This window comes from Cellvibrio sp. ARAG 10.3, from assembly GCF_051846955.1.
GTDB lineage: Bacteria > Pseudomonadota > Gammaproteobacteria > Pseudomonadales > Cellvibrionaceae > Cellvibrio.
The window spans coordinates 1-179366 of the sequence record NZ_JBPYCU010000011.1; the positions used below are offsets into that span (position 1 = coordinate 1).

Annotated in this window: 151 protein-coding genes and 2 riboswitches; of the genes, 65 read left to right on the forward strand and 86 right to left on the reverse strand. The window is 51.2% G+C overall.

Annotation, left to right across the window (positions count from 1 at the left end; translation table 11 throughout):
* Nucleotides 1–199: 199 nt before the first annotated feature.
* The 5 genes from trpC to rpe all read right to left on the reverse strand — a co-directional run bounded on the left by trpC (nucleotide 200) and on the right by rpe (nucleotide 5345).
* Nucleotides 200–997 carry an indole-3-glycerol phosphate synthase TrpC gene (gene trpC / locus ACSV5M_RS14090; RefSeq protein ID WP_439176877.1) on the reverse strand — a complete coding sequence of 266 codons (798 nt, stop codon included), beginning with the start codon at nucleotides 995–997 and terminating at the stop codon, nucleotides 200–202.
* A gap of 68 nt (nucleotides 998–1065) precedes the next feature.
* Nucleotides 1066–2097 carry an anthranilate phosphoribosyltransferase gene (trpD, locus tag ACSV5M_RS14095; protein ID WP_439176878.1) on the reverse strand — a complete coding sequence of 344 codons (1032 nt, stop codon included), beginning with the start codon at nucleotides 2095–2097 and terminating at the stop codon, nucleotides 1066–1068.
* A 123-nt stretch (nucleotides 2098–2220) separates the two neighbouring features.
* The gene (locus tag ACSV5M_RS14100) at nucleotides 2221–2802 is read right to left on the reverse strand and encodes an anthranilate synthase component II (protein ID WP_439176879.1); all 582 of its coding nucleotides are present in this window, start codon (nucleotides 2800–2802) and stop codon (nucleotides 2221–2223) included.
* A gap of 2 nt (nucleotides 2803–2804) precedes the next feature.
* Nucleotides 2805–4274 (reverse strand): anthranilate synthase component I, encoded by a 1470-nt coding sequence (trpE, locus tag ACSV5M_RS14105; protein WP_439176880.1) that lies wholly within the window; start codon nucleotides 4272–4274, stop codon nucleotides 2805–2807.
* 369 nt (nucleotides 4275–4643) lie between these two features.
* Nucleotides 4644–5345, reverse strand: a complete 702-nt coding sequence (rpe, locus tag ACSV5M_RS14110; protein WP_439176881.1) for a ribulose-phosphate 3-epimerase — start codon at nucleotides 5343–5345, stop codon at nucleotides 4644–4646.
* Nucleotides 5346–5461: 116 nt separating this feature from the next.
* On the opposite strand from rpe, the gene ACSV5M_RS14115 reads away from it, so the two are divergent.
* From ACSV5M_RS14115 to ACSV5M_RS14140, 6 genes are all read left to right on the forward strand, one after another.
* Complete coding sequence (locus tag ACSV5M_RS14115; protein WP_439176882.1) at nucleotides 5462–6514, forward strand: DUF3530 family protein; 1053 nt, start codon at nucleotides 5462–5464, stop codon at nucleotides 6512–6514.
* Nucleotides 6515–6679: 165 nt separating this feature from the next.
* Entirely contained in the window at nucleotides 6680–8749 is a 2070-nt protein-coding gene (locus ACSV5M_RS14120) for a serine/threonine protein kinase (protein ID WP_439176883.1), read from the forward strand.
* Between the two features lie 16 nt (nucleotides 8750–8765).
* The gene (locus ACSV5M_RS14125) at nucleotides 8766–9449 is read left to right on the forward strand and encodes a hypothetical protein (RefSeq protein WP_439176884.1); all 684 of its coding nucleotides are present in this window, start codon (nucleotides 8766–8768) and stop codon (nucleotides 9447–9449) included.
* Nucleotides 9450–9598: 149 nt separating this feature from the next.
* The gene (locus ACSV5M_RS14130; RefSeq protein ID WP_439176885.1) at nucleotides 9599–10006 is read left to right on the forward strand and encodes a hypothetical protein; all 408 of its coding nucleotides are present in this window, start codon (nucleotides 9599–9601) and stop codon (nucleotides 10004–10006) included.
* Nucleotides 10007–10093: 87 nt separating this feature from the next.
* Nucleotides 10094–10636, forward strand: a complete 543-nt coding sequence (locus tag ACSV5M_RS14135) for a hypothetical protein (RefSeq protein ID WP_439176886.1) — start codon at nucleotides 10094–10096, stop codon at nucleotides 10634–10636.
* Nucleotides 10633–10830 carry a hypothetical protein gene (locus ACSV5M_RS14140; RefSeq protein ID WP_439176887.1) on the forward strand — a complete coding sequence of 66 codons (198 nt, stop codon included), beginning with the start codon at nucleotides 10633–10635 and terminating at the stop codon, nucleotides 10828–10830. Before ACSV5M_RS14135 ends, ACSV5M_RS14140 begins: the two co-directional genes overlap by 4 nt.
* Before the next feature lie 141 nt (nucleotides 10831–10971).
* Here ACSV5M_RS14140 and murU read toward each other — a convergent pair whose 3' ends face one another.
* Both murU and ACSV5M_RS14150 read right to left on the reverse strand, forming a co-directional pair.
* On the reverse strand, nucleotides 10972–11646 hold the full coding sequence (gene murU, locus ACSV5M_RS14145; RefSeq protein WP_439177023.1) for an N-acetylmuramate alpha-1-phosphate uridylyltransferase MurU: 675 nt from the start codon (nucleotides 11644–11646) through the stop codon (nucleotides 10972–10974).
* A 5-nt stretch (nucleotides 11647–11651) separates the two neighbouring features.
* A complete protein-coding gene (locus ACSV5M_RS14150) occupies nucleotides 11652–12743 on the reverse strand; it encodes an aminoglycoside phosphotransferase family protein (protein WP_439176888.1) in 1092 nt (363 codons plus the stop codon).
* 383 nt (nucleotides 12744–13126) lie between these two features.
* Between ACSV5M_RS14150 and ACSV5M_RS14155 the strand changes: the two genes are divergently transcribed.
* From ACSV5M_RS14155 to ACSV5M_RS14195, 9 genes are all read left to right on the forward strand, one after another.
* Nucleotides 13127–15673, forward strand: coding sequence for an LPS-assembly protein LptD (locus ACSV5M_RS14155; protein ID WP_439176889.1), 2547 nt, complete (start codon nucleotides 13127–13129; stop codon nucleotides 15671–15673).
* Between the two features lie 60 nt (nucleotides 15674–15733).
* Nucleotides 15734–17035, forward strand: a complete 1302-nt coding sequence (locus ACSV5M_RS14160; protein ID WP_439176890.1) for a peptidylprolyl isomerase — start codon at nucleotides 15734–15736, stop codon at nucleotides 17033–17035.
* A 54-nt stretch (nucleotides 17036–17089) separates the two neighbouring features.
* Nucleotides 17090–18088: a 4-hydroxythreonine-4-phosphate dehydrogenase PdxA gene (gene pdxA / locus ACSV5M_RS14165; RefSeq protein WP_439176891.1), complete on the forward strand. Its 999-nt coding sequence runs from the start codon at nucleotides 17090–17092 to the stop codon at nucleotides 18086–18088.
* A 46-nt stretch (nucleotides 18089–18134) separates the two neighbouring features.
* Nucleotides 18135–18977: a 16S rRNA (adenine(1518)-N(6)/adenine(1519)-N(6))-dimethyltransferase RsmA gene (rsmA, locus tag ACSV5M_RS14170; protein ID WP_439176892.1), complete on the forward strand. Its 843-nt coding sequence runs from the start codon at nucleotides 18135–18137 to the stop codon at nucleotides 18975–18977.
* Nucleotides 18974–19345, forward strand: coding sequence for a Co2+/Mg2+ efflux protein ApaG (gene apaG, locus ACSV5M_RS14175; RefSeq protein ID WP_439176893.1), 372 nt, complete (start codon nucleotides 18974–18976; stop codon nucleotides 19343–19345). The genes rsmA and apaG overlap by 4 nt, the downstream gene beginning before the upstream one ends.
* Before the next feature lie 29 nt (nucleotides 19346–19374).
* Nucleotides 19375–20181: a symmetrical bis(5'-nucleosyl)-tetraphosphatase gene (locus tag ACSV5M_RS14180; protein WP_439176894.1), complete on the forward strand. Its 807-nt coding sequence runs from the start codon at nucleotides 19375–19377 to the stop codon at nucleotides 20179–20181.
* Between the two features lie 259 nt (nucleotides 20182–20440).
* Nucleotides 20441–21160, forward strand: a complete 720-nt coding sequence (locus ACSV5M_RS14185) for a putative porin (protein WP_439176895.1) — start codon at nucleotides 20441–20443, stop codon at nucleotides 21158–21160.
* Nucleotides 21161–21371: 211 nt separating this feature from the next.
* The gene (locus ACSV5M_RS14190; RefSeq protein WP_439176896.1) at nucleotides 21372–22085 is read left to right on the forward strand and encodes a phosphoribosyltransferase; all 714 of its coding nucleotides are present in this window, start codon (nucleotides 21372–21374) and stop codon (nucleotides 22083–22085) included.
* An 18-nt stretch (nucleotides 22086–22103) separates the two neighbouring features.
* Entirely contained in the window at nucleotides 22104–23432 is a 1329-nt protein-coding gene (locus ACSV5M_RS14195; RefSeq protein ID WP_439176897.1) for an erythromycin esterase family protein, read from the forward strand.
* Between the two features lie 10 nt (nucleotides 23433–23442).
* Here ACSV5M_RS14195 and ACSV5M_RS14200 read toward each other — a convergent pair whose 3' ends face one another.
* The 4 genes from ACSV5M_RS14200 to ACSV5M_RS14215 are packed head-to-tail and all read right to left on the reverse strand — an operon-like array spanning nucleotide 23443 to nucleotide 26315.
* Nucleotides 23443–24708, reverse strand: a complete 1266-nt coding sequence (locus ACSV5M_RS14200) for a cytochrome P450 (RefSeq protein WP_439176898.1) — start codon at nucleotides 24706–24708, stop codon at nucleotides 23443–23445.
* Between the two features lie 26 nt (nucleotides 24709–24734).
* The gene (locus ACSV5M_RS14205) at nucleotides 24735–25064 is read right to left on the reverse strand and encodes a four-helix bundle copper-binding protein (protein WP_439176899.1); all 330 of its coding nucleotides are present in this window, start codon (nucleotides 25062–25064) and stop codon (nucleotides 24735–24737) included.
* Between the two features lie 28 nt (nucleotides 25065–25092).
* Complete coding sequence (locus ACSV5M_RS14210) at nucleotides 25093–25605, reverse strand: ferritin-like domain-containing protein (RefSeq protein WP_439176900.1); 513 nt, start codon at nucleotides 25603–25605, stop codon at nucleotides 25093–25095.
* A 38-nt stretch (nucleotides 25606–25643) separates the two neighbouring features.
* Nucleotides 25644–26315: a DUF4142 domain-containing protein gene (locus ACSV5M_RS14215; protein ID WP_439176901.1), complete on the reverse strand. Its 672-nt coding sequence runs from the start codon at nucleotides 26313–26315 to the stop codon at nucleotides 25644–25646.
* Nucleotides 26316–26655: 340 nt separating this feature from the next.
* On the opposite strand from ACSV5M_RS14215, the gene ACSV5M_RS14220 reads away from it, so the two are divergent.
* Entirely contained in the window at nucleotides 26656–27024 is a 369-nt protein-coding gene (locus tag ACSV5M_RS14220) for a hypothetical protein (RefSeq protein WP_439176902.1), read from the forward strand.
* On the opposite strand, the gene ACSV5M_RS14225 is transcribed toward ACSV5M_RS14220, so the two are convergent.
* Nucleotides 26996–27325 (reverse strand): hypothetical protein, encoded by a 330-nt coding sequence (locus ACSV5M_RS14225; RefSeq protein WP_439176903.1) that lies wholly within the window; start codon nucleotides 27323–27325, stop codon nucleotides 26996–26998. The genes ACSV5M_RS14220 and ACSV5M_RS14225 overlap by 29 nt on opposite strands.
* 195 nt (nucleotides 27326–27520) lie before the next feature.
* Here ACSV5M_RS14225 and ACSV5M_RS14230 point away from each other — a divergent pair, with 195 nt between their 5' ends.
* Entirely contained in the window at nucleotides 27521–28141 is a 621-nt protein-coding gene (locus ACSV5M_RS14230) for a hypothetical protein (RefSeq protein ID WP_439176904.1), read from the forward strand.
* A gap of 79 nt (nucleotides 28142–28220) precedes the next feature.
* Here ACSV5M_RS14230 and ACSV5M_RS14235 read toward each other — a convergent pair whose 3' ends face one another.
* The 3 genes from ACSV5M_RS14235 to ACSV5M_RS14245 all read right to left on the reverse strand — a co-directional run bounded on the left by ACSV5M_RS14235 (nucleotide 28221) and on the right by ACSV5M_RS14245 (nucleotide 30002).
* Nucleotides 28221–28733 (reverse strand): ferritin-like domain-containing protein, encoded by a 513-nt coding sequence (locus tag ACSV5M_RS14235; protein ID WP_439176905.1) that lies wholly within the window; start codon nucleotides 28731–28733, stop codon nucleotides 28221–28223.
* Between the two features lie 257 nt (nucleotides 28734–28990).
* Nucleotides 28991–29683, reverse strand: coding sequence for a hypothetical protein (locus ACSV5M_RS14240; RefSeq protein ID WP_439176906.1), 693 nt, complete (start codon nucleotides 29681–29683; stop codon nucleotides 28991–28993).
* Nucleotides 29670–30002, reverse strand: a complete 333-nt coding sequence (locus tag ACSV5M_RS14245; protein WP_439176907.1) for a hypothetical protein — start codon at nucleotides 30000–30002, stop codon at nucleotides 29670–29672. Before ACSV5M_RS14245 ends, ACSV5M_RS14240 begins: the two co-directional genes overlap by 14 nt.
* Nucleotides 30003–30246: 244 nt before the next feature.
* On the opposite strand from ACSV5M_RS14245, the gene dauA reads away from it, so the two are divergent.
* Nucleotides 30247–32001, forward strand: a complete 1755-nt coding sequence (gene dauA / locus ACSV5M_RS14250) for a C4-dicarboxylic acid transporter DauA (RefSeq protein WP_439176908.1) — start codon at nucleotides 30247–30249, stop codon at nucleotides 31999–32001.
* A gap of 29 nt (nucleotides 32002–32030) precedes the next feature.
* Entirely contained in the window at nucleotides 32031–33815 is a 1785-nt protein-coding gene (locus tag ACSV5M_RS14255; RefSeq protein ID WP_439176909.1) for a S8/S53 family peptidase, read from the forward strand.
* A gap of 2 nt (nucleotides 33816–33817) precedes the next feature.
* Here the strand turns inward: ACSV5M_RS14255 and ACSV5M_RS14260 are convergent, their stop codons facing one another.
* From ACSV5M_RS14260 to xth, 6 genes are all read right to left on the reverse strand, one after another.
* Nucleotides 33818–34495: a cytochrome b/b6 domain-containing protein gene (locus ACSV5M_RS14260; protein WP_439176910.1), complete on the reverse strand. Its 678-nt coding sequence runs from the start codon at nucleotides 34493–34495 to the stop codon at nucleotides 33818–33820.
* 5 nt (nucleotides 34496–34500) lie between these two features.
* On the reverse strand, nucleotides 34501–34980 hold the full coding sequence (locus tag ACSV5M_RS14265) for a c-type cytochrome (protein WP_439176911.1): 480 nt from the start codon (nucleotides 34978–34980) through the stop codon (nucleotides 34501–34503).
* A gap of 30 nt (nucleotides 34981–35010) precedes the next feature.
* Nucleotides 35011–36042: an ankyrin repeat domain-containing protein gene (locus ACSV5M_RS14270; RefSeq protein ID WP_439176912.1), complete on the reverse strand. Its 1032-nt coding sequence runs from the start codon at nucleotides 36040–36042 to the stop codon at nucleotides 35011–35013.
* Between the two features lie 9 nt (nucleotides 36043–36051).
* Nucleotides 36052–37389: a DUF1552 domain-containing protein gene (locus ACSV5M_RS14275; RefSeq protein WP_439176913.1), complete on the reverse strand. Its 1338-nt coding sequence runs from the start codon at nucleotides 37387–37389 to the stop codon at nucleotides 36052–36054.
* Complete coding sequence (locus ACSV5M_RS14280) at nucleotides 37382–39730, reverse strand: DUF1592 domain-containing protein (protein WP_439177024.1); 2349 nt, start codon at nucleotides 39728–39730, stop codon at nucleotides 37382–37384. The genes ACSV5M_RS14275 and ACSV5M_RS14280 overlap by 8 nt, the downstream gene beginning before the upstream one ends.
* 353 nt (nucleotides 39731–40083) lie before the next feature.
* Nucleotides 40084–40872 carry an exodeoxyribonuclease III gene (xth, locus tag ACSV5M_RS14285; protein ID WP_439176914.1) on the reverse strand — a complete coding sequence of 263 codons (789 nt, stop codon included), beginning with the start codon at nucleotides 40870–40872 and terminating at the stop codon, nucleotides 40084–40086.
* A gap of 420 nt (nucleotides 40873–41292) precedes the next feature.
* Here xth and ACSV5M_RS14290 point away from each other — a divergent pair, with 420 nt between their 5' ends.
* On the forward strand, nucleotides 41293–42807 hold the full coding sequence (locus ACSV5M_RS14290; protein WP_439176915.1) for an AAA family ATPase: 1515 nt from the start codon (nucleotides 41293–41295) through the stop codon (nucleotides 42805–42807).
* Entirely contained in the window at nucleotides 42791–43447 is a 657-nt protein-coding gene (locus tag ACSV5M_RS14295) for an HNH endonuclease (protein ID WP_439176916.1), read from the forward strand. Before ACSV5M_RS14290 ends, ACSV5M_RS14295 begins: the two co-directional genes overlap by 17 nt.
* Nucleotides 43448–43499: 52 nt before the next feature.
* Here the strand turns inward: ACSV5M_RS14295 and ACSV5M_RS14300 are convergent, their stop codons facing one another.
* A complete protein-coding gene (locus ACSV5M_RS14300; protein ID WP_439176917.1) occupies nucleotides 43500–43847 on the reverse strand; it encodes a hypothetical protein in 348 nt (115 codons plus the stop codon).
* Nucleotides 43848–43998: 151 nt separating this feature from the next.
* Here ACSV5M_RS14300 and ACSV5M_RS14305 point away from each other — a divergent pair, with 151 nt between their 5' ends.
* The 4 genes from ACSV5M_RS14305 (at nucleotide 43999) to ACSV5M_RS14320 (ending at nucleotide 47171) form a co-directional block, all read left to right on the forward strand.
* On the forward strand, nucleotides 43999–44214 hold the full coding sequence (locus ACSV5M_RS14305) for a helix-turn-helix domain-containing protein (RefSeq protein ID WP_087468437.1): 216 nt from the start codon (nucleotides 43999–44001) through the stop codon (nucleotides 44212–44214).
* Nucleotides 44215–44437: 223 nt separating this feature from the next.
* Entirely contained in the window at nucleotides 44438–44908 is a 471-nt protein-coding gene (locus ACSV5M_RS14310) for a hypothetical protein (protein WP_439176918.1), read from the forward strand.
* A gap of 1 nt (nucleotide 44909) precedes the next feature.
* Nucleotides 44910–45221, forward strand: a complete 312-nt coding sequence (locus ACSV5M_RS14315) for a hypothetical protein (RefSeq protein ID WP_439176919.1) — start codon at nucleotides 44910–44912, stop codon at nucleotides 45219–45221.
* A gap of 129 nt (nucleotides 45222–45350) precedes the next feature.
* On the forward strand, nucleotides 45351–47171 hold the full coding sequence (locus ACSV5M_RS14320; protein WP_439176920.1) for an alkaline phosphatase D family protein: 1821 nt from the start codon (nucleotides 45351–45353) through the stop codon (nucleotides 47169–47171).
* 71 nt (nucleotides 47172–47242) lie between these two features.
* Here ACSV5M_RS14320 and gdhA read toward each other — a convergent pair whose 3' ends face one another.
* Nucleotides 47243–48589, reverse strand: a complete 1347-nt coding sequence (gene gdhA / locus ACSV5M_RS14325) for an NADP-specific glutamate dehydrogenase (RefSeq protein ID WP_439176921.1) — start codon at nucleotides 48587–48589, stop codon at nucleotides 47243–47245.
* A 778-nt stretch (nucleotides 48590–49367) separates the two neighbouring features.
* Between gdhA and ACSV5M_RS14330 the strand changes: the two genes are divergently transcribed.
* The 3 genes from ACSV5M_RS14330 to ACSV5M_RS14340 all read left to right on the forward strand — a co-directional run bounded on the left by ACSV5M_RS14330 (nucleotide 49368) and on the right by ACSV5M_RS14340 (nucleotide 54912).
* Entirely contained in the window at nucleotides 49368–49781 is a 414-nt protein-coding gene (locus ACSV5M_RS14330) for a DUF488 domain-containing protein (protein ID WP_439176922.1), read from the forward strand.
* Between the two features lie 421 nt (nucleotides 49782–50202).
* Entirely contained in the window at nucleotides 50203–53331 is a 3129-nt protein-coding gene (locus ACSV5M_RS14335) for a TonB-dependent receptor (RefSeq protein WP_439176923.1), read from the forward strand.
* 24 nt (nucleotides 53332–53355) lie between these two features.
* A complete protein-coding gene (locus tag ACSV5M_RS14340; RefSeq protein ID WP_439176924.1) occupies nucleotides 53356–54912 on the forward strand; it encodes a tryptophan halogenase family protein in 1557 nt (518 codons plus the stop codon).
* Between the two features lie 56 nt (nucleotides 54913–54968).
* On the opposite strand, the gene ACSV5M_RS14345 is transcribed toward ACSV5M_RS14340, so the two are convergent.
* From ACSV5M_RS14345 to ACSV5M_RS14390, 10 genes are all read right to left on the reverse strand, one after another.
* Complete coding sequence (locus ACSV5M_RS14345) at nucleotides 54969–56420, reverse strand: DUF7305 domain-containing protein (RefSeq protein WP_439176925.1); 1452 nt, start codon at nucleotides 56418–56420, stop codon at nucleotides 54969–54971.
* Nucleotides 56421–56459: 39 nt separating this feature from the next.
* Nucleotides 56460–57362: a hypothetical protein gene (locus ACSV5M_RS14350; protein ID WP_439176926.1), complete on the reverse strand. Its 903-nt coding sequence runs from the start codon at nucleotides 57360–57362 to the stop codon at nucleotides 56460–56462.
* 264 nt (nucleotides 57363–57626) lie between these two features.
* On the reverse strand, nucleotides 57627–59147 hold the full coding sequence (locus ACSV5M_RS14355) for a tryptophan halogenase family protein (RefSeq protein WP_439176927.1): 1521 nt from the start codon (nucleotides 59145–59147) through the stop codon (nucleotides 57627–57629).
* A gap of 75 nt (nucleotides 59148–59222) precedes the next feature.
* Complete coding sequence (locus ACSV5M_RS14360; RefSeq protein WP_439176928.1) at nucleotides 59223–61961, reverse strand: TonB-dependent receptor; 2739 nt, start codon at nucleotides 61959–61961, stop codon at nucleotides 59223–59225.
* A 334-nt stretch (nucleotides 61962–62295) separates the two neighbouring features.
* A complete protein-coding gene (locus ACSV5M_RS14365) occupies nucleotides 62296–64407 on the reverse strand; it encodes a TonB-dependent receptor family protein (RefSeq protein ID WP_439176929.1) in 2112 nt (703 codons plus the stop codon).
* A 127-nt stretch (nucleotides 64408–64534) separates the two neighbouring features.
* Nucleotides 64535–64825, reverse strand: coding sequence for an STAS domain-containing protein (locus tag ACSV5M_RS14370; protein WP_439176930.1), 291 nt, complete (start codon nucleotides 64823–64825; stop codon nucleotides 64535–64537).
* Nucleotides 64818–65486, reverse strand: coding sequence for an MlaC/ttg2D family ABC transporter substrate-binding protein (locus ACSV5M_RS14375; protein WP_439176931.1), 669 nt, complete (start codon nucleotides 65484–65486; stop codon nucleotides 64818–64820). Before ACSV5M_RS14375 ends, ACSV5M_RS14370 begins: the two co-directional genes overlap by 8 nt.
* A gap of 27 nt (nucleotides 65487–65513) precedes the next feature.
* Nucleotides 65514–65990, reverse strand: coding sequence for an outer membrane lipid asymmetry maintenance protein MlaD (mlaD, locus tag ACSV5M_RS14380; RefSeq protein WP_439176932.1), 477 nt, complete (start codon nucleotides 65988–65990; stop codon nucleotides 65514–65516).
* Between the two features lie 2 nt (nucleotides 65991–65992).
* A complete protein-coding gene (gene mlaE, locus ACSV5M_RS14385; protein ID WP_439176933.1) occupies nucleotides 65993–66784 on the reverse strand; it encodes a lipid asymmetry maintenance ABC transporter permease subunit MlaE in 792 nt (263 codons plus the stop codon).
* A complete protein-coding gene (locus ACSV5M_RS14390; protein ID WP_439176934.1) occupies nucleotides 66781–67590 on the reverse strand; it encodes an ABC transporter ATP-binding protein in 810 nt (269 codons plus the stop codon). The genes mlaE and ACSV5M_RS14390 overlap by 4 nt, the downstream gene beginning before the upstream one ends.
* Before the next feature lie 381 nt (nucleotides 67591–67971).
* Between ACSV5M_RS14390 and katG the strand changes: the two genes are divergently transcribed.
* On the forward strand, nucleotides 67972–70200 hold the full coding sequence (gene katG, locus ACSV5M_RS14395) for a catalase/peroxidase HPI (RefSeq protein ID WP_439176935.1): 2229 nt from the start codon (nucleotides 67972–67974) through the stop codon (nucleotides 70198–70200).
* Between the two features lie 71 nt (nucleotides 70201–70271).
* Here the strand turns inward: katG and ACSV5M_RS14400 are convergent, their stop codons facing one another.
* The 3 genes from ACSV5M_RS14400 to ACSV5M_RS14410 form a co-directional block, all read right to left on the reverse strand.
* Complete coding sequence (locus ACSV5M_RS14400; RefSeq protein WP_439176936.1) at nucleotides 70272–72173, reverse strand: PKD domain-containing protein; 1902 nt, start codon at nucleotides 72171–72173, stop codon at nucleotides 70272–70274.
* Between the two features lie 150 nt (nucleotides 72174–72323).
* A complete protein-coding gene (locus tag ACSV5M_RS14405; RefSeq protein WP_439176937.1) occupies nucleotides 72324–72611 on the reverse strand; it encodes a hypothetical protein in 288 nt (95 codons plus the stop codon).
* A 24-nt stretch (nucleotides 72612–72635) separates the two neighbouring features.
* Nucleotides 72636–72911 (reverse strand): hypothetical protein, encoded by a 276-nt coding sequence (locus ACSV5M_RS14410; RefSeq protein ID WP_439176938.1) that lies wholly within the window; start codon nucleotides 72909–72911, stop codon nucleotides 72636–72638.
* Nucleotides 72912–73112: 201 nt separating this feature from the next.
* Here ACSV5M_RS14410 and ACSV5M_RS14415 point away from each other — a divergent pair, with 201 nt between their 5' ends.
* The 3 genes from ACSV5M_RS14415 to ACSV5M_RS14425 all read left to right on the forward strand — a co-directional run bounded on the left by ACSV5M_RS14415 (nucleotide 73113) and on the right by ACSV5M_RS14425 (nucleotide 74262).
* Entirely contained in the window at nucleotides 73113–73418 is a 306-nt protein-coding gene (locus tag ACSV5M_RS14415; protein ID WP_087468412.1) for a helix-turn-helix domain-containing protein, read from the forward strand.
* A gap of 122 nt (nucleotides 73419–73540) precedes the next feature.
* The gene (locus ACSV5M_RS14420; RefSeq protein WP_439176939.1) at nucleotides 73541–73912 is read left to right on the forward strand and encodes a hypothetical protein; all 372 of its coding nucleotides are present in this window, start codon (nucleotides 73541–73543) and stop codon (nucleotides 73910–73912) included.
* A complete protein-coding gene (locus tag ACSV5M_RS14425) occupies nucleotides 73909–74262 on the forward strand; it encodes an HVO_A0114 family putative DNA-binding protein (RefSeq protein ID WP_439176940.1) in 354 nt (117 codons plus the stop codon). Before ACSV5M_RS14420 ends, ACSV5M_RS14425 begins: the two co-directional genes overlap by 4 nt.
* A gap of 78 nt (nucleotides 74263–74340) precedes the next feature.
* Here ACSV5M_RS14425 and ACSV5M_RS14430 read toward each other — a convergent pair whose 3' ends face one another.
* The 3 genes from ACSV5M_RS14430 to ACSV5M_RS14440 all read right to left on the reverse strand — a co-directional run bounded on the left by ACSV5M_RS14430 (nucleotide 74341) and on the right by ACSV5M_RS14440 (nucleotide 77826).
* Nucleotides 74341–76176, reverse strand: coding sequence for a choice-of-anchor Q domain-containing protein (locus ACSV5M_RS14430; protein ID WP_439176941.1), 1836 nt, complete (start codon nucleotides 76174–76176; stop codon nucleotides 74341–74343).
* Nucleotides 76177–76471: 295 nt separating this feature from the next.
* Nucleotides 76472–77497 carry a TlpA family protein disulfide reductase gene (locus ACSV5M_RS14435; RefSeq protein WP_439176942.1) on the reverse strand — a complete coding sequence of 342 codons (1026 nt, stop codon included), beginning with the start codon at nucleotides 77495–77497 and terminating at the stop codon, nucleotides 76472–76474.
* A gap of 119 nt (nucleotides 77498–77616) precedes the next feature.
* A complete protein-coding gene (locus ACSV5M_RS14440) occupies nucleotides 77617–77826 on the reverse strand; it encodes a hypothetical protein (RefSeq protein WP_439176943.1) in 210 nt (69 codons plus the stop codon).
* Between the two features lie 954 nt (nucleotides 77827–78780).
* Here ACSV5M_RS14440 and ACSV5M_RS14445 point away from each other — a divergent pair.
* The 5 genes from ACSV5M_RS14445 (at nucleotide 78781) to ACSV5M_RS14465 (ending at nucleotide 84320) form a co-directional block, all read left to right on the forward strand.
* Nucleotides 78781–79416, forward strand: a complete 636-nt coding sequence (locus ACSV5M_RS14445) for a hypothetical protein (protein ID WP_439176944.1) — start codon at nucleotides 78781–78783, stop codon at nucleotides 79414–79416.
* Between the two features lie 100 nt (nucleotides 79417–79516).
* Entirely contained in the window at nucleotides 79517–79729 is a 213-nt protein-coding gene (locus ACSV5M_RS14450) for a hypothetical protein (protein WP_439176945.1), read from the forward strand.
* A 1-nt stretch (nucleotide 79730) separates the two neighbouring features.
* Entirely contained in the window at nucleotides 79731–80669 is a 939-nt protein-coding gene (locus ACSV5M_RS14455; protein WP_439176946.1) for a hypothetical protein, read from the forward strand.
* A 62-nt stretch (nucleotides 80670–80731) separates the two neighbouring features.
* Entirely contained in the window at nucleotides 80732–83215 is a 2484-nt protein-coding gene (locus tag ACSV5M_RS14460; RefSeq protein WP_439176947.1) for a hypothetical protein, read from the forward strand.
* A 58-nt stretch (nucleotides 83216–83273) separates the two neighbouring features.
* Nucleotides 83274–84320: a serine hydrolase domain-containing protein gene (locus tag ACSV5M_RS14465; RefSeq protein WP_439176948.1), complete on the forward strand. Its 1047-nt coding sequence runs from the start codon at nucleotides 83274–83276 to the stop codon at nucleotides 84318–84320.
* A gap of 448 nt (nucleotides 84321–84768) precedes the next feature.
* Here the strand turns inward: ACSV5M_RS14465 and ACSV5M_RS14470 are convergent, their stop codons facing one another.
* Nucleotides 84769–85140 carry a nuclear transport factor 2 family protein gene (locus tag ACSV5M_RS14470; protein WP_439176949.1) on the reverse strand — a complete coding sequence of 124 codons (372 nt, stop codon included), beginning with the start codon at nucleotides 85138–85140 and terminating at the stop codon, nucleotides 84769–84771.
* A 154-nt stretch (nucleotides 85141–85294) separates the two neighbouring features.
* On the opposite strand from ACSV5M_RS14470, the gene ACSV5M_RS14475 reads away from it, so the two are divergent.
* The 4 genes from ACSV5M_RS14475 (at nucleotide 85295) to ACSV5M_RS14490 (ending at nucleotide 87497) form a co-directional block, all read left to right on the forward strand.
* Nucleotides 85295–85750, forward strand: a complete 456-nt coding sequence (locus tag ACSV5M_RS14475) for a MarR family winged helix-turn-helix transcriptional regulator (protein WP_439176950.1) — start codon at nucleotides 85295–85297, stop codon at nucleotides 85748–85750.
* Nucleotides 85751–85889: 139 nt separating this feature from the next.
* Nucleotides 85890–86066: a hypothetical protein gene (locus tag ACSV5M_RS14480; RefSeq protein WP_439176951.1), complete on the forward strand. Its 177-nt coding sequence runs from the start codon at nucleotides 85890–85892 to the stop codon at nucleotides 86064–86066.
* A gap of 143 nt (nucleotides 86067–86209) precedes the next feature.
* The gene (locus tag ACSV5M_RS14485) at nucleotides 86210–86857 is read left to right on the forward strand and encodes a C39 family peptidase (RefSeq protein ID WP_439176952.1); all 648 of its coding nucleotides are present in this window, start codon (nucleotides 86210–86212) and stop codon (nucleotides 86855–86857) included.
* A 31-nt stretch (nucleotides 86858–86888) separates the two neighbouring features.
* On the forward strand, nucleotides 86889–87497 hold the full coding sequence (locus ACSV5M_RS14490) for a DUF4019 domain-containing protein (RefSeq protein ID WP_439176953.1): 609 nt from the start codon (nucleotides 86889–86891) through the stop codon (nucleotides 87495–87497).
* Here ACSV5M_RS14490 and ACSV5M_RS14495 read toward each other — a convergent pair.
* On the reverse strand, nucleotides 87485–87784 hold the full coding sequence (locus ACSV5M_RS14495) for a hypothetical protein (RefSeq protein WP_439176954.1): 300 nt from the start codon (nucleotides 87782–87784) through the stop codon (nucleotides 87485–87487). The genes ACSV5M_RS14490 and ACSV5M_RS14495 overlap by 13 nt on opposite strands.
* Before the next feature lie 178 nt (nucleotides 87785–87962).
* Complete coding sequence (locus ACSV5M_RS14500) at nucleotides 87963–88700, reverse strand: class I SAM-dependent methyltransferase (protein WP_439176955.1); 738 nt, start codon at nucleotides 88698–88700, stop codon at nucleotides 87963–87965.
* Nucleotides 88701–89160: 460 nt separating this feature from the next.
* Here ACSV5M_RS14500 and ACSV5M_RS14505 point away from each other — a divergent pair, with 460 nt between their 5' ends.
* The 6 genes from ACSV5M_RS14505 (at nucleotide 89161) to kwaB (ending at nucleotide 94304) form a co-directional block, all read left to right on the forward strand.
* Nucleotides 89161–89709, forward strand: coding sequence for an AAA family ATPase (locus tag ACSV5M_RS14505; RefSeq protein WP_439176956.1), 549 nt, complete (start codon nucleotides 89161–89163; stop codon nucleotides 89707–89709).
* Nucleotides 89706–91397 carry an adenylosuccinate synthetase gene (locus tag ACSV5M_RS14510; protein ID WP_439176957.1) on the forward strand — a complete coding sequence of 564 codons (1692 nt, stop codon included), beginning with the start codon at nucleotides 89706–89708 and terminating at the stop codon, nucleotides 91395–91397. The genes ACSV5M_RS14505 and ACSV5M_RS14510 overlap by 4 nt, the downstream gene beginning before the upstream one ends.
* Nucleotides 91387–92037, forward strand: coding sequence for a DUF7002 family protein (locus tag ACSV5M_RS14515; RefSeq protein WP_439176958.1), 651 nt, complete (start codon nucleotides 91387–91389; stop codon nucleotides 92035–92037). The genes ACSV5M_RS14510 and ACSV5M_RS14515 overlap by 11 nt, the downstream gene beginning before the upstream one ends.
* Nucleotides 92012–92527 (forward strand): NUDIX hydrolase, encoded by a 516-nt coding sequence (locus tag ACSV5M_RS14520; RefSeq protein ID WP_439176959.1) that lies wholly within the window; start codon nucleotides 92012–92014, stop codon nucleotides 92525–92527. The genes ACSV5M_RS14515 and ACSV5M_RS14520 overlap by 26 nt, the downstream gene beginning before the upstream one ends.
* Nucleotides 92528–92742: 215 nt before the next feature.
* Nucleotides 92743–93333, forward strand: coding sequence for an anti-phage protein KwaA (gene kwaA / locus ACSV5M_RS14525; protein ID WP_439176960.1), 591 nt, complete (start codon nucleotides 92743–92745; stop codon nucleotides 93331–93333).
* Nucleotides 93330–94304, forward strand: a complete 975-nt coding sequence (kwaB, locus tag ACSV5M_RS14530) for an anti-phage protein KwaB (protein WP_439176961.1) — start codon at nucleotides 93330–93332, stop codon at nucleotides 94302–94304. Before kwaA ends, kwaB begins: the two co-directional genes overlap by 4 nt.
* Nucleotides 94305–94482: 178 nt before the next feature.
* Here kwaB and ACSV5M_RS14535 read toward each other — a convergent pair whose 3' ends face one another.
* The 14 genes from ACSV5M_RS14535 to ACSV5M_RS14600 form a co-directional block, all read right to left on the reverse strand.
* The gene (locus tag ACSV5M_RS14535) at nucleotides 94483–95157 is read right to left on the reverse strand and encodes a hypothetical protein (protein WP_439176962.1); all 675 of its coding nucleotides are present in this window, start codon (nucleotides 95155–95157) and stop codon (nucleotides 94483–94485) included.
* A gap of 111 nt (nucleotides 95158–95268) precedes the next feature.
* Nucleotides 95269–95526 carry a hypothetical protein gene (locus ACSV5M_RS14540; RefSeq protein WP_439176963.1) on the reverse strand — a complete coding sequence of 86 codons (258 nt, stop codon included), beginning with the start codon at nucleotides 95524–95526 and terminating at the stop codon, nucleotides 95269–95271.
* Between the two features lie 587 nt (nucleotides 95527–96113).
* A complete protein-coding gene (locus tag ACSV5M_RS14545; RefSeq protein ID WP_439176964.1) occupies nucleotides 96114–96653 on the reverse strand; it encodes a hypothetical protein in 540 nt (179 codons plus the stop codon).
* Between the two features lie 19 nt (nucleotides 96654–96672).
* On the reverse strand, nucleotides 96673–97038 hold the full coding sequence (locus ACSV5M_RS14550; protein ID WP_439176965.1) for a hypothetical protein: 366 nt from the start codon (nucleotides 97036–97038) through the stop codon (nucleotides 96673–96675).
* 8 nt (nucleotides 97039–97046) lie between these two features.
* Nucleotides 97047–97730 carry a hypothetical protein gene (locus ACSV5M_RS14555; protein ID WP_439176966.1) on the reverse strand — a complete coding sequence of 228 codons (684 nt, stop codon included), beginning with the start codon at nucleotides 97728–97730 and terminating at the stop codon, nucleotides 97047–97049.
* Between the two features lie 63 nt (nucleotides 97731–97793).
* Complete coding sequence (locus ACSV5M_RS14560; protein ID WP_439176967.1) at nucleotides 97794–98162, reverse strand: energy transducer TonB; 369 nt, start codon at nucleotides 98160–98162, stop codon at nucleotides 97794–97796.
* Between the two features lie 22 nt (nucleotides 98163–98184).
* Entirely contained in the window at nucleotides 98185–98670 is a 486-nt protein-coding gene (locus tag ACSV5M_RS14565; RefSeq protein ID WP_439176968.1) for a hypothetical protein, read from the reverse strand.
* Nucleotides 98667–113060, reverse strand: a complete 14394-nt coding sequence (locus ACSV5M_RS14570; protein ID WP_439176969.1) for a hemagglutinin repeat-containing protein — start codon at nucleotides 113058–113060, stop codon at nucleotides 98667–98669. The genes ACSV5M_RS14565 and ACSV5M_RS14570 overlap by 4 nt, the downstream gene beginning before the upstream one ends.
* A gap of 5 nt (nucleotides 113061–113065) precedes the next feature.
* Nucleotides 113066–114778 carry a ShlB/FhaC/HecB family hemolysin secretion/activation protein gene (locus ACSV5M_RS14575; protein ID WP_439176970.1) on the reverse strand — a complete coding sequence of 571 codons (1713 nt, stop codon included), beginning with the start codon at nucleotides 114776–114778 and terminating at the stop codon, nucleotides 113066–113068.
* 399 nt (nucleotides 114779–115177) lie between these two features.
* Entirely contained in the window at nucleotides 115178–117886 is a 2709-nt protein-coding gene (locus ACSV5M_RS14580; protein WP_439176971.1) for a PAS domain S-box protein, read from the reverse strand.
* 152 nt (nucleotides 117887–118038) lie between these two features.
* Nucleotides 118039–118626 carry a PqiC family protein gene (locus ACSV5M_RS14585; RefSeq protein ID WP_439176972.1) on the reverse strand — a complete coding sequence of 196 codons (588 nt, stop codon included), beginning with the start codon at nucleotides 118624–118626 and terminating at the stop codon, nucleotides 118039–118041.
* Entirely contained in the window at nucleotides 118627–119607 is a 981-nt protein-coding gene (locus ACSV5M_RS14590; protein ID WP_439176973.1) for an MlaD family protein, read from the reverse strand.
* The gene (locus ACSV5M_RS14595) at nucleotides 119604–120374 is read right to left on the reverse strand and encodes an ABC transporter ATP-binding protein (RefSeq protein ID WP_439176974.1); all 771 of its coding nucleotides are present in this window, start codon (nucleotides 120372–120374) and stop codon (nucleotides 119604–119606) included. Before ACSV5M_RS14595 ends, ACSV5M_RS14590 begins: the two co-directional genes overlap by 4 nt.
* A 3-nt stretch (nucleotides 120375–120377) precedes the next feature.
* Entirely contained in the window at nucleotides 120378–121490 is a 1113-nt protein-coding gene (locus ACSV5M_RS14600; protein ID WP_439176975.1) for an MlaE family ABC transporter permease, read from the reverse strand.
* 207 nt (nucleotides 121491–121697) lie between these two features.
* On the opposite strand from ACSV5M_RS14600, the gene ACSV5M_RS14605 reads away from it, so the two are divergent.
* The 3 genes from ACSV5M_RS14605 to ACSV5M_RS14615 are packed head-to-tail and all read left to right on the forward strand — an operon-like array spanning nucleotide 121698 to nucleotide 125618.
* Nucleotides 121698–123080 (forward strand): hypothetical protein, encoded by a 1383-nt coding sequence (locus ACSV5M_RS14605; RefSeq protein ID WP_439176976.1) that lies wholly within the window; start codon nucleotides 121698–121700, stop codon nucleotides 123078–123080.
* A 30-nt stretch (nucleotides 123081–123110) separates the two neighbouring features.
* Nucleotides 123111–123611: a hypothetical protein gene (locus ACSV5M_RS14610; RefSeq protein ID WP_439176977.1), complete on the forward strand. Its 501-nt coding sequence runs from the start codon at nucleotides 123111–123113 to the stop codon at nucleotides 123609–123611.
* A 12-nt stretch (nucleotides 123612–123623) separates the two neighbouring features.
* A complete protein-coding gene (locus tag ACSV5M_RS14615) occupies nucleotides 123624–125618 on the forward strand; it encodes a GMC family oxidoreductase (RefSeq protein WP_439176978.1) in 1995 nt (664 codons plus the stop codon).
* A gap of 118 nt (nucleotides 125619–125736) precedes the next feature.
* On the opposite strand, the gene ACSV5M_RS14620 is transcribed toward ACSV5M_RS14615, so the two are convergent.
* The gene (locus tag ACSV5M_RS14620; RefSeq protein ID WP_439176979.1) at nucleotides 125737–125862 is read right to left on the reverse strand and encodes a hypothetical protein; all 126 of its coding nucleotides are present in this window, start codon (nucleotides 125860–125862) and stop codon (nucleotides 125737–125739) included.
* Between the two features lie 270 nt (nucleotides 125863–126132).
* Here ACSV5M_RS14620 and ettA point away from each other — a divergent pair, with 270 nt between their 5' ends.
* Nucleotides 126133–127797, forward strand: a complete 1665-nt coding sequence (gene ettA, locus ACSV5M_RS14625) for an energy-dependent translational throttle protein EttA (RefSeq protein WP_439176980.1) — start codon at nucleotides 126133–126135, stop codon at nucleotides 127795–127797.
* A 115-nt stretch (nucleotides 127798–127912) separates the two neighbouring features.
* On the opposite strand, the gene ACSV5M_RS14630 is transcribed toward ettA, so the two are convergent.
* Together ACSV5M_RS14630 and ACSV5M_RS14635 are read right to left on the reverse strand one after the other, a co-directional pair.
* Nucleotides 127913–129142, reverse strand: coding sequence for a substrate-binding periplasmic protein (locus ACSV5M_RS14630; RefSeq protein ID WP_439176981.1), 1230 nt, complete (start codon nucleotides 129140–129142; stop codon nucleotides 127913–127915).
* Between the two features lie 109 nt (nucleotides 129143–129251).
* A complete protein-coding gene (locus tag ACSV5M_RS14635) occupies nucleotides 129252–129716 on the reverse strand; it encodes a hypothetical protein (RefSeq protein ID WP_439176982.1) in 465 nt (154 codons plus the stop codon).
* 32 nt (nucleotides 129717–129748) lie between these two features.
* On the opposite strand from ACSV5M_RS14635, the gene ACSV5M_RS14640 reads away from it, so the two are divergent.
* Nucleotides 129749–129946 carry a hypothetical protein gene (locus tag ACSV5M_RS14640; protein WP_439176983.1) on the forward strand — a complete coding sequence of 66 codons (198 nt, stop codon included), beginning with the start codon at nucleotides 129749–129751 and terminating at the stop codon, nucleotides 129944–129946.
* A 109-nt stretch (nucleotides 129947–130055) separates the two neighbouring features.
* The gene (nhaD, locus tag ACSV5M_RS14645; protein ID WP_439176984.1) at nucleotides 130056–131513 is read left to right on the forward strand and encodes a sodium:proton antiporter NhaD; all 1458 of its coding nucleotides are present in this window, start codon (nucleotides 130056–130058) and stop codon (nucleotides 131511–131513) included.
* Between the two features lie 141 nt (nucleotides 131514–131654).
* Here the strand turns inward: nhaD and ACSV5M_RS14650 are convergent, their stop codons facing one another.
* From ACSV5M_RS14650 to ACSV5M_RS14680, 7 genes are all read right to left on the reverse strand, one after another.
* Nucleotides 131655–135212, reverse strand: coding sequence for a discoidin domain-containing protein (locus ACSV5M_RS14650; protein WP_439176985.1), 3558 nt, complete (start codon nucleotides 135210–135212; stop codon nucleotides 131655–131657).
* A gap of 546 nt (nucleotides 135213–135758) precedes the next feature.
* On the reverse strand, nucleotides 135759–136379 hold the full coding sequence (gene cobO / locus ACSV5M_RS14655; protein WP_439176986.1) for a cob(I)yrinic acid a,c-diamide adenosyltransferase: 621 nt from the start codon (nucleotides 136377–136379) through the stop codon (nucleotides 135759–135761).
* A gap of 51 nt (nucleotides 136380–136430) precedes the next feature.
* Nucleotides 136431–138368 (reverse strand): TonB-dependent receptor family protein, encoded by a 1938-nt coding sequence (locus ACSV5M_RS14660; RefSeq protein WP_439176987.1) that lies wholly within the window; start codon nucleotides 138366–138368, stop codon nucleotides 136431–136433.
* A gap of 133 nt (nucleotides 138369–138501) precedes the next feature.
* Nucleotides 138502–138663: riboswitch (cobalamin riboswitch) on the reverse strand.
* A 135-nt stretch (nucleotides 138664–138798) separates the two neighbouring features.
* Complete coding sequence (locus tag ACSV5M_RS14665; RefSeq protein ID WP_439176988.1) at nucleotides 138799–139626, reverse strand: ABC transporter ATP-binding protein; 828 nt, start codon at nucleotides 139624–139626, stop codon at nucleotides 138799–138801.
* Between the two features lie 3 nt (nucleotides 139627–139629).
* Nucleotides 139630–140628, reverse strand: coding sequence for a FecCD family ABC transporter permease (locus tag ACSV5M_RS14670; protein WP_439176989.1), 999 nt, complete (start codon nucleotides 140626–140628; stop codon nucleotides 139630–139632).
* 247 nt (nucleotides 140629–140875) lie between these two features.
* Nucleotides 140876–141682 carry an ABC transporter substrate-binding protein gene (locus tag ACSV5M_RS14675; RefSeq protein WP_439176990.1) on the reverse strand — a complete coding sequence of 269 codons (807 nt, stop codon included), beginning with the start codon at nucleotides 141680–141682 and terminating at the stop codon, nucleotides 140876–140878.
* A 17-nt stretch (nucleotides 141683–141699) separates the two neighbouring features.
* On the reverse strand, nucleotides 141700–142620 hold the full coding sequence (locus tag ACSV5M_RS14680) for an ROK family protein (protein ID WP_439176991.1): 921 nt from the start codon (nucleotides 142618–142620) through the stop codon (nucleotides 141700–141702).
* Nucleotides 142621–142787: 167 nt separating this feature from the next.
* Here ACSV5M_RS14680 and ACSV5M_RS14685 point away from each other — a divergent pair, with 167 nt between their 5' ends.
* From ACSV5M_RS14685 to ACSV5M_RS14710, 6 genes are all read left to right on the forward strand, one after another.
* Nucleotides 142788–143156 carry a PilZ domain-containing protein gene (locus ACSV5M_RS14685; RefSeq protein WP_439176992.1) on the forward strand — a complete coding sequence of 123 codons (369 nt, stop codon included), beginning with the start codon at nucleotides 142788–142790 and terminating at the stop codon, nucleotides 143154–143156.
* 9 nt (nucleotides 143157–143165) lie between these two features.
* Nucleotides 143166–143513: a PilZ domain-containing protein gene (locus ACSV5M_RS14690; protein WP_439176993.1), complete on the forward strand. Its 348-nt coding sequence runs from the start codon at nucleotides 143166–143168 to the stop codon at nucleotides 143511–143513.
* Nucleotides 143514–143719: 206 nt separating this feature from the next.
* Nucleotides 143720–145027, forward strand: coding sequence for a hypothetical protein (locus ACSV5M_RS14695; RefSeq protein WP_439176994.1), 1308 nt, complete (start codon nucleotides 143720–143722; stop codon nucleotides 145025–145027).
* 21 nt (nucleotides 145028–145048) lie between these two features.
* Nucleotides 145049–147106 carry a LodA/GoxA family CTQ-dependent oxidase gene (locus ACSV5M_RS14700; RefSeq protein WP_439176995.1) on the forward strand — a complete coding sequence of 686 codons (2058 nt, stop codon included), beginning with the start codon at nucleotides 145049–145051 and terminating at the stop codon, nucleotides 147104–147106.
* Between the two features lie 6 nt (nucleotides 147107–147112).
* Nucleotides 147113–148234 (forward strand): NAD(P)/FAD-dependent oxidoreductase, encoded by a 1122-nt coding sequence (locus tag ACSV5M_RS14705; protein WP_439176996.1) that lies wholly within the window; start codon nucleotides 147113–147115, stop codon nucleotides 148232–148234.
* A 187-nt stretch (nucleotides 148235–148421) separates the two neighbouring features.
* Complete coding sequence (locus ACSV5M_RS14710) at nucleotides 148422–150890, forward strand: NAD-dependent epimerase/dehydratase family protein (protein WP_439176997.1); 2469 nt, start codon at nucleotides 148422–148424, stop codon at nucleotides 150888–150890.
* A gap of 78 nt (nucleotides 150891–150968) precedes the next feature.
* Here the strand turns inward: ACSV5M_RS14710 and radA are convergent, their stop codons facing one another.
* From radA to ACSV5M_RS14785, 15 genes are all read right to left on the reverse strand, one after another.
* A complete protein-coding gene (gene radA / locus ACSV5M_RS14715) occupies nucleotides 150969–152339 on the reverse strand; it encodes a DNA repair protein RadA (protein WP_439176998.1) in 1371 nt (456 codons plus the stop codon).
* A gap of 275 nt (nucleotides 152340–152614) precedes the next feature.
* Nucleotides 152615–153535, reverse strand: coding sequence for a PDC sensor domain-containing protein (locus ACSV5M_RS14720; RefSeq protein ID WP_439176999.1), 921 nt, complete (start codon nucleotides 153533–153535; stop codon nucleotides 152615–152617).
* Nucleotides 153536–153612: 77 nt separating this feature from the next.
* A complete protein-coding gene (locus ACSV5M_RS14725) occupies nucleotides 153613–154101 on the reverse strand; it encodes a hypothetical protein (RefSeq protein ID WP_439177000.1) in 489 nt (162 codons plus the stop codon).
* 43 nt (nucleotides 154102–154144) lie between these two features.
* On the reverse strand, nucleotides 154145–154798 hold the full coding sequence (locus tag ACSV5M_RS14730; protein WP_439177001.1) for a hypothetical protein: 654 nt from the start codon (nucleotides 154796–154798) through the stop codon (nucleotides 154145–154147).
* 18 nt (nucleotides 154799–154816) lie between these two features.
* Nucleotides 154817–155149, reverse strand: coding sequence for a hypothetical protein (locus ACSV5M_RS14735; protein WP_439177002.1), 333 nt, complete (start codon nucleotides 155147–155149; stop codon nucleotides 154817–154819).
* Between the two features lie 78 nt (nucleotides 155150–155227).
* A complete protein-coding gene (gene parE / locus ACSV5M_RS14740; RefSeq protein ID WP_439177003.1) occupies nucleotides 155228–157117 on the reverse strand; it encodes a DNA topoisomerase IV subunit B in 1890 nt (629 codons plus the stop codon).
* Nucleotides 157118–157259: 142 nt separating this feature from the next.
* The gene (locus ACSV5M_RS14745) at nucleotides 157260–157832 is read right to left on the reverse strand and encodes a YqiA/YcfP family alpha/beta fold hydrolase (protein WP_439177004.1); all 573 of its coding nucleotides are present in this window, start codon (nucleotides 157830–157832) and stop codon (nucleotides 157260–157262) included.
* Nucleotides 157832–158644, reverse strand: a complete 813-nt coding sequence (cpdA, locus tag ACSV5M_RS14750; RefSeq protein ID WP_439177005.1) for a 3',5'-cyclic-AMP phosphodiesterase — start codon at nucleotides 158642–158644, stop codon at nucleotides 157832–157834. Before cpdA ends, ACSV5M_RS14745 begins: the two co-directional genes overlap by 1 nt.
* 249 nt (nucleotides 158645–158893) lie before the next feature.
* Entirely contained in the window at nucleotides 158894–159370 is a 477-nt protein-coding gene (locus ACSV5M_RS14755) for a hypothetical protein (protein ID WP_439177006.1), read from the reverse strand.
* Nucleotides 159370–159909, reverse strand: coding sequence for a hypothetical protein (locus ACSV5M_RS14760; protein WP_439177007.1), 540 nt, complete (start codon nucleotides 159907–159909; stop codon nucleotides 159370–159372). Before ACSV5M_RS14760 ends, ACSV5M_RS14755 begins: the two co-directional genes overlap by 1 nt.
* A gap of 9 nt (nucleotides 159910–159918) precedes the next feature.
* Complete coding sequence (locus tag ACSV5M_RS14765; protein WP_439177008.1) at nucleotides 159919–162840, reverse strand: response regulator; 2922 nt, start codon at nucleotides 162838–162840, stop codon at nucleotides 159919–159921.
* 42 nt (nucleotides 162841–162882) lie between these two features.
* The gene (locus ACSV5M_RS14770; RefSeq protein ID WP_439177009.1) at nucleotides 162883–165042 is read right to left on the reverse strand and encodes a methyl-accepting chemotaxis protein; all 2160 of its coding nucleotides are present in this window, start codon (nucleotides 165040–165042) and stop codon (nucleotides 162883–162885) included.
* A 48-nt stretch (nucleotides 165043–165090) separates the two neighbouring features.
* On the reverse strand, nucleotides 165091–165696 hold the full coding sequence (locus ACSV5M_RS14775; RefSeq protein ID WP_439177010.1) for a chemotaxis protein CheW: 606 nt from the start codon (nucleotides 165694–165696) through the stop codon (nucleotides 165091–165093).
* A 28-nt stretch (nucleotides 165697–165724) separates the two neighbouring features.
* Nucleotides 165725–166087: a response regulator gene (locus ACSV5M_RS14780; protein ID WP_439177011.1), complete on the reverse strand. Its 363-nt coding sequence runs from the start codon at nucleotides 166085–166087 to the stop codon at nucleotides 165725–165727.
* A 1-nt stretch (nucleotide 166088) separates the two neighbouring features.
* On the reverse strand, nucleotides 166089–166982 hold the full coding sequence (locus tag ACSV5M_RS14785; RefSeq protein WP_439177012.1) for a response regulator: 894 nt from the start codon (nucleotides 166980–166982) through the stop codon (nucleotides 166089–166091).
* A 459-nt stretch (nucleotides 166983–167441) separates the two neighbouring features.
* On the opposite strand from ACSV5M_RS14785, the gene ACSV5M_RS14790 reads away from it, so the two are divergent.
* On the forward strand, nucleotides 167442–168227 hold the full coding sequence (locus ACSV5M_RS14790; protein WP_439177013.1) for an MHYT domain-containing protein: 786 nt from the start codon (nucleotides 167442–167444) through the stop codon (nucleotides 168225–168227).
* A 62-nt stretch (nucleotides 168228–168289) separates the two neighbouring features.
* Nucleotides 168290–170014: a hydrogenase maturation protein gene (locus ACSV5M_RS14795; RefSeq protein WP_439177014.1), complete on the forward strand. Its 1725-nt coding sequence runs from the start codon at nucleotides 168290–168292 to the stop codon at nucleotides 170012–170014.
* Between the two features lie 176 nt (nucleotides 170015–170190).
* Here ACSV5M_RS14795 and ACSV5M_RS14800 read toward each other — a convergent pair whose 3' ends face one another.
* From ACSV5M_RS14800 to thiD, 4 genes are all read right to left on the reverse strand, one after another.
* On the reverse strand, nucleotides 170191–170682 hold the full coding sequence (locus tag ACSV5M_RS14800) for a DUF1249 domain-containing protein (RefSeq protein ID WP_439177015.1): 492 nt from the start codon (nucleotides 170680–170682) through the stop codon (nucleotides 170191–170193).
* Nucleotides 170683–170787: 105 nt separating this feature from the next.
* Complete coding sequence (locus tag ACSV5M_RS14805; RefSeq protein ID WP_439177016.1) at nucleotides 170788–171417, reverse strand: NUDIX domain-containing protein; 630 nt, start codon at nucleotides 171415–171417, stop codon at nucleotides 170788–170790.
* A 66-nt stretch (nucleotides 171418–171483) separates the two neighbouring features.
* Complete coding sequence (gene thiC, locus ACSV5M_RS14810) at nucleotides 171484–173403, reverse strand: phosphomethylpyrimidine synthase ThiC (RefSeq protein WP_439177017.1); 1920 nt, start codon at nucleotides 173401–173403, stop codon at nucleotides 171484–171486.
* Nucleotides 173404–173439: 36 nt separating this feature from the next.
* Nucleotides 173440–174258: a bifunctional hydroxymethylpyrimidine kinase/phosphomethylpyrimidine kinase gene (thiD, locus tag ACSV5M_RS14815; protein WP_439177018.1), complete on the reverse strand. Its 819-nt coding sequence runs from the start codon at nucleotides 174256–174258 to the stop codon at nucleotides 173440–173442.
* A 74-nt stretch (nucleotides 174259–174332) separates the two neighbouring features.
* Nucleotides 174333–174424: riboswitch (TPP riboswitch) on the reverse strand.
* A gap of 425 nt (nucleotides 174425–174849) precedes the next feature.
* Between thiD and ACSV5M_RS14820 the strand changes: the two genes are divergently transcribed.
* Together ACSV5M_RS14820 and ACSV5M_RS14825 are read left to right on the forward strand one after the other, a co-directional pair.
* The gene (locus ACSV5M_RS14820) at nucleotides 174850–176253 is read left to right on the forward strand and encodes a TolC family outer membrane protein (RefSeq protein WP_439177019.1); all 1404 of its coding nucleotides are present in this window, start codon (nucleotides 174850–174852) and stop codon (nucleotides 176251–176253) included.
* Between the two features lie 190 nt (nucleotides 176254–176443).
* Complete coding sequence (locus tag ACSV5M_RS14825; RefSeq protein ID WP_439177020.1) at nucleotides 176444–177256, forward strand: LysR family transcriptional regulator; 813 nt, start codon at nucleotides 176444–176446, stop codon at nucleotides 177254–177256.
* A gap of 101 nt (nucleotides 177257–177357) precedes the next feature.
* On the opposite strand, the gene ACSV5M_RS14830 is transcribed toward ACSV5M_RS14825, so the two are convergent.
* Nucleotides 177358–177561 carry a PA3496 family putative envelope integrity protein gene (locus tag ACSV5M_RS14830; protein WP_439177021.1) on the reverse strand — a complete coding sequence of 68 codons (204 nt, stop codon included), beginning with the start codon at nucleotides 177559–177561 and terminating at the stop codon, nucleotides 177358–177360.
* 285 nt (nucleotides 177562–177846) lie between these two features.
* On the opposite strand from ACSV5M_RS14830, the gene ACSV5M_RS14835 reads away from it, so the two are divergent.
* Together ACSV5M_RS14835 and rimK are read left to right on the forward strand one after the other, a co-directional pair.
* Complete coding sequence (locus ACSV5M_RS14835) at nucleotides 177847–178302, forward strand: ATP-dependent zinc protease family protein (protein ID WP_439177022.1); 456 nt, start codon at nucleotides 177847–177849, stop codon at nucleotides 178300–178302.
* Nucleotides 178303–178377: 75 nt separating this feature from the next.
* Entirely contained in the window at nucleotides 178378–179283 is a 906-nt protein-coding gene (gene rimK / locus ACSV5M_RS14840; protein WP_087468341.1) for a 30S ribosomal protein S6--L-glutamate ligase, read from the forward strand.
* The last annotated feature ends 83 nt before the right edge of the window (nucleotides 179284–179366 follow it).

A 179366-nucleotide genomic window follows, 5' to 3' on the forward strand; every position in this document is an offset into this window, starting at 1 on the left:
ATGCGAGTTTGGCGTTAGGCCTGTTGTTTCGAAACCTTCAAGTCAGGGACGACTTGAAGGAGCTACAGGGATGTATTCATGCGTTTTCGAAACAACAGGCCTAATGACAAACGGATTCCGAAGTGCCTAACGCCAAACTTGTATTGCGGTAGCGTCACGAATCATAAAAAAAGCCAGCGAATGCTGGCTTTGTCGTTACTTAGCTAAAGAAAGTTTTCAGCGCTGCGCCGGGGTCATCGGCGCGCATGAAAGCCTCGCCTACCAAGAACGCATTTACATTCTTTTCACGCATAACTTTTACGTCGGCAGGTGACAGGATGCCGCTTTCTGTCACAACGATGCGTTCGGGGCCGATCTGGTCGAGCAGATCAAAAGTGGTTTGCAGTGTGACATCGAAGGTGTGAAGGTTGCGGTTGTTGATGCCGATCAGCTTGTTGGGTAGACCCAAAGCGATCTCCAACTCAGCGGCGTCGTGGACTTCCACCAGCACATCCAGACCGAGCTCCATCGCCAGGGTATTCAGGTCCGCCAGTTTCTGCGGCTCCAGGGCGGATACGATCAGCAGTACGCAGTCGGCACCAATAGCCCGCGCTTCGTAGATCTGGTATTCGTCCACCAGGAAATCTTTGCGGATCACTGGAAGATCGGTAGCGGCGCGGGCTTCTTGTAAATAAACGTCAGCGCCCTGGAAAAAATCCACGTCGGTTAATACGGATAAACAGGCGGCTCCGCCCCGTTCGTAGCTGCGCGCCAATTCCGCTGGAACAAAGTGTTCACGGATGATGCCTTTGCTGGGGGAGGCTTTTTTTATCTCGGCAATGACGCCGGATTGACCTGCTGCAATTTTGTCGGCAATTGCCTGTACAAAGCCGCGCACCGGTTGTTGGTGTACCAGGCTTTGTTTGAGGTCAGCGAGAGAAACTGTTTTCTTGCGCTCGGCAATTTCTTCCCATTTGCGGGCAATGATCTTGCGCAGTACGGTGGGTGTCTGTGTCACGCGATTCCAATCCTCTTTGCGAGCACTGCTCGGCGCTCGCGTCGGGGTTCTTCGGTTAGCCGAAAAACTTATTCAAGATATTGAGTGAAAGCCGCCAGTTCGCGGATTTTCTCGCCGGCCAGGCTGCTGCCGATAGCGTCTCGTGCCATCTCTACACCGTCCGCCAGGTTGCTGGCAACGCCGCTGACGTAAATGGCGGCGCCAGCATTCAAGGTGATGATGTCGGCGGCTTTTTCGGCGTACTGGCCGCGGCGATTGCCGAGCGCGTCCTTGATCAACAACAGCGAATCTTCCGCGTTCTGCACACTCAGGCCAATCAAGCTTTTGCTTTGCACGCCGAAATCTTCCGGTTTGATGGTGTATTCGATGATCTCGCCATTTTTCAGTTCCGCCACCTGGGTTTCGCTGGCCAGGCTGATCTCATCCAGTCCGTCTTTGGCATGCACGACCATGACATGCTCACTGCCCAAACGCGCCAATACTTCGGCCATGGGTTTGCACAATTCACCATTGAACACACCGATAACCTGGCGTTTAACATTCGCCGGATTGGTCATGGGGCCAAGCATATTAAAGATGGTGCGCAAACCCAATTCACGACGCGGGCCGATGGCAAAGCGCATGGCGCTGTGGTGCGCCGGTGCGAACATAAAGCCCACACCGATTTCTTTCACACAACGGGCCACTTGTTCCGGCGTGATATCGAGTTTGATGCCCGCCGCTTCCAATACATCGGCACTGCCGGCGGCACTGGAAACGCCGCGATTGCCGTGCTTGGCCACGCGCCCACCTGCCGCCGCCACGACAAACGCACTGGCGGTGGAGATGTTAAACAGATTGGCGCCGTCACCGCCGGTGCCGCAGGTGTCGACCAGATATTCCACGTCGATGTCGACCCGGGTGGCCAGTTCGCGCATGACCATGGCGGCCCCGGTAATTTCGTCCAGGGTCTCACCCTTCATCCGCAACGCCACCAGAAAACCACCGATCTGCGCCGGCGTGGCCACGCCGGTCATCACTTCGCGCATCACCATGGTCATCTCGTCAGTCGAGAGATCAATGTGCGCGACTAATTTGTTCAGAGCTTGTTTAATGTCCATTGCCATCCACCTTGTTGTTACCATTCACGGCTTTGTGTGTGGGAAAAGCTTGTCAGCGACAGATTAAATTTACTTCGGTCAGTGCGCAATCGAGCGGTCCTGGACAGCCCGATTGCGCGTCGGTTAAACGCCATCTAAAAAGTTGCGCAGCAATTCGTGGCCCTGCTCAGTCAGGATAGATTCAGGGTGAAATTGTACGCCTTCCACCGCCAGGGTTTTATGGCGCACCCCCATGATCTCCGCCATGCTGCCATCGGCATTCTGGGTCCAGGCGGTAATCTCCAGGCAATCCGGCAGGCTTTCTTTTTCGATCACCAACGAATGGTAACGCGTAGCCTGCAAGGGATTTTTTAATCCGGTAAATACACCTTTATCCGCGTGATACACCGGCGAGGTTTTACCGTGCATAACCTGCGGGGCGCGAATAACCTTGCCGCCAAACGCCTGGCCGATACTCTGATGGCCGAGACAGATACCGAGCAAGGGAATCCTGCCAGCAAACGTCTTGATGGTTTCCACCGAAATACCCGCTTCATTGGGCGTGCAGGGGCCGGGTGAAATCACAATCTTTTCCGGCGCCAGGCGCGCGATGTCCTGCACGGTAATTTCATCGTTGCGCACGACCTTCACATCCGCTTTCAGCTCGCCCAGATACTGCACCACGTTATAGGTAAAGGAGTCGTAGTTGTCGATCATCAGAATCATGATTATTCCCCCACCATGTCGACGGCTTTAAAGATGGCACGCGCTTTGTTCATGGTTTCTTTCCATTCCAGTGCCGGTATGGAATCCGCCACAACACCCGCACCGGCCTGGACGTAAAGTTTGCCGTCTTTGATCACCGCCGTGCGAATCGCAATGGCGGTATCCATATTGCCGTTCCAGGCGATATAACCCACCGCGCCGCCGTAGATGCCACGCTTTTCACTCTCCAGTTCGTCGATGATTTCCATCGCGCGAATCTTGGGGGCACCGGAGAGTGTCCCCGCCGGCAGAGCTGCGCGCAGTACATCCATCGCGCGCAATTCGGGTTTGATCTTGCCGGTAACGTTCGAGGTAATGTGCATCACGTGGGAATAGCGTTCGACCACCATCTTATCGGTGAGCGTTACGCTGCCCACTTCAGCCACGCGACCCACATCGTTGCGACCAAGGTCGATCAACATCAAATGCTCGGCAATTTCTTTCGGATCAGCCACCAGTTCCGCTTCCAGGGCTTTGTCTTCTTCCGGGGTATGGCCGCGACGACGGGTGCCAGCAATCGGCCGCACGGTCACGTCGCCGTCTTCCAGACGCGCAAGAATTTCCGGGCTGGAGCCCACTACATGGTGATCGCCCAAATCGAGGAAGTACATGTAAGGCGATGGATTTAAATTGCGCAGCGCGCGATACAGGTTGAGCGGTTCCGCCGTAAAGTCGATAGATAAACGCTGGGAAATAACTACCTGCATGGTGTCGCCGGCCAGCACGTAATCCTTGATGCGATTGACCGCGTCCTGGAACGCCTGCTCGCCGTAATGCGAACGGAATTTTTGTTCGCTTGCGCCGTTCATGCCCAGTGTTAAATCCGGCGTCGACGGCACGGGACCGCGCAGCCGCGCTTCCAATTCATCCAGGCGTTGCGTCGCTATCTGGTAGGCATTGTCGATCTCGGGGTTAGCGTGAATCACCAGAATGAGTTTGCCGGCGAGGTTGTCGAATACCAGCACTTCATCGGACACCGTCAGCAAAATATCCGGCGTGCCGATAATATCCTTTGGCACGCTGGCCTTCAGATGCGGCTCCACATAACGCACACAATCGTAAGCAAAATAACCCACCAGACCGCCGGTAAAACGCGGCAGGCCCGGCAACTCCGGCGCGCGGTAGCGTTGCTTGAATGCTTCAACAAATTCCAGCGCGTCGGCCTGGGTGGTTTCCTCAACCACTACACCGTCGCGCTCAATACGAATGTGTTCACCAAAAGCTTTTAACACGGTGCGCGCCGGCAAGCCGATCATGGAATAACGGCCCCATTTTTCACCGCCCTGCACGGACTCAAACAGATAGGAATAAGGCCCACGGGCCAATTTCAGATAGGAAGATAAAGGAGTATCAAGGTCAGCCAGCACTTCGCGCATCACCGGAATGCGGTTATAGCCTTGCGCGGCCAACTCAGCAAATTGTTCAGGAGTCATGGATTTACCTTTCAGGTTCGCCCGCAAGAGGTGGGCGAATCACGCTATTTTTATCGGGTAATTCATCTGCGCCTGACGCGGCATGAAAGATGTCGGACAACAGATGAGGTGAAGACAACCCGGCTGCTGACAGACTGCGAGGCTAGATAGATAAGTGCTAGCTAGACAGACTGCGCGCGGGCAGATATGGACTAGCGACGCCATCGGGCGACGAGGGCGGCACGCTCTTGCAGATGTAAGCCTGAAAGTTTCACAGGGCTTCTCCTAATGGACTGGCGGCCAGTTTACTCAAATAAAACCGGACTGCCTATCCCCAATATTTCACAATTTAACCGGTTACTTAATCCAACCCCGGCGGCTGCAACCGGTTCAACCTTTATTGGCCAATGCCAGTTCCGCACGCATGGACGCAATGGTCGCGGCGTAATTATCGGTATTAAAAATGGCCGAGCCGGATACAAAGGTATCGACCCCGGCGGCGGCCAGTGCACGGATGTTTTCGGTAGATACACCGCCGTCGACTTCGAGGCGGATGTTATAGCCGCTGGCATCGATCAGCGCACGGGCTTCGCGCACCTTATCCAGCACATAAGGAATAAATTGCTGCCCACCAAAGCCTGGGTTAACCGACATCAGCAACAACATGTCCATCTTTTCCATCACGTATTTGACTTCGTCGAGCGAGCTGGCGGGGTTCAGCACCAGCCCGGCAAAACAACCGCGATCCTTGATCAACTGCAGAGAGCGATCCACATGACGCGAGGCCTCGGGGTGAAAGGTAATAAACGTCGCACCGGCATCGGCAAACTGACCGATCAGGTCATCCACCGGCTCGACCATCAGGTGCACATCAATGGGCGCGGTTACGCCGTACTTGCGCAACGCTTTGCACACCATAGGGCCAATGGTGAGGTTGGGGACGTAGTGATTATCCATCACATCAAAGTGGATCATGTCAGCGCCGGCGGCCAGTACCGCATCCACCTCTTCCCCGAGGCGCGCGAAATCGGCGGACAAGATCGACGGTGCAATTCTGTAATCCGCCTGACGTGAATCCTTAAAGTTCTGCATAAATCACCCGATGACTGTTGTGACAACGACTAAAATGTCGGCATTGTACTGAAAAATATCGCGCTGGCAGCAGATTGCGCACTAATGAATCACTATCCATCTGAAAAACCGGGACTATGAACCGTCTTTTGACTCGCCTGATCTACCGGGATTCACTCCGGCTACGCCGACTCGGTGTTATCGCCTGGTTGGTGCTATTTGTCTGTCCGCTGGTGCACGCCCAGACCACCGCGCCCGCCAACAGTGCGGCTAACCCGGCCGTTGAAACAACGGCACCCGCCGCTGAGCCGACACCGGATGCAGCGCAGGAAGTCTCGCCCCGGGTATCGCGGGAAGAAAACTATAACCAGCTACTGGCGGCAGCCTCGCCAGACGAGGTGCGCTGGTTGGATACACCGGAAGAAAAAATCCTTGCCCTCTTTCGCCCTACCGAAGCGCGAACTACCAAAGGCGCAGTATTGATACTGCATGCCGCCGAAATACCACCAGGGTGGCCGCCCTCCTTCGATAACCTGCGCCGTTACCTGCCGCGCTATGGCTGGGTTACCCTGGCGGTGGCGCTGCCAGCGCAAGCAACCCAACGGGTTCCCCGGCGCGAAATCCCCCCGCCCGCACCGGAAGAAGAACAAGCTGATCAGGACGCGGCCACCGAGCAAACGCCCGAACCTGCCGCCGAAGCAGAGGCAGAGACTTCAACTGAACCCGAGCCCTCCCGCGCCGAGGTTATCGCCCGGCGTGTCGGCGCCGCCGCGGCATTTTTGCGTGAGCAAGGCCAACAGAATATTGTGGTATTAGTGGATAACAGCAGCGTTGTTGACAGTATGACCGGGCTGCAAACCGCCGCCGGCGATGCGCTCCAGGCGTTGGTGCTGGTTAATTTGCAGATACAGGAACCGCTTACCAAGCCACAACTGGAACAACTGTTTTCCAACCCTGGCCTGCCGGTGCTCGATCTGTTCACCCAACCGGATAGCGATCAGCAGGCCAGTCTCCGTCAGAGCCATCGCGCCGCCGCACTGCGCAATAAAATAGAGCATTATTACCAGCTCCGACTGCTACTCTTGCGCCCCCAAGACAGCGACAATCCGCGCAGTTTTTGGCTGGAGCGAACCCGCGGCTTTATGGAACGGCACGCTCTGGGAAAAGAAACGAGCAAGGATAAAGAGTAAGGGTAATCCCGACAAAGCGTTAAAGCCGTCGCATTTTCCAACACCCACACCACTTCTCCTGAATGCCTTTAGGCGGTGATCGTGTTACTATTTTTCGGCTATTTTTGGCGTCAGCCACAACGGAATTACCAATAATCAACATCTGGAGCAAAGAGGAAGACTAGCGTGTCTGAGAAGAACGATTCAGCCAACACGCCCGACCCGGCCGACGATAAAACCCGCCTTGCTCGCCCGCCCAAAAAGCCCGCAGAACAAGCCACGGTGATGGCCAAAAAGCCTGCGCCCAAAGCGGATGATGCGACCGTCCTCGCCAGCAAATCTCGCCCCAGGGCGGATGACGCGACGGTGCTCGCCAAAAAATCGACCAATGCAGCCGCGACGCAATACACCCAATACCGTCCCAACACGACCAATAATTCATCCGGCTTTGCCAAAGCCAGTGAGCTGGCTGAACAGGCATTGAGCGGCAGCGGCGCGGGCACCTTGTTAAAGAAACGGTTTTTGCTGGAAGAAGCGCTGGGCCAGGGCGGCATGGGGACGGTGTATAAAACCCGCGACCTGCGCAAAGTTGAAGCGGAAGATCCCAATCCCTACATCGCCACCAAAGTGTTAAACCAGGATTTCCAGAATCACCCGGACGCGTTCGTCACCCTGCAACAGGAAGCCGCCAAATCCCAAACCCTGGCGCACCCGAATATCGTCACCGTGCACGACTTTGATCGCGACGGCGATATCCTGTTTATGACCATGGAGCTGCTACACGGCGACCCTCTGGATAAATTGCTTAAAGACCACCGCAACACCGGCCTGCCGGTTAGCACTGCCTTGCGGCTGGCGAAAGATTTATGTGCAGCCTTGATGTACGCCCACAAACGCCATCTGATTCACGCGGATTTCAAACCCGGTAACGTCTTTGTCATGCGCGACGGTTCGGCCAAGGTGCTGGATTTCGGTATCGCGCGCGCCGCCTCAAAAGAAACCCAGCGCCACCAATTTGATGCGGGACAATTGGGCGCACTGACACCCGCGTACGCCACGATTGAAATGATCAACGACGAGCCGATAAGTTTTGCGGATGACGTCTACGCGCTGGCCTGTGTGATTTATGAGATGCTCGCCGGCCGCCACCCTTATAACAATGTGTCCGCACTCGATGCGCAGCAGCAAAAACTGAAACCCAAGCGCATCGAAAAATTAACGGCCGCACAGTGGAAAGCCCTGAGCCGCGGCCTTGCACTGGAAAAGGCACAGCGTACCCCCACGATCGAACAATTCCAGCACGAATTATTTCCACGTCGTAAACCTTTGGCTCTAAAAGTGGCAGCAGTGCTACTGCCGGTTTCACTGATCGGTTTGGGATGGTTTGCTTACAATCACTATCAGGCCGAAGCGCAGATTCAAAACACCATCAACGAGAAAATTGCCCTGGCGCAAAGCTGTTTTGCGCAGAGTGATTTTGAATGTGCGATTGAACAAAGCCTGGTGGTGACCAATCTTGAACCGGGTAACCGTGTCGCGCGCGATTTACTCAACAGTGCGCAACTGGCACACCAGAAACAGGAAGATGCCGCTCGCATCGCGCGGTTGCTAGAGGAAGCGGAAAACTGTTTTAACCAACAGGATTTTGCCTGCGCACAAATTAAAACCCGCGAGTTGCTTAAACTCGATCAAACCCACGCCGCCGCACAAGCATTATTAAACGATGCCTCTGAGTCGATGGAACTCTCCCGCATTGCACAACGTTCCGACAGCTGTTTGGACAACGGCGACCTGGAATGTGTGCAGGCGCTGGTTAACGAAGCCGTGGGTGTAAACGCAAGCCATCAAACCACGCTCTTGTTGCAAAACCAATTACTAGCGGCGCAGACCGGCGCGCAGGCACAACAGGCCGAAATTAACGACGCATTAAATAAAGCGCGGCAATGCCTGAATCAAAAGCAATACGACTGCGCGATAAATCATGCCGACAGCGTGACGGCTAATCATCCGGGCAACCTCCAGGCACTGGAGATCAAACAGGCCGCCACCCTCGCCAAACAATCCGAAGCGCGCGTGCAAAGTATTCTTGCACAAGCCAAAACCTGCCTCGATAAACAAAAGAATTACAGTTGTGCCATCGCTAAAGCCGAAGCAGCACTGGACCTGGTTCCAGGCCACGCCGAAGCCGCTGCGATAAAACGGCGCGCGCAAGATACCCAACAAAAACTCAAGACCACCGGTTTTACCATCCAATAAGCCAAGGAGGCTTACCATGAAAAAAGCACTATTGATTGCCCTGATTTCTTCCCTGGTCGCAGCACCGTCTTATGGGTTCGGTTTGAACGATCTGAAAGACAATCTGGACCGCTCGCACAAATGTAAAAGCGGCGACCAAAGCTGCAAAAATCGCGAGAAGTTGAAAGCCGCCGCGCGCGTTGCAGCGGTCTCCATCGCGGTAAAATTGATTGCTGATATGGTGATCGACTACCGCTCCAAGAAAGTTGCCGACGAAGAGCAAGTGGCGACTGAATACCGCACCAAAAATAAAACCCTGCAACCCGACCCGGTTGCCGAACGCTACGACACTGAGACCTTACCGGGTAAGATCATAGAACCGGGAAATCAGGTGACGGTTAAATCGGATATCGTCGTGGTGCCGGGCAGCTTGCGCCAGGAAGCGTTGATTGAAGAACGCATCACCATCTTCGACAATGAGGACCACACAAAGCCACTACGCAACCTGACCAAAGCGGTCAATGGCGATAGCCGTCGCGGCGGTCACTACCAAAATGAATTTGCGTTCACCCCGCCGGAAGGTCTGCCCCAGGGCGTTTACCCGGTTAAAACAGAATTAATCCTCAACGGCGTCATCGCCGACACATCCGACAACGACATCCAACTGGTTTTGCACGTCGACCACCTTGGCGCAATGCAACTCCTCGCCCTCGCCGACTAACATCCCCGCCTGAAAATCACTCTCGCAAACCCCGCGAGAGTGAATCCCAACAACCATCATGTAGGTCGGATTAGCCAAAGGCGTAATCCGACTTGGGTAACGTAAGATATCAACATTCATCATATGATTCGTTTACTTGAGGATGTGTAATGGAAACAGCGCTTTTTTCTTTTTTTGGAATCGTAATTGGTGCAGCATTACAATACATTTTCACCCGACATCTCGACACCCAACGGCATCATCGAGAACTTCGGTCGCGAGCCTACATAGATTATCTGAGATGTGTATCAGAGCACGCCAATTTAGGTACGAAACGACATACTGACGAAGGCAAACAATTAGGCGTTAAAACAGCCGATGCGAAGTGTCGAATCTGTCTTTATGGTTCACGCGCCACCATCGAAGCTTTCGCTGCATTTGAGCGACTTGGCGCAACAATGAATACAAAAGAGCAGTGCGAATCCTTCACCAACATGGCTGTCCTTATGCGCCGAGACTCGGGAACACAGGAAGAGGCAAAGCTTGCTGATTTAGAAATCGTTCTTTTAGGAGCTTAGTGACGGCATATAGGCTAAAGACATAATGAGGATATTGTTTGCTGAGAAGTAGACCTCCCATAAACCAGAGTCAGAAAGGGACAGCTAATGCTAGCAACGCATATTGAAGCAGAGACCAGGTATGAGTCTTTCCGTAAGATGGCACGAGATGCCATCTACAGCGAGTTACCATATGGCGACCGTGGAAACATTAAATTAACTGAAATATCCCAAAGCGCATTAATATACTCAAAAACTTGGTCGGCGGATCCTAATCGGAAAGTTGATTGGCCGTGGCACGAAGGCTACAAAAGCTATGCATTTAGGTATCCAAACCGATTTGAATTAGCCACTTGGTATGGGAGTTCGCTTGCTGGTTTAAGCTTAGGGCGCCCATCGTATGCTGGTACCCGCCTGCGCTTGGAATTTATTGAGGCGAATCCATCGGGAAGCCCTTTAAAAGGCAGAATTGTCCCAATTACAATATCCGTTGCAGAACTCTATGCGAATATCATAGGCGCAGCAGAGTTACGCATTATTGATCCTATAGATAAAAAACTCATTGAATATTACTCCTCCTTCGGTTATCGCTACTGTAGCGGAAGAACGGAAAGCAATCAGAAACATTACCTGGTTAAGGTTCTATCATGAGCAGAAAAAAAATAGATTCAAATTTAACGCCAGCCGAATTAAAAAAACTGGCAAAAAAAATTATTTCTGAAAATCCGATATACATGCCGGATGAACCTACCTCGGTAGGATCACCCGACAATATTATTGACGAAGAGGAGAACATTGAAGATGAAGAATCAAGCGCAAAAAAGTCCGAAAGAAGCAAAAAATAACGAAGCAGCACAAAAAATTATCGACAACAAGATAAAATCCCTTCCCATCAAAAGTAAGCCACAAGGGCCATCGAAATAGGATTTACTCTTAAGCTCTTTAATGAGCAGGAACATTGCCTCGGCAAAAAGTGAAGTAAAACCTCAAGGATGACGCAACTCACTATCCAAACCCACCAACCGCTCCGGAGTCCCCACATCACTCCAAGCCCCTTGATAAACCTCTGCCGTTAATCGCCCGTGTGCGATCTCATGTCGTAGCACTTCACCCAAGGGAAATTTTTCCCGGCGTTGTGGATAGTCCGCGATCATTTGCGGGCGCAGCAGGCTGATGCCCGCAAAGGTGTAACGCGGTTGGTCGGCGCCGGCTAATAACAGACCATCTTGCGCTAACGCAAAATCGCCGGCCGGATGAAATGCCGGATTGGGTACCAGTACCAGATGCCCGTTGTAGCGCCGCTCCAGAGAATGACGAACTAAATTCTGCAACGGGTAGTCACTCCAGACATCGCCATTGACCAACACAAAGGGTTCGTCGCCCAGCAGCGGCAGGGCTTTTAAAATGGCACCGGCCGTTTCCAGCGGTTCCGGCTCTTCGGAGTATTCCACCTGTAAATCAAATCGGCTGCCGTCGCCGACAAAGGCGCGAATTTTTTCGCCGAGGTAGGCCAGGTTAATGACTACCTGACGAATACCCGCCGCGTGTACATGTTCAAGGTGGTATTGCAGCAGCGGTTTGCCACCCACGGACAACATCGGTTTGGGTAAATGATCCGTCAGGGGGCGCATGCGTTGGCCGAGGCCGGCGGCGAGGATCATGGCTTTCACGCGTTTACGTCTCCGGCACGGCGGTAATCGGTATACCAGGGTTGTTGTTCGATCAGCGGCAGGAGCTGTTGCTCGAACCAGGTAACAAATTCGTCCAGTTGCGGATAGTTCCGTGCAACATCGAGGGTGTAGCGCAATACCAGCGGCAGATCCGCCAGGTAATGGTGCTTGCCATCGCGCAGGTGCAGCCGTGCAAAGATACCCAATACCTTGATGTGTCGTTGCAGGCCCACCCAATCAAACCAGCGCAGGTAGGTTGCTTCATCAACGGCGGGGATCACGCCGACATCCATGGCCATATTGCCGTAACTGAGTGCCCAGCGCCTGACGTCCTCCTGCGGCCAGCGGATGTAACAATCGCGCAATAAGGACACCAGGTCGTAAGCAAAGGGACCGCGCACAGCGCCCTGGAAATCAATAACCCCGATCTGGCCCGAGTCGCACAGCAGCAGGTTGCGGGAGTGGTAGTCGCGATGAACCAGCAGCTGCGGTTGTTCCAACGCGGTGGTTTCGAGCTGTGTGAATACACGCTGCAACAGCGCCTGCTCCGCCTGGCTCAGGGAGTAGCCGAGCAAGCGCGCCACAAACCACTCACTGAAGATCTGCAGTTCGCGGCGCAACATCGCCTGATCGTACTGTGGCAGCTCTGCCGGGATGTCGGTGGCCTGCTGCAAGCGCAGCAACACCATCAGTGCCTCGCCGTATAAGGTGCAGGCAGTGTCCTGGGTTAACTCGTTACGCAACAACCGATCGCCAAAATCTTCCACCACCAGAAAACCCTGTGTCGCGTCGGCGGCAATCACCGTCGGCGCATTGACACCCTGGTCGCGCAGGTAGCGCGCGAGCTTGACAAACAGCGCGGTGTCTTCGGTCTCGGGCGGAGCATCTACCGCCAGGAATGGCGGCTGGCCGGTCACGGGAGCTTGCGCGCGGTAATAGCGCCGAAACCCGGCATCGGAACCCAGGCTTTCCAACACCAGTCGCCCGGCCTCCGGTATGACTCCCTGTAAATTCTGACGCGCCCAGTGTGTTAGCGCTTGCTTACGGCTTTCTATGCTATCTGCTGAAGGGTCCCGGGTATCGCTCATCCTGACTCCGTTAAATATAAGAATTGTGGCGGCTGCAGACCCAGGCCTTTTCACACCGGAATCCGGCCAGGCCAGCAGCGCCGATAAAACGGCTCCCATAAAACCCCAAATCCTGAAGGCTGACAAGGTCTGCCTGACGGCGCGCGTCACACACCCAACCAATCGGCTTCGCTATTGTCAGAGACGGATTCATTCCAAGCACCGGCGTATTCAAGTAGAATCGCGGCTATTTCATCCACGGAAACCGCCCAGGATCGCCGGCCGGATTAATTGATAAAGCGATAACAGCCATCAATGAAGACATCTTCTCCCGCTACCGCTCTTTCTGTACGCGCTTCCGCAGGCACTTGTCGCCGCCCAACTTTTCTATCGAGACGCTGTTGATGGCTGTAGCTACGCGCACTTCTTCACTATTCCGCCCCTCCCTGTTAGCCGCCGCACTGGCTGAACAGTGGCGACCCGCCAGTGCGCTGGTGTTGTCGTTGGGCTTGATGACCGCCCCCGCCTTCGCTGACGAATCGCACAAGCAAACGGAATCCGGGCGCAACCTGGATTGGGTGCCCATGGAGCAACTGACTGAGGCTCAAAAAGCCGCTATGCCCAGCGGTTGCTGCGGTGCTTATGTCAGCCCGGAGCGCACCGACCCGGATGCCAGGCTTGAGCCGGCCAACGCCTCGGTCCGCGCTACCGCCGATTCATCCGAAACCCAGGGCCAGACCACGGTCATCATGAGCGGTGATGTGCAGCTGACCCAGGGTTACCGCTCGCTGAATGCCGACAAAGCGGTTTTTAACCAGACCACCCGTGAAGCAGAAATCACTGGCGATATCCAGATTCGTGAGCCGGGGCTGCTGTTACACGCCGAACAGGCACAGATGCATATCGACAGCGGCGATGCGACCCTGGAGAACGCCGAGTTTGTGCTCTATGAATCACGTATTCGCGGCACCGCCGAAAGCCTGAAAAAATTCGGCAGCAACATCATTGTGCTGAATGACAGCCGCTTCACCAGTTGTGAGCCGGACAGCAACCTCTGGTCCGTGGCCGGTTCAGAAGTGAAGATCAACCAGGAAAAGCGCTACGGCACCGCCAAGCACATGCGCATCAATATCAAGGATATTCCGGTGATGTACTCGCCCTACCTGCGCTTTCCGGTAGGCAAAGATCGGCTCACCGGCTTCCTGTTTCCCTCGATGAGCTTTGACAGCGACACCATCATCGAAGACTTCTCCTTGCCGTTTTACTGGAACATGGCGCCCAACTACGACATGTTGATCACGCCCCGTTACGTGGATCGCCACGGCACCGGCGTCGATACCGAATTTCGCCATATGTCCGCCCAATTCGACACCATCATCAATGGTGCTTTCCTTGCCGATGATGAAGGCGATTACAGCGCGCGGGACCTGGAGCGTATTGAAGAGGGCTTGCGCGATGATTACACCGGCAGAGACCGCTGGCTTTACAGCCTGAACCAGACCGGTGGGCGCGGCCAACGCTGGGCCACCACCATTGATTACACTGAGATCAGCGATATCGATTACCTGCGCGACTTCAACCGCAGCGGGGTCGACACCAATCGTCAGCCCAACATCGCCAAGGTAGCGACCGCCAGCTATCGCACTGACAACTGGCTGGTGAGCGCCAAGGCGCAGGAATTTCGCGTGTTGGTGGAAGAGAGCCAGATTCCCTACCGCGAACTGCCGCGTATCAATGCCGACGGCAGCTACCGGTTGGGCGACTGGCTGCTTGAGTTAAACAACGAATACGTCAATTTTGATCTCAACAGCTTCTATGAGCTGGATACCACCAATACCTTGCTCGGCGAGCGCTTGCGCACCGACTACGGCCTGACCTGGGACAAGGAATTTGCCTGGGGTTTCTTCAAGCCCGGCGTTGCGGTGAAAACCCTGAACTATGAGCTCGACAGCGGCGCGCTGAACGAAACGGCCGATAGCTCACCTTCACTGACTGTGCCTCAAGGCAGCCTGGATATGGGCTTGTTTTTCGAGCGGGAAACCAGCCTGTTCAGCAACAGTTTTATCCAGACCCTTGAACCGCGCGTCTTTTATTTTTACAGCGATTATGAAGATCACAGCGCGCTGTACAATCTGACCGCCAATAATCGCTACGTCAATTTTGATACGTCTGAACTGACTTTTACCTACGGGCAGCTGTTTCGCGAGTCGCGTTTCTCCGGTGGTGACCGCATCGATGATGCTAACCAGGTTGCGGTGGGATTATCCAGTGCGCTGATCTCCAGCAGCACCGGTATTGAACGTTTACGGATGAGCATCGGCCAGATTTATTATCAGAAAGACCGCCGTGTCGTGGTCGCCACTACCGCCGATGAAGACGATAAATACTCGCGCCGGGATTCGGAACTGGCGGGCCAGATCAGCGGCCAGATCAGCGATTCCCTGCGCTTCACCAGCGACGTCGCCTACGACCATAAAGATGCGCACCTGACCAGCGCCAGTGCCAGCCTGAATTACATGGACGATGCCTATCGCATCTTCAACTTGTCTTACCGTTACACGCGCAATCCGCAGATGATCAATCCCTCCAATCCGGTCCCCATCCTGGAATCCACACTGGATCAGCTGGATGCATCGATGATCGTACCGGTGAACGACCAATGGAGCCTGATTGCGCGCAGCAACTATGACTTCACTTACAATCTGGAACTCGATACCTTTGCCGGACTCGAATACAGCGATTGTTGCTACCGCATCCGTTTGCTGGGCCGCCGCTGGTTGAACTTTGATTACAACGCTAACTTCCTGAAGACCGCCACCCAGGACGATTACGATCAAGGATTCTTTGTTGATATCCAACTGAAAGGTCTGGGCAGTATCAGTGAACGTATCGGCAAGTTACTCGACAAAGCCATCATCGGTTACAGCGCGCGGGAAGAATCCATGCGCTAAACATTTCAGGGCCAGATCAATCCGGAACCTGTTATTCATCGTTAAGACAGTGATTATTTTATGAAGAAGAATGTGTTTAAACGTTTTATTACCACCGGCTTTATCAGCACCCTGCTGTTACTCAACGCCGGTCTCAGTGCCGCACAAACCGTTATGCTCGATCGCGTTGTGGCAATTGTGGATGAGGACTTGGTACTGGAAAGTGAACTTAATAGCCGTACCGACTCCGTACTGGAACGCCTGCAGGCACAGTACAGTCAATTACCGCCGAAAGAAGTTTTGCAAAAGCAAATTCTGGAGCAATTAATCCTTGAACGCATCCAGTTGCAACTGGCCAAGCGCTACGATATTGACCCCAGCGCTGAAGAAGTTGACCAGGCGATCGGGCGTATTGCCCAACGCAATCAAATGACCATGGAGCAGCTCGCAGCAGATTTGCAACGGCAAAACTTATCCCTCAATGAACTGCGCCAGCAAATCAAAACGGAACTGGTCATCAACCAACTGCAGCAAGGCGTGGTTAATAGCCGTATCCGCGTGACTGAACAGGAAATTAATAACTTCCTGCAATCCACTGATGGCAAATTTGCCACCTCGCCGGACTTTCATCTTGGCCATATTCTGATTGCGGTGTCCGGTTCGGCCGACCCGGCGATGGTCAGCGCGGCGGAAAAAGAAGCGCAGGAAATTTACGAAAAATTGCAAAAAGGCGGTGACTTTGAGCAGCTCGCCATCAGCCACTCCAATGATCAGAGTGCATTGCAAGGTGGCGACATCGGCTGGCGTAAACTGGCGCAACTGCCCGAGTTATTCGCAAAAAAATTGGAAACCCTGGGTACCGGCCAGGTGACCGAACCCTTCCGCAGCGGAGCGGGTTTCCACATCCTGAAAAATATCGAACAACGCGGTGGCGGTGCGCAGTTGGTTGAGCAGACCAAGGCGCGTCATATCCTGGTAAAAACCTCTGAAATTATGGATGACGGCCAAGCCCGCGCAAAATTGGCGGCGCTGAAAAAACGCATCGAAAGCGGTGAAGATTTTGCCAAGTTAGCGCGCGAAAATTCTGAAGATACCGGTTCGATGCTGAGTGGCGGCGACCTGGGCTGGTCCATGCCCGGCATGTTTGTGCCCGCATTTGAAGACACCATGAAAAATACCGCCGTCGGCGAAATCAGTGAACCCTTCAAGAGCCAATACGGTTGGCATATCCTGCAAGTGCAGGAGCGTCGCAAAGAAGACATGAGCGAACAAATGAAACGGAACCAGGCTTCCAATCTGATTCGTTCGCGCCGCTTTGACGAAGAGTTCCAATCCTGGCTGACCCAGATTCGCGAAGAGGCTTACGTCGAAATCAAGATTTAATATCCTCGCACTGTGCGGCCTGGCTGCGCAGTGCTTTTCCTTCCGGTTGACCTTATGAACGCTCCCTGTCTACGTATAGCACTCACCCCGGGCGAACCCGCCGGTATCGGGCCGGACCTGGCTATTATGCTGGCGCAACACGCACAGGCGCACGAGATCGTCGCCATTGCAGATCCGCAGCTGTTGCAACAACGGGCGCAGGCGATGGGCTTACCGGTGCGATTGCGCGAGATCAATCCGGCGGAAAAACCCGTCGCCTCGCGCGCGGGTGAGCTGGCTGTTTTCCCTGTGGCACTCGCTGAAGATGTTATTCCCGGCACACTCAATAGCCGCAACGCCAACTACATTCTCAATACCCTGGATGTGGCCATTGCCGGTTGTGTCAAGGGCACTTTTGCCGCGCTGGTAACCGGCCCGGTGCATAAAAGTGTGATCAATGACGCGGGCATTCCGTTCAGCGGCCACACTGAATACCTTGCCGAAAAAACCCATACCCCCAAGGTGGTGATGATGCTGGCCACACAAGGTTTACGTGTGGCTCTGGCAACCACTCACCTGCCGCTGAAAGACGTGGCGGCAGCCATTACCGCCGATGAGCTCACCCAGGTGATTAGAATTCTGCACCGCGACCTGCAACAACAGTTTGGTATCCTGCAACCCCGCATTTATGTGTGCGGGCTGAATCCACACGCCGGCGAAGGCGGTCATCTGGGCCGCGAAGAAATTGAGGTGATCGAACCCACACTCAACAAACTGCGTGATGAAGGTATTCACCTGATCGGCCCCCTGCCCGCCGATACGTTATTTACACCGAAATATCTGGACAACGCTGACGCGGTGTTAGCGATGTACCATGATCAGGGCTTGCCGGTCTTAAAATACAAAGGCTTTGGCCAAGCGGTAAATATCACGCTGGGGCTGCCGATCATTCGCACCTCTGTCGATCACGGCACGGCACTGGACCTCGCAGCCACCGGTAAGGCTGATCCGGGCAGTTTGCACACGGCACTCGCCTACGCGATCGATATGGTTCAGGCGCGCACCGCGCGGTAATTCACCCCGCAGCGGCCACAACACAGCCAACGAGTTGACACACCTTATGGCAAAGTTTCACAACAACGAAGCGCCCCACCGCGCACGCAAAAGATTCGGACAAAACTTTTTGATTGACCACGGTGTGATCCGTGAAATTGTCCGCGCTATTCATCCGCGCCCGGACGATTGCATTGTCGAGATCGGACCCGGTAAAGGGGCCATCACGGCATTATTAGCCGATGCCTGTCATCACCTGCGCGTGATTGAACTGGATCGCGACCTGGTGCCCTGGCTCAAGGTTAAATTTGAAAAGCATCCCGACTTTCAATTATTTCAAACCGATGCCCTGCAATTTGATTTTGCGCAACTGGTACAAAATAACCAGCCCTTGCGCATCGTCGGCAACCTGCCCTACAACATCTCCACACCGTTGATTTTTCATTTGCTGAGCTACAGCACCCAAGTGGCAGATATGCATTTTATGTTGCAAAAAGAAGTCGTAAAGCGCATGGCTGCGCAACCGGGTGACAGTGCCTATGGGCGTCTGGGTATCATGGTGCAATACTATTGCGCGGTGGAAGATTTATTTGAAGTGCCCCCTACGGCTTTTGATCCGGCCCCCAAAGTCGATTCAGCGATTGTGCGTCTGGTGCCGCATCGGGTATTACCCCATGTTGCGCACAATATTAAAACCCTGGAGCGCTTGGTTAACACCGCGTTTCAACAACGCCGTAAAACCCTGCGCAATGCACTCAAGCAATGGGTGCCGGCAGATATTCTCGATGAGCTGGCGATTGACGCGAACGCGCGGGCAGAAAACCTGTCGCTGGCGACCTTTGTTGCGTTAAGCAATACCTTGGACGCGCGCGGCTTGTCCGACGCGGATAAACCGGTGACCAACTCATGAACACACCGATTCATATCACCGTACAAACCAGTTATATCGCTGCGCAATCCCGGCCGGATATCCAGCGCTTTGTGTATTCCTATACGATTACCATCACCAACCACAGTGACACAAACGTGCAACTGATCAGTCGCCATTGGCGAATCAAAGACGCCAACGACAATCTCCAGGAAGTCAAAGGATTGGGTGTGGTCGGCGAACAACCCCGGCTCGCGCCGGGAGCCAGTTACACCTACACCAGCGGCGCAATCCTGGAAACCGAAACCGGGATGATGGAAGGTAGCTACCAGATGCGACGGGATGATGGAAGTACCTTCGATACGCCGATTCCACTCTTCGCGTTGGTACCACCCCACGCGATGCATTAATCTCTTCACACTTTTTCAGGCGTTTTCCTATGAGCACTTATGCCATCGGCGATATACAAGGTTGTATGAAACCCCTGCAATGCTTGCTGGAAAAAATCCAGTTCGATCCGCAGAAAGATCACTTGTGGATCGCTGGCGATTTAATCAATCGTGGCCCGGATTCTCTCGCCGTGATGCGTTATTTATACAAACTGCGTGACAGGATTACTCTGGTACTGGGCAACCATGATCTGCATTTTCTGGCAGTTGCATTTGGACTTCGCAAGGCCGGAAAATCCGATACCTTGACAGCGTTACTCGACGCTGAAGAGTGTGATGATTTTATTGCCTGGCTGCGCACCGGAAAACTGCTGCACCACGACCCACAAAAAAGATTTACCATGGTTCATGCAGGCATTCCTCCGCAATGGGATTTAGCTCAAGCCATTGCCCTCGCACAGGAAGTGGAGCAGGTATTGCAAAGCGAGCACCTTGAAGAGTACCTGGCCAACATGTACGGCAATATTCCCAACATCTGGCAAGAAGAGTTACGCGGGGAAGCGCGCTGGCGAGTGATCACCAATTATTTTACGCGCATGCGTTTTTGTACTGCCGAAGGCGAATTGGAACTGGAAACCAAAACCGAAGCTGCAGAAGCACCGCCAGGGTTTTTGCCCTGGTTTGCCCATAGCAATCGAAAAACCAAAGACAATAAAATTATTTTTGGCCACTGGGCTGCACTGGGTGGTGAGGCAAAAGCAGCTAATGTCTATGCACTGGACACCGCTTGCGTATGGGGTGGCTCATTAACCGCCATGCGCCTTGAGGATGAAAAAATATTTAGTTGTGAATGCTAATAATTTTCAGGAATTTTTTACCAAACTGAACAGAAGCTGAATAAAATTAACATGCGTATTCAGCTTCCATTCAGATTGCCATCAAGCTCTGTGTGTTAACCCACCGATTCTTTCGCTAACTTTTTGTAAAGTCCCCCCGTCTGCGCGATATGCCTCTCATTTTGCGTATTATCGGATGACACTTTAACAATTTACGGACTAAAATGACGCACCTGCAGAACAAGGTGCAGGTTGATGTGATTACACAATGGAGAACTTCATGAAACTCAAAACTTTAGTAGCAACCATGGCGCTGACCTGTGCATCCGGTGTTGCACTGGCCCAGAACTATAACTTTGAAGTGGGTGTGAACTACACCGACATCGACTATGATGCTGGCGGCAGCGAGGACTTTTTTGGTGTCTACGGAGAGTACCACTTCCAGGAAGTCCGCCCAGGCAACAACCCGTTAGCTGAAGCTGCTTTTATTAACAGATCAAGCAACATCTATGTCACTGGTGACAACGATCTGGATTTAGTTACTGCGGGTGTTGAGTTCTACATCCCGGACACCATCTTCTACGGTGCCGCAGAAATTGTTCGCGATGATCCAGACAATGGCCCGACCAACAATGACTGGGGCGTTCGGTTAGGTTTGACGCCAATCACCGGTTTATTGGTGTGGACTGAGTATTATGACGAACCAGGCTATGATGCCAACATTCATGCAAAATATGTTGTGCCTCTGGGTGGCGGCAACTTTGTCAACGTAGAAGGTGGTTATGCTGACTACGACGAAAATGATGTGTTTGATATAGCGGCTGACTTTTACTTTGACAGAACCTTCAGCGTAGGTGCTGGTTATATAGATTACGATTACGACGATGCTTTCCTTCTGCGTACCCGTAAATTCTTTACACCGGAAATCAGCGCTGAGTTAGCCTACACCAAGTTTGATGCTGCAGATGTTATCACCGTAGGCGCCAGCTTCCGCTTCTAATTAACATCCTGTTAATTACGCGTTAAACAAAAACGCAGATGGTGAAAATCATCTGCGTTTTTTTATTGCCCCTCACTGCTTGGCATGCATATCTTTATTCACCCCTGCGCTATAAAAATTTTCGTTAGTGCATAAAAAGTCTATTTCCGTTACCGGAATTCCTTACCTCCTGCCCACTCTAAAACATCTAGCTCTATGCGGAGGATGCGCCATGAAAAGCCTTGTAAACCGAAGCGCCGCAGGTAAGGCGCTTGCAGCACGCCTGACCGGATATCGCGATAGAGAGAATGTGATTGTTTTAGCCTTACCGCGTGGTGGGGTACCTGTGGCCTATGAAATTGCCACCGCGTTACATGCACCGCTGGACGTACTGGTGGTGCGCAAACTCGGGCTGCCGCGCCACAAGGAATTTGCTATGGGCGCTATCGCGCACGGCGGCGTGCGCATCCTGAACGAAAACATTATTCGTTCCTACCGCATTACCGACGACGTCATCGAACATGTCGCGGAAACTGAAACAAAAGAATTGCAGCGCCGTGAACAGATCTACCGTGAAAATCGCCCTTGGCCCTCGTTGCGCAACCAGTGTGTCATCCTGGTAGATGACGGATTGGCAACCGGCGCGACCATGCGCGCGGCAATTGAGGCGGTCCACATAGAAAAGGCAGAAGAGGTCATCATGGCGGTTCCGGTTGCCGCCACTCGTACCCTGAATGAGTTAGCGAAATGGACAGATGAAACCGTATGCCTGTTAACACCCGATCCTTTTTATTTTGTCGGGCAATGGTATGAAAATTTCGATCAGACCACCGACGAAGAAGTGGTCCGTTTGCTCGCCCAGGCGCGCTCTGAACGCGCCCAGGATCAAGGCAATAAAGCGGGCATCAAGCAAACTATTCAATATCCACCGCAAATGACTTCGTGATGGTGGAGCACGCCGATAATGACACAGTACGCTCAAATCACTGACCTTATTCATAAGGCAGCTTATCCACTACCGCCGGTACCACAGGACTTTACGCCGCTACTACGGCAACTCGCACAAAAACGTTTTGTGCTACTTGGGGAAGCAACCCACGGTACCTACGAGTTTTACCAGACGCGCATCGCTATCACCAAGCAATTGATTCTTCATCATGGCCTCAACGCCATTGCTATCGAAGGTGACTGGCCTTCAGCCTACCGCGTCAACCGGTATGTGCGCTGGCAAGGCGACGATAAAAATCCCAACGACGCATTGAGTGACTTCAAACGTTTCCCTTTGTGGATGTGGCGCAACACGCCCATGCTCGATTTTGTTTTATGGTTGCGCCAGCACAACGAGGGATTGCCATCCACCCGGCAGGTAGGTTTCTATGGGTTAGATATGTACAGCCTGTACGAATCCATCGCCGCCGTGCTGGAATATCTGGATAACGTTGACCCGGAAGCGGCGCTTGCCGCGCGCAAGCATTACGCCTGCCTCGGTCAAGCCGGTTATGAGGGATATTACGGTTACCACATTCAATCCGGCAAACGCCGTTCCTGTGAGGCGGACGTCATACAGCAGTTGCTGCTGTTGCGTGAGAATGCCCTGCGCTACACCAAACCCGGTGACGACGCATCTGAAGATGATCAATTTCAGGCTGAACAAAATGCGCGGCTGATTCACAGCGCCGAAAATTACTATCGCCAGATGTTTGATAGCCGCGTGAACACCTGGAACCTGCGCGACAGCCACATGATGGAGACGCTGGACAACCTCCACCAACACCTCACGCAACGTTTACAACAGCCTGCCAGAATCGCCGTATGGGAACATAACTCACACGTCGGCGACGCCCGTGCCACTTATATGGGCCCGCGCAATCAGCACAATCTGGGACAACTGGTGCGTGAACGTCATGGGGCGCAGTGCGCATTGATAGGCTTCACAACCCATAAAGGCACGGTGACGGCGGCATCCACCTGGGACGGCCCTGCCGAGCGGAAAAAAGTCAGGCCGAGTTTGCCCGACAGTGTCGAATACCTGTTCCATTCCCTGGAAATTCCAAATTTTTTATTGCCTTTGCACGGCGAGGTTGCGCAAGCCTTACAAGCGCGAAAACTGCAAAGGGCCATTGGTGTGCTCTACCTGCCGGAAACGGAGCGCGCCAGCCACTACTTTCACTGCCATCTCAGTGATCAATTTGATGCAGTATTGCACCTGGATACGACCAATGCTATTGAACCTCTGGACCCCACATCCGAATGGCTCGCGGGCGAGCAGAGTACATTTCCCTTCGGTGTGTAATAGGGCATCTTTACGTTGCAGGTAACGGCAATGGCAACCGAACATTGCGTAGCAGGAAGGGCTTTTTAGGCAAGGCGGGCATACGGCGCATATCAATGTCGGTGTCTTGCGCGATCACGTCATAATCCATTGTGTTAATCAGCAGCTGCACACAACGCTTCATCAAGGCAATGGTGAGCTGTTCGCCGGCACAACGATGATTTACATAATAACCACCGCCGCCTTGGGCGATAAATGAAAAAGCATTGTCTTGCCAATCGCGAAAACGCTCCGGCTGGAATTGATAAGGCGCTTGCCAAATGCGCGCATCATGATTGGTGCCGTAGACATCGAGCATGATACGAGTGCCCACTGGGAAGCGGCAGTCACGCCAATGAAAAGCCTCACGCACCACACCACCAATAAACGGAAAGAACGGATAGAAACGACGCACTTCCTGCACAAAGTTTTCAAGGTATTCCTCTCCACCACGCGCCAGTTTCGGACGGCATTCCGGATACTGATGCAGAGCAATCGCAGCAAATAAAATAAAGCGCCCGACAGCGACGGTAGGGCGCAGCATATTAAGGACTTCAACGGCGGCAACTTCGGGCGTTAACAGCGTGCCGTTGGCATCGCGATGGGTCGCAATGACATGAAGCGGATCAGCGCTATTCGCCGGTGCCTTTTTCGCGCGTTCCTCCTGAATTTTTTTTGCAATCCACTTCTCACTGCGTCGCCGCAACAAAGCGCCGCGCCACTGCCGTGGACCTATTGAGCCCGCGCCATCAATCATCGCTGAGATTTCACGAGTGCGCTCGCTTAGCTCACCATCCGCCACACCGACACCACACCATTCACATACCGCCCAACAGAGGATGCGCTCGATCTCGTCAAACAGGTCCACTTCATCCCTTGCCTGCCAGACATACACGCTACGCCGCCAGCGCTCATCGACAAGGTCAACCAGACGCTGGATATTATCCGGCGTCATCAATGACATCATCATCCGTTTGCGCCAATGGTGTGCTTTATCGTCCAGGGTGGCAACGCTGCCCTTATCCTGCAACAAGTGCAATACCGTGGGCGGTATTGCACCCCGGCGGGTTAGCCGCCCTTTACAATAAAAAACCCAGGCGGCTTCCTCACCCACAATGCAAAACGTTTTTTTGAACAAGAGCCGAGTGGAAAAGATATCGGTTTGGTAACGCTCGCAGCGACGAGTGATATAAAGGTTGCCATCGCGCAATAAGCCCAGAGCACCGTCCATGGCTTTTTCGCGTGGAATCGCAGACATATCACATCCTGTTAAAGGTTAAATTTTTACGCGGCCATCTTGCGACATTCAGTGGCGCATTTGTGACAGGCTTTAGCGCAATCCTGGCAATGTTTGTGTTCGTGCTGCTTACAAATATCACCGCACTTCTGGCAAATATCAGCGCACAGGCGACAGATATCCTTTGCAGAATCGCTGTCGCGCGCCATGGCTGCGGCGGCCAGCCGACAGATGGCTGCACAGTCCATATCCGTGCGTATACATTCTGCCATTCGTGCCACATCCGGTTCTGACAAGCAGGCAGTAGAACAGTGATCACAAGCCACCGCACAGTCGAAACATGCATCAATACAGGTGGAATACTTTTGAAAACTCATGCGTTATTCTCCCGATTTTTAAGATTAACTAGCGTTTGGCGTTCATGCCTGGCGTAGCCGAACGCGCTAAAAACGCTTGGGTAACCTCTGGCAAGTGACCACGCAGCCATTCCGCCATGGCTATTTCCTGTTGCAAAATTGATTCGCAAACGCGCTGGGTTTCGTTGTCGCCAATGGCCCGGGCGGCGGCAATGAGGATGGTGTAAGACGCAATTTCCATGTGCGTAAACACATAAGTACTCATTGCGCCTTTTACCACTTCATCACTCACCGCCATACCCGATACGGATTGACCAAAGGCCATAACCCTGCCCATCAAATCCTTGAGCATAGAAGGGCTGCTACCCAGACGCTCGATACATCCTTTTAATAACACTTGCTGTTTGCGCGTATCTTCCAGGTGATCTTCCATATGCGCACGCAACTGCGGATAGTGCTCCAGTCGCTCCACCAGATCCTTTAGCATCACCTCTGCTTGTTGCTCCATTGCATAGGCGTCGCGCAGCCAGTCCAGAAGGTGACCTACATGTGCCGTTGTCATCGCAGACTCCTTTATTGCGAATAGATAAGGTAGGTTATTTATTGCGGGCTGGTAGTGGTACCGGGTCTCGGGCGAGTATTAACATTATTGTCATTGTTAATACCACGTTCGTTGTTGAATCCCCGGTCGTTATTCATGTTACGGTTTTCGTCTACGCCGCGGTTGTAATCCACGCCTTCACGATTCATACGGTCCGCTTCGGATGCACCGGTCGCCGCCGCCAAATCCTTCGCCATGCGCAGATGGGTTTCCAACTTGGGTAATGTTTTATTTACAAAAGCGCGCAGTTCCGGATCGCGCAGTTCCCTGGCTTCCCTAAACAACTCGATGGTTTGTTCATGGGCAACGACCTGATTGTTGGCGTAAGCCTGATCGAAGGATTCACCATCGCGTTGTCTCAGAATAAATGCCTTGGCTTTATTCATTAACTCCGCGTCGTCTGCAATCTCCCAATCTTCTTTTGCACGAGCGATGCCGGATAACTCCTGATTAGCCGCCGTGTGATCATCAATCATCTTCTGCGCAAATTCCTTCACCTGGGGCGAGGTGCCTTTACGTAGCGCCATTCGGGCTGTTTCAATTTCCGCCAGGCCTTTTGCTGACGCTTCCTCAACAAAATCTTCAGCATCTACATCAGCATTAGCGGTAAAACTCAATATTGCTAATAACAGAACGGCCAAGCCGCCCCAGATCATTTTCAACGAGCTCATAATGTTTTCCTCTTAAAAGTGCGATGCATTTGGGTTTCAATTTTTTGTCGCTGAATTTATAAACAGCCTGGACAGCTAACAAAAAAACCAAAACAATGGGTTATAAGGTTAAGCTAAAACCATGCCGATTCTTAAAACAAAAATCGTGCGCCAAAAACGCAATCAAGCGAAACATAGTGGTTAGAGGAGGTGTCAGAAAGGTTGGATTCGACGATAGCCGGATGGCCAAAGTCGCTACGGCTGTGTAAAGCTTACAAGTCGGTTTTGAATTAATATTCAATTTCACCGCTAGCGTACAAATCACCGGCGGTTAAATAACAACGAACAAACGGAGCCTGCTATGGATGATGATCTGGAAACCATGTCCCATGACGAACTTATTAACGAGGTGAAAAAATTACGCAGCGTTATTCGTGAACATCGCGACCACGGCGGGCAGGATTTATGCTGGCATCATCCATCGCTATGGGAGGCCTTGCCGGAAAAATCAGATCCTTTACCGCCCCTGCCCGACTGGCCTGATTTTATTCGCGGCTGCGTCAACTACCGGCAGTCACTGGACAACCAGTTACGCAACAAACGTAAAACCGATATCCCCGGGGAAAAGCAACCGGCAGCCTCGCGCAAATCCCCCGACGGTTTAGGTTTTTCACCCGAAGACCTGGTAAAACTTGCAGAACTCAAGACAGGAGCGAAGCGGTTGCGATAACCAAGGCAATCACCGCTACGGCAATAGCGCCATAAGCCAGGCGCTTGAAGAATATTATCTTTTTCTGCAAGTCGATTCCGGCAGCCTCAATACCCTCAATTGTCTGCTGGAGTTTTTCTGCCAACACATGAATTGACTCAGCGTTTTGCGTCGCAGCAGATTGCAGCTCCGCAATTTGCTGCGTTGTAATATCATCGGTTTTTTCTTCTGCCGGCTTGGCAGTAAACGCCGGTATAGCCGTTGCAACAATCTGTGTGACGTAAGGCAATGAAGCCTTGAGCAAAGGAAGCCAGACGGGCATAGGTTGTTCCTCCAAATCGTTTTAATCCAGCCATTACTTTAGTCGATATTTGCACGACATTGCACCTTTTAATTGCTGCAACTTTTGTTATTTTTATCTGCCTGGTCAGAATTTGTTATCGAAGCCAATGTCACATCAGATAACTGATGTTTTCAGTTAGACCTATAATTTCACCAACCGTTAATGGAGATGACCATGGCCAGCAAATCAGGTAATAAATCGCAAGTGCATGAATTGTTGTATCAAGCATTGGAGACTGAAAAGGGCGGAATATTGATTTACCAAGCTGCCATTTCCTGCGCGACCAACAAAGATTTACGCAAAGAGTGGGAGAGTTATCTGGAAGAAACCCAGACCCATCACGAGGTACTATTGAATGTGTTTAAAGAGCTGGAGCTGGACCCGGAAGCGCAAACACCGGGGCGGGAAGTAGTTGCCCATCTCGGCGAGTCCCTGCTCGCTGCAATCAAGTTAGCCAAAGCTTCTGGGGATGCCCAGGCCGCGCAACTGGTAGCCGCCGAATGTGTGGTACTGGCCGAGACCAAAGACCATTCCAATTGGGAACTGATCGGTTTACTCGCGGATAAATTACCCGCAAAAGAAGCCAAGATCTTGAACCAGGCATACGAAGCAGTTAATGAGGATGAAGAGCACCACCTGTATCACACCAAGGGTTGGGCGAGAGAACTATGGATCGAAAGCCTTGGCTTCCCTGCGGTATTGCCACCACCGGAAGAAGTGAAAGATGTGGAAACCGCGATCGGTGCGGCGCGCGCGCAACAATCACGGGAAAAAATGCTCGGCAAACGTCATTAATCCCGTAATATAAAAAAGGGTGATAAGACATGATCTTATCGCCCTTTTTACTGCGCCATTTATTAACGGCGTTATGGCGTTATGCTTCGGCAGCAAGTTCCAGCTGCTCTGACCGATTCAAAAACTCCCGCGTAATCAATGGCAAATTCTCACGCAGCCAATTCGCCATAGCGACTTCCTGGGCGAGGATGGTTTCGCACACGGCCTTGGTTTCGTGATCACCGCGCGCTTCCGAAGCGGCGATCAGGATCGTGTAAGAAGAGATTTCCATCTGCTTGAATACATAGCTGCTCATGGTGGCTTTCACCACCTCATCGCTGACGCTCATCCCAGCCACCGATTGACCAAACGCAATGACCTTGCCCGCCAGATCTTTCATAATCGACGGACTGCTGCCCAGGCGTTCGATACATCCTTTGAGCAACTCTTGCTGTCGGTAGGTTTGCTCCAGGTGCTCTTTAAATTTGTTTTTCAAGCGCGGGTATTCTTCCATTCGATTAACAAGATTGGTGAATACCCGGCCCGATTGCAATTCCATCGCAAATGCATCGCGCAACCAATCCAATACTTCATTAATTTGATCTGTTGTCATCGCGGACTCCTGCAGTCAATAGTCGTGTGTAAAATTTTCAAAAAGGAGCTCCGATGAATTCGGCGCTCCACGTATTCTCTGGCATTTACGCCAACCATGTAGTTGCCACTCCTATAGAGTGATGCCTGAATATGACGGTAATCTTAAAGTGATAACAGCTCTGTTAGTTGCCTAACAGAGCCTGACTTTTTTGTGAAATATAAGAAGCAGGTGCCCACCTGGAAGTGGCGCACTTATTTACCACTTCGCCTAAAGCACTATTTTTGACCGCACAGAAATAAGCTGATGTAGCCTGGCGTGGGATATTTGATTTGTTGCAATCTGATTTCACTGCCTGTGATTTTTTGCGCATCCTCCTGCAAGGCCTGTGCAACTTCGCGCTCATCTGCATTAAACCGGACCGTATCAACCGTAAGCCGATAACCTTGAGTGGCATTGGTTGCCGCCGACAATTCCCGCACGCGCCACCGCCCGGCAACTTTGCCCTCATTCAGTGCCATAATGTCTTGCGCCAGTGCCCTGTTTTTGGGACCGGCGTCCGCACAATAAAAAATATCAACACTCATCGCACCGTAGCGGCTACCGGTAGCGCGATAAGTAGATTGCGACACCTTGGCCGTTGCAACGGCCAGGGAAGAATCAATGGTGGCCAATTGGCTTAATGCCGTTCCGATGTCTGCATTGCCCAAGGGTGAACCTCTTTCGGATAGGTCCGCCAGGGTTTTATTCAACGCATCCAGCTTCGACTGGGCAAGATCAATGTCGCCCTGGATTTGCGCCAGGGTTTGCTCCGCCACGGCCAGTTCGGCGCGAGCATCCTGTAACGCGCGCGCCGAAAAATACAACGCGGCCAGAATACCGAGCACGCCGATAATGCCAAAAGGAATTGCCATGCGCGATGAACGCTCCAGCTTATGGATGCGTTGCAAGAGTTCATTATTGTTTTCCATCGTCATCTCCTTGCGATACTTTTTGCATGACAATGGATTCAACAATACCGAAGGCTTTATTCAGGAAATACACCACACGACTGGAACAGGCCGCCGAGATACCGGTCGCGCCCAGGACGATATTCATATCGGTTGAACTGATAGTGCCCGAAGAAAAAACACGGTAGGCCGCAAAGACAAACAGCACCAGCGATGCAATACCGAAGATCAGATACAGGATTCGCTCCATCTGAAACAATCGCATCAGTCGCTCCATCGCGCCGATCACATCATCCAGGGAAGGGCCTTCCTTATCTTTATCGATAACTGGCTTATTCATACATACACTCCTTATTTGATCCGACAAGTGTTACCCGGAGGACAACGCACCTCTCCTTCCTGTTTATGGTAATCCTCCAATAATTTATTTCCAGATAAACCGGACGGATGGCCAGGAGACTGACCAGGGCTGAATAGTTACCTGCTTTGTTTTGGTGCCTCTCCCTTCGGGCGGTTTGGTAACCCCGAATAGCGATTGCTGGCTATAATAAAAACTCCTTCCGTCATTGCAGCAGGGCATCGCCATGCCACACCGGGCTCACTTATTTTCGTTACGTATTGCCCATGCCTTCCGCGAAGCTTGCTTGCAGGATGCTTACACACGGGTTCATTTTCGTAAGGATGTCTTCGCCGGGCTGACCGTCGGCATCATTGCCATTCCCCTGGCCATGGCATTGGCGATTGCCAGCGGTGTTGCGCCGCAGTATGGGTTATACACCGCAGCCATCGCCGGCTTTGTGATTGCGCTCACCGGCGGTTCACGTTTCAGCATTTCCGGCCCGACCGCTGCGTTCGTGGTGATTCTTTATCCCATCACCCAACAATACGGTTTGGGTGGTTTGCTGGTGGCGAGTGTGATGGCCGGGATGATATTGATCGCCATGGCGCTGCTGCGCCTGGGGCGTTTGATTGAGTATATTCCCGAGCCCGTCACCCTGGGTTTTACCGGCGGTATTGCGGTGGTTATTGCCGTGCTGCAAATCAATGATTTTTTGGGGCTGGCCATCGCCACCATGCCGGAACACTTTACGGCCAAGCTCAGCCTGTTAGCCGCAAACCTGCACCATATTCACTGGCCCAGCGTGTGGGTGGCGAGTGCAACCCTGGGTATTATGCTGGTATGGCCTTTGTTGAAACTGGCTATCCCTGCGCACCTGCCCGCCGTTTTTTTCGCCGGTTTATTCGCGTGGTTGCTCAGTTATTTGGGAATGCCGGTAGACACCATTGACTCACGCTTTTCCTACACCGCAGCCGACGGCACAGTGATGCAAGGCATCCCCGCCATCCTGCCGCAACTGACCTTGCCCTGGGCGCAACCCGATGCAAACGGCCAACCCTTGGGTATTACCTGGCAGATGCTGGGCGATCTTTTGCCGGCGGCGTTTGCCATCGCCATGCTCGGTGCCATTGAATCCCTGTTGTGCGCCGTCGTGCTCGATGGCATGTCCGGTAAGCGCCACAGCGCCAACAGCGAACTACTCGGCCAGGGTGTCGGCAACATTGTCACCCCTTTTTTTGGTGGCATTACCGCAACCGCCGCCATCGCGCGTTCCGCCGCGAATGTAAAAGCCGGCGCGCAATCGCCGGTAGCGGCCATGATTCACGCGCTTGTTGTGCTGCTCGGCCTGGTGATGTTAGCGCCGCTGTTGGGTCATTTACCCATGTCCGGCATGGCCGCTTTGTTGATGGTAGTCGCCTGGAACATGAGCGAAGCACCTAAAAGTGTTCACATGATTCGCAGCGCACAAACCAGTGACCGCTGGATATTTTTTACCTGCTTTTTACTCACCATCCTGTTCGACATGGTGATTGCCATCACCGCCGGCATTCTGTTGGCGGCGGTGTTATTTATGAAAGATATCGCGGCGTTAACACGCGTGGTGGAGATCACCGGCAACAGACAATATGTGCCCGATACACTACCGGCCAACTGGCGGGTGTTTAAAATTACCGGCCCCTTATTTTTTGCCGCTGCCGATAAAATCTTTGGCGAACTCACCCGCTATTGTGAAGCGGGCAAAGGCGTGATTGTGTACTTGGACAACGTCAACCTGCTGGATGCCGGCGGCGTGGCTGCGCTGACAAAATTGATCAATCACTGCCGTAAAGAACAGGCGCAACTCATCCTGACAGACGTTCAATTTCAACCGCTCAAAGCCCTGGCCAAAGCCCATATTGAGCCGATTGAAGGCGTGTTTCGGTTATACCCGCAGTTGCAGGACGCCTGCGCCCACAGTGCACTAACCCACAAACAAGATCAGGCGGACGTGCTTCAATAATCCTAGTTAAACACTACGGAGAAAAGCCTGTGCGGAAAACCCTCTACCGCCGCTGGTCTGCCTGCCTGATGCTGTTGTTTATCATCCACCACAGCTACGCGGATGCTTTGCGTATCCAGCACCTGGAACGCTGTGGTGATATCTTCAACGAGCAAACACACACCTTTTGCCTGACCCTTGCCGAAGGTGCACCCGCCGGTAAGCTCAAAGTAAAACTCAACGGAAAATCCTTGCCCGCTGCACAGGTCCAGCGTGCAGACAATCAATTGCGCATCACCCTGTCCGGCCGGGTTAGCAGTGGACCCGTGTGGATTGAACACGCCAGGCACGCCAGCAACGCCGTCTGGCTGAGTATGGGTGGCAGCAACGTGGTGGCCGCTACCGAGGCGGATGTAGCAAAAAATATGGATGGATTAACAACTTACGTCAACCTTGTCAGTGTGATCATTGAAGAACGCTACGATGGTTTAACGGAAGCCCGCCGGCTTGCAAAAAAATATAACGCCAGCATTGTCGGGATGATTCCGCCGCTCAATACCTATCAATTGCGCTTGCCCGCCAACAACCTGATCGAACGCGATGCGCTCGTGCTGCGCCTGGGCAGCGAGGTAAGCGTCGATGCGGTTGTCATTGAGGAAACCGATCCGGAAAAACACGCAGAACAACATTTTCCTGCGGAGGGCGAAACAGAATTAACGACCGACAAACCTGACGAAACGGAACTCATCGCCAACCGTTTTTTTGACGCCGTGGATTTTTATAAGCGGCACTTGAATAGCGCAGAAAAGCCCAATAAAACACACCCGATACGCATCGGTATCATAGAAAGAAATGTCGACTTTGATTCACCGGATTTTTCGGAATACCTCGGCGATTGCCGCCACTCCAAAAAGCGCACCTGCTTATATGGGCGCGACGCCGATACGCCGGACTCCCACGGTTCAACCGTGGCCGGTATTCTTGCCGCTACCTGGGACAACGGCGGTAACAGCGGATTTCTACGCGGCTTTGATAATATGGGGCCAGCATTTGATGTTATTGTCGAACGCAATTCTGACGCGGGTATTACCGCCAATATCGCCGCCTCGGTAAACCTGGTGGAAGACGGCGTGCGCGTGTTGAACTGGAGTTGGGGCATTCACCGGGTGGGCACCAAAAATATTGATGGCGACGCTATTGATTCGCTAGTCCGCTCCGGGCTGGCCATGAGCGGTTACGAAGAATTGCTGGAGGAATTTTTTTTGTGGCTGCGGATGAAACACCCCGAGGTTGTGGTTGTTAATTCCGCGGGCAATGGTGCGTCTTTTTCCGGGCGTGACGAATATCGACTGCCCTCGTCGTTTATTACTGAACAATTGATTGTCGTCGGTGGGCACGAACGCAGCAACAACAAAAACGCGCAGGTTGATGATCCGGATTTTGTTATCAAACGCGACGCATCCAACATCGACATGCGTGTGGACATTACCGCCGCTGCCTGTGTTCACAGCTCAACCCTGAAGGCAGATAAACCTGGCGAGATTCATTGCGGAACCTCTTACGCAACGCCGCTGGTGGCTGGCACGCTTGCCGTCATGCTCTCCATCAACCCGGCGTTAACACCGGAACAACTACGCATGTTACTGCGCCGCAGCGCCATGACCATCGGCCAGGACCCGGACTTTGAACCGGCGGACGCCGACGACCTGACCTCACCGATCTTGCCGTCGGAACGCAACAACCAATTACATCATCCGGATGTTGGTCGCTCGGCGCGGCTGGATATGCGCAAGGCATTGGACCTGAGCGTGCAAAGCCTGACGCGGGTGAGATAGCGCTAAGCGATCAACCAAACAATAACGCCTGCAATCAACACGCCCACTGTAAATCGTGTATAACTGGCCGGCTTCATCAGTTGCCCGTGAACCGGCGTTGTGGTTTTTCCGTGGATCATTGCGGCGGTTAAATTCTGGCGACGCCAGATAAGGTAATAAACCACCGCCACAATATGCAGCGCAATAAAACCCAGCAGCACATTAAAGGTCACTTCATGCCACTCGGCAATTTCACGACTGGTTTTAAAACGCAGATAATCCGCAAAAGGCCCGCCGTCGAAACCATCGACGTCGATAGAAAATAATCCCAAACCAATTTGCAGCAACATCAGAGCGAGAAGCACCAGCACACTGTAACCACCCAAGGCGTTGTGCCCGGCTGATGCACCCGCTTGGCGCTGCGGCAGGGTTTTTACATACTGCGCGACGGCAGAAGGCTTTTTTACAAACTGGGAAAACCGTGCAGTGTTGCTGCCAAAAAATCCCCAGTAAATGCGGAACAACACAACGCCCAGTAATCCATACGCGCAATAACTGTGATACACAATTTCATGATTTTCTGCTGTCCACCAACAGGCGGCTATTAACACCACCATCAACCAGTGGCACGCGCGCACTTGCCAATCCCACAGGGGTTGTTTTACTGGCGATGTCGTTGTAGCAGAGACGTCCGTCGTCATCGCAATCAATCCACGCGATAACTATCATGGCACGACGAGCAACTGTCGCGAACCACCAGGAGTTGTTTTTTTAGCGCCGATAAATCCCCACTGGTTGTAAGCGGCACCATGGCTTTGGTTGCACTGATAAGTTCATCGGTGATCCGATCAAACTTTTCCTTGTTGGTCCAGATGTAATCGCGGGCGTCGGTATCCAACCCGGATTCCGGGCCACTACCAGCGGGAAACCACGCGGGAATTTTTGCAGCGAGCGCGGCCATTTGTTCTGCGGCGGCAGTCATCGCAGCGGTATTGGGTTCATCGCTTTTTAATTCATCACGCAGGGTTTTCATGGCGGCGCCCATGTCTTCAAAACCGGCCTGCCGCTCGTCGATGATGGCTTGCTGCGCAGCAACCGGCCCTACGAATATCACTTGCATTAACAAGCCAGCACAAAGCAGTGCGGCCTTTGAAAAAGAACAGCTTTCACGATTGTTAACCATCATAGTGTTACACCTTTATGTAAACGAAAGACCTCAGTGAGCGTCATCTTCCAACCGATATGTTTTGTCGGCACCCGCTGCAATCAGGGCGTTCATCATCTCGGTAGAACCCAGCTCGGTCGCCAGCAACAACGGCGGCTTTGCGTGCGTCACGTAAGGCCGGCTGGTGAAGTTGACTTCGTACCGCCATACCACCTGGGAAGTACCGGTCAGCGCATTAGGGTCAGCGCCTTTTTCCAACAACAACGCCACCAGCGCCGGTTGTTGATTAAGCACTGCCGCATGCAATAACTGATGGCCGTTGCGATCATACGCGGTCAGGTCCACACCGCGTTTAATCAATAATTCCGCAAAGGCAAATTGTTTCTGATACATAGCCAATTGCACCGCCGAGGTACCGTCCGGTGTGCGGTAATGGATATCACCACCCGCCTCCATCATCGCCACCGGTGCGCGTGGGTCGCCGCTTTTTATCGCAAAAAATAACGGCGTAAAACCTTGCTCGGTTTTTCGGTTGATATCGGCACCGGCGTTGAGTAATACCGGCATAACCTCAACCTGGCCTTTAGCGGCAGCCCACATCAACGGCGTCTGCCCGTTTTCATCCGCAGCGTCCACGGCTGCGCCCATCTCCAATAAACGTTGCACCACCGACGCGCTGGAATTTCCCGCACACAATGCCAAGGGTGAAATACCGGAAGGCGCGGTACGATTTACGTCAGCCCCCGCATCAAGCAATGCGGTAACAATGGCCGGGTCACCGCGTTGACAGGCGGCAATTAACGGGCTGAAATTTTGTGCGGCGATGGTATCCACATCCGGCTTTGCACCCTGCGCCAACAACAACTGAACCAGTTCAGGGTTTTGTGCATCCGCCGCCCAGGCCAAGGGCAAGGAACCATCGGGCAATGGCTGATTCACCCTGGCGCCTTCGCGCAATGCCTGTTGCGCTTTTACGGCATCACCCGCGTGAATAGCGCGCATTAATGCGTCGTCCGCGGGGCCAGCCATTGCGACCGTCGACAACAATAAAAACGCACAGGCCAGCGCCATCGATAATGTCATGGCGAACTCCTAAGCGCTGAGCGCATTGATCACACCGGTACTATCACCGAAGCTGTCAACCGGTACGCCCATCTCGTGCATGAGTGACAACATTAAATTACTCATGGGCGTATGTTTGGGCTCGACGATATGGCGATTACCGCGCAAACCTGCGCCCGCCACAATCGCGGGCAGATTCATATTGTCGTGATCGTTAGGTTCACCGAGGCTCGCACCACCCATCACCAGGGTGCTATCCAACAGCGTGCGCTCACCATCGGCGGTTGCACTTAAGCGGTCGAGCAAATAGCCGAACTGTTCCATATGCAGGCGATTAATTTTTACCAGCTTGGCAATTTTTTCTTCATCGCCGCCGTGGTGGCTGAGGCTGTGATGCGCGTCGGGCACGCCGATCTCGGCGTAGGCGCGATTGCTTAATTCACGGCCCAACATAAAGGTACTGATGCGCGTCATGTCGCTTTGCAGTGCCAGCACTTGCAAATCAATCATCAAGCGCACATGTTCTTCAAATGACTCCGGAATGCCGACCGGTAATTGCACATGACTGGTGTCCACCTGGTGCGCTTGCTGGCTGGCTTTTTGAATACGTAATTCCACCGTGCGAATCGAATCAAGGTATTCCTCCATCTTGCGCCGGTCGTTCATGCCCAAACGCGGCGACAAACGCGATGCATCTTCCAACACAAAATCCAGAATACTGGCCTTGGTGGCCAACTGTGCCTTGCGGGATTTTTCATCAAGCACGGTGGTATCGCCAAACAACCGTTCAAAGACATCGCTGGGTTTTACCTCCACCGGCAAGGGCGAGGTGGGGCTGCGCCAGGACAGCGTATTGGTGTAGGTACAGCTGTAACCAATGTCACAACTGCCGAGCAAACTGGGCGGTTCAATACCTAATTCCAGGGAAGCCAATTGCGTGTGATGACCAAGATGATTCGCAATAACCTGGTCCATTGAAATGCCACAAAATATATCGGCACCCTCGGTGCGTTTGGGATGCGCGCCGGTTAAATAGGCACCACAACTTCGCCCGTGGCTGCCAGGTCCATCGCCTAACGCATTCGCGTTGTAGTGAGCCAAACCGGAGATCACCGTAAATGTTTGTTTGTGGCGGGCAATGGGCTCCAGTATCGGTGTAAGCGCGTAATTCTCACCGGCTTCCGCTGGCGTAAACAGCGGCATACGCAGCCCGTTCGGAATATAAAAAACGCTCAGGCGTTTGGGCCGATTGTCCATAACGGTTGTGGCCAATGCCGACGGAATCATCGACTCCATCAACGGCAAGGTAATGGTCGCACCCAACCCGCGCAACAGCGTGCGACGGTTTAGAACAGGTTGTTTACTCATGATGTGGCACCATTCGATAGTTAAAGGGTTCGCTGGTGAGAATGCCCCAGATGATGGTGTGAACCCGGTAATTGTCCTGCGCCGCCGCGCGCACAATCTGACGCACCTGCGGTTGATCATTCGCCTCCAGACCGCGCCCCAGTGCGTAAGTCATCAAGCGTTGCACAAACGCCCCGGCGAATTGTTCTTTGCGTTCCAGCAATACCGATTGCAAACCGTATAAGCCTTCAAATATTTTTCCATCGGGCATGTTGGTGGAAACATCAATGGGACGGCCCGCATCCGTTAACCGAAAGCGCCCTACCGCGTCGTATTTTTCCAACGCCAGACCCAAAGGGTCCATGCGCACATGGCACGATGAACAGGCTGGGTCCTGGCTGTGCAAGGCCATTTGTTCGCGCGCATTCAAGGCTTTGCCCGCCTGTTGGGTTTTGAGTGCGGGAATATCCGGCGGCGGTGGTGGTGGCGGTGCGGCCAATAAATTATCGAGAATCCATTTACCACGCCGCACCACCGAGGTGTGATTGCTGTAAGAAGTCACCGTTAAGATACTGCCCTGCCCCAACAAACCACCGCGCATGGATTCCGCGTCGATCGCCACTCGGCGAAACGCCGGGCCCTGCACACCCTCAATGCCGTAATGTGTAGCCAACCGTTCGTTGAGGAAGGTGTAATCACTCTTGATAAAATCCAGGATGCTGGCATTTTCACGCACAATGGAACTGAAAAATAATTCGCTTTCGCGCTTCATGGCATCGCGCAGCGGTATATCAAAATCCGGAAACTCTTTCACGTCCGGGCGCTGGAATTCCAGGTTGCGCAAATACAACCATTGGCCCGCAAAATTTTGTTCCAGTGCTAGCGCACGGTCATCGGCGAGCATGCGTTTTATTTGCTGCTGCAAGACTTCGGGTTTGCGCAACACATTTTTTTCAGCCAGGGTTAACAACTCTTCATCGGGCAAGCTGCTCCATAAAAACAAGGCCAGGCGTGATGCATATTCAAGATCAGTAACGGGATGAACAAAACCCGGTTCGCTGTGCGGCGGATCGGTTTCGTATAAAAATAAAAAGCTCGCCGAAACCAGTATGGCCTGAATAGCCGCCGCAATACCCTGCTCAAAATTCGCCGACTGATGCGCTTGCGCATACACCGCCATCAAGCGCTCAACATCTGCATCGGTCACCGGCCGACGATAGGCTTGCCGTGCCAGGCGCGCGATAATCTTTTTCGCACAATAGTTTTCGGTAAACGGCCAGAACGACGGCTGACAACTGAAGATTTTTTCACGACTGGGCGTGATGCCGGGGCCGCTCGCTTCATAGGGCCCCGCCACGTTAATCTCCAGCACATCACGGGGAAAGTTTTTCTGCGCGAAGCGCGGCGACATGTAATACGACCGCACGCGGGTACTGCCCACACGCGCACCATCAACAATAAAATCCAATGTCAGCGGTGTTGGGGGTTCTGTGGGCAGCGGGACGTCCTCGGTGGTGTTACGCAGCGTTTGCACGCTTTCATCCAGCCGCAATTGTTTGCGAAAGGTAATGCCCACCGTGTGCGAACCGGCGGTTAAGGGCACGCGCAAACTCACGCGATTGTCTTCCAGGCGATCCACTTCATTGTTGGTGTTGGAATTTAAATAACCGTTGATTTCGTATACACCATCGTGGGGCGCGTAGTAGTTAAAGGCACCGCCACCCCGGGAATCGAGCGGTAAATCCGTGCTCATGCGTTCATCGTATGACGGAATTCCCTGATTGAGAATCGAACCCTCTTTGGGTAATAAATAGGTTGTCGTAAACGGCTGGTCTGCACCGAGCCCCACCGCCAGGCGACTCACTTTACCGGCGACGACAATATAACGATCCATCAAGGTCGGCGACACCGACAACACATCGGCAATGTTGTCAAAACCATAGCCGGTATCGTCGGTCGGCAACGACTCGCTGACGTCTACATCGAGGCTCAACAAATCGCGCACCGCATTGCTGTATTCGGTGCGATTCAAACGGCGCAAGGTCGCGCGGCCAGGGTTGGGATGCGCCGCCGCATAACCATCCAGCGAACCTTCGAGCCAACTCACAAAACTTTTTAATTCTTCATCGCCCGGCTTGGGTCGGCTCGGCGGCGGCATCTCGCCGCGCCCGGTAACGCGCAGAATACTTTCCCATTCCGCCAAGCCTTTGCCCTGACCAATATCCGCCACATTCACCATCGACAAGGACCAGTTGCCGGACATGCGTTCGTCGTTATGGCAACGCGCACAATGCTTGTCCAGAAACGCTTCAGGGTCATAACTGCCGTGACCATCCGGATTGGCCACCGCGACATCACACATCAGCGCGCTTAACACAAACAGCACTTTCCGGATTCTTACCGCCATCATAGGATTTCTTTCAGCTGGACAAATTGACCCGCATAGCACGAGCGTTTGGAGATAACGTTTCGAGGCAAACAGGTGCGACAAACGAACACTGGCGTGAAAAAGCAAGAAGCAGTCCAATTACATGACCATATGGTCAGAATTTAACTGAAATAGAATTTTATCTTTGAAATACAGTGAGTTATAACGACAGGTTTCCTATCCCGGAAAACAGAAAACTGAAGAAGCGGTGAAATGAAAACATATAAATGCACAAACCGGTAGCCAATTACTACAGGTGCCGACCCAAAACTGGGCAAGGTGAAAGGCTACCTGGAAGCAGCCTGGTGTTTTAACTCAATCCACACCGGCGCATGGTCACTGGTCTTTTCCCAACCGCGCACATGCTTATCAACACCGCAACTGCGCAGGCTTTTTTTCAAAGCTGGATTTAACAAAAAGTGATCGATCCGCAAGCCCGCGTTGCGCCCGTAGGCGTTGCGAAAATAATCCCAAAAGGTATAAATCACCTCATCCGGATGCAGCGCACGGACCGCATCCGTCCACCCTTGCGCCAGTATAGTGGTAAACGCTTCGCGCACCTCCGGCCGGAACAACGCATCATCCAGCCAGCGCTCCGGCTTATACACATCCAGGTCCGTCGGAATCACATTGTAATCGCCCACCAACGCCACCGGCGCATCGGCCTTGACCAACTCCGCCGCATGGGCCGTCAACCGCTCAAGCCATTTTAATTTGTAGTCAAACTTCGGCCCCGGCGCCGGGTTGCCATTCGGCAAATACAAACAACCCACCACAATGCCCTGCACCGCCGCCTCAATGTAACGGCTGTGCACATCCTCCGCATCCCCCGGCAACGCACGACGAACCTCCACCGGCTCACCAACGCGCGACAAAATGGCTACACCATTCCAACTTTTCTGCCCATGCCAGATGGCCGCATAGCCCGCATCGCGAATCGCCTGCTCGGGAAATTTTTCTTGCGGGGCTTTTAATTCCTGTAGGCAGACGATATCGGGGTGGGATTCTTCCAACCAGCGAAGCAGGACTGGCAGGTGACCGTTAACGCCGTTGATGTTGTAGGTTGCGATTTTCATGGGGCCTCGCGATAGGGATTTGGATGTATTGGATAGACCGTTTGTGTCGTAAAAGATCTTAGCCAAAGGCGACTCGCTTTCAGAAAGCTGTGTAATCTCGTGTAATTGCATTTTTAGGAGGTGGGTCTGATGAATAAGTAATAAAGAATCAATTGCTAATTGTTATTAAAAAATAAATTTTTCTGCTAGCACCCTAGTAATCTATAGGTTTAAATACAGTATTCAAGCATATGCAGATTTTTCGTTTTTAGAGATTACTCAAGGAAATTATCAATGCCTCCCCGTCGAGAATTATCAAATCTCTCTCCATTAGGTAAGTCTAATTTGTACCCCAAAGTAGACACAGATTAAACTGGAAAATTAATTTTATTCTATTGGCATTGTTACCCAAACCTCATAAAACTAAAGAAAGCATACACCATGGCTCTCATTGAAGAAATCGAATTCAATAACCAGAATATTAGGCTGGCCATTCCAAACTCGGATGATTATAACGAAAACTATTTTTCCGTAATTGTCGGAAAGAATGGTGTTGGGAAAAGTAGGATTTTATCGAAGATAGCAGACAGCGTGATGAAAACTCCATACTTATTCGGTGGTGAATTCAAAAAACTAATAGCAATTTCTACCAGCCCTTTCGATAAATTCAAAGCAAATTATAAAACCGATAACTCTCCGTTCTCACCTCGCTACTCTTACATTGGCATAAAAAGTAATGGCGCATCCAGATCTCCAGCCATATCCTTGATTGCTGCAGCATCAGAAGGGATTTTTGAAAACTTTTTGAATCAAAGAGGGAATGTAAAACTCAGCTCTACGTTTGAATCTTTAGGCTTTCATCCAGAGGTTGTGCTTGCATTTAAAGTAATTTCCTCAAAAGACGACAGACCCCACTTTTACACCGAACAAATTCTTAACACAGATGAAATCAACAAAAGTCAACTTAAAATCTCAGCGGAACCTAAATATATAAAACGATCTTATATGCCAGACTTGTTTTCCATACCAGAGTCCTCTGATGCTAATAAAATGGAAACATATCGGCAGCTTGAAGAGGTTTTTAATTTTTTAAAAAATTATAACTTAGATGCTTCAGAAAAATTAATATCAAAACTTATGGGATTTAACACTCCAGAACGTTATGAAATTTTTGATTCCATGGCGGAACTAACCTCCGTTTTTCCGCGACACAAACCTTTCAGCGTAACACTGGATTTTTTTAATGGGCTGGTACTTTCTTCAACCGAATCCGAGTCAATGTTCAATCATCATTCGGAACGATATCAAAGAGAAAATTTAGTTGACCAACATCTACTGCTACATATAGCAAGACTTTTGCATGCCGATATAATTCAAATTAACGACATTAGATTAAAAAAAATGGAAACTGGCACTCTATCGCTTCGTCGTGCCAGCTCTGGTGAGCAATGCATAATGGTTATAATGCTTGGAATAGCAGGCCACATTGACAATGACACCTGTATTTTGATAGACGAGCCTGAAATTAGCCTTCATCCCGAATGGCAGGAGCGGTTCATGGATCTGGTAGTTAATTCTTTTTCTGATTACAAACGCTGTCACTTCATCGTTGCAACCCACTCCCCCCAAATTGTTTCTAAATTAGACAGCCGAAACTGCTTTGTTACATCGCTAAATTCTGGGCAAATTTATAGTTCCAACTATTTTCAAGGAAAGTCATCCGATTTTCAGCTTGCCGAAATATTTAATTCACCGGGCTCAAACAATGAGTATATTGCTCGACTTGCCTTCACTCTTTTATCAAAAATAAAGCACAATAAAAAAGTTACCGACTCAGATATTAACGAATATAAAAAACTGTTGACTCTTAGAGAAAACATTGCAGTAGATGACCCAGTTTTTCATCTGATTGGGTCGATTAAGCTGGTATTGAATCATTATGCCACTGATAAATAACGTCATTGAATTTAACAAAGAACAACAGGCAATAATAAAGACCCCACTGGGCAATTGGGATTTAACACCTGATGCGTGGGGATGTGATGAGTTATTGCAGATTCGTAGGGCAATCCGCGAATTTTATTCAAAAGAACAAGGCGGAACTTGTGCATATTGCCAACAAAACATTTCATTACAATCAACCCCAAACGCGCAAATCGAACATATTATCGCAAAGTCAATAAAATCAAAATTTATGTTTGAACCAAAAAATCTTTGCATCATCTGCGCAGACTGCAATGAAATTAAGAGAGACAAAGAAGTAACAAACCAAGAAGAGCTGGTATGTAAAAATGAACCCAAGATATATCCCCGGTCTTCCAGCGCTTTTAAGATAGTTCACCCACATTTCGATGATTGGCATGAACACATAGTCATGATCGGAGGTATTTATCTGGATTGGACAGATAAAGGGGAATTTACTATCAGATGTTGTCGACTAAACCGGCGCTTCAGGGAATACGGGTACAAACAGGAAATGGTTGACGACAAGGACTACATGGAGCTAATGAGTACGTACATGAAAACAGACAGTCCACAGTTAAAAGCTAAAATTCTTGAAACTATTGTAAGAAAATCCATTTGGGGAAAGGAATAATATGTGATTGAAAAAAGCAAGAAGATACATCCTTGGTCGATATCACCAGAAGCTAAATTCTTACATGCAGCTCTTGCAACCAATTGTCGAAATATTGAGATTTATCTCGCATCGCTCGGGCAAAACGCTCCAACCCTTGAGCACAGGTTTTATCCATTGGCTTGCCGCTCTTAGCATGCAGGCTTATAGATTCACAAAAGAAAGCGCAATAGTCATTGTATTCAGAGAACTCATCGCATAATTCTACAAATCCACTTTTAGAATCCTGAGGCTTGTCTTCCAGTGTTTGGGTATTGGTATTGGTTTCGCTTAGCACAATCCGTCCTCCATAAAGTCTCAAACTCAAATAGTTATAAAAGTCACTGACTGCGTTCGATCCGATGACAAAGAATGCAGCCATACTGCACTCTCAAAAGTACTCTGCCCCCTAGACCTCCGAAGATCCACACCAACAGGAGCATATAACAGCCACCAGGAATTGCTCCATTATCGGAGCAATATTTGCACCTTTTCTTGCCAAAATCAAGCTCCGATAACGGAGCAAGGCAAAAATGAATATTATTGGCCCTAATGTAAAACGACTGCGCGAAGCTCAAGGGCTTACGCAAGAGGAATTAACTGCTCGCTGCAACCTGATCAAATGGGACATTAGCCGTGGCACTCTGGCGAAGATTGAATCACAGGTGAGGCGCGTTACGGATGATGAGGTGCAATTGCTGGCAAAGGCCCTAAAGGTTGATATTGACGAGCTTTTTGAAAGCAAATGAATGAACCACCTAGCTTCTACGGGCCACCCTGTAGGACATATCGCATTTGGTCGGCATCCATAGATAGTTGCCCACCGCATAATCTATTGCTGTGACAATAGTCATATCGATTCTATATTCATTCCAGATACAATATCGTGGCGCGTTACTTTGAATGTTCGGGCGACGCAACATTGGCAGACTAATAAAGCAGCTCCAATCGAGTATCTAAAGGGAGAAGAATTTGATAACTCAATTTAAAACCATTTCTGATCTTAGTAAGATCATCAAAGAGTATGAAGAGAAATTATTGCTTCGACCGACGAGGAAGTATAGCCATCCCACGTTATATAGGAAACGCGACATCGGCGAGAGAGAAACTCTTTTCCGTGGAGTTAGAGATGGCGATTGGTTTTTCTCTGAGAATAAAGATTGGGTTTTACCGCATGATCAAATGGGGCTTTCATTTTCCTCCACTTTTAAAAACCTTAAAGACGTGTATCGCTTAAAAGGAAAATGGAGTCCTGGAGCCCAAGTGGATGTACACTGGATTATGGAACGACCTGATCTTCCTGCCGGGTTAAAATTCGTCGCGGATAGAAGTAAAAAAGGACACTATTTCCTAACCGTTACGGAACCCATGCTGCTTTCAACATTAATCAAGAAATTAAAGATCATTGCCCGCCAAATGACAGTTATAAGAGGATGCAAATAAGATGAGCATCATATATAGATTCCCCGAAGAGATTGAATTTGCGAAACATTATGCTGAAAAGCTCAATGATGAATTAACGCTTTCGATCTTAAATGCTGGCGAGGTTAAGAACTCCGCAGAAGCCAGGCATCTAAGCATGTTTTTTTGGCATATGGTGGATAGGTCTATTGAGGATCGGAATAACAAAGTGCTTTTGCCTTGGCCGGAAGGAGGCGAATTTTGGAGCGAGAAGCTAATGTATTCATTTTCGGGTTATCTGGAGAGAGCTGGCTTTGAAGATGAGTGGGAGGAAATCTCCGATATGCAGGATTAAACGCGCTGACAGGATCATTACAAATAAAATACCGCTGATGCTGCAATAAACAACCCATGAATTCCGTGTCATAACCCTGTCACGCTTCCCCCCGATACTTCAAGGCTTTGATTATTGGGGAATGCTCACATGCCTGATGTATCCAGAAGGGGTTTTATTCGTGCCGGGCTGTTTGGTCTTGGCGGTATTTATGTGACCTCCGTGCTGACGGGCTGCGGCGGTGATGACGATGGCAATAAATTGGGGATGGGGCGTTTTGCCCATGGTGTGGCGTCGGGCGATCCGCTGTCGGACAGCGTGGTGTTGTGGACGCGGGTCACCCCTGCCGATACCAGTGCGGAATCGGTAAGAGTCAGTTGGGAAATCTCCGATGCTGAACTTAATGTGATTGCCAAGGGCGCGGGCGATGCGCATATCTCCCGCGACTTCACCATCAAGGTAGATGTGCGCGGTCTGAGTACGGATACCCATTATCACTACCAGTTCAAGACAGCTGATCACACCTCGACACTTGGCCGTACCCGTACCCTGCCGGACAACACCAGCGACAGGCTGACACTGGCAGTGCTGTCTTGCTCCAATTACCCCGCCGGTTTTTTTCACGTTTACAACGCGGTTGCTGAAAAGAATGTGGATTTAATTCTGCACCTGGGTGATTACATTTATGAATACGGCCGCGAGGGTTATGCCTCTGAGTTAGCTGAGCAGATGGGTCGCTTGTCGGTGCCTGCACAGGAGATTCTGAGTCTGGACGATTACCGCGCGCGTTATGCGCAATATCGCAGCGATCCGGATCTGCAAAAAGCGCACGCGGCTGCGCCGTTTTTGGTGGTGTGGGATGACCATGAAATTGCCAACGATACCTACATTGACGGGGCAGAAAATCACAATGAAGGCGAAGGTGATTTTAATGAGCGTAAGCTCGCCGCCATGCGCGCTTATTTTGAGTGGCTGCCGATTCGCCCGAATAGCACTACCGGCGATAGCGAAGCGCTGGCGATGCCGTCCAGCATCTATCGTCAATTTCAGTGGGGTAATCTGGTTAACCTGCTGATGCTCGACACGCGCAACGAAGCCCGCGCAAAACCGCTATCGCTGACTGATTACGTTGACACAACAACCGGCACGTTCGATTTTGAGGGTTTGTTTGCAGACATCAATGATCCCACGCGCGAGTTGCTTGGTGCGCGCCAGCGCGACTGGTTAAGTGCTGCGTTGGGCACCTCCAGTGCAACCTGGCAGCTGCTCGGCCAGCAGGTGTTGATGGGCCGCATGAATTTGCCGTTTGCCATTGCGTCGCAACAAATGAGTATTCCCGATTACGCCGAGCTTGGCGCACTGGCTTTATTGGCTGCGCGCGCGCAACAGAACGACCCGACGTTAACCGCTGACGAACTTGCTTATCTGCAAGCCAACCAAGCACGTTTAACACCGCAGGTTTTGGCGTTACTACAAGCGCCCAACATTCCCTACAACCTGGATGCCTGGGATGGCTACGGCTATGCGCGCGAACAAGTGCTGAGCATGGCACGCGAGGCCAATGCCCGGCTGGTGGTGTTGGCAGGCGATACGCACAACGCCTGGGCCAGTGAATTGGCCGATGCTGAAGGCAATCCTGTGGGCGTCGAGTTGGCGACATCCTCTGTCAGCTCGCCGGGGCTGGAAGAATATCTCAGCATTCCGGAAGCGGCTTACGCGCAAACCGAAGCGGGCATTATCAATTTGGTCGAAGGCCTGAAGTATCTCAATACCGGTGATCGCGGTTTTCTCACGTTGGATATCAACCACGAGCGCATTGTGGCTGACTGGGAGTTTGTGTCGTCGGTCAAAGAAAGGGATTACAACATGCTGGAGGGTCGTGCCATGCGTATGATGGTGCAGGCCGATAACAGCAGCGTGTTGATACCTTACGCAGATGTTGATGAACAGGTTGCGCGCAACCTTGGCTGATTGGGTGGCAAGAAGAGCAATACTGAAAATAGCAAAACAATCGGCGCTGCATTTGCAGCGCCGAACATTATTTAAATAATACCGAACGCAATCATCGCATCCGCTACGCGCCGGAAGCCGACAATGTTTGCACCCATCACGTAGTTATTCGGCGAACCATATTCCGCGGCGGTTTCATAACAATTATCGTGGATATTTTTCATGATGGTTTTTAACCGCTGCTCGGTGTGCTCAAACGTCCAGGTATCACGGCTGGCGTTTTGTTGCATCTCCAGCGCAGAGGTTGCCACCCCGCCCGCGTTCGCTGCCTTGCCGGGGCCATAGGCAATACCGGCTTCAATCAGCACCTTAATACCTTCCGGCGTCACCGGCATGTTGGCACCTTCAGTGACCGCGATACAACCATTCTTTACCAGGGTAATGGCCGAACTTTCATCCAACTCATTTTGCGTCGCGCAAGGGAATGCCAACTGGCAGGGAATCGCCCAGATGTTGCCGTTTTCCAGATAGGTAGCCTGCGGATGATGTTCGCAGTAAGTGCTGATGCGCTCGCGCTTGATTTCTTTTATGTGTTTGATCGTCTCCAGGTTAAGGCCAGCCTGATCAACAATAACGCCGTTTGAATCTGAACAGGCCACCACATTTGCGCCGAGCATCTGCAATTTTTCAATTGCGTAGATCGCCACATTACCGGAGCCGGATACCACACAGGTTTTGCCTTCCAGCTCATCCTGACGTGCGCGCAACATTTCCTGCGCAAAATACACTGCGCCATAGCCTGTCGCTTCGCGGCGGACCAAGGCACCGCCCCAGGCGGGATTTTTTCCGGTTAATACGCCAGATTCGTAGCGATTGGTAATCCGTTTATATTGGCCAAACAAATAACCGATTTCGCGCGCGCCCACACCGATGTCCCCCGCCGGTACGTCGGTAATTTCACCAATGTGCCGATAAAGTTCCGTCATAAAACTTTGGCAGAAGCGCATGACCTCTGCGTTGGATTTTCCTTTGGGATCAAAATCCGATCCACCTTTTGCACCGCCAATCGGCATACCGGATAGTGCATTTTTAAAGGTCTGCTCAAAACCCAAAAATTTGATCGTGCCTAAACGCACCGAGGGGTGAAACCGAAGCCCACCTTTATACGGACCAAGCGCACTGTTAAAACCAACACGAAAGCCCCGATTAATTTGTACCTGGCCTTTATCGTCCTGCCAGGGTACACGAAAAATAATTTGCCGCTCCGGCTCACAAATTCGCTCAATGATTTTCTGTTCCGCATATTCGGGGTGTTTATGCAATACCGGCCCTAATGTTTCTATCACCTCGCTCACCGCCTGGTGAAATTCGTGCTCGCCGTAATTGTGTTGCACGATGTGATTGAAAATTGTATGCAGTCGTTCATTGATGGATTTCATAAGCTAACCTTTTTACCCTAGCGGAAATTAACACCGTCAGTTTGAGCTGATTTTGTCGCAAGTGCCAGCTCTACGATGCGATTTTTTCTTTGACTATGAAAGACACCGCGCTATCCCGAAAACGCGCAAAACTAAAAACCTGGATTGACACCACAGAAAATAAAGCTATGATTGATCCGAACATCATTTTTTATGCGACAGAGTTATCCATGAACGCCTTGCTTCGCTTTATCCTCAACAGAGAAACCCTCGCCTTTCCCTGCTAACCGGGCGGATTCGTCGCTCGCTGCTGCTTAAGATTCGCCCTGCACTTTTCTATTAACGATGACATTTTTTGTGTGCTATTCGATGCGCCCACGCATCGCCGTGGCTGCGCAAACCTGACCGTCAATTGAATTTGAGGAGGGCATTACGCATGCATGTTTTAACTCGCCGCTCGCTATAGGTGTTTCTATAGGAAATAGCTTCCAACATTAACCTCTGACGATGATCCAGCGGCAATCGGCGCAGAGGTCTTTTTGTCCGGAGTGAAACATGTCTAAAGAAAAAGCCAAAAAAGAACCGCAAAAATCCCTGAAAGATAAACGTCGGGAAAAGAAGGAAAAACGCGCAACTCAATCCATCGCTTCGCTGTAACATGATTCACGGCTCAAGGATGAGCCGCCCCGCAAAACCCCTCTATTAAAAACCCGGGCACCGGAGTATCTTCTTACAACGCATCTCACGCCGCTATATATGGAATACTTGCTGATACGTTTCCCGCGCCGGAGGAATGGCTATGCCTTACGACATCCGCCTTGATCGCGTTTATACACCCGTCACCGACGCCGACGGCGCCCGCGTATTGGTAGACCGCCTTTGGCCGCGCGGCAAACGCAAAGCCGAGCTGCAACTGACCGAGTGGTGCGGCGCGGCAAGCCCGCCGTCATCCCTGCGCAAAAGCTGGCACAGCGGAAAGATCGATGACGCCACCTTCACCCGGCGTTACCACGAGATGCTGGCGGCGAATGCCGATAGCCTCACCCCCCTGATGCGCTACGCCCGCGCCGGACGATTAACCCTGTTGACCGCCAGCCGCGACCCGGAGCACTCCCACCTGCCGATCTTGAAACGTGCATTGCTCGATGCATTAAAAAAGGAGGATGACGAAGCAGACGGCCGCGAACCCAGTTCGCCGACGTGTTATCAATAAATTCCTGCCGTACGCCCCTGCCAATACGCTCATTATCTTGTACGGAAATTACCTCCCCCCTTCAGAAACCAACAGCCAAAACATTAACCACTTCAAACTCTGAAAAATTTGGCTTTTTTATTCATCGATTGACAGATCCTGATCTTCGCCGATCCTGCCGTCAAATTCCCTCTAAATGCCCTGAAAACCCCACGCTCAATACATAATATAATATCAATTATACTTGTATACTAGGCTACTAGAATGTTGACACCGAAAAATAGTCTGTGTGACTATCCAGAGGTAGCAGTATCAAGTGCCGACATTTTCGGTTTATTTCTAATAATTAGCTGCCAAGGTGTCTTCCAGAAGGTGTCGCAAAGACGCCCAGCGGCAAACATCGAAAAGGAGGAGCTGCCATGCATGGCGGCTTGAGACAATAATGAAAGAAAATCCCTTTTACACCTGTAGTCAACCAACCATCGTTCGTCGTATTCCTAACTTTCGGCGCTCACTATTAACAGTGGCCATCGCGGCGTGTGCGCCGGCGGTTTTCGCGCAAACAACCCAAACGCAAAACGGTGATACGCCGTCGGTTGAGGAAATGCTTGTTACTGGCCAGCGCCAATCGCTCGAAAGTGCGATGGAACTTAAACGCGCTTCGGACACGATTGCCGATTCGATTGTGCTGGATGAAGCGGGCAAAGTGCCCAGCACTTCGCTGCTTGAGATTCTGGAGCGCACGCCCGGCGTGACCATGAACCGGATTCGCGCCGGTGCCGAAGGTTCGCCGGATGGCTTTGCGTTCGAGGGGTCGGGCGTTCAGGTGCGCGGCCTGAACAAGACCAAGACATTAATCAATGGGCGCGAGGTATTTTCCGCGAATGGCGGGTCTGGCTTGAGCTGGGCGGATGTCGGGCCGGAGCTATTGTCAGCGGTGACGGTTTACAAGGCGAGCCGCGCCGATTTGATTGAAGGTGGTGTGTCGGGCACCGTCAATTTGCAAACGCGCATGCCGTTTGATTTCGATGGCTTTAAAGCCAATGCGGCACTTTCCGGTAGTTATGGTGATTATTCCGAGGCGGTCACGCCGGCGGCTTCGGGCATGGTATCGAATCGTTTCGATACCGATTTCGGTGAGATCGGTGTGCTGCTCAATGTGGCCTATTCCAAGATCGAGTCGCACGACAGCAACATCATCGTTCCGCCTTACTACGCGACTCAATATGATCTTGATGGTGATGGCGATAATGAGCGGGTTTATGCACCGGGTGGCATTCGTTATTCTCAGGATCAGTTCGAGCGGGTGCGCGAGGGTTATTACGGCGCGCTCCAGTGGGCGCCCAATGAGAATCTGGAATTTTTTCACACCACATTTATTTCGGAGCGCGAGAGCGACCGTGACAGTCAGATCCTTTCGCTGGAACCTGGCGCCCCTGTTGGCGTGTTTGATGGCGCAGAATTTGATGATGGGGTCTTCGTCAGAGGCACGATCTCCAGCGCCAACCTCACCTCCGGCCTCAACGTATCGCCGAACTCAAGTTTTACGCCCTCCTTCAGTCGCACAGCTGATCACAGCACCGGCTTTAAACTTGAGCAGGACGGCTGGGACCTGAGCGGTAGCTATCAGTATGTGAAAGCAGAGTCGCGTTCGGGCAAATACAGTCTTGGTAACACTGTTATTCCAACAATCCTTGAAACCTACATGGATATGTCCGGCGACCGGCCAACGATTCGCTTCGGCTCAGAACTTTCAACAAATCCGGCTGATAGCGGGTTGTCCCGTATTAACTGGCTGAATATGTCGAATGAAGGTGAAGCGCATGCCGTCCAACTGGATGCCAACATCGACATCGGTGATGGTTTCTTCCGCAAACTTGCTGTCGGTGCCCGCGCTGCAGATCGCGAAGAATCCGATAGTTTTGTCGGCACCTGGTGGTCAGCGAGCGGGCGCGGCTGGAATCCGGTGCAGCGACCTTTCGTGAGCACAGCGCCCGAAGGCGATTTTTACCTTGAAGATTTTTCAGATTTTTTTAAAGGCGAGGTTCCATCGCTCGGCAGCGTGTGGATCGGAAGCGAACAGGTGAACTCCTCAGATCAATTCGAGCGCGTCGTTAACACCTACGCGGCTTGCGCGCCGGACCTGTACTACCAGTGTGGCAATCCGGAAGAAAGCTTTTACATGTACGGCAATCCGCCTAACCCTGCTTTTGATCAGTTGCCCTCCTTTTACGAAACGCAACACAAAACGCAATCGCTTTATGCCATGGTGGGTTTTGAAAATGAAGGCGATTCGTGGCTGACAAACTTCAGCGGTAATATCGGCGTGCGCTGGGTCAATTACGATATTGAAAGCGCGGGCAATTTCACTTACAGCGCGGGTGCGCGGTATTACGCGAGCCTTGCGGATGCGGAGGCCTCTGTGGAGGCGATGGGCGGTATCGAAAATGTAGCAGCCTGGCAAACAGCTAATGAAGGCGAGCAACCACCATTTACGATGGAGAGCGTCGGTTATGAAAATGATCGCGCGGGCAGCTTCGAAAAAGATTATTTTCTGCCGTCGTTTAACATCAAGTTCGAGCCGGCGGATGGCTGGGTTTTTCGCTATGCGTTGACGCGAACTCTCACGCCGCCGCGTTATCCTGACATCCGGGCGCAAGGCTCGGCCGGTGTTCAGACAACGGCAAACCCCCTCAACGACGCACTGGCCGCGCAATATCCTGACCAGGATGTCTCGATCCCCGCGATCTTCTCCGGCTACACCAATACCACGGGCAATCCGTATCTTGAGCCGGAAATCGCGTTGAACCACGACCTCTCGTTCGAATGGTATCCGCGCAAGGGGTCTTCGGTGCACATGTCGCTGTTCCACAAGACCATCGACAACTACGTTACCTTCAACAATTTCTCGTTCCCGGCGACCGAATTTTTCGCCGAAGAATATTACCCGCAGTCGGCACCTGTCGACGGCAGCGGTAGCATCTTTCTCGATGGGACTGTCACCAGCCGCACCAACTTCAATGCCGAGGAAGAGACGGTCATCAGCGGCTTCGAGCTCGGCGCGCGAACGTATTTCGATACACTGCCCGGCTGGCTAAGCGGATTTGGTGTCGAAGCAAATCTCACATTTATCGACAACGATGCACCGGATGCCTTTGCGCAGGACATCAACGGCGATCAACTTGAAGTACCGGTGATCGGGTTGTCGGAGTGGGCTTACTCAACCACCCTGCTCTACGATTGGGATAAAATCAGTGCGCGCCTGGCGTGGAACTGGCGCGACCGCTACCTGACGACGACCAACGATTCGGGCACGACCAATGTCTACGAGGATCCCTTTAACCAACAGCAGATTCAGTTTGGTATGCCGGTCTATGCGGCGGCGTCCGGTCGGCTTGATGGCAGTATTTCTTATAAACTGACCGACGCCATCAATATCAAACTGGACGTGCAAAATATCACTGACGAAGATCAACGAACCGAGATGGAAATTCTGGATGGGCGGTTTGTTGATCGTGGGATCTTCGTGACAGACCGCCGCATCAGCCTGCACCTTGGGTTTGAGTTTTAGAAGTTTGCATTTTAGGGAGCGGGAATGAGCAAGCGCGTTTTGATTGTCGGCGGAGGAACCGCAGGGTGGATGACGGCTGCCTATATGGCACGGATGCTGGCAGCGGATACGCCAGGCGGAATTTCCATCACGCTGGTTGAATCGGATGAGATTGGTATCCTCGGCGTTGGCGAGGGTACCTTTCCGATTATTCGCAAAACCATGAGCCGGATCGGCCTCGATGAAAGCGAATTGATTCGCGAGGCGGATGCCACCTTCAAACAAGGCATCCGCTTTAATCACTGGAAAAAAAATCCCGCCGATTATCCGCACGACACCTACTTTCATCCTTTCCAGGTTTGCTCTCAACACACAGATATGGACCTTCTGCCCTATTGGCTGCTTGGCGTTGCCGGCGATGTGCCTTGGGCGGAAGCCTGTACCGTGCAGGAACGGGTTGTGGATGCGAAGCTCGCACCGAAACTGATTACGCACCCGAATTACAACGCACCGCTGAACTACGCCTATCACTTTGATGCCGGAAAACTTGCAAACCTTGTGCGTCGCCGCGCGATGGAGATGGGCGTGAAGCGATTGGTCGACACCATTGATGCGGTAACACTTGACGAGCACGGCGCTATCGCGTCCGTACAGGCGCGCGCCCATGGCGAACTCACGGCCGATTTATATATTGATTGCACGGGATTCCGCGCGCGATTGATTGGCGAAACACTCGGGTCGGAATTCACGTCGTACAAGGATCAACTTTTCTGTAACCGTGCTGTGGCGATGCAGGTGCCCTACGATCAACCGGACGCGCCCATTCCCTCTTGCACTTATGCCACCGCACAAGCAGCCGGATGGACCTGGGACATCGGGTTGCACAATCGTCGCGGTGTTGGCTACGTTTATTCTTCTGACCACTGCAGTGATGAAGCCGCGCTGGACAATTTGAAGCGGTATATCGGGCCCGCCGCGAATGAATTGACGCATCGGCAACTGAAGTTCGAAGCCGGATTCCGCAAGATCCAGTGGCATAAAAACTGTGTGGGCATTGGCCTGTCGGTCGGGTTTATTGAGCCGCTGGAAGCCACCGGTATCAGCTTTGCCGAAGTTGCCGCGCTGATGCTCTGCAATTTATTTCCCTGGTCGGGCGATACCGAGCGCTCGGCCCGGCAGTTCAACGACGCCATGACCAAACGCTTCGAACATGTCATCGACTTTATCAAGCTGCATTATTTTTTAAGCCAACGAACCGACACTGATTTCTGGCGCGACAACCGGGCACCCGCGTCGGCTTCTGATTATCTGCAAGGAAAGCTGGAACAGTGGCGACACAGACCACCGTCGTTTCTCGACGTTGATGCCAGCCACGACATCTTTGACGAGAACAGCTGGCAGTACATCCTCTACGGCATGGATTTCAAAACCGACATCACCGCTCGCGCGGGTGCCTTGCGGTTTTATGATGATGCCAAACAGGAATTTGAAAAGATTCGCCAGCAAAGTAAAAACGCGCTGACGGCAGTACCCACGCATCGCGATTTGATTAATGAGGTGGTGGCGCGTGGCTTTCGGAAAGTAGCGAGCGGTCAGCGATGAGTTCTTTCAAAATAAAGCCAGGCAATTGCCTGGCTTTACATGTGTGGTTCGTGCAATTAATCCGCTACAGGCGGTACATATTCCACCTGAATTTCCTTCTCAACGGCTATGGCTGATGGAGAATAAAGCCGCAAGACTAACGTCTGCGCGCCTTCTTCGAGTGTTTTATTAATCGAAAACCTCGCCACGCCCTCGGTGCTCAGGTCTAGCGGGTAAGAATCACCATCCAGCAACAACAATAAGAACTCGAAAGGCCAGGACGTTGTTATTTCTCCCGTCACGACAATTTCATTCGTGTTTAATACGGTTCCGTTAACAGGCAATACATTGTGAAACTCCGGCGGGAGATAGTATGGAATGTATACTTCGCGGGTGTATTCGTTTCCATACAGATCTTCCAAGGTTACCGTAAAATAGTTGTCACCTATCGCCAGTTCAATCTCAAAGTAAGCGGCTAAACCATTAATTATTTCCGGATGAAATTCTCCTGATATATTGCGTACCGTCGCTCGTGTGATTTGAATGTTGCTTTCGGTTCGTGAATCAAGGCTTGCGTAGATTGGCGCTATGTTGTTTGTTACTGTCGCAGGGTCATATTCAATGAAAACAGTGCGAGGAAATATCGGGGTAGAACGTTCGCCATAACAGAGGTCCGTTATATATATACCCAAAGCAGCTGACTGATCGAAAATCACTTCGCTTTCACTTTCCAAGTGAATGTATTGACCCACCACGCCCCCATAAATTTTTGCACCGTGACTCAGGATCAATTCATTCTCGGTCACAATAAATGCATGAGTTTTACTGAGCACATGAAATTGCGAAGAGCTTTCCGTGTAGATCGCAAGGCGTGAAGGATCTTTGGTGTTGGCATTGATCTGGGCTTTGAACGGAACGTCAAGATGGTTCTGAACAAATAGGTTAACCGCTCCATCACCAATGACTTCAATCCTGCTCTCCACTTCCATGCGAAAATCGCGCACATAGTAATTCCCTTCCGGTAAACGCAGGGTACCTTTAAATCCGACGAACAACCTGTCGATAACATAACGATTTCCGCGCGAGGAAAATTCGCCGGTAGCATATTCCTTGAGCTCCACTTTACCGATATCCTCAAAGTCCTCACCGATAATCATCTTCTTCCCCGCAGGGACAAGATACTCAAGTGTTGAGTTGGTTCCAGGAAGAGAGTCAAGCCATAGCTTAACCACAGGGTCACCGCCAGCAGAACAATGCTGGCTGCCGCAGCTTTTTATTAGTGACCACTGATTGGAGGTAACCGTAGGCGCTCGAAGTTGCTGACTGTACCCATTGGCAACTCTTGCGTTGTAACCAAAATTAATAAAGTTTTGATAACCACCGTGGGTCTGGACACCGTCTTGAAATATTCCATTGCAATAGGGAAGCTGCGCTACCACCGGGTTACTGAGAAACGAAAAAAATAACGTAAGCACAGCAAAAACTGCAACACGTAAAGGGCGAGATAACATTTCTATTAAATGATTCATACTGGACTCCTTGAATGACTGGTATAGAAGTGAGAGAGGTTAAAGACTTCTGCATAGGTCTCCAAAATTGAGTTCCTGCACAGCAAGAGCGTCATACCTCACTTGACTTTGCGCCAGCAATTCCAGGTTTCTTGCAATTACGCCGCCTGCAACGGCTGCGGTGTAATGCAAAGTCGCCCAATCCTCAACATGCGCAAACGCGTAGGTTTTACTGCCTACATAAAAGACAAGATCGCTATATGCGTAAATGGCAAATTTCGCCGGGTTTTTGCTGCCTTCGTTGACCCGAAAGTTCAGTGGCAAGGTCAGTGGTGATTGCACAAACAGCGTTACAGTCCCTTCACCCAACACGTCTATTTTTCCGTCAACTTCAAGTTTTAGCGTTTTAATCCAGTAGGTACCGGCAGGCAATCGCAGCGTACTTTTATGACTCATTTCAAGCGTATCGATAACGTACTCGGTATGCGCCGTTGAAAATTCCGCTGTACCCCATTCGTCGATACGCACAGAAGAAAATTCATTGTCCGCTTGCCCTAACGTCTGTTTGACATGCGGCGGGACCACGGCGATGCTGGATGATGTGGTCGTTTTGAGTGAGCCTGCGTAAAGGCGAGGGCCAGCGCTACCACTTTCGCTACAGTGGTTATTTCCACAACTCTTGATGGCGGACCAATCGTTGACACCAACATAGGGCGCCAAGAGGGTGTCAGAGGAAGGGTTAACCAGCCGACTGTTGTAATTAAAACGAACGTAACCGTCTCCCCTGTTCGATTGCAATCCATTCTGGAATATATCCTGGCACGCCGGCGGCACGGCGTGAGCAGAAGAAAACGCAAGAAAGGTGAACAATGTAGGCAAGATAAAGCGTGTGAGAATTTTTTTACTCCAGCAGATGAAGATATAACTGTCTAGCGAGAGCGGTTCCTTATGGCGCATTTTCATAATTGACTCCTGAAGGAAAAATGAATAGCAATTATGTACATCAGGATATTCCTACCCTACCGCTAAAGACTTTTAGTTCCTGAAGATGACAAAGACAAGGCAGCGCAGCGAAAGCAGCGCCATTAGTTTTTGGCTTACGCCAAAGCAACACAGAAAATGCCACCAAGATGAGTGCCGCGCCACCGAAAAATCATTACCGGCTTTAACAAGATAACAAAAGGGAAATTTTAAATACCCTGATGATGCAACCACATTAATCAAAGTTTATCGAGTCTTTGGTTCCGTGATATCTGCCAACAATCCACGCGTATCCGGCAGCAACCGCCCTAACCCTTCCTTCATCTTCTCGTTATCCTGTCGCATACGATTAAAAATCGCTTGTTCATTTTCATTAAATGAAAATTGCAGTTCCGGCTTTAAGCCCATGCCATACAAGATGTATTGATAACTGGCCGCAGGGAAGACTTCCTCTTTATGCAGAAAATCTTTTTTGTAAGGCACATGGTAGTGCCACAGTTGCAGTGACTCTTTTAATGAATCCGATAACGTGGCGGGGTCTCTGTTGTCTTTCCAGAAGTCGGTATTGCGCTGACTCAATACGTAGTGGAGTTTGAGGAAGTCTACGATGTTGTTCCAGCGGTAGGTTTGTAAATCGTTGAATCGTTTGGCGACGATGGGCATGACAGATGTGTGTTGCGGCAATTGGTCGCGGATGTAATTTGCGGCGAGTTCTACCATGACCAGGGCGGAGGCTTCGAGGGGTTCGATAAAGCCGGCGGCCATGCCGATGGCGACGCAGTTTTTTACCCAGAATTTTTCGCGATGTCCGCAAGGGATATTGAGTTTTCTTGGGGTTAATGTTTCAAAGCCGGCGCCCACATAATTGGCAAGAATCGCGGTGGCCTGGTCTTCTGACATATGTCGGCTGGAATAGACGTGGCCGATACCTTTGCGGCTGTAGAGGCCGATGTCCCAGATCCAGCCGGCATCTTGTGCGTGGGCAAGGGTGTAGGGAAGTATGGGCGAGGTATCGCTGGGGTAAGGTGCTTGCACGGCCACGGCGCTGTCGATAAACAGTTGATCGCTTTTGTCGATAAACTTAGCGCCCAGTGTTTCGCCGAGCAGCAGGGATTTTAAACCGGAGCAATCAATAAACAGGTCGGCGTGGAGATGTTGTTGTTCACGGGTTTCAATGCTGGTGATGCCGCTTTCGTCCTGATTTACTTTATCGATGGTGCCGATCACATGTTTTACGCCTAACACGGTTTTACAGTGTCGGCTTAAAAAGTTTACAAATTTTCCGGCATCCAGGTGGTAGCCATAATTGACGTGGGATTTGTATTCCGGTGTATCCGCGGTGCGCGGTGCGCGATTTTTTTCGCACAAATATTCCTGTGCGCAAACCGCATCGGCAAACGCGCCCTGTTGGCCGCCAGCAACCCACCAGGTAGCGATGTTCCGCTCAAGGAAGCCAATGGGTAATGAAAAGGGGTGATAGTAAAAATTGGGTTCGTTTTCTGAGCGCCAGTTTATAAATTTAACGCCCTGCTTGAATGACGCATCGCATTCCTTAAAAAAGGCTGTTTCAGAGATGCCAATATCGCGCAGGGTATTGCGCAACGATGGCCAGCTGCCTTCGCCGACGCCGATGATGGGTACGTCTGCCGATTCGATTAAGGTTATTTCCAGAGATTGGCCATAGCGCGCAGCGAGGATGCCGGCGGTGAGCCAACCGGCAGCACCGCCACCAACAATCAGTATGGATGTAATGTAATGGGCATTCATAAAAAAACCTTACGGTAAAAATGCAAAAAGGCCATTACTGGAATGGCCTTTTTGTGTTGCTAATACCCGTGAGAATTAGAAGCTAGCTCTCACACCCAGGGCATAACGACCTACACCTTCACCATTGTAGAACATCTGGTTGCTCTTTCTACCGTGAATGCGTGAGCCTTCTTCGGTCACGTTGATGCCTTCGAGGAAGACGCTGACATTTTCCGTTAACTCGTAGCTCATGGAGATATCGACCTGCGAGTAATCTTCCACCACTACCGGCTCGTTACTGGTGCTGGAGTAGTAGTACTGGAAGCCACGGATAAAGGAATCTCTCCAGTTGTAAGCAATACGGATCTGGAATGGACCGTTTTCGTAGAAGCCAATCAGGTTAGCGGAGTCACTAACGCCTACCACAGCATCCGCCGTCGGGACTTCGCCCCAAGGAGTGTCATAATCGTAATCAGGATCAGCAAACACAAAGGTGGCATTGGCGATCATGCCGAAACCTGATTCACCGAAGAAGTGCTGCCCACCCACTTCAATACCAGATACTTTTTTGGTATCAAGGTTGCGCGGACGGCGAATTTCATACACCACGTCCTGGCCAGTGGCCGGATCAGTCACACCGGTGATGACTTCAGGTGCGGCTTCAGTAACCACAAAGTTATCAATAGATTTTGAGAATGCACCGATGGAAACGTAATCAAAATCGTTGATATACCATTCTGCCGACAGGTCGAAGTTGTCGGACATGAACGGCTCAAGGTTCGGGTTACCCGCGCTACCGATACCGGATTCTCCTTCACGGATATCACCGAAATCACGCGATGATCTCATGTCGGTCAGTTCCGGACGGGTGATGGTGCGCGATGCGGCAAAACGCACAATGACATCGTCGGTCAGATCGTATTTCACTGACAGGTTCGGCAGGAATACGTCGTAATTACCTTGGTCGGTAAAGGGTACGTTTTCAGCAAATTCGCGAATGTAGTTTTCACCCTCCACTGCTGGCGGTGTCAGTGATAGCAGTGTTCTTTCCAATGACGTGGAATCAATTTTAGTGTCTTCATAACGCACACCGGCTACTACCGTCAGGTCGCGGCCACCGAGGTCGTAAGACTTGGTTCCTTCCACATAAAACGCTGCGGTTTCTTCATTGATTTCAGACCAGTTGGGCTGCAACACTAACTTCGAAGCGCTGAGGTCTTTTTGCGCATTGGTAGCCGTTGGATCTTGTTGCGCGTGTTGCACCCAGCTGTTAAACGCTAATGGGTCGAAAGAGAAATAGGCCAACTCACCCAGCACGCCGTGGTCCATGGTTCTGACTGCATAACCTGCTGCGCTCGCTTCTTCGACGGTACGGAACAGGCTGGTGGTTGGGTCATCACCCACCAGGGTGTACTTACCTTGCAACACGCCGCCACCGGTTGACTGGTACTGCTGAATGGTTTTGGTTTGGTCGGTAAACATCACCCCGGCTTTCAGCGTGAAGGTGTCCTGGGTGAAGGTGTAATCCACACGCGCCTGATCGATTTCATCGGTGCGCGGATCAGAGTAACCGTCGTATTGCCACACGCGTGCATTGGCGAGAGAGATGTCATCGTTGTCGTAATAGTGGCTGGCTACATCGCCACGAATTTCAAAGGTGAATGACAACGGCGCTGCCTGCACGTCTGAACGGCTGATGTTGGCCTGGTTATCCGGTTGCGCTTCAGCTTTTGAGTGGCTGTAGGCGATAACCAGATTGGACGAATCGGTAATGTCCCAATCCGCCTCAAAGCCGGTGCTCAAGCCGGTTTCTTGCGTGACGGGGTTGTTAACGAAAAAGTCCAGGCCCGCGTCGGTCACGGTGCGGCTGACAATGGTGCCGTTGCCATCAATTTCATATTGCTCGTTGTCGCCGTAGCCATACCAGGCCGCACTTTCATATTCCAGACCTTCCTGTTGCAGGTCTGAATATTGCGCGTCCAGTGTCAGGGTCAGGTTATCCACCGGCTCGTATTGGAATACCAGGCTACCGTTCAAACGCTCACGCTCAAAGTCCTGGCGCTTGATGACGGTTTGCGTGGGGTAGAAATCCACGTTTTGAATGTTGCCCTGTGCATCAGGCAGCGGTAGGTAAGTGCCCAGCGTGGCCGGGCGGCGTGAGCGCCAATCCCAGCGGCGTTGCTCTACCGAATCACTTTGGTAATCGCGCTCTTGAAAACTGATGGCAGCCAGCACGCCGAAGTTGTCGTTGAAGGTGGTGCTGAACAGGCCGGAAACCGACGGGGTAACATCATCCACATTGGTTTCTTTCATGCCTTTGATAGAACCGGCCACCTTGGTGCCCAGGTCCAGCGGACGCGCGGTTTTAACGTTGATGGTGGCACCGATACCGCCTGATTGTGTCGCAGCGGTTGAGGTTTTATACACTTCTACACCGCTCACCATTTCGGCGGCAACAGTATCGAAGTTGAAACCGCGGCTGGCGTTAGCGTTAGGCATTTGCCGCCCGTTAAACAGCACGGTATTAAATTGTGGGCCAAGGCCACGAACGGTGATCTGACGACCCTCACCACCACTGCGATCAATCGACACACCGGTGATGCGCTGTAAGGATTCCGCCAGGTTGGTATCAGGGAACTTACCGATATCTTCAGAGCTGATTGCGTCTACCACACCATTGGAATCGCGCTTGGTGTCCAGGGCACTTTGTAAACTCGCTCTGTAACCGGTTACCACCACTTCCTCGATCAACTGCGCGTTAGCTTCAGTTGCCGTGGCGATAGCCAGGCTGAGCATACTGATTTTAAACATCGGATGCGTGTATTTTGCGTTCATAGGATTTCCTGCACTGATTATTATAGAGGGGACTGATAAATGCTCGTCCGGAGACCCGGGTAAACACCCTCAGACTTCTTGAGTACTTGTATACATGTAATGCGGGCCCGATGATAATACTTGTATACAAGCAGTTCAATGGTGTATTGGCAGGAATGTTTGAAGGTGGTTGAAATTTGAACGGGAATTGCTGGGGGAGTTAAATACCATAGCTGTATGTAAGGATTCGCGCCCGGAAGACGCGAACCGACGGTTATTGAGGAAAGCTATAGAAAGCGAGAGAAATTATAAATATTTACCACCGTGGCTCGCACAGGCGGTTGGCTTTTCTAAGTCAAAGTTGCCATTTTATTCCCACATAAACTGAACGCGGTTCACCCGCCTGAAGTATGGCAGCCTCCGGGGAGGTGATCTCTTTAACACTAAAAACCGAAACATATTTTTCATCAGTAAGGTTACGAGCCTCACCAAATATTTCCCACGATTTTCCCTGGAAGCCAGCACGCAATCCCAGAAGGGCGTAAGCATCAATGGTGTAAGTGTTGCGAAAATCGGCGTAGCGCTCATCAATCACGTCGAAAGTCGGGCCGGCGAAAAAGCCGTTAGCGTGACGGTAGAGAATTTCTCCTTTGATCGCGTAGCCTGGCGCTACCGGCAGTTGGTTATTGCCGTATACCGGATCATTATCAAAAGAAAATTCGTTTATCGTTAGATTCACCAGTGGTTCAATACGATGTGTACCGCCAGCATCTAATAAAAAACTCGCGCCGATCAGCGCTTCAAGCCCTGCATGAATCGTGTCATCTACATTGCTGGAAAGACTGGTACCGGGTGCGTCCGGATCTTCTATGGAAAGAATTTCATCTTGCAATTGTGCATAGTAAAGTGCCAGTTCCCACTGCCATTGGTGGCCAGCGCCAAGCGCCCCGCTGCCGCGCGTGCCCATTTCAAAAACGCTTCCATGCATTGCGTCCAGCGCCGCATCACATTTACAGGCATCGTCTTCCAACTCATAGTTGGTTGGCGCTTCATACAAACGACTGACATTTGCAAACAGCTCACTGCTTTGCGCAAGCTGATAGATCACGCCCACTCGCGGATTGATGCTGTCGTAATCGCCACGGGGATTGTATAACTCGCCGTTTGCTACGGTCGTGTTTCTCACCTCACGGTCAGCCACAACCGCCTGCACGCCGTAGATCAACTTCCATTGCGGCGTGAGCTGCCAACGATCCGCCAGAAATAATTCCATGCTATCCGCATTGTTATCAACGCGCGTCGTCAGGCCATTGCGGCGCCCTGAATCATTGCGATAGCTACCGCCTTTAACCGTTGTCTCGCCATAGTTAATGCCGGCAAGTAAATCGTGATTACCCAAACGCAGGTTGTAGCGCAAAGTTGTGCCCACGTTGTTTTGATCGGTATTGATCAGCAAGCTGAAGACTTCCGTCGGCGGCATGGGACCGGGACCATCGAAATCCACCATCACTTTATCGACAATGGGGTGGTAAAGCGCTTGCTCTTCGTAGGCAATACCGATAGATAAACTGCTGTTATCGTTGATGTCCCACTGCGTTTTATTGGCGACGCGCCAGGTTTCAACATTGAACTGGAAGTGACCGCTGACTGCCGAGGCCTGCGCCTGATAAGGATCCTGATCGAATTCTTCCCTGCTTAACGCGCCCGGCAGCTCCTGATTATTTTTAACATAGGTGAAGTAAAACCGGGATTGTAATGCATCGCTAACTTGCCAACCGGTATTCGCATAAAGCCCTTCACGTTCCTGTTGATGGTGATCGCGAAAGCCATCCCAGCGTCTCGCCTCCAACGTTATCAATCCGTCAACATTACCAGCGACGGCACCTGTCGTTATTCGCCCTTGCAGTTGGCCATGGCTACCACCGTTCAGAAATATTTCCTGCTCGGTATCGCGCGCCGTCGGGGTTACAAAATCGATGGCACCGCCGAGTGTGCTGGCGCCATAGGTCAACGCGTTTGCACCGCGTGCCACAATGGCATAACGCGCCCCCAAGGGGTCCAGAGCACGATTATGATTGTTGCCGTCCGCCGCTGTTACCGGTAGGCCATCTTGCAATAGCTTGATGCCATTGCCATCGTAATTCGTAGCATCCAGATTGGAGCCACGGCTGGAGAAAAATGTGGAATCACCGGTGGAACCACTCGCAACCCACATGCCGGGCACATAGCGCAGCATATCTGCCAGATTCGTTACATTTCGTTGGTATAACTCGGCACCATCCAGCAAGGTCACGCCCCCAGGTGTAAGTGCCTGTTCGGTTTCAAGCCCTAATTTGATTTGCTCGCCCTGCACCAACATGGTTTCGAGCGAGCCGGAGTTTTCAGGTATATCAGCAAACACGGTAAACGAAACACTGAGACCACAGCCAAGAATAAAAAAGAGCGGTTTGCGTGTGCACAGGTGCATGGCGATTTCCTTAATGTGTAGTTCTTATCAGCGCTGTAAGGCGCAAAAAGCCTACTACATCAATAAGGCGTGAAGAATGCGACAAAATGTCGCGGGGCTGAGAGGGGGTTGAATATGGTGGTGTTTATCACGCTGAGAATAAAAAATTTTCCTCCAGATCGTAAAGCTTCATCAGCCGGCTTACCGCTTCGGGCAATTGAACGATGCGCAGGTCAGTACCGGCGTCTTTGGCAAGACGTAGCGCAACCAGTATGAATGCCGTAATGGAGGAATCAACTTTGGTGACGCCACTGCAATCCATGGTATGCGCGCCGGCTTGCATCAACGCTTGCAATTGCCGGTGCAGGTTGGTGACGGTTGCAAAGCTTACCTCGCCGCGCAGGTAAATAGTGCCTTGATCTAATGAGCATTCACTCATCCACGCTGCCCTCCGCGCGATTATTCTTTTCCGTCAGATTGCTCAGAAAAGCATCCAGGCCTACTTTTTTTATTTCTTCATCAAAGACGCCGCGCGTGGTAATCACCAGGCTAACGCCCTCTACGTTGATATCGACAATCTTCCAGTTATCGTCCTTGAGTTCGAGCCGCAAAAATAATATGACCGGCTCGCCCTTCTCATTGGTAGCGCGCAGCTTTAGTGTGGCTTTTTGATTATCTTTGTCGTTGTAATGCGTCCCCAACATTTCCGCTTTGGTATTGCGGTAGATAAACAGGGTTTCGGTATAGGTTCGGATTAAATAGCGCTGGAATTCACGCACATACGCGTCGCGTTGTGGTGCTGTTGTGTTGCGCCAATGTTGCGCCAGTGCCAGCTGGGCAATACGGGCAACGTTAAAATGCGGGAGTACTGTGTCGGCAACCATAACGCGCAATTGTTGCGGGTTATTCTTATACAGGGCTTCATGGTTTTTTAACTGCGTCAGAACATCATCAATCGCCACCTTCATTACGGCGGCGGGGTCAGGGACTTGCGCTGCTGTACTTTCGGCACAACTTACCCATGGCAGAATACAAAGCAATATCCCGATGATGCCGCAACGGTAGCAATGCAACAAGCTGTTCACCCAATTGGTTTTCATATGCGCTCACCTGTGTGACATTGCCCGCTATTCATCGGCGGGTTCTTTATCTCCACTCACTTGATTAAGTCCAAATGCACCGATCAACTTTTCCAGCAAGAGTGCTGAAGACGTAAACTCTATGTTGTCCCCTTCGGCCAACAGGGTGTCATCGGCCCCCACTTCAATACCAATATATTGTTCACCCAACAGGCCAGAGGTAATAATGCTCGCGGAAGAATCCACACTGAAGCGATAGCGATTATCCAGTGCCATACTGACTTTGGCCTGATAACTGTTCGTGTCCAATTGAATGTCGGTCACCCGCCCGATGACCACACCGGCACTCTTTACTGGCGAGTGAATTTTTAATCCGCCAATATTGGTAAAGTACGCGTGCACTTCATAACTGGGGGCTGAACGAAAACTGGATTGATTAGCCACCTTCAGCGAGAGAAATACCACCGCCGCCAACCCGAGCGCCACAAAGAAGCCAACCCATAAATCGACCATGTTACGGTTCATTGTCAAAACCCTCTGAACATAAAGGCCGTCAGCACAAAATCCAATGCCAACACCACCAACGCCGACAACACCACGGTGCGGGTTGTCGCCCGGGAAACACCTTCGGCGGTGGGCACCGACGAATAACCTTCAAATACCGCAATCAAGCTGACGGCAAGCGCAAAGATCGCGCTTTTGATGATGCCATTCAAGATGTCCTGCCGAAAATCCACCGCGTTCTGCATCTGCGACCAAAAGGTTCCAGCGTCCACACCTAATAATTTCACCGTGACCAAATAGCCGCCGAAGATTCCTACCGCACAAAAAATAACATTAAGTAAGGGCAACGAAATAACACCTGCCCAAAAGCGCGGTGCGATGACGCGAGCCAGCGGCTGTATCGCCATCATCTCCAATGCGGTTAATTGTTCGGTGGCTTTCATTAAGCCAATCTCGGCGGTAATGGCTGAACCTGCGCGGCTTGAAAATAACAGCGCCGATAGCACCGGCCCGAGTTCGCGCACCAGGGCAAGGGCGACAACCATGCCAACACCATCGCCGGAACCAAAACGCTCCAGCGTATCGTACATCTGCAAACCCAAGACCAGACCGACAAACAGACCGGCGACGGTAATAATCAGCAACGAGAATACACCGACAAAATAAATCTCACGCACTACCAGCCAGGGCCGACGAAGGCAGGTGCCCGACATAAAGAAAATGGAAAATAAAAAATCAAACACCGCCCCCAGTAACACCAGGCGTTCCGTTACCTGATGCCCGAGCAACGTCAGGTAATCGGCGATGGATTTCATAATCCATCTCCTAACAGGTCGTGTGCATAATCCGGCGCAGGATAATGAAAGGGGACTGGCCCATCAGCATGGCCATTCACAAATTGCTTCAGGTAAGGATGGGTGGATTGATAAATTTCAGCGGGCGTACCTTCAGCAATGACTACGCCTTCGGCAATCATGTAAAGATAATCCACAATATTGAGTGACTCGGTAATATCGTGCGTCACAACAATGGAGGTAGCGCCCAGGGCGTCATTGAAGCGGCGCACCAACTGCCCTATTACACCCAGGGAAATCGGATCGAGGCCGGCAAAGGGTTCATCGTAAAGAATTAATTCCGGGTCCAGCGCAATGGAACGAGCCAGTGCTACCCGCCGCGCCATACCGCCGGACAACTCGGATGGCATTAAATGGTGAGCACCGCGCAAACCGACGGCCTGCAGTTTCATCAATACCAGATTACGAATTAATGATTCCGGCAAGTTGGTGTGTTCGCGCATTTGAAAGGCGACATTTTCAAATACCGTTTGATCGGTAAACAACGCACCCATCTGAAACAGCATGCCCATCTTGCGGCGCAATAAAAAAAGCTGATGCGTATTCAACGCGGCAACCGATTGGTTATCCACCATCACGCGCCCGGATGTCGGTTTAATCTGGCCGCCGATAAGGCGCAAGATCGTCGTCTTGCCACATCCGCTACCCCCCATGATGGCGACCAGCTTCCCGCGCGGAATGCGCAAGCTTATGTTGCGTAATATGGTACGCGAGCCATAGCCAAAAGAAACTTGATCTAACTCAACAAACGTCGATTTATCGTTCATGGCCTATGTTCCCTGAGTAATCACAGCTCTATCCTACTACCGGGGTCAACTTACCTCCAGCAATCACTTTGAAATTTTTATTCTGATAGTAATTTTTAAATGGTCCCATAGTTAGAAATGCAAATACGCACGCTGATGAATATTTTTATACTATTTTGCGAAAAACGAGTCCTCGAAAATAAGATGATTAAGCGAGGTATGTTTTACGCGTTTTTTATTTTTGGCGACAAGGTTATTAATAAAAAGAATCGTTTTTCACTCGACGTTAAATTAGGTGCCAATGTAGAAAAAATGGCATCACGCGCAGGGACCCTCAGCCTGTCAGTAAACGTTCCAGCCGACGATGTAACTGACTCATCACATATAAAAGAGGATTTTTTTATGTTCAGAAAAACGATGCCCGTTATCTCTGCGGTCGCTATGTCCGCATTAATAACTCTGCAAGCCGGCGCAGTGCTTGCACAAGACAACATGCCCACCACCAATAATTTTTGGTGGCCCGAGCAACTGGACCTGAGCCCATTGCGACAGCACGGTGCTGAATCGAACCCCATGGGTGAGGATTTCGATTACGCCGAAGCCTTCGCGCAGCTTGACCTGGAAGCAGTCAAGGCCGATATCAAAACATTGATGACAACGTCGCAGGATTGGTGGCCAGCGGATTTCGGTCACTACGGGCCTTTCTTTATTCGCATGGCCTGGCACAGCGCCGGTACTTACCGTGTTTATGATGGTCGCGGCGGTGCAGCCGGTGGACAACAACGTTTTGAACCGCTGAACAGTTGGCCGGATAACGTCAACCTGGATAAGGCCCGTCGCTTGCTATGGCCCATCAAACAAAAATACGGCAGCCAGCTTTCCTGGGCCGACCTGATGGTGCTGACCGGCAACGTTGCGCTGGAATCCATGGGCTTTAAAACCTTGGGCTTTGCCGGTGGTCGCCAGGACGACTGGGAAGTTGAAAGGGTGAATTGGGGCAGCGAAAAAAAATGGCTGGCCGATCAACGTCACACCGGTGATCGGCAGTTAAACAAGCCGTTCGCCGCCGTACAAATGGGTTTGATTTATGTAAATCCCGAAGGTCCTAACGGTGTGCCCGACCCGCGCCTGGCCGCCAAAGATATTCGCCAAGCTTTCAGTGGTATGGCAATGAACGATGAAGAAACCGTTGCACTGATTGCCGGCGGTCACGCCTTCGGTAAAGCGCACGGCGCGCACAAACCTGATGAATGTATCGGTAAAGATCCGGCCGCCGCCGGTATCGAAGGGCAAGGCCTGGGCTGGATCAGCAAATGTGGTAAAGGTAACGCGGAAGACACCATCACCAGCGGATTGGAAGGTGCCTGGACATCCAACCCCACTGCATGGACGACGCAATATCTGGACAACCTGTTTGCCTTCGAATGGGTGCAAACCAAAAGCCCGGCCGGTGCAATCCAATGGACTCCCAAAGACAGTCAAGCCGCCAACCTGGTACCCGATGCACACGATAAAACCAAACGCCACGCGCCGATCATGTTCACCACCGACCTCGCGCTAAAAGAAGATCCGGAATTCCGCAAAATTTCCCTGCGCTTTAAAGAAAATCCCAAAGAGTTTGAACTGGCGTTTGCCAAAGCCTGGTTCAAATTAACACACCGCGACATGGGGCCGCGCACGCGTTATATCGGTGCGGACGCGCCTAGTGAAGACCTGATCTGGCAAGATCCTTTACCGGCAGTTGACCACGAATTGATTAACGCGAGCGATATTGCAACCTTGAAATCCAACATCCTCAAATCGGGTTTGAGCACCGCTGAATTGGTGAGAACCGCCTGGGCTTCCGCCGCAAGTTATCGCGACACCGACATGCGCGGCGGCGCCAACGGTGCACGCATTCGCCTGGCACCGCAAAATCAATGGAGCGTGAATAATCCAAAAGAAACGGCGAAAGTGTTGAAACGTTTGGAAAAAATCCAGACAGATTTCAACAAGGCACAGCGCGGTAATAAAAAAGTCTCGCTCGCCGACGTGATCGTGTTGGGCGGCGTAGCCGCTGTTGAACAAGCCGCGCAAAAAGGTGGCTATGATATCGATGTACCCTTCACGCCCGGTCGCGTTGATGCGACACAAGCGCAAACCGATGCAGCATCCTTTGCGGTACTTGAACCCACCGCCGATGGCTTCCGTAACTATTTTGCCAAGGGTAACACCGAGTCACCGGCGGAGATGCTGGTAGACCGTGCCAATGTGCTCACTCTTACCGTACCGGAAATGACCGTACTGGTCGGCGGCATGCGCGCACTCGGCGCCAACAGCGACAACACCAAAAACGGCATCTTCACCAACAAACCGGGCACGTTAAGCAACGACTTTTTCGTGAACCTGCTCGACATGTCCACGCAGTGGAAAAAGTCTGAAAAAACTGAAGGACTATACGAAGGGCTGGACCGCAAAACCGGCAAAGTCAAATGGACGGCAACGCCGGTGGATTTAGTGTTTGGTTCCCATGCCGAACTGCGTGCGGTGGCTGAAGTGTATGCGGCAAATGACGGGCGGGAAAAGTTTGTGAATGACTTTGCCAAAGCCTGGAATAAAGTGATGATGCTGGATCGGTTTGATGTGAATTAAGGGAGCCTAATTGGTGTGGCTAATAGGAGCCTGCCGATCTTTGGTGAGAAGATCGGCAGGTTTTTTAGCAGCTAGTTGCTAAGTAACACAACACTACCGCTTTGGGGATCGACGACGTATAAGCCGCGATAAAAATTGTTGTCTGCAATATACAGCAATTTGTTTACCGCATCATACTCCAAATCTTTTTCCTGAAGAGAAAGAGAACCAAAGCCGGTCACCTCTTCCATAAGCAATACGCGATTTCCAGAATCGAGATCAACCGCAATTAACTGATCATCACCATCGAGTACCAGCAGGCGATTATTCGCCTCATCCAACGCAGTACCTTGAACCATTCTCTTCACAGCGGGGCCAGTATTGCCATTGCCCGTATTCATTGATAAGACATACGTCAATGGCGTGCTCTGCCAATCCTGAATACCCAGAAAATAATGATTATTAAGAATATTAGGCGTCATCACAATTTCATCGGTACTTTCAATCCAGGATGCAAACAGCGGAGCATCAATGCCATAATCAAGCGTGTATGCATCCGCGATAGTTGTGCGATCACCTGAAACAGGATTAACCATGATAATGCGGTGAGCCGTATTATCAGCCACCAGCAACTGACGGTCTTTACCCCACTCAAGGCTCACCGGGTTAACAAACGACTCCCCTGTACCCTGTTCATCACTGGATATAGTAGTACGAACACCGGTGGCCACATCCACCGCCACAATTTGCGGCGTGCCTTCGGCGGGGTTGCTGGTCAGTAGCAAGCGATCATTTTCGGCATCAAATAACATATCCTGGAATACAGCAGGCTGCGAGCCCAGTTCAGGATTGGTGAAATCGGTAATGGACTGACCGCGATGCCCGGTCGTGATATCCACCGGAACAATCATGATGTCCCTGACAAAAGCCCCACCAGTCAACACATACACATAGTCGGCATTGGGCACTACAGCAACTGCACGTGGCTCATTCCAGACTTCGCCACTGCCGGCACTGTCACCATCCCTCAACAAAATTGCAGAAGCCGATTGAGAAAGATCTTCACTGTCGGTAATGGTTGCCGTTACAGTAAACTCACTCGCACCCGCCGGCACGGGAATATTGTCCGCACGCCAGCTGCCGTCTTCTTCCACGTCCGCCATTACACTGGTGCCGCCAGCGCTGACTTCAACCGTTGCCACAGTTGCACCATTTTTTGTTTCTGAGGTTCCGAACGCACTGATGCTGGTTTTCGTATAAACACCGGTCGCTGGTGGAAAGATAAATGAAATAATGGGCGCGTTTTCCGGAGTCACCACAATAACTACCACATCGGTTGTGGTAGCACCATCAACGTCGGTGGCCGTCAGTGCAAATTCGAGGGTTAATTCTTCATTGGTAGAGGGCGCAATAAACGAAGCGGTTGCGCTATCTGCATTGGTGAGAGACACCGCTTCACCCGCAGTTTGAGTCCAGAGATACGATTCAACTTCACCGCTATCATCAGAAGCCGTGCCCACAAGGCTCACTTCCGACAAACCAATAACCGTTTGATCTGCACCAGCGTTCACTTCGGGCGCGGTGTTAACACGATTGATGGTGAACACCACGGTGTCCGTTGCCGTAGCGCCATCATTGTCGGTAACCTGCAAGCGGAATTCCAGCGTCGTGGAATTTTCTGCACCGGTTGATGGTGCTACAAAAGAAAAATGGGCCGCATCCAAATCAATTGCTGTCAGTGAAACCCTGGTACCGGTGAGCTGAGTCCACTGATAACCGGTGATACGGCCATCGCTATCGCTTCCACCAGCAACCAATTCAACGGTCGTGCCCGCATCTACCGTTTTATCTGCGCCGGCATTCGCCACCGGCGCAACATTACTCGCGGCACTGCTGGAGGAACCGCCTCCACCTCCGCCGCCACCACACGCAACAAGCGCAGCGGTAAATAATAAACCTGTCAATAATTTAAACGCAGATCCCGTCATTGACATTGTCGGTCCGTAATTAGCCATCCGTTTCTATCTCCATGTATTAAAAGGGCGCCGATTATACAAGCGCAGGCAGAAAATTATTAAAAACTTTTAGACTTTTTTGTGCAGAAATTGCCGAGATTTATCAAAATAGTGAGAAAATTTTTATACTTACTCCTTCAACAAAAACGATAGCGCCTGCTCACGACCTGGCTCGCGAATGATAGCCTGGTAATACGCCCGCACCTGACCACAATACAAACACCAATAACGATTCATTAATTGCCCGCACGCGGTGGCTTCCGCATCCAGCTCTTTCTGGATACGCTCCAACAACACCATTAACAACGGCAGGCTGATTTGTTCACGCTCCACCCATTGCACAAAATCCCCCAAGGGATAATTCGCTGTTAGTCGATTGATACAAATCTTCGCTTTGACTGCATCCTGCAACTGCATTACCACTCCTTACCGTCCTTGTTATCAATGACCTTGCGGGCTCTTGCCGCGACGCGTCACACCGGCGCCCTCGCGGCGCCGGTAATACGCTCGCAATTGCGCACAACGTAGGCACCATTGCTGGCGCAACTCGTGATGCAACATGGCACAATGAACCAACTCGGCCACCTCGCGCAGGTTGCGCTCTTCTTCATCCAGCTCTGTTTGGAGCGCATCCAGAAGCTTCAGCAACAGCGATTTATCCACCATCGCGGCCCAGCGGATAAAACGCCGCAAGGAAAAACCGGATGGTTCGCCCACCCTGCACACTTTTGACCTGACAACATCCTTCAACAACATACCCTGGCGAAAACGCCACCTCTGTAAAAAATGACTGGGGAAAGCCCCAGCCCAATAGCCGGTAGGTGAACTAGCAGGCCCAATGCTAAGTAATCCTTAGTATCGCGTCAACCTAAAAACTAAGAATCTCTTAGTCCTATTTTGACTAAGAGACAGGCACCCATGACGCACCAAACGCTGTTTGCCACCCGGCTGGCACAAGCGAGGAAGAAGACCGACCTATCGCAAAAACAGCTTGGCATTCAAGCCGGGCTGGACGAATTTACCGCAAGCCCACGCATGAACCACTACGAACGCGGCAAGCACCTGCCCGACCTGGACACCGCCAAACGCTTTGCCGATATCCTGAATGTGCCAATGGCGTACCTGTATTGTCCGGAGGATGACCTAGCGGAGTTGCTGCTGGAATTGAATAGATTGACCCATCAGCAGCGGGTGGCTTTGTTGAAGAAGATCAGGAAGGAATAAAATTCAGTCGCACCACTACACCACCGAACAGCCATCTTAATAGGGATATATGCCCTAACAGTATTTGATACACCCTTCACTTTAGCTTATCATCTGCTGATAAGTTAAAGGGTGCCAGGGATATGACGAAATCGAAAACAGACATAGGGCTTGAGGTGCTTCTGGATCTACACGGAACCGAATACACAGAAGAAAATGGCTACTGGTACAAAATTGAAGCCTGGAGAGTTATCCCCAGTAAAGAGGTTCCTCATGGTATTCGTTACAACCTCACGCTCCATAACAACTACAACAAGCGCATCTTGGGATTTGATAATGCGCACGCCGTAAAGTCACCAACGAGAGCGAAATTTAAAGGTCGTGTAATCACGTATGACCATAAACACCGCTCCTCAACGGATACAGGAATACCCTATGCATTTTCGAGTGCACAACAGTTATTGAGTGATTTTTTTAATGAAGTTAATCGTATAGTGAAAGGTGATGAAAAGTGATCAAGCTAAAAATCGGAATCATGCCCAGAGATCAGTTTCAACGCCGCACGCTGGATATTGCGGCGGGGAAAATTATCCCATCGCGCAATGAACCTAAAATATGGTTCAGCTCATTAAAATCATTAAGCCAGGTACTTAGTGAGAATAATGTCCGCTTGCTGAAACTTATGGAGGAGCACCATCCTGAAAGCTTGAGTGATCTCGCTCTGCTCAGCGGACGTCAACCCAGCAATCTCAGCCGTACACTAAAAACCCTCGAAAGATATGGTTTGGTTGAATTAAAAAGGGAAAACAAAACATTGAAGCCCATTGCAAAAGCTACGGCATTTGATATCCAGTACGCAGTTTAACAACCCGCAAGCGAGGGATTGGCTATTTCACCCTGCCCTCGCCTTTTCATCTCCTCCCTGAGATGAACTCAATATTAACTACTCTCCATCACAACCAACCGTCACAATATCAGCACGGGCAACAAACTCAGCACCGCCAACTATCGTGCCTTGCAAATCAATTGCAGTATCGCCGCAGGCAAGGCCGGTTTCGTTGATTCTAAATCTCATCACCAGATCGTGAATGCCATCTTCATTAAGGTCTATTCGAGTATATTTGAAAGGCGTGGCGCCAGCTGAGCCTAAACGAATTGTGCTGCGGTCAACATCCCAGATAGGTTCGAACGGATTAGTAGAATCGGCACGCGACAGCATGACCAAAATCATGGTGCCCGTTGAACCGGGCTGAATACCTGTTTGATTGTCAGTCAATAACAACTGCAGCGCTACCGGAGGCGTTTCAACAGTGGAGTCAACCGCACCAATATCGCAACCGGTTCTGGCATTGCCGTGCTGATCGATTAGAATTGGAAAGCCTTCAAAATCCGTGCAGGTTTTTTCTGCGTTATCAATCGCCGGGCTGCCTGGCAGTAATGCGTAACCTGGGGTGAGGCCACCATAATCTGCTATGGGACCAATGACGTCGGTGAAGGTGCTTGCTTCATCCACTACGATATCGGTACTGGAAGGATAGCAATTTGATTCTGCGGTAATCAGGTTATTTTCCAGCAAAAGATTTTTGGGCGTGTCGTTGGGGCCGAAGTCATAACAGGATTGCTCTATCGTCGTGTCCGCATGCCCTACAATCATGGAGTTCTTGATGTAGGTGTACGCAGATCCATCAGCATCAGACGTTGACGCGATCGCCGAGCCCAGGCCTTGCGATGTATTTGAAGCAATCGTCACATTCGCTAAATTCACCGTGCCGCCATAATTGTAAACGCCGCCGCCGATGCCATTACCTTCAACTTTTCCGCGCGCGTGGTTATGGCTAATCGTCGTGTTGATAATGGTCGAGGTCGCACCCTCAGCGCTATAGATCCCACCGCCTTTAATAGCTCTATTGCGGATGACGGCGCTTTCGCGCAGGGTCATTTCGCCGCCGTTATAAATGCCACCGCCTTCCGCCGCATCGCCATCGCGTATGGTGGTGCGCTCGACTACCAAGGTAGCGTGGTTATGGATTCCGGTACCATCACCATCTTCGATAACAGAGTCTGATATAAGTAGAGAAGCTCCAGTGGAAAAACCCGGCACACCATTCGCAATAGTGGAACCGTAGCCGCCTTCCCCACCGTTTTCATTAAAACGGCTTCGCGTGACCGTCATTACGCCCTCATTGAGAATAGCGGCGCCTCCGTAGTTCTGCGGTCCGACCCGGTTGTCATGAAACCCTGCATCATCCAGATTCGCTGTAGCACCTGGCGCGTTGTAGATAGCACCGCCCCCCGATAAAAAAACATTGTTCTCGACAACATCATTGCTTGTGAAATTTGTTCGCTCAACATGAAGAAGACCTTCGTTGTACACAGCCGCACCACGCTGCACTATGTCTGGGCCCACCCTGCTCCCAATAAGTTTCCCGCCAGCAACCTGAATATCGCGCAAGGTGAGCGAGCTTCCAACCGGGACATGGAAAAAAGCGCAGGCCCCTATCGCGTGAAGGTGTGTAGCTATACGCCCAGCACCTACAATAGTGATATCTCCCACAATGGACGGCGCGCAACTCAATGGATACAGCTTATTAGCGTAATGGTGGCCCTCAGAAAAACGAATAATATCTGGCTCACTGGTTTGATTGGCCGCAGCCACGGCGTCATAAAGACAATTGCGGTCGCGAACCTCACACGTGAATTCTGCCGCACCAACATGAAGAGAAACGGCGACCATCATGCAACCCGCTAAACCGCATAAACGTTTAATAAAAATTTTCATAGAAATATCCCTGCCTGTGTCCATTAGTAAAGAGCGATATGTGTCAATAACATCCTCATATTGATTCGCTCCTCCGGTAAGACGCGGCGGATTTTTCCTCCGCGTCGATTCAAGCTCAGCCTTGTTAGCAAAGCACAGAGCAAGCTAACATGTTGCTGATCTCACGAACCGTAACTTTTACTCATTGCGTAGCGATAAGTTCCGGTTCGTCTCGGCTGGAAATATTTTTTTAAATTAAATTATGAGATTGGCGACATCGTTGGCACGGGACATTACTTGTCACTACTATGAAAAATCACGACTCGCCGTTCTTTTTCACTGTCGTCTGAAGTTGATCAACGACGGCATCCATGTTTTCAAACTCCGTAACGCGCTTCACTATTTTCCCGTCTTTTATCCAAACCAGCGTGGGGATATCCCTGACTTTAAAACTATTAAACAAGACACCGAATGTATCGATACTGAAGTCAATGCGCAGATTATATTTTTGGGTAAACTCCTTTAACGCCTGCTCGTCAGTCCACAAATGGTTGACAACCCCGTGCCAAGGCATATCGGGTAAACGTTTGTGCAAGGTGTTGAGATCCGATTGGGCTGATTTACATTGCTGTGCCATTTCTGGTCGAGTATCTGCCAAATACCAGTCACACCAGGTCGCGGTAAAAAATATCAGGTGCTCACCTTGCGCCCAGGGCTCCAGGAGTTTCTTTTTTTGCTCAAGACTCACTGGCTCGGCACTGATTCCACTTTCACCGAACTTTCCTTCCGCGAGCATTGCAAGACGCACATCCAGCGCGGCATCGGATTCGTGAGTCGTGTACAACACCTTGCCTTCCGGATTGATAAGCACGCTGTAAGGCGTTCCGATTAAACCGAGCGCAACACCCAACGCCCCTTCATTGTCCAGCCAGACAGGCATGTGTAAATCAAAGCGTTTGATCACTTCGTCAATGCGCGCTGCCTCTTCATTCATGTTGATATTAACCGCAATAATATTTAATTCATCATGGTATTTTTGATAGATTTTTTCGAAGTGCGGCATTTGCTCCATGCAGGGCTTGCACCAGCTCGCCCAGAATTTCAAATAGGTCGGTTTCTTGTTGTCTATAGATGAAAGTGTTCGAGACTGGAGTTCTGGAAATTGTTTGAGTTTAATGTCCTGATATGGTTGATGTTGCGCTACTGTTGCCATCGATAACAAGATCAGTGCGCCGGCTACCCATTGACGGATGAACATAACGTCTCCTCGTGATGTAATTGATAAATTTTTTGGCTTTCTGCAATGAGCTAGCGCTAACACCACTCTGATGAACAAGCTCATTAACTTGCCATTCGCCGTTATCGCGCACTATAGCATTTCACCTGAGGATATAGCGGCTGGAGCGCTTTACCCTACATTTGGCGATAACAGAAATAAGGGGGGTATTGGGGGGGGAGCCATCAGGCCCATGAAGATTCCAGGGGTCTATCGGCTGTGGTTAACGTCGATGAATCGCTAAACGGTGCAGGCTGATCAAACTTGTCAAACCACGCCAGAATACTCAGCTGCTCTTCCACCTTCGCATTGTAGAACGCGTACAAGGTGTCAAAGCTCGCCGAGCTACGGCACAAGCCTTGAATACGGCTATTGAGCATTCGTAAATTCGACAAGACCTTTCTCTTCGCCGCCTTTACTTCGATAGCGTCCTTTCCAATCACTAATTTTGTCACGGTTCGTCCCAGAGATGATTTAAAGGGGCATATTAAAGGATAATGCTTTAAGCGCCAATGGTGAAAGTCGGTACTTTTTGTAGGATATCTCCTACAAAGAGCCTAGTGCCCTCCGCACCCAGGCGATTGAGAATCCAGGCATTAGCACCACCCGTTGCTATTTAATATTCCTACTGTGGCAGGCTGATTTGGATTGCACAACGCGGGTGCACATCCACTTGGGCTGTAATGCGGGGTAATTGATTTTTCTCAAAACAGTAATCCCAGAATAAATACCAAATAATCAATTACTAACTGATATGAAAAATCACCTCATGCGTGGTGGCATCGTAGTCAACTATAGGCTTAAATATTAATCTTGATGCCTATGACTGGCTGCTATTTCAATAACGCACTGAGGGAAAGTGAAGGAATCATGACAGATAATAACGCGCGATCAGTAGCCCCACCCTTTGAAGGCTGGCGCCTATGCGGCCACTGCGAGGGCCATGGTACCTGTCACTCAGGAGCCGAAAACACCAGCTGCTTTGTCTGCACAAAATCAGCAGGTATCACTAACCAAGACGAAACATATCGCGGCTTACCTTGTTCAATCTGCCATGGTCATGGCTGCGGAGCACCGACTGAAGTAAAAACCAATCGGCTTATGGGCGCTTATGTAACCTTTGCATGCTCTGCTGGGGTGTTCATTATCATCATAATGTCCGGGTTTTTCTTTGCAGAACATCTGGACAAGATATTGACATTCGGAGGTACGGTAATAGGGAGCATTACTGGCTTTTACTTTGGAGGAAGAAAAGCGTCCATCGAAACTCCGTAAAACAGCTATCCATCATTCTTTCATTTATTAACTCGTAACAACCGATCAATTTTACTTTACAGGGAGATCAAGCTTTGCCCGAATGGATATTAGTTTCAACTATCGCCATTGCCTTTATTGGTGGCTTTGTTTTCATCGCATGGGTATTGGGCAGTTTACTCGAAGATATTTTTGAGATGAGTTCAATTTCCAAATTTTCAAATGATTTTAAAGATACGGTCAAGCATTCACAGCCAACTTGGGACGACATTAAAGAAATAGCCTCAACACGGCATCTCACACAATCACAAATACACTTCACAATAAGAAAGTACTATCGAGAAATAATGGCAGGAAGAGACTCAGAACTGGAAGCTCATAAAGCCTTGATCAAAAGTTACATCGATCAATACAGAAAAGATGAACCTTTTGAAGGGCTTCCAAATGAAGTTCGTATTCATTTAGAAAGGCTAAGAGACCAGATCAATGGTAATGACCACCTCCTTGAGCCATTAACTTCGCAAATAAAAGACCTCCTGACCGTCAATACAACAGAAAAGAGAAATCAGAAATATTTTACTGTTGGCGGCTTCTTTGTAGGCTTAGCCGGTTTTGCCTTTGCTGTTTATACATATTATTCCGCATCGAATATGGATACCTTAGGCAGCACGAAACAAACGGAAGTACCAGAAGCTGTCGCTAACATGAAAGACATACCGAATGCAGAATGACTACTACCTTATGAAACGCCTCCATCTTACTGATTGCTTTACTTCAACCAAAACAAGGCACTGCAATTAAATGCCTTTCGTCGTATAAAAAGAGGAAAATATGGCAAGGATTTCTAATGTTACAACAGTGCCCGGCACGGTCGATGGGCGCGGCAACCGCAAGGTTACTTATACATTGATCAAGGACGACGGGAAGAGGACGGTTCTTACGCTTGATGTATCCGGTAATAAGCAAAGGGTGAGACAGTTGTTGGCTGCACATCACAGCATTCCGGAGGACAACATCACCTTCGATCCGCGGTACGGTGATTAGGATGTCCGTGTTGGATTTTTATTACGAGTTTCGTGAGGCCGAGTATGAACCTGGACTTACCAAGCTCAAGACCAAGCGCTTCCCGACCGGTGCTGCCGGGACACCTAATGATGTGAAATGGGGTAACAACGACAACGTCTGGTTCACCGGTGCCGCGAATTGCGTCGGCCGCTTCGACAATGCACGAAAGCTAACAATCTTTCCCCGCAAAGTCGGACATATGCCCACACTCATGAGCAGGGATCAGCATCCGCTCAACTTTGAATACGGATGGCGTTTCCTCGACCCGGTCAGTCGACGAATCGGCTTTATTGATCAGTTTGGAAAATACCACGAGGAACTCGAGCTGGAACCCGGCCTCACGCCTACCATGTTTGGACCCGGCAAGGGCTTGTTTCAATGCGGCTTGGTAGCGACCGATGCCGGAATCGTTGTCGATCTCGTCCAGAATAAACGGTTCCAGATGCGAACGCCCAAGGTTGATGCAATCGGACTCGCACTCGACTCTCTCTGGCAAATTTCTGATTCGCGCCTCACTTGCTTTGCCCCAGGTTACAGCACCGGCGGCAGGTCCCTTACGCTTGAGGGTGGTTATAGTAAGCCAGGTTGTATGGTTGCCGGCAGACCTAATACTTATCTGATCTACATGGACCCAGGGCGTGATGTCATCGGCTTCATTGAGGGCTATGACAAAGTCCTGGAGGTAAAGCTGCCCGCCGGCACAGGAATTCGCGCGATGCACGTCTCCACCGACATGACGATCTGGTTTACGGGCAAGGGAGGGAAATCACTGTTCCAGCTCGATCGCAAGCGCACAGTGATTGAATATCCCTGCGTAACAGATTCTGATCTTCTTCATATCGATAGTGGATCGCAGTGCCTCTGGTTCACCGAGCCGAAGCACAACTGTGTGACCTTTGCCGATATAAGCACGCTCTGACATCAGTCTGCACTGATTACCTGAGGCCGCCGCCCCACTCGAAAAGGAAAAATAAAAAAGTCATGCAGAATATAAAACAAAACAGCTTGGGGTTCGACGAGCTTCACGACCAGCTCGTAGCAGCTGGTGGTGGGGCGGTAGAGATAGCTATTGGTAACATTGCAGGCGAACTCGCTAGCGCGCTTCGGGACTATCTCGGAATAGCAACGCTGAAGCTTCAACAGTTCAGGATGCTTGAGCAGGGCGAGGCGGCGCTGCGTATCATTACCACAATCAAGCTGCCGGTCCCTGGCAATTCCAGCCGCAAGGTCGATATCGTTGTCGATGCCCGCTTCATGCGCGCGGGAAAAGATATTGGTTACACCATCGTCTTTGCCATATCCCCGTCAGCGGCACGTGCGATGCTGGGTGACTTGGGGCATATGCTGAGTACGCTTCCGCTCCAGATGAATGGGCTATGGCTGTCATTGAGTTCGGATACGCGCGGGACGCTTCGCATTGAAACGCCGGGCCTGGAGCTGGGAGAGGCGGTCATTGAGGCTGGCCGAGGCTATATGTTTCGCCTGGGCGGGCGGCTCCTGAAAAATCTCAAACTTGAGCAGACGATTTTCTATCTCACCAATTTTCCGGATTCACTGCGTTTCACGACCAAAACGTACGTTGTCATTCCGATAGGACCACTCCTGCAGTTCACGGTCCAGTCGATTGCGGTCGAGGGCGCAGAAGCCATTGGTTTTACCGGTGAAGGTCTGTTTGATTTCTTCGGGCAAAAGCTAGCCTTTCAAGCGATGATCCGTCTGACCGGGACCGGTATATCCTTCGGTATCGATCTTGGCCGATTCATTCCGCAGATCGATCAAGCGTTGTTCAGGCCACTGACGCTTACCCGTGCCGTTGCGAGTTTCAACGGCTCGCTCACAAGCTATGCCGTCGGCGTGGAAGGTGATTTCGTGATCGCAGGATCAGGGAACACCGGTGGCTTCTCGGTAAAATATTCGACCGGAACGCCGAACATGATCCCCGACCTTTTTGAGTTGGAATCGAATCGGCTGATTCTTTCTGATTTAGCGACGCTAGCGACCGGGTTCACTGTCACCCTTCCGCCCTTGCTTGATCGCATGATCGTTCTCGAAAAAAGCTATATTTACTTCGCCAAGCAACCAGGCCTTATTACACGATGCGGCATAGCCAGCGTAGCCGGTATCAGAGCACATTCAAATATCAACATCCTCGGATATAAAACGTATGGGGAAGTCAGCGCTGTCGCAGGCAACAAGATCGCCGCAAAATTCCAGTTTGCACCGATCAAGCTTGGAAAAATAATCGAGATCAGCGGTAGCGGGCAAGGAAGCCCGCAGCGCTTTTCGGGCCACCAGGTTGGCAAGAATGCCATCGCAATCGATATCGACAGCGAGAATCGCTCAGCCTCAGCCTCACTCAAGCTAAAGATCTTCGGGCAGAACACTATTGATGCGATTGGTGTGCTCACCGAACGCTCGCTTAACTTTATTGTTAAATCGAAACTTCCCATGCCGCTGGGTGATTCGGACTTCGCTGCCGCATTGGAGCATGAAACCGTGACCCTCACGACACGCGCCAGTATGGCGGTCGATGTTAAGGCAGAATGGTATGGCGGGGGCTTAGTTATCTCAAAAGCGGTGCAGGTCGATGTCGGTCTCCAGATTGTGGCCAAACCCAATAGCGCTACAGGCCGAGCAGATGTGCGCGCGTCGCTTGGCCCCATCAAACTGGCCTTTCCGATCGATTTCGATCCGCTCGATATGAATGGGCTCATCGAACAGATACGCAACATGGTGAAGCAACAGATACTCGAAGCACTTAAGATCGCTGTCGTCTGGCTGCGAGCGGTGCTTGATGGGACCATCGAATTTCTTCGTGATACTCGCGACCTCGCAGGAGCGATAGGCCATGAGCTTCGCAACACATTCAACCAAACAGCAAAGGAAGCCGCTAAGGCGCTGCGACAGGCGGGGTATCAGATCAATAATGCTTACCTCGTTCTTGAGGAAGGTTTTCGGGCGGGTTGGGACAATATCAAGGATTTTTTGCAAGACGCGGGGGGTTATGCTGAGCGCGAGGTCGTCGAGTGGATTCACAAAATCTGCGATGTCGATGAACCGAAATTCACCGCTAGAACCATTGCTGGTATCTTCCTGAACAACGGCTATGGCATGAGGCGTACGATCGAAGAGGTTCATCAAATGCTGAAGGATGTCAAACTGACTGCCGAGGTGATCGGGCAGCTGCGTGACTCGCCGCGCGAAGTTGCTCGCTTTCTTCTTCAAGCGCACGTCGATGCAAAAAAAGCCGCTGAATATATTGCTGAAGGATTCTACCATCTGAGCAAGGAAGCGGTGATAACGACTCTCACGGAGACAGGCTACGCAGCTCGCGAGGTTACGCGCGCGGTTGAAAATGTCTGGCGTGAATCTGGACGCGTGATCGACAATATTCGTAACGAACTGGGTCGAACCTGGAACCGCTACAAACCGCGGGTAACGATCCGTTGGAGAGTTAGTTGGTAACGCAGTTGCGCGCCGCAGTGCTCTGGCGTTAGGCGACTTACTTGGAGGATCATCCGATTTGAAAACATCGAAACGTCCAGTTTGGCTTCTAAAAATCATCATGGCTATCGTTTCGATAAGCTGTATTGTGATATTCGTGCCTTGGCTTGCAGCCTGTGCGTATTTGGCACCACTGCCTGATACAGTTCAGAAGCAAGTTGATGATGCTATTAATTATAATCTGGATGGCATCATTGTTTATGTGGATATAAAAGGCCAAAATCCTGAATTTTATTCTTCGGGCTGGAAAAATAGAGAGAATAAAGTTCCGGCTGATCCACACACTTTGTTCAAGATTGGCAGTATCAGCAAGTTATATATCGCTGCCGCCACTGCAAAATTGGTCAGTGATCAAAGATTATCTCTGGATGAAATTCTCACAGATTATCTACCTGAACTTGATGGGCGAATAGAAAATGCAAACAAAATTACCTTAAGAATGTTGTTGCAACATCGTAGCGGCATCCCCGATTGGATTGAAGATTCCGCGTTCCCATGGTCCACGTCGTTAAAGAATGTGAACGAGTATCTTGAGTTGGTATTCGATGACCCCGCCGAATTTGATCCAGACAGTCGTTACGGCTACTCCAATACTAACTACCTCCTGATTGGTAATATTCTCGATAAAACATTGGGCTATGATCATCAGCAATATATTCAAAGTGAAATTCTGGCTCCCCTTGGACTAACACATACTTTCGGAGTGTTGAGTGACGTTGACCCCGGCAAAGTCTCCAGTGGGTATTACACGAAATATGATGGGGATGTGAAAATGCTGGATATAGTAGTTCCAGGTGGGTCTATGATAGCGACAGCGGAAGATACAGGGATATTTCTTAGGGCATTGAATGATGGATCATTGTTCGATGATGATGAGCGGGATATCTATTCCTCTATTTATGTATATGAGCATACCGGTTTGTGGCCGGGGTATTCGAGCATTGCACGCTACCACAAAGATATTGACGCAGTGGTTATTCAGTTTGTGAATACAAGCGGTGGAAACTCGTGGATGATATCGGAAATCGTTTATAACCGTATCGTTCAAATTCTACGCAAGCGATAGTATCCACATTCTTCAGCCATTCGAACGGATGCGATGCCACTGGCCTAACGAGCCGCTGAAAAAGCATGGACTGCCCGAGCTATTCTTTTGTAACCCAGATAACCCAGATAACCCAGATAACCCAGATAACCCAGGCAAAGAAGATAAAGAAGAATACAAAAAATGGCAAATATTATCTGGAGGGAAAATGCTTAAAAAAGTTGTCATGCGCGACCTCCGTTCCGTCGCTTCTCTCGATATAAATATCAGCGATTCGGTCCTTCTTTCAATAAATCTCCCTTTCAGGAAATACTCACAAACTGGTCATCTACCGGTTCAATCGCGTCAATGAAAGGCAAATCGATAGGTACATGTTCAGCAGAATAAATCTTAAGGCTATGCGAAAAAATATCACTCGATAACGCATTCGTTACTGCGCATTCTGCATGTGCATCAGCAAGATGTAGTGTTAGTCTCGAATATCAAAACGCTTTATTTTATCCCCTTCCAGTTGAAAAATGTGAGTGACTGTTTTGTCCTTTAGGCCATGAGTTTGTCCACTTAATGGCTGGCCATTGAGATCGAATACTGATTGAATCACTTCAACAACAACGTCTCCATCCTGCGCGTATTGAAAGCTTATCGGCTCAACGTGCGGACTTACAACCGCCCATTGGCGCGTCCAATAATCGCGCAGAGCATCATGCCCATGAACATGGCCACCGTCCATTCCATTTGCCCAGGCAACATCCTCATCAAGTGCTACCAGCACACCATCAATATTTCGTGAGTTGAAGCAATCATAAAGTCTTTTAATAAGCTGGATAGCATCTGACGGCATGTTGATTTCCTCTCATTAAATTGAATTAATTTCTCGCACAAATTAGCTGACACTGCTAATATTTACGACAAATAAATACGCACGTATATAAATATTCGTGCGAATATATATGCACATATATATTTGTGTCAAATGTTATCGCAACGGAGGAAATATGCCTGAAGATGTACTGTCTACACCAGGGCATTTAATAAGTCTTGCCGCGAGGGGGTTCTCACGCCTCAGCGAATCACGCCTCAAGCCGCTTGGCTTCGGCATCGGTCAATTACCTGTATTAATAGCGCTCCAGGACGGAACTGCCAGCACACAGCGAGACCTGGCCAAATTCGCCAAGGTTGAGCAACCTCCGATGGCCCAAATGCTGACAAGGATGGAAAGGGACGGGTTGATTGAGCGGAGGCCTGATCCAGTGGATGGCCGAAGCAGCCGTGTAGTCATCACAAAGAGCGCAAAGAAGCGAATGCCAGAAGCAATTAATATATTGCTTCAAGGAAATAGCGAAGCGATGACAGGATTTACATCCGCAGAAAAGCAACAGCTCACGGACCTGCTTGTACGGCTAATCAGCAATTTAGAAAACATGGTCAATAGTGAGGTTCCAGCGCGTTAATGTGCAAATTTTATTTGCGGTTTTGATCGAAAAATAAAAGGATGACAGGCGCGAAAAGTTTGTGAATGACTTCGCCAAAGCCTGGAACAAAGTGATGATGCTTGATTGGTTTGATGTGAATTAAGTGAGTTGAATTGGTGTGGCCAGTAAACACCTGCCCGATCTGGGCACCGCCAAACGCTTTGCCGATATCCTGAATGCACCAACGGCGCACCTGTATTGCCCGGAGGATGACCTGGCGAAGTTGTTGCTGGAATTGAATAGGTTGACCCATCAGCAACGGGTGGCTTTGTTGAAGAAGATCAGGAAGGAATGAGAAGAGAAGCGCCTAAATAATCCATAATCGATTACCAACTGGTCTGAGAAAAATCCATAGGAATACCTATAATCAAGTGGCTTCACTATTTTTATGCGTGAAGACAACGCTATGTCTTAGCGGACTAAATATGGAGGTTTCCCATGCATAGAATCAGATTTGGTATTTTCTTCTCCCTGCTATTACTTTTTTCTTCCATAGCAAAATCACAACAAGATTACTACCCCTCATTCCATTATCCTCAGCCGCAATATGTGGGGATACTGTCTCATCAAATGGACTTTGTGGCTGCAGCTCAACGGAATTCACAATGGTGCTGGGCCGCTGCTATACAAATGGTCCTTAATTACTACGGCATAAACATCAATCAAGAACAGATTGTATACCGCACCTACGGTGCAGACCCTTATGGGCAGCTTCCCAATTGGGCAGGAAGCCTGGATGCAATAACAAGAAACCTTAATAACTGGAGCATCGATAACTACGGCAGGCCCTATCGAGTCATGGCATCACTTAATTGGGGAGCCCCCACACCCGAGGTGCTACTTCAGGAGCTGGGCCAAAACCGACCCGTCATTGTTGGCTATAAATCAGGCCCAGACACCGGACATGCCGTCGTTATCACCGCAGCCAGCTATGTTTATACTGCTCAAGGATTAATTATTCAGACCGTCGTGGTTAGAGATCCGTGGCCGTCATATATCAATATTCAGAATAGAGGCCGCGTAGAGTATGCGGGTGCAGATATCGCATCGCTCATGCAAGCCTATTGGTATATCCGGGTTCATTAATACTTGATCAAAATATTCCGGCGGAAACATTATGAACGAAAGTTTTGAGATTGTGCGCATTTTAGGGTTGGGAACTATCGGGCTAGGGTTCCTGTTAGCAGTGATGGCCTTCCGTTTACTAAACGCAGAGCAGAATTTGGATAATCCAAGGGAAAACATACTGAGTGCAACCAATCGTTTCATGATATTTTCGTTCAGTTTATGCATCCTGGGTATTTCGTCTGAACTCTTCCGAGCCTACCACACTCCAGCACCACAACCACAGCAAGGGCTCTTCGCTTTTCTTTCCCCCGGCGAACAACAAGGAGCAAAAAAATCAGCAGAAACGTTTTTGGAAAACATTGATAGTAGAAATTTTGATGCCGCCTACAGCGAAAGCTCAAAGAAGTTTCAACAATCCCTCTCATTGAGCGAGTTCAGCATGCAAGCTGAATCAACATTGAATTTTACTGGCGAACTAAAGGCCAGAAGATTTCATATGGCACAGAAGGGAACCGGGACAACACCTGATGGCTTGTCAACATTTTATTACATCACTTTTGCATCGTCATACGAGAAGATCATTAACGCCATAGATACCGTCACAATGATAAAAGACGATAACGATGATTTTAAAGTTATTGGCTATTACAAAAACTGAAAGTTATTTCCATGCGGCGGATGGACTTCCTGGATTTCACTAGACGCCCGGGAAGTCCAGGTTGATAAGTCGGTAACCGACGAAGCCTGATCAAACTTGTCAAACCACGCCAGAATACTCAGCTGCTCTTCCACCTTCGCATTGTAGAATGTGTACAAGATGTCAAAGCTCGCCGAGCTGCGGCACAAGCCTTGAATCCGGCTATTGAGCATTCGTAAATTCGACAAGACCTTTTTCTTCGCCGCCTTTACTTCGATAGCGTCCTTTCCAATTACTAACTTTGTCACGGTTCGTCCCAGAAATGAGTTAAAGGGGCATACTAGAGCATAACGTTTTGAGCGCCAATGGCAAAAATCGATACTTTTTGTAGGATATGTCCCACAAAGAGCGTAACGCCGATAGTAACAATCGGCTGTTGTCGCCACTGCGGGGCTGGGCTTTTGTGCGAGGGATAAAAGAGCCGTGCTACGACGCCTCAACAATAACCGCATGGGGCCGCTTGAGGTAAGGCACTAAAAACGCAGGCGCCTTATCTATATCCGCATATTGCGCCGGTACCGGATTCTTGTGTTTGATATGGGTAAAACCTGCTTTGGCGAGAGCATCGTATAACGACGCGAACGACCAATAACAAGCCGTGACCGTTGCATTGAAGTTGTCGTAAAACAGATCCAACCGAACATCGACATTTTCCTGATGCGCCGGTTGTTGTGTTAATGAAAAACCATATTGAGCGTAATACTGCGGGTCAGGCTCATAATCGGGATGGATCGGCAAGGTCACCAGGCGACCACCCTGCTTGAGCACCCGCGCCATGTTTGCACACATGCGATCCAGCTCGGACTTGCTGCGAGCGTAAGGCATCACATACACCGACAACACCAGATCAAACTGTCCATTCAACGATTCGGATAACGCATTGGTGTACTCAATACCCAATGGATTCTCGCTTTCACGTTGTTGCCCGTGGGCGAGCATGCCTTCGGCCACATCAAAACCGACCACCCGCCTCGCACCCAGGCGCTTGAGAATCCGGGAATAGGTACCATCACCGCAACCAAAATCCAATACATCCTTACCGCGTACATCGCCGAGGGTTTCCAACACACTGGGCGTTTCTATCTCCTTACGAAAAGGCCAGGAGGCCATATCTTCATACAGGCTGGATAAATCATCGAACTGGCTGTGCGTCGTTCCGGACATGGGTGGCTCCTGCGTGTGGTGGTGGGTATTTAGTGGCGAAATTCAATAAGCGTTAATCTGCAACACGCAAATGTCAACAGCCAAAACCTACCGTTATTTTCTTTTCACTACGACATGGTGATTTGCGTTGCTCAAAGCCGAAGCGTATCCACTACCGCTGTAATATTCTGTAATTGCTTTTTCAAAAACAGCCATTCCTGAATAAATAACAAATAATCAATTACTAACTGATCTGAAAAACTATCAATAAGCGTATGGCGCGACAGTTCACAATAAGCTTTAATAAAAGCCTAATGTGACGACCCAAGAAGTACATTCGATTAATTCTGGAATTACCCAAGGGCTTCTATAGGTTACACCTGATAGATTTCAAAGAATTCCGATATCGCCCTGAATTTATTGAAATATAGATTAACGGTACACCAGCACAGATCAGACCAGATCGTAAAGGGAAGTAGCCATGAAACGATTGCTACTATTAAGTGGGGCAATGGGTGCTGGAAAAAGCACTATCGCACTAGAGCTAAAAGAAAAACATTCATTCCAACCTATAAGTACCAGCGCATTTCTTCGCACACTTCAAAATACTGCACACACCTCAAATAGCCGCCTCAGCCTGCAGGATTTAGGGGATAGGCTGGATTCAGAAACCAACTTCTCTTGGATAATAAATTCTGTTGCCGAACCGATAATAAAAGAAAACATCGGAACAGATAATTGGTTATTTGATGCAGTCAGAAAAATCCCTCAAGTCAATCTCTTAAGACACCAGTATGGCCCAGCAGTCAGACATGTGCATCTTGTTGCACCAGAGATCGAACTTCAGCGTAGATATCTTAAGCGCAATACACAAGAAACAAAGGCCAATTATCTCCTTGCAATTGAGCATCCCAATGAGGTTTCTGCAAGATCTTTAAGCTCGGTAGCTGATCATACATTTGATACTACAAAGTTTTCAAAGGAGGAAATCACTAAAGAAATTCTTGGCTTTTGGGAATATGAGCTATGAGTAGACAAATCGTAGTTATTACAGGAAAAGCTTGTAGCGGAAAAAGCGAACTTGCCGATAGACTAAAAAAGAATTTTGGTTTCTCTATCATTCGAACCCGTCAAACGAATAGCGAAATTGATGAGATTGAAGTAGAAAGGAGATCTGGATTAAATACTGCTGAGCAGCCAGATGAATCGACATCTTTATCAATCATTTCTCGTATACAGAATCAAATTGAAAGTGAGCTCAAAGAAATTTCTGTTGTTATTGATTATCTCAGTGACTATAAACAGGTAATGGAGTTTAGGAAAATTTACCGCGAAAAATTGATACATGTCCATTTGTATGCCAGCACTCAAACTTTACATGAAAGATATAATAAAATTCAAGGCTCAATTAATAGCTCACTGCCTTACGATGACATCGATTACCTGAAGGATGAGATAATAATAAATTCTCTTAGAAAAGATGCCGATGTTCGAATCAATACAGAACGCTCCGATTCGGATGACACCTTAGTGCGAGTTGCCGCCCGACTCCACCTCTTTACTCCACCTGAAATTCGGTGCGTTGATGTACTGATAGGAGGCCAATATGGCAGCGAAGGAAAGGGAAATGTAGTCTCATTTCTAGCCCGAGAGTATGACGTAATTGTGCGAGTGGGTGGACCAAATGCAGGTCATACTGTAGCAAGTATTAACGGACCATATACCTATCATCATTTACCCTCTGGCTCACGTGATGTGAATGCTCGCTTACTTCTTGGCCCCGGAATGACAATTCATCTTGAGGGCTTGCTTAAAGAGATTAAGGAGTGTGAAATTGGTCCTGACAGGTTATTCATTGATCCACAGGCTACCATTATTGAACACGAAGATAAAAAAACTGAAAATGACGGACACTTGGTTTCAACTATTGCATCCACAGGCAGCGGTAGCGGCGCCGCTGTCACGCGTAGAATTCTTGAACGCGGGAAGTCAACAATACGATTGGCTCGCGATGTTAATGAGCTAGCACCATTCGTCGGTAGTCCCCGAAACTACCATGGCTGTACGATAGATAGACTTGAAGATGCTTATAGAAATGGCCAATCTGTTTTACTTGAGGGAACTCAAGGCAGCGGCTTAAGTTTGTTTCATGGTACATATCCTTATGTAACCTCACGCGACACAAATGTTGCCGGGTGTCTCGCTGAAGCTGGCATATCTCCAAGTCGTGTACGAAAAATATTAATGGTCATTCGACCAATGCCCATTCGGGTAGGAAACCCTGATGGAAGTAGTAAACACTCGTCAGGCCCACTTAAGCATGAAACGACTTTCGATGAAATTGCTCGCTGGGCAAAGCTTGATCCAGAAGAGTTGCATGGCGCTGAAAAGACCTCTACCACTCACCGTAAGCGCCGTGTCGGGTGGTTCGAGTGGGACCAATTTCGCAAAGCTTGCGCACTCAATGCTCCAACGGATATCGTTCTAACGTTCGCAGACTATCTATGCTCCACCAATCGCGAGGCTCGTCGTTTTGAGCAACTTGATTCAGAAACAATAAAGTTTATCGAAGAATTAGAGCGCGTATCACAAGCTCCCGTCTCTCTTATAAATACTCGATTTGCACGTGAAAATGATGGAACCAACGATCTACGATCTGTAATTGATAGGCGTAATTGGACCGGACGATCAAGAACGGGAAAACGAAATGAAAGTTGAAAAAATTGTTGAACTTTATCCACGCTTATATCACATGGCTGAACGTGATTCTTGGGAAAGCATCAAAAATCTTGGCTTGCTTAGCACGAGCGCTGTGCTTGATTACTTCTCGGTCACTGGAAATGAAAGAATACCCTTTGAAAGCGAACAGCGAAAAACAAAAATGGGAGTTCCGCCAGGAGACGGTTCAAGGATCATTCTTCGCGACCAAAAGCCTATGCCTAGAAACAGATTGATGATGGCATTAAAAGACGGCACCACGCCTGAGGACTGGTATAGGCTTATAAATAATAAAGTTTTTTTTTGGACCAACGAAAAACGCCTTGCAGGACTATTGAACGCCAGAGATTATAGAAGCCTAGAACATGATGTTCTCACTATTGATACCGAGCCTTTTATCCGGGCTTTTTATGAACGAATATGGCTCTGTCATATGAATTCTGGCAACACTTGGCCATGGCCGCATATACGAGGAAGCGACACATTTTGTCGGATCCCTGATTACCCTATAAAACGCTCAGGAAACCCTTACAAAGAAGTTGTTGAATTGGTCGTAGACTATTCGGTGCCCAACATTTCAGATTACGTCATAGAGGTCCGTCGGATTAAGGGCGATGAAACATATGGAAGGATCTTGTGAAAATGTTATTTTATTCAATTCCCATATGACTGATTTTAGCAAATTTCGTCGCCGTTTATCCTCCAGGGTATTAGTCATTAGCCCTCTTTCTCGCATACTGTTATTTCGATTTGTATATAGAGACGGCCCATTGTCAGGAAAGGATTATTGGGCCACTCCAGGAGGGGAGTTGAAATCTGGAGAGTCGTATGAAGAAGCTGCGATTAGAGAGCTCAGAGAAGAAACAGGCTTTTTGGTTGCCTCTGTTGGTGAGCCTGTAGCAGACAGAGAGCTGCTATGGAAAATGCCAAGCGGTGAAGACGTTATATTAGTTGAAAAATTTTTCTTCGCTTATTCAATTGATGAGAAAATATCTATGAAGGGCTGGTCACCCAATGAAATTAAAAACACTCGTGAGTTTAGGTGGTGGTCTGCTGACGACTTGAAGAATACTTCAGACAATATTTATCCTTTAGATTTAATTAACATATTAAGTATAGGCAATGCTTGACCAGATAGATGCAATTAAGCTTCAACAATTAAAGACATAAAGCTGAACAAGCGCAGCGAAGGTACAAAATTCACTAAATCGCTCCAAGGGCGTGGTCAATCAATTATGACCAAATCAAGAAAGTTAATTGGAGTTCTTGACAATTAAAATGATCTTTAAGTTTAAGACCCTTTTAATCCGGTATTTTTATCTTCCAGAAAGAGATTCGGAAAAACGTGAAAATAAGCGAAATATGGGAAAAATTTGAGCTTTACATACTTTCGTTATGGTTGCTTTTCTTTTTGATAATAGTTGTTACAGCTGACATTCCTACTTGTTTTGGTGAAAAATGTGATTTTATTGGCTGGAAGCAATTGGTTGCTAGCAATGTTATTCCGATTGTGTCTTTAGCTTTTTTACTTCTCGGAGCCTTTTATTACTTTAGATTTGATTACAGAATTTCGGGTAGCAAGAGGCTATCAGTAAAGATCGAGAAAGTTGAAGATCTTAATTATGAACATCTGACCTTCTTAACCACCTATATCATTCCTCTAATTTGTTTCAATTTAGAGAGCACTCGCTACGTTTTTTCGTTGATGTTCCTATTGATTATAATTGGAATAATTTACGTGAAAACCGATAAGTTCTATGCCAACCCGACTTTGGCTGTACTTGGGTACAGACTGTATAAAGTGACTGTATCTACACGAACCACCATAAGACAAGATATCGTTGTTATAACAAAAGATAGACTATTAGAACTTGATCAAATACGAATACTAGAGCTGGATGAAAAAGTTTATTTTGTAAGGAAAATAGGAAAATGACAATTGATAATCTTAAAGCAAAGATTTCTAATGTTTTAACCTCCGATGGCTGTTCTGCTGAATTTTTCTTCCTTTTAGATAACGGAGGAGAAATGAACATAAAATCGGTGGACATCAATGACAAAGACCACTCTGAATTAGAGGGTATTTTTATACGTTCAGTTAGTGACACAATACTTTTAAATGATGATCTTTCACTAATACCGCTCTCTAGTGCGGACGATAGAAAAGATGCAGTTTATGAGTATGATTTAGATGATATTCCACAAGAACTTTCATATCTAATGCACATCATTGAAAATGAAAATTTCCATACCTTTGATTTAAAATCTGACGATTTGTCCCATCTTGAAGGGATATTAATTCTAATAGGGAACCAAGATGTCCAACTTGCATTGTATAAACATCAATATCCGATAACGCTTTTAAATAAAGATAGTGGCTTTAGCTTAATGAAGCCAAACGGTGAAAATAGATTTAAAAAACTTGATGCTGATATATTAAAAATAAGTTCAAAATTTGAATTTATAAGAATCGATGATCATTACTATATTCTAGACATAAAAACACTGGAGCGTTTTTTCGGATTTCATGATGCAGTTAAGAATGTTGCAGAAAAGGGCGTTGCAAACATAAAAAATACAGAACTAGTAGAGGACTGCACTGTTTTGGAAGCAAGACTCCAAGATATATCGTTTTCAAGAAAACTAGTTAAATCAGCAAGCAACTCTCCCGTTCTTGGAAAAATCCCAAATGCCCAGATTATAAATTTTACACGCAACCATCCGGCGCTACGAGGAAAGTTTCAGTACAGCGCCAATGGATCTCAGATAAGTTTAAATACAAAAAAATCACAAAATCTCTTTCTAAAACTATTAAACGATGATTTTTTGCAATCTGAATTAACGAGACTATTCTATGACAGTATCGCAAAAGATAGTGTTGGTGAGATAGAGGTTGAAATAGCATAAAACTGATGGATTTGAGAGGGATGTCAACTTCTAGTGATAAATGCCTTCCGTCAATAGCTTATTTTGGTGGAAGGCATGGATAATAAGTAACTCGGGGAACGGTTGCGAGTAATCTGAGTACGGTAAGGCATGACTCAGCTGGACGTTGCTGTTGCGCTTGAGAAATATGGTCTATCGATTAATCTCGCCGCACTGGCTGGCTCTTCTTATTAAGCGCGAAGATATATGAATGAACTCGCTGCGGAAAATAAGTAACCTCTCCCGCTTCCGGGTCAATAGCAGCGCAATTCCTGGAACCACAGCCAAGGTAAAGCAGGTGTTTAACTTCTCCATCAATATTAACTTCAATAAAATCTGAAGGCCTATATTCTCCATTTTCAAGTTTGGTTATTATTTTCTCAGCATCTTTCACGCCAACCCTTTCGATATGGACCAACGCAATTAGCGCCACTACAAGAGTAAAGATGCAAGCACCAATAAAGTTGGTATAGTGTTTTGCGCGTTCCTCAATGAATATGTCTTTTCGTTTACCCATAAGGCACTTGCGTATCCTTACATATCGCCGCTTGGCTCTGATATTACCTCGCATCCAGTCAATGACGCTGGGTAAAGCCAGGTACGAGTAGAAAAGGAAAGCAATAAAAAGAATCGCAAGAACAAGAAGGGCTGGAGGAAAGGCGGTGAGAAAACCTATGTATAAAGTCTGATGGAAGTTTCGGTCTAACATGTTTACATCCAACTTGAGTGTAGATGTATAACCACCAAACCTGGCGGTGCCAGAAGCGTATAAAAAGGCGGTTACTACGGCGAGGGCAATTGCGCTATCAATTAATCGTTCGTTGGAAGCGGACATTATGAATCTCCTTATTAATTTAACTATGGGTCGGTAAAACTATAATCAGCCGCTACAAATCAAGAAATCTGTAACGGCTGGTACAGATGGGCTTTGATGCAGGCCAATGCACTACATTTTTACATGCAACTCCTGCAACCAATTATCAAAATGCTGGGACTTATCTCGAAGCGCTTGAGCAAAGCGCTCCAATCCATGGGCACTCACTTTATCCATTGGTTTGCCGCTCAGGGCGTGGAGGCTTACGGATTCACAGAAGAAAGCGCAGTAATTGTTGAATGCTGAAAACTCGTCGCACAGGCTTACAAATTCGCTTTTTATGGAAAGCGGTTCGTCGTCTGGATTTGGCGGATTGTTTATTTCCAACATGGCTTGCTCCTTAGCTGTTGGTGGATTTAAGGCCCATGTGAAGATTTGTCGGTCGCTTTCCACTAGGGGCAAACGGTTTAAGCAAGGAACGGGAGAGCAGAAGGGAAGGAAAGAAATAATTGAGCATAATGACGTCCTGTATGTTTTAAGTTTGATATCGGCCCAGTTAGTAGCTGGAAGCCGGGTGTCAACTAGAGCACATACAGTAGCTCCGGGCCTATTCCCCTTTCGGGTATTGTATTACGCCTCTCCACCCGGCCATAGAAATGACGGACAGCGCCTTATCGCGGACACAAAAAAACCGCAAGGCTAACGGGTGCGGAAACCGCTGTATGCTTTCTAGTACTGCGAACCTTACTGGGTGCTTTACGCTCTGTCAATCATAGGCATGATGTTGGCAGCTATTGATTAAACATGACGCAGGCAATTCGTGCGACATTTCCTACAACCTATTCCGTCTTTTGCTACTAGTCGCTCTATGTTGCTTTAGGAATAATGCATTCATCTGCTCAGCGCTTCCAATCCTGGCAGGTAAATCAAAGCCGAGCCTCTTAAGGATGAGAGATCGGCTTTTTCTTTGCCCTCACCTACTCCCGCAGCCTCTTTAATTCAGCCACTATCGCATCGGTTAACCGGTGTACATCGGCCATTTCTGTTTGGGCATCATTGCCGGTTCCCATTGTTGCAGTGGTTTTGAGATTGCTGAGAAATCCTTTGTTGGTTGTCAGCCCCGATTTGGTGATGCGCCCTATTTCCTCATCGTCCTCCAGAATCGCGATGCTGTAGCCCACAATTGGGTTGGTTACTGATTTAGAGGGAAACGGCGTGTCCTCACCGGCAAAGCGACGCTGGTAATTAATAACAATTGAAACCGGCACCGCATTCGCTTCATGAGCCGCCATCATGCCATCGTTTTCCAGGGTTTCTGCAATGCCTTCATAGGCCAACTGGGACAGTTCATCCTGGGTGGGATAACCTTCAACCTGCCTTTTCTGGCTTAAATTGAATGTGAAATCTTTGACCAGGAATTTCGCGTCGGCAGCGACTTTGGGAGTGGTTACCTTCGGAGCGGAAGCACAACCCGCTAATACTGCAACAACACATAAAAACGCAAGATGCTTGAACATCGTTTACTCTCCTTAAATATTAAGCCTGTAGTTCTCTTTTAAGTTCCAACAAGTATCCTCTATACCCTATCAGGTAAATGGTAGCGATCAGAAAAAACATAAAGGATAGAAGGTCCAGCAGCCAACTGCTTGAGAAAGTCAGCAGTCCTGTCAACGACGACAACGCTCCAAGAGCAGACACCACAGCTGCAACGTAGGATGAGAATATAGAAACGTTATGAATGTGCTTGTCACGGCTGAATAGAACCAGCGAACAGCCAATTAACATAATTGAAAATGTCAGAAAATAAGCCCGTATGGGTTGAGCGCAGCCTAGCCCGAGCAGAGCCATCATTGCGGCTAACAGGAAATTTATTACGGAGGAAACAACGATTCCTTTTTTCATTAATTAAATTAAACCTTATCCCTTACTTCCCAAACAACACGCCCTGTTTCACTTTCCTCAATCCAGATTCGCACATTTCTTTTATTCACCACAACTCCATCATCCATATCAAAGTAAACGAAGTAGTAACCTGGAGAAAGATTCAGATCGGGGACTGAGTAAATACCTAGATCACCTCGACCAAACCGCCCAGAAGAAAACAATAGAACTTTAAAGCTATGATTACCAGAGTTTACAACAACAGCTTGTTGACCTCGTATACTATGAATTCCTCGATTATTAAACTTGGGATCTCTTACAACTTCCTTTTCTGACTCAACAAGATACTTGAAGTAAAGACAAGCTATTTTTCTTGTTTTATCCTCAAATGTGTCACAGTGGGGTGTTGCCCGCTCCAATTGTTCCCTATACTCTTTTCTGAATATGCTTGGCCGGGGATTCGTAGGAACACCATCAACCTCAATGGCCGTCAACATAGTTGTTGCTGCCTCATCCGATGAGACTTCTTTTTTCTTTGCTTGAAAGAATATTGTTGCCGCCTCATCAAGAGAAAATTCTTCAAAGTAATACGCATCTGTATTTTTTACAAAAAGCTCATCCTTTTTATAGTATTTTTCCCATTGTTCCTGCTGCATTGAACAAGCAGAAACCAATAAAATCGCAAGGATTATTACTATTTTACCGTTAAACATATCTGTTCCTTTTTTAGAAAATTTCCAGAAATCTTTACACACCTAAAATCAATTACATCCACATTAGTTTTTCAGAGCAAAATCGAATCTTCTTACAACATTCGGAGTATCCACAAACTCGCCACTCTCTGACTTTCGCGGGAAATATCTAAACAAAGAGGCTGCTTTAAGCGCATTGGCTTCGAAGATACCCTTAGGATGACTATCAATTACTTTTAAATCTTCCGGGTGCCCTTTGTGAGTGACTGTGTATTCAATGACCACATAGCCTTCTATACCTTGCTTCTTTGCCTGCTCTGGGTAGACAGGGGAGACCGTTATCAGAGGGAGAGGATAAGCTTTAGGCTTAAAATCTTTGGTATTTTCTGTGCTCACAGCAGAAACACAGGAAGTTACGCACAAAACCAAAGCAATTAAATAAAAATATTTCATATTTATAACACTTTAATAGACGTTATCCATTGACAGCATTAATCCATTCATCAATTAATTTCTTTTTTTCTACATCAGCGAGCTTTTGCCATTTCTCGGATGTAGCTACCGGTACACTAATATTGATAAATTCGGGGGGAATAACTTCTTGATAACTTTCCACATCTGTCGACCCGCATACACTACACATGGGAGAGACACCAATTCCATATTCCCCCTCATCAGAGTCGTACGCCCTGCCTACGACCCTTTGAAAAACTTCTGATTTTTCGGATTCTTTAAGTCCATTTAATCGTGGATTTTTCTTCACAAGATTACTAACTTCGAGAAAGGTAGGATCTTCCATTGCATTAAGGTACATAAGCCGATTATTACTATTGCTTCTTAACATGAACTCTCCATAGGAAAATCCACCAGGAGGGTACATTGGCTCTTTATGCTTTGCATGGCAAAAGGCGCATTCGTATTCAAACAGCTGCGCTTTGAGATTTATTTTTTCTAGTTTCATGGCTTCACCGGAACGACCATCTCTGGTCTTAATATTTGTTCAAATTCATCAAGAACGGCGTGGTTCACACCGCCAGGATTACGTTCGGAATTGAATCTTATTACATTAAAACCTTCCGCCTTTGCCTTATCACCAATGGCTTTGGTTTCTGATGTAATACTTCCACCCGAATATCCCCATGCTTTAGCAATTTCAGGATTCGTTAAATCAAGAATATTGGCGTTATTTATATCTATGGTATAGCGAATAGCATGAGTTGAGTCTAAACCATGATGCGAAAGCTCCGATATAACAGTGGTCGCATCTTCTCCAATATAGAATGCTTTCCCGAAACGGCTATCTGGATTTAGAAAATCAGGATTAATTCCATCTAATATATTCTGAGTTTTTCCTGCGGAATTAGGATTTGCAGGAGAATGGTAGGCATTCTCCGACATCATCGCCGTAATCGGCACAACCGGCGTTGCTGTTCCACCTGCCGTATCCGTCGGCAACTGATCCGCTGCTTCATAACCGCCCACATAATTATCCTGTGTGGCAGGTAAGGTTTGCGTGTTGTTGGTGCCGAGGTTATCCGCTACCGGTGTGGTCAGGCTCGTGGGTTTGTCGCCGTCGTATGCCTGATATCCGCCGCTTTGCCCTAGCTCACTGGGTGTGAGGATAGCGTATTGGCTGGCGTGCGTGTTGCTTGCATAGGTGGTCCATTCGTAGCCGTCTTCGGTTCTGACCAGTACGGTGCCATCTTCACGCTGGTATGCCTCGCCCGGTTGCAGGCGGGCATAGATTTCCGCATCACTCAGGTTGCGGCCAAACACCTGTTGTTCGCTGCGCAGGTCTTCCAGTGCGCGCAAACCATTGGCATCGGTATTTCCCAGTTGACGTGCCACATTTTGAGCCAGCTCATCATCCAGTGATGTTTGCGTGGTCGCCACCATGGTGGTAACGCCCAGTACCGCGAGCAATTCAGGCAACAATTTTGAACCGACGCTGTAGATGTTATTGCCGGGTTGCTCACTCTCTTGCACCACCTGCGCAAAAAGCTGGAGCGCGTATTCGGCTTTGGCCGGATCGGTCAGCATCAATTGGCCGAGGCTTTCAGCCATGTCGTCGCGCAGTGCTACGGCTTGCGGGTTGTCGGTATCCCAGTTCACACGGTTGCGCACCAGGTATTCCGCTGCATCCTTGCGTTGTTCGGGTGTGGAGGCTTCCGTTTCCAGTACGGTCACACTTTGCTGAATGGCGTTGCGGTGGGCGATAGCGTCGTTAATGCCTTTTATGGAGATGTCTTCGTCAATGGCGACGGCTGCGCCGACCACCACAACTTGCGTACCCTGCGTGGCCACGTTTTTCCACGCATCCGGATCAGCCACAGAGGTGACATTATCCTTCCACTGACTCAATGTGTTTTGTTCACCAGAGGCAGTGAGATTCTTCGCAGACTCAATCGCCGTACTCGACACATAAAGGTCAACATTCCGCTCCTTATCCTTCGTCACTTCCTGCGCGAGTTGCGTATCGCGGTTCAATCCTGTCGTGGAGTCGTTGCCGGTTTGCTCGTCGTCACGCACAGTGACATTACCCTGCCCAATCGTGGCGCGGGTGGTTTGCTCATGGTCCAGCTCGTAATGGCTGCCTTCCACTTTCCAACTGCTGTCTTCACTGTCCGGGCTCGCACCGGTGTTGGCGTTAGCGCCGGGGTTGCCGCCAGTGCTGAAGCCGATGCTTAAATAATTGCTTTCTTCCTTGTCGTGGTCCTGTAAATCGCTGAAGCCGAGTGTGCGCGTATCAAGGTTCAGGTTGCCGCCGTCGGTGCCGTCGTCTTTGATATTGGCAATGAGGGCACCGTCCACCTGCGTGTGGTTACCGACTTTGATGTTCACGGACTCGGTACCGATCAAGCTGGTCTGTTCCGTCACCCAGGCGCGGCTGCCGTCGGTTTCGCCGTAGCCGACACTGGCACCGCCGCTCACGCCGGCACCCACGGTAATGCTGCCGCTGGCGTCCCAGCGTTTGCCGTCCACGCTGCCGGTGTCTTGCAGGGATTCCGCATGCAGGTTGTTGCCCACGTCCATGTCGAGGTTGCTGGCCAGCAGGTTCGCGCCGCTGATGGTGGTGTCGTTGCCGCTGATCACGGTCAGGGTGTCTTTGGCGGTGATGTGGCTGTTGCGGTGGTTGACGTATTCGCGGTCCAGGTCGTTTTCCCCGGCGCCGACATAGGCGGTAAAGCCGATGCCGTTGCTGCCAAAGTTAATCCCTGCCCCGGCGCTCAGGTGTTCTTCATCCAGTTGCGAGGTGGTGTAGCCCTGCCCGGCCTGAATCGTTACGTCGTTGTCGCCTTGCAGGCGGATATTGCGGTTTGCGGTTAAGTCGCTGCCGGTGATGCTCAGGTCGTTGGTGGCGTGGATGTTGATATCGCGTTCCGCCGTAAAGCTGCTGCCGGTGGTGGTGACCGCGACCTGCTCCAGGTCAGATTCGGCTTTGCTGAAACCGGCGGTCAGGCTGGCGTTGCCTTGCGTGGCTTGCAGGGTCACACCGACCTGTTGCGAGTCGTGCATTGTGTTGGTGGTCTGGGTGTTTTGGGCATAGTCGATCAGCACATCTTTGCCGGTGATGCGAATATCCCGCCCGGCGTTGACGTTGGTCGCGTTGATGTTGGTGGTATTACCCGCATCCACGGTCACATCGCCACCCGCATTCAGGTTACTGCCGCGCGCGGTGGTTTGTTGGGTGTGTTGTTTGTCGCTGGTGGTGGTCTGGCCCAGGAACGCGCTGCCGCTGGGGGCGACATTGTTCATTGCATCCATCGCGCGCATGACTTCGCTGGCGTTGCTGATGGCGTTGTCGCCCTTGCCGATGTTGCCAATCGCATCAATCGCCTGGCCGATGTTGTGGTTGGCGGTGACGGTCAAACCGTCGCGGGTGAAACTGCTTTTGGTCTCGCTGTCGAGTTGTTCCTGGCTGGCGTTGATGGTGGCGTTGTTGACAGCGCTCAGGTCCAGGTTACGACCGGCATTCACATCGCTGCCGCTGATGAGTAAATCATTGCCCGCGCTGACGGTGACATCGTTACCGGCATTCAGGTAACTCGCGGCCACGGTGTTCTGGTTGATCTGCTCGCGGTTGCTGCGGGTTTCATTGCCGGCGAAGACGCTGATGCCGTTGTCGTCGCCATCCAGCCCGATGCCGTCGCGACGGTTTTTGTGTTCGCTGCCGGCGGACTCGGCATTTTTACCCGCAGTGATGATGACGTTGCGGCCACCATCCAATGACAGGTTGTTGCCCGCATCCAACACGCTGCCGACCACGTTGACATCCTGCGCGGCGTTACCGGTGATGTTGTTGCCCGCGAGGATCACACTCGCGGCGTTGGTGCTGGCGGTGCCATCGTTGCTGTTATCGCGTTCCTTGCTGAAGGACACAAAGTCGCTGCTGATATCAATACCGAAGGATTTTTTATGGGTTTTGCTTTCGCTGAAGCTGTCGTCCTGCAAGGCAAGAATATTGAGATCGCCGGTTTCATTCGTAAGGCCTGCGTGCATTTCCACCGAATTGTCAGCGGCGACCGTGCTGCCTGCCACGGTGAGGTTATTACCGGATAACAACACCGCGTCGTTACCGGCGTCGACCACACTGCCGATCTGTACGGTTTGTGCCTGGGTATCGCTGCGGCCTTTGCCGGTGAAACCGCCGAAGCCGGATTTTTTGTTTTCGTGGCGTTCCAGGTGTTCTTCGGTGTTGGCGGTGACCAGAATATTTTCACCGGCACCGACAATCACATCACCACCGCCTTGCAAGGTGCTGCCGTGCAACAACACGTTGCGGCTGTCCTGCATGGCAATGCTGCCATCGTCTTTATTCAGCGTGGCATTCACGGTGACGTTGCCACCGGCAATGACCGCACTGCCAACGTTCTCAGTGTGCAGTGTTTCATCGATGCGCGTTCTACTACGCCCAAACGATTTTTTCTTTTTCTCGTATTCGTAGTGGTATTCCGAATCGTTCACCGCGACTAAATTGGTATCGCGTTCTGCATGGAGCGATGCATCGCCTTGTGCAGTGATGGTGCTGCCGATCATGTTGATATCTTGCCCCGCGTTCATGCTCGCGTCGCCACCAGCCGCCAGCGTGGTTTGTACATGGGTAACGGTGTTCTTGATGCTGTCGTGGCGTTTGTGGTGGAACTCGCTATCGACCGTGTCGGCCACGGCTTCGAGGTTGATGTCGCGTTCGGCGGTAAGGGCGATGTTGCCTTGCGCGGTTACGGCTGTGCCGAGCAGGTTCACATCGCGCCCGGCGTTCATGCTCAAATCACCACCGGCAGCGAGGCTGCTGCCGACGTGTTCAACGCGGCTGCTCTGGTTGACTTTGCCTTTGTAATCCTTACCCACAAAGTGGCTTTCGTTCGCGGCGTTTTCCACCTGGATATCGCGCGCGGCATTTAAGGTCATGTCGTTGCCGCTGCGCAAATTGCTCGCGGTGAGCAGCACATCGCGCCCGGCGTCCAGCGTCATATCACCACCGGCATTGATGCGCGGTGCGGTGCCGACAGTGACGCGGGTGGTGTGGCCTTGGGTTTCGGTCGTTAGTGCGGCGCGGTTGCTGATGTCGCCTTCACGGGTGATTAAGGACAGGTTGCGACCGGATTCAATACTGCCGACGCGCTCGCCGGTTTTTTCTGTCACCACGGTGTTGATGATGTCGCGTTGCGCAATGGCGACCAGATCGCGGTTGGCGCTGAGGCTGCCGCTGTTTATGAGGCTGCCGGTTTGGGACTTCAATAATAAATCGCCGCCGGCAATGCGGCTGTCGTTGTTGATATCGCCGCGTGAAATTAATTGCACGGTACCCGCACGGCCCGAAGCGATGTTGCCGCTGTTACCGACTTTGTCGCGGGTGTTGGTGATGCTGCCTGCTTCCAGTAACACAAAATTATCGGCGCTGATGGTGCCGGTATTTTGCAGCGCTTGTTGGGTGCGTAACGTTAAATCGTGTTGGCCAATCAGTCGCCCGGTGTTGGTCATGCCGCTGTCCGCCGAGAGCGACACATTCTGGCCGGTCATCAACGCGCCTTTGTTATCCAGGTCACCGGCGCGTGCGGCGCTGGCGTAGTACACCGGCGCGAGGACTTTTTCACCGTTCACGTTCTGCTCGACCAGCCACACAATGTCGTGGGTGAGTTGTGCCACCTGTTCCGCACTTAACGCGATGCCGACGCTGAGTTCCAGTGCTTCATTCGCGGCGATGGCGTTGTCCATTAAATATTTAAATTGTGCTTCATCGCTGGTAAAGGCAAGACCGGTGTTTTGATCGGTGAGGTAACGTTGGCCGAATAAATTAAACAGGCCCTCGCGCAGTAAGCGGGTTTCGTAAAATGCATCGCCCAGGCGGCGTTGCAGTTCCGCCGGGTCGTAGCCCAGGCGATCCAGTAAATAGTCGGTGCCGATAAAATTCAGGTAATCGGTGAGAATCGGATTAGTTTCCACCAGGTATTGGCTTTGCGGTGTGGTGTTGACCACGAACATGCCGTTGTTGGTGGGCAGTTGCAGATTTTGTGTCGGGTTGTAGGAAATGACTTCCGGCACGGTGGTGCCGTTGCCGTTATTGGTCGGCGGTGTTATCGGGTTCGTATCCGGGTCGAACGGATCGGTGCCGGGGTTTTGCGTGTCCACCGGCGTTGCGCCGTTGTTGTCGACTACTGCAACCGGCGGCGCATCGGTGTTGTTGTTTTCCAATGCTACCGGCGTGTTGGTGCTGGTGGCGTTTTCTACGGTGGTATTGCCGCCGCTGACGTTGGTACCGCCGGTTTGGCTGGTGATATTGTCAACGCCGGTGCGAGTGCCATCGATTTGTGCGGTGGCGGCGTTGCTGTTGATTTGCTCTACCGAACCCAGTGCGCGATCAACCGTTTTGGTGCCGGTGTTGCTATTGATAGTTTTGTCGGTGTTGGTGCCGAATTGTTGGGTTGTGGCGTTAACGTTTACCGTATTGCCGACGTTTACGGTTTGTTGTTCAACAGTAACAAGATTGCTGCCGCTGGCATTGGTGTTGGTGTTTCTCAACGTGTTGTTGGCGGCGTTGTTGATGTTGCTGTGGTCGGCTAATACGAACTGATTTCGTGTTTCTGACACGGCGCCGTCAATTGTGCGGTGCAAGTTGACGTTCTCCAAGGTACCGGAGAAGGTACCCGTGAGGTTGCCGCCCGCCTGGATGGTGGAGGCGACGGTGGAGAAGCTGTCTAACCAGATTTGGTCGGGTAGGAAGTAACCAATATGTTGAGTATAAGGAGGCATCCAACCTGGAACACTAACCCAGCCGTCTGCATATGCATCGTAATTGTAGGGATGATCATCCCAGTTGGACCCCACGTTATCAAAATCAATAAAATGACTCAAAGCTCTAATTAATTCTTCAAGAGCTGAACGAGGCGAATCTGTATAGAAAGACATACCAGTCTGGTACAGAACTCCCCCAATAAATCCATCTAGATAATTATCCGAAAGCCAGCCAGATTGCGCTTGTGAATTCATATCAATAACAGCGTATATAATTCCATTACCATAGTCCTCTGGATTCTCATACCAGACAGAACTCATGTAACAATATCCATTATCGTAACAATCAACATTTCTCGCACCTAATGCGGTGTAATACTCTTGCGGTGTGTCATATCCATATAGATATGCTTCGTTAACCAGCGAACCGCCTTGCATATCTAAATTCCCATCTGCAGCAATCATGCTGATGCTGTTGCGAATCAAATTTGCATTCAGCGTCATATTTCCGCCGGCAAGAATGAAGGCAACACCAGAATCCGTCAGCATATTGCCGTTAGCATCAACCGTGTATTCCGCGCGGCGATTAAGGAGTCCGCCTGTATAGATACCAACATTGCCACCGTAGGATTCAATGGTGCCGGATTCATTCAATACTTGCGTGTTTCTGACCAGTGCGGCGTTACGTGCGATGGTAATGTTATTCAGCGCAAAGATATTTGCCTGGGTGTAGTTGTTCACTTGTCCCGCGACATACAAATTCAAATCATTAGCTGCAAACAACAGGCTGCGGTTAGCCAGGTTGCCACCGATTGTTGCAGTGAAATTATTACCTGCTGCGATGGCGCCGCTGTTGTTGGTAAGCGTTTGCGCAATAAGGTTGAAGTTCTGACCAGACGATAATCGCCCGGCGTTGGTCACGGTGCCGGTGAAATTTAAGTCCAGTAAGTTACCGGCACTGATCACGGCATTGGCTTGGTTGGTGAGATTAATCCCGCTTAAGCCCAGGTTGCCCAAGGTGGATAAGGTTCCCTGATTGGTGATGCTGCCGTTGGTGTTCAGGGTGAGGTCGCCATTGGTGATTAATTGGTTGCCTGCACCATTCACTAAATTACCCTGGGTGTTAATCACCAGCGAACCGGCGGCATTCAACAATCCACCGTTTAATGTAAAGCTGGGCAGGTTCAGTGTCAGGATTTGTTGGGATTGAATGCGGCCGCCGGTGTTGGCGAGTGTGTCGGTGTCAATGGTGACATTACCTTCGCTGAACATATCCCCGTTATTGTTCGTGAGGCTGTCGGCGGTGACTTCCAGACTGTTGGTACCGCTAGCGTAGATGGTTCCACCTGTGTTGTTGATGGTGCTACCGTCGAGCGTGATGTGCGGTGCATTAATATTGCCGACAACACCGTTGAACATATTGTTGAGCAGTTGGGTAAAGTTATTTATTAGCAGACGATTTTCGCCCACCAGGTTGCCGCCACTGTTATCGATGGTGGTCGCACTAACCGTTAAATCGCCGTCGCCGACGTGGGCAATCGTACCGGCGCGATTGTCAATCTGATTACCCGCGCTGACAGTGCTGTTGCCGGTTACTGCAATCTCGCCGGTTTGATTGTTGATCGTGCCACTGGCATTGACGGTGGACGTGCCGTTGTTGCTGATGATTTTTGCTGCATTACTGTTAACGAGATTGCCCGCAGCGACGTTGATATTGATTGCTTGTGTCGCGCCGATCTGGCTGGCGTTATTGGTGATGCCGGTTTGCGCGTTAAGTGTCAGTGTATTTTCTGCAACCAATGCGGCGCTGTTGCTGTTGGCCAGATTGTTCACGTTCACATCCAGTGAACCCAGGCTGACGATTTGCCCGGCGTTATTGGTTAATGCGCCGCTGGTGTCTATGCGCAACACGCCCAGGCCCGCGTGCGTAATAGCCTTGGTATTGTTAATGCTTTGCGCGTTGATGGTCGCATTAAGCGCATTGGTTTGAATAATGCCGCTGTTGGTCAGGGTGCCGGTAGTGTCAATCGATAAACTGTCTGCAGCATTACCCAATGCAGACAAAATTCCGCGCTCGCTGCTGTTGGATTGTTGGTTGGTAATTTGTGCTAATTGCAACGCAAGCGTATTGGCTTCAATGATGCCGTCGGTATTGTCCAGGTTGCCACCACCAAGGGTGATCGTGTCGGCATAGATATCGCCTTGCGCGTTATTGATGACCGGGCTGTTCAGCGCGATAGTCGCTACACTTTCCAGCAAACCACTTTGGTTATTGATTTCATCGTCTGCATTAAGGGTGAAGGTGCCGTTACCTGCGTGGGTGATGCGACCGTTTTGGTTGGTTAAATTGCCCAGCGTAAACACAATATTCTGCGCGTTGGTTTCAATGATGCCGTCGGTATTGTTCAGGGAATTGATGACCGTCCAGGTGATGCTGTCGGTACCGGCGCTGACGACGTAACCATCAGCATTGGTAAAGCTGTTCGCTTGCAGATTAATGGCGGCGCTTGAGTCGAGCGTGCCTTGATTGTTGTTGAACGTATTTTGTGTATTGATATCGAGTGTATCAATCGCCGCGATGACACCGCTGTTGGTAACCTCGCTAGCGGTAAGATTAATTTGGCCGCTGGATTCCAGAAGGTTGCTGTTAATTAAATCGGTCAGCACATCAAGGCGCAACACACCAACACCGACGTGATTAATCGCATTGCTGTTATTCAATTGCCCGGCGGCGATGTAGGCGGATTCCGCGCGGGTTTGAATCACACCGGCATTATTCAGATTACCGGCAACGTTTAGCCACAAATCATCTGCATTAGTGCTTAATGCGGTGATTAATCCAACCAGGCCGTTGGTAGTCCCAAGGTTGTTGGTCAGGTCACCGCTGAGCTCCATGCGCAATCGATCTGCGTCGATGGTGCCGCCGCTGTTGTCCACGGATTGGCCGGCAACCTGAATTTGTTGCGCGGCAATAGTGGCTTCGCGGTTGTTGAAAGTATCCGCGTTTATCACGAGTTCGCTGTTGCTGGTGATGCTGGCACTGTTGTTGGTGACTTCCGTGGCATTAATATCCAACTGACCGGTGCCCGCATGTTTGATTGCGGCGGCGTTGGTATTTTGCAATTGTGCGGCGGTGATGGAAAAGTTATTGGCATTGGTTTGAATAACGCCGCCGTTATTGTTGAGCGTGCCACTCAGGTTGATAACGTTATCGATTGTGCCTGCGCCGGTGATGTAGCCAGTGTTGGTTAATGTGGTACCGGCCAGGCTAAACGCACCCGCTGCATCCAAGTCGCCGCTGTTGGTCAGCGCCTGACTGAAATCAATATCCAGGTTTCCGGCAGCAGTGATGATGCCGGTGTTATTGATATTGCCAGCGAATAACTCTTGCGAGCCGTTGCTGTCGATGCGCTGCTGGTTAATCAAATCGTTCTGTACATCGAGACGCAGCACACCAAAACCGGCGTGCAACACGCGTCCGGTGTTGGTGAAGTTACCCAGCGTCAAGTTGGCGCTGTCGGCATTGGTTTGCAGGGTGCCGCTGTTTTGCAGCGTGCCGTCAACATTGATCATCAAACTATCGGCGGCGGTGCCCAAGGCGCTGATGCTGGCCGTTGCGGTATCGGAAATATTATCCAGGTTGCCGCTTAACTGAATTTGCAATTGATCGGCATCAATCGTTCCATCGCGGTTACTCAAATCTGTGCCGGAGATATCCACTGTAGCAGCGCTAATGTTGCCCGCACGGTTAACCGTTTGTTGCGCGGCCAGAACAAGTTGATTATTGCTGACAAGGGAACCGGTGGTGTTATCAACTGATGTTGCGGTGATACCCAGCGCGTTTGCACCGGCATGTAAAATTTGCCCGCTGTTGTTGTTGAGTTGATCGACAGCAATGGTGAATTGATTTGCATTGGCTTGAATAATGCCATCGGTATTTTGCAGGGTGTCGGCAATGTCGATACGGCTGTTGACGGTTCCGGCGGCGGTGATGGTGCCGTTGCTATTATCCAGATTCGTGGCGGTGAGGTTGATGGCGGCGCCGCTGTCCAGCGTGTTGCTGTTGGTGATGGTTGTTGCGGTGACATCGAGCGTGCCGCTGGTGGCAATCAGGTTAGTGTTTGTCAGCGTGCCCGTGGTGGCGAGCAGATTGCCATTGCTTTCCAATACGCCGTTATTTAACCAGGCCTGTTGTACATCCAACCGCAAAACACCAAAGCCGGCATGAAGCACCTGACCGCTGTTGGTGAAGTTGCCTGCGTTAATGGTGGCTTGTTGGGCGTTGGTACCAATGTAGCCACCGTTATCCAGCAAACCGCCGACAGTTAACAGCAACGCATTGTTGTCCGCGCCCAGTGCAATGAGTTGGCCGTTATTGTTATTCAATACATCGCCAGTCACATTGATCGTCAACTGATCCGCATCGACAACACCGCTGCTATTATCGAGTTGGTCGCCGGTGAGGGTAATGGTCTGCGCGCCCAGGTTACCGGATTGATTGTTAACGTCCGCCGCGTCTACAACCAATGTATTGTTACTGGCGATTTGCCCGCTGTTGTTGGCCAGGTTTGTTGCGATGATTTGTAAGGTGTTATTGCCGGCGTGCAACAGTTTTCCGTTATCGTTGTTGCGCAATTCCTCCGCAGTAATGGAGAAGTTGTTCGCGTTGGTTTGCAGTGTGCCGCCGGTGTTGTCCAATATGTTAGTGACGTTGATGTTGCTATCTGTGGCGCCGGTTGCGAGGACCAGTCCAGCGCGGTTATCCAGATCTGCTGCGGTTATTTGAACACGCCCCTGGCTGTCCAGCGTACCGCTGCGGTTGTCCAGTAATCCGGTAACGCCAATATCCAGATAACCGCTGCTGGCCAGCAAATATTGGTTGCGCATACTGTCAGCACGCAGCACCATGCTGCCGTTGCTTTCTATGCGGTTTTCGTTGACTAATGCTTGTTGCACATCTAGCTGCAATACACCACTGCCCGTATGGACAAAACGACCAGTATTGGTAAGGTTTTGTGCGGTTATTTGTGCGGAGGCTGCGTTGGTACCGAGCGTACCGGCGTTGCGCAGCAGGCCGCTAATGGTTAGTGCGAGGCTGTTGTTTGCTGTGCTTTGTGCAACCAGATAGGCGTTGCCATCGTTGAGTAAATTGCCGGTGAGTGTAATGTCTAGCGTCTCACCATCAATTACACCGTCGTCGTTGTCCAGGCTGGTACCGTCGATGGCGATGGTGTTTGCGGATAAGGTGCCGGCACGGTTATTGATGGTTGCATCGTTGATCGCGAGGTTGGCGTTACTGATTATCTCGCCGGTTTGGTTTGTCAGATCAACGGCGGTAATTTGTAACGCGTTCGCACCCGCGTGCAGAATTTTTCCGTCGGTATTATCAATATCCGTGGCGTTTATGTTGAGTGTGTTGGCATTGGTTTGGATGGTGCCGCTGTTGTTATCCAATGTGGTGGTTTGAATAATGGTGTCGTTACTGCCAGAACTGAGCACAACACCTTGTTGGTTTGTTAATACCTCGGCGGTTATTTGCAAACCTGCGGCACTTTCGATGCGCCCGCTGGTGTTGTTTACGGTACCAGTGGCTGTCAAAAATACATCATTCAGGCTACTGATTAAACCACTGGTGTTTGTGAGTTGTTCTGCCGTTACCGCCAACACACCATTACCTATAAGTTTTCCTTCAGTGTTATTGAACGCTGTGCTGAATACATCAAAACGGCCCGCGCCAAGGTGTTGAATGCGGCCCTGGGTGTTATTCAGGTTGGCTAGTGTCAGGCTGTTATTGGTTGCCGCCGATTGAATTAAACCGCCGGTATTATCCAGTTCCCCGGTTACCGTTAATGCAAGGCTGTTGTCCTGGTTGCCCGTTGCTAATAATTGCCCGGCGTTGCCCTCGCTGTCGAGGCGATTACTGAGTTCGCCTTCCACGGTTAAGGTCAGTTGATTCGCTTCCAGCGTGCCGCCATCGTTGTTGATGTTTGCAGCAGTGGCATTCAGGGTATGGGCATAAATATCGCCCTGCTGGTTGTCGAGTGTTTGTGCTTGCAGTTGCAGGTTGCCTGCTTGCAATAACCCGTCACGGTTATTGAAATCATCGGTTATCGTTACCGCCAGGTCCGCTGCAAATATTTCACCCATGTTGTTATTCAATACACGGCTATTAATCGCCATGATGGCGCCGCTGGAGAGCTGGCCGCGCAGGTTGATGATGCTGTTGGTAATCGCCAGGTCCAGCCGATCTTTGCCGTATAGAATGCCGTCGTCATTGAACAGGTTGTCGGCAGTAACAAATAAACTGCCCTCGCTGCCGAACTGGCCTGCGCGGTTATCGAAATCACCGGTGATGTTTAATTCAAATACACCGGTGCCGCTGTGAAATAAATAACCGTTACGGTTATCCAGCCCGCCCAGGTTTAACACCAGATCAGCATCGTCACGAATGTAAGAACCGTTCTGGTTATTGAAGATGCCTTGCAAGTTGAGCGCTGCATCGGATGAATTGATGCTGCCACCGGCATTGGTCAATGTGCCCTCGCCTTCAATCAACACACCACCACCGGCACTGATATTGCCGCTGGCGTTATTCAGTTCTTGCGCAATCGCAACGTGAATATCCGCACCGGCGGAGAGTAATCCGGCGGTGTTGTTGAATTGGCCAAAATCGCCGGTAAGATTTTGTGAACCGGAAAACAGCGCGCCGTCGGTGTTATCAAAATAACCCGATGCAGTGACGGTGAGATCCCCACCCGCTGCGATGATGGCGTTCTGGTTGGTGACGGTAACCGCACGTAACAATAAATCCTTGTCAGCCTGAATTAATGCATCCGGTTTATTCAGCAAACGGTTAACCACAATATTAGCGTCGCCGGTGGATAAGACTTCACCACTATTGATCCAACTGTTTTGCGCAATGGCGAGCAGCAAACCGTCTTTCAGGTAATTGCCGTTATTGTCGAAGCCGGTGAGTAATTGCGCATCGGTCACGATATCCTGTGCGCGCAAATCAATTTCGCTGGTGCCGGCAAGGATATCGCCGCTGATGCTCAGGGTTTTGCCAGCAATGGCATCAATAATATTGGCATGAACATTACCTTGCAGCGTCACGTCGCCGTTAAAACTTGAGATAGCAATGCGCTCTTTGGCGGTGGCTTTATTAATCACGATATTGCCGTCGGCAGTTAGTACCATGTCGCCTGTTGCGGCGGCCATATCGCCCGCAACACGCACTCCCACGCCGCTTTCGGTACCCATCATGGTGATGGCATTGACATACATACCGCCCAAGGCTGCCACATCCAGCGCAAATTCCGGTGATTCGCTACCGTCGTATTCCAACGCCGTCGGGCGACTCGTTGCATAATCCACGCGGTTTTTACCGAGCGCCATCATGACTTTTTGCGCGTGCAACTGCGCATTGATATATGCAGAGCGCGCGATGATATCCAGGTGTTTTACATTGGCCGCATTAAGGCCCATGCCTTGCACAATAAAATTGCCGTTGTCGACATTGATGGAGCGCAGTTGACCGTTCGCCATTTCCGGCTTACCGGCAGCGAGGGTTACGCGGGGAATATTAATAAAGCCGCAACCATCGCAGGTAATGCCGTAGGGGTTGGCGAGCACATAATCGGCAGCCTGCCCGGCAATTTCGGTGTAGCCCAACAATTGCGAACGGTTCGCGCCGGTGACTTCATTTAAAATTAATCGCGCACTGGCATCGGTAAGGTTAGCGTTGCCGGCAATGTGGCCGCCGAGTTGAGTATTGGTGATAGTGCGACTGTTGTTGAGGATCACGCCGTCTTTGCTGACATTAAACTCAGAAAATAAATTGTGCGAAACGCCTTTGTCGTTAGGCCGCGCGATGTTAACGATGTCGACGCCGTTGGCTGCCCTGTCCAGCGTCGGGCGCTGACTGACGGAAACGGTTTTATCAACCGCGATGGTATCCGCTACGCTGATCAGTGGTTGAAAGGTTAATAAACCGGCGCAGCAATAGGCGGTTAATTTCTGCCAGATTTTTTTTGTCTCACGTCCCATGTTGTCCATCTCTTTAACTGTCGTTGCCGTATGCTTGAAAGTGCTGTGTGGTGATGGTGTTTTCTGTTTCATCACTATCACCAGCTCTTTGAAAAGGTTAACGAGAAATCGAGGATATTTTTGTCCGGCGCCAGGTAATCCGGGTGGTCAATCGGCTGTGCGTAATTCACCTGCGCCGAGACATTAGCGCCGGACAAACGCAAGCCAATGGCCCAACCGGTAAGGGATTCATTGCGCAAGCCGTTGTCGATTACGCCGGTATCGATACCGATATAAGGTTCTGTGCGGAAACGCGGCGCGCGCGGGAAGGGATAGGCCGGCAATGAAATCTCATTGCGCCAGTAAATGCCGGTATCGCCGGATAAGCCATCCTCTTTAAAACCGCGCAAGGTGTACTGGCTGCCGATAGAAAAGGATTCGCTGGAAAATAATAAATCGTCGCTGTATTGGCCGTGCAATTCGGTTCGCCATTGCCACACATTGCCGAGGGCTTGCACAGCGCCGAGCAGGGTTATATCGAGTAAATATTTTTCAAAATCTTCCGGTGGTGCGTCCGGCGCATCTTGTGCGGCTTCGCTGTGGAATTCGGCTTTTAATCCGCGCGCGTAACCGGCGGACATAATCAGGGTGGTATTGCCGGGCAAATACATTTCACGACTGAGGTCCAGCCCCAGCACGGTGTCGTCGCGGCTGCTGGTGAGTAGCAACACATCGTCAATATAGTTTTCGCCGGCTTGTTCCTTGATGTGCAGAGACGCAATCGTCTTGCTGGTTTGATTGCGGCTCAGCAAACGATCAATGGAAATTTGTAATACATCGTTGGTGCCGCGTGTTTCAAAGGTGGTGGCACTGCCGGTAACCAGGTTGGCGTACTCAAATTGACTGGCATCCACGGCAAAATTCCAGTAGCCGAACGGCAATGAATAATGCAGCGATGTGCTTTCACTTTTTTTACCCTCGCCTTCATCGCGCGCGTTGGTGGAATGGTTCAGGTAAATAAAGTCGTTGATGCCCAGCGGGTTGTCCCAACCACCGCCAGCGCTGACTTTATAAACACCGGTGGATTCCTGGCCGCTGTTGTTGTAGCCGATATTGATGCTGACCGGTTCGGATTTGCGATATTGGATAACCACCTCGCTGGCCCCCAGCTCCGAACCGGGCACAAATTGAATAGTGGCATTGGCCGAGCGCAGGCGGTTGAGTTGATCCAATCCCTGCTCGATTTCACGCAGGTTAAGTGGTTTACCGATCAACCCGGGAAACGCGGTAGCCAATAAACGCTTGGGTCCGCCTTCCAGGCGAATCGATTCAATGTAGCCTTCCACTACGCTGATGCGCAGGTCGCCGCTGGCGAGGTTTTGTTGGGGAATATAGGCGCGGCTGGTGACGTAGCCGGCATCGATGTAGTGCTGGGTAATGCGGCTGACGATGTTATTGATCTGCGCAATACCGATACATTGACCGAGTTGATCCTTGTAGGTGTTGTGCAGGATTTTTTCCGACAGCAGGCTGGCGCCGTCGATGATGACCTTGTTGATGGTAAAACAGGGGCCCTCGTCCGCGCTGATGTCTTGCTGCGGGGCTTCTTCGGTTTTCAGTTGGGTGTGGGTGCGCTGGGCTTCCTGCAAGCGGCGGCGCTCGTCGGCGCGGCGCTGTTCTTCCAGCTCAATCGCCCGCCGGATTTCGGCAAGGGCTTCCTGATTGGTTTGCGCCTGAACGATGACCGTTAGGCTGAGCGTGGCGATAAAAAGGCATAAAGCGAAAAAGTATTGCGCGAAGCGTACCTGCATGGATCGAGTCCCTGGTAGAGCGTGGTTTTTTTAAATGGCTGGCAATTTCCGGCCAACGAAAGGCGGCAGTGTAATGGCGCACAAATGATCAAACAATAACCAGCCGGAGAGGTTTTTGTGATGCGCATCACGCTAAGATCAAAGGTTATAAAGCGTGTCAAAAACCGAAAAATCGGTTGTTACATTTTTTTACAATTTGTTCGCAGCCACCTGCCAAGTAGGTCGGATTAGCGAAGCGTAATCCGACAAAGGTGGTTATTGATTGGTAAGAGTGCGCAGCCGCGAGATGGATGTCGGATTACGGCGCGGCGCGCCTAATTCGACCTACGGTGGGGTTGAGTAGCCGAATGAACACCTAGGTCGAATTAGCGCAGCGTAATCCGACAATATGCAAAGGTGTTAACCGCGCATGCGGGTTTGGAAACGAGTGAGCACGTCCTGGATGCTGTCAAAGCTGGTGGGTTTGGTGAGGTGTTCGGCGAAGCCGGCGGCGGCGGTTTTTTCGCGGTCGTCCTTACCGCCCCAGCCGGTGAGAGCAATCAGGTGAAGGCCGTTGAGCTCGGGCATGTGCTGTAAATGTCCGGCGAGTTCGCAGCCGTCCATTCCCGGTAGGCCGAGATCCAGGAAGGCAATCTGCGGTAGAAATTCACGCGCTTTGGCAATGGCTTCGTTGCCTTCGTGGGCCACCAGTGTTTCGTGGCCGATCAATGTCAGCAAGGACGCCAGTGATTCGGCGGCATCGGTGTTGTCATCCACCAACAAAATACGCAAGGGTTGCGAACCCTGCTCCGTTTGCTCCTGTGCTATTTCCTGCGGGTGATCCGCTGCGAGGCTTTTGGTCAAGGGCAAACGAATTAAAAAGGTGCTGCCCATGCCCGGCCCGGCGCTTTGCGCGGAGACCTGGCCGCCGTGCAATTCAACGATTTGTCGCACCAGGGATAATCCGATACCCAGGCCGCCGTGGGATTGGGTCAGGCTGCGCCCGACCTGGGAAAACATTTCGAATACCGCCGCGATCGCGTCTTCACTTAAACCGATACCGTTGTCTGTTACCGCCACAAATAAATCCAGGCCGTCGTCCCAGGAGGACAAGCGAATTTCGCCACCGGGCGGGGTGTATTTGGCGGCGTTGTTTAACAGGTTGCTGAGTACTTGCGCGAGGCGCGCGGCATCGGCATTCAGTTGAATGGTTTCGTTGTGAATGTCTACGGTGAATTGGTGATTGCAGGCTTCAATCAGCGGCGTGCTGGTTTCCACGGCGCTGAGTACGATGTCATTTAAACAGAGGCGTTCGATTTTTAATTCAATCTTGCCGCTGTTGATGCGGGCGATGTCGAGCAAGTCATCCACCAGTCGCACCATTTGATTGAGCTGGCGCTCCATCATACTGCGCACCCGGGTAATGGTTTCCGGTTGGTCGTTGGATAATTTTAATAATTGCACACCATTTTTTAACGGCGCGAGCGGGTTGCGTAATTCGTGGGCCAGGGTCGCGAGAAATTCTGATTTGCGGCGGTTGGATTCCATCAAATGGTTGGCGTGGTTGCGCAATGCTTCTTCAGCAAGTTTGCGCGCGGTGATATCAGAAAAAATCAGCGAGACGCGATTACTTTCCCGCCCACCCTGGCGGCTGGCGTAAACATCAAAGGTGCGTCCCATGGCTTGGGAATGCATTTGAAAACGCATCGGTGCGCCGGTTTGCGCAACGCGGGCGTAGGTTTCTATCCAACTGGTTTCAAGATCCGGCACCATGGCGCGCGCTGTCTTGCCCACCGGATTAACCAGGCCGGTTTGTTTTTCAAAGGCCAGGTTGACTTCGATAAAGCGGTAATCGTGCGGGCGGTGTTGTTGGTCGTACAAAATTTCCAGTAAACAAAACCCTTCGTCCATCAATTCAATCAAGGCACTGTAGCGCTGGTTGCTGAGCTCCAGTTCGCTCTCGGCCTGGGCCTGGCTGGTGATATCAACCACCACGCCGGGAAACGCAACGGCAAGGCCATTGCTGTCGTATTGCGCCCGCCCGCGGGCGATCACGGTGCGGTAATTGCCATCGCCCATGCGCACGCGATAGCGCGCTTCAAATAAGCTGCCTTCGGCAATCGCTTTTTTGCTGAGCGCTTTGACACGATCAATATCATCCGGGTGAATCGATGCATAGTATTCGGCCAGGGTGGCGCTGTCCGCTTTTTCGGTCGGGATGGAAAATAATTGCACCAGGTTGCGGTCGGCGATGATCTGGTTAGTGCCAGCGTCCCAGGTCCAGGTGGCGACCTCCGCAGCGGTCAGCATGGATTCAAGGCGCGTGCGCATATCGGCGAACGCGGCGTCGAGGCGGCGGCGCTCGGTGATATCGATCCCCACCACCGCAATAAAAATGGTGTGCCCGTGGTCATCGGTAACCGGTGTAATGGAGAGGTCAATGTAACGTTCGCTGTCCGGCTCTAATGAATAGGTTAATTCGCGCTTGAAACGGATGCCGGCGGCAGCGGCCAGAATCGCTTGCTTTACCACCTCCATCACCGGCGGCAGGTGGTTCCATATGCCCCATTCCCAAAACTTTTTGCCGACGATATTGCGGTGTTCCAGCCCCGTGGCTTGCGAACTGTAACGATTGGTTTCGATAACCGTGCCATCCAGGGTGGTCAGCCAGGCGAATTGCGAACCCTGTTCAAAGAAGGCGCGAAATTTGGCGTTGGCATTGGCAGCGGTACGCGCCTCCATGGCGCTGCGCTCGGCGACGGCTTCGCGTTTGAAGGTAGTGATATCTTTGAAACAAATGGTCAGGCCGCCGCCCTCGCGGGGAAAACTGCTGACCTCCACCCACAGCCGCTGCTGGACCAGGTAGGCGGAAAATTTAATGGTGCTTTTGGCGGTGCCCGGTTGCGGGTTATCCAATAACGTACCGCGCAGGTCGCGGAATATCTGCCAGAAATTTTTATTGACGACGTGGTCGTGCGACAGGGATGTAAGGCGTTCAACTGCGGGATTGGCGTAGGTAATCGTCCAGTCAGCATCCGTCACCACCACGCCTTCGCTGATAGTCTCAAGGACAAAGTGCAGAGTGTTGTCTATAGATTCAGAAGTGAGGCGAAGGGTTTGTTCATCCATCGGTTCGGGACATCACGGGCAGAAAAAAGGCGCCGGCCAACCGTGGCCGGCGGTTATGGGGATAGCCTAGCAATGAATGGGGCAAATCGCCATGGCATTGTTGGCAAAACTGTTAAGCGTTGGTAGTTGGTCGAGTGTCGGATTACGCTGCGCTAATCCGACCTACGGGTGTTTTGGGTGAGGGCTTGGTCCATGCTGGTGGAGAGGTCGGCGAGTAATTGGCTGTAGGCTTGGGCCAGGGCGCGGGGGCCGGAGGCGACCGGCTGACGACGGATAAAGTGACGGCGCAGCAAGCTGGTTCGTTCGTTGACATCCACCAACTCCCACGTGGCATTGATATAGGCATCGCTGCCGACACGGTGGAGGCTGTGCACTGCGACGCGCAAGCTGTAATCCGGTTTACTGTCGCGCCGCCAGGGAAAGTTCACCACGCTACGGCTGGGGTCGCGCGCGGTCAGGTTTAAACCGATTACGCGTGGAATTCCCTCGCGCAAGGGCTCGGCCCAATAGTCGTTATCCCCCAGAACCAGGCTACCGTCTTCGGCTTCGTACACCATGTGCAAACGGTTCAGGTATTCCGCCACTTCCACCGGGCCAATACCGATCAGCGTGGTAATCTCGGAGCTGTTGCTCTGCTCGGCGGGTGCTGCGCTGAGCAGATAAAAATTCTTGCGCGGTGAACTCTGGCACGCACCCAGCAAGCTACATACAGTTAACAGGATGAACAGGTTGCGTATCATTTACTCTTCCTCCGGCAAAATAGATCGGCCACGCAATAATGCCTCGGGCTGTTGTTCCAGGGTTTCGCTCAAACTGCGAAACGCTTGCGATGAGCGGCTCATATCTTCCAGCGTGCGGGTCAGTTGGTTAATCAGCGGCGCATCCTCAGAAAACGCGTGTTCAATATTGGCCGCCGCCTGATCAAAACTTTGCATACTTTTGTCCAGTTCTTGCAGGCTGCTTTTGAGCGAAGCCAGCATGTCGGGTGTTTGGGTATTCAATTGCTTGATCAAGGTATTCAGCTCGGTCAGCGTAGTGTCCATCTTTGCACTCAGGCGCGCGATTTCCTTATCCGCATTGCCGGACGTTTGTTCCAGTGATGTGGCCAATCGGTTAAAACTGCTGAGGGTTTCCGCCACCTGCCCATTGGCCACCATATTACTCACTTGCTCGGTGAGGTTATTGAGGTTGTGCACCAGACCTTTTAAATCCAGCTCCTGGAAAGTGCGGGAAATTTCTTCAAAGCTGGTACCGATGGTGGGAATTTCCTGGTGCTCTTTTTGGATCGCGTAGAGCCTTAATTCACTGTCGGGATAAAAATCCAGTTCCACGTACAATAAGCCGGTCAGAAAACTCTGGAAGTTTAGTTGCGCGCGCAAACCGCTTTGGATAGCATCTTCAAAAAAATCCTCTTCGACATTGACGCCGTCACTGTTGATGCGCTTCATCACCAGATCGGCGGTGACAGCGGTGTAAACGGTTTTGTTGTCGCGCTCAAAATTGATGCTGATATCAATAATCTCCCCCAACACTACGCCTTTCAGTTTTACCGGCGCACCGACCTGCAACCCTTGCACAGAGCCTTCAAAATACATGACGACGCGCTTTTTATCGGCAAAGAAACGGCCGCCGGAAAAAAACATCAGCGCAATAAATACCAGCAGGATAGCGCCGACAATAAAGGCACCGATGGCGAGGGAGCGATTCTTTTTATGGCTCATGCTTTTTCCTCTGTCTGACTTTCCGCGCGATTCAAAAACTGGCGCACCTTGTCTTGCCGGCTGTGTTGCGCCAGATGTTTGGGGTCGCCGCTGTCGAGCATGGTTTTGGCTTGCGCGTCGAGAAAGACACTGTTGGTTCCGATAGACAAGATGCTGGGTAATTCGTGCGAAACGATGATCACTGTAGAGTCCAGGGCCTGGCACACTTGCAGGATTAACTGGTCGAGCCGCAAGGAGCTGATCGGGTCCAGCCCGGCTGAAGGTTCATCAAAAAATAACAGCTGCGGATCAAGGGCAATAGCGCGCGCGAGCCCCGCGCGCTTGTGCATGCCGCCGCTGATCTCGGCCGGATAAAAATCCTCAAAGCCGCCCAGGCCTACCAATGCCAGCTTATAGGCAACGGCTTCTGCAATTTGCTTTTCGCTTAAATCGGTATACAGCTGCATGGGCAAGGCAACATTTTCGGCCAGGGTCATACTGGAAAACAGCGCGCCGGTCTGAAACGTAATGCCCCAGTTTTTTAACAATTCCAGCTGGGTTTCTTCATCTGACCGGTAAAAATTGGTGCCTTGATATAACACCTCGCCATGGGAAGGTTCGATCAAACCGATCATGTGTTTGAGCAATGTGGTTTTGCCGCACCCACTGCCGCCGATAATAAAAAAGATATCGTTCTTGCGCACTTCAAACTGTAGATGCTCCTGTACCACGCGGTTGCCGTAACCGATGGTGAGATCGCGCACTTCTATAAAGGCTTGCTGCACCATGAATCAGATTCCGAGTTTGTCGTACAGGATATTGAAGGCGGCATCCGCCACCACCAGATACACGATGGCTTTCACCACCGCATTGGTAGCCGCCATGCCCACCGCATCGGAATTGCGTCCGCAATTCAAACCGGCCTGACAACCGGCAATCGCAATTAATATACCGAAGACAATACTTTTAATGATGCCCGTGGAGATATCGAGCCAATCCACCGCGTCGCGGGTTTGGGAAATATATTGAATGACGCTGACATCCATACTGGTCGCAATAATGGCGCCGCCGACCATGCCGATAATATCCGCGTAGATGCACAACAACGGCATCACCAATACCAGCGCCAGCAAACGCGGCAGCACCAGAAATTCCATACTGGAAATACCCATGATGCGCAGCGCATCAATCTCTTCGTTCACTTGCATGGTGCCGAGTTGGGCCGCGTAGGCGGCCCCGGTTCGGCCCGCCATAATGACCGCCGTCATCAACGCGCCCATTTCACGCACCATGCCGATAGCCACCAGATCCGCCACGTACACCTGGGCACCCAACTGGCGCAACTGCACAGAGCCCAGATACGCGAGGATCATGCCCACCAAAATACTGATGAGCGTAACAATGGCCAGTGCGCGCGGACCGGCTTGATCAATAAAAAAGAAAATATCGACGCGACGGGTCTTGGCATTACCGCGCAGCCATTGCCCCAGGGCAATGCAGGTATCGCCTAAAAAAATCAGTGTGTCGCGCAGGTCATGCCATTGTTGTTTGACGGCATTGCGCAGCAGGGTAACGGCGCTATCTGATCGTTCCGTCGCTTGCGTTTGATAAACCGGCACACCTGTCGCAAGGTTCAACAGCTGTTGCAACCCTTGGGGCACCGCGTCGGTGTTGAAAGAAATATTCTGTTGGTCGCACCAGCGCGCCAGGGGTAAGAGCGCAATGGCAAGGCTGGAATCCCAATCTTCCAGGTGATCGGCGACGAGGTTGAGGTGGCGGCACGCTTCCGGGACGGCAGCCCGCAGTGCTTCGCCGTCCGGCGCATCACCCAATTGCCAATGCCCGCTCAGATACAGCGTGCAATGGTCACCTTGCGTATCAGTATGAAAGCTGGCGGCGGTCATGCAATCCTTATCGACGTGAAGTAACAGGCTGTGAACGATTGAAACTCAATTTGTTCAGGGGGCGCAAGGTTTGCAGGAAAATTTTTTATCCTCTGTCATCTGGCGCACATTTCAATACGGCGCGCTTCGCTGTCATGGGTTGTAATATGCGGCGGCCGGCTTCCGGGGTTACTCTGAACTACCCATAAAAAGACAAGGATTTTTAGCATGAAATGGCAGCCTGGTTTTTCCTGTTTTACTTATCGCGCCCTGGTAGGTATGTCGTTGGTGTTGTTGCAGGCATGTTCGCCGGAACCGCACGATGCCACCACGCCCTCGCCGACCACTACCGCGTTGGCAAGCGGTTCTGCGCCCCGCTCTACACCAACCGAACCATTGCCCACATTGAGTTCTACAATTCCGCTGGAAATTGATGCGAACCCGCCGTTTACGCTGGAATCATTGCAGCACGATTTTGATGTATTTTCCTGGCAGTCGTTTGTTGCGCTCAATTGGCCGGCCAATGCCGATGGGACACCCAATAACAATCTGGTGATCGGCCAACAACCCGGCGGCCCGGTGGTGTGGCAAAGCTGGAAAGAGAGCCGCGATATTTTTCTGCCCGATGGTGCACAACCGCCCGCCTGGAATCAGCCCAACCCCGTGCCGGATGTGTGCAAACACATCAACAATATTCCGGCGGGCACCATTCATTTAACTCAGGTAGGCAAAACGCCTAACGTGCTGGATGAAAGTGGTGAGCCGTTTCAAACCGGGCCGCTGATCGATCAAAACGGTCAGTACACGCGTTACGAAATTCTTACCAACGAGACCATGTTTAATTACATCCTCGACAACCAGCTTTACAGCAAAGCCGGTCAAGCGGCATTTGCCAAAGATGCGGATTTTCCATCGAGTAATACCCAGAGCAATCAGATCGGCGCGATCATGTTGAAAGCAGCCTGGGTGAAGATGGGTGGACAATTTGATCCCAGCCGTTATCACACGACCTTTGCCCTGGTGTACAACAACCCTGAAGAGCAACCCGGTGTTGAGCCGGCCTGTTCACTGGAGCAAGTTGGCCTGGTGGGTTTTCATATTGCGCACAAAACGGAAAAAGAACCGCAGTGGGTTTGGTCTACCTTTGAACACATTGCCAATGCCCCCACCAAGGGTGAGGCACCGGCGTTAAGTGCGTACAACTTTTTTAATCCGGCGTGTAAGGATTGTGCTGTGAATGAGCCACCACCACGCCCGTGGAATCCGGCTAACCCACATACGCAACCCACGCAGGTTGAGCGCGTCATTCCGATTACCGAAGATGCCAAAAATTTGAACGCGCGCTACCACGCTGCGCTGGAAAAAGCCGTGCCGGGTTCGGTGTGGTTGAATTACGAATTGGTCAGTACCCAGTGGCCCACCAACGCCACCAGTCCTACAGATCCCACCGGTGCGCCCGCGCCGTCGTTCCTGGCCAACACCACACTCGAAACCTACATCCAGGGTGAAGTCAAACAAACCTCCAGCAGCTGCATGGCGTGTCACAACAATGCCACTGGCACCAACGGTTTGTTTTCCGATTTCACTTACCTGTTACAACGCGCGCAATAATCTGTGCGCAATTAATTTAAGGAGCGAACCATGACTGATTCCACAATGGCAAATTTTATCGGCCTGAGCGCGGTGTTAACCGGCTTTTCCATCAATATACTTTCACCGAGGCTGGACCCGGTAGATATTAAATCGGAATACCTGCCGTTTTTTACCCAAGCGGTTACCCGGGAAAGCGGCAATCCCGATCTTGTGAATACTATTTTTCAAACATTTGTGTCACTCAAGGCACAGAAGCTAACCGACCAACAAATCGGTGAAGCGATGCTCGCTGACAGCAACGGTGCGGATTTTGTGATTGCATGCCGCAAATTAATTTTTATGTGGTACGCCGGCGCCTGGCCCACCCTTATTCCGGCCTCTGATACAGCACCCGCCAATACGGTCAGCGATATGATCTCCGCCAAAAGTTACACCACCGGTTTAGCCTGGCAGGTAATGCAATCGCACCCCATGGGTGATTCCAACTTTCGTTATGGTTATTGGGCCACAGCACCCGCACCACTCAGCGATTTCACCGGCAACAAATAAGGAGAGCACAGCATGACTGCTAATCAGGAATACGATGTTGTTATTGTAGGTTCGGGCATTGCCGGTTCTATCGTTGCGTATCAGTTGGGATTGCAAGGCAAGAAAGTGTTGATCCTTGAGGCCGGGCAACCGGTGCCGGTGGATCGCAGCGGTTATATGGAAACGTTTTTCAAAGCTAACGCCAAAACCCCGGAATCCCCTTATCCACCGACGGTGCAAAATCCTTCGGCGTCAACACCAGATAACCCGCTTGGCCTGCCCGATCCGTCACAGGAAAATGTACCGCGCTACACGGTGCTACAAATCGGGCCGTGGCGAAACCCCAGGCAATGTTATTTCACCTATTCGCCGCAGGAATCTGGTTTAGCTGGCGATAGTCCGCGCGCGAATTTCGCGTTTGCCAGCTCCTATGAACGCATCGGCGGCGGTACTACCTGGCATTGGCTGGGCACCAGCTTGCGGTTATTTCCCAACGACTTCGAATTAAAAACCTTGTACGGGCAAGGCGTGGATTGGCCCGGCGGTAAAGATTTTTATCAAAAGCTGGTGCCCTATTATGAAAAAGCCACCAACGAAATTGGTGTGGCGGGCGACAAGGATGCAATGGATCAGCTTTATACCCAGTTCGGTGTTTCGCCCACGGGCGATTACGGGCCGGCCTATAATTACCCGATGCCCGGCATTACAGAGTCACTGGTGGACCAGGCGTATATCAACAACGTTACATCGATTACCGTTGATGGCAATCCGGTTTTTGTCACACCCACGCCGCAGGGTCGCAACTCCTTACCGGGTGAACGCCGCCAGTGTGCGGGCAATACGAACTGCATCCCTATTTGTCCGATCCAGGCAAAATACGATGCAACCGTCACCCTCGCCCGCGCGCTGCAAACCGGCAATGTCGATGTGTGGTATCGCCATGTGGCGAATAATATTCGCGTCGACGACAGCACTGCCGAGATTACCGGTATTGATTACATTACTTACGATACCCACGGTGGTATTCCCACAGGTTCCGGCACGGTTAGCGCAAAAAAATATGTGCTGGCCGCCCATGCCATCGAGACGCCCAAGCTGTTATTGATGTCCAACAAAAATAAAAATTTTCCGCGAGGTGTTGCTAACAGCAGTGATCAGGTCGGGCGTAACTTGATGGACCATGTGATGTATCTCGCCTGGGGTTTGGCGAAAGATCCGGTATTTGCCTATCGCGGACCGCTGTCTACGTCAGGCATTGAGTCCCTGCGCGATGGTGAATTCCGCAAAGAGCGTTCGGCTTATCGTATTGAAATCGGTAACGAAGGTTGGCAGTGGGCAGCGAATGATCCGTTCACCACCCTGGCGGATTTTGTGTTCGGCCAGAACAATAGCCAGCTCAATGGTGATTCGGTGAATCAGCAAGGCCAAGCATTGCGCTGGGACAAGAATTTGCCAGCCAATAGCCAGTTATTTGGTGCGCAGTTGGTGAATACGTTAAATGGCATTTATACGCGGCAGATTCGCCTGGGGTATTTGATTGAACAATTACCTGATCCGGAAAATCGTGTGGAATTATCCGAGACCGAAACTGACCACCTCGGTTTACCGCGCCCGAAAGTGACCTATCGCATTCAGGAAGATTACGTACGCAATGCATTTGTTTCTGCGAAAAAAGTGTCTACGGAAATCTTCAACGCCATCGGCGCAACGGAATACACAAAGCTACCGCCGGCCCCCGTGTTTTACGGCACGCCGGCTGAAGTCACTGCCACCAATTTTCAATACCAGGGCGATAACTTCACCTTTTATGGCGCTGGGCATATTGTGGGGACTTATCGTATGGGAGATACCAGGGAAGATTCCGTTTTAAACTCACGCCAACAATCCTGGGATCACAGCAATTTGTTTATGGTCGGCAGCGGTGTATTTCCGACGGTAGCTACCGGAAATCCGACCTTGACGATTGCGGCGTTAGCCTTTCAGGCAGCGGAGCATATTTTGGAGGATTTGAAACAGGTTAGCGCTTGATACTGGTGAAATGTTTCAGTGCGGTGTCGGATTACGCTGGCGCTAATCCGACCTACGAATGCAATGTTTACCGTAGGTCGGGTTAGCGAAGCGTAACCCGACAATCCTGCCCGATACGCTAACGGCATTGCTCGGCGGGATTCACAACGGAATGTGGCTGCGCCTTGAGGTTGGCGACATAGGCCAGGCTGGCGATGGAGAGCAGGATGAAGATGATGCGGAGGATGGTAGTGCGTACCTGCATTACGAATTCCCGGTTGGCGCGTGTTATTTGATTGCTACGTGATTGCGGCGCCATGTGGGGCGGCGCTTATGACGGGTGCCAGTCTAGCGGGGGTCATGCGGGCAAACAATTCCATGGCGCCGGGCGCCTTGTGACGTGCATCACACAAAAATCAATCGTTATAAATCTTCAAAAAACCCATCATTTCCGCTCTACACGTTGAATTGGCCGAGCGCTTTCGGTACCTTGCGCCCTTGGATTCCCTACCCTGCAAAACGAGGTTCAGGCCACATGGCGCAATACGTTTACAGCATGCACCGGCTCGGCAAGATCGTGCCGCCCAAGCGTGAAATTCTCAAAGATATCTCCCTCTCCTTTTTCCCCGGCGCCAAGATCGGTGTGCTCGGCCTGAACGGCTCGGGTAAATCTACGTTATTACGCATCATGGCCGGGGTGGATACGGATTTTAACGGCGAAGCCCGCCCCATGCCGGGTATCAAGGTCGGCTATCTGCCCCAGGAGCCCCATCTGGACGGAGCCAAAGACGTGCGCGGCAATGTGGAAGACGGCGTGCGCGAAGCCGTGGATGCGCTGCAAGAACTGGACAAGATCTACGCCGCTTACGCCGAGCCGGATGCCGACTTTGACGATCTGGCCAAGAAGCAGGCCCGCTGCGAAGACATCATCCAGGCCTGGGATGCACATAACCTGGACCACACCCTGGAAGTTGCCGCTGATGCCCTGCGCCTACCGCCCTGGGATGCGGATGTCACCAAACTGTCCGGTGGTGAGCGCCGCCGCGTGGCCCTGTGTCGCCTGCTGTTGTCGCGCCCGGATATGCTGCTGCTCGACGAACCGACCAACCACCTGGACGCCGAGTCGGTCTATTGGCTGGAGCAATTTCTGCAAAGCTTCTCCGGTACCGTGGTAGCGATTACCCACGACCGTTACTTCCTCGACAACGCCGCCGGCTGGATTCTGGAACTGGACCGTGGCCACGGCATTCCGTACGAAGGGAACTACACCAGTTGGCTGGAACAAAAAGAAGCGCGCCTGGAGCAGGAAGCCCGCGCCGAAGCAGCGCATCAAAAAGCCCTGAAGACCGAATTGGAGTGGGTGCGTCAGAATCCTAAAGGCCGCCAGGCCAAGAGCAAGGCGCGTCTGGCCCGCTTTGATGAATTGCAATCCCAGGAATTCCAATCCCGTAATGAGACTAACGAGATTTACATTCCGCCAGGCGAGCGCCTGGGCGACAAGGTCATCGAGCTGGAGAACGTCAGCAAAGGTTATGGCGACCGGTTGTTGATCGACAATTTGTCCTTGAGTATTCCCAAGGGTGCCGTGGTGGGGATTGTCGGCGGTAACGGCGCGGGTAAATCCACCCTGTTCCGCATGATCGCCGGCACCGAGCAGCCGGATAGCGGCAAAGTCACCCTGGGTGATACCGTCAAAGTAGCTTATGTCGAACAGAGCCGCGAAAACCTCGACGATAAGAAAACTGTCTGGGAAGCCGTGTCCGATGGCCAGGATATTTTGCGTATCGGTAACTATGAGGTGAACTCCCGCTCTTACGTGGGCCGTTTTAACTTCAAGGGTGCGGACCAGCAAAAACGTGTGGGTGAATTGTCCGGTGGTGAGCGTGGCCGTTTGCATCTGGCCAATACGCTGAAGCAAGGCGCTAACGTGCTGCTGCTCGACGAACCGTCCAACGACCTGGATATTGAAACCCTGCGCGCCCTGGAAGATGCGATTCTCGCCTTCCCCGGTTGCGTGCTGGTGATCTCGCACGACCGCTGGTTCCTTGACCGTATTGCGACGCACATTCTCGCTTACGAAGGCGATTCGGATATCGTGTTCTTTGAAGGGAATTACACTGAGTATCACGATGACTTGATCAAACGCAAAGGCGGCGATGCGCAGCCCAAGCGGATGAAGTACAAGCCATTGAAGAGTTAATGAGGATTAGGTTGAGTGGTGTCGGATTACGGCTTTGCCTAATCCGACCTACGATTAGTCCGACCTGCTGCGCATCCGTAGGTCGGGTTAGCCAACGGCGTAATCCGACATTTCACTACTGCTGCAACGATAGCGCCTTTTCAATATCCACACCCACCGTCAACACCCCGATGGATGTTTCAATATTCGGAGCATAAATCGGCAAACTCACATGCACCTGAAAACGCCGGGTGGATTCGTCATAGCCCACGGGTTCAAAGAACAACATCTCTGGCGATTTATTAAAGCTCAGTAAATATTTCGCCTCATCGCCTTGCCAATAATCCGAAGTCATATCGCTGATGGCCACATTGGTTCCTCGCGCGTCCATCAGGATAATTTCGGTGATCAAGCCCTGGCTACGGGTTTTCAACTGACGCAAGTGTTGTGACAGTGGAATACCCATCAGGGATGCGGACAAGGAAAAATTGCCGGCCTTGAATTCGCTTTGCCATTGCACATCTTTTTTTAGAATTTCTTGCTGGGTAACAGCTTGTTTATGCTCATTCTGCGCCATGACTGCCGTGATAACCTCCGGCATGACAACCCATTCCTGCATCAGCGGCATCACCAACGCTTTAACTTTTTCGCGCTCGTAATCGGACATTTGAAAGCCTTCCGGTGCGCAGGCGTAAATGTGCTGATTGAAACGCGGGAGAAATCCGGGATGCTCATTCAAAAATGCGTTACCGAAATAAACGCCCAGTGGCACATAACGAAAAAAGCGGTACTGGTAGGTGTCGGCGTCGATACCTAATTCAGCAGCCGCCTTTTCAAAATGTTCTTTATCGGCCAGGATGGCGTCGATGCGTTTGCTGAACAGCATCTTCAACATTTGTGGCAAGTTGTTTGCCGTCATCGGCTCTGAATAGTCCGCCTCTTGCAGCCATTCCGCCTGTTGGCTACCGAGGATCGCCCCCAGCTTGTAGTCATCCTGCCAGGAGTCGGGGGCTTTCATATCGGCGCGCCAGAACCAATACCAGTTTTCCAGCACCAGCGGCGCGGACAAGCTGGCGTAGTCATCAGCTTCTTCTATCGAAATCGCGGTAAAAAACCCATCCAACTTACCTTTGCGCACTTCCTGGCGCGCGCGCAACCAGGGCATGCTGGTGATTTGATAGGGTTGGCGTAAATCTTTGAAGATGCACTCGATGTGTTCGATGGAACCGCCGCGTACCAACTGATTTCGCTCAGCGGTATAAGCCGAGGACACATTAGTACCCAAGACAATCTCCCGCTCCGGCAGCTTGGCCATAGCGGTATCAACGGTGATCAACAGGATAAAAAAAACTGCTATGGATTTCATACAAGCTCTAACCGTGGATGTGGTTCCAAGTATAGCAGCCGATGAAATAATTCAAGGTGGGGACGCACCATCCGTGGTGCTATGCAAACAAAAAACAGAGGGGAAAATTTTAGCGGGCGCGGCGTTGCTGCGGGGTCATATGCCACTCTTCAACCACAATCTCGGGATCAGTAATGCCTAACAGATACAAGCCCATATCACGCACCCGGCCATTCACGCCAAGGCCGAAACTGCCGTTGAGCAGCACCGTGCGATGGCTGCCGGGATGGCAACGGTCGATATGCACAATTTTTTCGCCGCCGTTGTCGATGTACTTGAGCGACAACTGCACCGGGTGCGCCAGGCCTGCGGGGGTGCGCAACCAGATAGCGCAATCAAACATGCCCTGCCAGTTGCCGGATGAGGTCCAGGCGTTATGCTCGCTAAGCACCGACAGGGGAATATCGACCAACCAGCGCTCCTGTTGAAAACTCGCGCGCTGGACATTACTGCGTTGTGCAGGGGCAGGTTGCGCTGGGCGGTTGGCCGATGCTTGCCGGGGAACAGGCTTGGTCAAGGTTGGAATGCCGGACATAAACACCTCAGGTATGGGTTTGACGTCATTTGATGGCCCAAGACTACACGCTCGGCTCCGCCAAGGATGTGATATGCGCAACACTTGGCTATGAAGATAAAGGCAATCCGGAACAGGATTGCAAGGAACAGCAGCCGTTCACGTTTAAAACCCGACGGCCATCGCAAAACCTTCGCGCACCGGTTCCGCCACTGAATCGGGCCGGCGCGGGTTTTATGGATTACCCCTGACAAACCTGCCGACGCACACCGCCTGCTATGTTAAAATCCCGCGCCTTTTATCATCTGCCCTGCCCCTGGCTGCGGCAGCGTCCTACAACTATTAGATACGGAACGTACCATGCACCACACTGCCCGCAAACTTTCGCTGTCGGTCACAGCGATACTTGCATCCCTGCTTGTCACCCTTAGTCCCCACACCTTCGCCGCCGTCGGCAGCCTTGACCTGACGGTTAGCGGTATCGGTTATTTTTCACTGGTTCTGTTTGTCATTGCCTACCTGCTGGTGATGGGCGAAGAACTGCTCCACCTGCGCAAGTCCAAACCGGTGCTGGTAGCCGCCGGGATTATCTGGATGCTGTTGGGTTGGATTTATACCCAGGAGGGCATGCCTCACGAAGCCGAGCACGCATTCAGGCACACGCTGCTGGAATTTGCCGAACTGATGCTGTTCCTGTTAGTCGCGATGACTTATATCAACGCGATGGAAGAGCGGAATGTTTTTGATGCGCTACGCGCCTGGATGATTCGCAAAGGGTTTAATTACAAGACGCTGTTCTGGCTCACCGGTTTTCTGGCATTTTTTATCTCGCCCATCGCCGACAACCTGACAACCGCTTTGTTGATGTGTGCGGTAATCATGAAAGTGGGTGGCGAAGATAAAAAGTTTATCAATCTCTGCTGCATCAACGTGGTCGTCGCTGCTAACGCCGGCGGTGCCTTCAGTCCCTTTGGTGACATCACCACCTTGATGGTGTGGCAAGCCGGCATTATTCCGTTCCAGGATTTCTTCGCGCTGTTTCTTCCTTCGCTGGTTAACTTCGCTGTGCCGGCCGTGATCATGAGTTTCTTTATCGAAAACAAAAAGCCCGACGCACTGGACGAAGTAGTGGAGATGAAGCGCGGCGCCATGCGCATCCTCGCGCTGTTTTTATTAACCATTGTGACCGCCGTATCTTGCCATACCTTCCTGCACTTGCCACCGGTATTGGGCATGATGACCGGCCTGGGTTACCTGCAATTCTTCGGTTTCTTCCTGCGCAAGACCCTGCCCAGTTCGCTCGCGCGCAAACGCGCCATTGCCGAAAGCCGCGGCGATCAGGCCGCCCTGCGTCGCCTGGGCGATGTTGTGCCTTTTGATGTGTTCAGCAAGATTGCCCGCTCCGAGTGGGACACCCTGTTGTTCTTCTACGGCGTTGTAATGTGCGTGGGCGGCCTGGGCTTTATGGGTTACCTGGCGCTGATGTCAGAAGTGCTCTACACCGGTATGGGTGCAACAGTCACTAATATTATTCTCGGTGTGGTATCCGCCGTGATCGACAACATTCCGGTGATGTTCGCGGTATTGACCATGCATCCGGATATGAGCACGGGCGATTGGCTATTGATTACCCTGACGGCGGGCGTGGGCGGCAGTATGTTGTCCATCGGCTCTGCGGCGGGTGTGGCACTGATGGGCCAGGCGCGCGGCATGTATACCTTTATCGGTCACTTGAAATGGGCGCCGGTGATTGCCCTGGGTTATGCGGCCAGTATCGCTGCCCATCTGTGGATCAATGCCGAGCTGTTTGTAAAATAACGAGATCGTGGGTGTCGGATTACGCCGCGCGTCGCGCGGCTAATTCGACCTACATCAAGCACACCAAACGTAGGTCGGATTAGCCAACGGCGTAATCCGACACAGATTTAACAATAAGCCCCGACGTTAATAACCTCCCGCCTAATTATTCACAATAATCGTAAACTCCGGCGAGTCGTTACGAATATTGACGCCGTTGTTGATCAAGGTGAGATTGTTAAACTCCACCGTACCCAACGCCGGCCCCTGCCCCGCTTCCGGCAGCGGGTTAGCCCAGATACCAAACCCGGAACGGTTGGGGTAAGCCGGATTCGGCAGCGCACCCGAGATGGTGACATTCGTCAGAATCGTATCCTGGAATACATTCTGCGGCTGACCGCCCACATAATTGGTCTGGAACATAATGCCGTGGAAGGTCGGGTCGATAATGTCCAGATCCGTGATGCGAATACCCTGAAAACTTTTCGACGCAGAGAACATCCACAAACCGGGGAAGACCTGGTTATTCCAGAAGGTACCGCCGGAACGGAGGATGGTAATGCCTTCGAAATTGGTGGTGGGATTTGCCTGGAAGCCGGTAAACGGATAACCGAAATCCAGCGAGCTGATCGTCACACCGGAATACACCAGGGTATCTTCCACATGGATATTTCTGAAGGTATTACCCTGCCCGCCGTAAGACGCCAGACCTGCCGCACGCCAGGGCGTCATCGCGGTGAGATTTTCGTACAGATTATTTTGCACAATACCGCCGCCATTATCCGTTGCCGCAAATAATGCAAAGCTGTCGTCACCGGTAGAACGCGCTTCGTTATTTACCACATGGTTACCGCTGCTGCCGTTGGTAAAGTTAATACCATCGGCAAACAAATTGCGCATGCGCGAATTTTTAATGGTGGAGTCGTGCACGCTCGCGCCCCAGAACATACACACCTGGTGTTCCACCCACACGTTGTCGATGGTCATATCCGACACGCCGTTAAAATCAAACACTTTACCCGGCCCGTCGATGCGGCTGGTGTAGTTACCAAAGAAGGCAAAATTCGCAAAGATAGAACCGTTGGCAGAATTCGATACTGCAAAGCCGGCATCGGTATTGGTTTGATTATTCGGTGTTTCAAAACGCGTGTACCAGGGGCCAGCACCGATCACTTGCAGCGGTTTGCCGTATACCTGGAATTTATTCGAGGTTTGATAAGTACCTGCCGGTAAATACACACCCTGTGCACTTCCCATGCGCGCTTGGTCCAACGCATTTTGTACATCCTGATGCGAAAAACCAGTGGGCGTTATAAACGCACCGGGATTTGGATTGGGAATCGGCGCAACCTGTTCGAGGCTGATAAAGTCGATGGCATATTGCGAGGTATTTTGCGCATCTTTTTGCAAACGGATTTTACTGCCCGCCGGAATGGTGCGATCAAACAGGATATTGGCTTCATCATAAATATGACGTGCCGGTCCCGCGCCGGGGCTGTTGCCCGGGTTGGTTTCCGGACCGTAAAGCCAGGCATGCTTGGATGACAGCGTAATGGTATCCTCGAGTTGCCCGTCCACATAAATATTCAGGGTCGCGGTGATACCGCCACCGCCGGGGGCGTCAGGAATAGAGAAACGCGTCACCAGGGTATTGGTATCCGCTTCCGTCGTAAATTCCACATAACTGCCGGTGGAATTCAGGGTGACCGCGCGACGCCCGGATGCTTCGCCGGCAATATCACCGATGGTGCGATTCGGCCCCACAACTTGGGCACCGCCACCAACGTCTGCATCCTCAGCCTGATAAATGTCGTAAGGCATATTGGCACCACGCTGATCGCTGGGACCGGGGTTTTGGCTGTCATCCAGGGTGGTTCCAACCACCGGATCACTTTCCGCTGACTCACCGAATTGATTGTACGCACGCACACGATAGGTGTAGCTGGTGTTTTGCGTTAAACCCGTATCCTGAAACGACGTGGCGGTGACATCGGCAACCACCGTACCATCACGCAAGACTTCATAACCTTGCGCAAGGTCAGCACTGTCCCAGGTGAGATATAGCGTTGCAGACGTGCCTCCAGCCACGGTGACATTTTGTGGCGTCGCAGGCGGTACCGGATCGGGATAACCATAGACTTCAAACTCGGAAATTTGCGCCGCAGGCCAACCGGTGTTGCCGGTTATATTCAAACGCACATAACGCGCAGTGGTTTCGGCAAAGCTGATGGTCACGGTGTTAGCACTGCTCGGATTAAATGTGTAACCCGCACTGCTCACGATGTTATTGAAAGTGGAACCGTTGGCGCTGCCTTGCACAGACAACGTTTGCGTGCGCGTTGCCCAGGCCTGGTCGTTGGGTAACTTCAAGACCACCTGATTGATGTAATGCGTACTGCCCAGATCAACGGTGAGCGTTTGTGGAAACGCATTGCTGTTGCTTTCCCAATAGGTCGCTGCACTTTCATCCACCGCATTGTTCACCGACAGAAAACTTAACGTGCTGCTCGCGGTAACGGTTTTATCCGCCGCCACATTGGTGCCTTCCGGGTCGGGATTATTATTGCTGTCTGTGGTGGCTGACACGCTGTTGCTATTGCCTGAGCTACCTGCTTGATTGAATGCACGTACCGTGTAAGTGTATTCGGTATTTTCTGCTAAGCCGGAATCCTGATACGACGTAGAAGAGGTGCTGGTCAACAAGCTGCCGTTGCGCCAGATTTCATATCCATCCGCATCGCTGACACTGTTCCAGGATAAAGATATTGATGAGCTGGTTGTGCCAGTCACCGCTAAATTTTGGGGCACTGACGGCGCTTCCGGATCGGGGTCAGGATTATTGCCATCGGTATCGAACTCAATCCAGTTCAGGTTAAACAAACCACCGGTGGCTGTACCACTGAACACCAGATATAAATCGTGCACACCATCCACCGACACATTCGCGCTTTCGGTCACCCAGCTTTGCCAGCCGCCGGTGTAGCTCACATCCACTTCACCGATCAGAGAACCGCTGACGCTGTCGAGGCGTAATTCAATAATGCCACCTGCGTGATCACTGGCCACACGTGCATTGACACTGTTAGCGCCGCTGCCGAAGTCGACATCTTCAAACACCAACCAGTCGCCGTCATCGATCCAGCCGACATTGCGACCGCCACCGGTATCGCTGGTGTCTTCGGTCTGGATGCCGCTCATGTTGTTGTACGAGGTGGCTTTGATTTGACTGAACGCATCGCGCGGTTCCGCGCTACCTGCTTCACCGTAGATTTCCACTTCCGATAATTGCGCCGCGGGCCAGCCGGTATTGCCGGTGACATTCAGGCGTAGATAACGCACGTCAGCGCCAGCAAAATTAATCGTCACAGTGTTGCTGTTGTTGGGATCAAACACATAAGCACTGGAACTCACCAGCGTGGCATAACTGGAGCCGTTGGTGCTACCGGCGACCGATAAAGTCTGCGTGCGGCTGCCCCAGTTGTTGGGCAGTTTTAACACCACGCGATTCACATTGCTGGTACTGCCCAGATCAACTGTCAGGGATTGTGGAAAGGCACTGTTCTGGCTTTCCCAGTAACTGCCCTGGTTACCATCGTTGGCGTTGGTGGCGGTGTAGACATCCACCGTGCTGGTGGCGTTGATGGCTTTGCCCGAGGCCAGATTGGTTTGGGCGATGGCGGTGGTGGAGAATAAACAGGGGATGGCTAATACCCCGAGCATTAGGCTGCTTCTTGCAAAGCAGTAGAACCTGTTACGACCGACTGTTTTCATTATGTGATCCTCGCTATTGTTAACTATCTTTTATCACGTCGAATATTATTTTTGGATGCCGCGCCTCACAGCAAAAACACGACGCGGCACACATAGCCGAAGAGCATCGTGAAGCATGACTGCTCCACTTACGGCAGACGGAAAATTGCGATGAAGATGTCCGCTATTCCAAAAAAGATACAGCTGATGCAGTGATGAGAAAAATATGCGCAGTTATTATTTTTTACGCATCGGGAATTATCTTAAGGACTATCGATTGCGCGTGTCTATAGAAAACATGAAAACAATTTAATTTGAAATCGATTTCAATTTTTGAAAACGTTTGCAGACAAGGATTTTTTCGAGGAGGTCACACTTTGGCACAAGGAAATTTCTAATTCGGTCTCCGAAAATAAGAATGACACATTAACTGAAACAGAAAGCGCAGCGCGGTAAACTGCGACAAAAACCAGAAACCATTTCAAAAATCAGCTGGCACCAGATGATTTATAGCTTCTACCATTCAATGCCTTTCTGGGCTTTAACACCTTGATCAAACGCATGCTTGATCGCCTTGACTTCACTCACGGTATCCGCAACATCCACCAGATATTGTTTGGCGCCACGACCGGTGATGATGACATTTTGATTAATAGGACGGTTTTTAATTGCGGCAAGAATTTTTTCTTTATCGAGGTATTTGAAATTCAACATATAGGTCAGTTCATCCAACAACACCAGATGAACCGTTGGATCGCGCAGCACATGCTCGCATTCGGCCCACACTTTTTCAGCGGCCTGGCGATCCAACTCTGCATTTTGGGTTTCCCAGGTAAAGCCGGTGCCCATCACATAATATTCCAGTTGTGGCGCCGCGCCGCGAAAGACACTTTCGGTTAAAAAATTCTTCTCGCCACATTCCCAGGTGCCTTTGATGAATTGCACAATAGCCACTTTATAACCGTGGCCTAAACAACGTAGCGCTGTACCAAAACCGGAACTGCTTTTACCTTTGCCATCGCCGGTTAACACGATCAACACACCGCGTTCCTGATCTGCCTGCGCAATTTTGGCATCGACAATTTCTTTGCGTTGTTGCATGCGCTCTTTGTGGCGTTGGGCTTTGTCAGTGGTCATAGCAGGTCTCCAATAAGTAAAAGTGTCATCATGCCATCCCTGGCATTCATTCTAAAAGCGATAGCTAATGCTTGCCTCGTACTGACGCTCCGGCTGCGGGTATTCGTAATTGCCGGAGTAAGGTGAAAAACCGGCGTAATCCGAGTAGGTTTCATCAGTCAGGTTTTTTACGCGCACGCCCAATTCCAGATCCTGGATTGACCAGAGCAGGTTGGCATTAAACACCGTGATGGACGGCACTTCGCCCTGGGTGTTGGCATCGTCGCCAATGCGATAGCGGGAACCGGTGTAGTTCGCGTCCACGTATGCACTGAGCTGTTGCGTAAAGCTGAACACGATAGCGAGGTTGGCGGTATGTTCTGCCACAAAGGGTACTTGCTTGCCATCAAAACTACCGGAGGTTTGCTCCGCATCGGTAAAGGTGTAGTTGGCACGCAGTCCGAGTTGTGCGCTGAGATCAATATCCGCATCCAGCATCAGGCCGCGCCGTTCGGATTCCGGCAGATTGATATTGGCGCCGTAGGTGCCCGACATCGGGTCGTACATAATTTCATTATCAACGGTCATCTGATAAGCCGTGACGGTTGCATTGGCTGCATTGCCCTGCCAACCCAAACCGGCTTCATAAGATTCGCTGGTTTGTGTTTCGAGGAAATTTACCTCCGGCAACTTAAAACCATTTTCATCCGCATTGGCAAAACGGAAACCTTCCGCGTAGCGGGTAAAGATTCGCCAGGCATTATTGATCTGGTAATTCGCGCCTAACTCGTATGCACTCAGATCATCTTTATGCGTTTTGTTCGCGGTCAGATCAGTATCTTCCACTTCGGAATAGCGCGTACCGGCAGTGACGGCTAATGCGCGCGTTACAGGATAAATAATTTGACCATAATAACCGTCTATATCCTGCTCAATGTTGACGGGCCGATCCGCGATAAGATAGTCCGCCGTTACCTTGTCGTAACCGATGGTAATCACTGCATCCCCCTTAGCGGTGGGTAAGCGTCCGATCAGGCGCGGTGTAATATTTTTTACCCGCATCTCTTGCAAGCTAGGCTCACCGGAACCATAGAACGACAGCGCGTCTTCATCGCGATCAGCGTACTCTGCCAATAATTGCCATTGTTCGGTTAAACTGACTGCGCCACCCACGCGCATGATGTCCGTTTCCTGATTGGCGAAATTATTCGGGCTATTGGTCTGGCGACGATCCTGTTCGACTTCAGCATCGCTCAAAGGGCCCGGCATACGCAGGTCATCATCAATGCGTTGGCCTTCGACAAACACATGGCCACGCGCAAAGTCGTAACGCAGGTTGCCCAGGAAGTTTTCGTAATCCGCCTGGTTGTTATCGCGGTAGTTATCGGCCTGACGTTTTTGTGCAGAGACGTTATAGCTCAAGCCATTGTTGAATCCCTGATTCACTGTGGCGGTATAACTTTCCAGGTTATCGCTGCCCGCCAACACCTGTAGCGAGCCGTGAATTTCGCCGCGCACTGCACGACGGGTGATGATATTGATCACACCGCCCACGGCCTGGTCACCGTACAACACACCGGCACTCCCCTGAACAATTTCAATACGCTCAACATCTTTCAGCGCGATGGTATTTAACGAGGGGCTGGCAAGGCTGGGGTTATTGAGTTTGCGACCATCCACCATCACCAGCGTATTGTTGGAGGCATTGGATGCAAAACCACGCATCGCAACGGTTACACTGCGACCGCCACTGCCGTCGAGATCCTGCAATTGGATGCCCGCTTGCGTGCGTAACACTTCACCGATTTGCGTTGCACCACTCAAGCGAATTTGCTCGCGATCAATCACGGTGATGGTGGTTGCCAGGGGCAATTGCGGGCTTTCGCTCCGCGTGCCGCTGACATAGATTTTTTCGATTTTGGGTTCGTCTACCGCGTGCGCGGTGAGACTGGCAGAGAGTAAAAGGATAGCCGCGCTCAAAGGCGCACGCGAAAAATAAACAGTGGACATATGATTCCCCAATCAGGATAAACAGGCGATTGAGGGAGGGATAAGTGGAAACAATGTGTACAAAACCAGCGATGGTCAACACAGGATTACCACCGATGAAGCCCTCCGCTACATCGTGCGTGTGAGTGGACATGCAAGCAGGTCCAGTGAGGCTGGTATCGGACTCACATCGCGAAGATGTTCACCGTTGCGGGGGCAGTGTCGGGATTGCGCAGATTGCGCGCACCGGCTTCCCATTTACTCTGATCCAGGCCGAATAATGCGGCCATCAGACACCTCGGCGCGCAAGTTACGGGGTTAAAGGGAGGGAGTCAAGCGGCGTATTAATTTGCTTTTTGTCGGGTTACGCCGCGGTGCGGCTAACGCGACCTACAACACGCCGTTCAGTAGCCGTAGGTCGAATTAGGCACACCGTGCTGTAATCCGACAATCACACCAATGAGGTTCGTTGCCGGGGAATAATCACCACCCCGTCATCGCGACAATCGACGTGGGCAGTTATCCCATACACCTCTGCAAGGTTTTGCGGGGTCAACACGGCAATGGGCTCGCCGTCGGCCACCACGCGGCCGTGGTGCAGCAGGATCAAACGCTTGCAGAAACGCGACGCCAGGCTCAGGTCATGCAATGCCGCCATGACTGCACCGCCCTGTTGCGCATGCGCCTGTAACAATTCCATGATCTGCAATTGATGATAGGGATCAAGCGCCGCAATGGGTTCGTCGGCAAGAATCAATGGCGGTTCACCGGCAAACACCCGCGCTAGTAAACAACGCTGCAATTCACCGCCGGATAATTCCGTTACCGGTCGTTCCCGCAGCGCCTGCAAATCCGTAACCTGTAATGCCTGCTCAATAGCGGTGTGATCTCGCGTACTTTTATTGCCCATTGGTTTATGCCAGGGGGAGCGACCCAAGCCGACCAGATGCTCAACCGTTAACGGCCAGGCCGGCCTTTCCTGTTGCGGCAAATACCCTAAAAAACGTGCACGAATTTGCGCAGCAATCCCGGCAATATTTTTTTTGTTGTCCTGCGGTAACTGCAAAGTTACCTGCCCCTGCTGCGCCGCTAACAAACCACTCAACACACGCAGCAACGAACTTTTACCGGCACCGTTAGGGCCGATTAGCCCGACAAACTCACCGCTGGATAATTGCAGATCAATGCCTTGCAAGATGGGATTCGACTTGAATTGCAGGTGAAGATTCTCAGCGCGTAACTGACAAAAATTCTGGTTGGGGTTCTCTGCCCTTAACATGATCTATACCCACCGACTGCGCGTTTTTAAGATCAATAACAAAAAGAATGGCCCACCCAGTAGCGATGTCACCACGCCCAATTTTAATTCCCGCGCGATATCCAATTGCCGCACCAGGATATCCGCCAACAGCACCAACAAAGCACCGCCCAACGCACTGGCCACCAACAAACGACCCGGCCGATACCCCACCAGCGGACGCAACAAATGCGGCACCACCAAACCCACAAAACCGATACTGCCGCTCACCGCCACACAAGCGCCCACACACAACGCCAAACCCAACAACAAAATGCCCCGCTCACGCTGCGTGTGAAACCCCAGGGAACGCGCACTGTCCTCACCCAGACTCAAGGCATCCAGATAGCGGCTGCGACTTAACAATAATAACCAACCCAATAAAATAAACGGCAAGGCCACCGTCACATGATTCATATTGCGATTTGCCAACGAGCCCATCATCCAGAACACAATCTCCTGCATTGCAAACAAACTCGGCGCAAAATTTAATGCAACCGCAATCAACGCCCCCGCCATCGCATTAATCGCCACACCCGCCAGAATCAACGCCAACAAACTGCTATGTAAACCCGCCAAGATATACACCAACAACAAGGCCACCAACGCCCCGGTGATCGACGCCACGGGCAACCAATACCACGCCCCCGCCGCCACACCAAAATACAACACCAACACCGCCCCCAACGCCGCACCACTCGACACGCCAAGAATGCCCGGCTCCGCCAGCGGATTCCGCAACAACCCCTGCATCGCCGCCCCCGCCATTCCCAAGGTCGCGCCCACCAGCACCGCCAACAACACCCGCGGCAACCGAATATCCCACACCACCACCTCCGCCAGGCTGCGCTCATCCACCCACAAATCCCGCCACGCCTGCCACACCGATATCTCTGCCATACCAACATGCAAAGCAAACACGCTGCTGATAAACAATAGAGAAATGAGAGAAATAATTAACACACTAAAATTTATTGAACGCACAAAAAACACCAGAGACAAAAGGTTTAATTATCTCGCGCTAAAAAACCTAATAAAAATTAGTTAACCGCGAAAATGGTGGGAAGGGGTTACGGATAGGTTTGTGGGACCATCACCGGCATGGATGCCGGTGTTGAGCCCCCACGGACGGGTTCACGGCGTGTCCCACAACCCTATCCGTAATCCCCAACGTCAGGATGTATTCACGCGTTTTCAGAAGCGCCCGCCACCTCGGCCGCTCCCTAAAAAATCACCGCTCAACCCGCAAAGCCCGCAACACATCCACCACCACCGGCGCACTACACACCGACAACGCCGCCGGCAACTCAATCACCCGACTACTCCGCTTCAACGCCGGATGCTCCAGATACTCCCGCGCCACCGAAAACGCCTGCACATAACCACCTTCCACAATCAACACATCCGGCTGCGCCACCACCAACTGCTCCAGATCCATCTGCGCAAAACTCACAATCCCCCGCTCCGCCGCCAGGTTGCGAAAACCGGCGCGCATCAACAATTCATGTTCCAGCGTATCACTGCCTGCTACCACGCCATTAGGCGAATACCAGATCGCCGACGTCTTATTCACCTGCGCCGGTTGCGCATCCAATGCGGCCAGTTGCGCACGCAATTCATTCACCATCTGCGCCGCTTGCGTTTGTGCACCGACCAGAGCGCCGACGCTTTCAATATGCGTGATGATGTCGTCCAGCGTGCGCGGCAACGCAATGCGCTCCACGGGATAACCAAAACGCTGCAACAAGGTCACCGCATCCCCCGCGCCGAATTCGCCAGCGATAATTAAATCCGGCTGCAAGGGAATCAACTCTTCTGCCAAACCATGATTGATATGCAAACCATCAAGTTGATCCACCACCGTCGACAATTGTGGATTCGCCGATAAATACGTGACGGAGGCGATACGCTGCTTCGGCACCCAGGCCAACAGCAATTGATCGAGACATAGATTTAACGAGGCAATACGTTGCGGCGCGGCGTGACTCACCAAGGGCACGCACAACACAACACTGAGAAGAAAACGTAACAATATCAAAGGGTAGTTAACCGGAATCACAAAGGGTTTAGCCAGGCGGCGCCGCGCACACCGCTGGAGTCGCCGTGCACCGCTTGCACAATCGGCGTGTCGCATTCACCACCGAACACATAGCGCGGCAATAAGGTCGGCACGGTTGAATAAATCTGCGCGATATTGGATGCACCGCCACCAAGGACAATCACATCCGGGTCCAGCACATTGATGACCGCCGCCAGGCCGCGCGCCAATGCATCCAGATAATCCTCCAGGGTTTTGATGGCCGCATTGTTGCCGTCAGCAGCTCGCGCGACAATCTCGTGGCCGGTAAGTTTTTCGCCGGTCAGGCGTTGATAGGTCAAACACAGCCCGGTGCCGGATAAAAAGGTTTCCTGGCAACCGGTTTTGCCGCAATAACAAGGCCGCGCCTGTAACTCGGTGGGCGATGTCCAGGGCAAGGGGTTGTGACCCCATTCGCCAGCCACACCGTTGGGCCCCACTATGGGCTCACCGCGCCAGGCCAGTCCGGCACCACAGCCAGTGCCCAAAATGCCGGCAAATACCAGATCATACCCCTTGCCCGCGCCATCGGTGGCCTCTGACACGGCCAGGCAGTTGGCATCATTGGTGACTTTCACATCACGCTGCAAGTGACGCGATAAATCCTGCTGCAGCGGTTTGCCGTTGATCCAGGTGGAGTTCGCATTTTTCACCAGGCCGCTCTTACGTGAGATGGTGCCGGGAATGCCCACGCCCACCGGCAAATTGCCCACGCCAGCGGCGGCTTCCGCCTCGGCTACCAGCCCTGCGATCGCGGCTAGCGTAGCTGCATAATCGTCGCGCACCGTGGGGATGCGGGTCCGAAACAGCTCGCCATTTGCGCCGCTGAGCAGGATGACCTCAGTTTTGGTGCCCCCCAGATCAATACCAATACGCAGTTGTGCCGCTGTTTCCGCCATAAATGAACCTTTTCGTTGTCCGGGACCGGTGAAGATGCGCGATTATAGGTTTGCCATCCGTAAGCGCGCAAACCGGCCGGTGGCCAACAGCCATAAAAGGTCTACACTAAAGACAGTCTGCGCCAGGTGCAGAATGGGATGTAACAGCGTTGAGGTATTGACAGGTCATGACAGAACACCGCGAAAGACGTCGTTTCAGCCGTGTGAATTTTTCCACGCCAATCACCTTGGTACAGGGCGATCAACAATGGCAGGGTAAATTACTGGATATTTCACTCAAAGGCGTGCTTGTCGAGCTGCCAGCGGCGGCTGATTACGACCCACAGGCATCGCTGACCGCCAGCATCCCCCTTTCCGATCAGGCCAGTATCAACATGGTGGTTCAGCCCGCTCACCAGGAGGATCATTTGCTTGGAGTGGAGTGTATATCCATTGATATGGATAGCATTGGACATCTGCGTCGCTTGATTGAATTAAATCTTGATGACCCCACTGCTACCGAACGCGAACTGACGGAATTGATTGCCACTCTTTGAGACCCTGCCATGACCGACAATAATAATGTTGACCGTCGTAATCAACCGCGTTTTCCCATGCGTGCTTATGCTCAGTTAGCCTATTCCAGTAAGCAGTGGGAGGTTCACATTCTTGATATGTCCATGACCGGTGCGCGCATCGCCTTATTAGGTGAACACCTGTTTCGCGCGGGCGACCACATCAAGTTATTTATCGACAGCGAAGAAATTGGTTTGCATGATGCTGAGAAAAAAAATCTCAACCTGCATGGACAAATTGTGCACGTGCGCGATCACATCCTCGGCATTGAACAGCAACCCACCACGGAAAAAGATAAAGAACTCCTGGTGCTGTTGCTGGCGCATACCGACGAATAATTCTATTTATTTTTCCTTCGCCCTCCTTCTGTCAAGCGTCCGATTCGGCATCATGCGCCAAGTACAATATTATTTTCTTTTAATTTTTTACGGGATACATTTATTTCTGAATATGTAATATCGTGAAATATCTCAGTCGGGATTTAGCGTCTACAGTGTTTATGTGCTTTCGATGTCTACATAAATCTGTACTAAAGGAGCTAGCCGTGAACCGTGTATCTTCACTGTCCAATCCCGGTATTATCATCTTGTCCCTGGCATTATGGTGTGGCGCGCCAGCCGCCCTGGCCGATTGTCAATCCGATCCCAGTTGGTTTCCCCATTCACAAACACCTGAACCCGGCACCACGGGCTTTAACAACAACTGTGCCTTTCACCAATGGTCCTGGCAGGCATTTTTGTGGCTGACCAAAGAAGTGAATGGCAAGCCGTTGTTCCTGTCGTTTTCATCACCCAATTCATTGATCGACGATGTGCCTTACCGCGGCATGATGCCGCGCATGCAAAAAAGCAATACACCGGAGTCGTTCAATGAATTCCTGCAGGCCGGCACTGACGGCATCATGGTGGATCAACAGGGGCGCGCGATCTATTACTCGCAGCACATCGACAGCAATTTTGTGAAATTTATCTTGAGCAATAAACTGACCGACCCTGCGGTGGTGCGACAATTTAATCCCACCACCAATTTCCCCGACGGCACCATGGAACTCAAAGTTTCATGGAAAATTGTGCAACCCGGCGATGATGTCTCCGATATGTTCACCATGGATGGCGAGATCAACAAGCTGGTGAATAAAGACGGCAAGATTGTGGTCGATCCGAACCAGCGCGATAAGGTCAAGCTTGCACTGGTGGGCTTTCATATTGCCGGCGTGGTTGAGAATCATCCGGAGATGATCTGGGCCACCTTTGAACATAAGCGCAATGCGCCCGTCGTTCCCGCAAACGCTACACCGACAACCGTTGTGTCTGACAAGGATTGGACCTTTTATAAAGCCAACACCCAATACAAGGACTGTAATGTTAACTACGCAAACACCAATAAATTAACCCTGGATGAAGCCACGCAAATATTACGCCCTTCAACCCAGGCCTGCCGCCAGTTTGAATTCGGCAATGATCCCAACAGCACCGATCCCAACGTCCAACAGAACGATGCCAATATTGCCAGCCTGAACGCCGATGTATTGAAGCATCTGGATGAGAATGATGTGTGGCGCAATTATTTTGAGGTAGGTGCAATCTGGTTTGCGGCGAACAACGGCCTCAAACCGAATATGTCACTGGCGACGGACGAAATACTCACCGGCTCGGTGAAATTATCCAATGCAACGATTGAAACCTACACCCAAACCCAAAGCACCATGAACAATTGTTTCCGTTGCCATAACACCATGCAGGCCTTTCCAGGCAACCCCGACCTTGCGCCGCTGCCCGCACTGAATATCAATATCAGCCACGCATTCCAGAATATTTATTTCTGGTCACAAGACACCACGGACGCACAATAAATTTGATTGAGGAGCTGAATCATGTCGAATACGTATTTCAGAGTTCACCCGAGCATTAACTTTTCCCGCGTCGGGGTTAGCGAAGAGTATTACCTGGCGCCGGAGACAGCGGCCGGAAAACTGGTAGATAAACAAACCGGTATCTTTGGCGGTTTGCCGATTAAAACCGGTACCGAAAACACACCCATTGAAGCGAGTGATTTGCGCGATAACCAGCAAAACCCCAAGCGCCAGGCCGCCCGTTTTCGTATTTATGCTTACGATACGCCGCAGACGGTTTATCCCTCTACCGATCCGGGCCGCGAAGTAAAAATCGGCGATGTGGTTAACGGAAAAACCATCAAAGATATTATCTGGCAGGTTCACCTGGCGAACAAAAAAGCGAACAACTACACCATTACCAGTGCGAACAAGGAAGAGGAAGGGATCTTTGCTTATGAAGATAGCAAGACGCCACCCGTGCGCAATGAGACATTAATTCCCGGTAATCCGTCTAACCCGGAGCGATTAACCAAGCTGGTGATTGATGCCGGGCCACGTGCATTGTCCGCCTCTACCAATGGTGCTGCCACACTTCACTTTAATGCCACGACGCCAGCCACTTATACCGATAGCACCGGTGGCATTTACCAGGCAGCACATTACCCTTTCAGTTTTCCCAACGATCATTTCAGCACCTTTAATCCACGGGGAGTGATCGACACGCTGGGGCAAATGACCATTGAAGCCAACACCGGGCGGTTAATCGTGGTAGGTGGTTACGGTCGCGCCAGTGGCATTGTGGAAAATGGCAAACCGCCCGCACTCAACGATGCGATTGATAATGACAAATGGTTTGATGACACCTCTGATGGGCCGGTCACAGCAACAATTATCTTTAACGATGGCTCAACCGCTTCTGTGGTACACGGTTGGGTGGTGTGTACCGACCCCGGCTTTGCACCGCAAACCCGCAACGTGGTGTCCACCTGGGACGATGCGTTTTCAACCTGGGTTGAACAATTAAATTTAATACCGGCGATGCACGCCAACGGCAGTTACAACACCGACTACACCGCCTCGTTTGACGAACATGTGATGCCGATTTTTCACGGTGCTCTGTTGCAACGCTGGAACACCAACCTGCCCAGCGCCGGCGTGAATGGCCACAACTTTGTCGCTTCCATAAAACCCGGCGACAATCCCAAAGAAAAAATTCCTAATCTGAAAAGCTTGATTCGCGACCCGAATAATCCCCAGGAAAATTCGGAAGGTGTAAAGATGCCGCTCGCCCTGGGCGATGCGATGAAAAGTTTTTTAAGCCTGACACCTACGCAATATTTTCTGTTGATGCAATGGTACGACGGCAAATCCGTGGCAGCCGCACCGGTCATGGGCTTCGGTGAGCAGCTTGACCAGGTGGTGCTGGAAAATTGCCTGGGCGGACGTTATTCACCCGGTATCGACCTGACGTTTATCGTGCGCGATGTGAATTTGTATGCGCAGCAATGGCAAGGCACGACCGGTCCCTTCCGTATCAATATGCAACCGCTGGATTATAGCAATGCCACAAGTGGCCAACCGTTTTTGCGGGAAGGTTATGTGCCGCTACGCACGGCCGCAGTAGAGCCCGGCGATTTGTGTAAATTTATGTCCTTACCCTGGCATACGGATTACAACAGCTGCGCCACACACACGCCGGACCCAAATCCTTCCGGCAACAATACGCTCTATTGGTCCTGGCCAGCGCAGCGTCCGGTGAATGTGTACCCGGCAGACCAATGCACTTACAGTAACGGCAAGTGGAATCTCGGCGGGCAGGTATTCAGTGTACGCGGCAATGAAGGACAGGGTACCCATAGCGATTTTCCACAACAGGAGGGGCGTTACCAGTGCTATTTTGACTTCGTGCAAAATTGGCAAAAAGTGGGTTTTGTCATTCAGGGAACGCAAATTCCCGATGGTAAAGGCGGCAATTACGGCAAGGATAAATTCCTTGAAGTCGCCAGCCTGTTTACCACGGATGGACAAACCGTGCAGCCCTGGCCAACGTCAGCAATACCCGGCTATGTTCCGCCTGACAATTGTGGGCCGGCGTAATTTTCTATGGCTGCAAAAAAAACCATTGCCATTATCGGTGGCGGACCTGCGGGGTCCGCCACCGCTATTGCATTGCTCAATGCGTTAAAAGATCAACGCGGCATTGTAGATATAGAACTATGCCTGTTTAATCGGCCCAAGGCCAAAGGCTGGAACGTTGGCGAAACCATTCCGCCCGCAGCAACCGGTGTTTTACATGAGCTGGGCGTTCCGCATATTCTGGATAAACAAATACACAGTGAATGCACTGGCAGTTTATCCGTGTGGGGCAGTGACCAGGCGGTGGCAAACGACTTTATGCTCGACCTCAGCGGCACCGGTTTCCATTTAAACCGCACGGCCTTCGATGCAAGCCTGTTACAAACTGCCCAGGCCTGCGGAGCACGTTTATTCGACGGTTACAGCTTACGCTCCGCCCGTAATGACTATGTTCTGGATTTTGCAGTAAACGGCGAGACGAGAAGTTTTCATGCCGACTTCGTAGTTGATGCCAGCGGCCCAAGCGCTGCTTTTGCACGACGCATGGGAATTGCCCGTAATGTATTTGACGAAGTAATCTCTGTTTACGCACGTATCCCTTGTTATTCCGATTGCTTTCCCAGCCATACATTAATTGAAGCGACCGCGCACGGCTGGTGGTATGTATCAAAAATTCCTGGCAATCAATGCATGGTGTCTTTCACGACGGACAAACACTATATTGCCGAGCATCATTTGCTGCACGACAATCACTGGCAGAAAATGTATGCCCAAACCCATTGGATAAAACAATTCCTGCCCGTCGATGATTTACAGGATGCAGAACGATATACCGCGTCTGCCTGTTCAGCCATTTTATCTGCCTGTGTCGGCGAGCGATGGCTAGCCGTAGGCGACGCTGCAAGCAGTTATGATTCAATTAGTTCGGCAGGCATTACCAAGGCGTTATTGCAAGGCAAACAGGCGGGTGAAGCAATTGCCGAATTCCTGCTCGATGATAACAGCGATAGCCTTGCACGCTACCAGGACAGCGTCTTCGAACAATTCAATCAGTATCTGGGATTGCGACATTACCTGTACCAACGGGAACGACGTTTTGCCGATGACAGCTTCTGGCAGCGACGCATAAACCTGTCATTATCGGCTTAAAAATTTACACGCCATTCATTCAATCCGCACCAACAGTTTCCGCATCGCTTGTTTAATTAACGGAACAAATAATCCGCACGGCTTTCCTAAAACTCGAACCTTGTCTTTCACCGATTTTAATTTTCTGCCGCTGTGTTCGCCATATCACATAGCGGCATTGTGATGCTTGTTCAGAAGGAATGACCGTATGAATCCCTCAGCGCAAAAACCGATGATCATTATTACCGGCGCCGCAGGCAATCTTGGGCAAGCACTGGCCGGTGCATTGAAGCAGGATTATCGCGTTATCGGGCTCGACAGAAAATCTGCCGAGGGCGTTGCAAAAAGTTTTTCGATTGATCTCACCGCGCCCAAATCCGTGAAAGATACATTTCAACAGTTACGGGAGGAAGAAGGTGATGAAATTGCTGCGGTGATTCACTTGGCGGCTTATTTTGATTTTACTGGGGAGAAATCTCCGCTGTACGAAAAGGTGAATGTGGAAGGTACGCGCCTGATACTGGAAGCCTTACAGGCCTTCACCGTCAATCGTTTTATCTACGCCAGTACCATGTTGGTTCACGCCCCTGGCTCTCCCGGGCAGAAAATTGATGAAACCAGTCCTATTGATCCACGCTGGGCCTATCCTGAATCCAAGGCTGAAACCGAAGCGGTTATCCAGCAACATGCGCAAAAAATTCCCTATACGTTATTACGCCTGGCCGGCATCTACGATGAACATACGGCAGTCCCCACATTGTCCCACCAGATCGCGCGCATTTACGAACGGCGAGTAAAAGGCAAATTGTATTCGGGGGATACTGCCGCAGGGCAGGCGTTTTTGCACAAAGACGACATGGTTGCGGCGTTCCTGCGCACCATTGAGCACCGCCACGATTTACCAAAAGAACATGCCCTGTTAATCGGCGAACCGGTTTGCCTGAGCTATGACACCTTGCAAAACCGTATCGGAGAATTACTGCACGGCGAATCGGAATGGCACACCTACACCGTGCCGGAACCTGTCGCCAAGATAGGCGCATGGCTGGAAGAAAAAACCGAACCGGTCGTGCCCGATGACTTTGATAAAGGTGAGAAACCGTTTATCCGCGCCTTTATGATTGACATGGCATCGGATCATTACGAACTGGATATTCGCCGCGCGCGCGACGAACTGGCGTGGGAACCGAAGCATGCGCTCTATGATGTGTTGCCGGTGATGATTGCCAATATGAAAAAAGATGCGTTGGCCTGGTATGCCGCCAACAAAATCACTCCACCGGATTGGGCCACCGAAGCCAATGAGCGCGGCCGCAATCCCAATGATGTATTGAACACCTACCAAACCCATTATCGCCATCAGCATCACCGCAATGTCTGGGCGTCGTTTTTAAATATGGGCCTGGGCGCCTGGCTGATTACCTCGCCGCCGGCGATGAACTACGCTGCAACACCCATGGCTTACAGCGATGCTATTGCTGGTGGATTATTGATGTTGCTCGCATTCGTCTCGCTTTCCTGGCGTATGGGCTGGGCGCGCTGGGGCTGTGCCGTTATCGGTATATGGTTGCTGTTTGCACCCCTCGCCTTCTGGACACCGAGCGCGGTGGCTTATCTCAACAATACACTGGTCGGTATGCTGGCGATTGGCTTTGCCGTGCTGACCAAACCCACACCCAACCTGTCGCCCGTTGCTGCGTTAACTGGTCCGGATATTCCGCCCGGCTGGAATCGCAATCCCTCCGCCTGGTTTCAACGCGCGCCGATTATTTTATTGGCCTTTATCGGCTTTTTTATTTCCCGCTATATGACCGCCTATCAACTCGGCCATATCGACGGCGTATGGGACCCGTTTTTTGCCGGCGTAGATAGCCCCAAAAACGGAACCGAATTTATTATCACCTCGCCCCTCTCCGAAGCATGGCCCGTGCCCGATGCCGGGTTGGGCGCGATGACCTATGCGCTGGAAATTCTCGTCGGACTGATCGGCTCTACCAAACGTTGGCGAACCATGCCGTGGCTGGTAACACTGTTCGGCATCATGATTGTGCCGCTGGGTATCGTGTCGATTACGTTTATTATTATCCAACCTATTTTGTTGGGCACCTGGTGTACCTTGTGTTTGATCGCGGCGGCAGCCATGCTGATCCAGATTCCTTATTCATTGGATGAGTTGCTTGCGACCGGACAATTTTTAAAGCGGCGGCATGATGCGGGAAAACCGGTGCTAAAAATATTCTTTACCGGCGACACTGATGAAGGACAACCGCAACCCGCGCGAGATAATTTTGAACAGAAACCCGTCGATATTGCGCGCGATTTTTTTCAGAGTGGCGTCGGCCTTCCCTGGAACCTGGCGCTGTGTATTCTGCTGGGGATCCTATTGATGTTCAGTCGCGTAACGCTTGGGCACGAGGGTAGCATGGCCAATTGGGATCATCTGATCGGTGCATTGGTGATCACCGTGAGTGTCTGTGCGCTGGCCGAAGTAGCGCGTCCAGTGCGTTTCCTGAATATACCCCTGGCCGCCGTGTTATTGATTACGCCTTTCGTATTTGGTGTTGGCGGCGTGTCCATCGCCGTTACATTGATTACCGCGATTGCGCTGATTATCCTGAGCCTGCCGCGCGGGCCTGTTTACAGTCAATTTGGGCATTGGAATCGTTATCTTGTTTGAGCGGATCTACATGGTGTCTTGGAGCCTTTTCTCTAACGCGACTTTTTTATAGCGCGGCTCTCTTATAAAGCATCCAGCTTATAAAGCATCCAGAGCTTCCTGTAAGTTTTTAACGGCAATGACTTCAATACCGGGATTTTTTTCGCGCGGCGCATTGGCGTAAGGCACAATCGCTTTTTTAAAGCCGTGCTTTGCTGCCTCGCGCAGACGCTCCTGGCCGCTGGGCACCGGACGGATTTCGCCGGACAAGCCTATCTCGCCGAATACCATTAAATCCTCCGGCAAGGCGCGGTCGCGAAAGCTGGAAACAATCGCTACCAATACCGCCAGATCCGCGCTGGTTTCCATCACCCGTACACCGCCGACCACATTCACAAACACATCCTGATCGCCCACCATAATACCGCCGTGGCGATGCAAAACGGCGAGTAACATGGACAACCGGTTTTGATCCATACCCACCGCCACACGGCGCGGATTACCAAGGTGACTGTCATCCACCAGCGCCTGGATTTCTATCAGCAACGGGCGTGTGCCTTCCCACATTACCATCACTACCGAGCCGGAAGAGACATCCTCCGCGCGCTGCAAAAATATCGCCGAGGGATTATTCACTTCACGCATGCCCTGCTCGGTCATGGCAAACACACCCAGTTCGTTCACCGCACCAAAGCGATTCTTGTGACCGCGCAACGTCCGGAAGCGCGAATCGTTATCGCCCTCCAGCAAGATCGAACAGTCGATCATGTGCTCCAATACTTTCGGACCGGCCAGCGAACCATCTTTGGTCACGTGCCCCACCAGAATCAACACCGTTCCCGTTTGCTTGGCGAAGCGCGTGAGGTACGCCGCACTCTCGCGCACTTGCGACACCGAGCCGGGTGCAGAGGTAATATCCTCCATATGCATCACCTGGATCGAATCGATCACCATCACCTTGGGCGCAACTTTTTGTGCAGTCGCGCAGATGGTTTCCACACTGGTTTCGCTGAGCATTTGCAATTTATCGGTAGGCAAGCCCAAGCGCTGCGCACGCATGGCAACTTGTTGCAGCGATTCTTCGCCAGTGATGTACAGTGCGGGCATCGTCCGTGCGAGATTGCACAGCGTTTGCAATAACAAGGTCGACTTACCGGCACCGGGATTACCGCCGATCAACACCACCGAACCGGGCACAAAACCACCACCCAACACGCGATCAAATTCACCGGTACCGCTGCTGAAACGCGGCAGGTCAGCGAGGCTGATCTCGGCCAGGGTTTGCACATTGCCACCCGCTGCTGCGCCGGCATAGCCCTGGAATTTAGCGGAACGATTGCTCGGCGTTGGGCCTAATCGTACTTCCGATAGGCTGTTCCATACGCCGCACTCGGTACACTGGCCCTGCCATTTGCTGTACTCAGCACCGCAGTCGTTACACACAAATGCACTTTTGGTTTTGGTTGCCACGGGTGAGTCCTCGTAAGCAGAAATTCATTCAGATTTTCGCTGTCGCTAAAAAAGCGGTACTTCGTAGTCCGTTTGTCATTAGGGCTTTGGTTTCGAAAACGCATGACAAATTGGCAGGAAGCCAATTTGCACAGCGAAGCTGCCCGTAAGGGTGAGCCACAGGGATGTGGCGATTGCATCATCCCTGTAGCTCCCTCAAGTCGTCCGTGACTTGAGGGTTTCGAAACCTATGCCCTAACGCCAAACTTGCATTGTGCAATCCGGAGAATGTGGTATCAGGCTTTATCGTTAGTCAACTTCAAATAAATACCCAAGCCAACCAGCAACGCCACTGCCGCCATCAGCATCCAAACCGCACTGTTCAAATGAGTAGCATCACCTAACAGAGATTTAAACATCAACAACAAAGACTCAATCGACACCGCGATCACAATGGCCGACATAAACCTGCTGATGGTGCGGCGGCTGGAACCCTGGTGGTGGATGTCTTTGTGCAAGAGTACTTCTTCTTCGAGAATCGTTTTGCCCAGATCAAAAATCGCCAGCCCCAGCGTAATTAAAATCACAGTGCTGAACGCCTGCGTCGCGGTGTTGGTGTGTTTGTAGATTACCTCAAATAGAGAGCTGCCCGCGGAATACAACAACAAACCAGACACCAATACCAGCAGCACACCAATGATCCCGTAGACCACCTGAAATAGCGGGTGAATCTGGCGGCGCAGTTCGTCGCCATTGAGAAAGCTGATCAGCTTTTCGAGATTAAAATTTATCACCAGATAACTCACCTTGCCACTCGCATCAGTAAACCGTTGCACTGCTGACAAAGCAAGCTGGTGAGTCGCACTCGACAAATAAGGAGAGGTTACTGTAATCGCCCGGTGATTATCCCGCGCCGCCGAGTAATACACACGATTACTCCGATCCGATCCCAAACCGGCTTCGCGCCGCTTCGAGTCCGCAATTCCCGGCGCCGCCGCGGAATCGGTTGTCTGCATACCCTGTTCATCAAGGCAGTACAACAATTCCACAAAAGGATAAGACTTGTACAACTTATCCACCACCTGCCCCAAATCTTCCGGCGAACTGGCAATCTTGTTTGGCGCCAGCGTGGTGACAATAGACTCCAACAACCGATCAATCTGCGGCTGGTACTCGTCGTATTTTTTTAATAGGTATAAATAATTGCGTGGGGTCATGATGGGTGGGGATTACCTTTTATAAAAAGATATGAGAGATTCAGAGGCTATCAGGAAAAAACTTACATCGACAAAGCCTATTTTACTTTTGACAGAGTATAAGCCTCTTGCAACATTTTGACATCACTAGCGGCTCGGTGATGTCGATATCTCTCCTGCGTAGGCAGCTGAGCAATCAGCTCTTGAAATCGACGAGCCTCAACAACAGATAAAAGATCGTAAATTGAAGCAATATGAAAGGGGCGAGATTGCCTTGTAGCGAAGTATAAGGTGTCAACCCAATCTACATCCCATCGGTCGGCGTCACTGTATAATGCTCCATCAAAGCCAAGCAGAAATTCATTTAGCTGCTGAACAACTTCAACAGCAGGGCGACCTTCCCGAACAAGGGTTTCCCGCGATATACCGTGTAAACTCTCAGCGATTTCGCACCAATATGTCCACGCTGGTTCTGGTTTGATTAACCAGGACTGCACTTCATTTCCCTTTAGAACAGCTATCTCTATTGGGTAAGAATCGAAGTGCAAACCGCTGGCTTCGATATCGATGATGGCAATGTTAGTCATAGAAAACATAATTTTTGCTCAAAAAAAGCAGCATTAAAAAATATCACAATGTAAATTTAGCCAAATGAAGATTGGTTTTAAATCGCTCAGCCCTTTCGCCATCATTGCTACCACTCCAGATTTTATATTGAAGCTCATCGGTAGCGACGGAGCGAGCTCCACCTTCGTTTAACGATTGATGCAAATCTTGTTGCGGAATTTTAGGGTTTACGTTACTACTAAAAACCCATAGGTTAATCTCACCCCTAACACCCAATTTTTCCGCCGCTTCTCTGATTGCATTACACGTATTTTTATAAAGGGCTTTGTTAGCGCGCACTTTCGCTTGGGATTCCATGAGGTTTTCACTTTCTATATTCAGGTTTTTAACATAGATGTCTCGAATAATATCTGCTGCGGGCACCTGATAAACTTTCATGGCTATCTCTATAGCCGCAACAACATCAACACTCCTTGTCGCGTCTACGTTAAAAACCCACACTTCTTTATCTATGATCGCGGCATCTTTGAGCGTGGTCTTGACTCGCCCCTGAAACGGCGAGGTGTTAACTTTTACGTACTTCGCCTTCCATACGCCAATGCTATCCAGAGTAGTGCGTAAAACATACTTTTTAGCGGCCGCACCCCCACCAAATACCACAGAGACATCTACCTTAAACCGCAGATCCCCTTCAGCAATAGTCATTGCTCCACTCATTGCCTACCTCCTTGGCACTCAGTCTTCGTAGAAATTGGATGAAGTAAATGGACCAAATGTGAGCCTACCCTCCGCTTGGGCCTTCTGCGCGGCCTCATCAATCAATTCAGCCATTAATGGATCGTCGTTTGACCATTCGCCCTGATGATAGGGAGCACAATTTATGATCTCAACAACCTCCAGCCGCAACTCAGCGATTGCTTTTTTTATTTCCTCAACAAACTCTGCTTCACCGGTCGCCAGATATAGACATTCCACATACTGAAACTCGGAACTATCATTATTCAACTCCGAGTTTTCCAACACGCGAGCTTTGACTGATGCTATCCACATAGCTTTATCTGCTTTCATTATCTACCTCCATGCCTCACACAAAATTAATTTTTTATCAAGGATCAACTTAACTCCCTTGAAGAAAGTTGACTGAAATCATACCGCAATCTCCGCCAAATTCCCCTTCTCTTCCAACCAATTCTTACGATCACCCGCGCGTTTTTTCGCGAGCATCATATCCATCACCTGATGGGTTGCGTCGCCGTCTTCGATGGTGAGTTGCACCAGGCGGCGGGTGTCGACGGCCATGGTGGTTTCGCGCAGTTGCAGCGGGTTCATTTCGCCGAGGCCTTTGAAGCGTTGCACGTTGACCTTGCCTTTTTTGTTTTCGGCGGCGAGGCGATCGAGGACGCCTTTTTTCTCGCTTTCATCGAGGGCGTAGTAAACGTCTTTGCCGATATCGATGCGATACAGCGGCGGCATAGCGACGAAGACGTGGCCGTTTTTGACGAGGGCGGGAAAATGTTTGACGAACAGCGCGCACAACAAGGTGGCGATGTGCAAGCCGTCGGAGTCGGCGTCGGCGAGGATGCAGATTTTGTGATAACGCAGCTCGGTTAAATCTTCTGCGCCGGGATCAAGGCCGATGGCGACGGAGATGTCGTGCACTTCCTGGCTGGAAAGAATTTCTTCGGAGTTGACTTCCCAGGTGTTCAGGATTTTTCCGCGTAGCGGCATGATGGCCTGGAATTCGCGGTCGCGCGCTTGTTTGGCGGAGCCACCGGCGGAGTCACCTTCCACCAGGAATAATTCGCTGCGCGAGGGGTCGCCGCTGGAGCAATCTGCCAGTTTTCCGGGCAAAGCCGGGCCCTGGGTCACTTTTTTGCGCGCGATTTTTTTACTGGAGCGCACACGTTTTTGCGCGTTGTTGATGCAGAGGTCCGCAAGCTTGTCGCCTTCTTCGGTGTGCTGGTTTAACCAGAGGGCAAAGGCGTCTTTGGCGATACCGGAGACAAACGCAGCGGCTTCGCGCGAGGTTAAACGTTCTTTGGTTTGGCCGGAAAACTGTGGGTCGGCCAGTTTGAAGGAGAGCACATAACAACAGTTGTTCCAGATATCTTCCGGTGCGAGCTTGACGCCGCGCGGAATAAGATTACGGAATTCGCAGTACTCGCGCATGGCGTCGAGTAAGCCCGTGCGCAAACCGTTAACGTGCGTACCACCTTGCGCGGTGGGGATCAGGTTGACGTAACTTTCCTGAATCAGTTCGCCACCTTCCGGCAGCCATTGCACAGCCCAATTAACAGCTTCAGTTTTGCCACTGAAGTCACCGACGAAGGGTAACTCGGGCAAGGTTTCCCAGCCTTGAGTCGCGCCAGCGAGGTAATCTTTTAACCCGTCTTCGTAAAACCATTCATCTTTTTCGCCGCTTTGTTCATCGAGAAAGGTAACTTTCAAACCGGGACATAAAACGGCTTTTGCGCGCAGCACGTGGCGCATACGGCTAACAGAAAATTTCGGTGAATCGAAATACATCGGATTGGGTAAAAAGCGCACCGCGGTGCCGGTCTGGCGCTTTGGGCAGGTGTCAATGATCTCCAGATCTGTGGCTTTATCGCCGTTCGCAAAACCCATGCGGTAGACATTGCCATCGCGTTTGATGGTGACTTCCAGCTTTTGCGAAAGTGCGTTCACCACTGAGACACCCACACCGTGCAAACCACCGGAAAACTGGTAATTCTTGTTGGAGAATTTGCCACCCGCATGGAGCGTACACAGGATCACTTCAACACCGGGCTTGCCTTGTTCCGGGTGGATATCCACCGGCATGCCGCGACCATCGTCGGTGACCGTGACGGATTGATCTTTATGCAGGATAACTTCAATGGATTTGGCGTGACCGGCGAGGGCTTCGTCCACGCTATTGTCGATAATTTCCTGGGCGAGGTGGTTGGGACGTGTGGTTTCGGTGTACATCCCCGGACGTTTTTTTACCGGGTCGAGCCCCGTGAGTACTTCAATATCTTCTGCGGAGTAATTGGCCATAGCGTCTTCAGTATCAAGTTTGAGTAGGTCGGGTTAGCCGCATGGCGGCGTAACCCGACGGGTCAGTGGTTGTATTTATCGGAAGCGTTCTGGTTACGGCAACCTTAGTTGTCGGATTACGCCGCGTTGCGGCTAATTCGACCTACGGGAATAGAAAATGTATTCCGTCGTTTAAAAATCGCTCGAACCCCTGAAAGCCATGATCGCCACCTGTTTCTACGGTTTGTTTGCACCCTTCATAGAAGGCGACGGCTTGTGTGTAGTCGAGGGTTTCGTCGCCGGTTTGCGCGAGCAGCCAGTAGTTGGCATGGCGTCGAACAGGAGAAGCGCAGGCTTTGATTTCGTCGATATGCCCGGCGTTCAAGCGGTAGCTATCATCCGTGTGATAAGACGGCAGGTCAACCTCCAGATAGTCCGGCATAAATTCCCAGGGCCGCACCGCCGGGTTCACCAGCAACGCGCGCAGATCATACTTTTCCGCCAGCCAGGTTGCCCAGAAACCGCCCAGCGAACTGCCGATTAAACCGACCGGTGAGGGCTGGAGAGATTCCACCAGGGCCTCCAGTACCTGCTGGGTGGCACGCGGGTAAGGCGATAAATGCGGGCAGTGATAACGGATGTCGGGACGCTGCTCGGCCAGCCACTGCGCGGTCTGGCGAGCCTTATAGGACAAGGGAGAACTGAGGAAGCCGTGGATATAAATCAGGTCAGACATCAATAACCGGCGGACTTGTAGTCGATCACATAGTGCTTGCCACTCACCCGTGACACACCGGTTTCGATGCGGCCGTCCGGATAGAGGTCAAACCAGCGGTAACCGGGCATGGCGGTATCCACTGCAAAGTCATCGCTGTTGGGCTTGAACTGGACGCAGGTAGACGGTGTGGCGAAGAGTTTCATGTGCTTGCGGCGGCGGCTGAAGTCCTGGTGTACATGGCCCCAGACCACGCTCTTGACCTGGGGGCTGCGGTCCACAATGGCCAGGAACGCGTCTGCATTGCGCAGCACATATTGATCGATCCAGGCACTGCCCACAGGCAGGGGTTGATGGTGCAACATCACCATCACGTGTTTATCGGCATGTTCCGCCAGCGCCTGTTCAAGGAAGTCCAGTTCGCTCTGCTCCAGGTTGCCGTATACCTGCCCCGGCACGGCTGAATCCAGCAGCACAATGACCCAGGCGCCCAGGTCCACCAGGCGACGCTCTGGCGGGTTGGGGATGGACAACTGGCTCATCATGATGGCGGAATCGTGATTGCCGGGAATCCAGGCGAAGGGCACGCTGAAGTAGCGCCGGATCATGTCGATAAAACGGCGATAACATACATCATGCCCCGCACTGGCAATATCGCCGGTGCAGACAAGGTAGTCGAAGGTGGGTTGCTCGGCAGTGATCAGTTGCAGGACATCTTCCAGACTTTGGTCTGTATTCAAGCCGAGCAGAGATTCACTGGCGAGCGGACCCAGATGAGTATCGGTGATCTGTATCAGACGCACGGGTAGTTCGTTCACAGTGATTGCTGACATATCATGCAAATCCATCTCGCGCTGGCTCTTCCTTTTGATATTAGTGTTAGGAGAATAAGTGCGAATACTAGCGCCAACGATATACGCTAATTCACATTTCCGCCACCTGCTATAGCTTATAAGGAACAAGATTTACAGGAAAGAAGGGTAAAAAAAATCGGAAGTGTGAAGAAGTTAAGGGTTGAGCGCTCTTCCTGGGTTCAGGTCACATTAATAGACTTAATATTTATAGGGGAATTAAAAATCCCCTTAATGCATGGCCAACAAGTCGGCCGGCGTGCGATCAAACAAGGCGCGCAAGTCGAGCACCGGGTAGCGCTGCGCCTGATCCTCGAAGGCCGCATGGGCAAGGAGTTGCCAACTGGTTTCCAATTCGGTAATCGCCACGGATTGTTGCGGTTTTACCGGCAGCAACCGGGGAATCCCCCGCAGGAAGATCGCACCCATATCCATCTCGCCGGCGCTGTTCTCGTAAGCAATGATCGCGGCCATCCGCTCTTCGTCCACCACGCGGGAACGACGATGTGAAACCAGTTCGTGAATATCCAATGCCGGGATAAACCGGTTGCGCCACAAAAAGCCCTGCTCGCAATAAGACGGCAAGCCCGGCAGGCGCACACTGGCCTTGATGTATTCAATGTATTTCAGTTCATACCGCCCGATAGCCACCGCCGTTGTTTGATCAATGGGCAATAGCCAGGCACCTAATTCCTGCATCTGTGACATCAGCCGGCCCCTTGTAACGCGCCGCGCGCAGCCTGTGCGCGAACCTGCACACCGCGCACCTGCAATAACGCAAGCAGGTCTGCCGCTGAACTGAGGCCCAGGGCGGTGTCGCCGATCAAGGCGAAACTGGTAAACGGTTGCTTGCGGCTACTCATGCTGCGTGGAACCGGGTACACCGGGTATTCCCGCGTGTCGAGTTTATTGAGTGAACTGCAGGCAAGTGCAAAAGCCTGTTGTTGATGACGCAACAACACCAACACCCGGTGATGCGTCTCCAGCCGGCTTTGCAATTGCAAGGCTTTGTTGAGACAGAATACGGGGTAACGTTGCTGCTCGAATTCCACATAACCACAGGTTTGTGCTGCGAGCGGTGAAGCTGTTTCCGCCGGGGCGATCAAGAGGTTGCCAGGCAACAGCGTCACCACATCTGCTGCGGGCAATAACAAACCGAACTCGCCGCCATCAAGGTGCACCCGCTCCGGTGCGGGTGCGGTCGGCGGTGCAAGGCTGGGCGATTGATCGTTTATGGTGGGCGGCATGACTCCATCCTAGGCAGTGATGGAAGACTTGAGGCAATGCAGCAACTCGTCTTCCGAAAAAGGTTTATTCAGATAATTATCCACGCCTGCGGCTTTCGCGAGGCTGCGATGCTTTTCCGTGTTGCGCGAGGTAATCATGATCACCGGGATATGTTTGGTCGCATCGTTGGCGCGCACGTGGGCCGTCAATTCCAGTCCGTTCATGCGCGGCATTTCCATATCCACCAGGATGACGCTGGGCATTTGCCCCTGCAAGATATCCACTGCTTCGAAACCGTCTTTAGCCGTGCACACATCCATCCCGATGTCGCTGACAAACTGCGCCAGGGACCGCCGGGTGCTGAGCGAATCATCCACCACCAGCGCCATGGGACGTTGGGTAATCGGCTGATGCCGCAGCGCTTCGTGGGTAACCTGCCAGATGGCATTGTTCGTACCCGATTGCAATAAATCCAGTACCAGCTCTTGCACATCGATCACCGGGGCGACTTCACCATCACCCAGAATCGTTGCACCAATCACACCGGGTACCGCAGGTGTCAGCGCCGTCAGCGGTTTAATGACCATCTCGCGGCTGGCGCTGACGCTTTCGATCAATACCCCCACTTGTTGACCGGGAAAACTTTCCACGACCAGGAGCGCGTGAGCATCTGCTGTATTGATCGCGACGGTATTCGGCAGGTTTGCCAATTGCGCGATGTGGTACACATCAATCAGCGTATCGTTGAATTGATATTGCAAACCCTCGCCGCTGGATACCAGGGTGGCGGCATCAAGGAACAACAATTGCTCGACGCCGCGCGACGCCACCACCAGCCGATGTGCACCGCTTTTTATCAGCAAGCCGTGTTCCGCGATCATGGTCATGGGCAAGCGAATAGTGAATTCACAGGCTTCACCCGGAAAACTTTCAACCGTGATGCGTCCTTTCAATGACGCAATACGGTCGGCCACCATATCGAGGCCGATACCGCGCCCGGAGGTCTGGCTGACGGCGTCGCTGGTGGAAAACCCCGGCGCAAAGATTAACTGGTGCAACCAGCGTTCGAGTAATTCGGGATGCTGTTCATCCTGGGCGGCAGCGGGGATGGCAATATTCAACGCTTCTGCTTTTGCGGCAATGCGCGTGTGATTTAACCCGGCGCCATCGTCGCGCACCTGCACCAACACCGATTGGCCCTGTGCGCGAAATTGCAGGCTGATCACGCCCTCTTCCGGCTTGCCCATGAGCTGGCGCTGCATGGTAGTTTCAATACCGTGATCCACGGCGTTGCGTAACAAATGCATGAGCGGATCAACCAACTCGTGTAGTACCCGGCTGTCAATCATGGTGTCGCCGCCGAGCAACTGCAGGCGCGCTTTCTTGCCGGTTAAACGGCAGGCCTGACGCACACACCGCTGGAAGCGCGCTTCCATGGTGTGCGCTGGCACCATGCGCATCTCCAGCAATAAATTTTGTGATTCGCGATTGGTGACCTGTTGCTCGTAGGTTTGCTCTTCCAGACCGCGCAATTGCCCCTGGGTTTGATAAATGGCGTCGCGCGCGTCGGTGATAAATTCCTGCAGCTGATGAAAGAAACTGTGCAATTCGTTGTAACGATCCAGCTCCAGCGGATCAAGTCCGTCGTCGTGGCTGCTCTTGAACCGCCGGCTGAATAATTCACGCACCTCAATCAATTGACCCAACTCTTCCGTTAGCGATGTGAGCTTGTGATGCAATTGGCCGATATGGTTTAACTGTTGCTTGATGCCATGGACTTGCGTTTGCAAACGGTTGGTACCGATGGCACTGCTACCGGCAAGGCGCAATAAATCCTGCGCGATATCCTCGCGTACCCGCAGTTGCGAGGCCATGGCTTCCTGAAGATGCTGGTTGGCGGCCGTTGAGGAAACAGCCTCGTGCACTTCATGGAGTTCAGCAATCGGCGCGGGTGGCGCGAGTTCATTATCCGCCTCAACAAAAGCGGCATTCACGAGGGATTCAATACTCGCCGTGGATACACCGAAACTGGCGACGTCGTGCTGATAGACAAAGTGGTAAGCATCCAGCACTTGCTGCATCACGCGCAATTCAAGCTCGCTGACATTGGAACCTTCCACCAGATTGTCGAGCATGGCGGCGAGTGTGTCGGACATGTCCACCAGCAGTTGTTTCAAGGCTTCACTGGGCTCGCCAGGCTGGCGGGACATTTCTTCCAGCAAGTCTTCACTGAAATGCATAAAATTCGCCAGGCCTTTTACGCCCACCACATTGCCGGAGCCTTTGATGGTGTGTGCAATGCGTTGCGCACTGGCCAGCGCTTGTTTATCGAAGGTTCCCACAAAGCGGCCAATTTGTTCCGCGAAACTATTGACCTGACCGGGCAGCTCCAGCATCAAACCTTCGTACAATTCCTGATTGATGTCGTCGCTCAAATGCAGCGACAACATTTCCATCGTGGCAAGGGTCGGTAATTTGCGTGACGGGTCGTCGGTCACCGGGATATCGGCCTGAACCAGCTTGGCCCCCAGTTTGTGCTGCTGTGCCTCGCTCAAGGGTTGTGGCCAGGCAGCATTGGCCAGAAATTCCAGAACGCTCAGGACAGTTGCGGGCGGTATATCACCCTCCCCCAGACGTTGCAGGTAATCGATAAAATACACCGCCCAGGAATCCACCAGCAGACTTTGCTCCGCATCCACACCCGCGGGTTGTTGCATCAACGCCTGGAAATTTTTCTCCATAAAACGGCAGGCTTCGGCCAGACCTTGCAATCCAATCAGCTCCGCCGCTTCGGCAAAGTGCGCGACAGAAGCGCACTGGTCCGATAATGTTTGCTGATCCACACCGATTTGCGTAGTCTGCCCGAGAGAGTAATCCAGTTGCGCATGCAATTCTTGCGTAAGCAGTTCGACAAGATCCTGCTGATCACGCGTCAAAGGATTATTATTCATCTCACATTCCATCCAGGCGATTTAGCTTCACACAGGTAATGATCAGGCGTTGGCAATATTTTTTTCCATTTGTTCTTCGTTGACCGCCGGCTGGCGAATCGACACCAGCGTGTTGTGCGCTTCCGCGCGGAACTCCGGCAGGGTAAAGACATTTACCCGCTCAAGCAGCGAACGCGCATGCACTTTCAGCTCATCGGTCTGCAAGCGCTGTTGCTCCAGTTCACTGTAAGTTTTTTCGGTCGATTCGGTAATTTGTGTCGCGCGGTCGCGCACCCGGTTGGCCATGTTGGCCTGGTTAACCGAATTCACGGCGATGGATTTTACGTGGTTTACCAGCTGGCGCGTGGCCGCTTCGGTTTCGTGCATCCGCTGACCGGAATCTTCCGCCAGCTTGGTTCCTTCCGCCACCTGCGCAATCAGTTTGTTCATGATGTTTACAGTGTCGGACGTCTCAACGCGGATGTTATTTACCATCGCAGAGATGTCTGACGTTGCACCACGCGCGTTTTCCGCCAGCCGCTGCACCTCTTCCGCGACCACCGCAAAGCCCTTACCGGCTTCACCCGCAGACGCCGCGTGCATGCTCGCATTCAATGCGAGGATATGAGTCCGTTCAGCGATGGTGTTAATCAGGTTAACGATACTGGTAATTTCCTGTGAACGGTCGCCCAGACGCTTGATCCGTTTTTCCGTTTCAGAAATGGTGCTACGAATCGTTTGAATACCTTCAACCGTTTCGGTTACCGAAGACTGGGCTTTGAGCGTACTGTCAATCGCGGTGGACGCGATGCTGTTGGCAACACGCGCCTCCTTGGCGATATCGCTCATGGTTTTCGCTGACTGATCCAGGGCCGCAACTGTCTCGGCAACCTGGGTACGCTCTTCTTCCGCGACCTCCATTACCGCACTGGATTGCGCCTGCAATTGATCCGAGATCGCATTGATTTTTTCTGAAGCGGCGCGTACCTGATGCAAGGTGCGGGCTGTTTCGGAGGTCAACAGATTCACCGCATCGGATACGGTACCGGTAACGTCCGCCGACACCGGCACCTTGATGGAAAGGTCTTTACGGGCAATCAAACCCAGCGCACGGATCAAACCGATAATGGAGTTGTTGAGTGTTTCGTTTTCCTGGAATTTCTCTGCCAATACCTGGATACGTTCATCCAGCAAACGGTTAAAAGCGCGACCCAGATTACCGAGTTCATCATTCGCGGTTATGTTTACCCGCGCCTTGTCGTTACCGCGGTTTTGTTGGGCAATAATGGATTGCATATGCCACAGCGGTAATACGATGCTGCGATAAATCAGGAACAATCCGAGGGTGGTGCCGATGGCGGTCATAAACAACACGATGGCAAACATCCACTGCGCTACCGTGCGCTCACCTTCCGCCGCATCAATCCGGCGTTGCAGGTTTTGATTCATGGTCGTGCGATAGGCTTCCACTGCACTGACAACACCGAGGCTGGCGTCTTCCACCATTTGTTCACGCTCGGCTGCCGTCGCACGTCGGTCAATCATTGCCTCAAAACCGGTCGCGTAATTTTCCGTCAGCGTCAATGCGCGTTGGGCGGCGGTGGTTGATAAATCCAGTTGACCAATAGTGTCCCGCAGATTTGCAACGGCCGCCTGGAATGCGGCGGCATAACGTCCATCCCGCGTGCGCAGGAATTCTGAATAATGTAATTCTGTTTGCAGGATGCTATTCAATGCGGCCGGGTGGGTTTGCAACAGATTGCGTAACTGGCCGGCCAGTTCAGGCAGGGGTGTATTGACTGTTGCTTCTGCGGTTTCCGCTTGCGCCAGGGCCGGAATGGTTTGCTCCACGGTTTCTGCGAACTGCTGATTAGCCGCTTCAATGCTGTCCTGCGCGGCCGCTGAATAAAATTGGAAGTTCACTTTACCCAGAGCTTCCTGGGCCTGCCGCACACCCTCTGCAGCCGCTAGCAGTTCCTGTGAATTTTCAATCTCACCACTTTGCATAGTCGACAACAGGCGTGTCTTAAGCGCTTCATGAGATTGCAACGCCAGGTTTAACGATTGCTCCGCCTGCTGGAACTGCTGGCGGGTGCGCTCCTGTTTGATATCCACACTGATCTGCGCGTAATAGGCCACGCCCATCAACACGAAGCCAACGATCAACCCGATCATCAGGCTACTGATTTTGTGGGAAATCTTAATTCCCGATACGTTTTTCATTATGAGACTCCAGGATCGATTTTTAAAACAAGAATGCCTGCTGTGCGATTACATCGAATACAGTGTATCGATGTGGTGAGCCATACCGGCACGGGCGCTCTCCGATTGACGGCGATTCGCCAATGCCAATAATTGGGTACCGAGTGATTCACCCGCGATGCGATAGTGGGTCACGCCGCGTGCGAGAAACGTATCTTCCACCAAAGATGCCAGGGCCGCGTCTTGCTCCAGAGTGTCATCGGCGACCCGATCCTGATCCGCCAACTCGATGGAAACCGGTAACCGGTCAATCAACAGCGCCACCGCTTTATCACCCTTTCCGATACAAAACACATAAGGTTTGTGCGGCGCGGCAAGCGCCCATTCCTGATGCAATCGGTACACCGGGACCAGAACGCCCCGCACATTACACAAACCCGCTAACACCGGTGGTGCATTGGGTATCGGCGCCACCGGCAAACCGGAAAAGACTTCGCAAAAGCAACTGGCCTTTACTACAAAATGCTTTTGGCCAATCGAAAAGCCGAAGTGTTGTTCACGGATAAGCTCCGCACCAAGGCGCTCCTGATCCGTCAACAACACCTTGTCGACATCGGCATGTTGCAAGCGGGACAGCGCGTCAATCAGCGTCTGCTCAAGGGTGTTGATGTCCATGCGCGGGATATCTCGCCGGGTTAAAAAGTTAGAGCGCTGCAATCGTGTCGATAATCTGGGCCTGGGTATAAGGTTTGGTGATCATGCCTTTGCCACCTTGCAATTCACCCCACACACGATCCGCGCGCTGGTTTTTGCTGGTGACAAACACGACAGGAATACTGGCGAGGTCTTTATCGGAGGTAATGTTGCGACAGGCCTGGAAACCATCCACACCCTCCATTACAACGTCCATCAGAATAACGTCCGGGCGATAGGCTTTGGCTTTGTCGTAAGCGTCTTGTCCGTCGGTTGCGGTGATAACCTGGTAACCGGCGTCTGCCATAATTTGTTTCAGGTGCTGCAAGTCTACTGGCGAATCGTCCACGATCATGACTTTGCTGGGCTTCATGTTACTTCTCCATGCGTTTTACGAGATGTTTTTGGGTGATTTCTTTGAATTCATTGTGATTGATCGGCTTGGTCAGGTAGGTATCACAGCCGGCCAAAATGCCTTTTAATTTATCGAACTTGGACGAGCGGCTGGTCAGCATAATGACCGGTGTCGTCTTGTTCAGTGCGGAGCGGCGAATGGTTTTACATACGCTATAACCATCCAGCCCCGGCATGACCACATCCAGAAAAATAACATCGTATTTTTCCTGCTCGGTGGCTTTTACGGCCGCTTCACCATCCGCGACCGAATCCAGGTGCGCGTCCATACTGTCGAACTCAATAGTTAATTGGCGCCGTACCGCCAGGCTGTCGTCAGCCACCAGCACACGAATATTTTTTTGCCGCGCGTCCTGTTTGATTTGCGTGGTGGTGCCTATGGCTTTGATGTTGTGCACCACCGCAGAAGAGGGTTCCACTTCAGAGCCTATTTCAAATTCGGGGTAATAATGAAGGTGGCGGATCGTAAAATTGTCCAGGGTTTGCAACAATTTCGCCGGATTGATCGGCCAGGGAATAACAAATTCGGAGGCGCTTTTCTCGTCGGTGATTTTTTGCCCCAGCCGCAACACCGGTTTGCGCTTGTCGCGGCTGACCGTGGCAGCATGACGCTGCCAGCACACAATCGCTTTGGGGTTGGATACATCCAGAACATGGATGTCGGAGTCAACTGCACGCGCCAATTCACTGGTGGATGCGACATCATTGATGACAACCAGCTTATAGCAACGTTGACGATAACGGGTAATACCAAAAACGCGTTCGAGTATTTCTATATCTCGTTCACTTGCTCCGACAACCGCAACAGAAAAGATCCTGCCGGGTGTCTTCATTACAGATGCTTGAGCGGTCATTTGATGATAATCCTTGCGCGAACGCAACGGTAAAAATAAAAATGCGCCAATGCAATTCACTGCACTGGTAATGAGCAATTTTAGATGAGTGTTGCTCGGCGGCAATAAAATTTTGCGCCTGGAAAAATAATGGCGCAAAAAATATCAAACGAGATGATCTAAAAAATTCGCAAACTAATGCGTCAAATTAATGAAATTGACGAAAAACATCTCCTGACGGTCAATTTTTTTATTAAGCAAATTCATGCACTTACCTACCCAATGAAAACCAGTTCACAAATTTATTTTCTTGTGCCTTGGTGATTTTTTTAATTTCAAATTATTATTTTTTTTCAAAAAACATGATTATTTAATCTATGGAAGCGCAAATGGAATAACTAGAATCCATAAAGAAAGCATCACCGCTCCGGAGGGAGCGGGCGCTATTGGATTTTGTTTTTTATTTTTAAAGAGGATTTTATGATGGAGATGGAAGCAAGCTACAACTGGTTTTTGGTCATTCTCTCATTTCTTGTTTCAGTCTTTGGTTCATTTACTGGTTTGCAAATTACTAACGGAATGAAATCCTCCAAAACTGGCCCGTCAATTACCTGGATTATTGCTGCCGCGGTCTCCCTCGGTGGCGGCGCGATCTGGACCATGCATTTTATCGGCATGCTGGCCTACCAGGTTCCGATGGATGTCGGTTATACACCTGGCCTGACTTTCCTTTCCTTATTAATAGCCGTGGTCGCTGTAGGTATCGGTATTTACATCGCCGTCAGCGGTAAATTGTCAATCGTGCGCTTGTTAGGTGCCGGCCTGTTTACCGGTCTTGCGGTAGCGTCTATGCATTACATCGGTATGGAAGCCATGGTGATGCACGGCGCGATGGTGTATGACAAAACCCTGGTAGGTGTTTCGCTGGCCATTGCCATTGTTGCCGCAACCGTTGCCTTGTGGCTCGCGGTAAACCTGAAAGGTACCTTGTTGATGCTCGGCAGTGCGGTGGTTATGGCCATTGCCGTGTGCGGTATGCATTACACCGGTATGGCGGCCATGTCCATGGTGCATGACCACACCGCAGAGCAAGTCATTATCGAAAATTCCATGAGCCCGATGACCATGGGTCTGTTTATCTTCTGCGCCAGTATGTTCTTACTGGTCATCTGTCTGATTATGTCCTTGAACCAACTCAGCAATCGTATGGAAGAAGAATTGGGAGAAGAACCGGGAGACGCACAAGACGCTTACGCCAAGACGTAACGCTTTCGTTGTAAATCAAGCGCGCAAACATCTACTTTCAACCCACCTGGGAGGGATCTGCTTTGAACATTTTATTGTTTGCTTCAGCTTATAACGGGATGTGTCAACGTGTACATCGGGAACTGGAAGCAGAGAATCATCGTGTCTCTATCGAGCTTTCGGCCAACGAGGAGGTTATGCAGGAGGCGGTTGAACAATTTCAGCCAGACCTGATCATCTGCCCGTTTCTCAAGCACCGTGTGCCTGAAACCATTTGGCGGGAGCATTTGTGTTTGATCGTGCACCCCGGCATCGAAGGGGATCGCGGCCCCTCTTCGCTGGACTGGGCGATTGATATGGAGCGCGGCCACTGGGGCGTGACTCTGTTGCAAGCCGACGAGGAAATGGATGCGGGTGATATCTGGGCCACGCAAGACTTTCCACTGCGCGACGCACCAAAAGCCAGTTTATACCGGCGGGAAGTCATCGCCACCGCAGTCGCCGGCATCAAAAAAATTCTGCTTGAGGCCATTCAAAAACCGGATTTTCGTCCACGCCCACTGGATTATTCCAACCCGAATATTAAAGGAAAATGTTTACCTTTAATGCGCCAGGACTGGCGCAAGATTGATTGGCTCAACGACAACACGGCCACCATTGTTAAAAAAATCCATGCCGCCGATAGCTTTCCCGGTGTACTGGATGATATCGCCGGCAATACGGTGTATTTGTTCGGCGCACGCGCGGAGTACCGCAAAACCAGGGCCAAACCCGGCGAACTGATCGGTTACCGCGATGGTGCCGTGTGCCGCGCCACCCGCGACGGCGCCGTATGGATTCGCCAGATGAAGATGGCGCAACACGGTGAGAGAACCTATTTTAAATTGCCGTCATTGCAAGTCATCACCCAGCAATTCCACAACCCTGAATACTTTGAGCACCTGGGCGTGTTGGATTCGCAGGTTCAACAGGATATCACCACCGAAATTAAAAATGGCGTTGCCTACCTCAGCTTCGATTTTTACAACGGCGCCATGAACACCGAACAATGCATCGCCTTGCTGGCAAAACTGCGCGAGCTGCGAGCCCATGCCGATGTTCGCGTTATTGCATTGCTCGGTGGTGAAGATTTCTGGAGTAACGGCATTCACCTGAATTGCATTGAATCATCGAGCGACCCGGCCCACGAGTCCTGGCGCAACATCAATGCGATTGACGACGTTGTCCATGAGATCATCAACATGGAAAATAAAATCACCGTCGCCGCCTTGCGTAACAATGCCGGCGCCGGTGGTGCCATCATGCCGCTCGCGTGCGATTCTGTATGGGCTCGCGAGGGCGTTGTGCTGAATCCCCACTACCAAACCATGGGGCTGTACGGTTCTGAATATTGGACCTATCTGCTACCCAAACGCGTCGGCCAACACCTTGCCCATGAGTTGACCAGCCAATGCATGCCGATCTTGGCGAAAGCGGCCAAGGCTATCGGTATGGTGGACCAGGTGTTACCGGAAGATTGGGAGCTGTATCACCAGACGCTGCAAAAAGCCTGTGAGGAATTAACCAGGGACGACATTTTTTTCTCTACCCTGGAGCAAAAACAACAACGGCGAATCGCTGATGAATGCGTGCAACCGCTGGAGGCCTATCGCTCCGCTGAGTTACGTCAGATGAAAGCGATCTTTGATAATCCAGACAGTGATTACCACAAGTTGCGTTACAACTTTGTTCACAAGATCAGCTGCGGGAAAACGCCGGCTCGGCTTATCAATCACACGGCGAAAGAGAAGGTGTTGCAGATTGCTTGATTGTTTTAGAAAAATTTATGTATCAATTGTTAAAATCTTGCACACCCTGAGTTCGCCGGAAGGTGTGGTATGTCGAAACCCTCGCGTCAGGGATGACGTGAGGGAGCTACACGGATGTATTCACCGCGCTTTCGACATACCACACCTTTCGGCGAACGTTTTCGAAGCACAAGAAACTATTCCGTCGGCACCACACTATCCACACTGCGCCCTTTATTGAGACACAAAGATAAACACTCGCCAAGGAATTGATTGATCTGCAATTTTTCGTCGCTTTGATACATCGAACGATTGGGATATTCGTAACGCGGGCGTAAACGTCTGTGCCCTTCCCAGGCTAACACTTCCGCCACTTTTGCATCGTGATACATACGCAGGGTTAAACACGGCATTTGTAACCAGCGAGTAATGGGCGCGACCGGTGATTGGCGGAATTGGAAGGTGGTGGTGTAGGGCGAGCGCTCGATCACACGCAGGATCTGTAACCACTCCTGTTGGCCGCGCGTCACCATAAAACGGTATTCGTCCTGGGTAAGGCCGGTAACGAGTTTTTGCAGCCGCAGGTAGTTGGCTTCGCATTCTGCCATCTGCAAAGGAAAGTCCACCTTGTAAGGTTCCTTATAAGTGGCGTGTTCAGGCGTTGGCCTGTTGATGCGAAGTGTATACATAGACTCTTTTTCAATAAGTAAGACGATAACCACACCCGCGGTTAACTGCGGGCTGTCATAAAACTATTCATCTTGAATCAAGTGTTAGCCAGGCACGGAATTAAGTCAATCCGCCGGGGTGACATTTTCCGCTTGCAAACGGGGCCGATTCAGTTGCAGCCATTGTAGGCTAATCAATGCTGCAGCATTGTTAAACGCACCATTCAGCAGCTCGGCAAAGACGTCATCGGCGGCAAAGACGTGCATGCGGATGTCCTCGCCCTCTTCCGGCAAACCATATATTCCACCTGCCTGACTAAGGTCGCACAGACCGCAATAGAGGTGCAACTTTTCGTCGCTGCCGCCCGGGCTGGACAGGTAGTTGCAGATATATTCCATGGCGTAAGGCCTGACATCGGCCTCTTCGATAAGCTCCCGGCGGGCAACATCTTCCGGCGTTTCACCCGCTTCCAGCATGCCGGCGACCACTTCGTAACACCAGGGACCGTGAGGCTCATTCATGGCACCGACGCGGAATTGTTCGACCATGCCTATCAGATCACGGGCGGGGTCATAAAGCACCACACCGACCGCTTCACCGCGCAGGAATAGTTCGCGACCGATTTCGTGCCCCCAGCCGCCGTGAAATAATTTGTGGCGAAGGAAGACTTTTTCAACGCGGAAGAAGCGTTTATAAAGTTCTTCGCGGCGCAGGATGTCCACGTCGTCGCGGGTGAATTGGGGTTTTTCAATCATTGTTGGTCCTGTATAAAAATTTGTCGGATTACGGCGCTTTGCGCCTAATCCGACCTACGGGATAAATTACACCTTTTGATAGATCTCGGCGCCTTGTTGTAAAAACTCCTGGGCTTTTTGTTTCATTTCGGCTTCAACGTCGATCATCTTCACCACCTGATCTTCATCAATGGCAGAAATATCTGTGCCGTGTTGGGCGGCGTAATCGCGCACCTCCTGGGTGATCTTCATTGAGCAGAATTTTGGACCGCACATGGAACAAAAGTGTGCAACCTTGGCGGACTCTTTGGGCAAGGTTTCGTCGTGATAAGAACGCGCGGTATCGGGATCGAGGCCGAGGTTAAACTGATCTTCCCAGCGGAATTCAAAACGCGCTTTGGATAAAGCATTATCACGTAATTGTGCACCGGGATGACCTTTCGCCAGGTCTGCCGCGTGGGCCGCAATTTTGTAGGTGATGATGCCTTCTTTTACATCATCTTTATTGGGCAAGCCCAAATGCTCTTTCGGTGTGACGTAACACAACATTGCGCAACCGTACCAGCCTATCATCGCGGCACCAATGCCCGAGGTGATGTGGTCGTAACCTGGTGCAATGTCGGTGGTCAGTGGGCCAAGGGTATAGAAAGGTGCTTCGTCGCAGACTTCCAGTTGCTTCTCCATATTTTCCTTGATCATGTGCATGGGCACATGGCCGGGTCCCTCAATCATCACTTGCACGTCGTGCTTCCAGGCGATCTTGGTTAATTCGCCGAGGGTTTCCAGTTCGCCGAACTGTGCTTCGTCGTTCGCGTCAGCAATGGAGCCGGGACGCAAGCCGTCGCCCAGCGAAAAGCTGACGTCGTAGGCTTTCATGATCTCGCAGATGTCTTCGAAGTGGGTGTACAGGAAATTTTCCTTATGGTGTGCCAGACACCACTTCGCCATGATCGAACCGCCGCGCGACACAATACCGGTAACCCGTTTGGCCGTCAGCGGAACGTAACGCAACAACACGCCCGCGTGGATCGTAAAATAATCCACGCCCTGCTCGGCCTGCTCAATCAAGGTATCGCGGAAAATTTCCCAGGTCAGGTTCTCGGCAACACCATCCACTTTTTCCAACGCCTGGTAAATCGGTACGGTGCCGATGGGCACATGGGAATTGCGAATAATCCATTCGCGGGTTTCGTGGATATTTTTGCCGGTGGATAAATCCATCACCGTGTCTGCGCCCCAGCGGGTACCCCAGGTCAACTTTTCCACTTCTTCTTCAATAGAAGAGCCAAGTGCGGAGTTACCGATATTGCCGTTGATCTTCACCAAAAAATTGCGCCCGATAATCATCGGCTCCAGTTCCGGGTGATTGATGTTGGCCGGGATAATCGCGCGGCCCCGCGCGACTTCATCGCGCACAAATTCGGGGGTAATTTCATCGGGAATACTCGCACCGAAACTCATCCCTGGATGCTGCTGGTTCATCACGCCTAATTCACGCGCCTGTGCCAGCGCCATATTTTCGCGAATCGCGATGTACTCCATCTCCGGGGTGATGATGCCTTTTTTGGCATAGTGCATCTGCGACACATTCATGCCCGCTTTGGCGCGACGCGGCTGGCGGGTCAGGTTAAAACGCAGATGTGCCAACTTGGGATCATTCAGCCGCTCTTTGGTAAAGGTCGACGAGGTATCGGTCTGGATCTCGGTATCCGCACGCTCCTCAATCCACGCCGTGCGTACATCCGGCAAGCCATGCCGCAAATCAATGCTGACGTCCGGATCGGTGTAGGGGCCGGAGGTATCGTATACACGCACCGGCGGATTCTTTTCACCACCGAAGGCCGTCGGTGTGTCGGCCAGTGAAATCTCGCGCATGGGCACACGTATATCCGGCCGCGAACCTTGCACATAGATTTTCCGGGAACCGGTAAATGGCTGGATGGATGCGGCGTCGACCTGAGCACTCTCGCTCAGGATTTTTTCGGCAAGATTCTGGTTGCTGTTCATGGAATTCCCTCGTTAGTGCCAGTGCGTGCCTGGCTATTAATAAAATGAATGGAAATGATGGACCGGCCCTGCACCCTGCCCGATGTGTAATTCATCGGCACGGGCCAAGGCCTGGTGAAGATAGGATTTGGCCTGGGCAACCGCTTCCGACAGTGTCAACTGACGAGCCATCCCAGCAGCAATGGCTGACGCCAGGGTGCAGCCGGTACCGTGGGTGTTGCGCGTGGAGAGACGCGGTGCCGAAAAAGTCTGGGTGCCTTCATCCGTTAATAGAAGATCTTCAGCATGGGCGCCTTCGCCGTGCCCACCTTTAATCAGCACCGCTCGTGCACCCAATGCTTGCAGACGCTTGGCCTGATGCAGCCGGTCGGCATGGGTACGCGCCAGGCCGTCATTTAATAAAGCAGCAGCTTCATAAAGGTTGGGTGTAATCAGGGTAGCGCGGGGTAATAAGCGAGTGATCAATGCCTGAATGGCATCTTCCGCCAGCAGGCGATCACCGCTGGTCGCCACCATCACCGGGTCTACGATCAAGGGAATTGCCGTGTAATCCGCCAGGCTGTCGGCGACGGCTTGGATGATATCCGCAGTGGCTAACATTCCGGTTTTGATCGCGGCGACAGGAATGTCTGTCAGCACGGAAGCGATCTGTGCGGACACAAAGTCTGGCGGCACCGGCCAGACACCTTGCACCCCCAGCGTATTCTGGGCCGTCAGGGAGGTGATCGCACTGCAACCGAACACACCCAGGGCAGAAAAGGTTTTGAGGTCGGCCTGGATACCGGCACCACCGCCGCTGTCGCTGCCCGCAATCGTCAGCGCAATGGGAGTTGATGAATGAGTCGATGAAGTCATGGGCTGTCCGCAGGTGGCAGATATATGACGCGGAAACAGCAGGAGGGCAAGGCGGCAGACGCCGGGATAACTTGAATCTCGTTGCTCTCGTTTCCTACGCCGGTACTAACCGGATCAGGTCGACGGGTATCTCTCAGCCTAAAAATCAGCACCCCGACAAGAATGGGGGCAGTCTAGTGAACTCAGGGAGGCATGTAAAGCGAGGCGCTTTGTTGCTCTACTGACAGGATCTGACACCGACGACCGCCATACTCGCGCCCGCTGCTACCGGTTTATGTGAACCCGACAGTTGAACGACATCAGTGATATTAAAAATAAGGCACGAGCGTTTTATTTTGCCCCGCGGGTGAATCCAAATTCGCTGTTAATGGAGTCTTAATATCCGTCTCGTAGCCTTTGCTCGCGATGAACCAAGATGTCGGGATTTGCGTAGACTGCGCAGGGATTATGGTTACACTTAATGACATTCGTCATGTTTACTCTTTTTAACTTGCTGGGTTAAAGTGCTCGCTCGACCACCCCGGCACAACTCGCTACACTCACCGCTGCCATGCGTTTGCTTATTGGACGATTTTTACCTTGGACACCTCTATGAAGAAAACAAAACTTTATCTGTTGGTTGGATTATTTTCCTTTGGCCCGCTCTCGGCCAGCGCCAATAGTTTGCTGGATATCTACGAGCTTGCACTCAAGAATGATGCACAACTGAAAGCAGACACCGCTGCCTATGAAGCGGCTCAGGAATTGCGTAATTTAAATCGCGCCGGCCTGTTACCTCAAATTAACGCCAGTGCGACTTACTCTGAAAGCGATAGCGACGTTACCAATAACTCAAACACGCCCGTCATTCCGGACCCTACTGACCCCACTGATACGGGCGGTACAGGAAATATCAACTCAACCCGCACCGGTTGGGAAATCTCGCTGCAACAACCCTTATTCAACATGTCTTCCTGGTACACCTATAAGCAGGGCGTAAAGTTGAGTGAACAAGCCGAGGCACAATTCGGTGCTGATCAGCAAAGCCTGATCGTTCGTGTCGCTGAAGCTTACTTCAATGTATTGCGTGCAGTAGACACATTGGAAGCCACAATCGCAGAAGAGAATGCCTTGTCCCATCAATTGGAACAAACCCGCCAACGCTTTGAAGTAGGCTTAACGGCAATTACTGAAGTGCACGAAGCCCAGGCCGCGTTCGACAGCGCAACCGCAGCTACCCTTGAAGCGCGCGGCAATTTGAATATCAATTTTGAAGCACTGGAAGTGCTGACCGGCCAAAGCCACGAACGGATCGCTCCCCTGGCACCACAATTCCCGGTTGTTGAGCCCGTACCGGCTGACCGCCACGAGTGGGTTGAGTTTTCACTGAAGAATAACTACTCACTTAAAGCTGCTCGCCTGGGCGCAGAGGCTGCGCGGCAAGTCTCCAAAAGCGCACGTTCCGGCCATCTTCCCACGGTAACGGCATCGCTGGGTTACAGCGATTATGACGATGATGGTGAAAGATACGGTGTATCCCAGGATTACAATACCGAAGGCTCCACGGTGGCAGTGACCCTGAATGTGCCCATCTTCAGCGGTGGCAGAGTATCGGCCGAGCGTCGCCAGACCTTCGCCCAAGCCACGCAATCACAGGAACTCTTTAACAGCACCCAGCGCAGCATCATCCAATCCACCCGCGCCTTGCATCTGTCGGTAGAGACCGGGGTCGCGCGCGTGCAAGCGCGCAAGCAGGCCATCGTGTCCAGCCAGAGCGCGTTGGAGGCCACCCAATCCGGTTACGAAGTGGGAACGCGTAACCTGGTGGAAGTGCTCCAGTCACAACGTCAGTTGTATCAGGCACGTCGTGACTATGCGACCGCGTTGTATGACTACATCATCAATACCATTCAGCTGCGTGAAGCCGCCGGTATGCTGACCCCGGCCGATGTACAGGAAGTGGATAAGTGGTTACAGGACAATGCCCCGGTAAACCGCAGTCAATATCAGTTGTAATGTGTTAGTAAAAAAAATCCCCCTTGCTGCCCGCAAGGGGGATTTTTTTATGGCCATGCATTTTTGTTTTCCCACCTGTTTCCATCGTCCATCACACCAGTTCATCTGACAGGCGCGGACAATCGCGTTGCCTCGTCCAGAGGGTCGGTGTACATTCCGCTGGCTGTGCCATTGCCCTGACGTGCTGCCTATGGATATCGAACTGCTTAAAACCTTTATTGAAGTCACCCAGGTACGCCACTTCGGTCGCGCTGCTGACAACCTGTTCCTGACACCCGCCGCGGTCAGTGCGCGGATTCGCCAGTTGGAACAAATGCTCGGTGTTACCTTGTTGCACCGTATTCGCGGCAATATCCAGATGACGGCGGAAGGAGAACGCCTGCTGCCCCATGCAAAAAAATTGCTGCGCGCCTGGTCGGAGACACTGGAAGACCTGTCGATCAAGCTGGAGCCGGAAACCCATTTGACGATAGGCACCACAGCGTCGGTATGGCAGTGCGAACTGCCCGAGCTTATCCAGACACTGTTATCCATCTCTGCCAGCCGGGGGTTATCGGTTGAGTCGCTGTCGCACCTGGAATTGATTACCCAGATCCTCGCCCAGCAACTGGATCTGGCGGTGGTATTGGACTTGCCGCAACACCCTGAGCTACACGCCATCAAGATTGCCGAACAGGAATTGACCCTGTGGAGCTCGGCAGAAACAAGCTCACCATCCACGCCTTATCTGTTTATCGAATGGAGCGCGGCTTTCGCTGCATTTCACCACAAGCGCGTCGCCGGCATTGAACCTCGGTTGCGCACCACAGAGGCCGCCCTGGGTATCCAGTTTATGGCACAGGCCGCAGCCTCTGCCTATCTGCCCTCCACCCTCGCTTTAGCCGGGCGTGACTTTTATCGGGTAGCTGACGCACCGCGCTTTGTGCAACCCATTTATCTGGTCTATAAAGCAGGCAGGGAACACGACGCTGCATTAGCGCCCGTGCTGGCGACACTCAAATAGAAAGCCGCAACAGAGATGTTGATGGGGGAAAATGCATGCTAACTGGTTCGCGGCGGGTTCGGGCAAACCAGTTAGCCGGAATAACAAGGTGGGTGGGTTAATTAAAAATCCAGCTCGGACAAATCATCAAACCCAAGTTGGTCCTTGAGACGGCGACGCTCCAATCTGTCTTCGATTTTACGGCGCATTTCGAGCATATGTTGGCTCGCTTCTTTACCGGTGAGCTTGGGTTGCTCGTCATCGTCGATATCGATCACTTCATTCAATAAATCAGCATCAGCAGGGCTATGTTCATCGACAGACATAAAACTACTCCAGAATCGACAGATAAGGGATGTTAACGCAACTGCTACAACGACAACCGGGACTATGTCAGCCATAAAAGTAGGCTGCCGATTGACATCTGCCGCTACCTTTTTACCGGTTCAGGCAGTTTGTCCCGCGCTATTTATCATAGCTATGACGCCAAACAAAGCAAAAAAAATTTGTCGAGACGAATAATATTTTTCATTTTACCCACCGCCCCTGGCCAAGTAAAAACCGCACCCAGCACGGCGACGCAGACACCGCACTACCCATGAGGAGAAACCGTGGCCACGACAGAACAACAGCTGATCGGCTGGCGAGAGTGGATTACATTAACCAGCTTTGACGCCACTCGAATTAAGGTCAAAGTGGACACCGGAGCCAAAACCAGCGCCCTGCACACTTATTACGTCACGCCATTTGAGCGGAACGGTGAAGCCTGGGTGAGATTTGGGCTGCATCCCCTGCAAGGGTGTACCACCAGCAGTATCGAATGTGAGGCACCGATCAAGGACCGGCGGCAGGTCACCGATTCCGGTGGGCATCGCGAGTGGCGATTTGTCATTGAAACAACCGTTCAACTCAAGGACCGGCAGTTTCCTATCGAAATTACCCTGACGGACCGGGAAAATATGCGCTTTCGCATGTTGCTGGGCCGTAGCGCCCTGCGGCAGGGTTACGTCGTCGACAGCGCCAAATCTTTTGTCCTGGGCGGCAGCAAGAGTGAACCACCCGTGTAAATCACGGCCTCAGTGCTTACGCCCGGCGTAACAGTCCTTAATACAACTCCCTAATTTATTTACCTCGGTCATTTTATGAAAATTGCCATACTGTCTCGCAATCGACGTTTGTACTCTACCCGCCGCCTGGTGGAAGCCGGGGTTAAGCGCGGCCATGAGATGCATGTCATCGATATTTTGAAGTGTTACATGGACATCACCTCGTCCAGCCCCGCGATCTGGTACATGGGCAACAAACTCGAAGATTTTGATGCGGTTATTCCGCGCATCGGCGCCTCGGTTACTCACTATGGCCTGGCAGTGATTCGCCAGTTCGAGATGATGGGGGTTTACTGCCTGACAGAATCCGTGGCACTGGGCCGCTCGCGCGACAAACTGCGCGCCCTGCAATTGCTCTCACGCAAAGGCCTGGGCTTGCCCAAGACCAGCTTCGCTTACAACGTTCACGACACCAAGGAACTGATCAAACTGGTGGGCGGCACGCCGCTGGTGCTGAAGCTCTGTGAAGGCACCCAGGGTCGCGGTATCGTGCTGGCCGAAACCCCCAAGGCGGCAGAGAGTGTGATCGAAGCCTTCCGCGAATTGCGCGCTGAATTTCTGGTGCAGGAATTTATCAAGGAAGCCGGCGGCAGCGATGTGCGGTGTTTTGTGATCGGCAATAAGGTCGTGGCCGCCATGCAACGCACCGCGCAGGAAGGTGAATTCCGCTCCAACCTGCATCGTGGCGGTACAGCCAGGATCACCAAACTCACCCCCACGGAACGGCGCACCGCGATCAAAGCGGCTACGACTATGGGCTTGCACGTCGCCGGTGTGGATTTGCTACGCTCCAGCCGGGGCCCGCTGGTGATGGAGGTGAATTCGTCGCCGGGCCTGGAAGGTATTGAAGCCGCCACCAAAAAAGATATCGCTGACGCCATCATCGCCTTCACCGAAGAAAACGCCCGCCCCCACGCCAACCGCACCCGCGGCCAGGGTTAATCACTCTCCGTAGATACCATCTCTCCGATACCACCACAAGCAACCCATCAGGCCGCTTGTGGTGAGTATGCTGTTTGATGCTT

Coding starts and splice junctions, on each gene's coding strand:
- trpD (WP_439176878.1), bottom strand. CDS start 2,097: ATGGACATTAAACAAGCTCTGAACAAATTAGTCGCGCACATTGATCTC.
- ACSV5M_RS14100 (WP_439176879.1), bottom strand. CDS start 2,802: ATGATTCTGATGATCGACAACTACGACTCCTTTACCTATAACGTGGTG.
- trpE (WP_439176880.1), bottom strand. CDS start 4,274: ATGACTCCTGAACAATTTGCTGAGTTGGCCGCGCAAGGCTATAACCGC.
- rpe (WP_439176881.1), bottom strand. CDS start 5,345: ATGCAGAACTTTAAGGATTCACGTCAGGCGGATTACAGAATTGCACCG.
- ACSV5M_RS14115 (WP_439176882.1), top strand. CDS start 5,462: ATGAACCGTCTTTTGACTCGCCTGATCTACCGGGATTCACTCCGGCTA.
- ACSV5M_RS14125 (WP_439176884.1), top strand. CDS start 8,766: ATGAAAAAAGCACTATTGATTGCCCTGATTTCTTCCCTGGTCGCAGCA.
- ACSV5M_RS14130 (WP_439176885.1), top strand. CDS start 9,599: ATGGAAACAGCGCTTTTTTCTTTTTTTGGAATCGTAATTGGTGCAGCA.
- ACSV5M_RS14135 (WP_439176886.1), top strand. CDS start 10,094: ATGCTAGCAACGCATATTGAAGCAGAGACCAGGTATGAGTCTTTCCGT.
- ACSV5M_RS14140 (WP_439176887.1), top strand. CDS start 10,633: ATGAGCAGAAAAAAAATAGATTCAAATTTAACGCCAGCCGAATTAAAA.
- murU (WP_439177023.1), bottom strand. CDS start 11,646: ATGATCCTCGCCGCCGGCCTCGGCCAACGCATGCGCCCCCTGACGGAT.
- ACSV5M_RS14150 (WP_439176888.1), bottom strand. CDS start 12,743: ATGAGCGATACCCGGGACCCTTCAGCAGATAGCATAGAAAGCCGTAAG.
- ACSV5M_RS14155 (WP_439176889.1), top strand. CDS start 13,127: ATGGCTGTAGCTACGCGCACTTCTTCACTATTCCGCCCCTCCCTGTTA.
- ACSV5M_RS14160 (WP_439176890.1), top strand. CDS start 15,734: ATGAAGAAGAATGTGTTTAAACGTTTTATTACCACCGGCTTTATCAGC.
- pdxA (WP_439176891.1), top strand. CDS start 17,090: ATGAACGCTCCCTGTCTACGTATAGCACTCACCCCGGGCGAACCCGCC.
- rsmA (WP_439176892.1), top strand. CDS start 18,135: ATGGCAAAGTTTCACAACAACGAAGCGCCCCACCGCGCACGCAAAAGA.
- apaG (WP_439176893.1), top strand. CDS start 18,974: ATGAACACACCGATTCATATCACCGTACAAACCAGTTATATCGCTGCG.
- ACSV5M_RS14180 (WP_439176894.1), top strand. CDS start 19,375: ATGAGCACTTATGCCATCGGCGATATACAAGGTTGTATGAAACCCCTG.
- ACSV5M_RS14185 (WP_439176895.1), top strand. CDS start 20,441: ATGAAACTCAAAACTTTAGTAGCAACCATGGCGCTGACCTGTGCATCC.
- ACSV5M_RS14190 (WP_439176896.1), top strand. CDS start 21,372: ATGAAAAGCCTTGTAAACCGAAGCGCCGCAGGTAAGGCGCTTGCAGCA.
- ACSV5M_RS14195 (WP_439176897.1), top strand. CDS start 22,104: ATGACACAGTACGCTCAAATCACTGACCTTATTCATAAGGCAGCTTAT.
- ACSV5M_RS14200 (WP_439176898.1), bottom strand. CDS start 24,708: ATGTCTGCGATTCCACGCGAAAAAGCCATGGACGGTGCTCTGGGCTTA.
- ACSV5M_RS14205 (WP_439176899.1), bottom strand. CDS start 25,064: ATGAGTTTTCAAAAGTATTCCACCTGTATTGATGCATGTTTCGACTGT.
- ACSV5M_RS14210 (WP_439176900.1), bottom strand. CDS start 25,605: ATGACAACGGCACATGTAGGTCACCTTCTGGACTGGCTGCGCGACGCC.
- ACSV5M_RS14215 (WP_439176901.1), bottom strand. CDS start 26,315: ATGAGCTCGTTGAAAATGATCTGGGGCGGCTTGGCCGTTCTGTTATTA.
- ACSV5M_RS14220 (WP_439176902.1), top strand. CDS start 26,656: ATGGATGATGATCTGGAAACCATGTCCCATGACGAACTTATTAACGAG.
- ACSV5M_RS14225 (WP_439176903.1), bottom strand. CDS start 27,325: ATGCCCGTCTGGCTTCCTTTGCTCAAGGCTTCATTGCCTTACGTCACA.
- ACSV5M_RS14230 (WP_439176904.1), top strand. CDS start 27,521: ATGGCCAGCAAATCAGGTAATAAATCGCAAGTGCATGAATTGTTGTAT.
- ACSV5M_RS14235 (WP_439176905.1), bottom strand. CDS start 28,733: ATGACAACAGATCAAATTAATGAAGTATTGGATTGGTTGCGCGATGCA.
- ACSV5M_RS14240 (WP_439176906.1), bottom strand. CDS start 29,683: ATGGAAAACAATAATGAACTCTTGCAACGCATCCATAAGCTGGAGCGT.
- ACSV5M_RS14245 (WP_439176907.1), bottom strand. CDS start 30,002: ATGAATAAGCCAGTTATCGATAAAGATAAGGAAGGCCCTTCCCTGGAT.
- dauA (WP_439176908.1), top strand. CDS start 30,247: ATGCCACACCGGGCTCACTTATTTTCGTTACGTATTGCCCATGCCTTC.
- ACSV5M_RS14260 (WP_439176910.1), bottom strand. CDS start 34,495: ATGACGACGGACGTCTCTGCTACAACGACATCGCCAGTAAAACAACCC.
- ACSV5M_RS14265 (WP_439176911.1), bottom strand. CDS start 34,980: ATGATGGTTAACAATCGTGAAAGCTGTTCTTTTTCAAAGGCCGCACTG.
- ACSV5M_RS14270 (WP_439176912.1), bottom strand. CDS start 36,042: ATGACATTATCGATGGCGCTGGCCTGTGCGTTTTTATTGTTGTCGACG.
- ACSV5M_RS14275 (WP_439176913.1), bottom strand. CDS start 37,389: ATGAGTAAACAACCTGTTCTAAACCGTCGCACGCTGTTGCGCGGGTTG.
- ACSV5M_RS14280 (WP_439177024.1), bottom strand. CDS start 39,730: ATGTGTGATGTCGCGGTGGCCAATCCGGATGGTCACGGCAGTTATGAC.
- xth (WP_439176914.1), bottom strand. CDS start 40,872: ATGAAAATCGCAACCTACAACATCAACGGCGTTAACGGTCACCTGCCA.
- ACSV5M_RS14290 (WP_439176915.1), top strand. CDS start 41,293: ATGGCTCTCATTGAAGAAATCGAATTCAATAACCAGAATATTAGGCTG.
- ACSV5M_RS14295 (WP_439176916.1), top strand. CDS start 42,791: ATGCCACTGATAAATAACGTCATTGAATTTAACAAAGAACAACAGGCA.
- ACSV5M_RS14300 (WP_439176917.1), bottom strand. CDS start 43,847: ATGGCTGCATTCTTTGTCATCGGATCGAACGCAGTCAGTGACTTTTAT.
- ACSV5M_RS14305 (WP_087468437.1), top strand. CDS start 43,999: ATGAATATTATTGGCCCTAATGTAAAACGACTGCGCGAAGCTCAAGGG.
- ACSV5M_RS14315 (WP_439176919.1), top strand. CDS start 44,910: ATGAGCATCATATATAGATTCCCCGAAGAGATTGAATTTGCGAAACAT.
- ACSV5M_RS14320 (WP_439176920.1), top strand. CDS start 45,351: ATGCCTGATGTATCCAGAAGGGGTTTTATTCGTGCCGGGCTGTTTGGT.
- gdhA (WP_439176921.1), bottom strand. CDS start 48,589: ATGAAATCCATCAATGAACGACTGCATACAATTTTCAATCACATCGTG.
- ACSV5M_RS14330 (WP_439176922.1), top strand. CDS start 49,368: ATGCCTTACGACATCCGCCTTGATCGCGTTTATACACCCGTCACCGAC.
- ACSV5M_RS14335 (WP_439176923.1), top strand. CDS start 50,203: ATGAAAGAAAATCCCTTTTACACCTGTAGTCAACCAACCATCGTTCGT.
- ACSV5M_RS14340 (WP_439176924.1), top strand. CDS start 53,356: ATGAGCAAGCGCGTTTTGATTGTCGGCGGAGGAACCGCAGGGTGGATG.
- ACSV5M_RS14345 (WP_439176925.1), bottom strand. CDS start 56,420: ATGAATCATTTAATAGAAATGTTATCTCGCCCTTTACGTGTTGCAGTT.
- ACSV5M_RS14350 (WP_439176926.1), bottom strand. CDS start 57,362: ATGAAAATGCGCCATAAGGAACCGCTCTCGCTAGACAGTTATATCTTC.
- ACSV5M_RS14355 (WP_439176927.1), bottom strand. CDS start 59,147: ATGAATGCCCATTACATTACATCCATACTGATTGTTGGTGGCGGTGCT.
- ACSV5M_RS14360 (WP_439176928.1), bottom strand. CDS start 61,961: ATGAACGCAAAATACACGCATCCGATGTTTAAAATCAGTATGCTCAGC.
- ACSV5M_RS14365 (WP_439176929.1), bottom strand. CDS start 64,407: ATGCACCTGTGCACACGCAAACCGCTCTTTTTTATTCTTGGCTGTGGT.
- ACSV5M_RS14370 (WP_439176930.1), bottom strand. CDS start 64,825: ATGAGTGAATGCTCATTAGATCAAGGCACTATTTACCTGCGCGGCGAG.
- ACSV5M_RS14375 (WP_439176931.1), bottom strand. CDS start 65,486: ATGAAAACCAATTGGGTGAACAGCTTGTTGCATTGCTACCGTTGCGGC.
- mlaD (WP_439176932.1), bottom strand. CDS start 65,990: ATGAACCGTAACATGGTCGATTTATGGGTTGGCTTCTTTGTGGCGCTC.
- mlaE (WP_439176933.1), bottom strand. CDS start 66,784: ATGAAATCCATCGCCGATTACCTGACGTTGCTCGGGCATCAGGTAACG.
- ACSV5M_RS14390 (WP_439176934.1), bottom strand. CDS start 67,590: ATGAACGATAAATCGACGTTTGTTGAGTTAGATCAAGTTTCTTTTGGC.
- katG (WP_439176935.1), top strand. CDS start 67,972: ATGTTCAGAAAAACGATGCCCGTTATCTCTGCGGTCGCTATGTCCGCA.
- ACSV5M_RS14400 (WP_439176936.1), bottom strand. CDS start 72,173: ATGTCAATGACGGGATCTGCGTTTAAATTATTGACAGGTTTATTATTT.
- ACSV5M_RS14405 (WP_439176937.1), bottom strand. CDS start 72,611: ATGCAGTTGCAGGATGCAGTCAAAGCGAAGATTTGTATCAATCGACTA.
- ACSV5M_RS14415 (WP_087468412.1), top strand. CDS start 73,113: ATGACGCACCAAACGCTGTTTGCCACCCGGCTGGCACAAGCGAGGAAG.
- ACSV5M_RS14420 (WP_439176939.1), top strand. CDS start 73,541: ATGACGAAATCGAAAACAGACATAGGGCTTGAGGTGCTTCTGGATCTA.
- ACSV5M_RS14430 (WP_439176941.1), bottom strand. CDS start 76,176: ATGAAAATTTTTATTAAACGTTTATGCGGTTTAGCGGGTTGCATGATG.
- ACSV5M_RS14435 (WP_439176942.1), bottom strand. CDS start 77,497: ATGAGCTTGTTCATCAGAGTGGTGTTAGCGCTAGCTCATTGCAGAAAG.
- ACSV5M_RS14450 (WP_439176945.1), top strand. CDS start 79,517: ATGGCAAGGATTTCTAATGTTACAACAGTGCCCGGCACGGTCGATGGG.
- ACSV5M_RS14455 (WP_439176946.1), top strand. CDS start 79,731: ATGTCCGTGTTGGATTTTTATTACGAGTTTCGTGAGGCCGAGTATGAA.
- ACSV5M_RS14460 (WP_439176947.1), top strand. CDS start 80,732: ATGCAGAATATAAAACAAAACAGCTTGGGGTTCGACGAGCTTCACGAC.
- ACSV5M_RS14470 (WP_439176949.1), bottom strand. CDS start 85,140: ATGCCGTCAGATGCTATCCAGCTTATTAAAAGACTTTATGATTGCTTC.
- ACSV5M_RS14475 (WP_439176950.1), top strand. CDS start 85,295: ATGCCTGAAGATGTACTGTCTACACCAGGGCATTTAATAAGTCTTGCC.
- ACSV5M_RS14485 (WP_439176952.1), top strand. CDS start 86,210: ATGCATAGAATCAGATTTGGTATTTTCTTCTCCCTGCTATTACTTTTT.
- ACSV5M_RS14490 (WP_439176953.1), top strand. CDS start 86,889: ATGAACGAAAGTTTTGAGATTGTGCGCATTTTAGGGTTGGGAACTATC.
- ACSV5M_RS14500 (WP_439176955.1), bottom strand. CDS start 88,700: ATGTCCGGAACGACGCACAGCCAGTTCGATGATTTATCCAGCCTGTAT.
- ACSV5M_RS14505 (WP_439176956.1), top strand. CDS start 89,161: ATGAAACGATTGCTACTATTAAGTGGGGCAATGGGTGCTGGAAAAAGC.
- ACSV5M_RS14510 (WP_439176957.1), top strand. CDS start 89,706: ATGAGTAGACAAATCGTAGTTATTACAGGAAAAGCTTGTAGCGGAAAA.
- ACSV5M_RS14515 (WP_439176958.1), top strand. CDS start 91,387: ATGAAAGTTGAAAAAATTGTTGAACTTTATCCACGCTTATATCACATG.
- ACSV5M_RS14520 (WP_439176959.1), top strand. CDS start 92,012: ATGAAACATATGGAAGGATCTTGTGAAAATGTTATTTTATTCAATTCC.
- kwaB (WP_439176961.1), top strand. CDS start 93,330: ATGACAATTGATAATCTTAAAGCAAAGATTTCTAATGTTTTAACCTCC.
- ACSV5M_RS14535 (WP_439176962.1), bottom strand. CDS start 95,157: ATGTCCGCTTCCAACGAACGATTAATTGATAGCGCAATTGCCCTCGCC.
- ACSV5M_RS14540 (WP_439176963.1), bottom strand. CDS start 95,526: ATGTTGGAAATAAACAATCCGCCAAATCCAGACGACGAACCGCTTTCC.
- ACSV5M_RS14545 (WP_439176964.1), bottom strand. CDS start 96,653: ATGTTCAAGCATCTTGCGTTTTTATGTGTTGTTGCAGTATTAGCGGGT.
- ACSV5M_RS14550 (WP_439176965.1), bottom strand. CDS start 97,038: ATGAAAAAAGGAATCGTTGTTTCCTCCGTAATAAATTTCCTGTTAGCC.
- ACSV5M_RS14555 (WP_439176966.1), bottom strand. CDS start 97,730: ATGTTTAACGGTAAAATAGTAATAATCCTTGCGATTTTATTGGTTTCT.
- ACSV5M_RS14560 (WP_439176967.1), bottom strand. CDS start 98,162: ATGAAATATTTTTATTTAATTGCTTTGGTTTTGTGCGTAACTTCCTGT.
- ACSV5M_RS14565 (WP_439176968.1), bottom strand. CDS start 98,670: ATGAAACTAGAAAAAATAAATCTCAAAGCGCAGCTGTTTGAATACGAA.
- ACSV5M_RS14570 (WP_439176969.1), bottom strand. CDS start 113,060: ATGAAACAGAAAACACCATCACCACACAGCACTTTCAAGCATACGGCA.
- ACSV5M_RS14575 (WP_439176970.1), bottom strand. CDS start 114,778: ATGCAGGTACGCTTCGCGCAATACTTTTTCGCTTTATGCCTTTTTATC.
- ACSV5M_RS14580 (WP_439176971.1), bottom strand. CDS start 117,886: ATGGATGAACAAACCCTTCGCCTCACTTCTGAATCTATAGACAACACT.
- ACSV5M_RS14585 (WP_439176972.1), bottom strand. CDS start 118,626: ATGATACGCAACCTGTTCATCCTGTTAACTGTATGTAGCTTGCTGGGT.
- ACSV5M_RS14590 (WP_439176973.1), bottom strand. CDS start 119,607: ATGAGCCATAAAAAGAATCGCTCCCTCGCCATCGGTGCCTTTATTGTC.
- ACSV5M_RS14595 (WP_439176974.1), bottom strand. CDS start 120,374: ATGGTGCAGCAAGCCTTTATAGAAGTGCGCGATCTCACCATCGGTTAC.
- ACSV5M_RS14600 (WP_439176975.1), bottom strand. CDS start 121,490: ATGACCGCCGCCAGCTTTCATACTGATACGCAAGGTGACCATTGCACG.
- ACSV5M_RS14605 (WP_439176976.1), top strand. CDS start 121,698: ATGAAATGGCAGCCTGGTTTTTCCTGTTTTACTTATCGCGCCCTGGTA.
- ACSV5M_RS14610 (WP_439176977.1), top strand. CDS start 123,111: ATGACTGATTCCACAATGGCAAATTTTATCGGCCTGAGCGCGGTGTTA.
- ACSV5M_RS14615 (WP_439176978.1), top strand. CDS start 123,624: ATGACTGCTAATCAGGAATACGATGTTGTTATTGTAGGTTCGGGCATT.
- ACSV5M_RS14620 (WP_439176979.1), bottom strand. CDS start 125,862: ATGCAGGTACGCACTACCATCCTCCGCATCATCTTCATCCTGCTCTCC.
- ettA (WP_439176980.1), top strand. CDS start 126,133: ATGGCGCAATACGTTTACAGCATGCACCGGCTCGGCAAGATCGTGCCG.
- ACSV5M_RS14630 (WP_439176981.1), bottom strand. CDS start 129,142: ATGAAATCCATAGCAGTTTTTTTTATCCTGTTGATCACCGTTGATACC.
- ACSV5M_RS14635 (WP_439176982.1), bottom strand. CDS start 129,716: ATGTCCGGCATTCCAACCTTGACCAAGCCTGTTCCCCGGCAAGCATCG.
- ACSV5M_RS14640 (WP_439176983.1), top strand. CDS start 129,749: ATGGCCCAAGACTACACGCTCGGCTCCGCCAAGGATGTGATATGCGCA.
- nhaD (WP_439176984.1), top strand. CDS start 130,056: ATGCACCACACTGCCCGCAAACTTTCGCTGTCGGTCACAGCGATACTT.
- ACSV5M_RS14650 (WP_439176985.1), bottom strand. CDS start 135,212: ATGCTCGGGGTATTAGCCATCCCCTGTTTATTCTCCACCACCGCCATC.
- cobO (WP_439176986.1), bottom strand. CDS start 136,379: ATGACCACTGACAAAGCCCAACGCCACAAAGAGCGCATGCAACAACGC.
- ACSV5M_RS14660 (WP_439176987.1), bottom strand. CDS start 138,368: ATGTCCACTGTTTATTTTTCGCGTGCGCCTTTGAGCGCGGCTATCCTT.
- ACSV5M_RS14665 (WP_439176988.1), bottom strand. CDS start 139,626: ATGTTAAGGGCAGAGAACCCCAACCAGAATTTTTGTCAGTTACGCGCT.
- ACSV5M_RS14680 (WP_439176991.1), bottom strand. CDS start 142,620: ATGGCGGAAACAGCGGCACAACTGCGTATTGGTATTGATCTGGGGGGC.
- ACSV5M_RS14685 (WP_439176992.1), top strand. CDS start 142,788: ATGACAGAACACCGCGAAAGACGTCGTTTCAGCCGTGTGAATTTTTCC.
- ACSV5M_RS14690 (WP_439176993.1), top strand. CDS start 143,166: ATGACCGACAATAATAATGTTGACCGTCGTAATCAACCGCGTTTTCCC.
- ACSV5M_RS14700 (WP_439176995.1), top strand. CDS start 145,049: ATGTCGAATACGTATTTCAGAGTTCACCCGAGCATTAACTTTTCCCGC.
- ACSV5M_RS14705 (WP_439176996.1), top strand. CDS start 147,113: ATGGCTGCAAAAAAAACCATTGCCATTATCGGTGGCGGACCTGCGGGG.
- ACSV5M_RS14710 (WP_439176997.1), top strand. CDS start 148,422: ATGAATCCCTCAGCGCAAAAACCGATGATCATTATTACCGGCGCCGCA.
- ACSV5M_RS14720 (WP_439176999.1), bottom strand. CDS start 153,535: ATGACCCCACGCAATTATTTATACCTATTAAAAAAATACGACGAGTAC.
- ACSV5M_RS14725 (WP_439177000.1), bottom strand. CDS start 154,101: ATGACTAACATTGCCATCATCGATATCGAAGCCAGCGGTTTGCACTTC.
- ACSV5M_RS14730 (WP_439177001.1), bottom strand. CDS start 154,798: ATGAGTGGAGCAATGACTATTGCTGAAGGGGATCTGCGGTTTAAGGTA.
- ACSV5M_RS14735 (WP_439177002.1), bottom strand. CDS start 155,149: ATGAAAGCAGATAAAGCTATGTGGATAGCATCAGTCAAAGCTCGCGTG.
- parE (WP_439177003.1), bottom strand. CDS start 157,117: ATGGCCAATTACTCCGCAGAAGATATTGAAGTACTCACGGGGCTCGAC.
- ACSV5M_RS14745 (WP_439177004.1), bottom strand. CDS start 157,832: ATGTCTGACCTGATTTATATCCACGGCTTCCTCAGTTCTCCCTTGTCC.
- cpdA (WP_439177005.1), bottom strand. CDS start 158,644: ATGTCAGCAATCACTGTGAACGAACTACCCGTGCGTCTGATACAGATC.
- ACSV5M_RS14755 (WP_439177006.1), bottom strand. CDS start 159,370: ATGTCACAGATGCAGGAATTAGGTGCCTGGCTATTGCCCATTGATCAA.
- ACSV5M_RS14760 (WP_439177007.1), bottom strand. CDS start 159,909: ATGCCGCCCACCATAAACGATCAATCGCCCAGCCTTGCACCGCCGACC.
- ACSV5M_RS14765 (WP_439177008.1), bottom strand. CDS start 162,840: ATGAATAATAATCCTTTGACGCGTGATCAGCAGGATCTTGTCGAACTG.
- ACSV5M_RS14770 (WP_439177009.1), bottom strand. CDS start 165,042: ATGAAAAACGTATCGGGAATTAAGATTTCCCACAAAATCAGTAGCCTG.
- ACSV5M_RS14775 (WP_439177010.1), bottom strand. CDS start 165,696: ATGGACATCAACACCCTTGAGCAGACGCTGATTGACGCGCTGTCCCGC.
- ACSV5M_RS14780 (WP_439177011.1), bottom strand. CDS start 166,087: ATGAAGCCCAGCAAAGTCATGATCGTGGACGATTCGCCAGTAGACTTG.
- ACSV5M_RS14785 (WP_439177012.1), bottom strand. CDS start 166,982: ATGACCGCTCAAGCATCTGTAATGAAGACACCCGGCAGGATCTTTTCT.
- ACSV5M_RS14790 (WP_439177013.1), top strand. CDS start 167,442: ATGATGGAGATGGAAGCAAGCTACAACTGGTTTTTGGTCATTCTCTCA.
- ACSV5M_RS14800 (WP_439177015.1), bottom strand. CDS start 170,682: ATGTATACACTTCGCATCAACAGGCCAACGCCTGAACACGCCACTTAT.
- ACSV5M_RS14805 (WP_439177016.1), bottom strand. CDS start 171,417: ATGATTGAAAAACCCCAATTCACCCGCGACGACGTGGACATCCTGCGC.
- thiC (WP_439177017.1), bottom strand. CDS start 173,403: ATGAACAGCAACCAGAATCTTGCCGAAAAAATCCTGAGCGAGAGTGCT.
- thiD (WP_439177018.1), bottom strand. CDS start 174,258: ATGACTTCATCGACTCATTCATCAACTCCCATTGCGCTGACGATTGCG.
- ACSV5M_RS14820 (WP_439177019.1), top strand. CDS start 174,850: ATGAAGAAAACAAAACTTTATCTGTTGGTTGGATTATTTTCCTTTGGC.
- ACSV5M_RS14825 (WP_439177020.1), top strand. CDS start 176,444: ATGGATATCGAACTGCTTAAAACCTTTATTGAAGTCACCCAGGTACGC.
- ACSV5M_RS14830 (WP_439177021.1), bottom strand. CDS start 177,561: ATGTCTGTCGATGAACATAGCCCTGCTGATGCTGATTTATTGAATGAA.
- rimK (WP_087468341.1), top strand. CDS start 178,378: ATGAAAATTGCCATACTGTCTCGCAATCGACGTTTGTACTCTACCCGC.